201 protein-coding genes, 8 tRNA genes, 1 pseudogene, 1 riboswitch and 1 other annotated feature (1 of these 212 only partly in view) are annotated in these 224,486 nt (G+C 39.6%); of the genes and pseudogenes, 165 read left to right on the top strand and 45 right to left on the bottom strand.

Annotated elements, in window-relative coordinates:
* The 8 genes from IGJ24_RS13110 to IGJ24_RS13075 all read left to right on the top strand — a co-directional run.
* Nucleotides 1-35, top strand: a tRNA-Val gene (locus tag IGJ24_RS13110); it begins 38 nt to the left of the window's first position.
* 6 nt (nucleotides 36-41) lie between these two features.
* Nucleotides 42-114, top strand: a tRNA-Lys gene (locus tag IGJ24_RS13105).
* 16 nt (nucleotides 115-130) lie between these two features.
* Nucleotides 131-212: transfer RNA gene (locus IGJ24_RS13100), tRNA-Leu, on the top strand.
* A gap of 6 nt (nucleotides 213-218) precedes the next feature.
* Nucleotides 219-294 (top strand) — tRNA-Thr (locus IGJ24_RS13095).
* A gap of 4 nt (nucleotides 295-298) precedes the next feature.
* Nucleotides 299-370: transfer RNA gene (locus IGJ24_RS13090), tRNA-Gly, on the top strand.
* 15 nt (nucleotides 371-385) lie between these two features.
* Nucleotides 386-471 (top strand) — tRNA-Leu (locus tag IGJ24_RS13085).
* A 14-nt stretch (nucleotides 472-485) separates the two neighbouring features.
* Nucleotides 486-559: transfer RNA gene (locus IGJ24_RS13080), tRNA-Arg, on the top strand.
* Nucleotides 560-648: 89 nt separating this feature from the next.
* A tRNA-Pro gene (locus tag IGJ24_RS13075) sits at nucleotides 649-722 on the top strand.
* 40 nt (nucleotides 723-762) lie between these two features.
* Here IGJ24_RS13075 and IGJ24_RS13070 read toward each other — a convergent pair.
* A complete protein-coding gene (locus tag IGJ24_RS13070) occupies nucleotides 763-1,620 on the bottom strand; it encodes a MurR/RpiR family transcriptional regulator (protein ID WP_002354705.1) in 858 nt (285 codons plus the stop codon).
* 145 nt (nucleotides 1,621-1,765) lie between these two features.
* Between IGJ24_RS13070 and IGJ24_RS13065 the strand changes: the two genes are divergently transcribed.
* The 13 genes from IGJ24_RS13065 to gor all read left to right on the top strand — a co-directional run bounded on the left by IGJ24_RS13065 (nucleotide 1,766) and on the right by gor (nucleotide 18,565).
* Complete coding sequence (locus IGJ24_RS13065; RefSeq protein ID WP_353890762.1) at nucleotides 1,766-3,073, top strand: PTS sugar transporter subunit IIC; 1,308 nt, start codon at nucleotides 1,766-1,768, stop codon at nucleotides 3,071-3,073.
* Entirely contained in the window at nucleotides 3,051-4,271 is a 1,221-nt protein-coding gene (locus tag IGJ24_RS13060) for an aminotransferase class I/II-fold pyridoxal phosphate-dependent enzyme (RefSeq protein WP_192211676.1), read from the top strand. The genes IGJ24_RS13065 and IGJ24_RS13060 overlap by 23 nt, the downstream gene beginning before the upstream one ends.
* A 212-nt stretch (nucleotides 4,272-4,483) precedes the next feature.
* Entirely contained in the window at nucleotides 4,484-4,951 is a 468-nt protein-coding gene (locus tag IGJ24_RS13055) for a CtsR family transcriptional regulator (RefSeq protein ID WP_002354715.1), read from the top strand.
* Nucleotides 4,952-4,953: 2 nt separating this feature from the next.
* Nucleotides 4,954-7,449, top strand: coding sequence for an ATP-dependent Clp protease ATP-binding subunit (locus tag IGJ24_RS13050; RefSeq protein WP_002360915.1), 2,496 nt, complete (start codon nucleotides 4,954-4,956; stop codon nucleotides 7,447-7,449).
* Between the two features lie 133 nt (nucleotides 7,450-7,582).
* Nucleotides 7,583-8,617 carry an FUSC family protein gene (locus IGJ24_RS13045; RefSeq protein WP_002354721.1) on the top strand — a complete coding sequence of 345 codons (1,035 nt, stop codon included), beginning with the start codon at nucleotides 7,583-7,585 and terminating at the stop codon, nucleotides 8,615-8,617.
* Nucleotides 8,618-8,796: 179 nt separating this feature from the next.
* Entirely contained in the window at nucleotides 8,797-9,717 is a 921-nt protein-coding gene (locus IGJ24_RS13040; protein WP_002354722.1) for a peptidase U32 family protein, read from the top strand.
* Between the two features lie 27 nt (nucleotides 9,718-9,744).
* Complete coding sequence (locus IGJ24_RS13035; RefSeq protein WP_002368523.1) at nucleotides 9,745-10,992, top strand: peptidase U32 family protein; 1,248 nt, start codon at nucleotides 9,745-9,747, stop codon at nucleotides 10,990-10,992.
* A 23-nt stretch (nucleotides 10,993-11,015) separates the two neighbouring features.
* The gene (locus tag IGJ24_RS13030; RefSeq protein WP_002354724.1) at nucleotides 11,016-12,578 is read left to right on the top strand and encodes a PucR family transcriptional regulator; all 1,563 of its coding nucleotides are present in this window, start codon (nucleotides 11,016-11,018) and stop codon (nucleotides 12,576-12,578) included.
* Nucleotides 12,579-12,713: 135 nt separating this feature from the next.
* Nucleotides 12,714-13,988: a cytosine permease gene (locus IGJ24_RS13025; RefSeq protein ID WP_289865711.1), complete on the top strand. Its 1,275-nt coding sequence runs from the start codon at nucleotides 12,714-12,716 to the stop codon at nucleotides 13,986-13,988.
* 19 nt (nucleotides 13,989-14,007) lie between these two features.
* Nucleotides 14,008-15,102 (top strand): DUF917 domain-containing protein, encoded by a 1,095-nt coding sequence (locus tag IGJ24_RS13020; RefSeq protein WP_002354727.1) that lies wholly within the window; start codon nucleotides 14,008-14,010, stop codon nucleotides 15,100-15,102.
* Nucleotides 15,103-16,656, top strand: a complete 1,554-nt coding sequence (locus tag IGJ24_RS13015; RefSeq protein WP_002365445.1) for a hydantoinase/oxoprolinase N-terminal domain-containing protein — start codon at nucleotides 15,103-15,105, stop codon at nucleotides 16,654-16,656.
* A gap of 74 nt (nucleotides 16,657-16,730) precedes the next feature.
* Nucleotides 16,731-17,129 (top strand): hypothetical protein, encoded by a 399-nt coding sequence (locus IGJ24_RS13010; protein WP_002396039.1) that lies wholly within the window; start codon nucleotides 16,731-16,733, stop codon nucleotides 17,127-17,129.
* An 86-nt stretch (nucleotides 17,130-17,215) separates the two neighbouring features.
* Nucleotides 17,216-18,565 carry a glutathione-disulfide reductase gene (gene gor, locus IGJ24_RS13005; protein ID WP_002354732.1) on the top strand — a complete coding sequence of 450 codons (1,350 nt, stop codon included), beginning with the start codon at nucleotides 17,216-17,218 and terminating at the stop codon, nucleotides 18,563-18,565.
* Nucleotides 18,566-18,679: 114 nt separating this feature from the next.
* Here the strand turns inward: gor and IGJ24_RS13000 are convergent, their stop codons facing one another.
* Nucleotides 18,680-19,453 (bottom strand): helix-turn-helix domain-containing protein, encoded by a 774-nt coding sequence (locus IGJ24_RS13000; RefSeq protein ID WP_289865712.1) that lies wholly within the window; start codon nucleotides 19,451-19,453, stop codon nucleotides 18,680-18,682.
* Between the two features lie 177 nt (nucleotides 19,454-19,630).
* On the opposite strand from IGJ24_RS13000, the gene folB reads away from it, so the two are divergent.
* The 6 genes from folB (at nucleotide 19,631) to IGJ24_RS12970 (ending at nucleotide 24,924) form a co-directional block, all read left to right on the top strand.
* Nucleotides 19,631-19,993, top strand: coding sequence for a dihydroneopterin aldolase (folB, locus tag IGJ24_RS12995; RefSeq protein ID WP_002372599.1), 363 nt, complete (start codon nucleotides 19,631-19,633; stop codon nucleotides 19,991-19,993).
* Nucleotides 19,994-20,479, top strand: coding sequence for a 2-amino-4-hydroxy-6-hydroxymethyldihydropteridine diphosphokinase (gene folK, locus IGJ24_RS12990; RefSeq protein ID WP_002378871.1), 486 nt, complete (start codon nucleotides 19,994-19,996; stop codon nucleotides 20,477-20,479). It begins immediately after the preceding gene.
* A complete protein-coding gene (gene folE, locus IGJ24_RS12985) occupies nucleotides 20,473-21,042 on the top strand; it encodes a GTP cyclohydrolase I FolE (RefSeq protein ID WP_002383148.1) in 570 nt (189 codons plus the stop codon). The genes folK and folE overlap by 7 nt, the downstream gene beginning before the upstream one ends.
* A gap of 3 nt (nucleotides 21,043-21,045) precedes the next feature.
* Complete coding sequence (locus IGJ24_RS12980) at nucleotides 21,046-21,639, top strand: non-canonical purine NTP pyrophosphatase (RefSeq protein WP_002386218.1); 594 nt, start codon at nucleotides 21,046-21,048, stop codon at nucleotides 21,637-21,639.
* A complete protein-coding gene (gene folP, locus IGJ24_RS12975; RefSeq protein ID WP_002386219.1) occupies nucleotides 21,632-22,423 on the top strand; it encodes a dihydropteroate synthase in 792 nt (263 codons plus the stop codon). Before IGJ24_RS12980 ends, folP begins: the two co-directional genes overlap by 8 nt.
* 452 nt (nucleotides 22,424-22,875) lie before the next feature.
* Nucleotides 22,876-24,924: a hypothetical protein gene (locus tag IGJ24_RS12970; RefSeq protein WP_289865741.1), complete on the top strand. Its 2,049-nt coding sequence runs from the start codon at nucleotides 22,876-22,878 to the stop codon at nucleotides 24,922-24,924.
* 487 nt (nucleotides 24,925-25,411) lie between these two features.
* Here IGJ24_RS12970 and IGJ24_RS12965 read toward each other — a convergent pair whose 3' ends face one another.
* From IGJ24_RS12965 to IGJ24_RS12940, 6 genes are all read right to left on the bottom strand, one after another.
* Nucleotides 25,412-26,458: a serine hydrolase domain-containing protein gene (locus IGJ24_RS12965; RefSeq protein WP_109537561.1), complete on the bottom strand. Its 1,047-nt coding sequence runs from the start codon at nucleotides 26,456-26,458 to the stop codon at nucleotides 25,412-25,414.
* 369 nt (nucleotides 26,459-26,827) lie between these two features.
* A complete protein-coding gene (locus tag IGJ24_RS12960) occupies nucleotides 26,828-27,109 on the bottom strand; it encodes a GNAT family N-acetyltransferase (protein ID WP_240185331.1) in 282 nt (93 codons plus the stop codon).
* A 117-nt stretch (nucleotides 27,110-27,226) separates the two neighbouring features.
* The gene (locus tag IGJ24_RS12955; RefSeq protein WP_002368514.1) at nucleotides 27,227-28,213 is read right to left on the bottom strand and encodes a polyprenyl synthetase family protein; all 987 of its coding nucleotides are present in this window, start codon (nucleotides 28,211-28,213) and stop codon (nucleotides 27,227-27,229) included.
* Between the two features lie 37 nt (nucleotides 28,214-28,250).
* Nucleotides 28,251-28,808, bottom strand: coding sequence for a Gx transporter family protein (locus IGJ24_RS12950; protein ID WP_002354743.1), 558 nt, complete (start codon nucleotides 28,806-28,808; stop codon nucleotides 28,251-28,253).
* An 11-nt stretch (nucleotides 28,809-28,819) separates the two neighbouring features.
* Nucleotides 28,820-29,242, bottom strand: a complete 423-nt coding sequence (locus tag IGJ24_RS12945; RefSeq protein ID WP_002358956.1) for a NusG domain II-containing protein — start codon at nucleotides 29,240-29,242, stop codon at nucleotides 28,820-28,822.
* Nucleotides 29,243-29,459: 217 nt separating this feature from the next.
* Nucleotides 29,460-31,406, bottom strand: a complete 1,947-nt coding sequence (locus IGJ24_RS12940; protein WP_002354747.1) for an NAD(P)/FAD-dependent oxidoreductase — start codon at nucleotides 31,404-31,406, stop codon at nucleotides 29,460-29,462.
* Nucleotides 31,407-31,683: 277 nt separating this feature from the next.
* Between IGJ24_RS12940 and pplA the strand changes: the two genes are divergently transcribed.
* From pplA to IGJ24_RS12910, 6 genes are all read left to right on the top strand, one after another.
* Nucleotides 31,684-32,613 (top strand): extracellular electron transfer flavoprotein PplA, encoded by a 930-nt coding sequence (pplA, locus tag IGJ24_RS12935; protein ID WP_002368513.1) that lies wholly within the window; start codon nucleotides 31,684-31,686, stop codon nucleotides 32,611-32,613.
* A 255-nt stretch (nucleotides 32,614-32,868) separates the two neighbouring features.
* Entirely contained in the window at nucleotides 32,869-33,936 is a 1,068-nt protein-coding gene (locus tag IGJ24_RS12930) for an FAD:protein FMN transferase (protein WP_002354751.1), read from the top strand.
* A gap of 13 nt (nucleotides 33,937-33,949) precedes the next feature.
* A complete protein-coding gene (menA, locus tag IGJ24_RS12925) occupies nucleotides 33,950-34,897 on the top strand; it encodes a 1,4-dihydroxy-2-naphthoate polyprenyltransferase (protein ID WP_010821964.1) in 948 nt (315 codons plus the stop codon).
* Between the two features lie 387 nt (nucleotides 34,898-35,284).
* Nucleotides 35,285-35,647, top strand: coding sequence for an LPXTG cell wall anchor domain-containing protein (locus IGJ24_RS12920; protein ID WP_077932980.1), 363 nt, complete (start codon nucleotides 35,285-35,287; stop codon nucleotides 35,645-35,647).
* Nucleotides 35,634-40,448 (top strand): WxL domain-containing protein, encoded by a 4,815-nt coding sequence (locus IGJ24_RS12915; protein ID WP_370672295.1) that lies wholly within the window; start codon nucleotides 35,634-35,636, stop codon nucleotides 40,446-40,448. Before IGJ24_RS12920 ends, IGJ24_RS12915 begins: the two co-directional genes overlap by 14 nt.
* A gap of 211 nt (nucleotides 40,449-40,659) precedes the next feature.
* Nucleotides 40,660-43,719, top strand: coding sequence for a WxL domain-containing protein (locus IGJ24_RS12910; protein ID WP_162784119.1), 3,060 nt, complete (start codon nucleotides 40,660-40,662; stop codon nucleotides 43,717-43,719).
* Nucleotides 43,720-43,909: 190 nt separating this feature from the next.
* Here IGJ24_RS12910 and IGJ24_RS12905 read toward each other — a convergent pair whose 3' ends face one another.
* The 3 genes from IGJ24_RS12905 to IGJ24_RS12895 form a co-directional block, all read right to left on the bottom strand.
* Nucleotides 43,910-44,053, bottom strand: a complete 144-nt coding sequence (locus IGJ24_RS12905) for a putative holin-like toxin (RefSeq protein ID WP_002387585.1) — start codon at nucleotides 44,051-44,053, stop codon at nucleotides 43,910-43,912.
* Between the two features lie 230 nt (nucleotides 44,054-44,283).
* Nucleotides 44,284-44,427, bottom strand: a complete 144-nt coding sequence (gene pepG1 / locus IGJ24_RS12900; RefSeq protein WP_289865717.1) for a type I toxin-antitoxin system toxin PepG1 — start codon at nucleotides 44,425-44,427, stop codon at nucleotides 44,284-44,286.
* A 332-nt stretch (nucleotides 44,428-44,759) separates the two neighbouring features.
* The gene (locus IGJ24_RS12895) at nucleotides 44,760-46,376 is read right to left on the bottom strand and encodes a phosphatase PAP2/LCP family protein (protein ID WP_085444189.1); all 1,617 of its coding nucleotides are present in this window, start codon (nucleotides 46,374-46,376) and stop codon (nucleotides 44,760-44,762) included.
* Nucleotides 46,377-46,467: 91 nt separating this feature from the next.
* Nucleotides 46,468-46,634: riboswitch (M-box (ykoK) riboswitch) on the bottom strand.
* Between the two features lie 429 nt (nucleotides 46,635-47,063).
* On the opposite strand from IGJ24_RS12895, the gene IGJ24_RS12890 reads away from it, so the two are divergent.
* Nucleotides 47,064-47,702 (top strand): lytic polysaccharide monooxygenase, encoded by a 639-nt coding sequence (locus IGJ24_RS12890; RefSeq protein ID WP_002375448.1) that lies wholly within the window; start codon nucleotides 47,064-47,066, stop codon nucleotides 47,700-47,702.
* 263 nt (nucleotides 47,703-47,965) lie between these two features.
* Here IGJ24_RS12890 and IGJ24_RS12885 read toward each other — a convergent pair whose 3' ends face one another.
* A complete protein-coding gene (locus IGJ24_RS12885; RefSeq protein ID WP_289865718.1) occupies nucleotides 47,966-48,958 on the bottom strand; it encodes a biotin--[acetyl-CoA-carboxylase] ligase in 993 nt (330 codons plus the stop codon).
* 138 nt (nucleotides 48,959-49,096) lie between these two features.
* Between IGJ24_RS12885 and IGJ24_RS12880 the strand changes: the two genes are divergently transcribed.
* From IGJ24_RS12880 to rpoC, 5 genes are all read left to right on the top strand, one after another.
* Nucleotides 49,097-49,312, top strand: coding sequence for a zinc ribbon domain-containing protein (locus tag IGJ24_RS12880; RefSeq protein ID WP_002354768.1), 216 nt, complete (start codon nucleotides 49,097-49,099; stop codon nucleotides 49,310-49,312).
* Nucleotides 49,313-49,736: 424 nt separating this feature from the next.
* Nucleotides 49,737-49,967 (top strand): type II toxin-antitoxin system PemI/MazE family antitoxin, encoded by a 231-nt coding sequence (mazE, locus tag IGJ24_RS12875; protein WP_289865720.1) that lies wholly within the window; start codon nucleotides 49,737-49,739, stop codon nucleotides 49,965-49,967.
* A complete protein-coding gene (locus IGJ24_RS12870; RefSeq protein ID WP_002396016.1) occupies nucleotides 49,967-50,308 on the top strand; it encodes a type II toxin-antitoxin system PemK/MazF family toxin in 342 nt (113 codons plus the stop codon). Before mazE ends, IGJ24_RS12870 begins: the two co-directional genes overlap by 1 nt.
* 370 nt (nucleotides 50,309-50,678) lie before the next feature.
* Nucleotides 50,679-54,293 (top strand): DNA-directed RNA polymerase subunit beta, encoded by a 3,615-nt coding sequence (gene rpoB, locus IGJ24_RS12865; RefSeq protein WP_002389470.1) that lies wholly within the window; start codon nucleotides 50,679-50,681, stop codon nucleotides 54,291-54,293.
* A gap of 166 nt (nucleotides 54,294-54,459) precedes the next feature.
* A complete protein-coding gene (gene rpoC, locus IGJ24_RS12860) occupies nucleotides 54,460-58,113 on the top strand; it encodes a DNA-directed RNA polymerase subunit beta' (RefSeq protein WP_002354777.1) in 3,654 nt (1,217 codons plus the stop codon).
* Between the two features lie 48 nt (nucleotides 58,114-58,161).
* Here the strand turns inward: rpoC and IGJ24_RS12855 are convergent, their stop codons facing one another.
* Nucleotides 58,162-58,854 carry a prepilin peptidase gene (locus IGJ24_RS12855; protein WP_289865721.1) on the bottom strand — a complete coding sequence of 231 codons (693 nt, stop codon included), beginning with the start codon at nucleotides 58,852-58,854 and terminating at the stop codon, nucleotides 58,162-58,164.
* A 108-nt stretch (nucleotides 58,855-58,962) separates the two neighbouring features.
* On the opposite strand from IGJ24_RS12855, the gene IGJ24_RS12850 reads away from it, so the two are divergent.
* The 6 genes and pseudogenes from IGJ24_RS12850 to IGJ24_RS12825 all read left to right on the top strand — a co-directional run bounded on the left by IGJ24_RS12850 (nucleotide 58,963) and on the right by IGJ24_RS12825 (nucleotide 63,696).
* Entirely contained in the window at nucleotides 58,963-60,483 is a 1,521-nt protein-coding gene (locus IGJ24_RS12850) for a gluconokinase (RefSeq protein ID WP_289865723.1), read from the top strand.
* 83 nt (nucleotides 60,484-60,566) lie between these two features.
* Nucleotides 60,567-61,286: a DUF5105 domain-containing protein gene (locus IGJ24_RS12845; protein ID WP_010823306.1), complete on the top strand. Its 720-nt coding sequence runs from the start codon at nucleotides 60,567-60,569 to the stop codon at nucleotides 61,284-61,286.
* A 127-nt stretch (nucleotides 61,287-61,413) separates the two neighbouring features.
* Nucleotides 61,414-61,881, top strand: a complete 468-nt coding sequence (locus IGJ24_RS12840; RefSeq protein ID WP_002354782.1) for a Dps family protein — start codon at nucleotides 61,414-61,416, stop codon at nucleotides 61,879-61,881.
* 236 nt (nucleotides 61,882-62,117) lie between these two features.
* Complete coding sequence (rplM, locus tag IGJ24_RS12835; protein WP_048670019.1) at nucleotides 62,118-62,546, top strand: 50S ribosomal protein L13; 429 nt, start codon at nucleotides 62,118-62,120, stop codon at nucleotides 62,544-62,546.
* A 13-nt stretch (nucleotides 62,547-62,559) separates the two neighbouring features.
* On the top strand, nucleotides 62,560-62,952 hold the full coding sequence (gene rpsI, locus IGJ24_RS12830) for a 30S ribosomal protein S9 (protein WP_002354786.1): 393 nt from the start codon (nucleotides 62,560-62,562) through the stop codon (nucleotides 62,950-62,952).
* 178 nt (nucleotides 62,953-63,130) lie between these two features.
* Nucleotides 63,131-63,696 (top strand): annotated as a pseudogene (locus IGJ24_RS12825) (hypothetical protein).
* A gap of 75 nt (nucleotides 63,697-63,771) precedes the next feature.
* Here the strand turns inward: IGJ24_RS12825 and IGJ24_RS12820 are convergent.
* On the bottom strand, nucleotides 63,772-64,770 hold the full coding sequence (locus tag IGJ24_RS12820) for an AraC family transcriptional regulator (RefSeq protein ID WP_002396794.1): 999 nt from the start codon (nucleotides 64,768-64,770) through the stop codon (nucleotides 63,772-63,774).
* Nucleotides 64,771-64,900: 130 nt separating this feature from the next.
* Between IGJ24_RS12820 and IGJ24_RS12815 the strand changes: the two genes are divergently transcribed.
* Together IGJ24_RS12815 and IGJ24_RS12810 are read left to right on the top strand one after the other, a co-directional pair.
* Nucleotides 64,901-66,304: a PTS transporter subunit EIIC gene (locus IGJ24_RS12815; RefSeq protein WP_010823303.1), complete on the top strand. Its 1,404-nt coding sequence runs from the start codon at nucleotides 64,901-64,903 to the stop codon at nucleotides 66,302-66,304.
* 1 nt (nucleotide 66,305) lies between these two features.
* A complete protein-coding gene (locus tag IGJ24_RS12810) occupies nucleotides 66,306-67,772 on the top strand; it encodes a glycoside hydrolase family 1 protein (protein WP_438775414.1) in 1,467 nt (488 codons plus the stop codon).
* Between the two features lie 111 nt (nucleotides 67,773-67,883).
* On the opposite strand, the gene IGJ24_RS12805 is transcribed toward IGJ24_RS12810, so the two are convergent.
* The 5 genes from IGJ24_RS12805 to IGJ24_RS12785 all read right to left on the bottom strand — a co-directional run bounded on the left by IGJ24_RS12805 (nucleotide 67,884) and on the right by IGJ24_RS12785 (nucleotide 73,129).
* A complete protein-coding gene (locus IGJ24_RS12805) occupies nucleotides 67,884-70,403 on the bottom strand; it encodes a sigma 54-interacting transcriptional regulator (protein WP_289865726.1) in 2,520 nt (839 codons plus the stop codon).
* Between the two features lie 146 nt (nucleotides 70,404-70,549).
* Complete coding sequence (locus IGJ24_RS12800) at nucleotides 70,550-71,377, bottom strand: PTS system mannose/fructose/sorbose family transporter subunit IID (RefSeq protein WP_002354796.1); 828 nt, start codon at nucleotides 71,375-71,377, stop codon at nucleotides 70,550-70,552.
* A complete protein-coding gene (locus IGJ24_RS12795; RefSeq protein ID WP_002365419.1) occupies nucleotides 71,374-72,189 on the bottom strand; it encodes a PTS mannose/fructose/sorbose/N-acetylgalactosamine transporter subunit IIC in 816 nt (271 codons plus the stop codon). Before IGJ24_RS12795 ends, IGJ24_RS12800 begins: the two co-directional genes overlap by 4 nt.
* A 16-nt stretch (nucleotides 72,190-72,205) precedes the next feature.
* Nucleotides 72,206-72,697: a PTS system mannose/fructose/N-acetylgalactosamine-transporter subunit IIB gene (locus IGJ24_RS12790; protein ID WP_002354800.1), complete on the bottom strand. Its 492-nt coding sequence runs from the start codon at nucleotides 72,695-72,697 to the stop codon at nucleotides 72,206-72,208.
* Nucleotides 72,698-72,709: 12 nt separating this feature from the next.
* Nucleotides 72,710-73,129: a PTS sugar transporter subunit IIA gene (locus IGJ24_RS12785; RefSeq protein ID WP_002354802.1), complete on the bottom strand. Its 420-nt coding sequence runs from the start codon at nucleotides 73,127-73,129 to the stop codon at nucleotides 72,710-72,712.
* Between the two features lie 257 nt (nucleotides 73,130-73,386).
* Between IGJ24_RS12785 and IGJ24_RS12780 the strand changes: the two genes are divergently transcribed.
* The 3 genes from IGJ24_RS12780 to IGJ24_RS12770 all read left to right on the top strand — a co-directional run bounded on the left by IGJ24_RS12780 (nucleotide 73,387) and on the right by IGJ24_RS12770 (nucleotide 76,248).
* Complete coding sequence (locus tag IGJ24_RS12780; protein WP_002354809.1) at nucleotides 73,387-74,322, top strand: ABC transporter ATP-binding protein; 936 nt, start codon at nucleotides 73,387-73,389, stop codon at nucleotides 74,320-74,322.
* Nucleotides 74,315-75,085, top strand: a complete 771-nt coding sequence (locus IGJ24_RS12775; RefSeq protein WP_002354811.1) for an ABC transporter permease — start codon at nucleotides 74,315-74,317, stop codon at nucleotides 75,083-75,085. The genes IGJ24_RS12780 and IGJ24_RS12775 overlap by 8 nt, the downstream gene beginning before the upstream one ends.
* Nucleotides 75,086-75,273: 188 nt before the next feature.
* Nucleotides 75,274-76,248 carry a tRNA dihydrouridine synthase gene (locus tag IGJ24_RS12770; protein WP_010823301.1) on the top strand — a complete coding sequence of 325 codons (975 nt, stop codon included), beginning with the start codon at nucleotides 75,274-75,276 and terminating at the stop codon, nucleotides 76,246-76,248.
* A gap of 57 nt (nucleotides 76,249-76,305) precedes the next feature.
* Here IGJ24_RS12770 and IGJ24_RS12765 read toward each other — a convergent pair whose 3' ends face one another.
* The 5 genes from IGJ24_RS12765 to rpsN all read right to left on the bottom strand — a co-directional run bounded on the left by IGJ24_RS12765 (nucleotide 76,306) and on the right by rpsN (nucleotide 79,536).
* Nucleotides 76,306-77,841, bottom strand: coding sequence for a zinc ABC transporter substrate-binding protein AdcA (locus IGJ24_RS12765; protein ID WP_129194118.1), 1,536 nt, complete (start codon nucleotides 77,839-77,841; stop codon nucleotides 76,306-76,308).
* 20 nt (nucleotides 77,842-77,861) lie between these two features.
* Entirely contained in the window at nucleotides 77,862-77,984 is a 123-nt protein-coding gene (locus tag IGJ24_RS12760; RefSeq protein ID WP_002383181.1) for a putative metal homeostasis protein, read from the bottom strand.
* A gap of 33 nt (nucleotides 77,985-78,017) precedes the next feature.
* Nucleotides 78,018-78,992, bottom strand: a complete 975-nt coding sequence (locus IGJ24_RS12755) for a CobW family GTP-binding protein (protein WP_002392709.1) — start codon at nucleotides 78,990-78,992, stop codon at nucleotides 78,018-78,020.
* 15 nt (nucleotides 78,993-79,007) lie between these two features.
* Nucleotides 79,008-79,157, bottom strand: a complete 150-nt coding sequence (rpmG, locus tag IGJ24_RS12750) for a 50S ribosomal protein L33 (RefSeq protein ID WP_002354818.1) — start codon at nucleotides 79,155-79,157, stop codon at nucleotides 79,008-79,010.
* A 109-nt stretch (nucleotides 79,158-79,266) separates the two neighbouring features.
* The gene (rpsN, locus tag IGJ24_RS12745; RefSeq protein ID WP_002354822.1) at nucleotides 79,267-79,536 is read right to left on the bottom strand and encodes a 30S ribosomal protein S14; all 270 of its coding nucleotides are present in this window, start codon (nucleotides 79,534-79,536) and stop codon (nucleotides 79,267-79,269) included.
* Between the two features lie 199 nt (nucleotides 79,537-79,735).
* Here rpsN and IGJ24_RS12740 point away from each other — a divergent pair, with 199 nt between their 5' ends.
* From IGJ24_RS12740 to lrgB, 8 genes are all read left to right on the top strand, one after another.
* Nucleotides 79,736-80,134, top strand: coding sequence for an OsmC family protein (locus tag IGJ24_RS12740; RefSeq protein WP_010823297.1), 399 nt, complete (start codon nucleotides 79,736-79,738; stop codon nucleotides 80,132-80,134).
* Between the two features lie 361 nt (nucleotides 80,135-80,495).
* Entirely contained in the window at nucleotides 80,496-81,218 is a 723-nt protein-coding gene (locus IGJ24_RS12735; RefSeq protein ID WP_002354824.1) for a methionine ABC transporter ATP-binding protein, read from the top strand.
* Nucleotides 81,215-81,886: a methionine ABC transporter permease gene (locus tag IGJ24_RS12730; protein ID WP_002354825.1), complete on the top strand. Its 672-nt coding sequence runs from the start codon at nucleotides 81,215-81,217 to the stop codon at nucleotides 81,884-81,886. The genes IGJ24_RS12735 and IGJ24_RS12730 overlap by 4 nt, the downstream gene beginning before the upstream one ends.
* Before the next feature lie 12 nt (nucleotides 81,887-81,898).
* On the top strand, nucleotides 81,899-82,717 hold the full coding sequence (locus IGJ24_RS12725) for a MetQ/NlpA family ABC transporter substrate-binding protein (protein ID WP_002354826.1): 819 nt from the start codon (nucleotides 81,899-81,901) through the stop codon (nucleotides 82,715-82,717).
* 91 nt (nucleotides 82,718-82,808) lie between these two features.
* Nucleotides 82,809-84,578 (top strand): sensor histidine kinase, encoded by a 1,770-nt coding sequence (locus tag IGJ24_RS12720; RefSeq protein ID WP_002367484.1) that lies wholly within the window; start codon nucleotides 82,809-82,811, stop codon nucleotides 84,576-84,578.
* Nucleotides 84,559-85,287 carry a LytR/AlgR family response regulator transcription factor gene (locus IGJ24_RS12715; RefSeq protein ID WP_002354828.1) on the top strand — a complete coding sequence of 243 codons (729 nt, stop codon included), beginning with the start codon at nucleotides 84,559-84,561 and terminating at the stop codon, nucleotides 85,285-85,287. The genes IGJ24_RS12720 and IGJ24_RS12715 overlap by 20 nt, the downstream gene beginning before the upstream one ends.
* Before the next feature lie 151 nt (nucleotides 85,288-85,438).
* Nucleotides 85,439-85,858 carry an antiholin-like murein hydrolase modulator LrgA gene (lrgA, locus tag IGJ24_RS12710; protein ID WP_002354829.1) on the top strand — a complete coding sequence of 140 codons (420 nt, stop codon included), beginning with the start codon at nucleotides 85,439-85,441 and terminating at the stop codon, nucleotides 85,856-85,858.
* Nucleotides 85,855-86,538: an antiholin-like protein LrgB gene (gene lrgB, locus IGJ24_RS12705; RefSeq protein ID WP_002354830.1), complete on the top strand. Its 684-nt coding sequence runs from the start codon at nucleotides 85,855-85,857 to the stop codon at nucleotides 86,536-86,538. The genes lrgA and lrgB overlap by 4 nt, the downstream gene beginning before the upstream one ends.
* Nucleotides 86,539-86,751: 213 nt before the next feature.
* On the opposite strand, the gene IGJ24_RS12700 is transcribed toward lrgB, so the two are convergent.
* On the bottom strand, nucleotides 86,752-87,297 hold the full coding sequence (locus IGJ24_RS12700) for a cysteine hydrolase family protein (RefSeq protein WP_016630755.1): 546 nt from the start codon (nucleotides 87,295-87,297) through the stop codon (nucleotides 86,752-86,754).
* Between the two features lie 165 nt (nucleotides 87,298-87,462).
* On the opposite strand from IGJ24_RS12700, the gene IGJ24_RS12695 reads away from it, so the two are divergent.
* The 12 genes from IGJ24_RS12695 to IGJ24_RS12640 all read left to right on the top strand — a co-directional run bounded on the left by IGJ24_RS12695 (nucleotide 87,463) and on the right by IGJ24_RS12640 (nucleotide 102,367).
* On the top strand, nucleotides 87,463-88,476 hold the full coding sequence (locus IGJ24_RS12695) for an alpha/beta hydrolase (protein WP_010823295.1): 1,014 nt from the start codon (nucleotides 87,463-87,465) through the stop codon (nucleotides 88,474-88,476).
* A 366-nt stretch (nucleotides 88,477-88,842) separates the two neighbouring features.
* The gene (locus IGJ24_RS12690; RefSeq protein WP_010823294.1) at nucleotides 88,843-93,699 is read left to right on the top strand and encodes a hypothetical protein; all 4,857 of its coding nucleotides are present in this window, start codon (nucleotides 88,843-88,845) and stop codon (nucleotides 93,697-93,699) included.
* A 19-nt stretch (nucleotides 93,700-93,718) separates the two neighbouring features.
* Nucleotides 93,719-94,108, top strand: a complete 390-nt coding sequence (locus tag IGJ24_RS12685) for an LPXTG cell wall anchor domain-containing protein (RefSeq protein ID WP_002354835.1) — start codon at nucleotides 93,719-93,721, stop codon at nucleotides 94,106-94,108.
* Nucleotides 94,065-94,799, top strand: a complete 735-nt coding sequence (locus IGJ24_RS12680; RefSeq protein ID WP_002365407.1) for a WxL domain-containing protein — start codon at nucleotides 94,065-94,067, stop codon at nucleotides 94,797-94,799. Before IGJ24_RS12685 ends, IGJ24_RS12680 begins: the two co-directional genes overlap by 44 nt.
* A gap of 4 nt (nucleotides 94,800-94,803) precedes the next feature.
* Nucleotides 94,804-95,604, top strand: coding sequence for a WxL domain-containing protein (locus IGJ24_RS12675; protein WP_002385162.1), 801 nt, complete (start codon nucleotides 94,804-94,806; stop codon nucleotides 95,602-95,604).
* On the top strand, nucleotides 95,605-96,363 hold the full coding sequence (locus tag IGJ24_RS12670) for a WxL domain-containing protein (protein WP_002385163.1): 759 nt from the start codon (nucleotides 95,605-95,607) through the stop codon (nucleotides 96,361-96,363). It abuts the gene before it with no gap.
* Nucleotides 96,364-96,469: 106 nt separating this feature from the next.
* On the top strand, nucleotides 96,470-97,549 hold the full coding sequence (locus IGJ24_RS12665) for a DUF916 and DUF3324 domain-containing protein (protein WP_438775413.1): 1,080 nt from the start codon (nucleotides 96,470-96,472) through the stop codon (nucleotides 97,547-97,549).
* A gap of 104 nt (nucleotides 97,550-97,653) precedes the next feature.
* Nucleotides 97,654-98,139, top strand: coding sequence for a hypothetical protein (locus IGJ24_RS12660; RefSeq protein WP_002354843.1), 486 nt, complete (start codon nucleotides 97,654-97,656; stop codon nucleotides 98,137-98,139).
* Nucleotides 98,114-99,574, top strand: a complete 1,461-nt coding sequence (locus IGJ24_RS12655) for a helix-turn-helix domain-containing protein (protein ID WP_289865731.1) — start codon at nucleotides 98,114-98,116, stop codon at nucleotides 99,572-99,574. Before IGJ24_RS12660 ends, IGJ24_RS12655 begins: the two co-directional genes overlap by 26 nt.
* Nucleotides 99,575-99,694: 120 nt before the next feature.
* The gene (locus IGJ24_RS12650) at nucleotides 99,695-100,192 is read left to right on the top strand and encodes an RNA polymerase sigma factor (protein ID WP_002372752.1); all 498 of its coding nucleotides are present in this window, start codon (nucleotides 99,695-99,697) and stop codon (nucleotides 100,190-100,192) included.
* Between the two features lie 24 nt (nucleotides 100,193-100,216).
* Nucleotides 100,217-101,101, top strand: a complete 885-nt coding sequence (locus tag IGJ24_RS12645; protein WP_289865733.1) for an RsiV family protein — start codon at nucleotides 100,217-100,219, stop codon at nucleotides 101,099-101,101.
* 129 nt (nucleotides 101,102-101,230) lie between these two features.
* Nucleotides 101,231-102,367: an ArgE/DapE family deacylase gene (locus IGJ24_RS12640; RefSeq protein WP_289865734.1), complete on the top strand. Its 1,137-nt coding sequence runs from the start codon at nucleotides 101,231-101,233 to the stop codon at nucleotides 102,365-102,367.
* 52 nt (nucleotides 102,368-102,419) lie between these two features.
* On the opposite strand, the gene IGJ24_RS12635 is transcribed toward IGJ24_RS12640, so the two are convergent.
* Nucleotides 102,420-103,211 carry a hypothetical protein gene (locus IGJ24_RS12635; RefSeq protein ID WP_002354848.1) on the bottom strand — a complete coding sequence of 264 codons (792 nt, stop codon included), beginning with the start codon at nucleotides 103,209-103,211 and terminating at the stop codon, nucleotides 102,420-102,422.
* 163 nt (nucleotides 103,212-103,374) lie between these two features.
* On the opposite strand from IGJ24_RS12635, the gene IGJ24_RS12630 reads away from it, so the two are divergent.
* The 3 genes from IGJ24_RS12630 to IGJ24_RS12620 all read left to right on the top strand — a co-directional run bounded on the left by IGJ24_RS12630 (nucleotide 103,375) and on the right by IGJ24_RS12620 (nucleotide 104,960).
* The gene (locus IGJ24_RS12630) at nucleotides 103,375-103,758 is read left to right on the top strand and encodes a YccF domain-containing protein (protein WP_002358999.1); all 384 of its coding nucleotides are present in this window, start codon (nucleotides 103,375-103,377) and stop codon (nucleotides 103,756-103,758) included.
* A gap of 88 nt (nucleotides 103,759-103,846) precedes the next feature.
* On the top strand, nucleotides 103,847-104,272 hold the full coding sequence (locus IGJ24_RS12625) for an Rrf2 family transcriptional regulator (RefSeq protein ID WP_002383201.1): 426 nt from the start codon (nucleotides 103,847-103,849) through the stop codon (nucleotides 104,270-104,272).
* Nucleotides 104,273-104,330: 58 nt separating this feature from the next.
* On the top strand, nucleotides 104,331-104,960 hold the full coding sequence (locus tag IGJ24_RS12620; RefSeq protein WP_289865735.1) for an NAD(P)-dependent oxidoreductase: 630 nt from the start codon (nucleotides 104,331-104,333) through the stop codon (nucleotides 104,958-104,960).
* 75 nt (nucleotides 104,961-105,035) lie between these two features.
* Here the strand turns inward: IGJ24_RS12620 and IGJ24_RS12615 are convergent, their stop codons facing one another.
* Nucleotides 105,036-106,241, bottom strand: a complete 1,206-nt coding sequence (locus IGJ24_RS12615) for a sunset domain-containing protein (RefSeq protein ID WP_002367468.1) — start codon at nucleotides 106,239-106,241, stop codon at nucleotides 105,036-105,038.
* 191 nt (nucleotides 106,242-106,432) lie between these two features.
* Here IGJ24_RS12615 and IGJ24_RS12610 point away from each other — a divergent pair, with 191 nt between their 5' ends.
* The 10 genes from IGJ24_RS12610 (at nucleotide 106,433) to IGJ24_RS12565 (ending at nucleotide 119,243) form a co-directional block, all read left to right on the top strand.
* On the top strand, nucleotides 106,433-107,677 hold the full coding sequence (locus tag IGJ24_RS12610; protein ID WP_010710870.1) for a competence/damage-inducible protein A: 1,245 nt from the start codon (nucleotides 106,433-106,435) through the stop codon (nucleotides 107,675-107,677).
* Nucleotides 107,678-107,790: 113 nt separating this feature from the next.
* On the top strand, nucleotides 107,791-108,837 hold the full coding sequence (gene recA / locus IGJ24_RS12605; RefSeq protein ID WP_002354860.1) for a recombinase RecA: 1,047 nt from the start codon (nucleotides 107,791-107,793) through the stop codon (nucleotides 108,835-108,837).
* Between the two features lie 396 nt (nucleotides 108,838-109,233).
* Entirely contained in the window at nucleotides 109,234-110,790 is a 1,557-nt protein-coding gene (gene rny / locus IGJ24_RS12600) for a ribonuclease Y (protein ID WP_002354863.1), read from the top strand.
* A 159-nt stretch (nucleotides 110,791-110,949) separates the two neighbouring features.
* Nucleotides 110,950-111,747 (top strand): TIGR00282 family metallophosphoesterase, encoded by a 798-nt coding sequence (locus IGJ24_RS12595; RefSeq protein ID WP_002354864.1) that lies wholly within the window; start codon nucleotides 110,950-110,952, stop codon nucleotides 111,745-111,747.
* A gap of 73 nt (nucleotides 111,748-111,820) precedes the next feature.
* Nucleotides 111,821-112,207 carry a RicAFT regulatory complex protein RicA family protein gene (locus IGJ24_RS12590; protein ID WP_002359008.1) on the top strand — a complete coding sequence of 129 codons (387 nt, stop codon included), beginning with the start codon at nucleotides 111,821-111,823 and terminating at the stop codon, nucleotides 112,205-112,207.
* Nucleotides 112,208-114,784: a DNA mismatch repair protein MutS gene (gene mutS / locus IGJ24_RS12585; RefSeq protein ID WP_002354867.1), complete on the top strand. Its 2,577-nt coding sequence runs from the start codon at nucleotides 112,208-112,210 to the stop codon at nucleotides 114,782-114,784.
* A 31-nt stretch (nucleotides 114,785-114,815) separates the two neighbouring features.
* Complete coding sequence (gene mutL / locus IGJ24_RS12580; protein ID WP_289865736.1) at nucleotides 114,816-116,948, top strand: DNA mismatch repair endonuclease MutL; 2,133 nt, start codon at nucleotides 114,816-114,818, stop codon at nucleotides 116,946-116,948.
* Nucleotides 116,949-116,972: 24 nt separating this feature from the next.
* Nucleotides 116,973-117,527, top strand: coding sequence for a Maf family protein (locus tag IGJ24_RS12575; protein WP_002354869.1), 555 nt, complete (start codon nucleotides 116,973-116,975; stop codon nucleotides 117,525-117,527).
* A gap of 132 nt (nucleotides 117,528-117,659) precedes the next feature.
* A complete protein-coding gene (msrB, locus tag IGJ24_RS12570) occupies nucleotides 117,660-118,097 on the top strand; it encodes a peptide-methionine (R)-S-oxide reductase MsrB (protein WP_002354871.1) in 438 nt (145 codons plus the stop codon).
* A 174-nt stretch (nucleotides 118,098-118,271) separates the two neighbouring features.
* Complete coding sequence (locus IGJ24_RS12565) at nucleotides 118,272-119,243, top strand: ribose-phosphate diphosphokinase (RefSeq protein WP_002381060.1); 972 nt, start codon at nucleotides 118,272-118,274, stop codon at nucleotides 119,241-119,243.
* A 51-nt stretch (nucleotides 119,244-119,294) separates the two neighbouring features.
* Here the strand turns inward: IGJ24_RS12565 and IGJ24_RS12560 are convergent, their stop codons facing one another.
* From IGJ24_RS12560 to IGJ24_RS12550, 3 genes are all read right to left on the bottom strand, one after another.
* Nucleotides 119,295-119,828: a CPBP family intramembrane glutamic endopeptidase gene (locus IGJ24_RS12560; RefSeq protein WP_077932660.1), complete on the bottom strand. Its 534-nt coding sequence runs from the start codon at nucleotides 119,826-119,828 to the stop codon at nucleotides 119,295-119,297.
* Nucleotides 119,829-120,718: 890 nt separating this feature from the next.
* Nucleotides 120,719-121,369 carry a beta-phosphoglucomutase gene (gene pgmB, locus IGJ24_RS12555; protein WP_002395988.1) on the bottom strand — a complete coding sequence of 217 codons (651 nt, stop codon included), beginning with the start codon at nucleotides 121,367-121,369 and terminating at the stop codon, nucleotides 120,719-120,721.
* A 14-nt stretch (nucleotides 121,370-121,383) separates the two neighbouring features.
* Entirely contained in the window at nucleotides 121,384-124,128 is a 2,745-nt protein-coding gene (locus tag IGJ24_RS12550) for a glycoside hydrolase family 65 protein (protein ID WP_289865737.1), read from the bottom strand.
* A 261-nt stretch (nucleotides 124,129-124,389) separates the two neighbouring features.
* On the opposite strand from IGJ24_RS12550, the gene treR reads away from it, so the two are divergent.
* The 3 genes from treR to IGJ24_RS12535 all read left to right on the top strand — a co-directional run bounded on the left by treR (nucleotide 124,390) and on the right by IGJ24_RS12535 (nucleotide 127,005).
* Complete coding sequence (gene treR, locus IGJ24_RS12545) at nucleotides 124,390-125,103, top strand: trehalose operon repressor (protein ID WP_194178248.1); 714 nt, start codon at nucleotides 124,390-124,392, stop codon at nucleotides 125,101-125,103.
* A 398-nt stretch (nucleotides 125,104-125,501) separates the two neighbouring features.
* A complete protein-coding gene (locus tag IGJ24_RS12540; protein ID WP_409333584.1) occupies nucleotides 125,502-126,194 on the top strand; it encodes a WxL domain-containing protein in 693 nt (230 codons plus the stop codon).
* A 94-nt stretch (nucleotides 126,195-126,288) separates the two neighbouring features.
* Nucleotides 126,289-127,005 carry a WxL domain-containing protein gene (locus IGJ24_RS12535; RefSeq protein WP_194178247.1) on the top strand — a complete coding sequence of 239 codons (717 nt, stop codon included), beginning with the start codon at nucleotides 126,289-126,291 and terminating at the stop codon, nucleotides 127,003-127,005.
* Nucleotides 127,006-127,045: 40 nt separating this feature from the next.
* Here the strand turns inward: IGJ24_RS12535 and mscL are convergent, their stop codons facing one another.
* Nucleotides 127,046-127,495, bottom strand: a complete 450-nt coding sequence (gene mscL, locus IGJ24_RS12530) for a large conductance mechanosensitive channel protein MscL (protein WP_002354883.1) — start codon at nucleotides 127,493-127,495, stop codon at nucleotides 127,046-127,048.
* A 208-nt stretch (nucleotides 127,496-127,703) separates the two neighbouring features.
* On the opposite strand from mscL, the gene yfmF reads away from it, so the two are divergent.
* From yfmF to IGJ24_RS12505, 5 genes are all read left to right on the top strand, one after another.
* Entirely contained in the window at nucleotides 127,704-128,972 is a 1,269-nt protein-coding gene (gene yfmF, locus IGJ24_RS12525) for an EF-P 5-aminopentanol modification-associated protein YfmF (protein WP_002398177.1), read from the top strand.
* Complete coding sequence (yfmH, locus tag IGJ24_RS12520; protein ID WP_289865738.1) at nucleotides 128,965-130,269, top strand: EF-P 5-aminopentanol modification-associated protein YfmH; 1,305 nt, start codon at nucleotides 128,965-128,967, stop codon at nucleotides 130,267-130,269. Before yfmF ends, yfmH begins: the two co-directional genes overlap by 8 nt.
* Before the next feature lie 167 nt (nucleotides 130,270-130,436).
* Nucleotides 130,437-131,303: a RodZ domain-containing protein gene (locus IGJ24_RS12515; protein ID WP_002359020.1), complete on the top strand. Its 867-nt coding sequence runs from the start codon at nucleotides 130,437-130,439 to the stop codon at nucleotides 131,301-131,303.
* Nucleotides 131,304-131,427: 124 nt separating this feature from the next.
* On the top strand, nucleotides 131,428-132,006 hold the full coding sequence (gene pgsA, locus IGJ24_RS12510; protein WP_002365382.1) for a CDP-diacylglycerol--glycerol-3-phosphate 3-phosphatidyltransferase: 579 nt from the start codon (nucleotides 131,428-131,430) through the stop codon (nucleotides 132,004-132,006).
* Nucleotides 132,007-132,551: 545 nt separating this feature from the next.
* Entirely contained in the window at nucleotides 132,552-133,268 is a 717-nt protein-coding gene (locus tag IGJ24_RS12505; protein WP_002378980.1) for a PBECR4 domain-containing protein, read from the top strand.
* A 1,126-nt stretch (nucleotides 133,269-134,394) separates the two neighbouring features.
* On the opposite strand, the gene IGJ24_RS12500 is transcribed toward IGJ24_RS12505, so the two are convergent.
* Nucleotides 134,395-135,282: a MurR/RpiR family transcriptional regulator gene (locus tag IGJ24_RS12500; protein WP_002383224.1), complete on the bottom strand. Its 888-nt coding sequence runs from the start codon at nucleotides 135,280-135,282 to the stop codon at nucleotides 134,395-134,397.
* A gap of 374 nt (nucleotides 135,283-135,656) precedes the next feature.
* Between IGJ24_RS12500 and gnd the strand changes: the two genes are divergently transcribed.
* From gnd to IGJ24_RS12435, 13 genes are all read left to right on the top strand, one after another.
* On the top strand, nucleotides 135,657-136,592 hold the full coding sequence (gnd, locus tag IGJ24_RS12495) for a phosphogluconate dehydrogenase (NAD(+)-dependent, decarboxylating) (RefSeq protein ID WP_002368456.1): 936 nt from the start codon (nucleotides 135,657-135,659) through the stop codon (nucleotides 136,590-136,592).
* A gap of 12 nt (nucleotides 136,593-136,604) precedes the next feature.
* On the top strand, nucleotides 136,605-137,606 hold the full coding sequence (locus IGJ24_RS12490) for a D-isomer specific 2-hydroxyacid dehydrogenase family protein (RefSeq protein WP_289865739.1): 1,002 nt from the start codon (nucleotides 136,605-136,607) through the stop codon (nucleotides 137,604-137,606).
* Nucleotides 137,607-137,620: 14 nt separating this feature from the next.
* Nucleotides 137,621-138,727 carry an iron-containing alcohol dehydrogenase family protein gene (locus tag IGJ24_RS12485; protein WP_242384496.1) on the top strand — a complete coding sequence of 369 codons (1,107 nt, stop codon included), beginning with the start codon at nucleotides 137,621-137,623 and terminating at the stop codon, nucleotides 138,725-138,727.
* Nucleotides 138,728-138,739: 12 nt separating this feature from the next.
* The gene (locus IGJ24_RS12480; protein ID WP_002354902.1) at nucleotides 138,740-139,576 is read left to right on the top strand and encodes a PTS mannose/fructose/sorbose/N-acetylgalactosamine transporter subunit IIC; all 837 of its coding nucleotides are present in this window, start codon (nucleotides 138,740-138,742) and stop codon (nucleotides 139,574-139,576) included.
* Nucleotides 139,577-139,596: 20 nt separating this feature from the next.
* Nucleotides 139,597-140,469 (top strand): PTS system mannose/fructose/sorbose family transporter subunit IID, encoded by an 873-nt coding sequence (locus IGJ24_RS12475; protein WP_002354903.1) that lies wholly within the window; start codon nucleotides 139,597-139,599, stop codon nucleotides 140,467-140,469.
* Nucleotides 140,470-140,490: 21 nt separating this feature from the next.
* Nucleotides 140,491-140,997 (top strand): PTS system mannose/fructose/N-acetylgalactosamine-transporter subunit IIB, encoded by a 507-nt coding sequence (locus IGJ24_RS12470; RefSeq protein WP_002354904.1) that lies wholly within the window; start codon nucleotides 140,491-140,493, stop codon nucleotides 140,995-140,997.
* 77 nt (nucleotides 140,998-141,074) lie between these two features.
* Nucleotides 141,075-141,527, top strand: a complete 453-nt coding sequence (locus IGJ24_RS12465; protein WP_002398171.1) for a PTS sugar transporter subunit IIA — start codon at nucleotides 141,075-141,077, stop codon at nucleotides 141,525-141,527.
* A 23-nt stretch (nucleotides 141,528-141,550) separates the two neighbouring features.
* Nucleotides 141,551-142,624 (top strand): mannonate dehydratase, encoded by a 1,074-nt coding sequence (gene uxuA, locus IGJ24_RS12460; RefSeq protein ID WP_002388613.1) that lies wholly within the window; start codon nucleotides 141,551-141,553, stop codon nucleotides 142,622-142,624.
* Between the two features lie 4 nt (nucleotides 142,625-142,628).
* Entirely contained in the window at nucleotides 142,629-143,282 is a 654-nt protein-coding gene (locus IGJ24_RS12455; protein ID WP_033595369.1) for a bifunctional 4-hydroxy-2-oxoglutarate aldolase/2-dehydro-3-deoxy-phosphogluconate aldolase, read from the top strand.
* Nucleotides 143,283-143,596: 314 nt separating this feature from the next.
* Nucleotides 143,597-144,067 (top strand): ASCH domain-containing protein, encoded by a 471-nt coding sequence (locus tag IGJ24_RS12450; protein WP_002354908.1) that lies wholly within the window; start codon nucleotides 143,597-143,599, stop codon nucleotides 144,065-144,067.
* Between the two features lie 175 nt (nucleotides 144,068-144,242).
* A complete protein-coding gene (locus IGJ24_RS12445; RefSeq protein ID WP_002381076.1) occupies nucleotides 144,243-144,461 on the top strand; it encodes a YdbC family protein in 219 nt (72 codons plus the stop codon).
* A 16-nt stretch (nucleotides 144,462-144,477) separates the two neighbouring features.
* Nucleotides 144,478-145,362, top strand: a complete 885-nt coding sequence (locus tag IGJ24_RS12440; RefSeq protein ID WP_002365374.1) for a YicC/YloC family endoribonuclease — start codon at nucleotides 144,478-144,480, stop codon at nucleotides 145,360-145,362.
* A gap of 55 nt (nucleotides 145,363-145,417) precedes the next feature.
* Nucleotides 145,418-145,723, top strand: coding sequence for a hypothetical protein (locus IGJ24_RS12435; RefSeq protein WP_002383233.1), 306 nt, complete (start codon nucleotides 145,418-145,420; stop codon nucleotides 145,721-145,723).
* Between the two features lie 43 nt (nucleotides 145,724-145,766).
* Here the strand turns inward: IGJ24_RS12435 and IGJ24_RS12430 are convergent, their stop codons facing one another.
* On the bottom strand, nucleotides 145,767-147,248 hold the full coding sequence (locus IGJ24_RS12430; protein WP_002395972.1) for a DUF1958 domain-containing protein: 1,482 nt from the start codon (nucleotides 147,246-147,248) through the stop codon (nucleotides 145,767-145,769).
* A 222-nt stretch (nucleotides 147,249-147,470) separates the two neighbouring features.
* Here IGJ24_RS12430 and gmk point away from each other — a divergent pair, with 222 nt between their 5' ends.
* The 3 genes from gmk (at nucleotide 147,471) to IGJ24_RS12415 (ending at nucleotide 148,687) form a co-directional block, all read left to right on the top strand.
* The gene (gene gmk / locus IGJ24_RS12425) at nucleotides 147,471-148,085 is read left to right on the top strand and encodes a guanylate kinase (protein ID WP_289865740.1); all 615 of its coding nucleotides are present in this window, start codon (nucleotides 147,471-147,473) and stop codon (nucleotides 148,083-148,085) included.
* A 4-nt stretch (nucleotides 148,086-148,089) separates the two neighbouring features.
* Nucleotides 148,090-148,392, top strand: coding sequence for a DNA-directed RNA polymerase subunit omega (gene rpoZ / locus IGJ24_RS12420; protein ID WP_002354916.1), 303 nt, complete (start codon nucleotides 148,090-148,092; stop codon nucleotides 148,390-148,392).
* Between the two features lie 148 nt (nucleotides 148,393-148,540).
* Entirely contained in the window at nucleotides 148,541-148,687 is a 147-nt protein-coding gene (locus IGJ24_RS12415; protein ID WP_002383235.1) for a putative holin-like toxin, read from the top strand.
* 267 nt (nucleotides 148,688-148,954) lie between these two features.
* Here IGJ24_RS12415 and IGJ24_RS12410 read toward each other — a convergent pair.
* A protein-coding gene (locus IGJ24_RS12410) for an IS3 family transposase (RefSeq protein WP_104837045.1) occupies nucleotides 148,955-150,348 on the bottom strand; the annotation gives its coding sequence in 2 pieces (ribosomal slippage) (nucleotides 148,955-149,808 and nucleotides 149,808-150,348; 1,395 coding nt in all).
* A 192-nt stretch (nucleotides 150,349-150,540) separates the two neighbouring features.
* Here IGJ24_RS12410 and priA point away from each other — a divergent pair.
* From priA to IGJ24_RS12365, 9 genes are all read left to right on the top strand, one after another.
* Entirely contained in the window at nucleotides 150,541-152,973 is a 2,433-nt protein-coding gene (gene priA, locus IGJ24_RS12405; protein ID WP_438775410.1) for a primosomal protein N', read from the top strand.
* 26 nt (nucleotides 152,974-152,999) lie between these two features.
* A complete protein-coding gene (gene def, locus IGJ24_RS12400; RefSeq protein WP_002371656.1) occupies nucleotides 153,000-153,494 on the top strand; it encodes a peptide deformylase in 495 nt (164 codons plus the stop codon).
* Nucleotides 153,487-154,428, top strand: a complete 942-nt coding sequence (fmt, locus tag IGJ24_RS12395; protein WP_002365369.1) for a methionyl-tRNA formyltransferase — start codon at nucleotides 153,487-153,489, stop codon at nucleotides 154,426-154,428. Before def (IGJ24_RS12400) ends, fmt begins: the two co-directional genes overlap by 8 nt.
* A gap of 5 nt (nucleotides 154,429-154,433) precedes the next feature.
* Complete coding sequence (rsmB, locus tag IGJ24_RS12390; protein ID WP_016618593.1) at nucleotides 154,434-155,813, top strand: 16S rRNA (cytosine(967)-C(5))-methyltransferase RsmB; 1,380 nt, start codon at nucleotides 154,434-154,436, stop codon at nucleotides 155,811-155,813.
* A 1-nt stretch (nucleotide 155,814) separates the two neighbouring features.
* Nucleotides 155,815-156,564: a Stp1/IreP family PP2C-type Ser/Thr phosphatase gene (locus IGJ24_RS12385; protein ID WP_002354922.1), complete on the top strand. Its 750-nt coding sequence runs from the start codon at nucleotides 155,815-155,817 to the stop codon at nucleotides 156,562-156,564.
* On the top strand, nucleotides 156,561-158,717 hold the full coding sequence (gene ireK, locus IGJ24_RS12380) for a serine/threonine protein kinase IreK (protein ID WP_002380961.1): 2,157 nt from the start codon (nucleotides 156,561-156,563) through the stop codon (nucleotides 158,715-158,717). The genes IGJ24_RS12385 and ireK overlap by 4 nt, the downstream gene beginning before the upstream one ends.
* A gap of 248 nt (nucleotides 158,718-158,965) precedes the next feature.
* Nucleotides 158,966-159,859 (top strand): ribosome small subunit-dependent GTPase A, encoded by an 894-nt coding sequence (rsgA, locus tag IGJ24_RS12375; RefSeq protein ID WP_002359046.1) that lies wholly within the window; start codon nucleotides 158,966-158,968, stop codon nucleotides 159,857-159,859.
* 23 nt (nucleotides 159,860-159,882) lie between these two features.
* Nucleotides 159,883-160,536: a ribulose-phosphate 3-epimerase gene (gene rpe / locus IGJ24_RS12370; RefSeq protein ID WP_002354925.1), complete on the top strand. Its 654-nt coding sequence runs from the start codon at nucleotides 159,883-159,885 to the stop codon at nucleotides 160,534-160,536.
* The gene (locus tag IGJ24_RS12365; RefSeq protein ID WP_002415652.1) at nucleotides 160,533-161,177 is read left to right on the top strand and encodes a thiamine diphosphokinase; all 645 of its coding nucleotides are present in this window, start codon (nucleotides 160,533-160,535) and stop codon (nucleotides 161,175-161,177) included. The genes rpe and IGJ24_RS12365 overlap by 4 nt, the downstream gene beginning before the upstream one ends.
* A gap of 102 nt (nucleotides 161,178-161,279) precedes the next feature.
* Here IGJ24_RS12365 and rpmB read toward each other — a convergent pair whose 3' ends face one another.
* Complete coding sequence (rpmB, locus tag IGJ24_RS12360; protein WP_002354928.1) at nucleotides 161,280-161,468, bottom strand: 50S ribosomal protein L28; 189 nt, start codon at nucleotides 161,466-161,468, stop codon at nucleotides 161,280-161,282.
* A gap of 284 nt (nucleotides 161,469-161,752) precedes the next feature.
* On the opposite strand from rpmB, the gene IGJ24_RS12355 reads away from it, so the two are divergent.
* The 20 genes from IGJ24_RS12355 (at nucleotide 161,753) to IGJ24_RS12260 (ending at nucleotide 186,055) form a co-directional block, all read left to right on the top strand.
* Entirely contained in the window at nucleotides 161,753-162,643 is an 891-nt protein-coding gene (locus IGJ24_RS12355; RefSeq protein ID WP_002370094.1) for an ABC transporter ATP-binding protein, read from the top strand.
* On the top strand, nucleotides 162,636-163,877 hold the full coding sequence (locus IGJ24_RS12350) for an ABC transporter permease (RefSeq protein WP_289865705.1): 1,242 nt from the start codon (nucleotides 162,636-162,638) through the stop codon (nucleotides 163,875-163,877). Before IGJ24_RS12355 ends, IGJ24_RS12350 begins: the two co-directional genes overlap by 8 nt.
* A gap of 228 nt (nucleotides 163,878-164,105) precedes the next feature.
* Entirely contained in the window at nucleotides 164,106-165,434 is a 1,329-nt protein-coding gene (locus IGJ24_RS12345) for a sensor histidine kinase (protein ID WP_025186211.1), read from the top strand.
* A gap of 1 nt (nucleotide 165,435) precedes the next feature.
* Nucleotides 165,436-166,155, top strand: coding sequence for a LytR/AlgR family response regulator transcription factor (locus tag IGJ24_RS12340; protein WP_002413786.1), 720 nt, complete (start codon nucleotides 165,436-165,438; stop codon nucleotides 166,153-166,155).
* A 211-nt stretch (nucleotides 166,156-166,366) separates the two neighbouring features.
* On the top strand, nucleotides 166,367-166,729 hold the full coding sequence (locus IGJ24_RS12335) for an Asp23/Gls24 family envelope stress response protein (RefSeq protein ID WP_002354933.1): 363 nt from the start codon (nucleotides 166,367-166,369) through the stop codon (nucleotides 166,727-166,729).
* A gap of 82 nt (nucleotides 166,730-166,811) precedes the next feature.
* Complete coding sequence (locus IGJ24_RS12330) at nucleotides 166,812-168,488, top strand: DAK2 domain-containing protein (protein ID WP_002354936.1); 1,677 nt, start codon at nucleotides 166,812-166,814, stop codon at nucleotides 168,486-168,488.
* A 115-nt stretch (nucleotides 168,489-168,603) separates the two neighbouring features.
* Nucleotides 168,604-170,640: an ATP-dependent DNA helicase RecG gene (recG, locus tag IGJ24_RS12325; RefSeq protein ID WP_002372822.1), complete on the top strand. Its 2,037-nt coding sequence runs from the start codon at nucleotides 168,604-168,606 to the stop codon at nucleotides 170,638-170,640.
* Nucleotides 170,641-170,742: 102 nt separating this feature from the next.
* On the top strand, nucleotides 170,743-171,744 hold the full coding sequence (plsX, locus tag IGJ24_RS12320) for a phosphate acyltransferase PlsX (RefSeq protein WP_289865703.1): 1,002 nt from the start codon (nucleotides 170,743-170,745) through the stop codon (nucleotides 171,742-171,744).
* A 136-nt stretch (nucleotides 171,745-171,880) separates the two neighbouring features.
* Nucleotides 171,881-172,120 (top strand): acyl carrier protein, encoded by a 240-nt coding sequence (acpP, locus tag IGJ24_RS12315; RefSeq protein ID WP_002354939.1) that lies wholly within the window; start codon nucleotides 171,881-171,883, stop codon nucleotides 172,118-172,120.
* Nucleotides 172,121-172,383: 263 nt separating this feature from the next.
* On the top strand, nucleotides 172,384-173,424 hold the full coding sequence (opp2D, locus tag IGJ24_RS12310) for an oligopeptide ABC transporter ATP-binding protein Opp2D (RefSeq protein ID WP_002367425.1): 1,041 nt from the start codon (nucleotides 172,384-172,386) through the stop codon (nucleotides 173,422-173,424).
* The gene (opp2F, locus tag IGJ24_RS12305; RefSeq protein WP_438775409.1) at nucleotides 173,424-174,368 is read left to right on the top strand and encodes an oligopeptide ABC transporter ATP-binding protein Opp2F; all 945 of its coding nucleotides are present in this window, start codon (nucleotides 173,424-173,426) and stop codon (nucleotides 174,366-174,368) included. Before opp2D ends, opp2F begins: the two co-directional genes overlap by 1 nt.
* Nucleotides 174,368-175,330, top strand: coding sequence for an oligopeptide ABC transporter permease Opp2B (gene opp2B, locus IGJ24_RS12300; RefSeq protein WP_289865701.1), 963 nt, complete (start codon nucleotides 174,368-174,370; stop codon nucleotides 175,328-175,330). Before opp2F ends, opp2B begins: the two co-directional genes overlap by 1 nt.
* A gap of 27 nt (nucleotides 175,331-175,357) precedes the next feature.
* Nucleotides 175,358-176,281: an oligopeptide ABC transporter permease Opp2C gene (opp2C, locus tag IGJ24_RS12295; protein WP_289865699.1), complete on the top strand. Its 924-nt coding sequence runs from the start codon at nucleotides 175,358-175,360 to the stop codon at nucleotides 176,279-176,281.
* A 28-nt stretch (nucleotides 176,282-176,309) separates the two neighbouring features.
* The gene (opp2A, locus tag IGJ24_RS12290; protein WP_002365357.1) at nucleotides 176,310-178,088 is read left to right on the top strand and encodes an oligopeptide ABC transporter substrate-binding protein Opp2A; all 1,779 of its coding nucleotides are present in this window, start codon (nucleotides 176,310-176,312) and stop codon (nucleotides 178,086-178,088) included.
* Between the two features lie 329 nt (nucleotides 178,089-178,417).
* Nucleotides 178,418-179,110, top strand: coding sequence for a ribonuclease III (rnc, locus tag IGJ24_RS12285; RefSeq protein WP_002354946.1), 693 nt, complete (start codon nucleotides 178,418-178,420; stop codon nucleotides 179,108-179,110).
* Nucleotides 179,111-179,130: 20 nt separating this feature from the next.
* Nucleotides 179,131-182,709 carry a chromosome segregation protein SMC gene (smc, locus tag IGJ24_RS12280; protein ID WP_438775408.1) on the top strand — a complete coding sequence of 1,193 codons (3,579 nt, stop codon included), beginning with the start codon at nucleotides 179,131-179,133 and terminating at the stop codon, nucleotides 182,707-182,709.
* A gap of 24 nt (nucleotides 182,710-182,733) precedes the next feature.
* The gene (locus IGJ24_RS12275; protein ID WP_002359053.1) at nucleotides 182,734-183,561 is read left to right on the top strand and encodes a Cof-type HAD-IIB family hydrolase; all 828 of its coding nucleotides are present in this window, start codon (nucleotides 182,734-182,736) and stop codon (nucleotides 183,559-183,561) included.
* Between the two features lie 2 nt (nucleotides 183,562-183,563).
* Nucleotides 183,564-184,892: a signal recognition particle-docking protein FtsY gene (gene ftsY / locus IGJ24_RS12270; protein ID WP_289865696.1), complete on the top strand. Its 1,329-nt coding sequence runs from the start codon at nucleotides 183,564-183,566 to the stop codon at nucleotides 184,890-184,892.
* A gap of 159 nt (nucleotides 184,893-185,051) precedes the next feature.
* On the top strand, nucleotides 185,052-185,537 hold the full coding sequence (locus tag IGJ24_RS12265) for a cupin domain-containing protein (protein WP_033595386.1): 486 nt from the start codon (nucleotides 185,052-185,054) through the stop codon (nucleotides 185,535-185,537).
* Between the two features lie 119 nt (nucleotides 185,538-185,656).
* Entirely contained in the window at nucleotides 185,657-186,055 is a 399-nt protein-coding gene (locus tag IGJ24_RS12260; RefSeq protein ID WP_002354951.1) for a VOC family protein, read from the top strand.
* Between the two features lie 50 nt (nucleotides 186,056-186,105).
* On the opposite strand, the gene IGJ24_RS12255 is transcribed toward IGJ24_RS12260, so the two are convergent.
* Both IGJ24_RS12255 and IGJ24_RS12250 read right to left on the bottom strand, forming a co-directional pair.
* Entirely contained in the window at nucleotides 186,106-187,002 is an 897-nt protein-coding gene (locus IGJ24_RS12255; protein WP_289865695.1) for a YitT family protein, read from the bottom strand.
* A gap of 189 nt (nucleotides 187,003-187,191) precedes the next feature.
* Nucleotides 187,192-187,698, bottom strand: a complete 507-nt coding sequence (locus tag IGJ24_RS12250) for a cysteine hydrolase family protein (RefSeq protein ID WP_289865694.1) — start codon at nucleotides 187,696-187,698, stop codon at nucleotides 187,192-187,194.
* Between the two features lie 170 nt (nucleotides 187,699-187,868).
* On the opposite strand from IGJ24_RS12250, the gene gshAB reads away from it, so the two are divergent.
* Together gshAB and IGJ24_RS12240 are read left to right on the top strand one after the other, a co-directional pair.
* A complete protein-coding gene (gene gshAB / locus IGJ24_RS12245) occupies nucleotides 187,869-190,139 on the top strand; it encodes a bifunctional glutamate--cysteine ligase/glutathione synthetase (protein ID WP_438775407.1) in 2,271 nt (756 codons plus the stop codon).
* A gap of 189 nt (nucleotides 190,140-190,328) precedes the next feature.
* Entirely contained in the window at nucleotides 190,329-190,430 is a 102-nt protein-coding gene (locus tag IGJ24_RS12240) for a putative holin-like toxin (RefSeq protein ID WP_162780856.1), read from the top strand.
* 185 nt (nucleotides 190,431-190,615) lie between these two features.
* On the opposite strand, the gene IGJ24_RS12235 is transcribed toward IGJ24_RS12240, so the two are convergent.
* On the bottom strand, nucleotides 190,616-191,068 hold the full coding sequence (locus tag IGJ24_RS12235) for a YueI family protein (protein WP_002354958.1): 453 nt from the start codon (nucleotides 191,066-191,068) through the stop codon (nucleotides 190,616-190,618).
* Between the two features lie 184 nt (nucleotides 191,069-191,252).
* On the opposite strand from IGJ24_RS12235, the gene IGJ24_RS12230 reads away from it, so the two are divergent.
* From IGJ24_RS12230 to IGJ24_RS12180, 11 genes are all read left to right on the top strand, one after another.
* Nucleotides 191,253-192,200 (top strand): ABC transporter permease, encoded by a 948-nt coding sequence (locus tag IGJ24_RS12230; RefSeq protein WP_002354960.1) that lies wholly within the window; start codon nucleotides 191,253-191,255, stop codon nucleotides 192,198-192,200.
* On the top strand, nucleotides 192,197-193,162 hold the full coding sequence (locus tag IGJ24_RS12225; RefSeq protein WP_289865692.1) for an iron chelate uptake ABC transporter family permease subunit: 966 nt from the start codon (nucleotides 192,197-192,199) through the stop codon (nucleotides 193,160-193,162). Before IGJ24_RS12230 ends, IGJ24_RS12225 begins: the two co-directional genes overlap by 4 nt.
* On the top strand, nucleotides 193,159-193,914 hold the full coding sequence (locus IGJ24_RS12220) for an iron ABC transporter ATP-binding protein (RefSeq protein WP_002354962.1): 756 nt from the start codon (nucleotides 193,159-193,161) through the stop codon (nucleotides 193,912-193,914). Before IGJ24_RS12225 ends, IGJ24_RS12220 begins: the two co-directional genes overlap by 4 nt.
* A 38-nt stretch (nucleotides 193,915-193,952) precedes the next feature.
* A complete protein-coding gene (locus IGJ24_RS12215; RefSeq protein WP_289865691.1) occupies nucleotides 193,953-194,906 on the top strand; it encodes a siderophore ABC transporter substrate-binding protein in 954 nt (317 codons plus the stop codon).
* Between the two features lie 147 nt (nucleotides 194,907-195,053).
* Nucleotides 195,054-195,299, top strand: a binding site (T-box leader).
* A 49-nt stretch (nucleotides 195,300-195,348) separates the two neighbouring features.
* Nucleotides 195,349-196,992 carry a peptide ABC transporter substrate-binding protein gene (locus tag IGJ24_RS12210; RefSeq protein ID WP_104845853.1) on the top strand — a complete coding sequence of 548 codons (1,644 nt, stop codon included), beginning with the start codon at nucleotides 195,349-195,351 and terminating at the stop codon, nucleotides 196,990-196,992.
* Nucleotides 196,993-197,013: 21 nt separating this feature from the next.
* On the top strand, nucleotides 197,014-198,234 hold the full coding sequence (gene pepT, locus IGJ24_RS12205; protein WP_016616477.1) for a peptidase T: 1,221 nt from the start codon (nucleotides 197,014-197,016) through the stop codon (nucleotides 198,232-198,234).
* Between the two features lie 85 nt (nucleotides 198,235-198,319).
* Complete coding sequence (locus IGJ24_RS12200) at nucleotides 198,320-198,877, top strand: GNAT family N-acetyltransferase (protein WP_002398158.1); 558 nt, start codon at nucleotides 198,320-198,322, stop codon at nucleotides 198,875-198,877.
* A 34-nt stretch (nucleotides 198,878-198,911) separates the two neighbouring features.
* Nucleotides 198,912-199,523 (top strand): YktB family protein, encoded by a 612-nt coding sequence (locus IGJ24_RS12195; protein ID WP_025193335.1) that lies wholly within the window; start codon nucleotides 198,912-198,914, stop codon nucleotides 199,521-199,523.
* Between the two features lie 355 nt (nucleotides 199,524-199,878).
* Complete coding sequence (locus IGJ24_RS12190; RefSeq protein ID WP_173951039.1) at nucleotides 199,879-200,241, top strand: LPXTG cell wall anchor domain-containing protein; 363 nt, start codon at nucleotides 199,879-199,881, stop codon at nucleotides 200,239-200,241.
* Nucleotides 200,228-201,004 carry a hypothetical protein gene (locus tag IGJ24_RS12185; RefSeq protein WP_010823266.1) on the top strand — a complete coding sequence of 259 codons (777 nt, stop codon included), beginning with the start codon at nucleotides 200,228-200,230 and terminating at the stop codon, nucleotides 201,002-201,004. The genes IGJ24_RS12190 and IGJ24_RS12185 overlap by 14 nt, the downstream gene beginning before the upstream one ends.
* Nucleotides 201,001-205,296, top strand: coding sequence for a WxL domain-containing protein (locus IGJ24_RS12180; protein ID WP_289865690.1), 4,296 nt, complete (start codon nucleotides 201,001-201,003; stop codon nucleotides 205,294-205,296). The genes IGJ24_RS12185 and IGJ24_RS12180 overlap by 4 nt, the downstream gene beginning before the upstream one ends.
* A 68-nt stretch (nucleotides 205,297-205,364) precedes the next feature.
* Here the strand turns inward: IGJ24_RS12180 and lepB are convergent, their stop codons facing one another.
* The 3 genes from lepB to rpsD all read right to left on the bottom strand — a co-directional run bounded on the left by lepB (nucleotide 205,365) and on the right by rpsD (nucleotide 207,282).
* Nucleotides 205,365-205,901 carry a signal peptidase I gene (gene lepB, locus IGJ24_RS12175; RefSeq protein WP_010712890.1) on the bottom strand — a complete coding sequence of 179 codons (537 nt, stop codon included), beginning with the start codon at nucleotides 205,899-205,901 and terminating at the stop codon, nucleotides 205,365-205,367.
* Between the two features lie 61 nt (nucleotides 205,902-205,962).
* On the bottom strand, nucleotides 205,963-206,511 hold the full coding sequence (locus IGJ24_RS12170) for a biotin transporter BioY (RefSeq protein ID WP_002354975.1): 549 nt from the start codon (nucleotides 206,509-206,511) through the stop codon (nucleotides 205,963-205,965).
* 159 nt (nucleotides 206,512-206,670) lie between these two features.
* Nucleotides 206,671-207,282 carry a 30S ribosomal protein S4 gene (rpsD, locus tag IGJ24_RS12165; protein WP_002365342.1) on the bottom strand — a complete coding sequence of 204 codons (612 nt, stop codon included), beginning with the start codon at nucleotides 207,280-207,282 and terminating at the stop codon, nucleotides 206,671-206,673.
* A 323-nt stretch (nucleotides 207,283-207,605) separates the two neighbouring features.
* On the opposite strand from rpsD, the gene IGJ24_RS12160 reads away from it, so the two are divergent.
* The 3 genes from IGJ24_RS12160 to IGJ24_RS12150 all read left to right on the top strand — a co-directional run bounded on the left by IGJ24_RS12160 (nucleotide 207,606) and on the right by IGJ24_RS12150 (nucleotide 209,920).
* The gene (locus IGJ24_RS12160) at nucleotides 207,606-208,409 is read left to right on the top strand and encodes a formate/nitrite transporter family protein (protein ID WP_002365340.1); all 804 of its coding nucleotides are present in this window, start codon (nucleotides 207,606-207,608) and stop codon (nucleotides 208,407-208,409) included.
* A gap of 71 nt (nucleotides 208,410-208,480) precedes the next feature.
* Complete coding sequence (locus tag IGJ24_RS12155) at nucleotides 208,481-209,134, top strand: DNA alkylation repair protein (RefSeq protein WP_002394021.1); 654 nt, start codon at nucleotides 208,481-208,483, stop codon at nucleotides 209,132-209,134.
* A 9-nt stretch (nucleotides 209,135-209,143) separates the two neighbouring features.
* Nucleotides 209,144-209,920: an HAD family hydrolase gene (locus IGJ24_RS12150; protein ID WP_002361040.1), complete on the top strand. Its 777-nt coding sequence runs from the start codon at nucleotides 209,144-209,146 to the stop codon at nucleotides 209,918-209,920.
* Between the two features lie 47 nt (nucleotides 209,921-209,967).
* Here IGJ24_RS12150 and def (IGJ24_RS12145) read toward each other — a convergent pair whose 3' ends face one another.
* A complete protein-coding gene (def, locus tag IGJ24_RS12145) occupies nucleotides 209,968-210,531 on the bottom strand; it encodes a peptide deformylase (protein WP_002354981.1) in 564 nt (187 codons plus the stop codon).
* Nucleotides 210,532-210,810: 279 nt separating this feature from the next.
* Here def (IGJ24_RS12145) and rpsO point away from each other — a divergent pair, with 279 nt between their 5' ends.
* From rpsO to IGJ24_RS12105, 8 genes are all read left to right on the top strand, one after another.
* Nucleotides 210,811-211,080 (top strand): 30S ribosomal protein S15, encoded by a 270-nt coding sequence (gene rpsO / locus IGJ24_RS12140; protein ID WP_002354983.1) that lies wholly within the window; start codon nucleotides 210,811-210,813, stop codon nucleotides 211,078-211,080.
* Nucleotides 211,081-211,266: 186 nt separating this feature from the next.
* Complete coding sequence (gene pnp / locus IGJ24_RS12135) at nucleotides 211,267-213,381, top strand: polyribonucleotide nucleotidyltransferase (RefSeq protein ID WP_002367402.1); 2,115 nt, start codon at nucleotides 211,267-211,269, stop codon at nucleotides 213,379-213,381.
* 181 nt (nucleotides 213,382-213,562) lie between these two features.
* Entirely contained in the window at nucleotides 213,563-214,423 is an 861-nt protein-coding gene (gene mreC, locus IGJ24_RS12130; RefSeq protein ID WP_002383273.1) for a rod shape-determining protein MreC, read from the top strand.
* Complete coding sequence (mreD, locus tag IGJ24_RS12125) at nucleotides 214,420-214,929, top strand: rod shape-determining protein MreD (protein ID WP_002354987.1); 510 nt, start codon at nucleotides 214,420-214,422, stop codon at nucleotides 214,927-214,929. The genes mreC and mreD overlap by 4 nt, the downstream gene beginning before the upstream one ends.
* Nucleotides 214,930-215,260: 331 nt before the next feature.
* On the top strand, nucleotides 215,261-216,682 hold the full coding sequence (locus tag IGJ24_RS12120) for a CHAP domain-containing protein (RefSeq protein ID WP_025192717.1): 1,422 nt from the start codon (nucleotides 215,261-215,263) through the stop codon (nucleotides 216,680-216,682).
* A 177-nt stretch (nucleotides 216,683-216,859) separates the two neighbouring features.
* Nucleotides 216,860-217,429 (top strand): TetR/AcrR family transcriptional regulator, encoded by a 570-nt coding sequence (locus tag IGJ24_RS12115; RefSeq protein WP_002354991.1) that lies wholly within the window; start codon nucleotides 216,860-216,862, stop codon nucleotides 217,427-217,429.
* Nucleotides 217,430-217,469: 40 nt separating this feature from the next.
* Nucleotides 217,470-217,940: a low molecular weight protein-tyrosine-phosphatase gene (locus IGJ24_RS12110; RefSeq protein ID WP_289865688.1), complete on the top strand. Its 471-nt coding sequence runs from the start codon at nucleotides 217,470-217,472 to the stop codon at nucleotides 217,938-217,940.
* An 88-nt stretch (nucleotides 217,941-218,028) separates the two neighbouring features.
* On the top strand, nucleotides 218,029-218,259 hold the full coding sequence (locus tag IGJ24_RS12105; protein WP_002385239.1) for a hypothetical protein: 231 nt from the start codon (nucleotides 218,029-218,031) through the stop codon (nucleotides 218,257-218,259).
* Between the two features lie 47 nt (nucleotides 218,260-218,306).
* Here the strand turns inward: IGJ24_RS12105 and IGJ24_RS12100 are convergent, their stop codons facing one another.
* Nucleotides 218,307-219,041 carry a class A sortase gene (locus IGJ24_RS12100; protein WP_002354994.1) on the bottom strand — a complete coding sequence of 245 codons (735 nt, stop codon included), beginning with the start codon at nucleotides 219,039-219,041 and terminating at the stop codon, nucleotides 218,307-218,309.
* A gap of 233 nt (nucleotides 219,042-219,274) precedes the next feature.
* Here IGJ24_RS12100 and IGJ24_RS12095 point away from each other — a divergent pair, with 233 nt between their 5' ends.
* The 3 genes from IGJ24_RS12095 (at nucleotide 219,275) to thiT (ending at nucleotide 221,528) form a co-directional block, all read left to right on the top strand.
* Entirely contained in the window at nucleotides 219,275-220,060 is a 786-nt protein-coding gene (locus tag IGJ24_RS12095) for a hypothetical protein (RefSeq protein ID WP_002354996.1), read from the top strand.
* A gap of 76 nt (nucleotides 220,061-220,136) precedes the next feature.
* Nucleotides 220,137-220,790, top strand: a complete 654-nt coding sequence (locus IGJ24_RS12090; RefSeq protein WP_289865686.1) for a PepSY domain-containing protein — start codon at nucleotides 220,137-220,139, stop codon at nucleotides 220,788-220,790.
* A 162-nt stretch (nucleotides 220,791-220,952) separates the two neighbouring features.
* Nucleotides 220,953-221,528 carry an energy-coupled thiamine transporter ThiT gene (gene thiT / locus IGJ24_RS12085; RefSeq protein ID WP_002354998.1) on the top strand — a complete coding sequence of 192 codons (576 nt, stop codon included), beginning with the start codon at nucleotides 220,953-220,955 and terminating at the stop codon, nucleotides 221,526-221,528.
* 119 nt (nucleotides 221,529-221,647) lie between these two features.
* Here thiT and IGJ24_RS12080 read toward each other — a convergent pair whose 3' ends face one another.
* Nucleotides 221,648-222,010 carry a hypothetical protein gene (locus IGJ24_RS12080; RefSeq protein ID WP_002354999.1) on the bottom strand — a complete coding sequence of 121 codons (363 nt, stop codon included), beginning with the start codon at nucleotides 222,008-222,010 and terminating at the stop codon, nucleotides 221,648-221,650.
* Nucleotides 222,011-222,226: 216 nt separating this feature from the next.
* Between IGJ24_RS12080 and IGJ24_RS12075 the strand changes: the two genes are divergently transcribed.
* Both IGJ24_RS12075 and IGJ24_RS12070 read left to right on the top strand, forming a co-directional pair.
* Nucleotides 222,227-223,003, top strand: a complete 777-nt coding sequence (locus IGJ24_RS12075) for a peptidase C39 family protein (protein ID WP_002372856.1) — start codon at nucleotides 222,227-222,229, stop codon at nucleotides 223,001-223,003.
* Nucleotides 223,004-223,079: 76 nt separating this feature from the next.
* Nucleotides 223,080-223,631, top strand: a complete 552-nt coding sequence (locus tag IGJ24_RS12070; RefSeq protein WP_002378947.1) for a DNA-3-methyladenine glycosylase I — start codon at nucleotides 223,080-223,082, stop codon at nucleotides 223,629-223,631.
* 68 nt (nucleotides 223,632-223,699) lie between these two features.
* Here the strand turns inward: IGJ24_RS12070 and IGJ24_RS12065 are convergent, their stop codons facing one another.
* Entirely contained in the window at nucleotides 223,700-224,452 is a 753-nt protein-coding gene (locus IGJ24_RS12065) for a MurR/RpiR family transcriptional regulator (RefSeq protein WP_002365331.1), read from the bottom strand.
* Nucleotides 224,453-224,486: the final 34 nt, after the last annotated feature.

The raw sequence follows: 224,486 nt of genomic DNA, 5'->3' as shown, positions 1-224,486 counted from the left end.
GCAGGGGGTCAGCGGTTCGATCCCGTTAACCTCCATTTTTTGAGCCGTTAGCTCAGTTGGTAGAGCATCTGACTTTTAATCAGAGGGTCACAGGTTCGAGCCCTGTACGGCTCATATTCATATTTCATTTGCGGGTGTGGCGGAATTGGCAGACGCACTAGATTTAGGATCTAGCGCCGCAAGGCGTGGGGGTTCAAGTCCCTTCACCCGCATATTTAGCCGGCTTAGCTCAGTTGGTAGAGCATCTGATTTGTAATCAGAGGGTCGAGGGTTCAAGTCCTTTAGCCGGCACCATTTTGCGGAAATAGCTCAGTGGTAGAGCACCACCTTGCCAAGGTGGGGGTCGCGGGTTCGAACCCCGTTTTCCGCTTAGCCAATTCATTACGCCGGGGTGGCGGAACTGGCAGACGCACAGGACTTAAAATCCTGCGGTGAGTGATCACCGTACCGGTTCGATTCCGGTCCTCGGCATTGTTTTATATTTAGCACCCATAGCTCAACTGGATAGAGTGTTTGACTACGAATCAAAAGGTTAGGGGTTCGACTCCCTTTGGGTGCATAGTTGAGTGATTGACTAAGTTTTAAAAAGGTGCACGTGAGTTTCTTTTTAATTCGATAGTCTTTTTTTATTACTTTAACTTCATAGCCCGGGAAGTAGCTCAGCTTGGTAGAGCACTTGGTTTGGGACCAAGGGGTCGCAGGTTCGAATCCTGTCTTCCCGATTGTGAAAAACAGTACTGATGATCAGTACTGTTTTTTTGTTTAAAATTTAAGTATCGAAGTAGGTGTATTTTTTTGTGATGTGTAATTCTTATCGAAATTGCGACTAAAAATACAGGAATAAAGGACATTGAGAATATATTCGATGGCTAGTTGAGAGGAAAAAGTCGAGACTTTGAAATCTGCATGTTCAACGTTAGGAATGGGCAAAATCACTGTGGCGTATTTAGCTAATTGGCTGTTCAAGTCTGAAGTAATGGCAATAATCGGGGTGCCTCCTTCTGCAAAAATCCGTGCTTCATTTACGATTTCTGCAGTGTTACCACTGTAAGAGACGAGGATGGCTACATCATTTTTGGTGGCATTGATGGCTAAATAAAATTGTTCAGCTTGATAAGGGATTAAATGGATAAATAGCTGAATGCGTAATAACTTTGTTTGAAAATCCGTTAAGCGAATGTAGGAGTTACTGACACCCACTGCTAAAATATTTTCAGCGGTTAAAAGTAAATCAATGCTTTTATTTAACATGGCCTCGGTTAATAACTGTTGGGTGGATTGAACAGTTTCAGTCGTTAACTGCGCAATTTTCTTGGCAATTAGTAAATCAGAATCTTGCGCTAAAAAAGGCATATTCGCATCAACATTCCGGATTGCTTGGTAGTGAATTTCTAAGTCGCGGGACAAGCGGATTTTAAATTCTTTGAAACCGCTAGTTTCTGTTTTTTTACACAAACGAACAATCGTGGAGGTTGAAGAGTTGGTGGCTTCTGCTAGTTCATAAATCGACATATGCAGGACTCGTTCAGTATGAGATAAAATAAAATCAATAATTAGCCCTTCGTTATATGTATAGCGTTCTTTTTGTTCTAAACATTCGATTAGATTCAATGGGTTCACCTCTCTGTGGTACTTTGTTTCGCTTTCAGTATACCTTAAGCGTATGAATTATGAAACATAGTTACAGAATCAGTTAGTCGTATTTACATCAGAAAGCGGTTTCTTTATGATGAGGATATCACAAAGGATTAAGGAGAGAAGTGAAATGGATAAGTTAACAAACTGGGTGGAGCAAGCCGTAGTGCCTAAAGTTTCAAGGATTACAAGTTTACGTTATTTTCAAGCCTTAAGAAATGGTTTTTTTGCAATTATGCCGTTAACAATTATTGGATCGATTTTTATGTTGATTACAGATTTTCCAGTAGCAGGGTATGGCGATTTTATGGCTGGAATTTTCGGTGCAGATTGGGCGGATATGATTTCACCAGCTTATCGAGCGACTTTCAACATGATGGGAATTATTTTTGCCGGGACGATGTCCTATAAATTGGCGGAAAGTTACGAAATGGATCGTTTAACTTCATTAATTTTAGGCATTGTCGCTTACGTAGTCGTTTTACCGAAAACGGTGACCACTGAATCAGGCGAAGTTGTGACGAAAGTTTTATCGTTTGATTGGTTAGGAACGCAAGGGGTGATTACGGCCATTATTATGTCAATTCTTTCGGTTGAGTTGACTCGTTTCTGTATTAAGAAAAAATTAGTCATCAAAATGCCTGACAGCGTGCCTGCTATGGTGAGCCAAGCTTTTAGTGCATTGATTCCTGGGATTTTTGTGGTAGCGGTGGCTTTATTGATTAATGGGATTGGGCTTTCGTTTGCGGATTCCTTCCCGCAATTAATTTATGCGGTGATTCAAGCGCCACTGCAAGGTTTAATCGGAACCCCTTTTGCAATTATTATTGTGGCTGGCTTAAATGGACTGTTCTGGTGGTTTGGAATTCATCCAACTGTCATCAATTCCATGCTATATCCTATTTTATATGCGAATGCAGACAAAAACCAAAGCTTAGCGGAATTAGGACAATTAACTGCTCAAAGTGGCAACTTTGGCACGGTCCAAATGCTCGATCAATTTGCCACAATTGGAGGCGCTGGTTGCACGGTTGGCTTGGCTATTGCAATGGCCATCGTCGGACATTCATCTAGAATGAAAGCCATGTCGAAAATTTCGTTTGTTCCAGCATTTTTCAACATTAATGAACCCTTGATTTTTGGACTCCCAGTTATTTTTAACCCTTTATTATTGATTCCGATTGCGGTCGCGCCGATTGTATCGGTCTTGATTGCCTTTCTGTCAATGAAAATTGGGTTCATGCCAATGTTTACAAACATTCAAGCACCATGGGCTACGCCCTTTCTGTTTTCGGGCTTTTTAGTGGGAAAATGGCAAGGTGCAGTGACGCAAGTTTTAGCTGTTGCCGCTAGTGTTGTTATTTATTATCCATTTGTAAAAGCCTTAGATCGACAATATCAAAAAGAAGAAGCCCATGAAGTACCAGAAACATTGTAGAGAAAGAGGAGTGAAGGAAATGCATGTTGAGAATGATGAAAATATTTGCTGTGAAGTGGAAAAAGGAATGGAAAAAATGTATCATCCGATGGTGCCCGAGTTGGTTCAAACCTCTTCCTTTTATTTTCCAACTTACGAAGAATTTATGGCAGCGAGTATAGATGAAAAAAATAATTATGTTTACACACGTGGCACCAACCCCACAACAGAAATTTTAGAGAAAAAAATTGCTCGTTTGGAACGTGGAGAAAAATGTAAAGTTTTTGCCTCAGGAATGGGCGCTATTTCGGCAACGCTGTTTACGTTGCTCCAACAAGGTGATCATGTTTTAATGGTCAATACAATTTATGGAGAATCTGTTTCATTTGTGCAATATTTAGAGAAATTTGGCGTATCCTTGACCAAAGTAGACGTTGCAGAAACAGAAGAACTTTTTCAATTTGTTCAGGAAAACACCAAAGTCATTTACTTTGAAAGTCCGTCCTCACAAAAGTTTGAACTGCTAGATTTAGAAAAAATAACTGCGTTAGCACAAAAAATTGGCGCATACACTGTCATTGATAACACGTGGGCGTCACCGTTATTTCAGCATCCTTTATGCCATAATGTGGACCTGGTGATTCATTCTTGTTCCAAATATATTGGTGGTCATTCGGATATTGTAGCAGGGGCTGTCATTGGCAAAGCAGCGCTTGTAGATCAAATTTTTGAACATGGTCATCAAGCTTTAGGAGCAGTCAATAGTCCCTTCAATTCTTGGTTAGCGTTACGAGGTATTCGTACCATGCCCGTTCGGTTGGCGCATCAGTCTCAAGCCATCCAAACGGTGCTGTCGGTTTTGCAAAAGGATTCGCGAATCAGCCGCTTATATCATCCTTTTGTAGGGAATAAACAACAACAAGCGTTAGCAGAAAAATATTTAACAGGTTATGGCTCATTGTTTGCGATTGATTTAAAAGATACCGATTTTGAACGTTTGAAAACATTTGTGAATGCATTGACGCTGGTCACAATTGGGGTCAGTTGGGGTGGCTTTGAAAGTTTGGCCTTGCCTGTATTCAAAGGCAATAACTTGGCAGCTGTTCAGAAAAGAGGCTTGTCGCCAGCGCACATTCGCATGTACGTTGGTTTGGAAGAGCCAACATCTATTATCGAAGATATTCAACAAGCCTTGGATCAAGCCTATGGCGAAGAATAGTTTTTGTGAGACATTAAGGCGGAGCCATTGTCTGCCTGTGATTTAATAACATATTTTCATTTTTAGGAGGGGAACTTAAGTCAGTTTGACTGAGGTTGCTCCTCCTGTTTTGCATTTTTTTATTAAAGTCAAAGCGTTCCTCTTTATTTAATAGGCAAAGTTCGATATAATAATGGTCAATATTAGTCAAGAGAGAAGAAGGATGGAAGACTATGAGTAATCAAAATACGTCAGATTTAATCGAGGCTTATTTAAAAAAGATTTTAGAAGAAAGTAATAAAATTGAAATCCGTCGGGCGGAAATGGCTAATTTATTTAATTGCGTTCCTTCACAAATTAACTATGTAATTAATACACGTTTTACCATCCAACGAGGCTACGCAGTTGAAAGTAAACGTGGTGGAGGCGGCTATATTCGCATTGTCAAAGTACAAATTTCAGATAACGATCAATTACTAAAACAAATGGATCAATTGATTGGCGCAACCTTAACAGAAAAAGATGCGCTAACATTTATTCAAACATTGTATGAAGAAGAAGTGATTACGAAAAAGGAAGGCAATTTAATGCTAGCTGCTTTAAGTAAAAGCACATTAAATGGTCTGGGGAATCACGAAGATTTTCTAAGAGCTCAAATAATGCGTTCATTTTTAGAGCGCTTGAGCTATGAGGAGGAATAACTATGGATGAACTATTTACAGAAAGTGCGAAAGCCGTACTGGCGATTGCCCAAGAAGAAGCGAAGTATTTTCGTCACCAATCCGTCGGTTCTGAGCATTTATTATTAGCACTCGTTTTAGAACCAAATGGGATTGCCGGAAAAACATTACGACAATTGAATACTGACACAGAAGACATCCGTGAAGAAATTGAGCATTTAAGTGGCTATGGCACCATGCAAAGTCCAATGGGAAATAACAACTTATACTTACCTTATTCACCAAGAGCCAAACAAATCTTTGCCTATGCTGGAGATGAAGCGAAGCGCTTAGGGGCTCAAAAGATTGGTACCGAGCATTTATTATTAGGCTTGTTAAGAGACGAAGAAATTTTAGCGTCTAGAATTTTAGTGAATTTGGGATTAAGCTTATCCAAAATGCGTCAATTATTATTGAAAAAAATGGGCGTTTCCGAACCCAATGGCGCACAACGTCGTCGGAATGGTCAAAATAAAAATACGCCACAAGGGACGCCAACATTGGATTCTTTAGCAAGAGATTTAACCAAGTTAGCACGAGAACAAAGCTTGGATCCAGTAGTTGGTCGCGGTACCGAAGTCCGTCGTTTGATCCAAATTTTGAGTCGCCGTACCAAAAACAATCCTGTCTTAGTCGGTGAACCAGGTGTTGGGAAAACAGCGATAGCAGAAGGCTTAGCCCAGAAAATTGTCAACCGAGAAGTCCCTGAAGATATGCAAGGCAAACGTTTAATGATGCTAGACATGGGTGCCTTGGTTGCTGGAACCAAATATCGAGGTGAGTTCGAAGATCGCTTGAAAAAAGTTGTCGATGAAATCTATCAAGATGGACAAGTCATTTTATTTATCGACGAATTGCATACCTTGATCGGTGCTGGCGGTGCAGAAGGGGCGATTGATGCTTCAAATATTTTAAAACCTGCTTTAGCACGTGGTGAGTTGCAAACCATTGGTGCGACAACTCTGGATGAATACCAAAAATATATTGAAAAAGATGCCGCTTTGGAACGTCGTTTTGCCCGTATTCAAGTAGCAGAACCAACGCCAGAAGAAGCAGAAGAAATTCTAAAAGGCTTGCGTTCACGCTATGAAAAACATCATGGCGTAGAAATTACAGATGAAGCTCTACATGCAGCGGTTCAATTATCGATTCGCTATTTAAATGACCGCCAATTACCAGATAAAGCAATTGATTTAATGGACGAATCTGCAGCAAAAGTTCGTTTAGATAAGGCAGATCAACCTTCAGAAATTAATGAATTGCGTACCGAAATTTCTCAATTAATTACGGAAAAAGAAGAGGCCATTCAAAACCAATCATTTGAAAGTGCCGCTCGGATTCGTCAAAAAGAAAAACAAGTAATGGAAAAACTAGAAGAATTGATTGCAGTGAAAGAAAAAAGTCTGTCTGGTTACAGTACGCAAGTAACAGAAGAAGACGTGGCTGGAGTCGTTTCACAATGGACAGGCGTTCCTTTGCAGCAGCTAGAGAAGAAAGAAAGCGAACGATTGATGGAATTAGAAACCATTTTACATCAACGGGTCGTTGGCCAAAATGAAGCAGTTGAAGCTGTTTCACGCGCTATCCGTCGTGCGCGTAGTGGCTTGAAAGACCCAGCAAGACCGATTGGTTCCTTCATGTTCTTAGGACCAACAGGGGTTGGGAAAACAGAACTTGCCAAAGCCTTAGCCGAAGCGATGTTTGGCAGCGAAGAAGCGTTGATTCGCGTGGACATGTCTGAGTTTATGGAAAAATACAGCACTAGCCGTTTAATCGGTTCTCCTCCAGGTTATGTCGGCTACGAAGAAGGCGGCCAACTAACTGAAAAAATTCGTCAACGTCCTTATTCCGTTATTTTGCTAGATGAAGTAGAAAAAGCCCATCCAGATGTCTTTAATATTTTATTACAAGTCTTAGATGATGGCCATTTAACGGATGCCAAAGGACGAAAAGTCGATTTCCGTAACACGATTTTAATCATGACCTCCAACTTAGGAGCAACAGCGATTCGTGAAGAAAAACATGTCGGCTTCAATGTGAAAGACATTTCTAAAAATCATGAATTAATGCAAAAACGAATCATGGAAGAATTGAAAAAAGCCTTCCGTCCAGAATTCTTAAACCGAATTGATGAAACGGTTGTATTCCATTCCTTGAAACAAGAGGAAATTCATGAAATCGTAAAAATTATGAGTCAATCTGTCGTGAAACGGATGGCCGAACAAGAGGTTAAAGTGAAAATCACACCAGCTGCAATTGAAGTTATTGGTAAAGTCGGGTTTGATCCAGAATATGGCGCACGTCCAATTCGTCGGGCCTTGCAAAAAGAAGTGGAAGATCGTTTAAGTGAAGCCCTTCTTTCTGGTCAAATTCAGTTAGGGGATAAAGTAACTTTAGGCGCTAGCAAAGGCAAAATTACGTTAAATGTGCGGGCACCAAAAGCACCAAAAACAGAAGCGAAAGAATTACAAACTGTATAGATGAGATGCGAAGTCTGGTATAAAAACCATTTAGGGTTTTTATACCAGGCTTTTCTATTTTCCAGTGGCGATTTCTTTTTGAGAATTGCCAGATTGATTTTTCTGTGCTACGTTAATAAGGAGGGGTGATGGAATGGAACAATCTTTTTTTCGAGAATTACTACATTATCAGCGTCCAAAGGATAATCCTTTTCGACTAGTGTTTGCTGGCTTGGTTATGTTCAGCATTCTTTTTTTGGGCTATATCAATCATCAATTATTGATTTCAAGCTTTGGCTCGTTAGGTATTTTTACTTTTTTATATTATCAGCCGCTACCATTAAAACAGTTAATGACTCGTTTATCTGTGGTCGGTAGTTACCTTTTTTTAGGAAATTTGTTAGGCATGTTATCGACCCATATTGCATGGCTCATTCCCATTGTTGTTGCACTGGTCGGTTTTGGTGGCCGCTTTTTCTTTGAAGTCTACGATATTTCAAAACCAGGGGCCTTCTTTGGTGTGATGGTGACAGCGATGGGTGCCAGTACGAGCATTCCGTTAGCAAAAATTCCGTTCATGAGTGGCTGTATGTTATTAGGCATTGGCTTTTCCATTTTGTTTGCACTAGTGTTGCATTTTACAGAGAAGGAAATCAGTGCCCCGCTAGCTAAGCGATCATTACGGGAACGAATTTATCGGCATCCAGAAGCGCCATTAGATAGCATATATTATAGCTTTGTCTTATTTTTTGCTGTATATATCAGCGAAAGTTTACATTTACAGAATCCATATTGGCTAGTCGTTTCCTGTGCATCCATTTTACAAGGAGACAATTTACGTGCGATTAAGCAGCGAAATATTCAGCGAATTTTTGGCACAACGATTGGATTGGTTATTTCCGCTTTTCTGCTTAATTTAGCTTTGACAACTTTTGAATCGATTGTCGTGATTACAATCTTATTTGTGACCGTTGAGTATTTTATTCGTCGTAATTATGGATTGGCGCAATTTTTCACAACGCCTATGGCTCTGATGCTTTCATTGCTCGTTCGTCAGCAGTACGTGATAACGTTGATTCAATTCCGCTTTTTGGGGATTGTTTTAGGCAGCTTGTTAGGCTTAGCGGCAGCGTGGTTATTTACCGTTGTAGTAACGTTTTATGAACGAAAATATCACTTGAACGAGTGACTAAAGAATAGATGACCAGTAATTAAAAAAGAACATTTGGTAGGTAAGCGGATGGTGCTTCTCTACCAAAATTTTTTTCGGAAACATTGTGAAAAATGTACGTTTAATACAGATAGGCTCTTTTAAAGTTTGTGAACGTATGATACTATTAAACGGTCATAAAGAAGGAGGCTATATTTATGATTGAACTGATTGCAACTGCAGAATCTGTTGAGCAGGCTGTAGAATTACTCGCAACAGGTGTGGATACATTATATATTGGAGAAGAAACATTCGGGTTGCGTTTGCCCGTATCTTTTACACGAGATGAACAACGCGAGATTGTGAAACGTGCACATGAAATGGGCAAACAAGTGCTAGTTGCAGTAAATGGCATTATGCACCCTGAAAAAATGAAATTAGTCCCAGAGTATCTGACATTTTTAAAAGAAATCAACGTCGATAAAATTACTTTGGGTGATCCAGGTATTGTGTTTATTATGCAACGAGATGGATTAGAAATTCCTTACGTTTATGATGGCGAAACTTTGGTAACGAGCTCACGTCAAATCAATTTTTGGAGTAAACGAGGAGCCATCGGAGCTGTCCTAGCTCGGGAAGTACCTTTTGAAGAAATGGTCGCAATGGAAGAAAACTTAGCAGTTCCAGCTGAAATTCTTGTCTATGGGGCGACGTGTATTCATCAATCGAAACGCCCATTAATTCAAAATTACTACAATTACACAAAGAACGACAAAGGGGTTACAAAAGACGAAGGGCTGTTTATTTCTGAACCCAAAAAACCAGAAACCCACTATTCCATTTATGAAGATAGTCATGGTACGCATATTTTTGCCAATAACGATGTGAACTTGATGAATGAGTTAACAAACTTGTATGACCATCACTATCGTACATGGAAGCTCGATGGCCTTTACACGCCAGGTGAAAATTTTGTCGCGATTGCTCGCTTATTTGCTGAAGCGAAAGCAGCACTTGAAGCGGGAACTTGGTCAGAAGATCAAGCAGCTCATGCAACAGCTGAAATTGAAAAATTACATCCAACAGGTCGTGGCTTAGACAATGGTTTCTTTGATTTAAGTGCCGATGCAATAAAATAAATTGATTCATTTAAGGGGAAGAAGAACATGAAAGTAATGACAGAACGAACATTGAAGCGTCCCGAGGTGTTGGCTCCAGCCGGGACGCTAGAAAAACTAAAAGTCGCAATTCGTTACGGTGCCGATGCCGTTTATATCGGAGGGAATGCCTACGGTCTGCGTAGCCGCGCAGGAAATTTCACGCCAGAAGAAATGGCGGAAGGCGTAGCCTTTGCCCGCGAACATAATGCGAAAGTTTATGTCGCTGCCAATATGGTCACTCATGAAGGAAACCAGGAAGGGGCAGGAGCGTTTTTCAGAGAATTGCGAGACATCGGAATTTCAGCTGTGATTGTTTCCGATCCAGCTTTAATCGAAATTTGTGCGACAGAAGCACCAGGTTTACCCATCCATTTATCGACACAAGCTTCAGCAACCAACTATGAAACATTAGAATTTTGGAAAAATGAAGGCTTAGAACGTGTGGTATTAGCGCGCGAAGTTTCAATGGAGGAAGTTGCAGCGATTCGTGAAAATACGGACATTGAGATTGAAGCCTTTATTCATGGAGCAATGTGTATTTCATATTCAGGACGTTGTACTTTATCCAACCATATGTCGATGCGGGATGCCAATCGTGGCGGTTGCTCTCAATCTTGTCGTTGGAAATACGAGTTATTTGATATGCCTTTTGGGACAGAACGTCGGAGCAAAACCAGCGAAGGGGAAGTTGAAGAAGAGTTTTCAATGAGCGCCGTAGATATGTCTATGATTGAACATATTCCAGAATTAATTGAAAATGGTGTCGATAGTTTTAAAATTGAAGGCCGCATGAAATCCATTCACTATGTTTCGACAGTCGCTAATGTGTATAAAAAAGCCGTCGATTCTTACATGGAAGATCCTGAAAACTATGTCTGCCAACAAGAGTGGATTGATGAATTATGGAAAGTAGCACAACGTGAATTAGCAACTGGATTTTATTACAATACACCAAGTGAAAATGAACAATTATTCGGCGAACGTCGTAAAATTCCACAATATAAATTTGTTGGCGAAGTGATTGCGTACAACGAAAAGACGCAAGTCGCGACAATTCGTCAACGGAACCTTTTCAGTGTCGGCGATGAAATTGAATTTTATGGTCCCGGGTTTACCCATTTCCACCAAACCGTTAAAGAGATGTATAATGAAGACGGTGAAGCGATCGATCGGGCACCTAATCCCATGATGTTATTAACGATGGAAGTGACCCAACCTGTTGCAGTCGGCGATATGATTCGTAAGAAAAAATAAACCAGCCAAAAGGAGGAGTAAATATGAGTGTCCGCGTGAATGATTTATTAAAATTACCGTCTTTGCGAGAAGCAACGGTACTTTCTGGTAAAAACCAATTGGACACATCTGTTGCTTCTCTTTCTTTTTTAGAAGTCTCTGATATGTCTTTGTTTTCGGAAAAACTTCACAAAACAAATGAATACCATGCTGGCGAAATTTTGATTGGTTCATTTTGTGCCATTCGTCATGATGTGGTGAAGCAATGCGAAACGATTCGGCATCTCCATGAATTAGGCGAAGTAGGCCTAATCTTGTACTACGTTGGGATTATCGTACCGAAAGTTGCAGAGGAAGTGATTCAATTAGCGGATTCTTTAGGTTTCATTTTAATCCAAATGCCTAAAAATGATCCCACATTACGCTACAACGAAGTCATTTATGAAGTCATGAAATTGTTAGTCAATAAAAATAAAATGGCTTCTTTTGCAACGGACCTCTTGGAAAAAGTTTCCCTTTTGCCTGAACAAAACCGCAGTGTGGAAATGACCTTGAAAATCCTATCCGATTTTTTAAAAGTCAATATTGCGTTAACCACCTATACCAATGAAATCATCAGCACCATCAATTGGCCGCGAAGCACGAAATTACCCTTAACCAAGTTACTTTATCAATCACAAGAGAAAGTAGCGCTGGGAGAAACGACCTACTTCATTACCTCGCAAAAACTTCCTCAGAAAGATGGACAAACCTTGAAGCTTTACTTCATTCGAGAAGAAGAGCAGTTAACCTCTTTTGAGATGAATCAAGCGGTGGAAGTCGTTCAGATGGCTCTGAATTTATGGGGGAAAAACTATGACGAAGTCAGTGAGTATGCCTTAGTTCAAGCAATCATTAACGATGAAAGTGATAAGATGTACCAATTAGCCAAAAAATTAATGATTGATATTTCTTCTGTCGAAACGATGTGGCTTTTGCCTATTTGGCAACAAGGACAAGAAATCCACGCTATTCAGCAAGATTTGAAAGATTTCCTACGTTACTATTACCAAACAACGATTGTCCAGCAAACAGAAAATTACCTGATTGTTCTCTTAGGTAATTATTTACACAAACAGCCTGAAGCCACGATTAGTAAAGAATACTTGCAAGCCACAGACTATCAGGACTATTTAGGTGAAATCATCCTTTGTCCGAAAGTTCGTAACACGACTGAAGTGCGTGTCAGCTACCAAACCGCTAATCAAGTCGCGCCGTTTTTAAAGCGCGTCTATCCACAAAGAAAAGTGTTATCAATCGCGGAAATTCGTACAGTTCAACAAATGATGACGTGTCTCCAAGCAGGAGAAGAAGCAATCCAACAACGCTTAGCAGTTATCCAACCTCTCTTAAAAGAATCAGAGCAGTTAATGACATTAGGGACGTTTTTACTAGATGCAAGTAGTGATTTTAAAGAATGCGGCGAACGCCTATTTGTTCATAAAAATACGGTCAAATATCGTATCAGTAAAATTAATGAAGCGCTCGGCTATGATATGACTAACGCCGCCGAAGCCTATGAAGTCTATTTGGCGATGATCTTATATCGCTTGGTCACGAATGAATGAAAAAAGCAGACAATCGGCAGTAGCCGATTTGTCTGCTTTTTTATTTTAAGCCAAAACTTCCTCGATATTTTTTTTCAATTTGAAAAAGACCTATGACTGATTTTTCGTTATAATTGAAAAAATAATTAAGGAGGAATGAGAATGAAATTAAAAAACGAGCAACAACAATCGTGGCTTAGCTTAGCATTTGTTTGGGCGGGCGCAATGATTAGCGTGCCAGGATTAATTATTGGAGGAACGTTAGTTGCAGGCATGCCTTTATGGGAAGCTTTGTTAACAGGATTTATTGGTTACGGTATTATTGTTATTTTAATGATTTTACAAGGAATTCAAAGTTCCGACTTACAAGAACCTTCTGTCAAAGTCGCTTCTCAAGTGTTTGGCATTCAAGGTTCGCAAAAGATTATTTCCATTATTCTAGCGATTGCTTGCTTAGGTTGGTTTGGTTTGCAAGCCAATGTCAGCGGCGGCGCCTTCACGAACTTTTTAAAAATTTACGGCATTGATTTACCTGTGTCGCTTTCTTCCTTAATCTGGGGAATTATCATGCTTATTTCGGCTCTTTATGGCATAAAAATATTGAAAATTCTGAATTATTTTGCGGTTCCTGTGTTAGTTCTGGTTTGTCTTTATGGCTTGGTGGCTTCGTTAAGAAACAACGGTTGGGAAGCTGTTAGTCAATATACACCTCAAACAGCAGGAAGCTTTATGTCAGGTCTTTCAATGACTGTCGGTTCTTTTGCATTAGGCGCAGTAATTGCTGGAGATTACTCTCAATATGTTTCTTCTCGTAAAGATGTGGTTAAAGCGGCCACCTTAGGGATTTTACCGACAGGCTTGTTGATGATTGGCGTTGGTGCGGTCTTGACCATTGCTTCGAACACCGCAGATATCACGGAAGTTTTTATGAATCTCGGTTTTCCATTTTTAGGAATTATTGCGCTAATTTTAGCAACTTGGACCACGAATGCCGTGAATGCTTTTTCTGGCGGACTGGCCTTGATTAATGTCTTTGATATTCCAAAAGAAAAAGAAAAAGTCGCTGTCGGTGCGGCCGGCGCCATTGGAACCTTATTAGCAGTCGTGGGGATTTTAAATTACTTTACGCCGATTATGTCTGTCCTTTCTGCGATGGTTCCACCAGTGGCTGGTGTAATGATTGCTGCCTATTGGTTGATTAACAAAGGTGATCGAACCAAATGGCAGCCAACGCCTGGCGTGAATAAATTAGGTGTTTTTTCATGGCTAATTGGTGCTGCAGTGGGGGGCATTCCGGTGATTATGAGTTTCTTTCCCAATGCCCCTCAATTGCCTAACCAACCGCTAATTGGCATTGTTTTATCGTTTGTTATTTATTATTTCGGTGCAAAACGTCAACAGACGAACACCGAATCATTAGAAATGGAATGAAGAAGAGGAGTGTCGGAGAATGCGTTATTTAGATGCAGAAGCAATTGAGAATATAGCTACAGGAGCAGCTTTTTTAGGGACAGGAGGTGGCGGTGATCCCTACATTGGTAAAATGATGGCTTTGTCCGCCATCGAAGAAAACGGACCTGTCAAACTGGTTTCTCCAGAAGAAATTGCCGCGGAGGATTTTTTCCTACCCGCCGCAATGATGGGTGCCCCATCTGTCGCAATTGAAAAATTTCCCAAAGGCGACGAATTCGTCCGTGTCTTTGAGAAGTTAGGAAAATATTTAGACCAAGAAACGATTGCGGGAACCTTTCCAATGGAAGCTGGGGGCGTCAATTCAATGATTCCAATTGTTGTTGCAGCGAAGCTAGGCATTCCCTTGGTGGATTGTGATGGTATGGGGCGGGCCTTTCCAGAATTGCCTATGGTAACGTTCCATTTGAATGGGATGTCAGCGACCCCTATGGCAATTACCGATGAAAAAGGAAATATCGGCATTATGGAAACGATTGATAATACTTGGACAGAACGTCTTGCTCGTGTTCAAACGGTTGAAATGGGCGCTAGTGCTTTAGTGAGCATTTATCCCGCGACAGGCAAACAATTACAAGACTATGGTATTCATAACATCGTGACATTATCAGAAGAAATTGGCAAAGTGATTCGAGGTACCTATGCAGATGAACAAGAAAAACGCCAAGCATTAGTAGAAGTTACGGATGGCTTTGAATTGTTCCAAGGAAAAATTCTAGATGTAGAACGAGAAGTAAAAGGTGGCTTCAATTTGGGACGTGTCAAATTGAGTGGCTTAAACAGTGACGCTGGTTCAGAAGCAGTCGTCCATTTTCAAAATGAAAATTTAATTGCCGAGAAAGATGGTCAGGTGATTGCGATGACGCCTGATTTGATTTGTATGGTAGATTTAGAAACTTTAACGCCTGTGACAACAGAAAGCTTGAAATACGGCAAACGTGTCCAAGTAATGGGCTTGAAAGCGAATGCCGCTTGGCGAACGAAAAAAGGTATCGAAACAGTGGGTCCTCGGTATTTCGGCTACGAAATGGATTATCAACCACTAGAAAACTTAGTAGCGAAGGAGGACAAATAAATGTATAAAATTGGTATCGATGTCGGTGGCACAAATACAGATGCTGTTATTTTAGATCATCAATTAAACTTGATTCATTCAGTGAAAGTTCCAACAACCGATGATATTCAAACAGGGATTGCCGGTGCCTTAAATAAAGTCTTGGCAGAATCAGCAGTGGACCCAACCAAAGTCACACATGCAATGTTGGGCACGACCCAATGTACGAATGCCATTGTTGAGCGAAAAAAATTAGCAAAAGTTGGGGTCCTTCGTTTGGGCTATCCAGCAACCGCTTCGGTCTTGCCTTACACAGCTTGGCCCAAGGATTTAGTGGCTACTCTTTCAGAAACGTATGCTTTAGCACATGGCGGCTACGAATATGATGGACAACCATTGACTGCACTGGACGAAGAAGAATTACGTGGGATTTTGGCGTCTTGGCGAGGAGAAGTAGAGGCAATCGCAGTAATTGGCGTTTTTTCTTCTTTAAAAAATGACCAAGAATTGTTTGTTCAAGCGCTTGCGAAGGAAGTGTTAGGGGCAGATGTTCCTGTATCTTGCTCCTCAATGATTGGGTCTGTCGGTTTAATTGAACGGGAAAATGCGACAATTTTGAATGCTGCGTTGCACAAAGTAATTAAAGTGACCAGCGAAGGCTTTGAACAAGCCTTAGAACAAGAAAAAATTCATCACGCCCAAGTGTACTTATGTCAAAATGATGGTACGTTAATGTCGTTAACGTATGCCAAACAGTTTCCTATTTTAACCATTGCTTGTGGACCAACCAATAGTATTCGTGGCGCTTCTTACTTAGCTGGCTTGAAAGATGCGGTTGTTTTAGATGTTGGTGGCACAACGTCCGACATTGGCGTGTTAGTGGATGGCTTTCCAAGAGAATCTTCACTGGCCGTTGATGTTGGCGGGGTACGGACCAATTTTAGAATGCCAGATATCGTGTCAATTGGTGTCGGCGGCGGCAGTCTAGTGCGTGAACAACCAGATGGTTCTGTGACAGTTGGCCCCGATAGTGTCGGCTACCGTATTACACAAGAGGCCCTTGTTTTTGGCGGCACACAATTAACGACCACTGATATTGCGGTTCGCTTAGGCCATGCCCAAGTTGGTGATCCTAGTAAAGTGGCTCATTTAGACCAAGCGTTTGCGGAAAAAGTGTACCAAAAAATTGGCGAATTGGTCAGTGAAGCGATTGATCGCATGAAAACCAGTTCCGCAGACGTGACGGTCGTTTTAGTTGGTGGTGGGAGTATTATCATCCCCGAAGAATTGACAGGCGTTAAAGCGCTAATTCGCAACGAAAACGGGGCAGTGGCGAATGCCATCGGTGCCTCTATCGCTCAGATTAGCGGACAATACGAACAAATTTATGTCTATTCAAAAATCCAACGAGACGCGGCGTTGGCCGATGCCCAAGAAAAAGCCGTCCAACAAGCTGAACTTGCGGGTGCAGTCCCTGGCACAATCGAGTTAGTCGAGGTGGAAGAAACACCACTCGCCTATCATCCAGAAAATGCAACCCGCTTACGAGTAAAAGTGGTTGGGAACATGTATTAAAAGAAAGGAAATCCTCTGGCATATGAGGGTTTCCTTTTTGTGCTATAGTAAAAGAAAAAGAAGGAGGAATAACTATGGCTAAATTATTCGCCTACCAAATTGGTCAAAACCCTCGTATTCAAACGGACCTTTTGGTAGATCCTCAGCTGTTTGAAGATGAGCATGGCTGTGTGGGTGCAGTGGGCTTCGGGTTAGCAGATTGTGTTCAAACCGGAATGTTTACAGATATTGAAGTGATAAAACGGTATCTTCACGAAGCAACCTACGTTTTTATTAATGGTGACTTTGACCGACTAAGTTATTTAGAAATTGGGATTGCACTTTCCTTAGGAAAAACACTTTACGTCATTACAATGAACCCAAACGTAACGAAAGAAGATTTAGGAATTCCCTTCGACAATGCTACGATTGAATTCCTTTCCCCCAGTGCTTTTACGGAACGAATCCATGAAACAGAAGCAGCAGAAAACTAAACAAAAGTAAGTAATACGACTGTCTTTTTTTGCTATTTTTTGCGATAATAAGGGAGAAAGTTCAAATTGAAAGGGAGCCAGAATAAATGAAAACCTATGATTATATTGTTATTGGTGGCGGTAGTGGCGGGATTGCTTCTGCTAACCGCGCAGGAATGCACGGAGCCAACGTCCTTTTAATTGAGGGCAACGAAATTGGTGGGACCTGTGTCAACGTTGGTTGTGTGCCTAAAAAAGTCATGTGGCAAGCCAGCAGCATGATGGAAATGATGGAAAGAGACACAGCAGGCTACGGGTTTGATGTTGAAATCAAAAATTTTAGCTTTAAACAATTAGTTGAAAATCGTGAAAAATATATCGACTTCTTACATGGTGCGTATAATCGTGGTTTAGACAGTAACAACATTGAACGTATCCATGGTTACGCTACGTTTACTGGGGAGCAAACAATTGAAGTCAATGGGACAGAATATACGGCGCCGCACATTTTAATCGCGACAGGTGGTCGTCCGAAAAAACTAGGTATTCCAGGAGAAGAATATGCCTTAGATTCAAACGGCTTCTTTGCGTTAGAAGAAATGCCAAAACGTGTGGTCTTTGTGGGTGCAGGTTACATCGCAGCCGAATTAGCAGGAACCTTACATGGCTTAGGCGCAGAAACACATTGGGCCTTCCGTCATGAACGACCATTACGAAGCTTTGATGACATGCTTTCTGAAAAAGTCGTAGAACGCTATCAAGAAATGGGCATGCAAATTCATCCGAATGCAACACCAGCTAAAATTGAAAAAACGGCGCAGAATGAGTACGTTATTACATTTGAAAATGGTGAATCAATCACGACAGATGCCGTGATTTTCGGGACAGGCCGTCAGCCGAACACGGATCAATTAGGCTTAGAAAATACGAAAGTAGCTCTTGATGAAAAAGGCTACGTCAAAGTAGATAAATTCCAAAATACCACGCAAAATGGCATCTACGCAGTCGGCGATGTCATTGGGAAAATCGACTTAACGCCAGTCGCGATTGCCGCTGGTCGGCGCCTGTCTGAACGTTTATTTAACGGACAAACCGATTTATATTTGGATTATAACTTGGTACCAACGGTGGTCTTTACCCATCCACCAGTTGCGACAATTGGCTTGACGGAAAAAGCAGCGCTTGAAGAATATGGTGAAGACCAAGTGAAAATCTATCGCTCTAGCTTTACGCCAATGTATTTCGCTTTAGGAGAATACCGTCAAAAATGCGACATGAAATTAATCTGTGTCGGCAAAGAAGAAAAAATTGTCGGTTTGCATGGCATCGGCATCGGTGTTGACGAAATGCTACAAGGCTTTGCAGTCGCTATTAAAATGGGCGCGACCAAAGCAGATTTTGATAATACTGTTGCGATTCATCCAACAGGCTCAGAAGAATTTGTAACAATGCGATAAAAGGCGAATAAACCCCAAAAAAGAGCGTTGCTGATGCAACGCTCTTTTTTGAATACACGAGTTATTTCATTCAATTTATAACCAATTGGGTGCTGACAAACGTGATGAAATTAGCTATTTTCTATTATCAGTTGCAACATTTTTTTCATTAAAATGTTGATATAAGGAAGTATCAGAAACGAGTAATTCAATGATTTCAGATTTATCTATAATAGTAATTCTTTGTCGAGATAAAAACGCAATAAATTGTGGTAAAAATCTTTTGGCATAGATATCTAAATATAACTTTGTGGTTTGATTATTATAGGTGACTAGTAAGTAAAAATAGTCGGGACTACTATCAAAAGCGGACACTCTTATCTTTTTGGTATAAATGATTTCTATGGATTCAATTTCAGAATAAGGAATTTTTATTTGTGAAGAACTGTTTTTTATGCATTCAATGATTTTCAGAATCGGGTTTCTGGAGAATTGATGGACCATAATATCTTGTTGGTTAATTATCCAATAATCTGAAAAGATGATTGGAAAAACTAAAAGTAGACCGATAAATATGATTGCACTAAACAACCAAAAAGGTTGATAACCAAAACCAGTAAGTAGCAAAGAGAAACAAGTCCAAACAATACAAAATAAAATTCCTTTTTTTAGATTATAAATTTTTCCAACAACTTGGGGCTTTTTAAAATAAGGACTACCTTGGATTAGCTCATCAATAGAAACATTGTATAAATCAGAAAGCATCAGTAAATTATCAATTGAAGGGATGGATTGTCCATTTTCCCATTTGGAAACAGCTTGTGTAGTGACATGTAATTTTTGGGCAATTTGTTCTTGCGTATAGTGATTATTTATTCTCCGTGTTTTTAAAATAGTTTGGATTAACATTATTCGTTACCTCCTTGATTTTAGAGTAGTCTATTCCGCTATATGTTTCAATCAACTAGTGGTTGATAAGCAAATAATTGCTATTAAATAAACAATAACATCTTTTAACTACTGACTTTTCCAAGAAATATGCTATGATTAAAAAAATCAGCAAAACAGAGGGTAGGGAGTTAGAGGATGGATAAAATTAGAATTAACAACTTGAAATTTTTCACAAAAAATGGTGTTTTGGCAGAAGAAAAACGTCTAGGGCAGCAAGTAGAAATCGACCTTGAAATGCAGTTGTCGCTAGCCGAGGCAGGGCGAACAGATGATGTCACCCAAACTGTCAATTATGCCGAAGTGAATGAATTGATTGCCCAACGAGTAAACAATCACTCGTACGATTTAATCGAAGGTTTAGCGAGTGCTATTTTAGATGATATTTCCGCAGATTATCAAGAACAATTGGACAAAATTATCATTAAAATTAGAAAATATAGTGTGCCGATGCCCGGCCTTTTTGACAATATTGAAATTGAAATGGAGCGAGAAGTATAGATGATTGGCTATGTAGCATTAGGTAGTAACGTCGGCGATCCGTACGCAAATTTAGTGAAAGCCCGCAATTATTTAAACGAAGACCCGCAGATTCAGGTCGTGGCTTCTTCAAAACTTTATGAAACGGATCCTTACGGCTATACAGACCAAGATGATTTTTTGAACGCCGTATTGAAAATTGATACTAGCTATACCGCTGAAGAGTTATTGGCTGTTACCCAAGGGATTGAGCAAGCAATGAAACGTAAAAAATTAATTCACTGGGGTCCGCGGATTATTGATATTGATATTTTATTATTAGGGGAACAGTCAGTCGCGTTGCCCCACTTACAAGTTCCTCATCAAGAATTAACAAAACGGTCATTTGTTTTGATTCCCTTAAGTGATGTTTACGCAGAGGAACAACTATTGGGCGCGCCAATAGCTACGTGGATTCAGCGCAGTGGCAATCAAGAAGAAGTGCGAGTAAGCGAAAAGGAATGGTAGAGATGGAGCAGGAAAAACAAGCGCAAATTGAGCAGGCAGTTACCACGATCTTAGAAGCAGTGGGGGAAGATACTCAACGGGCAGGACTCATTGATACACCCAAACGCGTAGCTAAAATGTATGCAGAAGTTTTTAGTGGATTAACCGAACCTGAATTTGATGATTATAAATTATTTGATAGCTTAAATGAAGGCGAAATGGTTTTAGTAAAAGATATTGCCTTTTATTCAATGTGTGAACACCATTTATTGCCATTTTATGGAAAAGTACATGTCGCTTATCTGCCAGAAGGTGGCAAAGTATTGGGACTAAGCAAGTTACCAAGATTAGTAGAACATTGTGCCAAACGTCCCACAGTTCAAGAAGATTTAACAGTGACAATTGCCCGCAAACTCCAAGAAAATATTCCCGTCAAAGGCATTGCAGTAGCCATTGAAGCGGAACATATGTGTATGACGATGCGCGGCGTGAAAACACCACAAAGTAGCACCAAAACATTTCAATTTACCGGACTATTTAAAGAACAAGAGTGGAAAAATCAATTTTTAATGGAGATACGTTAGAAAATGGAAATCATTGTTGGCACGAATAACCAAGGTAAGTTAAAAGAAATGCAATCAGGACTTAAGGACCCCGCTATTCAACTTGTCTCTTATCGAAAGTATACAACCAGTCAAGAACAACCGGCAGAAACTGGCACTACGTATGCTGAAAATGCTTATCTAAAAGCTCGCTTTTTCCAACAATTAATTGGCCGCCCAGTGTTAGGTGATGATGGCGGCTTAACGTTAACTGCTTTTCCTGATTTATTAGGTATTCATACAAGCCGCTTTTTCCATTCAGCCAATCCGGAAGAACAGAACCGCGAACTGTTGCACTTATTTGAAGGGCAACAGTCGATTCGCGAGTTAACCTTATCAGCCACGTTGGTCTATGTACTCGATGACGACAAACTGTTGCAAACGGAAGCCACTTTGACTGGTGAATTAGTTGAACCGCGCGGTACAGGCGGTTATGGTTTTGATCCGATTATTTATTTACCAGACCGAGGCAAAACCTTAGCGGAGTTGTCCACGAGTGAACGAATGAAGATAAGTCCTAGAATGCGGGCTTTACGAAAGATGATTCAGCAGATAAAGGAGCAATGTGACAATGATTGATTTAAAAAAGAATTACCAAATTATGGGGATTGTCAACACGACCCCCGACTCTTTTTCTGATGGCGGTAGCTACACAACGGTCGACGTGGCCTATCAACATGCGCTTCATTTACTAGAAGCGGGGGCCGATATTTTAGACATTGGCGGCCAATCCACACGTCCTGGCTACGAAGAAGTTTCTCCACAAGTTGAGGCAGACCGAGTATTACCGTTAATAAAAAAAATACGTGAGACTTCTCTAGCGCCGATTTCTGTGGACACCTACTATCCCGAAGTAGCGGAAGCCGCGATCCAAGCTGGCGCCACAATGATTAATGACATCAAAGGATTAGACACTCCGGGGATGGCAGAAGTCCTCGCGCAATATCCTGAAATCCAAGTTGTGATTATGCATTCTAGAAAACGCCAATCTCTTTCTTTAAAAGAAGAGTTACACCAATTTTATACAGAAAAAATTGAACAATGCCAAAAATACGGCCTTTCCTTAGAAAAAATTTGTTTCGATCCAGGGATCGGCTTTCATAAAACTGTCGCAGAAAACCTTCAACTGTTAAAAGATCCTAACGCCTTTCGCTACCAAGATTATCCGTTACTATACGGCGTTTCTCGCAAACGAACCATTGGCGCTTTAACGAACGAACCAGAACCAGCCAACCGTGATTTTGGTTCAGCCGCTGCTTCCTTGTATGCAGCACAACAAGGCGTAGAAATTTTACGTGTTCATAATGTCCAAGGCTTAAAACAAACATTTGATGTCTGGCGAGCATTGTCGGAGAAGGAGTAAAGGTAGACCAATAGACTAAACAGACCGACCATCTTTTTTGATGGTCGGTCTGTTTAGTCTATTGCTAAAATCAGTAATAAAAAATAAACCTGTCATAACTTTTACCGAAGGTTGATTATAATTAAAGATGACGTCTTAAACGTTCGCAACCTAATAAACGGCAGAAACAGAACCAACGCCTTCGGAACTAATTGGTTCTGTCCTGACCTCTTCATGTTTATCGTGTTTATTATGCTAAGTTGAAACGGGAAAGTCGATTGTTAAATAAGCTTTCGTTTTTTAGGTATTTTTAAGAAATATTTTAGAGTAGATACAGCATAGAAATTCTATTACAATTGTCTTTGGATCTTCAAATAATATCAATTGTTATTTAATATTTATTTTATTTTTTACAAGTAAAAGTAAGGAGGTTGTAATCTCAATTGAAAAAACATAACTATTTATTGATTTTATTGTGGATAGTTGGAGGGATCTTTTTAGGAGTTGAAAAAGTAGAGGCTGCTCCTAGACCATTAACAGAACTGGGCTATTTCCATTGGGCAAATCAATCGATTACACCAGCGGCAAACACATTTATTATGCATTACGGTGAAAATACATCCGTTGAACCAATTGAAGGCGAAGTGTATTCAAACTACATGGCAGTTAGTCAAACGACAAATAAAAGTAAAGCATTAGTAAAAAATGTGGGGTTCTATGAAGGAAAAGCAGTTAATTTATTAGTTACATTACAACGGAATAAAAGTAATTTGGATGGAGGATCAATTAGTTTTACTGAAAGCTACTTTTTAGGAATTACGATTAAAGGCGAAATGCTGGTTACCTATGATTTTGTTGATAATTATGGTCAGCCCTTAACGATAAAAACAGCGTTTAATTACTATGGGTTAAATTCAAACAAATATGTTGGCTATAAAAACCCTGGAACGATAATTGATGCCTTATATGCGGAAAATCCTACACATATTCTTTACGATACGTGGGATGGCGGAGACGATGATTATTGGTTATATCTAAAAAACGTTACTGCAGGGGTACCTTGGCGGGACCCTCGCCAGCGTTTTGAAATGACGACCAAAAGTATTTCTACTGTTACGTTTGTAGTCCACAACAATGACACAACGCCGTCATCCATTGTTTACTTTACGGATTTTTTGGCAAAACCAGAATTTCCACCAGCCTACGCAATGGATACTTATTTTGAAAGTGCAGAGACGGCTGTTTGTTTAAATGTGCAACAGACCATTCCAAATATTGATCAGTGGACAAAACCTAGTCAAATGGTTGTAAACGTTAACCTGAACCAAGTAAATCAAACAAAGCAATATCAATTTGACAAAGTCTTAGTTACAGGCTTTAAAGGAGAAGATTTAACGGATTTATTTACTAGCCAAACAGATGGTGAAAATGTCCAAATTATGACAAAAAATCTGTCAGATAGTCGTCTCTACGATACCGTATTACAATATAAAGTTTACTTGAAATGGCAAGGGACTCAAAATCCAGTCGATACGGCGCTCATTTCAAATGGAAAATTAGACTTGCCGTTTAGTGCAAGAACTCTTTTAGATGGAGAAAATTTAGAGGAAACGACTGCTACATCCAGTGTGAATTATGTGGGGAAAGCAACGACTGTGTTTTTAAATGAACAAGATAATGCTATTCATGAACCAGTCACAAAAGAAGGGATTTTAACCACGCCTTTTGACTTGTCTAATCAGTATCCCAAAATAGCTGGCTATGAACCAATTAAGACCCAACAAGATCAAGGAATGTTTCTTCCAGAGGAGCAAACAATTATTCATCGTTATCGTGAAAAGAAGTTATTACAATTCAAATTGATGGATGAAGAAAATCCGCTATTGGTCTCACGTTTTACAAATCAGCGAGAAGTTACTTTTTCATTTTCCCATGATCCATCAACCAATATAACTCTAATAGCGAAGTGTGGCACGGAAGAAAAAGAATTAAAAAAATATGTAGATGCGCCAGAATCGGTTGTTGATAAAGTTACGTATACTTTTCCTGAACATTGGTTGAATCGAGAGGTTTTCTTTTATATAAAAGATGAGAACAATCAAGAGTCAGAAAAAGACAGTCGGACTCTTCAAAAAGAAGCTGGGCCCAAGCTCATTTTACCTGATACAATCAATTTTGGTGTGAATGAAATTCCCGCAACAGAGACAATGATTTCTTCTATTACAAATAAAGAAATCCGCATTGAAGATACAAGCAAACTTGATAAAAGTCGGTGGACAATTAAAGTAAAAGAAGAACAACCGTTAAAGAACGAAAGCGGTGAGTTACTCGACAAAAGAATAAGTTATGGTGAGAAGAATCAGCGTGTTCTAATTAATGCAGATAGCCAACCTATTTTGCAAGGAAGCGGCAACGCTACCGCTAATTTGACCAAACAACTTCAGTTGACGATTTTTCCTTCTGATCCAGTCGGAAGGTATAGTGGAGTATTGCGATGGTCTCTGGAAGATGCGCCAGAATAAAACCTTTGTTTAATAAGAAAAAAGTGTCCAAAGATCTATTAATAGATAATTGGACACTTTTTTCTAGATCTCTCTGGGGCTCCTACTTTTTTAAAGAGAGCGCCTTCTAACAAAGTGCAAATGTGTTATACTACACAAGTAGGAAGTTTATGACGGTGGCAATTTCTCAAAAAAGGGGGACTGCCAATGTTTTTGCTTGTTTGCTCTTTCCCTAGAAAGGAATAGCAGTGACTGTCTTTGAAGCATTGATGCTTGCGATCGCTTTCGCAACATTAATTGTTAAAATCAGTAATAAAAACGACAAAAAATAAACCCGTCATAACTTTTAGCGAAGATTGACGGGTTTATTAACCAATAAATTAAAGCTACCGTCTTAAACGGTCTACCCGAGAGCGTATGTCTAGTACGCTCTCTTCGTGTTTATTATACCAAGGTATCACCTAAAAAGCTAGCCGCTAAATCTTTCAATAGGGTTAGAGCTTTTTTATTAATTTTGAGAAAATGACCAATCTCGAATTAAATTACGCCAATTGGAACGTTCATCCATAGAATATTGATCTAATTCAGAAGTGGCTTCCCGATTATAAAGCATAACTTTTCCTAGACCTGCTTTTCGATGCAGAAAGATTTCGCAGTAAAAACCTAGATATTGACCGCCATGGTAAAACCAATCTCCTAACTTCATCCAACCACAATTATATTCTTTTAAATAGAGATTGAAAACTTGATCCCAACTTTCGGGCGACAAAATTTCGCCCTTGAGAACTGCTTGTAGCCATTTCGATAAGTCGTTAATAGTCGAGACCATACATCCATCTGCAGATAGTAATTGATAAGTATTTGGAAATTCATGTAGTTCATTATCAATGTTACGATAGCTCTTTGCTATGCTATTTTTTGTGGCAAATGAAGTTTTTACCATCGATAAAGGAGACAAGATTTTTTGTGTTACAAATTTCTCAAATGAGAGTCCAGATACTTTTTCAATAATCAAACCTAATAAATAATAATTAGTATTACTATAAGAAACTCGGGTTCCAACCTGAAAATCCATCGGTTTAGTAGCAATTATCGTTTTCAATTTATTGAAAGAAATTTGTTCTGCGGTAGCAAATTCAGCATAAAATTCCTGAAGTTTTTCGTTTAGCTCTGGTCTCTGTTCTTTAATTTTTTTTAAACTATTTAAGAATAGCTCCGTTGGATAATCAGGTAGACCACTACTCATTGTCAATAAATGTTTAACTGTGATTGTTTTTGGAATCAGCAAATCTGGGAAAAAGGCTACTACTGGCATTTCAAAGTTTAACTTACCTTGTTCATGAAGGATCATGCAGGCGGTGCCAGTGAATTGCTTTGTTACAGAGCCAATACAACTTTGAGTTGCTTCTGTGAATAACTGTTTTTCCTTAAATTTTGCAAACCCATAATTTTTCTTAGCTAAAATTTTATCAGCGGTAACAAGTGCATAACTACCATTGTAATCGGTCTGTTGATAGATAGTTTCTAATCTATGGATTATTTCTTGTAAATTCATTTTTTCTCTCTTTTCGCTATAGTCTCCAAGGTGGATATTACTTGTCTTGGGAAAAATGTTAAATTAAGCGAACATAGTTGGTACATCTTTACGCAAAAAATCACGTCCTTTCAATTATTAGTATACGCTTTCAATACATAAAAACGGCAAAAAGGATTTAGAAGAAACAAGCTTACATCAAATGTCCTCTATGAAGTGGTCAGGATAAGTATCCCAATATTTTTTATAGACACGGTCTGCGTGATTATCTAAATTTAACTGGTACATTCAGAAATGAGCACATTTTTGGGTTGCCATTGTTCTGTGTATTAGTAACAGTACGTCATACAGATTTGTTTCATCACATTTCCACTGCGATAATTTTCTACATCATGTGTGGCTGTAATATAGGGGATACTCTCTTTTTTTCAGTAATGAAACCAATGATTTACTGGCGTCTGTCACAATCCCTTTATACCAAAACTCCTTTCGAAGTGCATAGCCAAAGTCGTGACTATCGTTCATTTCCGCTTTTACGTAGCCAATTGGACAACTATTTTCTTTATCTTTAAGACAGATGGCAAGGTAATAGGGATGATGCTTGATTGTTTTTTCATAAAACGCCCATATTTCGCTGAGCGTGGTATGAGAATACCACTGGGGAAAAGTCATAGTAGCACCTCTTTCTACTAATGAATCAAGTATATTTTTAAATTCTATCATAAAATATATGTTTGATATCACCTAAAAAGCTAGCCGCTAAATCCTCAATAGGATCCAGCGGCTTTTTTAATTTTCTCTTGTCAAAATTGTTTGTGTAATTTCATACAATTGTTCTTTCGCTTGGGCCTTTGTTTCAGGAAGTTTGCTGATTTCTTTCAGCGCTTTTTCTGTGTAATGAGTGGCTAATTGTTGGGCCTTTTCTACGCCACCTAGTTCATGGACAAGACGATAAATTTCCTGTGTTTCTTCATTAGTCAAGGCTTCTTTTTTCATTAAAAGTGGCAATAAGACTTCACGATTGGCTTCAAGTGCATAAATCAAGGGCAAAGAATACACGCCTTGACGTACGTCTTCTAAGACGGGTTTGCCGATAGCATCGGCAGTTTGTGTATAGTCCAAAATATCATCAATAATTTGAAAAGCCAGTCCGATATTTTCGCCGATTTCACCACAACGTTTGGCAAAACGTTGGGAGGTGCCACTTTCATAGGCACCGACAAAACAACTTAGCGCAAACAGTTCCGCTGTTTTCCCAGAAATATTTTTTAAATATTGGTCAATCGTTACCTCGAAATTATAGCGATTGTCCATTTGACCAAGCTCACCAGTCAGGACTTTTTCCATACTGCGCGAATTTAATTGAATGCTTTTTAATGAAGAAGAATAATCAGATAAGAGCTTGAAACAGCAAACAAAAAGATAATCGCCTGTATACACGGCTGTGCTATTGCCAAAGCGCGAACGCAATGTTGGCAAGCCACGACGCGTATCGGCTTCGTCGACAATATCGTCGTGAACTAACGTGGCGGTATGCAGTAATTCAATGGAAGCCGCTAACGCTGTCGCCTTTTTAGGGTCCCGCTGTTCACCAAAATAAGAGAACAACAGTTGGTAGGCTGGACGTAGCAATTTGCCGCCAGAATGAATCATGTCATGGACAGCAGCTTGAATTTCTTGATTATCGATTTGAACCGCTTGTTCCATCAAGCGAAGAGTAGTTGTTAATTCTTTTGATAACGTAGGATAGGTATTCCACATAGGATGTATATTCATAAGATGACTCCTTTAATTGTGGCGGACAGGTTTTCAATTAGAAAAATTGACTCCACTTATGTTTCGTTGTTTGTTCATAATTCAGTTGGAATTTTCGTAACGTCTGGACATGTTGTAGTAAATAATTAGCGGCAATCCCAATGGCAATCCCCGAAAGTAACCCAAACAGAGATAAAAATGGCAAGTACAGCATCGGCGCCCACGAATGAGCAAAGAAAGAGGTCGTTAGCAACTGACCAACGTTGTGTAAGAAACCACCAACGGCACTAATCCCAATAATGCTGACCCGTTTTGGCCCCAGCTGCTTGACAAGCAACATGCCGAAATAACTTAATAAGGCACCACTGGCACTATAGAAAAAGGTCGAAAGTGTGCCGCCCAGTAATGTCGTTAAAATCAAACGTAAACAGACTAGGAAAAAACTATCACGCTTACGCATGGTGAAAATCGCAATAATGGTAATTAAATTTGCTAGACCGAGCTTTGCCCCAGGAGCAAATGCGAAAGGGTAAGGAATCATATTTTCGATTAAACCAATAATGACCCCTTGGGCAACGAGCATAGCAATATAAATATTCTTGTGTAATTTGCTCATAGTTGTCGTGCTTAATAAATTAAGCTACCGTCTTCACTCCCATCAGAAGCTTCCACGGTGATAAACAAATTGTGGGGTAGACAGGCAATCGGGGTTTCACCAGGTTTGGAAATCCAGCCTCGCCGAACATCCACTAAGTCAGCACAGTTGGCTTCCTTCACGCGGATACGATCACCATCTACTTCAATCAGGTTGTAATCACCGTCTTTTGCTTCGTATTTATATGTATAATGCGGGCCGTCCTTTTTTAAGTCAAAGACTTTGATTACTTTGTTGTCTACTTTCAAGACTGCTTGATACGTAGCCGCTTCTTGACCACGGTTTTGCATGGCAAAAACAACAAGGGGCAGAAAAGAACCAAGAACTAAAACAGCAATAATAATAACGTCCCATGTTTTCAAGCGACTTTTCTTAATGAATTCTTTGATCGTCATTTTCTTCTCTCTCCTTTGGTGTTTTTTTCTTGTCTATCATAACATAATGAACGGAAAAGAAGTATTCTTTTCCAGTTGAGCCACCATATTATATAAAAGAAAATATGTGGGACAAAAGTCATGCTTGACTGCTGTCCCACATACTAAATCCTATGATAGTCAGCTGGAGACATGTGTCTCAGCTTTTGCTCGTAGTTGTCAATCGATTATCGATTGCTTACTTACCGCCGTATCTAGCTTTCGGGGTACCATACCACGCTTTACCAAGTTTGCGTTGAATCCATGGAATTACCCAGCGGTCTAAACCGACAGCACGGCCTGAACCGTTCATCAAAGCAAAAGCGACAAAGATAAACCAGATATTTACCCAATAGAACATGCCAGATAAACAGAAGGCAATTGTTAAACCAATTGTAGCAGCACTTGATAACCAAGTGAATAAACCAGCAATCAATGCTAAAGCAATACATACTTCAACGATTGTCATGAATTTTTGCATGAACAAAGCAACTTCTTGGTTTGGCATCATAAATTTCATTACGCTTTCGAACCATTTAGGCATGTGATCAAACACTTGCATTGGTGTTTCGCCGTAAGCGTAGCTTAAACCAAAGTGCGCTGCTTGTGTTGCCGCATCGGCACCACCGCTTGCCGCCGCATCCGCCGCACCACTTGCAGCAGTTGTTGCTGTTTCAGTTGCTTGAGAAGCACCTGTTGTTACTTGTTCTTGTAACCAAGGGAATGGGAAAACGACTTTATCTGTGAACCAAGAACCATCACCAAACCAAGTGCTTGGTTTCAAGTAATCGCCGTTGCCGACAATTTTCTTCATTGATTCGACTAACCAAACCATACCATAGAAAACACGTAGCGGAACACTCCACAAGACATTGCCGTAACGAGACGTATGTCCGCGAGCAACAGAACGATCATCTTTAATATGGAAGATTTCGTGCATAATGTATTGGAACATGTAGTAACCAGAACGAATATCAAAGAAGTATTTCAAGTTAACGATATGTTTCATAATGATGGCTAAGAAACCACTCAAATGAATTTTATCGAATAAGTTGGCAACGCCCCATTTCGCGCCGATGGAAACCATGAATCCTTGGTAGTTTCCTTTAAAGGCGTGTTTTTCGCCACCTTTAATATCTGCAACGATGTTGGCAGCCGCAGTATGACCTGTTTGTTCAGCTGCTTGAACGATTTGAGGAGTTGGTGTATTTGGTGTTTCTTCGTAATAAACCAAGTCACCAATGATATAAATGTTTTTGTCTTCGTAACCTTTTGCTTGCATGTATTCATTCGCAACTAAACGACTACCACGTGCTGCTTCTAAACCAAAGTCAGCGGCATCAGAAGTTGCTTTCACACCAGCTGTCCAGATTAACGTATGCGTTGGTACTTCAGAACCATCTTTTAATTTAATGTGATCTGCTGCAACTTCAACGATTGGTGAGTTCAATAATAATTGAACATTTTTCTTTTCTAGATAACGTTCTGCTTTGGCAGCATCGTTACGAGATAACATGTTTAAGATGGTTGGCATTGCTTCAACAACCATTAATGTAATTTCGTCTGGATCAATTTTGGCATCTTTCGCTAAACGATCTTTCCAATCGATTAATTCGCCGACCATTTCGATCCCAGTAAAACCAGAACCGCAGACAACGAATGTTAACATTGCTTTGCGTACTTCAGCATCTGGTTCGATGGCTGCTTTAGCAACGGTTGCTTCAATGTGATGACGAATTTTCACTGCATCATCAAATGACCATAAGGTGAAACCATTTTCTTTCACGCCTGGTGTTCCAAAGTCGTTTGGTTCGCCACCCATACCCAGAATTAACTGGTCAAATGGATAAGAACCTGCTAAAGTTTTCACAACTTTGTTTTCTTTGTCGATCCCAGTAACAGTATCTGTTACCAATTTTACGTTTTTCTTGCGTGAGAACAAACGTTGTAAGTCGTATTGAATTGCTTCTGGTTCAACACGTCCGCCTGCTACTTCATGCAATTCGGTCATCATAGTGTGGTAAGAATGGCGATCAATCAATGTGATTGTTACGTCCGTATCTTTTTTAAATTTCTTTGCTAGAAATTTAGTAGCTGAAACGCCAGCATACCCAGCACCTACAACGACAATATTTTGCTTTGTCATTGACAATCCGCTCCTTAATATTGTAAGTAGTAAAATAGTGATAATGATTAATAAGTACACAATCGACTAACATTATATAAGTATTTCACGAATTTGTCTAATATAAATTTTAATTGTCAACAAATTTACTCCAACGATGAGTTTTTGATGAAAAAAAGACCGAAATGTAAATATTTTTAGGGGATGGTCTTGACAACGTTTTTAAAACCATTATAATGTGTAATGTATCACAAACTTTTGATGTTTGTGAAAATCATGAAAGAAAAGGTGACTATCAATGAAAGTGAATAAATTTGTTAAAGGTTTTGCGGCAATTGCATTATTTAGTTTAGTATTAGCAGGCTGTGGCGCAGACAAGAAAGACAACACAACGAACTCTTCTAGCGCAGCATCTTCAGAAACGAAAAAATCAACGGAATCATCAGCACCAGCGAAAAAAGTTGCCGGTGGCGATTTAAAAGATGGTACGTATAAATTAGAAGAAAAAAATGAAAAAAATGGTTACCGTGCAGTCTTTGAAATGACTGTAAAAGACGGCAAAATCACTGAATCTAAATATGACAACATCAATGCTGACGGCAAATCTAAAACAGAAGACACTAAGTATGAAGAAAGCATGAAAGCAAAATCTGGTGTTGGACCAAAAGAATACATCAAACAATTAAACGATTCTTTTGTTAAAGCACAAAGCGCAAGCGGTGTGGAAGTAGTAACTGGTGCGACTCATTCATCTGAATCATTCCAAAACTACGCTCAACAATTGATCCAAGCAGCACAAGCTGGTAACACAGACACAATCGAAATCGACAATGGGGCAACATTGAAAGATGGTACGTACTCATTGAAAGAAAAAAATGACTCAAACGGCTACCACACAACATTCTCAATGACTGTAAAAGATGGTAAAGTGACTGAATCTAACTACGATAACGTGAACGCTGACGGCAAATCTAAAAAAGATGACACTGAATACGAAAGCAAAATGAAAGACGTTGCTGGCGTTGGACCAAAAGAATATATCGAAACATTAAACAAAGAATTTGTTAAAGCAATGGGCGAAGAAGACGGCTCACCTGCAGGTGTTGAAGTGGTAACTGGTGCAACACACAGCACACATTCATTCATCAACTACGCACAACAATTAGTGAACGCTGCTGAAAAAGGCGACACAACTGAAATCGTTGTTGACAACATCGTAACAAAATAAGTAATAATAAATGAATCGTGAAGTAGTTCCTGAAACGCTTTTCAGCAATTACTTGACACCATTGAGGGGTTGGGAAAAAGTCGGTTGGCTGACTTTCCCGCCCCCTTTTTCTTCGCTAGTTCTGTCCATCATTTCACAAATTTTTTCACAGAAATTTGTGAATTTCCAAGAGAAAGACTTTTCATTTTTTCCAAAAAAGGCTACTATGCAAGAGAACTTATTTTTTAATTAAAGAAGGAAAGAAGAGGGAATCCTATGAAAAAGAAACTTCTGCTCATGGTGAGTGTTCTAGCAGTGCTATTTGTGGCAGCTGCTTGTTCCTCAAAACCAGAAGCGAAAATTAATACAGAACCATACTCTGACCGTCAAACAATGCTTGGTACCTACGTTCAAATTCGCATCTACGATGATGGCAAAGAAGACGTCTTACCGAAAGCCTTTGCCCGTGTCAAAGAACTAGGCGATAAAATCACAGTCAACCAACCAGGTTCAGAAATTGATGAAATCAACCAAGAAGCAGGCGTGAAACCGGTCAAAGTCTCAGATGACCTGTATCCTTTGTTGAAAAAAGCCTATGAATACAGCAAAGACTCCCGCGGCGGCTTCGACATGGCAATTGGCCCAATCACCTCTATGTGGCACATTGGCTTCGATGATGCCCGCAAACCAAGCCAAGCCGAAATTGATCAAGCCTTGAAACTCGTTGATTACACGAAAGTCAAATTCAACGACAAAGAGCAAACCGTTTACCTTGAAGAAAAAGGCATGCAATTGGATTTAGGCGCAATTGCCAAAGGCTTCATCACCGACGAAGTCGTGAAAGTCCTCAAAGACAACGGCGTCACCACCGCTATCGTCGATTTAGGCGGGAATGTTTACGTCTTAGGACACAGCCCACGTGGCAAAGACATGGATTGGACAGTCGGGATTCAAGATCCGAATAAAGCCCGCAACACAGTCTTAGGTCAAGTCAAAGAAAGCAACAAAACCTTAGTCACATCAGGAATTTATGAACGCTACTTAAAAGTCGATGGCAAAACGTACCACCATCTCTTCGATCGTGAAACTGGCTATCCGTTTGATAACGACATCGCAGGTGTCACCATTATCACCGACAAATCCATCGATGGTGATGGTCTCTCAACAGCCGTCTTCTCAATGGGCGTCAAAAAAGGACTAGAATATGTCGAAAGTCTGAAAGGAACCGATGCCATTTTCGTCACAAAAGACGACAAAGTCTACATCAGCAAAGATATCGAAGGCAACTTTGAAATCGGCAAAGACTCTGGCTATACGATGGGGAATCGGGCCGATTTGAAATAAGGAGCGACTAAAAATGTCTTTAAATGTGTTTTTAAAAGTAGTGGAAATTCAGACGAAGCTTGCCAGTCTCTTTCCCTTTATTATCGGGGTCTTGTTTTCAATGACCTATTTTGGGGAAGTTCAGTGGGGCAACACGCTGGTTTTCTTCATTGGTATGGTGGTCTTTGATATGGCCACCACCGCCATTAATAATTACATGGACTTCAAAAAAGCCAAATCGGACGTCTACAAGTATGAAGAAAACATTATCGGACAATCAGGCGTTTCACCACAACTGGTCCGCAACATGATTTTCGCCATGATTGCCTTCACTGCCGTTGTGGGTGCTTACTTAACGGTTCAAACAGGCTGGCTCTTCCTCGTATTAGGCGGGATTTGCTGCTTCATCGGTATTTTCTACACGTATGGACCGATTCCGTTATCCCGCATGCCCTTGGGAGAAATTTTCAGTGGCTTCACGATGGGCTTAGGCATCTTCGTCTTAACCGTTTACTTGAACGTCGTCACCAATCCGCCTTTTTACTTAACGGTCGATTTCGCTAGCGGCGCCTTTCGTTTAGACGGCAATCTCTGGGCGGTACTTGCGATTGTCGTGGCGTCCTTACCCTTGGTCTGTTCGATTGCTAACATCATGCTCGCCAACAATTTACGGGACTTAGACACGGATATTGAGAACCACCGTTATACATTAGTCTATTATATTGGGCGCCCAGCAGGGATTGTGCTGTTTCAAGTGTTAGCGCTAGCTGGTTATCTGGTGATTTTATTCGGCTTCATTAGTGGTATTTATCAATGGCCTGTGTTAATCACGTTTGCCACTTTGCCTGTCATTTGGAAAAATATTCAAACGTTTAAACAAGAATTGCCGCAGCCGAAAAGTTTCCGTCATTCCATTAAGAACTTAATGGTTTTCAATGGCACCTATGCCTTAGGGCTATTCATTAGCGCCTTACTTGGTTAGTCTTGCGGAAAAATAGCGGGCTGGGCGAAAAAAATACTGTTTTTTTTCAGAGGCCTGCGTCAAAACAATCAAACAAAGCTCAAAATGTTAGTATTCGTTGCTAACATTTTGAGCTTTTCTTGTTAAAAATAGCGGAATCTTAAAATTTTGTCAGGGGATTTTGGTAAAAATTTGCCGAAATCGCCCTTTTTTTGAGCCGATTATTAAATAACAGCTGTTGTAACCCTTGTCAGAATAGGAACCTTCAAAATTTTCGCATGGGGTGCGAAAAAATCGTCAATTTCTGCTGGGGGTTTCTTTGTTATTATAGAGGAGTAACAAAAGGTTGTTTTGTCTTTCTTGTGTAAAAGGGCAAGAAAGGCTAGCGAGTTAAAAGGAGGTTTTTCAATGAAAAAAAAGCGTTATTTAATGATTGTGTGTCTACTATCTTCTCCTAGTTTTTTTATAAATGTTGAAGCGTCTGATGGTGGTTCTAGTTCGGTGGGGATTGAATTTTACCAAAATCCGAGAACACCCGCTCCTAAAGATCCCCCACCGAAAACAGATGCGCCAGCTGCTGATCCCAAGGAACCAGCTGGTCCCCCGCAAGGAGGTCAACGAAGTGGTGGTTCGACACAGACCACCACAACTGGCTCGCAGCTCCCTCGTACAGGGAGCAAGAGTCAGGCAAATTTGAGCATTCTCGGCTTCGCCTTAATTGGCTTGGCGGGAATCGTACATAGAAAGAGGGGACGACATGAAGCGAAATAAATGGCAACGTATTGCAGCTATTGGCTTATGTAGTTCTTTGCTAGTGAATGCCTTTTCTGGCGTGACGGCAGTTGCGGAAACCGTGACGATTGAAAGTAGTCCGACCGCCGAAAGTAGTGCCAAGGAAGAAACACCAGCAAGTAGCGTGAAGGAAGAAACAACGAAAGCCAGTACGGAAAATAGTCAAGTAACGACTGACACGAGTCAGGAAGAAGCAACGAAAGAAGCGGAGAAACAAGCAGAAACAGAAGTAAAAGAAGAGCAGAAAGAAGAACCGCAAGCAGAAGTGGAACAAGCAGAAACACCAGCAACTAGTAGTGAAAATGACCTACAAAAGAGCATTTCACCACGTTGGGTGCCGAATAATCAAGTGATTTATCCGAGAATGACCTTTGCTTTTACGGATGAAACAGGGAAAGCCTTTACTGATGAAAACTTAATGTTGTCAGGAAGATATCTTAAGGTGTTCCGTAATGTTAATAATCAATGGGGCGGAAGCCCAGACCCTGTTAGTTATCCAATTACTTCTTCTAATGTAGGTGGTGGTCAATACCAAGTGGCGGTCAGCCAAGCAGTTCCTTTACCATATAATTTCTTTACAGATTTACCAACTGGTTATAACTTGAAGGGATATGCAATTGATTTGCTAAAAATTGATAATACGCTAAAATACGTTGACAGTATTAATACTTCAGGTACTTCAAATCAGTTATGGTTGACCAAATACAGTGCTCAACAGACACCTGAGACAGTACAGTTTGGTAACGATGGTTCGATTGGAATTGGGGCAAGAAGTTCTATATTTTCTAAAAGTAGTGCAAACATTTTTTTTCTGAGTTCAACACTTCATACGGATAATAGTGGTTTGGTGAATTTGTTGCAAGTAAGTAGTGGAGACACACCGAGTAGGCCAATACTATTTGGGTTTGACGGTACTACGATGTATCGCCAAACAGTGAATTACAAAGTCACACGTAAACAAGTCACCGAAAAGTTCGTAAATACTAGTGGCGTAGCTATTACACCGCCAACAGGGTTTACTCAAAATAAGAAAACACCAATGACCAGCAATGCTTTCACCTTCAAACAAGCAGGCACCTTACCAGACACCTATACAACAGGTGGTAAGACCTACAAGTTCAAAGGCTGGTACAAAGGCAAAACCAAACCAAGTACCTTGACCGCCACGAAAGCGCCAAGTTATGCGGTGACGTATGATGGGAATGATGACTTGAATGTGGTGTATGAGGAATTGATTCCACAAGATACGTGGGTTTATCCAGGTTTCTATGCAGAATTTGTCGATGAAAATGGTCAAGCATTCAATGAGCCATTAACATTTTCTGGTAACTATACTCAATTTTTAAGAAAAGCGGATAACACGATAAATCAAACGGGAACACGTACACCAATTGTTGGGACAAAAGATACTTCAAAAAACAACAAGTATAAAATAGGAACACAATCACGAGTCGCTATGCCTGCAAATTTTGATACACAAGTCAGTGATATTTATAATCTTCGTGGCTATACAATTGATGATATCACCATCACGAATACGTTGAATTATGTCGATAAGATTGAAGCAACAACTACAGAAATTCCTGTAGCAAGGTATCCTATTGGTTATGTGGGAGTCAATCCTGTTTTCAATAATGGGGACCCTACTTTTTTAAATGCCGTAGATAAAGGCTTTAAAAAAGGAACAGATAATAAATTTGCTATGAAAACAACCTTTGGTGCAGGTAGTTCCAATACAACCTATCCTCGATTATTAAGAGTGGCGGTCTCTGATAATCCTCCAGAAAAGCAAATGGTATTAATTGGCTTTGATGGGACTTCTACGTATAAACAAACAATGAACTACAAAGTCACACGGAAACAAGTCACCGAAAAGTTCGTAAATACTAGTGGCGTAGCCATTACACCACCAACAGGGTTTACTCAAAATAAGAAAACACCAATGACCAGCAATGCTTTCACCTTCAAACAAGCAGGCACCTTACCCGACACCTACACAACAGGCGGTAAGACCTACAAGTTCAAAGGCTGGTACAAAGGGAAAACCAAAACCGAGCCCTTGAAAACGACGAAAGCGCCAAGTTATGGGGTAACCTATGATGATAATGACGATTTGAATGTGGTGTATGAGGAAACAAAAGAAAAGACCACCACGATTCCAGCAGTTACGTATAAATTTGGTTTTGTCGATGAAAAAGGTGCTTTAGTCGCACCAACGAATTTTAACATGACAACTAATTTAACAACTGTCATGAATGGTACGCCGAAACAAGTCGGCACAGCTAGTGGTGTGAACAATGGTAACTTGAAACAGTTAACGATTCCGAGCCAACAACTAACGTATACACCAACGGTTAGTTCTGCTTATTCTGGTGGTACAAATTTCCGTGTAACTGTTCCTAAACGGTATAAGTTGCCAACAGTTAAGCCTGGGACATATTATACAGGCTCTAGTACCGCTTATCCAATTGCTACAACAAGAATGAGATACGTAGGTGGTGTCTTACCTGATGATCGTTTAGCAACAGATGGTAGTGAGTATACTTTAGCTACAACGACAACCGCTCATTCTTATCGACTACGACAACTCTTCTGGGAGACAGATACAACTAAAACCGTATTTGACTTAATTTTATCAACAGCAAATGCAGGAAATGCACCTGCTTACTACACTACAGACGACACCATGTATTATTTCTTAGAAAATCGCCGTGTCACCGAGAACTTCGTAGACACAAGCGGTGCTAAAATCACACCGCCAACAGGTTTCACCCAAGGCAAAAAAACGGCAATCACAAGCGATGCCTACACCTTCAAACAAGCAGGTACCTTACCAGACACCTATACAACAGGTGGTAAGACCTACAAGTTCAAAGGTTGGTACAAAGGCAAGTCCATACCCAACACATTGACAACTACCAAAGCGCCAAGTTATCAAGTGACCTACGATGATAATGATGACTTGAATGTGGTGTATGAGGAAGAAACAGTTACGACATTGTATCCATCAGTCGATATGAACTTTGTGAATGAAAAAGGCGGGGCTTTCACACCGGCGTTAACTTTTAGTGGTAAGTATTATGTACAAAGTACGAGTGACAATGTAATTAATAATTTATATGACGTGACCTCAAAAAATAATGGCAATGGGCAATATACGGTAAGTATCAATAATGGCAGTATTCCTTTGTCCCAAGAGTTGTTAAAAAAATACAATAATGGTCTGCCGATTAGCTCTACCAATAGATTACGATTCCATGTTGATAAATTGACAATCGACCAACAATTAAAATATATAGATGGTATTCAAATAGATACCGCTCAAAGTAGCCCGTTGAACTATTATGGTCATAAGTACACTAGCGGCAGTTCCACGATTTTTGATCCTAATGTCGCACCAACAGAGTATAATATGACTACAGAACAGATTAACTCGCTCAATTTTAGCTCAGACGGAACCTATTTTTATAATGCAAATAATCGATTTTTCAACATAAACTTAGGCTATAGTTCTTCAGGAAGTAGCTTACTTTTAATGATGGCACTGTTTAATGAAAGTCCTGCGAATCAAACGAAACTTGTCTACAAAGTCACACGGAAACAAGTTACCGAAAACTTTGTCGATGCCAACGGTGCCAAGATTACTGCACCAACAGGTTTCACCCAAGGCAACCAAGTACCAATGAACAGTAACACCTTCAAGTACACAGCCGCAAAAGCTTTACCAGCGACGTATACTGCAGGTGGCAAGACCTATACGTTCCAAGGGTGGTATAAAGGGAAAACCAAGCCAAGTACCTTGAACAAAACCACAACACCAACGTTTAATGCGACTTTTGATGGCAATGACGATATGACCGCCATGTATAAGGAAGAAATACCAACGGCTAGTGTCACATTAACTCGACCAAAAGAAGTGATCGATACGAATACCAATGTAATCTGGACAACAACGATCACGAATACCAGCAAAGCACCCTTACAGAATCTCACCTTGAAAAAAGGGCCCAATTGGTCAGCTGGTCTGACGATCCCGACCTTCATGGAAGTGACACCAGAAGGAGAAACGACAAAATCAATCCCAGTAAATAGTACACTTTGGACAAATGGGGTTTCTTTACCAAATGCCGTTCCTATCGGCAAAAAAGTTTCAATTGCTTTCACAACTCGCGCAACAGGGAAACCAAACACTGTTTTGAAAGCAGAAGTTGTAGTATTTGGTGGTATTAAAGATAGTGCAGTGGACAACTTCGTGAGAATACGTCCAAATGATCAAGAAGTAGTCACACCAACGACCGAAGGCTTCATCAGTGTACCAACCTTTGATTTCGGTCAAGTGGGCGTTGCAGGAAGTAAGCAACAACACAGCTTGAAAAAAGCTGCGGATTACTACGGTAACGGCACACGCAATCCGTATGTCCGAATTAAGAAAACTCAACCAAATTGGAGCTTAACAGCGCAACTGTCGCAACCAAAATCAGCGACAGACAGCTTGCCTACAGCGACCCGCTTATTATTAGGGGCGGCACCTGTCTCTAGCTTCACCAATTACAATCAACCAACCGAGTTGAAAAATGCGGTCGGTACTACGAGTGCCATTAGCTTAACAGCCAACAACACGGCGACGAGTATTATTGCCAACAAGCAATTCACAGGTAGTAATGTTTACCAGTTGGACTTCACCTTCAATAATGTCAAACTTGAAGTGCCAGCCAATCAAGGTGTTAAAGGGCAACAATACAAGGCCGCAGTTACATGGAACCTAGTTACAGGTCCTTAAAATAGTTAAGTTATCATGAGAAAAGCTCAAAATGTTAGTGGTTATCACTAACATTTTGAGCTTTTTGGTTTAAATATTAAGGAAAAAACAGTTGGAGTTCATCAAAAGAGCGTTTAAATCCTTGATTTTCGCTAAAATAACACTTGTTTTCAAAGGGAACAGAGGCGCTCAGCCTTGAAAGGATAGGAATCACTAAAAAACGGCACTCAATATGTCAAAATTTGAAATTTCAAGCGGTGTGTTCTTTGGTAAAATAAATAAAAAAATGCTAGTTATCAGTATCGATAATAACAGGATACTGATTAAGAAAGGACTTTATAGAGACTATAGATTGAATTTTTACATAGAAAGAAGGAGCAAGATGAAGCGAGTAAATTGGAAAAGATGGCTAGTTGTTGGGTTAAGTTGTTCTTTGTTCATGGATTCAGTGGTTGGTGTGACTGTGTTAGCGGAAACGATTACTGGGGAGACGGAGCAAGGAGTAGCAACATCTCAGTCTAGTGACGAAGCGAGCCAGACGACACAGCCAACCGAAGAGTCACAGGCAACGGTCGCTAGTGAAGCGAAAACAGAGCCGCCACAGGAAACGGCAAGAATTGCTTCTCGAGCGATTGGTTATTCTTCTGTGGAAGGGCGCGAGATTCCCTTTTTCTTTGTGGAGGAAGACGGGACGTTGTTTGATCCCGACCGAATTACGATGGCGGTCAATCTTTCTTCGTTTTCGTTTTATGAAGAGAAATTACAACGAACCCCCCTTGAGCCTACCACTGTGAATGGCGGAAAGTTACTGTCTATTCCAACGTCACCAGCTTTTAAATATGATACCAACAATCGGGATCCAAGTAATATTTATGGCGTTTCTGAAGTATCGTTTACTATTCCTAAGGAGTATCAGAGCCTGGACATTCGACCAAGTACGTTTTATACAGGAGACACTACGCAATATCCAGTGCCAACGGTTTTTGCGAACGTTGGGGGCAAAGTGACGAACTATGTGGGCGCCAATGCGGAGACGGAATTAGAGTTAACCAATGAAAAAATGCCCAATAAGCTGACGTTTGGTCCTAAAAAGACGTTTAAATATACGGTAGCTACGGCACCAGGAGGCGTTACGTATGCACTGACCTATTTTTATGGAGATGTCGGCGGTCCAACTAGTTCGCACCAAAGACGAGGAACATCGGGTCCTGTGTATTATTATTTAACAAAGCGGCGTGTCACGGAAAAATTTGAGAATCCCGCAGGCGGGGCGATTCCTGCGCCAGAAGGTTTTACGCAGGATAAGAAAACCATTGTGACGGGGGAGGATTTTACTTTTACCCAAGAAGGCACTTTGCCTGAACGTTACACAGGCAGTGATGGGAAGACGTATTTATTTAAAGGTTGGTACAAAGGGAATGCAAAACCTAGCACGTTGGAAACCACCAAAACGCCTAGTTATGCGGTGACCTATGATGACAATGACGATTTGCATGTGGTCTATGAAGAAGCAGTGATGAAAACCTATACGTTGCCAGCGAGAGAAGCTTTATTCGGCTATGTTGATGAGCAAGGAAACTTGATTAATCCCGCCAAGTTTAAGCTAAGTGCGACCATGGGTGAAAGTGACGGAGCCACAGGGGAAATGACGACTTTTCCCACAATTGATGGAATCGATATGCCAGCAAGTCAATTAAAGAAATTAGCCATCCCGCAAAAAGTCTACACACGCCCAGACGATGGGACAATCTTAACTTATGGCCCGCAAGAAGTGAGTGTTGAAATTCCTAAGTATTACCAGACGATTTCGATTAAACCAACTACTGCGTATACAGGGGATAAAACCAAGTATCCAGTACCAAATGAAGTGCGCCGTGGCATCGAAAACCCCGACAACATTGTTAGTAGTTTAGTGGGAACCACTGCGTATAACTTGACCAAAAAAAGTGCTACGCGCTATACTGCCCGCCGTTCTTACTGGACGTGGGACCCCACGAAGACACTTTACTCAATGAGTATCTATTCAGGAACTGCTGGGGGCAACTATAATTTATCGACCCCCGATGGCACCATTTATTATTACTTAGAAAATCGGCGGGTCACTGAACATTTTGTAGATGATGGTGGTGCAAAAATCACGCCACCAACTGGCTTTACACAAGGAAATCAGCTAGTGATGGACAGTGAAAACTATGTCTACACTGCCGCAAAAACTTTACCGAAAATCTACCAAGCTGGTGAAAAAACCTATATCTTCCAAGGGTGGTTTAAAGGCAAAAGCAAGCCAGCAACATTAAAGACGACAACGACCCCAAGTTTTACACCAACTTTTAATGATGAGGACGACATGACCGCTGTGTACCAAGAAGCGATTCCCACCGCGGAACTAACGTTAACAGGTGCCGTTGACATAATTGAAAATGGCGCCACAATGGACTACTGGGAAGCACTACTGAAGAACACAGGCGAAGCGCCGTTAACCACCATTAAAATCAAGCCAACGGCAACTTGGGCGGCTGGCATCGGCGCACCCAACACGATATTTGTACAAGGAACGGGTCAAAACACCAAAGCCTTTCCTGTCACCAAAGAACAATGGACGACCGGTGCAGGAGTGTCCATCACGTTGGATCAGCCTTTACCAGCTGGCGGTCAATTAAAAATGAACATATTAGGAGCCACCGTGACCGGTCAACCTGGTCAAGTTTTAACCGCTGATGTTGAGGTAACGGGCAACTTTGGCAGCTTAACCGCCAAAGATACGGTCCGTATTAAAGATTTAGATCAAGAAATTACGAGCCCTGACGGCGACGGCTTTATTAGTACCCCGACATTTGATTTTGGTAAACTAGCAATTTCAGGAAGTAAGCAACAATATGGTTTGAAGAAGGCCGCAGATTACTACGGCAATGGCACTCGCAACCCTTATTTACGCCTGAATACTAGCCAAGCCAATTGGAGTTTAACGGCCCAGCTGTCACAACCGAAATCAGCCACAGACAGCTTGCCAACAACGACCCGCTTGTTGCTAGGAACGGCCGCTGCTGCAAGCTTTACCGATTACAACCAACCAACAGAAACCAGGACACCACTTGGCAAGACCAGCACCGTGACTTTAACCGCCGACAATACCGCAACAGCGGTGGTCGCAAACCAACAGTTCACAGGCAGTGACGTTTACCAACTAGACTTCACGTTAGCTAACATCAAACTAGAAGTGCCAGCCAACCAAGGTATGGCTGGCCAACAATACCAAGCCGCCGTCACGTGGAATTTAGTGACTGGCCCCTAAAATAAAAATGCCCGAGCCTCTTATTTTTCTAAGGCTCGGGCATTTTTATTGATGGTCTTTTGATGGTCGTTGTGCTATAATAGCGTTGAAAAGAGAGATATGCTGTAACATACCTCTCTAGTGTAGAGCCGTTTAAGACGGTGACTTTTTGGATTATTTAAAAATAACCGTACTTGGTCAAAGTTGACGGTTATTTTTTCTTGTCTTCTTTAACAACCTTTAGGATTCCGAAGATTAAAGTCGCGATAAAAGAACCGAAACTAATCATCAGAGCTAAAGCTTCTGCGATAGACAAAAGGCCTCTCCTTTCATAGATTTTAGTACTTACATTCATAAGCACCACCACCTTTCAGATTGGATAGCCACCGCCATAACTTCTCTACACATAGATTATACCATGTAGAACTAAAAAATAATTAGTTTGTAATATGTTTTTTTAGGAAATTGTGCTATAATAGCAATGAAAAGAGAGATATGCTGTAACATACCTCTCTGATGTAGAGCCGTTTAAGACGGTGACCTTTTTAGTTACAAAAAATAACCGTACTCAGTCAAAGTTGACGGTTATTTTTTATTGTCATTTTTAAGCAATTTCACAATCAGTGCAATCAAAGCAATGGTAAACATACCAAAACCTAGGATCGTCTGAATTGTTTCATATGCTGACAAAAGGCCTCTCCTTTCATAGATTTTAGTACTTACATTCATAAGCACCACCACCGAAAGGGAAAGTCTCTGCTCCTATGCTTCTCACTTTGTTGCGATGCTCGTTGCAAAGCGCATGTTCCTGTGCGCTTGCCACCGCCATAACTTCTCTACACATAGATTATACCATGTAAAACAAAAAAATAATTAGTTCCCAATATATTTTTTCAGGTAATTGTGCTATAACGGTAATGAAAAGAGAGCTATGCGCTAACATACCTCTCTGATGTAGAGCCGTTACTAACGGTGACAAAAATTAATATTTTTGAAATGACCGTCTAACTAGGCAAAGTTAAGCAGCGCCCCTTTCATTAAGGGGCGCTGCTTTTTAGTCGTTATTGCGATTGTTCAGTGTCTTTCGTAGAGAGGTTCATTTGTTCTTTGATGGCATTTTCGACACGTTGGCGTTCACTCTCTTCAACAAGTTGATAAGAAATACCTTCAATCCCTGTCACGCCATCGCCAGTGTAATCGTAGCCTTTTAATTGATCGGTTTCAATCGTTTTTAGTGCGGGGGTGTATTTTTTTAGCATCGCCATCATTTGGTCAAAGGACAAGTCGGTTTCACCATGTTCGCCGATTACGTCCAGAATTTCTTGATATTTTAGCAAGCTGTTAAAAGAAAGTAGCTTGTTGGTTAATTCGATTAAAACTTCTCGTTGGCGGCGTTGACGACCATAGTCGCCTTCGGGGTCTTCGTAACGCATGCGCGCGTATTGTAAAGCTTCCCAGCCCCCTAAATGCTGTTTGCCTTTCGGATAATGAATCCCTTCAGCGTCAAAAGCAAAGGCATTGTCAACAGTGACGCCGCCCACCGCATCGCCAAGGTCCTTCATAGCATCCATATCAATTGAAAAGTAATGATTGATTGGGATGTGCAAGACATTTTCAACCGTTTTAATTTGCATATCGGCACCACCGAAAACGTGGGCCGCATTGATTTTATTGTATTCGCCATTGGTGCCAGCCATTTCCACATAGTAGTCGCGCGGGATGCTGGTGATGGTAGTTTTTTGTAATTGATTATTCACTGTAACCACCATTAAGGCGTTGGAGCGGTAATCGGTTTTGCGTTTTGAGTCATTCGCAATTCCCATAATTAAGAAACTAACCGGCTCCCCTTTGGCTAAATCGGGACTCTTCGTGGAAGATTTTCTTGGTTTATACATGGTGTTCGCCGTTTTTTGCAAATTGCGATACATGCTGACGCCGTAAGCCGAAACAGAAAGTGTGCCTAAAAATAAAAGGGTTAAACTGAAGACCACGAATAAACTTTTTCTTTTACGAGAATGGCGGTGCCGGCGTTGTGTCGGTACTTCTGCTTCCTCTGGTTCTGATGCCGGCAAATAACGTTGAACAATTTGAAATGAAAAGTTGATCCAGCTATAACTTAGGAGCATCCCAGCGATGACATCACTAGGATAATGAACGCGTAAGATTAAGCGACCTAACACAATCAAAACTAAATAAGTGAGTAAGAAAATTTTGATGCCTTTGGTTTTTTCGACATGAAGATAGGCCAAAATGATCAAAATCGTACAGACTAGCGCCATTGCTAATAATGAATGTCCGCTGGGAAAGCTAGCAGAGCTTCGATCAGCTAAAGCGCCTAGGTTTGGTCGAGCCCGACCCACCACATGTTTAAAAACGCTCCCTAAGAAGCCGACAGCTAATAGGTTACTGACAGCCCAAAAGGCTAGAATTTTTTCTTTTTTGCGTAAAAGGTAAACCATCAATAATAAGAAGAATAGCAGCATTGGTCCAATTGTGGCTGTTTTTGCTAACAGATTGACCGCTGTTAAAAGTGGGGCATTTAATTGCCATTTGATGTGATAGATAGCTTCGTCCATTTGTTGAAACCAATTTGGACTAGCCGCCACTAACAAAGTGAGGAAAGTAAAACCAAGCGTTGTTAGGGCATAAAGTGGAAATTTTTTATTCGATGTTTGCATGAGAATCCCTTTCTTTTTCCCTTGAAAGAGTAGACTAAGCCAGCATCGATCGTAAATAAGCGCTTGCGACTAAACAGGACACAGCAAGCCAATCGGTTCTCATCGTCTGAGCTTTAGCACTATCCAACGTAAAGATTTCTCTTAGCTATTTTTAGAAGAGCCTTAATTCGACCATTCCTGTTTTACACATTGGTGTCTTTCGACATTTCTGCGCAATAGCCTATGTTTGGATAGGAGCCTCACCTAACAAGGTTATTTTATCTAACGCTAGAAGTATAGAATTTATGCAGCGGTTCTCACAATGAAGTTTAAGAAAATTTATTGTTTTTTAAATAAATTTAAAGGTGTGGGGAAGTGAAGCAGTTAAAAAAAACAGTACTTGAGCATTCTAAAAAAAGAGTGGGCAAGGCTGTTCTCGGTTAATCGCTATAAATAGTAGGTGTTCAATAATGATAAATTAAAAAACAAACATTTTTTATAAGAGTGCTATAAGTTTTTCTCAGTAAAAAAGGCGGACAGTTGCTATTGAATTGCTAGTTCATTTAAAATAAATATGTCGACAATAATTGTGCACAAAGTTGATGGTCGCTATCGAAAAAGTAAAAATGATGTTGTGGAGATTTTACGTTTCAGTTGATTAAGATTACATGTTTTTTGAAGGGTTTTGCTTATAAGGGAGCGATATACATGAAAAAAATGATGTTATTCATAATTGCAGTAGGCGCAACGATGATCAGTGTTTTTGCTTTAGGAGATGCACAGCAGAGTTATGCACACGGCTATGTTGATAGCCCAGTCAGTCGAGTCAAAAATGCGGAAGCAAACGGATTTGGATGGGGGCCTGGTCAAGACAGCTCACAGCCAGAAATTATCACGACACCCCAAGGAATTGAAGCGCCAACTAAATTATTAGACACGGGTCAATTAAATGGAAGGTTGCCTTCAGCTGGATTAGCAAGCTATTCCAAACTAGATGAACAAACAGCCACTCGTTGGGTAAAAAGTAATATAACAACAGGAGAGAATAATTTTAAATGGGTGATGACGGCAAAACATAAGACCAATCGTTTTAGATACTATATGACGAAACCTGGATGGAATCCTAATGCACCATTAACGATGGACGAAATGGAACTGATTGGCATAGTAGGGCAACCAATCGGTCAAGATTTACCTCCTGGTCAAGGATTTATGGTCAATGATACAGAAACACACAGAATAAATATTCCCGCTGATAGGAAAGGATACCATGTTATTTATGCCGTTTGGGATATCAATGACACGATTAATTCATTTTATCAAGCGATAGATGTTAATGTTCAATAATCAGGTATCAAGATAATGCGGCTGAGACAAAAGTGTTTAGCGCCAAGAACCAAGTAGGTCCTGTTCATCATCAAATCACTACGTTCTTCGTGATTCTCAACATTTGGAAGGATTAAGATACGCCGAACACTTGTGTGAGAAAGTCAATTTTGGCTTATTTTCGAAGGGGCTGCTTTTGTTCAGCTGATTATTTTCAGAAGTAGAAAGTGGGACATCAGTCAAAACGACTGATGTCCCGCTTTCTTTTTTCTAAATTTCCCTACTTATCCTCGATGCCATTCACCAATCTGGTCCAAACTAATTTCCCCAGAAGACAACGTTTTGGCCGTGCCATCAGGCAACTGGACAATCAATTCTCCATTTCCATTAATGGTTGTCGCAACGCCGCGGAAGTCTTGCCCGTTTTGGGTAAAAGCGACGTCTTTGCCAATCACAAAGGAGCGTTGTCGGTATTCTTCTAAAAAGTCTTTCGTTGAACGTTCGTCTAAAATTTGATAAAAATGATTCCAAATGTTGGCGACTAATTCATTTCGCGTCGCTGTCGGTTCACCATCTGGGAAAAGAGAAGTCACTTTCTGCCGAATGTCCTCAGGAAATTCGGTTTCTGTAATTGAAAAATTAATCCCCATGCCGATGATGACATTGGAAATCTGCCCTGTTTCCACATTGCTCATGGCTTCCGACAAAATCCCGCAAACTTTTTTGCCATTTAAATAAAGATCATTGACCCATTTAATTTCTGTGTGAACGCCTGCCAGAGCATCCATTGCTCGAGCGACCGCTACGGCCATAATCACAGTATATTGGGCGATTTCTTCAAAATTTTGGTTCGGTTGAAGCACCATGCTCATGTAAATCCCTTTACCTGGCGTAGCGAAAAATGGTCGGCCGAACCTGCCCCGCGGCATTTCTTGCATGTCAGCAACAATCAAAGTATTGTCGGGCGTCTGGTCTAAAATCGCCCGCTTAGAATCGGTCATGGTAGATTCAGATGTTTCTAGGACGGTAATTGTTAAAGGCGGCGTTTGGGGCCATAATGCCAACTGAATGCCTTCTGCAGAAAGGACATCTGATTTTTCAAGGCGATACCCCTTATTTTGCACGCTAGTAATTTGATAGCCATCTTTTTTCAATTCATTAATCGCTTTCCAAATAGCTGTGCGAGATACGGACAGACGTTGTGCCATCTCTTCGCCCGAAAGGAATGCGGGCGTTTGTTTCATCAATAAAGTTAGGACTTGGCTTTTTGTCGACATATTTTTTCCTCCGATTCGTTATGCTTATTGTAGCGGAAAGGAAAAGGCTTGGTCAACTAGTGAAAAAATCCATCTTAGGATGGAGGAAAATGAAGCAGGCGTTTGCTATACTTATTTTATTGAGAAGGAGTGAGGGGAATGGAAAAGCAACAATATGTTTGTGAGAAATGTGGCAACATGCACTATGTGTCGGACCAATTTCAAGCAACAGGTGGGAACTTTGCGAAAATTTTTGATGTTCAAAATAAAAAATTTATTACAATTAGCTGTACCCAATGCGGCTACACCGAACTTTACCGCAGCCAAACAAGCGGCGGCATGAATGTCCTAGACTTTTTATTAGGTGGCGGTTAGTCAAAAACGAATGCATCTTTGCATTCGTTTTTTTGTGTGAAGAGGAAGATAGGGGAAAAGGAGGTCGGGCCAGAAGCGTTTAACTCCGAGAAATAAGAAGGGATTTCCGAAAATTGTTCTTTAATTTTTGGAGAATTTCGGCTTATTTCCGAAGGACCTTCAACTCTTAGAGCTTTAGCTCTTTTGAAGGCTGTACTGTGACGAGACGCATGTCGAGAAAACACCTTAGAAGTTGTTGAGATTGGAGCAACGCGTAGTGTTGCTTCTGTTCCCGCCGTTTATCAGTTTTTGAGCGTGGAGCAAAAATCCAAAGTGATTTTTGTCCCACACGCATTATATAGTAAACTCAGTCACATTAAGTGTGATTTAAAATTCTTTCCATCATTGCAAAGGCATAGTATAATGAAGCGAAGGGAGTGATTTCATGCTAACAACTAAATCAAGAAGACAAGGAAACTCGGTCGTTTTAACTTTACCCACTGATAATGGTAAAAAACCAAAAGTCGGCCAAGAATATATTGTGATGTATTCTGACGACGGTACAATTACATTAGTCCCTAAAATTCAGGATCCATTTAGTGAAGGTCCAGAAGGTGAGTATTATGAAAAAGATGAGTGGCATGATCTTGCACCTGAGGGGAGAGAACTTTTTTAATGAACGTTGAAAAGAAGTACATTCCCAAAAAAGGAGATATTGTATGGATTGATTTTGATCCTGCTGCAGGTAAAGAAATTCAGCAGAGACGCCTTGGTTTAGTCGTGTCAAGATATGAATTTAATCGGAAAACCATGTTTGCTGTGATTTGCCCGATTACTTCCACCATTAAAAATATTCCCACTCGATATACGTTGCCCGATGTCATAGAAACCCATGGACAAGTAGTGATCTCACAACTGAAATCTTTGGACTTCACTGAAAGAAAATTAAGTCAAATTGAGCATTTGCCATTAAAAGATATGGCGAAAATTGACCAAATAATTGAATATATTTTCTAGTTGTTGAAAAAATGCGTAATTATTTATTACGCATTTTTTCATTAAAACCCTTTACAAAAAAACTCCTTTTTATGAAAAAGAAAACCTTAAAGAAACCCTTGACTTTTCTGGACAAAGGTAGTAGAATCTATAGAGCAAAAACTATCTGAAAGTGACGAAGCAGGAGCGAAATATTGTCCGTTCCGGTTTTTTATAGGAAAACAAAAGTAGAAACGCCAGAAAATTTTTCGGAAGCATGTTCTATTTTTGGTTTTTTTTTGCTTAAAAACTGCAAAAAATGCTTTTTGTTACATATATTTAATATATGTAACGTAAATGTAATTTTTCGGATCGGTGTTTTGATAGACTTATAACTAGAGGGGTGAAGAGCTTGGCTGGACACGTAGTAAAATACGGAAAGCATCGCGAACGTAGAAGTTTCGCACGTATCAGTGAAGTATTGGAATTACCAAATTTAATTGAAATCCAAACAGACTCTTATCAATGGTTTTTAGATGAGGGACTTCGTGAAATGTTTGAAGACATTTTACCAATTGATGATTTCCAAGGAAACTTATCCTTAGAATTTGTTGACTATGAATTAAAAGAACCAAAGTACACAGTAGAAGAAGCCCGCGCACATGATGCCAACTATTCTGCGCCATTACATGTAACATTACGTTTAACTAACCGTGAAACAGGTGAAATTAAATCCCAAGAAGTCTTCTTCGGCGATTTCCCATTAATGACAGAAATGGGTACCTTCATCATCAACGGGGCAGAACGTGTTATCGTTTCCCAATTAGTTCGTTCTCCAGGTGTTTACTTCCATGGAAAAGTGGACAAAAACGGCAAAGAAGGCTTTGGCTCAACAGTCATTCCTAACCGTGGTGCATGGTTAGAAATGGAAACAGATGCGAAAGACATTTCTTATGTTCGGATTGACCGCACACGTAAAATTCCTTTAACTGTGTTAGTTCGTGCTTTAGGTTTCGGTTCAGATGATACCATCTTCGAAATTTTCGGCGACAGCGAAAGCTTACGCAACACAATTGAAAAAGATTTACACAAAAATGCAAGTGATTCTCGTACAGAAGAAGGCTTGAAAGACATTTATGAACGTCTTCGCCCAGGCGAACCAAAAACAGCAGATAGCTCACGTAGCTTGTTAACTGCACGTTTCTTTGATCCAAAACGTTATGATTTGGCAAACGTTGGTCGCTACAAAGTTAACAAAAAATTAGACTTAAAAACACGTCTATTAAACTTAACCTTAGCTGAAACGCTAGTTGATCCGGAAACTGGTGAAATCATTGTCGAAAAAGGCACGGTTTTAACACACCAAATCATGGAAACATTAGGCGAATACATTGACAACGGCTTAAACAGCGTAACTTACTATCCAAGTGAAGATGCGGTAGTAACTGAACCAATGACAATCCAAGTGATTCAAGTTCTTTCACCAAAAGATCCTGAACGTATCGTAAATGTGATTGGTAACGGCTATCCAGACGACAGCGTAAAAACAGTTCGTCCAGCAGATATCGTTGCTTCAATGAGCTACTTCTTCAACTTAATGGAAGATATCGGTAATGTCGATGACATCGACCACTTAGGTAATCGTCGTATCCGTTCAGTAGGCGAATTATTACAAAACCAATTCCGTATTGGTTTAGCCCGTATGGAACGTGTGGTTCGTGAAAGAATGTCTATTCAAGACACAGAAACATTGACACCACAACAATTAATTAACATCCGTCCAGTGGTAGCAAGTATCAAAGAATTCTTTGGTTCTTCACAGTTATCACAGTTCATGGACCAAACAAACCCATTAGGTGAGTTAACCCATAAACGTCGTCTATCAGCCTTAGGGCCTGGTGGTTTGACTCGTGACCGTGCCGGTTATGAAGTTCGTGACGTTCACTACTCTCACTATGGTCGTATGTGTCCAATTGAAACGCCTGAGGGACCAAATATCGGGTTGATCAATAGTTTATCTAGTTACGCAAAAGTGAATAAATTTGGTTTCATCGAAACGCCTTATCGCCGTGTTGATCGTGCGACAGGCCGTGTTACTGATCAAGTAGATTACTTAACAGCAGACATCGAAGACCATTATATCGTAGCGCAAGCGAACTCACTTTTAAATGAAGATGGCACATTTGCCAATGATGTTGTTATGGCGCGTCTACAAAGTGAAAACTTAGAAGTTGCCGTAGACAAAGTTGACTACATGGACGTTTCACCAAAACAAGTAGTCGCAGTCGCAACAGCATGTATTCCTTTCTTAGAAAACGATGACTCCAACCGTGCCTTGATGGGTGCCAACATGCAGCGTCAAGCGGTGCCGTTAATTCAACCACGCTCTCCGTGGGTAGGTACAGGGATGGAATATAAATCAGCCCATGACTCAGGTGCTGCTTTACTATGTAAACATGACGGTGTCGTAGAATTCGTCGATGCAAAAGAAATTCGCGTTCGTCGCGACAATGGCGCATTAGACAAATATATGGTTACAAAATTCCGTCGTTCTAACTCAGGAACAAGCTACAACCAACGCCCAATTGTTCACTTAGGTGAAAAAGTTGAAAAAGGCGATACTTTAGCGGATGGACCTTCTATGGAAGAAGGCGAAATGGCTTTAGGGCAAAACGTCTTAGTTGCCTTCATGACATGGGAAGGTTACAACTACGAGGATGCCATTATCATGAGCCGTCGTTTAGTTAAAGACGATGTCTACACTTCTGTGCATATTGAAGAATATGAATCAGAAGCACGTGATACAAAATTAGGACCTGAAGAAATTACCCGTGAAATTCCAAACGTTGGGGAAGACGCATTGAAAGACTTAGACGAAATGGGGATTATCCGCATTGGTGCTGAAGTTCAAGATGGCGACTTACTAGTTGGGAAAGTCACACCTAAAGGGGTTACAGAATTATCTGCAGAAGAACGTTTATTACACGCAATCTTCGGGGAGAAAGCCCGCGAAGTTCGTGATACGTCTCTCCGTGTACCTCACGGTGGCGGCGGTATCGTTCATGATGTGAAAATCTTTACTCGTGAAGCTGGCGATGAATTATCACCAGGTGTCAACATGTTAGTTCGTGTCTATATCGTTCAAAAACGTAAAATTCACGAAGGAGATAAAATGGCGGGACGTCACGGAAATAAAGGGGTTGTTTCCCGTATTATGCCGGAAGAAGATATGCCATTCTTACCTGACGGAACACCTGTTGATATCATGTTGAACCCATTAGGGGTACCTTCTCGTATGAATATCGGACAAGTACTTGAATTACACTTAGGTATGGCTGCTCGCCAATTAGGTATTCACGTCGCAACACCTGTTTTCGATGGGGCAACCGATGAAGACGTTTGGGAAACTGTTCGTGAAGCTGGTATGGCTAGCGATGCTAAAACAGTTCTTTACGATGGACGTACAGGTGAACCATTTGATAACCGTATTTCCGTTGGTGTCATGTATATGATTAAATTAGCCCACATGGTTGATGACAAATTGCATGCTCGTTCAATCGGACCTTACTCTCTTGTTACGCAACAACCGTTGGGTGGTAAAGCTCAATTCGGTGGACAACGTTTCGGGGAAATGGAAGTTTGGGCACTGGAAGCTTACGGTGCTGCTTACACATTACAAGAAATCTTAACTTACAAATCTGATGACGTTGTCGGACGTGTGAAAACATACGAAGCCATCGTTAAAGGTGAACCAATTCCAAAACCAGGTGTGCCTGAATCATTCCGAGTATTAGTGAAAGAATTACAATCACTTGGTTTAGACATGCGTGTCTTGGACATTGAGGAAGCTGAGATTGAGTTACGCGATATGGACGATGACGATGATGATTTAATCACCGTTGACGCACTAACCAAATTTGCGGAACAACAATCAGCGAAACAGCTGGAAAAAGAAGCAGAATCAGTCGTGAAAGAAGAAGCACAAGACGTTGTTCAAGAAATTGAAACAGCCGAAGACAGAGACTAATTTGTCGCTACCACTCTGATGAGTTGATTCAACTGCGACTTTGTTGCAACTGCGCAAGTCATTACTTGTTCCAAGTGTCGTCAGACCTTCTTTCAAGTGATGCTTGCCATTTGCTAACAAGTTGCTGACTCAGCTTCTCTAAATAAGGAAATGGAGGGAATTCCTTTTGATCGATGTAAATAAATTCGAAAGTATGCAAATAGGGCTTGCTTCACCAGAAAAGATCAGAAGTTGGTCTTATGGGGAAGTTAAAAAACCCGAAACAATTAACTACCGTACATTAAAACCCGAACGTGAAGGGTTATTCTGTGAACGCATTTTTGGTCCAACCAAAGACTGGGAATGTGCTTGTGGTAAATATAAACGTATCCGTTATAAAGGTATTGTCTGTGACCGTTGTGGCGTTGAAGTCACTCGTTCAAAAGTACGTCGTGAACGTATGGGACATATTGAATTAGCCGCACCAGTTTCACATATCTGGTACTTTAAAGGAATTCCATCTCGGATGGGTCTTGTTTTAGACATGAGCCCTCGTGCATTGGAAGAAGTCATTTATTTTGCTTCATACGTTGTCATCGAACCAGGTGACACAACATTAGAGAAAAAACAATTGTTAACGGAACGCGAATATCGTGAAAAACGTGAACAATATGGCCAAGCCTTCAAAGCTGCTATGGGTGCCGAAGCCGTGAAACAATTATTAGATAACGTCGATTTAGATGGCGAAGTTGCGCAATTAAAAGAAGAATTGAAAACAGCTTCTGGTCAAAAACGGACACGTGCCATCCGTCGTTTAGACATCTTAGAAGCCTTCCGTGCCTCTGGTAACCAACCAAGCTGGATGGTAATGGATGTTATCCCAGTTATTCCACCAGATTTACGTCCGATGGTTCAATTGGAAGGTGGTCGTTTTGCAACAAGTGACTTAAACGACTTATACCGCCGTGTTATCAACCGTAACAACCGTCTAAAACGTTTATTAGACTTAAATGCGCCAAGCATCATTGTTCAAAACGAAAAACGGATGTTACAAGAAGCGGTCGATGCTTTAATCGATAATGGTCGTCGTGGCCGTCCAGTTACTGGACCAGGTAACCGTCCATTGAAATCTCTTTCTCACATGTTGAAAGGGAAACAAGGTCGTTTCCGTCAAAACTTACTAGGTAAACGTGTTGACTATTCTGGTCGTTCCGTAATCGTCGTTGGTCCGTTCTTAAAAATGTACCAATGTGGTTTACCAAAAGAAATGGCGATTGAATTATTCAAACCATTTGTAATGCGTGAATTAGTACAACGTGAAATTGCGACAAACATTAAAAATGCGAAACGTAAAATCGAACGTGGCGAAGATGAAGTTTGGGATATTTTAGAAGAAGTTATCCAAGAACACCCAGTTTTACTTAACCGGGCACCTACGTTGCATAGATTAGGGATCCAAGCTTTCGAACCTGTTCTTGTTGAAGGTCGTGCGATTCGTCTTCACCCATTAGTGTGTGAAGCCTACAATGCCGATTTCGATGGAGACCAAATGGCGGTTCACGTGCCTCTAAATGAAGAAGCACAAGCAGAAGCTCGTATGTTAATGCTTGCTGCCCAAAATATCTTGAACCCGAAAGATGGTAAACCAGTTGTTACACCATCTCAAGATATGGTCTTAGGTAACTACTACCTAACAATGGAAGAAGAAGGCCGTGAAGGGGAAGGTATGATCTTCCGCGACATGAACGAAGCTGTTTTAGCATGGCAAAATGGCTACGTGCATTTACACTCACGGATTGGGGTTCAAACAACACTTTTAGGTGACAAACCATTTACTGATTGGCAAAAAGAACGAATCTTAATCACCACAGTTGGTAAGATCATCTTTAACGAAATCATGCCTGTTGAGTTCCCTTACTTGAACGAACCAACAGACTATAACTTAACTGTTCAAACACCAGATAAATACTTCGTAGAAGCTGGTACAGACATTCCTGCACACATTAAAGAGCAAGAATTAGTTTTACCATTCAAGAAGAAAAATCTTGGAAATATCATTGCTGAAGTCTTCAAGAGATTCCACATTACGGAAACCTCTAAAATGCTTGACCGCATGAAAGACTTAGGTTACAAACACTCAACTTATGCTGGGATGACAGTAGGGATTGCCGATATCATGGTTCTTCATGAAAAACAAGCAATCATTGATGCTGCCCACAAACAAGTTGAAACAATTACTAAACAATTCCGTCGTGGTTTAATTACTGATGACGAACGTTATGAACGTGTAATCGGCGTTTGGAACGGTGCCAAAGATGAAATCCAACAAAAACTGATCGAAAGTATGGAAGCTCGTAACCCAATCTTCATGATGTCTGACTCTGGAGCCCGTGGTAACATCTCCAACTTTACACAGTTAGCTGGTATGCGTGGTTTGATGGCCGCTCCGAATGGACGAATCATGGAATTACCAATCATCTCAAACTTCCGTGAAGGACTTTCTGTCTTAGAAATGTTTATCTCAACTCACGGGGCTCGTAAAGGGATGACCGATACGGCCTTGAAGACAGCCGATTCAGGTTACTTAACACGTCGTTTAGTTGACGTTGCCCAAGACGTAATCATTCGTGAAGACGACTGTGGCACTGACCGTGGTCTTGAAATCGAAGCAATTCGTGAAGGTAACGAAATTATCGAACCATTAGACGAACGTCTATTAGGTCGTTATACACGTAAATCAGTTGTTCATCCAGAAACTGGTGCAATCATCATTGGTGCGGATCAATTAATCACTGAAGATCTTGCCAGAGAAATCGTGGACGCTGGTATTGAAAAAGTAACCATCCGTTCTGTCTTTACATGTAACACAAAACATGGTGTATGTAAGCACTGTTACGGACGTAACCTTGCAACTGGTTCTGACGTTGAAGTCGGAGAAGCAGTTGGTACAATCGCCGCTCAATCAATCGGGGAACCTGGTACACAGTTAACCATGCGTACGTTCCATACCGGTGGGGTTGCCGGTGACGATATCACTCAAGGTTTACCTCGTATCCAAGAAATCTTTGAAGCACGTAATCCGAAAGGGCAAGCAGTGATTACAGAAGTAACCGGTGAAGTTATCGATATTTCTGAAGATCCTGCCACACGTCAAAAAGAAGTAACCATCAAAGGAAAAACAGATACACGTACCTATACTGTCCCTTACACTGCACGTATGAAAGTTGCTGAAGGCGACATCATCCACCGTGGTGCACCGTTGACAGAAGGTTCAATCGATCCAAAACAATTATTACAAGTTCGTGATGTTTTATCTGTTGAAAACTACCTATTACGTGAAGTACAACGTGTTTACCGTATGCAAGGGGTAGAAATCGGCGACAAACATATCGAAGTAATGGTTCGTCAAATGTTACGTAAAATCCGCGTAATGGATCCAGGTGACACTGAAATCCTTCCAGGAACATTAATGGACATCGCAGAATTTAAAGACCGTAACTACGACACATTAGTTGCTGGTGGCGTCCCTGCTACTAGTCGTCCAGTCTTACTTGGTATTACCAAAGCGTCATTGGAAACAAACAGCTTCTTATCTGCTGCATCCTTCCAAGAAACAACACGCGTGTTAACAGATGCTGCTATCCGTGGCAAAAAAGATCCATTACTTGGATTGAAAGAAAATGTTATCATTGGTAAAATCATCCCAGCTGGTACTGGTATGGCTCGTTACCGTAACATGGAACCAAAAGAAGTTGGCGTAGCTAGCGAAAACGTTTATAGTATTTCAGACATTGAAGCACAAATGGCTGCTGAAGATGCGATGAAAAACATCAATAAATAAACCCTAAAAAGCCGTAAGGAGCATGCTCCTTACGGCTTTTTTTATTTGCTATAGCCAACTGATTGTGAGTAAACCCAAACTTAAAAAGGGGACAAAGGGAAGTGTCTGTTCAACTGGATACCCCAAAAATTTACAGCTGTAGCCATAGATTAGGCCATAACTACTGGCAAAAAATAGTAGCATCAGCAACTGAGGTACCTGTAAAAAACAGCCCCACAAACCCAGTAACAAAAGATCCCCTCGCCCCATGGCTTCCGGAAAATAATGTAAGGCGGCTTGGAAAAAACAAAAACAAAAAAGACCAGTCAGTAAGTAAAACGAATGCTGACCCGCAATTTTCAGCAAGCAAAGCACAAAAAAACTAGGATAAAGAATCTTCGGTTCAACCACTAAATACCAGTAATCAATCAAGGATAATGTGAAAGCACTCGTCAGCCACCACCAGAGAATCAAAGCATCAATCGTCAGGCCAGCTGAAAAACAGCTTGCGGTTAAGCCGCCCATGATAAGTTCTGCTAAAAGATAACTCTTAGCTACTGGCTGTTGACACTTTCGACAACGAAAGCGCTGCAGCAAAATCGAAACAACTGGAATTAATTCATAGAATTGTAGAGGCTGGTGGCAACCTTGACAGTGGGAAGGGGGCCACCACAAAGAACGCCCTACTGGTAAGCGCTCCGCCACTAAGCATAAAAAAGAACCGAAACAGGCACCAATCAAAAAGAGACTCAAGAAAAACATAGGTTACCTCCTTAAAAATAAACTACGCTTTTTTTAAACTTTTTCGTTTGACTAGACAAATCTTTTTTTGTTAGGAATAATAAAAGAAACAAGAAATGAGGGAATCAAATGGAAAAATTAGCGATTGGTGTCGACGTTGGCACCACGCAAGCCAAAGCAGTGGCTTTTCAAGCAAATGGCACAGTCGTAGCTTCTAGCTATGTGCGTTATCCATTAATTCAAGAGACTGAAGGAATGGCGGAGCAAGACCCAGAAACGCTGTTCCAAGCTGTGGTGAACTGTATTCGAACCGTCACACAACAAGTGAAGAATCAACCAATTGGGCTCATTTCTTTTGCTTCAGCAATGCATGGATTAATTGCCATGGATGCGCAAGGACGCCCATTGACCCAAGTGATTACTTGGGCTGACACACGAGCATCTGATTATGCGGAAGCGTTAAAAGAAACGCCAGCGGCCCAATTGTTTTATCAATTGACAGGCATGCCAGTTCATCCAATGGCGCCTTTGTACAAGATTCGCTGGCTGCAGGAAAATCAGCCAGCCGTTGCGCAGAGCGCGGCCAAGTTTATTGGGATTAAGGACTACATTTTTTACCGTTTCTTTGGCGAATACTGGACAGATTATAGTAGTGCTTCGGGGATGGGTTTATTTAATATTCACACGCGGCAATGGGAATCGTCGATTTTAGCGTATTTATCTATTGAGGAGGAACAGTTGCCAAAAGTTGCCCCGTCAACGTTCATTTTTCCAGCGTTAGCGCCTTCTTGGCAAGAGATGCTTGGTGTTGAGGAGGAAACGGTTTTAGTTCTTGGTGGCGCGGATGGTCCATTGTCTAATTTAGGTTTGGGAGCGCTAGGAATGGGTGTAGCGACTTTGACCGTTGGTACGAGCGGCGCACTTCGGTATATTGTCGAAGAACCTTTTTTGCATCCGCAAGGTGAAACGTTTTGTTTTGCTCTAGATAAACAGCACTGGGTGATTGGTGGCGCAAGTAGTAATGGTGCAGTTGCGTTAGATTGGGCGAGCCAAACGATTTTTGCAGAAGAACGTCAGCAAGCTATCCAAAACGGGACCAATCTCTATGACCCAATTATGGCCAAAATTGCAACCGTGCCAGCTGGGGCAAATGGCTTACTGTTTCATCCTTATTTGCTAGGTGAACGAGCACCGCTGTGGAATGCAGAGGCGAGCGCAAGTTTTATTGGCTTGCGCAAAAATCACCATGCCGGACATTTAGCTCGAGCGGTGGTGGAAGGCATCTGTTTCAATTTAAAAACCATTTTAGAAGATTTGAAACAACTCGGTGGACCCGTTCAGGAGATTCGGGCGACAGGCGGCTTTGCTGATTCCCCTGTGTTCCGTCAAATCATGGCTGATGTGCTGGGAGAAACGTTATCGTTCACTGATAGCACCGAAGCTTCGGCATTAGGCGCTGTTTTGCTAGGCTGGCAAGGCTTAGGGCAGTTACCAAATTTACAAGCAGCGGCGCAACAGGTGCTGATTCATGAAACGGTCACGCCACGAGCGGATCAATTGCTAGTTTATCAAGAACTGTATCCTGTTTTTCAAGAAACCCAACAAGTTTTAGCACAAAGTTATCAAAAATTAGCAGAATTCCGCAAATAATTGATAGTAAATAGCTTTGACAAATGACTGAGAAGTTGCTTAACTAGAAGAGAGACAAAGACTTGAGGAAATGAGGATGAGAAATGAAGAAACAGCTACTACCACTATTTCTGTTATTCATTGGGGCGTTGGCAAGCTGCAGTACACCGTCTCGTTCCGGCGAAAAAGCAGCGCAACAGTTGGTAGATTACTTTATTTATCAAGAAAAGACAGCGACATTCTCTCAAACTTTTCGTGAACCGAAAGTCTTGGCGGAGCATTTGCAGACGAGCCGTCAACAGTTCCAGAAGCAATTTTTCAATAGCTTAAAAGAAATGAACGCTGAAGTCACCGAGACTGAAGCCCAGAAGCTTAGCACAGAATTACTGGCTCAAGTGAAGAAAAAAGCGTCATATCAACTAGTAGCCACGAAAGAATTGAATGGGCAAGCGACAATCACTTTTCAGATTAAGGGCTTAGATTTTGTGACGGCGATTGAAGATACAACCACTGCTCTTCTTCAGCAAACGCAACAGGCGACACAAGCGCTAGACATGCAGCACACGTTAGCCGTTTTAAAAAAAGAAATCCAACAAATCAATGTCAGCCATGAGCCAGTTAAACTGCCATTAACGGTTAAGCAAGTAGAAGGACAATGGTACTTGCCAGCAGCGGAGCAACTGAGACTGAATCAGTTTTTTTTAGCTTTCGTCACAGGAAAAGAAGATACTGACGAGTTGACAGAGGCACTCGACACGATCCTCACTCAAGCGGAACAAAAAGTCGTCACTGCGGATGAAAAAACAGCGATTTCAGGAAATTAATTAGATTCTTAATTGTAATTATTATAATTTGATAATAATTTTAAAAAAGAAAGGTTTTCAGTGTACTTTTTTCACAATTCATATTACACTAAGAGTGTAGAAAAAATATTTAGGAGGATGACAAAGAATGAAATTTGAAAAAACAAAAGAAATTTTGAACCAACTCGTTGCAGATTTAAGCCAATTTTCCGTGGTAATTCATCAAACACATTGGTATATGCGTGGACCTGAATTTTTAACACTTCACCCACAAATGGATGAATACATGGATCAAATCAATGAGCAATTAGATGTTGTTTCAGAACGTTTAATCACATTGGACGGCTCTCCATTCTCAACATTGCGTGAATTCGCAGAAAATACAAAAATTGAAGATGAAATTGGTAACTGGGACCGCACCATTCCAGAACGTATGGAAAAATTAGTAGCAGGCTACCGTTACTTAGCAGACCTTTACGCAAAAGGAATCGAAGTTTCTGGTGAAGAAGGCGACGACTGCACACAAGACATTTTCATCGCAAACAAAACAGACATCGAAAAAAATATTTGGATGTTACAAGCCAAACTTGGCAAAGCGCCTGGTATTGACGCATAATTTAAAACAACTCCCAAAGCCGCTGACGTTGACGTTGGCGGTTTTTTTCTGTTTAAAAGGCACAAAAAAATAAGTGAAAATCTATTTTCTGAAAGCGCAGAAAAACATTGACTTTATCAGTGATTGAAGGTAAAATATTAAATGGTATTGTTTGCCCCACAATGAGCCCCGGAAACTCAAGTGTATGTCAAACATCGAAAACAAAATTGGAGGAAAGAAACGTGCGTACAACATATATGGCCAAAGCTGGCGAAGTAGAACGTAAATGGTACGTAGTAGATGCAACAGATGTTCCTTTAGGACGTCTATCAGCAGTTGTTGCTTCTGTACTACGTGGTAAAAATAAACCAACATTCACACCACATGTGGATACTGGAGATTTCGTAATCGTAATTAACGCTGATAAAGTAAAATTAACAGGTAAAAAAGCTACAGACAAAATTTACTACCGTCACTCAATGTATCCTGGAGGATTAAAATCAGTGACTGCTGGTGAATTACGCGACAAAAACTCTCGCCGTCTTATCGAAACTTCTGTAAAAGGTATGCTACCTAAAAACACTTTAGGACGTAAACAATTTACTAAATTGAACGTATACGGTGGAGCTGAGCATCCACATGCTGCACAACAACCAGAAGTATTAGATATCACGAACTTAATTTAAGGAGGGAAATTCATTGGCACAAGTACAATATAGCGGCACAGGCCGTCGTAAAAATGCAGTTGCCCGCGTACGCTTAGTACCAGGTACTGGTAAAATTACTGTAAACAAAAAAGACGTAGAAGAATATATTCCACATGCTGACTTGCGTGAAGTTATCAACCAACCATTTGGCGTAACTGAAACAAAAGGCGCTTACGATGTAATCGTAAACGTAAACGGTGGTGGCTATGCTGGACAATCAGGAGCTATCCGTCACGGAATCGCTCGTGCATTGTTACAAGTAGATCCTGACTTCCGTTCTGCTTTAAAACGCGCTGGGTTACTTACTCGTGACGCACGTATGGTTGAACGTAAAAAACCAGGTCTTAAAAAAGCTCGTAAAGCTTCACAGTTCTCAAAACGTTAATTATTTGGAGTCGTTGCGAACGTGTTCGCTTACCAATCAATTACAATGTTTCAAGACACTTTCTCGCAATGAGAAAGTGTCTTTTTTATCAATCTCTCTAACCCAACCCTCTCCAAAAAATGGTATCATTAAGTAATGAAACATAACCATAAAAAATAACAAATATCGGAGGCAAAAAATGAGTAGTGTGGTTTGTCAAAGTTGTGGGGCGAATGCGTTTAGATGGTACGATACCGCTGATCAAGTGGTGGAATGTAAGTATTGTCATTCCAAGCAAGCTTTTATAAAAGAAAAGGTATGGGCGTCGAGTCAGCCATAAAAGTTGTTGGGGGAAAAGAAGAAGCGGAGACGGATTCTGAATACCAAGAACGGATTATTCATCAATTTGGTTTGAAAGATCAAGTGATTGAAGTGAAGAATTATTCATTAATCGATATTCCGTTAACATTTATTGTTTGGTTGTATTTGGATATTTTATTAGGAGCGTTGTTTATCTGTGGTGGTTTTCTATCTAAAAACTATCGAGCTTGGTACGCCAATTTACTTCGTTGGCACTTTTGTGGTTGGCGGTATACAAAGTCAGCGACTGAAAAAGAGAAGGCAAGTCAACGGATTAGAGGCAGTCTGTTGATTAAATGGCTACTTCAAGAGGACCCCGACAAAACGAAAAAATTAATAATGGTTGGCGTGTCCATTTTGTTCACTTTCTTGTTCGTTTACACTACAGGAAACAGCGCTGCCTAAACGAAATATTTATTGAAACACTTTCTGCTGATAGAAAGTGTTTTTTTTATACCATTAATGGAGTAAGTGAGTATTTCAGTGTTTCGTCAATGTTTTTCTATATTCATTAGGAGAGAGTGTATAGAGAGCTGAAAAATTTTTATAAAATTGGCTTACGTTTGAAATACCAACATTTTGAGAGATTTCAGCGATTGATAATTCTGAATAACGCAATAATTGTATCGCATTTTTCATCCTTTGTTCTGTTTGAATTTCTTTAAAGGTTTTATTGAAAGTCTGTTTGATTAACTGAGATAAATATTTTGGATGGTAATTAAATAATAATGCGGTTTCCTTTAATGTACAGGTGCGAGCATTTTTTTCTATATAATCGATAATTTCTAACATATGGCTGGTTTTATTGCTAATAGGGGCAACTTTCTTTGTGGAATTCTTCTGATAATCACGGATAAGCTGAATAAAAATTAATGAAAAGAGTGCTTCTATCGCATGTTTACTAAAAGTATCATTTTGGAAATATTCACAAATTAGTTGATTGAGAAAAGCAATTGTATTTTTATGGTTATTCTGAAAAATCATATAGCCGTCATGGTGGTTATTTTCAGTAATTGCTGAAAATAAAAAAGTACTTAAAATGCTTGTTTCACCTAAGCCCATAATAAATGCTCGTGAAAAAAAGTCATTGCTTAGACTAATATTAAAGACAATATCTTTTTCACTTAGTCTGCCTTTTGAGCGAAGAACATGCCGATCAACAATGCATAAATCTCCTTCTTTTAGTAATACTTCGGTTCCGTTTACTTGATAATGACAGCTTCCAGAATAGACATAATTAAGATTTAAATTAGTATGTACATGTAATGGTACATCTGTGAATCGCGAATCTCTTCTAATTTCAATAAGGTTTTGTTTTAAATTTGGTAATTGAAACTGATAGACTTCTTGATCATGTAACAGAATTTTGTCTAGTTGTTCATAAATAGGGCTATGATAATTGGGATCCTCTAAATAATGGTGTTCGCTGTGGGTTAACAGAAATAAGTCTGATGGGAGTTGATTTAACAATTTTATCACCTTACCTTTTGTTATCAATGTTCTGGAAAATGATTATTGAAAGCGTTTTTTATAATTGTATAATTCAAGTATAACTAGTGATTGATATTTGTACAAGTATTGAAATACAAGTTGAATAGGAGGGTTATTGATGGATGTTCAAAAATTATGTCAAAGCATTTTGTCAAACATAGGCGGAGCCAAAAATGTGAAAAGTGTTACTCATTGTGCAACTCGCTTGCGTTTAACGTTAAATGATGAAGAGAAAATACAGCAAGAGTCTATAAATGATTTAGACGGCGTAATGGGCAGTATTGTTACCGGAGGACAATATCAAATAATTATTGGTCAAAGTGTCGGAACTGTTTATGCACACTTTACTCAGTTGCTGTCAACTGAGTCTAAAAGTGATCTGAGTCATCAAGAAATGGCCGAGCCAAGTGAACCATCAAAAAAAGGGATTATTCCACAAGTATTAGATACAATTACAGGTATTTTTACACCGCTGTTACCTGCAATTACCGCTGCAGCAATGATAAAAACAGTACTAGTGCTTTTAGATTTGTTCCATTTAATTGATCCTACAGGTGGTACTTATCAAATTTTGACATTTGCTGGCGATACTGCTTTTTATTTTATGCCTGTTTTAGTTGCTTATTCTGCCTCAATAAAGTTTCGTTTGAATCCTTATTTAGGAACAATTATTGGCATGCTACTGCTACATCCGACCTTTGTTTCATTGGTAAGTGAAGGTAAACCATTAAAGATGTTTGGCTTTTTACCAATTACGTTAGCTAATTATAGTTCAACTGTGATTCCAATTATCTTAATTATATGGGTAGCTTCCTATGTGGATCGTTATGTCGAACGTTTTTGTCCTGAGTCAGTAAAGTTTTTCTTGCGGCCGTTAGTGACATTTTTTATTATGATTCCTTTAGCTTTGGGAATTATTGGTCCATTAGGAAGTTGGGTTGGACAAGGATTAGGAATTGTCTTAAATTTAGTTCAAAATTATGCTGTTTGGGTGCTACCATTTATTTTTGGTGCGTTATCGCCAGTCTTCATTATGACTGGGATGCATTATGCGGTAACAATTCCTCTCGTTTTACAATCTATCAGTTCCAATGGATTTGATATGTTAGGGATTGGGTTTTTAGTTTCTAATTTCGCTCAAGCAGGCGCAGCAATTGCTGTAGGTCGCTTTGCAAAGAGTCAGAAAGTACGAGGATTGGCTTTTTCTTCAGGATTTACTGCACTGTTAGGAATTACCGAACCAGCTTTGTATGGCGTGAATTTAAAATATAAAAAACCGTTTTTAGCAGTGATTATTGCTGGTGCAATGAGTGGTTTACTTGCGGGTTTCCTGAATGTTAAGCGAATGACTTTTGCGCCAACAGGAATTACGACATTGCCTATTTTTATTGATCCAACGAATCAATGGAATTTTATTTTTGCAATTGTCTGTGCAGTGGCTAGTTTTATTTTAGCTTTTATTATAACGAGCGGTCTGGTTTATAAGGACCAGTATTTACGTAATGAATTGGAGGAAAAGTAAAATGACTTACACATTTTCAAAGGATTTTTTATGGGGCGGGGCTATTTCGAGTGGTCAAGCAGATGGTGGTTATTTAGAAGATGGCAAAGGTGTGGATACACAATCGATGCGTTACTTTGCCCCTAACTGGAACCGTGAGGAACGGAATCGAAACAGAGATATTAATATGACCAGTGAGCGTTTCGAGCAAGCGCTAGTTGCAGAAGGCGATCGCAATTATCCCTTTAGAAGAGGGATTGATTTTTATCATAGATATAAAGAGGATTTAGCGTTGTTTGAAGAAATGGGGATGAATATTTTCCGAACATCCATTGATTGGTCGCGTATTTATCCAAATGGAGATGACGAGAGACCTAATGAAGCAGGAATACAATTTTATGTTGATCTATTTACTGAATGCCAAAAAAGAGGAATGAAAGTCTTTGCTACAATGCTTCACTATGGGATTCCAGTTAATTTAGTGACCAAATATGGTGGTTGGAAAAGTAGAAAGACTATTGATTTTTTTGAAGTCTATGCACGTACATTGTTTGAGCGTTTAGGTGATTTAGTGGACTATTGGCTACCTTTTAATGAAATTAACTGTAATAGATTTAATCCATACAATGGATGTGCCGTTATTGAAGATCAAGAAGAAAACTATAACCAAAGTATTTTTCAAGCAGGACATAATCAGTTCGTGGCAAATGCAAGAGCAATTAAAGCTGCAAAAGAAATACTAGGCGAACCAATGATTGGTGGAATGATTGCACGATTTACAACATATCCTGCGACCTGTAAGCCAGAAGATGTAATGCAAAGCATTTTGGATGAGAACTATAAGAATTATTTTTATACGGATGTTTTAGCAAGAGGAAAATATCCTAGCTATACAAAGCGAATGTTTGATGAGTTAGGAATTACGATAGAAGTCGCTCCTGGAGATTTAGAATTATTAGCAGAGAATAAAGTAAACTTCCTATCATTTTCGTACTATATGTCAATGATAACTAGTGTCAGTCCTGATTATGAAATTACCAGCGGAAACTTACTAAGCGGGATGAAAAATCCTTACTTAGAAACAAGTGACTGGGGATGGCAAATTGATCCAATTGGTTTGAGAATTTCTCTAAACGAGATGTATGATCGCTATCAATTACCGCTGTTTATTGCTGAAAATGGGTTAGGTGCTTATGATCAAGTAGAAGAGGATGGCGCAATTCATGACCCTTATCGGATTGACTATTTAGAAAAGCATTTACAACAAATGAGTGAAGCAATTGCTGATGGTGTAGAGCTTTTAGGCTATACTATGTGGGGAATCATCGATATCATTTCATGTGGAACCATTGAAATGTCTAAACGGTATGGTGTTATTTACGTGGATAGTGATGATGCAGGGAATGGAACGCTTGAAAGAAGTAAAAAAGATTCATTTCATTGGTATAAAGAGGTTATTTCTACAAATGGAGAAAGTTTGAATCGGTGATTTGCTGTTAGTGAAGAAAAATAAAAAGGACATCTATTGAGATCCTTTAGTAAAGAGAGCTTGGGCCATAAGTCGAAATAACTTACGGCCCAAGCTCTTTCCCATCCCCCCTCACCGAGAAGACAAAATTTCATAAATCACATAGAGTTCCCAGTTGGAAATTTCTATTCGATAAAACTGTTCTAGAGTATAGAAAATGTTTTTAGCATTTTGGAAAAATGGTTTTTGGTTAATGGTTAGTTCCTCTAGGTTAGCAGGGATTTCATAGTCTTCAACGCCGAGCATTGTCCGCTCTACCATGAGCGCGTTGTGCATCATTAAGTTAAATTTCATTTTGCCGCTGAGTGTGAGGTCGAAACGTTTTTCAATGTTTTTTGTAACATTTTCGACTTGTTTAATAATGACGTCAGGATTTAGAAATTCTAGTTTTTCTGACAAGCCTTCTTTCGAGAAGAAGTGAACAAATTCGTTAATCATGCTATCAATGTTATTGGGATGCATCAAGTTTTGGAAAGGTTCCATCAACTGGGTTCCTGCATCTTCGTCTAACATGTCTAAGAGATTCACGCTAGCAACATTCGTATGGTTGTCTAAGTAGGACGTCGTCAAAATGAGCGAGGTTTCTTTTAAATAATTTTCTTCGGCGTTGGCAATGTCTAACGTGTTTACCAAATCTTTGTATTTTAGGGTAATGACTTTAATATCAGTATACAGGTATTTTTGACAGATTTGTTTGATTTGCTTGGCAATATCCAGACCTGAAATACTAGAGACAATGATATTTTTTTCCACTGAAAAGCCTTCAAAGTACTGTACATCGGTTTTAAATTTTTTTTCAGCGGTTTTAGCAATACCATAGAAAAGTTGTTCGTTCATTAATTGATGACCAATTTCCAACGCATAGGCAGTGGTCAGGTTGTTGATCACCAAGAGTTCTCCAAGAATTTGCGGTTTCAAACTTTTATAAAGTTGTGTCAGAGAACCCATATCGACGAGCATAATGACGCCTTGTGATGTGTCCCGCTGAGAAAGCCAGTCTTTAACTTCGGCGACGATATCTCGTACGGAGGACGTTAAGGGCATGTTAATCGCATCGAAAATATAGGTACCACATAATTTGTTGGCAACGGCTTGAATACTTGTGGCAGTCGATTCACCATGCGCCACGAGGAGCGCTTGGTAAGGAATCGTTTCAGAAATTTCCCCACTGAGTAATACAGATAAGAGTACCTCTGTAAAAAAACGGTATTCTTCTGGCAGCGGACTGACTAAGTTTTTCACGAGGGAAACCGTTCGCGGATAGTGTTCTTTTAACTGTGCTTGGACTGGAAGGAGCACTGTTTCGTTAAATGTTGGCGGTAAAATTTTCAGCAATTTGGCAACATCTTTCATCGGTTTTTCAGTTTGCTCAGGTTGGTTAATAATTAGTTTGTTTTTGGTTTGGACTTCCGTGACTAGGTTTTGTAAAAAGTAATCATTTTCCAAGGTTATTTCATCGTCTAAACAATATTTAATGAATTGTGTCAGTTCAGTTTTTAAGTGGGTCAGTGTTTTTTCTTTTGTAAATAAGGTTTCAAATGTTGCGAAAATATCGGAAGAAAGTGTGTCTTCTTCTAACACTTCTTTGTCTAAAGGAATCGCAATCATTGGTTGAGTCGCATCGCCAATGACGACAGGTTGATTGGGCAAAGTTTTTCGTAATTGCGACGCGCAAAGGAGCTGCACTTTGTTGGATAAACTCCCTACGTTACCAGGTTCGTCATTTTCTAATAATGCCGTAAAGATTTCTTCGTCCACGTTGATGTCTTTGGTCATTCGTTTCGCTTCTCGGTGGAATAAGTTTTTCAAAATCGCAATCCGTTCTCGAATGGGGCGCTCTTTGAAGTTCGGAAGTGAGACGATTACGGAAATTCGGCGATAAAAGGTTGGTAATAAGACTTTTTTCGGGTTTTCGGTGGTCGCAAATAGTAGCCGGACCTTGGAATGCACCATTTTTCCTTCTTCACCAATAGGGCGGAAGCTCCCTGTATCCATAAACTGAAAGAGTTTTTCTTGGTTTTCGTTGGATAATCGATGTACTTCATCTAAAAAGAGTACGGAATTATTAGCTTGGGCCAAGAGTCCTTGTTTTTCTGATTCAGCCCCAGTGAATGCTCCTTTGGTATGGCCGAAGAGAATAGATGATAGCAATTCGGGATTATTGGCATAATCGGCACAGTTAAAGGTGTAGAATTTTTCCAGGCCAATGATTTGTTCGTTTTTCAGATACTCATAAATCAGCTTTGCCAAAAAGCTTTTGCCGACGCCACTGGCTCCATGGATTAATAAAGGCATACCCAATGGGGGATACAACATAGCGGCTTTGCATTGTTCAATGGCTTTTTTGGCGCTGCCTTGGCTACCGATGTATTGTCGAAACACATCGGTCGTGGGGGTTGTTGCACGGGTTAATTGCCAATAAACGGGTTTTTTTCCCGTTTGTTGGACTTCACCTTTTTCCAATAATTTATTTAAGTATAAGCTGGTTACCGAGCGGCTTAATTGAATTTTTGTGGCAATTTCTTGTGTGCTCATCGGGGTGTTGCTGGTTTCTAAAATATCAACTAAGTGTTGGTAGGTCTCCAAGCGCATGATTCATCGTCCTTCCAAAAGAGAGGTCGGGACAGGGTTGCTTCTGTTCCCGCCGTTTATCAGCTTTTAAGCCTGAGATAAAAATCACTTTGGATTTTTGTCTCAGGCTCTAAGTGTTTAATAATTAAATGTTTATTGTTTCAATTTTAACAGATGCCTAGTAATCCTAGCAAGATGCCTAAGAACATGATGCCAAACATCACTACGTTAACATTGACTTTTTTGCGTAATAGCCAGAAAGCAAGTAATGTCACGGCTAATGGTACGATACCGACGAATAGTTGATCCAAATAGTCTTGGATTTTAACTACGTCTTTGCTTCCTTTAACGGAAACTTCAAGAATCGTTTTGAATTTTACATTTGAAGCAGTCATACTGCCCATCATCATTAAGCCTAGCATACTTGATACTTTTGTGAGTATCTTCATTCCACCTGATTCGTACATTTTTTGGATAAAACTTTCACCGATTGAGTAGCCGCTATACAACGCATAATAGTGAATTAAGAACGCAGGGACGTTGTATAAAAGTAAGAAGACAATCGCCCCTAATGGCGAACCGGTGCTGGCTAATGAAATCCCAATCCCAGCAGCAATGACACGCAAGATGCCCCAGAAGAAGGAATCACCGATGCCTGAAAGTGGCCCCATTAGTGAGGCTTTAACTGCTGTAATAGAGCTAGCATCAAAATTTTCGTCTTCACTGTTTTGTTTTTCCATCGAAGCAACGAGCCCCATAATGAAGTTATTGATATGCATGGTTGCATTGAACCAAGTGGTGTGACGCACCAATGCCTCGGCCCGTTCTTCCTTGGTTTTATAAAAACGATTGATGACTGGGAGTAAAGTGTACATGACACCCACTGCGTGGTATTGTGTAGCTCCTGTCCGGCTAGCATTCATCGTCCAAGAACGCCAGAAAACAGAGCGCATCATTTTTTTCTCTTCTTTAGATAAATTCTCTTTTAACTTCATGCGAAAAAGTCCTCCTCTTCGATTTCTTTCGCGCTGCCTTCAACCGCAGAAGACGCCGCAGGTTTTCTTTTTAGAATGTCGCGGAATTCTACATCCCGTTGGGCACTCACGACACAAATTACTGTCCCGATGACCGCTACCGCAACGGCTGGTAATTGTAGGTACGCGGTTAAAACAAAGCCTAAAATGTAAAAGACGGCCAATTTATTATCCCATAATAGTTTCATTAACATAGCAAACCCAACGGCAGGTAAAAGTCCGCCAGCTGCGCTTAAGCCGTTCATCAAATTTTGTGGAATGCTTTCAACAAACAGATTTACTGGCCCGCTTCCTGCTAAAATTCCGATAAATGAAATCGAAGCGATGATTAAATAATAAATGATCCACGTTCCGTAATGCAGTGTCACAACCATTTTTTGGTTGCCTTCACGTGCTGCTTTGTCAAGAGAAGGAGCAAAGATATTCATAAAGACATTTTTTAAAAACATCACCACGAAAGCGGCTAACATCCCAATTGGTACGGCTAACGTCATGGCGGCTTTTTGTTCGACATTTGAAATAATTGCAAACGTTGTGGCTAAAGTAGTCGCAGTTACAGGTTCCGCTGCGATAACACCACCGATATTAACATTTCCTAAGAAAATTGCTTCTAAAGAGGCCCCCATTAAGACCCCTGTTTTCATGTCGCCCATTAAAATTCCTGTGACTAATCCAACGACTAAGGGACGTTCCATCATACTTTGACCAGTTAAATAATTCCCAGCAAAACAGATAAATACAGCTAAGGCTGCCATTGTTGCATGCATAAGCATTGTTCATTTCCTCCTTTTAATTGACGGCTTGTTTTAGACTTAATTTTGAGTTGGTTGGCAGTACTTGGTTATAGCTTTCCACGTGAGTCAAACTGGCTAATTCTTTGGCAGCTTCTAACTCTTCAGGGTTTAATTGGACACTCGGGAAAACCATTGTTTTGGTGGCTGGATCTGATTTATCAAAGCGGCCAGCGTTGGCAACATTCACACTTTCAATATCTGTCACGTTTTTCGCAATTTTAGTAGCATCCGCTACACTGTTCACAATTACAAAAATTCGTTTGTCTTTGCCACGAGGATCATTGAAGACATCAATCGCATCATCGACTGAGCGAATTAATAGTTTCATGCCATTAGGGACAGCCATTTTTAACGTCATTTGCATTACTTCGTTTTTGGCTGCTTCATCATTCGCTACAACTAATAAGGGGGCATTCAATTCTTTGGTCCAAACTACGGCTACTTGGCCGTGAATTAATCTGTCGTCTACTCGTACTTGTGTAATCATTTTAATTTCCTCCTAAAAAAAGTTTTCTTCTTCATTTGATGGGTTTAATTCAACGAATTGAATTTGTGCTTCAGCAATTGCTGCTTGAATATCTTCTTTGGTTAGCTTTTCGCCTTCTTTTAAGAAAATCAGAGATAAGGCAATGGCTAAGTTGGCATTGGAAATGATAAAAACATTGTCTGGTTTTGTCGTCATGACTTCTTGAACAATTTTTTGATTGACACTACCACCATATAAATCTGTTAAAATAATAGCTTGTTCTTCTGCGCCAAGGGACTGAAGAAACGTTTGAATAATTGGCGTGTAGTCCTCAGGAGTCACATAGGCATTGATGACCGCCAGCTCTTTTCCTTTGTCTGCGAGAATATCCAAGGAACTTTGGAAGCCTTTCGCTAAGTTTCCGTGACTAGCAATTAAAAATTTTCTTTTCATTCTTTTCACCTCACTTTTATATAAAGCAAGTTCTGTGCCAACAAAAGAGAACTCTAAATCCTTGATTTGAAAGGGTTTTAACGCTCTTGAAACTGTTTAAACAGTTTCAAGTCAAAATAAACACGTTATTCGTTGGCTAGTTTGTTGTTGAAAAATAGCTAAGCAAAACTGTGAAATTTAATCAAAATAACCCCCGTTTTTATCGAGAAGTGTTACAATAATACTCATGAATATTTATACATTAAGGAGAGTTACGAATGACTGATGCTCTTGTGATACAAGATTTACGCAAAGTGTACGCTTCAGGTGTTGAAGCGTTGCGAGGGATTGATTTAACAGTCGAAGAAGGCGATTTTTATGCTCTTTTGGGACCGAATGGCGCAGGAAAATCAACGACGATTGGGATTGTGACCTCGTTAGTTAATAAGACTTCGGGGAAAGTCAAAATTTTTGGGTATGATTTAGATACGGAAATGGTGCGGGCGAAGCAACAGATTGGGTTAGTGCCGCAGGAGTTTAACTTCAATCCGTTTGAAACGGTCCAGCAGATTGTGGTCAATCAAGCGGGCTATTATGGGGTGTCTCGTAAAGAAGCCATGAAACGGAGTGAAAAGTATTTAAAACAATCCAATTTATGGGAAAAACGGAACGAACGGGCGCGAATGCTTTCTGGCGGAATGAAACGTCGCTTGATGATTGCTCGCGCGCTGATGCATGAGCCGAAGTTATTGATTTTAGATGAACCAACTGCAGGTGTCGATATTGAATTGCGCCGTGAAATGTGGGCCTTTTTACAAGAGTTAAATGCGCAGGGAACCACGATTATTTTGACGACCCATTACTTAGAAGAAGCTGAGATGTTGTGTCGCAACATTGGGATTATTCAGTCTGGTGAATTGATTGAAAACACCAGCATGAAGCACTTGTTAGCAAAATTACAATTTGAAACGTTTATTTTTGATTTAGCACCTTATACGCAGGCGCCAGTTATTGAAGGCTATCAAAGTGTGTTTGAGGACGAGTTAACGTTAGCGGTGGAAGTGGAACGAAACCAAGGAGTCAATCACTTGTTTGAGCAGCTAAGTCAACAAGGAATCAAAGTATTGTCAATGCGGAATAAGTCCAACCGTTTGGAAGAGCTCTTCTTGAAGATTACCGAGGATACGTACCAAAGGGAGGATCAACATGTTTAGTCTGTATTTTACTGCTTTAAAAAGTTTAGCTGTGAAGGAAACCAACCGTTATTTACGGATTTGGGTCCAAACACTGGTACCGCCAGTGATTACGACGTCCTTATATTTTGTGATTTTTGGGAAAATGATTGGCGGGCGAATTGGCGACATGGGCGGTTTTTCTTATATGGAATTTATCGTGCCAGGTTTAATTATGATGTCAGCCATTACAAGCTCGTACGCCAATGTTTCATCTTCCTTTTTCTCACAAAAATTCCAGAAAAATATCGAAGAAATTCTCGTGGCGCCAGTTCCAACTCATGTGATTATTTGGGGATTTGTGATTGGTGGCGTTGGTCGTAGTATTTTGGTCGGTGCGTTAGTCACCATCATTTCTCTATTTTTTGTGCCATTGCACGTTGTTTCTTGGCTGATGGTCATCATGACTTTATTGATGACAGCGATTCTCTTTTCTTTAGCTGGTTTGTTAAATGGTATTTTTGCGCAATCCTATGATGATGTATCGATTGTGCCGACCTTTGTGTTACAGCCTTTAACCTATTTGGGTGGGGTTTTCTATGCCATTTCCATGTTGCCGCCATTTTGGCAAGCTGTCTCAAAAGTTAATCCGATTGTTTACATGATTTCTGGGTTCCGCTACGGTTTCCTAGGGGTTCAAGATGTGCCAATTGGTATTTCTATGACCATTTTAATCTTATTTATTGTCGTTTTATATGGCATTTGTTGGTACCTTGTAGAAACAGGGCGTGGCTTACGTAGTTAAGCCGTAAAAAGATTAAACTGTCTGAATCACTCATTCTAGCGAGCAGATTCAGACAGTTTTCTTGTTTCTAAGTATGCCTTTTTTGATTCTTCGTGCATTTCCCTGTATAATAGCAATGTTTCGCACCAGAATATGTCGACAAGTTGTCGTTGAAAATAAAGAAAAAATCAGAAACGGAGTATATGAAGATGAGCAAGAATTTTTGGGCAACATTGCCAAAGCCCTTTTTTGTTTTAGCACCGATGGAAGACGTCACTGATGTGGTCTTTCGTCATGTCGTGAAAGAAGCTGGGGCGCCAGATGTGTTTTTTACAGAGTTTACTAATTCAGATAGTTATTGTCATCCTGAAGGAAAAGACAGTGTGCGCGGGCGCCTCGTTTTTACAAAAGATGAACAGCCGATGGTGGCACATATTTGGGGGGATAAACCGGAATTTTTCCGTGAAATGAGTATCGGCGTAGCGGAGATGGGCTTTCAAGGATTAGATATAAATATGGGCTGTCCTGTACCCAACGTGGCTGAGCGCGGAAAAGGCAGCGGGTTAATTTTGCGCCCAGAAGTCGCGGCTGAATTGATTGACGCCGCCAAAGCAGGTGGCTTACCTGTTAGTGTCAAAACACGCATTGGGTTTACTGAAATGGCGGAAATGGATGCGTGGATTACGCATTTATTAGAGCAAGACATTGCGAATCTATCCATTCATTTGCGAACACGAAAAGAGATGAGCAAAGTGGATGCCCATTGGGAGGTCATTCCGCAAATTATGGCTATTCGGGACCGTGTCGCACCGCAAACGACAATTACGATTAATGGGGATATTCCCGATCGTCAAAAGGGCCTAGAATTAGCAGAACAATATGGTGTAGATGGCATCATGATTGGTCGGGGGATTTTTAAAAATCCTTATGCCTTTGAAAAAGAACCCAAAACACATACGCCACAAGAATTGCTGGGCTTGCTACGTTTACAATTGGATTTGCAAGACAAATATGCAGAATTGGTGCCTCGCTCCATCGTTGGGTTGCATCGCTTCTTTAAAATTTATGTCAAAGGCTTTCCAGGTGCCAGTGATTTAAGAGCACAATTAATGAATACAAAATCAACGGATGAAGTGCGCCAGTTGTTAGCGACGTTTGAAGCAGAACATGGTGTGCTTGACTAAATAAAAAAAGAGAGGAGACAGCATTTTAGCTAATGCTATCTCCTCTCTTTTGAATGCTTAATGCGCAATCATTTCTTGGGCAATTTCTTGTTTGCTTAAGTCGCTTGGATAATACGTTGGCCAGTTGTCCATTTCATTGAACAGACTTTCTTGGCTATCGCCGCCGAAGAAGATGTGGAAATGAGCGGCTTTCGTTGGTGCGATGTTGTGGTCGCTAAATTGGACGTATTTAAACCGCCCAGCATTGGCATCGTCTGTTTCAAAAAGGAAACGGACGCCACGGTTGCCTTTTGCATAGTTTAAAATTTTATAACCGGCTGCTTTATAGGTGAATTTTTGTGGTTTGCCATCGACCAGAAATTCAATGGTGGAATCAGTGATGTTGATGTGGTCGACATCGGTTTGATAGCCGGCATCATAGTAGGTTTTGTATTCGGCTGGTGTTTTATCTTTTTTCAGTTTCGCTTTGTAATCGAAGACTTGGTCTAATGTGCCATCTTTTAATAAAGGATAGACGGATTGCCAATTTCCAGCGTAATCTGACAGTGTTCTCTCAGCCACCTCACTGTCTTTGAAATAGCCGTTAGCCACGGTTTTTTCTGTTTTTTCAGAGGTTTCTGGCTGAACCTCTTTCCCAGCTGTATCTGTTGTTTTTTTCAAAGCAGTTAAGTTTTCTTTCATTACAGAAAGATAATCTTCGCCATTGTCCATTTGTTTTTGTGTCAAACTTTCTAGCGGGTTTAGGACTTCCAATTGAACATTCGCTTCGTCAGCTAACGTTTTAGCAATTTTATCGTTGGCATTTTTTTCAAAATAAATATAACGAATTTGGTTGTCTGTGACATATTTTTTCAACTCTGCCAAGCGCCCTGCAGTTGGCTCTTGTTCAGGTGTTAAACCAGCTATTGGCACTTGTTTTAAGCCGTAATCTAAGGCAAGATAACCAAATGCAGCATGTTGGGTAACAAAACTTTTTTGCTTAGCGTCTTTCAAAGCTGTTTGGAACTCTTTGTCTAAGGCCGTTAATTTTGTTAAGTATTTTTCTGCGTTTGTTTCAAATGTTTTGGCTTTTTTAGGGTAAAGTTTGACTAATTGTTCTTTGATGTTTGTAACTTCTTGGATGGCACGATGGGGTGAAACCCAAGTATGCGGATCTAATTCATGGTGGTGGCCTTCTTCGCCATGTTCGTGGTCATGGTCGTGTCCGTCTTCGTCACTGCCAGGAAGTAAGACCATGTTTTCGGTACCTTTAATGACGTTCGGGGCTCCATTTTTCCAGCCTTTAGCAGCTTTGGGTACCCAAGATTCCATATTTTCATTGTGGTAAACGAAAACATCCGCATCATGGATGGTAGCCATATCTTTGGCGGATGGTTCATAATCGTGTGGTTCAGAACCAGCAGGGATTAACAATTTGACGTCTCCTTCATCGCCTACAATATTTTTAGTGAAATCGTACATAGGATAAAAAGTCGTGACAATGGATAGTTTTTCTTTACCGTCAGCGGTTTTATCAGAGGTGTTTGTTTTGCCGCAAGCGCCGAAAAGGATTAGCGATAAGGCGGCTAACAGGGGAAGAGTAAATTTTTTCATAGGTGTGCTCCTTTAGTGAATTACGCAATTTTCTTTTGTTTATTGCGCTTATGTTCTTTAATGATTTTAAGTGCGCGTTTTCGTGTTTTGATGTTGGGACTTTTCAGTCGACGATAAGCGCTAGATAAGTCAGTTTTTTCCATTATATATAGGACCTCCATTTCGTAAAAAATAATTTACGGAGTAGCTATTTTGTTGAGGGTTTGAAAGGTTTCTTGAATTTTTTTTGTCTCTAATTCTTTGCCAATCAGAACAATTGTCGTTTCTTGAGGGGGTTGATTCGTCATTTGAAAGGCCACTTGCTGGTTGACGCCTTGCATGGCAATGGCCAAGTCATGCTCCTGTAAGGCGAGAATCCCTTTGAAACGGTATAACTTTTCCTGATGTGTATACATTAACCAATCAAGCCAACGAGTGAAAAGAGGTTCGTTGAGGGCTGAGGACGCCGTTAACGTAAGGGAGTGAAAGGTATGGTGATGATGCTCGTGGGCGTGCTCATGCGGGGAATGAGTCATTTCGTGTTCTGTAAGTGTTGCCGTAAACTTATTTAATTGAAAAAAGTCACTAGCCAAAAGAGGCTCGTTGGCTTGAAAGGATAAAATATCAGCAAAAGGATTAATGGTACGAAGGGTTTCTTGGAACGTTGGTAGCTGAGTGATGTCTGCTGGTTCCTTGACAGAAAAAAAGAGGCGATCTGCTAAGGCCAGTTGTTTGATGGCTTCGGCTTCTTGAAGCTGCTGTTGCCAATGATGCCCATCAACGACCGTTAAGAGACTGTCTATATAGAAATGATTTTTGATGTGCGGGGTCGTTAAAATTGTTTGAATGATTGGTTGCGGATCAGCAATGCCCGTTGTTTCTAAAATGACTTGGGCAATGGGTTGTTGTTCTTCTTGGTACACTTCTAAGATTGCTGATAAAGAGGCAAGAAGATCTCCTCGTAAGCTGCAACACATGCAACCGTTATTTAATTGAATAATTCGTTCCGTGGTTTGTAAAAGTAATGCGTGATCAACGCCTGTTTGACCAAATTCATTTTCAATAATAATAATTTCTTCTTTAGGAAACGGTGACTGCGCAAGCGCATGGTTAATTAAGGTTGTTTTTCCTGCGCCTAAAAAGCCAGAAACAATGGTGATTGGAATGCCCATCAAGTTTTCCTCCTGTTATTTGACTTCAGTGAAAAGTGCGCGGCGCCGTAGTTTTGGTGAATATTTTTTCAGCTGTAATTTTTCTGGTGTATTTCGTTTGTTTTTACTTGTTAAGTAAAGGCGCTCGCCAGTTTCAGCGCAAGCTAACGTAATGGTTTGGCGCATAGTGCCGTCCTCCAATTTGATTTTTTTAATTGCGTATAAAGATAAAGGGGGCTGCGAGGTCAGCCCAAATGCGACTGTCCTCGCTAGTTGTCTTTATCGAAATAATGAGTTACCAGCTTGCTTTTTTGACGCCAGGAATCAAGCCTTGGTGAGCCAATTCACGGAAACGAATCCGCGACATGCCAAATTTACGCATGTAGCCACGTGGGCGCCCATCTGTTTGATCGCGGAGTTTTAAGCGACTTGGATGAGCATCTTTTGGCAATTTGCTAAGACCTTCATAATCGCCAGCTTCTTTTAAGGCTTGGCGAATAGGCGCATATTTTGCAATCATTGCTTGTTGTTTTTTTGCTTTAGCAATTTTTGATTTTTTAGCCATAAGGCACTTCCTTTCTTTTTGGATTTATAAAATCTAAATCGTAACGGTTACGATTTGAACGGAAGTATATTATCAGGTGTTGCGTTGTTTGTCAAGTGAGAATTTCGTTTTTTTAAGACTTGCTAAGTTGAGAAGTTAGAAATGTTTGTTTTAGCGCTGTTTTGTAGTATCTTTTAAGAAAGAGTAAAAAGGAGTGAAGATGGCAATGGTAGAACGTTTGACGATTATTCGTGGTGTGGAAAAATTTGAATTACAAACGAAAACAGCGCGCTGGGTGTTAGCAAAAGAAGAGGGCTATTCGCCAGTTCAAATGCTCGTTTCGGCAATTGGCGCTTGTGGGGGGTACGTGTATCAATCCGTTTTGGAAAATTCGCACATTCCCTTTGAGTTTGAAAAAATAGAAGTCACGTATTCAAGAGAAGTAGAGAGACGCGCACAACCATTAAAACAGGTAACGATTCTCTTTTATGTGACTGTTCCAGAAGCCTTTCAAGCACGGGCGACAAGGTGTTTGAAGCTTGTCTCCCCAAACTGTCCAGTGATTCAATCATTGGCTGAAAGAATTACTGTCGAAGAAACAGTTGTATTTAAAAAGTAAACCATTAGAGACATTATCGTTACGAGCGCTTTTCCCTTTTTGGATGCCTCGTTTCTGAGAATGTCTTTTTTTAGAGGAGCGTGGGGAAATAGCTGTAGAAACAGGAAATTTTTAATTCATTTGTACAAAATAATACAGACAAAAAACAGATAGTGCTTTTTTCACAAATAAAAAGGTTGCTTTTTTTTCTGTTTTAGTAGATGATGTAAGTAGTTACATCTCTGATATAACGCTGTTTTTCGAAACGTGTGTTATTTTTTGATTCGTAATAGTTTTTTTAAATCGTTTCACAGAATTACTTTAATTGTTATACAGTTTTTTTAGTTGTTATAGTTTGTTTTTCGGCCTTTAGGAGGTAATCATGATTGAGTTAGTGAATGTGTCGAAAGTCTATCAAGAGACACACGCGTTAAAAAATATTCACTTTTCTGTCCAACCAGGAGAAATCGTTGGGATTGTTGGGAAAAGTGGCTCTGGCAAGTCCACGTTGTTACGTTTGTTGAATTTAATGGAACAACCGAGTGAAGGGGAGATTCGCATTGATGGCAGAAATGTTCAAACCTTCTCTAAAAAAGAAGTTCGCCAGCAGCAACAACAAATGGGGATGGTGTTTCAGCATTACAATTTGTTAGAAAATTTGAAAATTTATGATAATGTTGCGTTGCCTTTGAAACTTTTAAAAGAGAAACAGCCTGAAAAAATTGAGCGTTTATTAACGTTTGTTGATATGGCCCATAAGGCAGAAGCGTATCCTGCTCAGCTTTCTGGTGGGGAAAAACAGCGTGTCTCTATTGCTCGAGCGTTGAGCCGTAATCCAAAATGGTTATTATGTGACGAGGCAACGAGTTCATTAGATGAAGAAAATACAGAAAGTGTCGTTCGACTATTACATAAGACGCATCAGGAATTCCGACCGACTATTTTCTTTGTTAGTCACGAATTAGAAACCGTGAAGCGCTTATGTAATCGTATCTTAGTGATGGAAAAAGGTCAGCTAATTGGCGAATTTCTGAATAATCCTCAGCAATATGAGGAAGAACCGCTTTCCTATTTAGAAAAGGTGGAAAGGAGTTTGCGTCCATGACTTTTTCAGAAACCTTTGCCGAATATTGGCCATCTATGCTGATTGGTTTAAAAGAAACAGGGATTATGATGTCGATTTCGATGGCTATCTGTTTGCTTGTTGGCTTGCCTTTAGGCTTAGGACTATTTTTGGCTAATCCGAAAGTCAAAGGGCATCAACCTTGGCTGTACTGGGTTTTAAATTTCATTGTAACTGTTATTCGCTCGTTTCCTTATTTATTATTTGTGATTGCGTTGATTCCAGTCACTCGTTCTGTTTTAGGAAAGGCGTTTGGCCCAATTCCTTCATCTGTGCCATTGAGTATTGTTGCGATCGCGATTTTTGCTCGCTTGGTTGAACAAGTGCTGTTGGATGTTCCAGAAGAAATTTATTTTTTAGCTAATTCGTTAGGTACCTCGAAAGTCCAATACATTTGGCACTTTTTATTGGTGGAAGCACGTAGCGGATTGGTCCTTGCTTACACAACCACGACAGTGAGTATGGTTTCATATTCCACGGTGATGGGTGTTGTTGGTGGCGGCGGGATTGGCGATTTTGCAGTTCGTGTCGGGTATCAACGGTATGAATACGGTATTATGTATGTTGCCATTGTGATTATGATTGCACTGGTCTTCATTTTACAAATGCTTGGGAACTTCATTGCCCAAAAACTAGACAAAAGAAAGTAGGAGGACAAAAGAATGAAGAAGTTTTATTTAGCAACATTCGCTGTTATTGCAACAGTTATTTTAGCTGCCTGTGGGGGAAATAAACAAGCAGACCAGAAAGAAGACAAGGAGATTACCGTTGCCGTGCAATTGGAATCTTCAAAAGATATCTTGGAAATTGCCAAGAAAGAAGCTGAGAAAAAAGGGTACAAAATTAACATTATGGAAGTGAGCGACAATGTTGCCTACAACGATGCCGTGCAACATGACGAAGCGGATGCTAATTTTGCGCAACATCAACCCTTCATGGAAATGTTTAACAAAGAGAAAAAAGCTGATTTAGTGGCTGTGCAACCGATTTATTATTTTGCTGGTGGTTTCTATTCAAAAGAATACCAAGATGCGAAAGATTTACCTGAAAATGCCAAAGTGGGGATTCCTAGCGATCCAACCAATGAAGGTCGTGCTTTAGCAATTTTAAATGCAAACGGCGTGATTAAATTAAAAGAAGGTGTCGGCTTTAACGGCACGGTGGCAGATGTCGTGGAAAATCCTAAAAACATCACTTTTGAAAGCATTGATTTACTGAATTTAGCTAAAGCCTATGATGAAAAAGACATCGCTATGGTGTTCTGCTACCCAGCCTACTTAGAACCTGCTGGTTTAACAACGAAAGATGCGATTTTGTTAGAAGATGAAGAAGCAAGTAAACATTACGCATTGCAAGTTGTGACACGTAAAGGCGAAAAAGATAGCGAAAAGATCAAGGTTTTAAAAGAAGCGATGACAACAAAAGAAGTTGCTGAATACATCAAGAAAAATTCTAAAGGCGCTAATATTCCTGCGTTTTAATGAATAGAAAAAATGAAGCCTCTTTTTTGAGAAGCTTCATTTTTTTCTTTTCCTTGATTTATAGTATAGTTAATAGGAAGGAGGTACCGGTGTGGTCGAATTATTTATTTTAATGATGGAACGGGTGGGCTTAATTATTTTACTGGCCTTTCTTTTAGTGAATGTGCCTTATTTTAAGCGTGTTTTATTAAGTCGTGAAAAAATGTCTTCAAAAGTTCAGTTGATTTTGATTTTTGGTTTATTTGCTATTATTTCTAATTTTACAGGTATCGAAATCGCTAAGAATCAGATTGTCCCCAATAATTTACTAACCTATTTAAGCAGCAATGCTTCCATTGCGAATACGCGTACGTTAGTAATTGGCGTTTCTGGATTAGTGGGTGGTCCGATTGTCGGCAGTACGGTTGGTTTAATTGCTGGCTTTCATCGGGTTATTCAAGGCGGGGGGCATAGTTTCTTTTATGTGCCTGCTTCTTTAATTGTTGGCTTAATTGCCGGTTTTTTAGGGAGCCGCATGGCAAAGCAAACCGTTTTTCCGTCTGCCGGCTTTTCTGCCATTGTCGGAGCGTGCATGGAAATGATTCAGATGATTTTTATTTTCTTTTTCAGCGGTGATCTAGCGGATGGGGCCACGTTGGTTCGTTTTATTGCGCTGCCGATGATTTTGTTAAATAGCGTAGGAACGTTCATTTTTATGTCGATTCTAACGACGACATTGAAACAAGAAGAGCAGGCCAAAGCGGTTCAGACGCACGATGTTTTGGAATTAGCAGCGGAAACACTGCCATATTTTCGAGAAGGACTCAATAAAAATTCCAGCAAAAAAGTTGCGGAGATTATTAAGCATTATACAAAAGTCAGTGCGATTAGCATGACAAACAGTCATCAAATTTTAGCTCATGTTGGCGCAGGAAGCGACCATCATATTCCAGAGCTAGAAGTCATCACGGAGCTTTCTCGGGAAGTGTTACGGACGGGCCAAATGACCATCGCGCATGCCAAAGAAGAAGTTGGTTGTTCGGACCCTAATTGTCCGTTGCAAGCGGCGATTGTGATTCCATTATTTTCCCATCAGCAAATTGTTGGCACCTTAAAAATGTACTTTACGGATCCAGCGCAGTTAACGCATGTCGAGGAACAGTTAGCAGAAGGTCTTGGGACAATTTTTTCTTCACAAATTGAATTAGGGGAAGCGGAAGTACAATCAAAATTACTTAAAGAAGCTGAAATTAAATCCTTGCAAGCGCAAGTGAACCCGCATTTCTTCTTTAATGCCATCAATACTATTTCCGCATTAATGCGGAAAGACAGTGAAAAAGCGCGGAAACTATTGCTCCAATTAAGCAAATACTTTCGAGGCAACTTGCAGGGAGCCGTGCAAACTACGATCCCAGTTTCACAAGAACTAGAACAAGTAAAAGCCTATTTGTCATTAGAACAAGCACGGTTTCCGAATCGTTATCAAGTAACATTTGACGTAGAAGAAGCGGTTGCTTCAGAAAAAGTACCGCCGTATGCGATTCAGGTGTTAGTGGAAAATACCATCAAGCATGCATTTGGCAGCCGTAAAGAGAACAATCAAGTCCGGGTAGTGGTCAAAGCAAAACAACACAAATTACATGTGGATGTGTATGACAATGGGCAAGGGATTCCTGAAGAACGCCGCTTGCTATTAGGAAAGACAACAGTGACTTCGGAAAAAGGCACCGGCACGGCACTGGAAAACTTGTCCCGCAGAATGGCGAACCTTTATGGATCAGAAGGTTGTTTTTTAATTGAAAATTTAGAAACAGGCGGGAGCCATGTTCATTTAGAAATCCCGATGGAACAGGAGGAATTAGATGCACGTATTAATCGTTGATGATGAGCCCTTAGCACGAGAAGAATTGAGCTATCTTGTTTCCCAACATCCGCAAGTGACGAGCGTTGCAGAAGCGGATTCTGTGGCGGAGGCAATGGAAGAGATGATGGATCAAAAGCCAGATTTGTTATTTTTAGATATTCATTTGACCGATGAAAGCGGGTTTGATTTAGCGGAAAAATTAACCCATCTTAAAAAAGCGCCCTACTTGGTCTTTGCAACCGCCTATGATCAATATGCGTTAAAGGCCTTTCAAGTGAATGCAAAAGATTATATTTTGAAACCTTTTGAAGAAGAAAAAATAACACAAGTCATTGAAAAAGCATCGAAAGAAATGGCTCAAGCTGTCCCAGAAAACACTGCCGAAAAAGGACCGAAATCTGAAGCAATACCTATTCAAGGGGAAGACCGCATTTATCTTGTGGCGCCAGAAGATATTTACCTCGTTTCTGTCGAAGAACGGCAACTGAGCATTTTTGTGGATCAACAGGTCTACAAGATGACAGGGACCCTCAACAGTATCGAACAAAAATTACCTGCCACGCTCTTTATTAAAACGCATCGAAGTTTCATCTTGAATCGAACAAAAATTCAAGAAATTCAGCCGTGGTTTAATAACACGTTGCAAGTGATTTTAACCAACGGCTCAAAAGTACCTGTTAGCCGTTCATACGTCAAAGAATTTAAAGAAAAACTTGGCTTAAGTTAAAAAATCACCACTTGAAATGTCGAATGCATTTCAAGTGGTGATTTTTGCATTTGGTGAAGAAATTCTGGCATTTCATGAAAAAAAGCCCTTAAAAAAACGTTTTCTTTATATACTTAACCCATAGAAAACAGACAAAAGGGAGCGAAGAAGCATGGAAAAGAAAGTATATTCATTTTTACAACAAGCAGCAGTTTTTGCCATTATTATGTTAATCGCCAACGGCTTGGCGTTCATTTCCCCAATACCAATGCCTGCTTCAGTAATTGGCATGGTGTTATTGTTCATTGGTTTATGTACAAAAGTTGTTAAATTGGAGCAAGTGGAAGGGCTAGGTAATAGCTTATCAACGGTTATTACATTTTTATTTGTTCCTTCAGGGATTTCCTTAGTTAATTCTTTAGGGATTATGCAACAATTTGGCGTTCAAATTGTTTTTGTTATTTTAGTAGCAACATTAGCGTTACTAGCAACGACTGGTTGGACGGGCGCCTTTTTATTGCATATGAAAGATGCTCGAAAAGAAAAAGAACCCGCAGCAACGAAGAAAGCGAAAGGAGAGGTTCGCGCATGAATCCGTATGTTGGCATTATTATTTCATTAGCTGTATTTGGCATAGGTACTTGGTTGTTTAAAAAAAGTAAAGGTTTCTTCTTATTTACGCCATTATTCGTTGCGATGATTTTAGGCGTTGTCGTTTTAAAAGTAACAGGAATTAGTTACGAGCAATACAATGAAGGTGGCAAATATATCAGCTTCTTTCTAGAGCCTGCGACAGTAGCGTTTGCGATTCCTTTATATAAAAAGAGAGACGTGTTGAAAAAATATTGGTTAGAAATTTTAACGGCGTTAACAATTGGTTCTTTTGGTTCGCTAGTGGCTGTTTATTTTGCAGGAAAAGTGATTGGCATGGATAATCATTTAGTGGCCTCAATCTTACCACAAGCAGCTACAACAGCGATTGCCGTACCTATTTCTCAAACTGTTGGTGGCATTGCTTCCATTACGGCGTTTACTGTAATCTTCAATGGTGTACTAACCTATGCCTTGGGCCGAATTGCATTGAAATGGTTTAAAATTAACAATCCAATCGCCAAAGGTTTAGCTTTAGGTGCGGCCGGACATGCCCTAGGTGTGGCAGTTGGCATGGAAATGGGCGAAACAGAGGCTGCTATGGCTAGTATTTCTGTCGTAGTGGTTGGCGTAGTTACTGTTTTAGTAGTTCCTTTCTTTGCAACGGTCATTGGTCTATAAAAAAGTGGGATTCCTCACTCTTTTATGAGTAGCTAATTTTTATCAGCTAGCAGTCTCTGCTTATTCTGTGAATGCTAGTTATCACTAATCCGCAGGCTCGGAGTTAAAATGAGCATAAAAAAGCCAACCTTATCCATAGTAAGGTTGGCTTTTGTGTTGTTTACACGATTTTTTGAGTATAGATAGGGCGCGTGGAAGGATTGACCAGTCTTTTTATAGAATGGTTGCTCCTAAAGTTTGTTTAAAGTGGCGTAACGCCCATTCGTGTCCTTGTTCATCAAAACTAGCAACGGCATGCTCGGGAATCATTAATTGATAGCCTAAATTATAGGCATCAACAGCCGTATGCAACACGCAAATATCTGTACAAACACCAGTTAAACAAAGCTCTGTAATTCCTCGTTCTCGTAACCGAATGTCCAAATCCGTGCCACTAAAAGCAGAATAGTGCCGTTTGTCCAGCCAATAAACGGTTGCCTCATTTTTGTGAGCTTGATAAAAATCAGCTAGCGAGCCAAACAGATTACGCCCGTCAGTTCCTAAGACATTGTGGGGCGGGAAAAGTTTATTTTCAGGATGATAGTGATCTAGGGGATCATGCCCATCAATGGCAAAAACCACAAAATCGCCATTGTCAAAATAGTGCTTTGTTTGTTGAACAAGAGCCGTTTCAATGGCTTGTCCAGCGGCACCAGTGGTTAGTTTTCCGTCTGTGGCGACAAAATCATTCGTATAATCAATGGAAATCAGAGCTTTCATTTGGCAACCTCCTAAAGGTTAAAGTCATTTTGTTCATTTTACAGCTTTTAAGAGGGCATTTCAAATGATAAAAGTACATCAAATTCTAAAAAAGCTGTTTCAAAATAAACGCTTTGGCTAAAAAACATGCTATAATTTTGCTACAAATTAAAGCAGGTGAATAGAGTGAAAAGAAAAATCGTACGTTTTATCCTTTGGTTGTTAGGAATCATTGTGGTTATTTGCTTAGGCGTGTTTCTCGCCTTTCAATTATCTCCTAAGCCAGGCGCTTGGGTCATCAACCAGTTATTCGCAGGCGAAGTTGAAATAAAAGATTCAGCTTCCTATGATAAAGCATTGCCCAATGTTCAATTGCAAGAAAATCAAACATACCCTTCTTCAAGAAAAAAGAATACCTTTGATTTGTATTATCCCCAAACGTCAAAACAAGCGGTACCAGTCGTTTTATGGGTCCATGGTGGTGGCTATGTGGGAGGAGATAAGTCTGGGATGAAAGAGTTTGCGACACGTTTAGTGGCTGATTCCTCAGTTGCCTTTATTTCAATGAATTATGAATTAGCACCAGATGCACCTTATCCAAGCCAGCTCCAGCAGGTCAATGAACTTGTTCAATTTTTGTTAGAAAAGAAACAAGCGTATCCCATGTTAGATTTATCTAAGCTTTTTATTGGCGGGGACAGTGCGGGTGCACAGATTGCTCTACAATATGCAACAGTTCAAACCAATGCCAACTATGCCAAAGAACTAGGGATGACTGCAGCATTGCCGGCTAGCCATTTAAAAGGCACGCTCTCGTATTGTGGTCCGGTGGATTTGAAACAAATGGCCAACCAACAAAGTGATAATCGTTTTATGAAATTTTTCGTTAAAACAGTGGCTTGGTCCTTGCTCGGCACTAAAGACTGGCAGACGAGCGCGGAACTGCAAGAAGTGAGTTTAGTGGATAAAGTCACCAAAGAATTTCCCCCGACGTATCTAACAGATGGCAATAGTTTTTCATTCCAAGAGCAAGGACTAGCCTTGGTTCAGCGGTTAAAAACTTTAAATGTTCCAGTTTCAGCTCTCTTTTTCAAAGATAAGAAAGCAACGATCACCCATGAATATCAATTCGACTATCAAACAAAAGAAGCTAAACAATGTTACCAAGAAACAGTCCAGTTTGTGAATAAGTATAAATAAACAGAGGCCTTAGAAATATTTCTAAGGCCTCTGTTTATTTATTTTTGTCATTTTTTTAGCTGGGAAATATGTATAAATTAAACAAAAATGTTTATTTAATGATGTTTACATGAGAGAAAATCCGTGCTATACTACGAACTCGTTTGTTAATTTTAATGTTAAAAACAACGTTTTTGTTATTTTTGTGAACAAATTAACATTTTATCTTACAAAAAACAGCAAAAAATTCGTTTAGTTAACAAAAAGAAAATTAAAAAATAAATTTTTTTTTTGAAATTAAGAAAATATCTTTAAAAAAATCAGAAGAAAACTTCGTATACTTGAGCCATAGGTTGGTTGTGGAAAGTTTACTTCGAGGGAGGAGTGATGAAGTTAATGAAAAAGAAAATCGCTGTTTTATTGGCAACTTGTTTACTTGTACAACCATTTTTATCTGTTTCAGCGTGGGCGATTGAAGGGGAGCAACAAACAGAACGTACGCAGACACAGCCAAAAACAGCAGAAACCAGTACAAGTGAAGCAACAAAAGAAAGCAGCGCACATTCTATAGAACAGTCATCAATGACGGAATCTAGTGCTATCACAGAAAAAGTAACCACCTCTTCCACAGAAACAAAACCAAGCGAAGAGCAGAAGCAAATCACCTTGACCTTTGAAACAACGGATCAAGCTTTGTTTCTAAATGATGCAAAAAGTTATCAAGTGGTAAAAGAAAAAAATCAGCCACTTCGGACAGAAGAATTACCAAAATGGGCGAATAGTGAGGAAAATACGACTTTCGTTGGCTGGTCTTACCAAGGAAAAACATATACAAATGAAGAACTTCTTCAATTAGAGTTTTCAGAAGATACACAACTTACAGCTGTCTTTAAACAGAAACGGACACGCATGGCCAGAGCTGTTTCAGTTGATCAGTCCATTGCGGACACAATTGCTCCTGCGGATAAAACAAAAGTGATTGTTGTGCCAAGTCCAGCAGGAGATGGAGCAGCGTACAAAGAATATGCATCGACAGAGGCTGGTTTGAAAGAAGCCTTGTTTGATTTGTATCAACAGGGGAACAATGGCGATTTCACTCTTTATATAGGAACTAATATTACAACGGGTACGGCAACCACCGCTAAAGTGATTCCTGACACCGTTACGGCAAGTAATATGACCTTTTACGCCTTGCAAGGCAAGGTCAATCATTTAGTGATTACTGGAAACAGTGCGGATCCGATTAGTATGGATACAACTTTACCTACAGGTTCCAAAACATTGGCACTAGGAATTGTTCACTTCGGTACAGATATTACTTTAAGAAATATTTCTTATACAGGATCACAAATGTATTTAAACGGTCATAGTTTGTCATTGAATGGTGGTTCTATCGGGAATGGTTTCTCTGTGTTTGGCGGAACGGATTCAGGCGATGTTACAGGAAATCCTGTGATTACAGTAAATAGTACTGGTTCAGGTACGTGGTATTTTTATGGCGGAAATAATAATGGTGGAACTTTAAAAGGAAACCCAACGTTGCTCATTAATAACACGGTCTCCGGAATCAATACGCTATCAGGCGGTGCAAATCTAGGTACAGTCGATGGGAATGTAACCGTTTCTGTTAAACGAATCAATGGTGCTCTTTCTAATTATTATGGTGCAGGAATTGGTACAGCAGCAAACCCAATTTCTGTGACCGGGAGTGTTTCCAATGAGTTAGACATTGCAGTAGAAGCAAATAGTTCTTTTAGGATGTCCACTTACTATGGTGGCGCACTTTATGGAAACATTAATGGTACTATTAAAAATTCATTATCTGGATATGGCGGTTGGAGTTCAAGAGGGCCGTATGTTGGTGGTTCAGGTCGTGGGAATATTGGAACAAATCGTGGAACAAATGCAATTTCCACAACCCTCGATGCAAGTAATTATACAACCTATGGACCAAGTATTATTGGAGCCAATCGTTATAACGGCACAATAACAGGAAATATTGAAAATACGGTTATTGGTGGAACAACAGATGCTCAAGGCGGTATAGGTAATTTTGATGGTGGTAGTGGAACGGAAGCTGATCGATTATCAAAAGCAGCACTAGGAGCTTCCAATGAAGGCACCTATGATGCTTATACATCAGAGCAACGAGCAAAATTAGCTTTTGATAGTGCAACTTATAAAATTTTAGGAAATATTCACTCACATCTTGTTAAAGGTTCATTTGGTAATGCGGATCTGTGGCGAACAACCGCAGCTGGTGTAGGTGGTTACGTAGAAGGTAAGGCAACTATAGAAGTTGGAACACAAACAGGCGATGGCACAGCTGGCGGCGATGGCTTGGTTTATAAAGGAAGTCGTCCAACTGACACGAATTATTCTTCTAGTAGAAATAATTTAGCGAATGCGAAAGATTTTGATATTGCTGGCGGTGGTCTTGTCATTGGCCGAGATGCTTGGACTATCTACATTCGCGGTGAGTCAAATACAGTAATTAATAATGCTGTAGCTCGACGAACATACGGTGGTTTATTTTCTGGCGTTGTTGAAGGGAACACCTCTAATACATTGAATGGAGGTATTGTCGATACCTTAGAAGGAAGTGGTTATGAAGGCGGTCGAGTTTATGGAAATGCCCAAGCAACTGTGAGGAATGGTCAAGTTGACTGGTTCTTATCTGGTGGTGGCTGGAATGATAAAAAAATTGTCGGGAATGTTGGAGTAACCGTTTATGATGGTGTCATTAATGCCTCAATGGGAGCATCTTATGGTGCTTCAAGTGATCATACTGTTACTGGAAATTCTAATAACATTGTTTACGGTGGCGACTTTTCTGGTACTCCTCGTGAAGGAACGAATGGTTTTTCTGGCGGAATAACAAATGTTGGCTCTTTGTTAGGAAACGCAAATTTGACCATTGATTTAAGAAACTACAATCGCGAGTTTAAATTGCCTTCGGGAACGTTTATTTCAGGAGGTGTTCCTTATAACGGAACAACTAATTTAGGAACAGATGCTTCTAATACAATCACGCTAAATATCTATACAAAACCAGGTTCAGATGTTTTGAATGGTGCAGCGATATACGGAGATGGCGCGCGGACGTCCTCATATACAAAAAGTGGCAAAATTATTATGAATATTCAAGCAACAGGTTCAAGTATTGGTAACTTATATGCAACAAATTATGGTAATGCCCCTACGACAGGGCTGTTACGTGATGTCGAGATAAATTTACAAGGTGCCAAAACAATCAATGGATTATCTGGTGGAAATGCAACAGATAGTTTCACCAATACCATTGTTTCTAAAAATGCTCAGAAAGTTGTCATTAACATTGGCGAGAACGTTGACGGCACCAATAACTATCAAACAGAACCACTAAATGCGACAGGCTTAGGCGTTGTCAACTTTACGGAATTAAATGTCACCAATGGCATTAAATTAATGGCTAATGGTGGGAACATCAAAAATGGCGTTTCTGCTACTGCCGCGAATCATAGTACGACTTACAATGAATTCGGATCAATTCATCTATCTAAAAACGCTGGAATTGGGATTACCAACACGGCCAATTTAATTTCAGCTAGCAAACTAACGGTTCAGGATCATGCAACATTAGAAACAATTCCTGGTACAGGTAAGGTAAACATTGCGGATTTTGAAGCTGTCGATCCAACAAAAGATGAACTTTTATGGATTAAACCAACGACAGATACAACTGCTTTGGTGGATAGCACAGGGACTTGGTTTGGAAATGTCAAAGCCTATCAGGTCTTGACGATTAATCCAACGGTCAATAATGCTACAAAACTTACGCCAACAACGTTTCATGGGATTGAAAAAGCGACTGGAAAAACATTTATTGGCGATAACGATGTGACCAAGGGCGCCAATGGCTATGGGATAGCAATTCCTGGCTCCATCATCGATTACGAAGTGGAAACGCCTGGAATTGTGGCAGGTGCAGGTACTATTTCTCATGATGTAAAAGAGGTCAAAGCCGGCAATGCGCCGTTAACCTTACAAGCGTGGGGCACCGAAGTAGCTGGACAAAAAGTTCAAAAAGGACGTTTGATGATTCCGACCTCAAGTGCTTTAACACCAACCCTAAGCTTCCTTCCTGACGAAGTAACAGGTTCTTGGTTGCACCAAGGAACGGTTAAATCTAGTGAAGTTGGGAGCGCGATAGAGCAAATTCCAGAGCAAAAAGATACCATCCCGCTTTCATGGAAAGCGACGAATATGAACTACAGTTATCAGGTGAAAGTTCAATTTTCAAATAAAGTGGAACTTTCGGGGCAATCGGTGATTGTCACAGAAGATGAGGCAGCGCAACTAACGACTGTCGATAAAGTAATAGAAATGCTTGGCGCAAAAGGTCGGCCGTTTTTCAAGACCTCATTAAAAGAGACGGATTTACCACAAATTCAAGCGCCGTTAGCAGAAAAAACTGTATCGCGGACACATGATATTCAATTAGAAGCAGGGACGTCAGGAGATAATTTGCAAAACAAAACGGTTCATTTAGTTGTTGTGAAAAATGAAAGTGTCCTTGCCAAAGATCGTTCGTTTGCCTTGTATGCGACAAGTGCGCATTTGAAATTAAAAGAAGCAAATGGCTTAACGAATTCAGACGAGTTGGCACAATGGACACAAGCAACGGTGATTTTCGCAGATGGTCGGGCCAATCAAACACCAAGTCTTGATGCCGCAACCTTCCAAGCCATTCAGCAAGCGAAACCAGAAGAATTAGCCAAAACGGTGCCAGCCAATTATCAATTTACAGAAGCTGGTGAAACGTTAAATAAAAAAGTAAATGTGTCTATTTCAGGTGAATTAACGTTAGAAAAAGTACCTAAAACAATTGATTTTGGCAAACAAAAAATTTCTGCCAAGCCAGAAGTTTACTGGCCAACTCTTTCAGATGATTTAGTCGTTCAAGACACACGCGGGACAGAAAGTACGCCTTGGAAACTGAATGTTCAGGTAACGAATCCCTTAACGAACGGCACAGATCAATTGGAAGATTTGTCATTGGTTACAGACAAAGGAGAATTTTTACTCAATAAAGGAGATACGGTTGTTACAGAAAATGAAGGCTCCGGTTCAGGTAGTTATACAATTAACCAAGGTTGGGGTGCGGCAAACCAACGGGGACTTAAACTATCTGTGCCAGTCGAGAAACAAAAAGTTGGCGAATTCAAAGGGACATTGTCATGGTCATTAGTCATGGCACCATAACAAGGAGGAGAGAAGTGAGATGAAAAAATACCTTTTGCTTAGTTGTTTTTTAGGTCTTTTCAGCTTCTGTCATTCAGACACTGCGTTTGGGGAAGCAGCTTATGAAAATAGTGGTGTTGTCTCCTTTTATGGAACGTATGAATATCCCACAGAAGAGTCGACAACAGCGACTAGTAATTCTTCCACAACGACCGAACCCACCAAGCCAGCTGACGGAGGCGCTTCATCCGTCCTTTCTTCTGGCGTATATGGGTCGCGACAAGGAAGATTACCAGCGACAGGTACCACCAATCAAGCACCATTTATTTATTTGGGAATCAGCCTTATCACTATAGGCATATTATTTATTAAAAGGAGAAGAGAAGATGAAAAAAACAGTATTAGCAGTAGTAGGGATTGTAGGATTTAGCGGTGTCCTAGCGACACAACAAGCATTTGCGGAAGACATTAACGTGAACTATACAAGTAATGGCGCCATTACATTTGAACCAGATACAGATCCAACGAAGCCAGTTAACCCAACCAATCCAGATGAAAAAGTTGAACCAGAAGATCCAACTGACCCAACTGGACCAAAACCAGGGACTGCAGGCCCCTTATCAATTGACTATGCTTCAAGCTTTCAATTTGGCGCCCAAAAAATCACTTCCGATACGAAAGATTATTACGCACAAATTCAAACATTTAAAGATGGAACAACAGGTCCCAACTATGTTCAGGTAACGGATAAACGTGGGACACAAGAAGGCTGGACGTTAAGCGCTGTACAAAATGGGCAATTCAAAACAGCCCAAAATGAAGAATTAGTTGGGGCCGCTTTATCGATTGCCAATGCAGGTGTGACATCGATTGTTGATGCTGCATACGCGCCAACACCAACAGCAGCACATACCTTTGTTCCTGGAACAGAAGTAGAATTAGTCAAAGCAGAAGATGGCAAAGGAATGGGGACTTGGGTCTATCGTTTTGGGAAAGATGCGACAGAAGGTGCTACTGCCGTGAAATTAAATGTCCCAGGTAAAGCGATTAAATTAGCAAAAGAATATCGTACGACCTTAACATGGACATTGAAATCTGTACCAACGAATGTTGGAGGCTAAGTAAATGAAAAAAACAGTCGTCTACTCCTTGTTATTCGGAACAATGTTGCTTGGCGCCACTGTTCCTGCTGAAGCGGCGACGGTCGTTTTTGATAGCGAACAGTCGATTGTTTTTACCCCAAGCACAGATGGGACGGATCCAGTAAATCCAGAAAATCCCGATCCAGAAAAACCAGTTCGACCAGTCGATCCAACGAATCCTGATGGACCTAATCCAGGCACACCTGGGCCACTTTCCATCGATTATGCCTCAAGTTTGGATTTTGGGAGTAATGAGATATCGAATAAGGATCAAACGTATTTTGCCAGAGCGCAAACCTATAAAAACCCAGATGGTTCAGCAAGTGAATTGGCAACTGCTAATTATGTACAAGTAAGTGATTTACGGGGAACCAATGCTGGCTGGGTTTTAAAAGTGAAACAAAATGGTCAATTTCGTAATGCAGAAACATTACACAAAGAATTAACAGGCGCCACCGTTGCCTTTACTGAGCCCAGTGTTCGCTCAAATGCGACGGACGTATTGCCGCCAACTGCTACCGCAAACATTCAATTAGATGCTGCGGGCGCAGAAACTGTTGTCATGCAAGCCCCAGAAAAGACCGGCGCCGGAACGTGGATCACGCTGTGGGGGCAAGCAGAAAAAGTGACCGAAAAAAATCAACAAGGACAGCAAGTAAATGCCACAATCACACGGGCAATCTCACTAACTGTTCCTGGGAAAACCCCTAAGGATGCAGTACAATATAAAACAACATTGACTTGGCTACTTTCAGATGTACCAGTAAATAATGGAGGGAAATAAATGAAAAAGACAAAAGTAATGACATTGATGGCAACCACAACTTTAGGAGCACTGGCACTTGTACCAATGAGTGCATTAGCAGTCGACGGTGGTGAATACCAAACAAACGGAGCGATTCAATTTGCACCAAATACGAACCCAACGAATCCAGTTGATCCGACGAATCCAGACCCAGATAAACCAATTACGCCAGTTGATCCAACTGATCCGACAGGGCCTAAGCCAGGGACAGCAGGTCCGTTATCCATTGACTATGCATCTAGCTTATCTTTTGGGGAACAAACGATTACCTCAAAAAATATGACCTACTATGCAGAAACACAAAAATACAAAGATAACGCTGGTGCCGACCAAGAAGGCCCAAACTTTGTTCAAGTCTCAGATAATCGTGGGACTGAGACAGGTTGGACGCTAAAAGTAAAACAAAATGGTCAATTCAAAACTGAAGCCAACCAAGAACTAACAGCGGCCAAAGTAACTTTAAGCAACGGACGCGTGGTTTCAGCTTCACAATCTGCAAAACCAACGACAGCGCCAGCTACGATTGAATTAAACCCAACTGGGGCTGAATCAGTGGTCATGGCTGCTGGCGATAAAGAAGGTGCGGGTACGTACTTAATGAGCTGGGGCGATAGTGTAGATACCGCTAAAACAAGTATTTCATTAGAAGTACCTGGTTCAACCACAAAATATGCGAAAAAATACACGACAACTTTTACTTGGACTTTGACAGATACACCTGCTAACACAGGAAACTAAGAACGGCAGCATACACGCAAGATCGGGATATAAGTCAAAAATTTTTTGGCTTATCTTTCGGTCTTTTGGTGCTTATAATACAACAAAGAATGAAAGACATAGGAGAATGAATATGAACAGATGGAAAGTATATGCAACGGTAATCGCTTGTATGTTATTTGGCTGGATTGGCGTGGAGGCGCACGCTTCTGAATTTAATTTTGCGGTTACACCAACAATTCCCGAAAATCAAGTGGACAAATCAAAAACCTACTTTGACTTAAAAATGGCGCCTGGTCCCAAACAAACCGTAGAAATTCAGTTACGCAATGATACAGATGAAGACATTACCATTGAAAATACGGTGAACTCAGCGACAACAAATTTAAATGGCGTAGTAGAATATGGCCAAAACGGGATCAAACCTGACAAAACTTTACGCTTTAACTTAAAAGATTATGTGGAAACACCGAAAGAAATCATCTTGCCGAAGCATTCCCAAAAGACCTTACCTTTAACCATCACGATGCCTAAAGATTCTTTTGATGGCGTGATGGCTGGCGGTATAACACTCAAAGAGAAAAAGAAAGAAACCACGACTTCTGCGGACCAATCAAAAGGGTTAGCTATTAATAATGAATACTCCTATGTTGTGGCCATTATTCTTCAACAAAATGAGACAAAGGTTCAACCAGATTTAAAATTACTAGGGGTTAAACCAGGCCAAGTCAACGCGCGAAACGTCATCAATGTTTCTTTACAAAACCCACAAGCGGCCTACTTAAACCAATTACATTTAATCAACACTGTTTCAAAAGGAGGCGAAACGCTTTACCAATCCGATACTGAGGATATGCAAGTGGCGCCAAACTCTAACTTTAGTTACCCAATTTCTTTAAAAGGGGAACGATTAACGCCAGGGAAATATGTCTTGAAATCAACGGCCTATGGTGTAAAAGATGAAAAGGGCACCTATCAAGTCAAAGGCGCCAATGGTGAAGAACGGTACCTGTACAAATGGGAATTTACAAAAGAATTTACTATTTCTGGGGACGTCGCTAAAGAATTAAATGAAAAAGACGTAACCATTAAAGAAACCAATTGGTGGTTGTATCTACTGATTGCATTCATCATTCTAGCGCTGCTCTTATTGATTTTCTTCTTGTATCGTAAAAAGAAAAAAGAGGAAGAACAACAATCTGAGTAATAAAAAGGGCTATCTATTGACAAAAAGGGTTTTCCTTGTAAAAGTAAAGGTACTTTTACAAGGAATTGCTTCCCATAAAGTAGAGGTAGAGAGAGTGAGAAGCCATGAGAAAAAAGTATCTTTTTTTATTTAGTTCTTTGCTAATTTTTACGGCTGTCGAAATAGAACCAATTCAAACATTGGCGACACCTATTTATAATCCCTTAGAACCAACGGAAGAAATTCAACCAAAACCAGAATCAATCACCCCTCAGGAAAAGTCAGAACCGGAACAACCTGCGCCAACCCCTCCGGAAGATCAAAAAACTACGGTTCCTTCTGAAGAAAAAAAGCCTTCACCCAAGAAAAAAGACAAACCTGTGGAGAAACCGGCAATGTCAAAAGAAAAAAAGAAACAAACAAAAGAAACAACGGCTCATCCCTTACAAGTGAATAAAGATTTTGTCTTTCCTAACGGACTTGGTGCAGGCGGCGATGAAGAATCTGAAAGCTATTTAGCAGCGGTTGGGTACTTTCTTTCAGGAAATGGATTGTATGGGAAAAAAATGGATGTGAGAGAAGTCTATGATATTGATGATGTTTTTAAATAAAGTGGATAAAAGAAAAATCGCCTTATTTCAGTTACTGGAAAATGCACCGATGTTAACAGAGTCAAAAGAAACCGTAATGCAGGAGTTAGAATTATCTGAATTTATTGTGAACAAAACGGTCGCTGAATTAAATGCCGATTTTATTGAATTTGGTTTATCAGAGGATTTTCAAATTGTGAGCGATGGTATTTTCTTAACTCTTAATGAATCAGGAACGGAAACTTCCGCTACTTTGATTGATTGCTACATTAAAGAGTCGTTACGTTTTGCTATGTTTCAAGATTTCTTTTTTCAGCGTTTTGATTCTGTGAATGAGTTTGCTTTAGAACACTTTGTTAGTCACACATTGGCTTATAAGGAGTTCAAGGAATTAAAGAAAATGCTGGAAAATTATCAAATTACAATTAATAAAGAATTTCACTTGGTGGGAAATGAAACCAATTTACGCGAAGTAACAACACTGGTTTTTTTACAATTATACCAACGTGATTTTTCATTGTACGGTAAAAAAGTTTTAGAGCAGATTCGGAACTTTGAGCTATTTTTTTCTGAGAAGGTTCATCTTAATCAGCGTGCGGGCTATGCACAAGCTAAATGTTTTCATTTTTTGGCGGTTTCTTTAGTACGAACGCAGCAACAGTTTTATGTAGAGAAAAAAGTAGATTCGCAAGTGTTAAAACAATTAGCCGGTGACAATCAGCAGAATGTTTTCAATTGGTTAGAGAGTCTTCAAATCCCAGAACCACAACGAACAAACGAAGGCAATTATTTACTCTTATTTTTAATTGCTGAAGAGTGGCTTCAAGTAGCTTCAGCAGCACTTTGCCAAAGATTTGCAGAAATTCAACAATTGAATCGTGACTTGTTAAGCTATTTAAAAATACAATTTCAGCTTTCCGAGGAAGTCCTGCAAGGTTTTGAACAAAAAGTAACAATCGTTCATTTTAAATTGTTTCATTTTCCAATAGAAGCAAACTATAGTTATCGTAAAATGGATATAACCTACTTTGCAGAAACGTATACAGAGTATTTTTCTGCTAGTCGACAATTTATTCAAGAACAAAAAACGAATCCCACTGTTTGGGATGCCAGACGGTTTTTATTTTATCGGTATCTGTTGTTAATGGTGGATGCGTTACCATTGAAAAAAGTTTTGGCTCCGATTACATTGTGTGTCGACTTTTCCTTTGGTGAAGCCTATAATCGTATGATACAAAAAAATATTGAAAAAATTACGGAATGGAATATCATTTTCAAAGCACATGTAGATGAAAGTGTACAATTAATTTTATCGGATATTCATTTTGTCGATTGGCCTGAGATTACCCAAATTATTTGGCTAGCGCCACCACGTCCTGTTGATTGGTCGCATTTTATTAAAACGCTGAGTGCACTAAGACCGCACTCGGGAGAAGAGAAAAAGAAATCATCGTAGACTAGACGGTGATTTCTTTTTCTTTTAGAATATAAAAATTAAAAATAATAAAAAAGTTGAAACTTTTTATGCTTGTGATTCGTCTATATAAGTGTACAGGAAAGGAGGTTCCAGAAATCGATGGTTTTCGATGGTTGGAAAAGAAAAAAACAAATTCGCGCGTTAGAAACGCTTGTGGATACCAAATATGAAAAAATGTATCGCATTGCCTTTAACTATACACATTCGAAAGAAGATGCCTTGGATGTGATTCAAGAAAGCTTTGAAAAGGCACTGAAGGCCATCCAAAAAGGACCCGATATTAATGATTTTGACGCGTGGTTCTTTCGAATTCTGCTTTCTGTAGCGACAGATTATTGGCGTAAAAAGAAACGAGAAGCTGTTCATATTGAAAAAGATGAACATGTGTTAGCCCTTTTAAATAATCCCCAACGCAGTTTTTTAGAAATTGAAGAAATTATTAATCAATTAGATAGTCCCAATCGTGAAATTATTCTATTAAAATTTTTTGAAGGATTTACGCTAAAAGAAATCGCCTTGATCCTGGATATTAACGAAAATACGATTAAAACGAAGATGTACCGCAGTTTGAATGAACTCCGAAGTCTATTGAATTAGTAAAAGAAAGGAAGCGAAAAAATAATGGAAGATTTTGTAAAAAGTGTTGTTAAAAACTTTTCAAAAGAATACCGCCAACAACCGTTGCCAACGGATCTACAAGCGGAAGTCAAAGCGCGTTTTCATAAAGAGAAAAAGCGGTACACCTGGCTTCGTTTTAGAAACCGCTCACTGCAAAGTAGTGTAGTGGTAGCTTGTGGCTTTGTCTTATCAGTCAATTTGTTTCCAGGTTTTAGTGAAGCAGCCCGCAACATTCCTGTGTTAGATAAAATTGTTCAATTAGTCACCATCAAAACGTTGACAGCGAAAAAACAGGAAAGTGAAGTAAACATCGATGTCCCTAAAATCCAAACATCCCAAGAATCTTCAGTAGCCGACACGCTCAACAAAAAATACTTGAAAGAAGCCCAAACAGAATTTCAACAAGTCAAAGGGCAATTTTTTGATGGTTCTCGTGTTTCAGTCACTGGAGATTATGAAAAAGTCGTGGACGACCGTCGCTTCCTAGTGGTCAAACGAACCTTCACAGAAATTAAAGGCAGCTCTGCGACGACAACAAAATATGACACCATCGACAAACGAGCCAATGTTGTCGTTTCACTCCCCTTAATTTTTAAAAATGATTTTTACATTGATGTCATTAGTAGTGAAATTAAACAACAAATAGCAGACCAAATGAAGAACGATAGCAATAAAATATACTGGTCCGAAAAAGAGGATGCCCCCAGTGATGTTCAACCCTTCAAAAAAATTAAAAAGGACCAACCTTTCTATATCAATGAAAAACACCAATTAGTGATTGTGTTTCCCCAAGGAGAGATTGCGCCTTACTATATGGGCACTCCTGAATTTGTGATTACTGATCAAGTCATTGAGAATGAATTGGCAGCGCCTAATTATTTAAAATAAACTCAGTAAAAAACACGCGACATTTCTTAAAACTGTCGCGTGTTTTTTGCTGACCTAACCAAGTCAGTTGCGGTTTTACTGAGAGAAGCGTACACTAGAATTAAGCATAACAAGAAAGGGCGAATGGCAATGGAAAAATCAGAAAAAATTAGTATTTTACAAGATGTGGTTAAAATTAAATCTGTAAATGGAAACGAAGAAGAAGTGGCAATCTATTTACAAAATCTTTTGAAAAAATATGAGATCCCTTCTGAACTTGTTTCTTATGCACCAAATCGTAGTAGTTTGGTTGCTTATTTAGGTGAAAACCGAGAAAAAGTCTTAGGGTTTAGTGACCACATGGACGTGGTTTCTGAAGGGGACGAAAGTCAATGGACTTTCCCGCCATTTGCGGCCCATATTGAAGGAAATAAATTGTATGGCCGTGGCGCAACGGACATGAAAAGCGGCTTAGTCGCAATGGTTCTAGCAATGATTGAATTAAAAGAAAAGGAAGTTCCATTAAAGGGAGCGGTTAAATTTTTAGGTACAGTTGGTGAAGAAGTCGGTGAGCTAGGTGCTGGCCAATTAACTGAAAAAGGCTATGCGGATGATTTAAGTGCCTTAGTCATTGGAGAACCAACCAATTATAACTTGATGTATGCGCACATGGGTTCAATTAACTACTCCGTTGTGTCACACGGAAAAGAAGCCCACAGTTCGATGCCGGAAGAAGGCATTAATGCAATTAATAATTTGAACGAATTTATTACAGAAGCAAACCAACAAATGGCGGAAGTCACAGCAAACTATGAAAATCCTGAATTAGGCCGAACGATTCACAATGTAACCGTCATTAAAGGTGGCACACAAGTGAACAGTATTCCAGGTCAAGCAGCCTTGCAAGGGAATATCCGTTCAATTCCAGAATTCAGCAACGACCAAGTCATTGCATTATTACAAAAAATTGTCGATGAATTGAACAAAAAAGAAAAACATCAGTTAGAATTAACGATTGATTACAATAAAATTCCTGTAAAAGCTGAGAAAGATTCTGCGTTAATTCAAGCCATTCAAGCCCAATTTGATCAACCATTACCATTAGTGACAAGCGCTGGGACCACAGACTTAGCTGAATTTACTAAATCAGACAATACATTTGATTGCGTTGTCTTTGGACCAGGTGTGACCACTACTGCACACCAAGTCGACGAATATGTCGAAATTGATAATTACTTAGATATGATTGATAAGTATCAAGCGATAGCAAAAAGTTATTTAAATTAAAAAAATGTCGCGCCTGAATCATAAAAATCAGGTGCGACATTTTTTATAAGGTTTATTCCACCACAGTCCATTCATTTAAGGTTTTGCCGTTCTCATCAACTAGCTCTAACCAGCTGTTTGTTCCAGCAAAATAGAGAAACAAGCCGACTTCATTAACGCTTTTTAAGACGATATCTTCCGTTGTGACAAAGTCTTTAAATTGGCCCTTGCGTTCATCACGAAGTTTTTCACCAAATCTGGCGGAGAAACCGACAGACCCGTCTTTATTTAAAGGGGCTTCGGGCATCATTGTCGCGCCAGCTTTAATAAGCATTTCATTGCGCTTTTGCCAAAAAACTGTTGCTTTGCTTTGTCGAGTATCAATATAAAAAGGAATTTGGCTGACTTCTTTTGTCCATTTGTGGCGTGCTTTGGCTGGTCTGGCTTTCTTCGGCGCCGGTTTTTTAAACAGAGAGTAGCCAAAACGTTCCAAGATAAAGGTGACTGTTTCTTTATAGTTAGTCACTGTCGCTACCGCACTTTTCGGAATTTTGACTGTCGCTGGGGTTGCTTCCAATGTTAAACCACTTTCTTTCGCATCATCTAGGAAAGCTTGCGCTAAATAGGCAAGTTCTGTGTCCCAAGTCGGTTTCAACAAAATCGAGTGATCAAAAGAAACTTCTTTATATGTAGCTTTTTCTTCAGCAAGTCCTAAAGCAACTAGTTGGTTATCTCTTAGCAAGAAAAGAATCGCTGCTTCTTTTTTCGGTAATTTAGTTGTTTGTTCAATGATTAAGTGGGCCTGATCGGCTAAATCAATGAGTGTCTTTGTTTTTTTTAGATCAACGGTTAAATGTAAGTCCATGAAGTCTGCTCCTTTATCGTTAGTCTCTTCATTGTATCATGAAATAGCGTCTTCGTCTTTTAACGAGTCAGCGACCTTACAATATTGTTTGAAACAAAAAGAAGCTTTCGTGGTATACTTACTCACATACATAATTTTTAATGAGGAAAGTAGAGGAACAAGAATGAAAACACTTGGCAATATTTTATGGTTCATCTTTGGCGGCTTTTTTGGTGGCTTATCTTGGCTATTCGCAGGCGTGATTTGGTGTATTACAATTATCGGTATTCCGATTGGTTTACAATGTTTTAAATTAGCGGGGTTGAGTTTTTGGCCGTTTAAAAAGCGAGTCGTGTATAGTGATAGCGGCGTATCTTTAGTGGTAAACATTATTTGGCTGATTATCAGTGGACTACCATTAGCAATTGGACATTGTATTAGTGGCTTATTGCTTTGTCTGACAATCATCGGTATTCCGTTTGGGCAACAATCCTTTAAATTGGCGAAATTAGCGTTAATGCCGTTTGGGGCCCGTGTTGTTTCAACAAATGATTTTTATTTTGAATAGTCAGAGGTTTCTCATTGACAAATAAAACGAAACAGCGTATTCTGTAAATGTAACAAATAACGTTACATTTAGTTTGGAGTGATTAGACATGGCCATGTCAACGAAATTAAGTGTTGCGATTCATATTTTAAGTTTGATTGAAACAGGTCCTCAAGAACAAGTGACTTCTGAATACATTGCTTCGAGCGTGAATACGAATCCAGTCGTTGTTCGACGACTAATGAGTCAGTTAAAAAAAGCCGGCTTGATTCATTCCATGCGTGGAGCCAATAAAAATACCTTATTAAAGAAACCAGAAGAGATCTCACTGTATGAAATTTACACAGCGGTTGAATTGGAACGAGAGATTTTCAATATTCATCAAAATCCTAATCCAAACTGTTCCGTTGGGGCAAATATCCAATCGGTACTAGAAACTGAATTTACTAAAGTGCAACAAAAAATGGAAGAAGAATTGAAAAGCATCACCTTAGCAGATGTGATTCATGAAATAGAAGTTAAGAGAGATAAGTAATCTCTCTACTTTTAAAGTATTAAATGTAACTATTTTAGTTCTATTTAAAAATGAAAGGATGATTTACATGAAAGTAGCAGTATTAGGAGCAACAGGAAAAGAAGGACAATTACTTTTAGCAGAAGCTAACCGTCGCGGGATGGACGTGACAGCCATCGTTCGTAATGCTTCAAAAATAACAGATGGCACACCGACCATTGAAAAAGATGTTTATCAATTAACAACAGAAGATATCCAAGCGTTTGATGTATTAATTAGTGCCTTAGGATTCCCTGATGTGCAAGATTTCCCCAAATCTACCCAGCATTTGATTGAGATTTTAACCAATCAAAAAACGCGCTTGTTTGTCGTTGGGGGCGCTGGAACCTTGTATGTGGACCCAGAACACACAACTCAATTAAAAGATACACCATCATTCCCAGCAGAAATTCAGCCATTAGCTTCGGCGATGGGCGAAGCTTTAAACTTATTGAAAGAAGCTCAAAACATCCACTGGACCTATATTAGTCCTGCAGCCATGTTTGATGCTGAAGGTCCTGCGACAGGCCATTATGAAGTCGCTGGCGAAGAATTAACAACCAATAGTCAAGGTGACAGCTACATTAGTTACGCAGACTACGCCGTTGCCATGTTAGATGAAGTGGAAAGTAATGCACACCCAAATCAACGAATTAGTGTGTATCAATAAAAAACAAGAAAATGGGGCCTCCGTTAAAACAACGGAGGCCCCATTTTCTTGTTTGATTAATTATTGCTAATGTATTTACTGTTTGGGTGCTCGGTATCCTGCTGCTTCTGCTTCTTCAACAGTAGAGAACCAAGCTACTGGATTCGTAGTTCTATTATAATATCTACTTCCAGGTACATGATAAATTCCATTACGTGACCCTTTAATTAAGGCGTTACCGCTTGGTGCTTCCGCAGCAGCCGTCTCGACTTCCGCCGGCGCCTGTGCGGCTTGTTGCGCCTCTGCTTCAGCTTGCGCTTTTGCTGCCGCTTCGGCTTGTTCTTTTTGCGCTTTTTCAGCGGCTAGTTTTTGAGCTTCTGCTTCTTTTCGTTGTTTTTCTTTGTGGGCATCTAATTGAGTTTTAACAACGGCTACCCGTTTTGTTAAAGCTTGATTTGGGGAGTTTAAAGCGTCAATTTGTTTGACCGCTTCATTATAGTAAGCTTCATTGGTTGGTTCTTGTTCAGCTTTTTCAACAGCGGCAGTTGCACTGGCGACTAATTGTTCATTTTTTTCTTTTTCAGCGATAGCGGTTTGAACAGTCGTTAATCGTTGTTGAAATCCTTCTTTGCCAACTGGGGCAGCAGCTACTAATTTTTCAGCTGCTTGATAATCGCTTTTACTTTTAGATTTTTCAGCAGTTGTAACTGCTTCATCAACAGGTACTGCTTCTTTGATTTTTTCAAGGCGATCATTGTATTCCTCGTATTCTTGACTTAATGAAGATACTAAGGTTGCGGCTTCATCATAGTTTTTCTGAGAAGGTTGTTTTTCAGCGTAAGCTAAGGCTTTTTCTGTTTTGGCCAATTCTTGCTCAGAATCTGTGATGCTCGCAATAAATTCTTTTGATGGTGTGACTTCGACTGATTTTTCAACTTTGGTATCTTTCTTCTCAGCAACAAAAGTGATTTTTTGCGTTTTTTCATCGGACAGTTTTACTTTGTAAGCAAACGTTTTGTCTTTCGTTTTTACTTCCTTGCCATTGGCCGTTAGTTTGCTGTTGCCGTCGTATTCGCCTTTGATGGTGGCTGAGCCATTGGCATCGGTTTCAACACTCTCTGCATCAAGTGAAAGTGTCGGGGAAGAATCTGTCGTGGCAACCCCACCAATAAATAGAGCGGCACTTGCTAATGCGGCATAGCCATATTGTTTTTTCGGTTGTTTCTTAATTAATGCTTTGATAGTCAGTCCCCCGCTGACAAGTAACCCTAATAGACCCAAAAGTACTAATACTACACTCATTCATTTCTCTCCTTTCGATATAACGTTATTATACAATGTGTTGTGAGAAAATGAACATTTTTTTCGTAATAATTAATAAATTTCCTGATAAAAAAATTATTTCCTGGAGCTCAAATTCTTTTGTAAAAATTTTGTTGTGCTAAAATGGAAAGTGAGTTTAACTACGTATGTTATTAGAGAAGGGGAAATCAATGAAAGCAGAAATCATTGCAGTCGGAACAGAGTTATTACTGGGACAAGTAGTGAATACCAACGCAACCTTTTTATCAGAAGAGTTAGCTGCGCTAGGCATCGATGTTTACTATCAGACCGTTGTTGGCGATAACGGCGGACGCTTAGAAACGCTACTAACAGAAGCAGAACAAAGAAGTGATTTAATTGTCCTATGTGGAGGGCTAGGACCTACAGAAGACGATTTAACCAAGCAAGTTGTCGCACAACATCTCCATAAATCATTAGTAGAAGATCAAGAAGGATTGAACCGCTTGCACCAGTTTTTCCAACAGTCTAAGCGGCCAATGACGGAAAATAATCTACGACAAGTGTTAGCCATTGAAGGTGGACAAGTTCTTCAAAACCCGACAGGATTAGCGGTTGGTTCTTTCGTAACAGAAGGCACAACAAGCTATTTGCTCTTACCAGGGCCGCCCAATGAATTAATTCCGATGTTCCAACAAGCGGCACGACCTTTATTGATTGATGCGTTTCCACAAGAAGAACAATTGATTTCAAGAGTCTTGCGTTTTTATGGGATTGGTGAATCACAGCTGGTGACCGAGATTCAATCGTTGATTGCGCACCAAACGAATCCAACCATTGCGCCTTATGCTAAGCCTAATGAAGTGACACTTCGTTTAACAGTTAAAACAAAAGACTTAGTAGCTGGCGAAGAATTATTAACAGCGACGGAAGAAAAGGTTTTAGCTAAAGTGGGAGACTATTTTTATGGGTATGGGGATGACAATAGTTTAGCCAAGGTAACAGTGGATTTGTTATTACAAAACGGACAAACCGTCACGGCTGCTGAGAGCCTCACCGCTGGCCTATTCCAAAGTACACTGGGGGAAATTGCGGGTGCTTCGAAGATTTTTAAGGGAGGCTTCGTGACGTATTCGCAAGAAACAAAAGAGAACTTTTTAGGAATTTCTCATGAACTTTTAGAAGAGCATGGCACGGTAAGTGAAGCGTGTGCCAAAGAAATGGCAGAGAAAGCGCGTCAGTTAGCTAAATCTAACTATGGTTTATCATTTACTGGGGTCGCTGGTGACCCAATCGAAGGTCAACCGACAGGCACTGTTTGGATTGGGCTGGCGGAAGAAGGCCAACCAACCGTTGCAGAATGTTTCCATTTTAACCGTGACCGAAATTATATTAGACAGAGTGCGGTTATGCGAGGGTTAGATCTTTTGCGGCGCCGAATCATTAATAAAAAATAAATATGCGAATGTTTGTTCGGTTTTTTCTTGCTTTTTTGGTACAAAAGAGATATGATAGACCTATTAACAGGAAATGAAAAATAAGTTTATATAAATTAAAGGAGGATTATCCATTGGCAGATGATCGTAAAGTGGCTTTAGATGCCGCACTGAAAAAAATTGAAAAGAACTTTGGGAAAGGCTCTATTATGAAATTAGGCGAAAAAGCTGATCAAAAAATTTCAACTATCCCTAGTGGTTCTTTAGCGTTAGATGTTGCATTGGGCGTAGGCGGGTATCCACGTGGCCGAATTATTGAAGTATATGGTCCTGAGAGTTCAGGTAAAACAACTGTTTCTTTACACGCAATTGCAGAAGTGCAACGAAATGGTGGAACAGCCGCTTTTATCGATGCTGAGCATGCATTGGATCCTCAATATGCGGAGAAACTAGGCGTTAACATTGATGAATTACTTTTATCTCAACCAGATACTGGGGAGCAAGGCTTAGAGATTGCCGATGCCTTAGTTTCAAGTGGTGCGATTGACATCGTTGTCATCGACTCGGTTGCTGCGTTAGTTCCTCGTGCAGAGATTGATGGTGAGATGGGAGCGAGCCATGTCGGCTTACAAGCTCGACTAATGTCTCAAGCACTACGTAAATTATCAGGCTCAATTAATAAGACAAAAACAATTGCTATTTTCATTAACCAAATTCGTGAAAAAGTTGGCGTGATGTTCGGAAATCCTGAAACAACTCCTGGTGGACGTGCATTGAAATTCTACGCAACGGTTCGTCTAGAAGTCCGTCGTGCAGAACAGTTAAAACAAGGAACAGACATCGTCGGTAACCGCACAAAAATTAAAGTCGTTAAAAACAAAGTGGCGCCACCATTTAAAGTGGCAGAAGTTGATATCATGTATGGCCAAGGGATTTCCCAAGAAGGCGAATTACTAGATATGGCTGTGGAAAAAGACCTTATCAGCAAAAGTGGTGCTTGGTATGGCTACAAAGAAGAACGAATTGGCCAAGGCCGTGAAAATGCCAAACAATACATGGCGGATCATCCTGAAATGATGGCAGAAGTGTCTAAATTGGTCCGTGATGCATATGGCATCGGTGACGGTTCAACCATTACAGAAGAAGCAGAAGGTCAAGAAGAATTACCCTTAGATGAATAAATAACGAGTGAATACGACTCGTTAAGAAGAAGGACAACACTTACTGAACAGGACAGGTGTTGTCTTTTTTTGTTTAGAACTAAATTGTTAAAGAGACTGTTGTCCATGTCCGAACCCATCCACATCAAGCAGCTTAGTCAAACGGCAGACTATGCGGCGTTTGTTCTAAAATTTAAACAATTCGTGACGGCGGAAACCTAAAAATGTGACGTTGTCTAATATTTGCTGCCCTTTCCAAAAGAAAGGGCTTTTTTAAGTTGACACCTTTCGCGACAAACATTAGAATAAAATTGTGTGTATGCACAAATATGCAAGTAGGCATATTGATAATTGATTTTAGTTTATCAAAAAACTACAAGATATGAATTAACAAAAAGATAGTATGGAGGTGGAAATATGGTTTTAAATATTCTCCTCGCTATCGTCGGTTTGATTGTCGGTCTTGGTTTAGGATTTGTTATTGCAAAGTCACGTCATGATAAAGCAATAAATGGTGCAAAAATTTCAGCGTCGAGTATTCTCGAGAACGCTCGGAAAGAATCAGAAACACTGAAAAAAGAAGCATTGCTAGAAGCTAAGGAAGAGAACCAGAAGTATCGTTCAGAAATTGAAAGTGAGTTGAAAGAAAGCAGATTAGAACTTAAATCTCAAGAAAATCGTTTAATTCAACGGGAACAAACGTTGGATCGTAAAGATGACTCTCTTGAAAAACGTGAAGGCTCACTGGAAGAAAAAGAAGAGAAACTTGGTGCTAGACAGCAATTAATTGATGAGCGAGAAAAAGAAGTAGAAAACTTAATTAATCAGCAACATCAAGAATTAGAACGAATTGCTTCCCTTTCAAAAGAAGAAGCAAAATCGATTATTATGAAGTCAACAGAAGAAGAGTTGAATCATGAACTAACCTTGATGGTCAAGGAGTCAGAACAACGTGCCAAAGAAGAATCTGATCGCAAAGCGAAGAACTTGCTTTCCCTAGCAATTCAACGTTGCGCCGCCGATTCTGTTTCTGAAACAACTGTTTCCGTGGTCACTTTACCAAATGATGAGATGAAAGGTCGCATTATTGGTCGTGAAGGACGTAATATTCGTACATTGGAAACATTAACAGGGATTGACTTAATCATTGATGATACGCCAGAAGCGGTTGTGTTATCCGGATTTGATCCAATCAGACGAGAAATCGCTCGAATGACCTTGGAAAAATTAATCCAAGATGGTCGGATTCATCCCGCTCGTATCGAAGAAATGGTAGAAAAATCACGTAAAGAAATGGATGAACGGATTCGTGAATACGGAGAACAAGCAGCCTTTGAAGTAGGTGCTCATACGTTACATCCTGATTTAATTAAAATTTTAGGCCGTTTACGTTTCAGAACAAGTTATGGTCAAAATGTCTTGAACCATTCAATCGAAGTAGCAAAACTAGCTGGCGTTTTAGCCGCCGAATTAGGCGAGGATGTTCAATTAGCCAAACGTGCAGGGTTACTACACGATATTGGGAAAGCATTAGATCATGAAATTGAAGGTTCTCACGTTGAGATTGGCGCAGAATTAGCTGCGAAATATAAAGAAAATTCAGTAGTTATTAATGCCATTGCCTCGCATCATGGTGATGTGGAAGCAACCTCAGTTATTTCTGTTTTAGTGGCAGCCGCAGATGCGTTATCTGCAGCCCGTCCAGGTGCACGTAGTGAATCGTTAGAAAACTACATTCGCCGCTTAGAAAACTTAGAAAATATTTCTAATAGTTTTGAAGGCGTTGATTCAAGTTTTGCTGTTCAAGCAGGACGTGAAGTTCGTGTCATGGTGAAACCAGAAGAAATTTCTGATTTAGAATCTGTTCGTTTAGTTCGAGACATTCGGAAGAAAATTGAAGATGACTTGGATTATCCAGGACATATCAAAGTAACGGTTATCCGTGAAACACGTGCCGTTGACTATGCGAAATAAAATAAAAAGCGAATAAGTATCGCGTGTAGTGTCTCAACGAACAATTGCAAGGATTGTTCGTTGAGACACTTTTTTTAATCTTTTAAAACCAAAACTTTCTTTTCAAAGCGAAAACAACTATAATAAACAAGAGATGTTAAAAAGAGAAGAGGAACCTTTTTGCGTATATTATTTATAGGAGATGTTGTCGGTTCTTTAGGAAGAGAAGCCCTAGCAACGTATGTCCCTAAATTAAAGAAGAAATATCGTCCACAAGTGACCATTGCCAATGGTGAAAATGCGGCATCTGGTCGGGGAATTACTGGCAAGATTTATAAGAAATTTTTGCAAGATGGTGTCGATGTTGTTACGATGGGCAACCATACGTGGGACAACAAGGATATCTTTGAATTCATTGATGATGCGAAGAAAATGGTTCGTCCAGCGAACTTTCCAGAAGATGTGCCTGGTCAAGGAATGGTTTTTGTGAAAGTCAATCAATTGGAACTAGCGGTGATTAATTTACAGGCCCGCACATTTATGGTGCCATTGGAAGATCCTTTCAAGAAAGCCGCCGAGCTAGTGGCTATCGCTCGCAAACGGACACCGCTCATTTTTGTGGATTTTCATGGCGAAACGACGAGCGAAAAACAAGCCATGAGCTGGTTTTTAGATGGCCAAGTTTCAGCCGTTGTTGGAACACATACGCATGTTCAAACAAATGACGCTCGGATTTTACCGAAAGGGACAGCCTTCTTAAGTGATGTCGGTATGACCGGTCCTTATGATGGGATTTTAGGAATGAAGCGTGAACCGATTATTGAGAAGTTTATGACAGCATTGCCGAAGCGCTTTGAGGTAGTCGAAACAGGGCGGACAATTTTATCTGCCTGTATTTTAGAGATTGATGACCAAACGGGCCAAGCGAAGATGATTGAGCCGATTCAGATTAGCGAAGATCGCCCGTTTCAAGAATAATAGAAGAAAAGTTAATCTCGGATAATTAAGAGGTTAACTTTTTCTGCTCTTATAGAAAAAGTGCCGGTGAAAGATGAAGGTGAAAAAAATGGAGCCGTTGAATTTAGATGCACAAAGTAATAAAGAATTAGAAAAATTGTTACATTTAATTGGACAAGATGAAGTCATTCAGCGCTACCAAGCGATTGAAGAAAAGGTAAAGAAAAACAAAAAGCTGACAGAATTAGTGGAAGAAATTAAAGCTGCGCAAAAAGATGCGGTTCAATTTGCTCACTATGGCAAACCAACTGCTGAAAAAGAAGCCATTCAACGAGCTGATGCGAAAACAAAAGAATTTGATGAGCACCCACTCGTTGTAGCCTACCGCGAACAACTGATCGAAGCCAATGACTTAGTCCAACATGTCACGGCGCTCATTCAATACCGCGTGAACGAAGAGCTAGAGAAGGAAGGGAATTAAATGCCACAAAAGACAAAAAATACACCCATGATGGAACAATATTTGTCCATTAAGGCCCAATACAAGGATGCGTTTTTATTTTATCGCTTAGGTGATTTTTATGAATTATTTTATGAAGATGCTATCAATGCAGCGCAAATCTTAGAATTGACGTTAACCAGTCGTAACCGCAATGCGGATGATCCGATTCCTATGTGTGGCGTTCCTTATCATGCCGCGCAAGGCTATATTGATACGTTGATTGAGCAAGGCTATAAAGTAGCGATTTGTGAGCAAGTGGAAGATCCAAAGACTACCAAGGGCATGGTCAAACGAGAAGTGGTCCAGTTGGTAACACCAGGAACGGTGATGAATAGTAAAGGCTTGGAAGCCAAAGACAATAATTACTTAACCGCTGTGCTAACAGATGGTAATCAGTTTGGTTTTGCCTATGTAGATTTGAGTACAGGCGAATTAAAAACAGCAGTCTTGGCTGATGAAGAGGGCGTTTTAAACGAAGCTTCTGCGTTGCAAACAAAAGAAATGGTCCTAGGTTCAGGGATTCCTGAATCGTTAAAAGAGAACTTAAGTTTACGTTTAAATATTATCTTTTCGACACAAGAAACGGTGGAAGAAAATGCCGAGTTTAGTTTTTTAACCAATGAACTGATTAATCCATTAGAAATTGAAATTACAGGTAAATTATTATCTTATTTATCCGTTACCCAAAAGCGGAGCTTGTCCCATATTCAGAAAGCTGTGGAATATCAGCCAGATCATTTCTTGAAAATGGATCATTATTCTAAATTCAATTTAGAATTGAGTCAGTCGATTCGAACAGGACAGAAAAAAGGGACTCTATTGTGGCTATTAGATGAAACGAAAACAGCTATGGGCGGCCGTTTGTTGAAACAATGGTTGGATCGTCCGCTAATTCAGGAACGTCAAATTAAGGCGCGTCAAGAAATGGTGCAATCCTTATTAAATGCCTATTTTGAACGCTTGGATTTGCAAGCAGCATTGACGAACGTTTATGATTTAGAGCGGTTAGCAGGACGCGTGGCATTCGGCAGTGTGAATGGGCGTGATTTAATTCAATTACGGACCTCTTTAGAACAAGTACCAACGATTCGACAGTTAATTGTCGGGATCAATCAAGGGGAATGGGATGATTTGTTAGTCGACTTAAACCCTGTTGAAGATTTAGTGGCATTGATTGCGACGGCGATTAATGAAGAAGCCCCTTTACAAATTACTGAAGGAAATGTTATTAAAGACGGCTATAACGACCAATTAGATGAATACCGTGATGCCATGCGTAATGGTAAGCAATGGTTAGCGGAGTTAGAAGCGAAAGAACGCCAAGAAACAGGCATTAAAAACTTGAAGATTGGCTACAATCGTGTCTTTGGTTATTTCATTGAAATCACTAAGTCAAATTTAGCGAATTTAGAAGAAGGAAAATACGAGCGGAAGCAAACATTAGCTAATGCGGAGCGCTTTATTACGCCCGAACTAAAAGAATTAGAACGTTTAATCTTAGAAGCCGAAGAAAAATCAGTTGAACTAGAATATCAATTGTTCTTGGCTGTGAGAGAACAAGTGAAAACGAACATTGATCGGTTGCAAACACTGGCTAAAACCATTAGTGCGGTTGATGTTTTACAATCTTTTGCAACAATTAGTGAACGGTATCAATACGTTCGACCAACGTTAAGAAGTAACACGAAAAATTTGGCGATTGTCGAAGGACGACACCCAGTCGTGGAAAAAGTTTTAGGGCACCAAGAATACATTCCAAACAGTATCCGCATGAACCCAGAAACAGATATTCTCTTGATTACTGGACCAAACATGTCAGGGAAAAGTACCTACATGCGTCAATTGGCTTTGACGGTGGTCATGGCGCAAATTGGCTGTTTTGTACCAGCGGAAAGTGCTGAAATGCCGATTTTCGATCAAATTTTTACACGGATTGGGGCCTCTGATGATCTAATTGCAGGGCAAAGTACCTTTATGGTAGAAATGATGGAAGCCAACCAAGCACTGCGGCACGCCACGCCTAACAGCCTAATTTTATTTGATGAATTAGGACGCGGCACGGCAACCTATGATGGAATGGCGCTAGCGCAAGCCATCATTGAATATATCCATCGTGAAGTACAAGCCAAAACGCTATTCTCTACACATTATCATGAACTAACTGTTCTAGATGAAACCTTAAAAGGCTTGAAGAATATTCACGTGGGCGCTGTCGAAAAAGATGGCGAAGTGGTCTTTCTTCATAAAATGATGGAAGGACCTGCTGATAAGAGCTATGGGATACACGTTGCTAAAATCGCTGGTTTACCAAGCCCGCTTTTAGAACGAGCAGCCACCATTTTATCTGCTTTAGAAGCGGAAGAAACAACGATTCCAAGTTCAGTTCATCATGAAGAAGTTTCAGAAGTCCATGAAGAAACCGAGCAACTTTCATTATTTAAAGAAGTTTCAACAGAAGAATTAAGTGTCATTGACACATTGAAGAAAATGAATCTATTAGAAATGACACCACTAGATGCGTTAAACATGCTTCATCAATTGCAAAAACGTATCTAATTAGGAACCGAACCGGTTAGGAGGTCGTGAAATGGGGAAAATTCAAGAACTATCCGAACAACTAGCCAACCAGATTGCTGCTGGTGAAGTTGTTGAACGTCCCGCTTCTGTCGTCAAAGAATTGGTGGAAAATGCACTGGATGCAGGAAGCACTCAAATTGATATTTTTATTGAAGAAGCTGGCTTGAAAACCATTCAAATTATTGATAATGGTGAAGGAATTGCCAAAGAAGATGTACTGAATGCCTTCAAACGCCATGCCACAAGCAAAATTCATACAAGAGATGATTTGTTTCGAATTCGCAGCTTGGGGTTCCGAGGCGAAGCCTTACCAAGTATTGCCTCAGTTTCTGAAATGATTGTCGAAACTGCCACAGCTGAGGAAGAAGAAGGCAGCTATGTGATTCTAAAAGGGGGCAAGGTCGAAGAAAACCGACCAGCAGCCCTCCGTAAAGGCACAAAAATGACCGTTTCTAATTTATTTTATAATACGCCCGCTCGTTTGAAATACGTCAAAACGATCCAAACGGAATTGGCCAATATTGGTGACATTGTCAATCGTCTGGCGTTAAGCCACCCTAAAGTCGCTTTTCGCTTAGTTCATGACGGCCACAAAATGATGAGTACAACAGGCAATGGTGATTTAAAACAAACGATTGCCGGGATTTATGGCATTAGTACCGCAAAGAAAATGTTGAAAATTGAAGAAAAAGACCTTGATTTTACTTTGACAGGGTATGTTTCATTGCCAGAAGTCACACGGGCCAGCCGCAACTATTTATCAACGATTATCAATGGTCGTTATATTAAAAATTTCGCGTTAAATAAAGCAATTGTAGCCGGCTATGGTTCGAAACTAATGGTGGGGCGTTTTCCAATTGCTGTGTTAGAAATTGAAATGGATCCGCTGTTAGTCGATGTCAATGTCCATCCTACTAAGCAAGAAGTTCGTTTAAGTAAAGAAAAAGATTTAATGGCATTAATTGAACAGGCGATTCAAGAAGTGTTGAGCCAAGAACAGTTGATTCCCAATGCGGCAGACAATTTGCGTTTTAAAAAGAAACTACCGCCAGAACCTAAAGCCGAACAAATGGAAATTCCTTTATCGACTGAACAACCTGCGGTAAAACAACGACCGGGCAGCTTAAGCTATAATCCCGCAACAGGCCGCTTCTATGCGGAACATGCGACAGACGAAACACCAGCCTCAAGCGCCCCTGAAGCTGTCAACCAGACAGAAAGAGCAGTGGACTCAATGGACGATCCATTTGCGCCGCCAGTGCCAGAATCAACGAGTGTAGCAGAAGAAACGTCAGCTTACGAAACCTCTTCGGCAGCTGTTGATTCCGCAAATCATTGGGAAACAGCTAGTAATGAGCAACAGATAATAGACGAAGAAACGAAAATAACTGAAGTATCTGATTCAGAACCTTCTCTGCGTTCATCAGAGGCTGCTGACGAGGTTTTCCAAGAAGAAATGAAACTTCACCCAGAATTCGATGCCAATAGCGCTGCGAGTCAAAGAGAACTGAAACAAGCCCTGAACAAGTTGGAAGAAGAACGACCAACAGAACGTTTTCCTGAGCTAGAGTACTTCGGTCAAATGCACGGAACTTATTTATTCGCACAAAGCAAAGATGGCCTGTTTATTATCGACCAACACGCTGCCCAAGAACGAATTAAATACGAGTACTTCCGTGAAAAAATTGGCGAAGTCAGTGATGATTTACAAGAACTATTGGTACCAATCGTTATTGATTATCCAAATAGCGATGCCTTGAAAATTAAAGAGCAGAAAGAAACCCTTGCGGAAGTCGGCATCCATTTGGAAGACTTTGGACAAAATAGTTTCATTGTGCGGGCGCACCCAACTTGGTATCCTGCAGGCGAAGAGGAAAGCATTGTTCGCGAGATGATTGACATGTTGCTAACAACTGGCTCGGTCAGCGTGAAAAAATTTCGTGAAGCAACCGCCATTATGATGAGCTGTAAGCGATCCATCAAAGCCAATCATTACCTCAATGAGCAACAAGCACGCGTGCTATTAAAAGATTTAGCTTTGTGCGAAAATCCGTTTAATTGTCCGCATGGACGTCCGGTGCTGATTCATTTTACGAATTCAGATATGGAACGAATGTTTAAACGCATTCAAGACCCCCATTAAAAAGAAACGAGGCGTCATCATTTTATGCAAATTATTTTAGCATCCCAATCTCCTCGCCGTCAGGAGTTATTAAAGCGTGTGGTCCCAACTTTTACGATTGCACCAGCCGATATCGATGAAACTGTTGGTAAAGACGGCTTACCAGCAGAATATGTGGCGCAAATGGCTGCCCAAAAAGCAGCGGCTATAGCAGAGCAATCCCCCGAAGCACTAGTCATTGGCTGCGATACAATTGTGGCATTGGCGGGAGAAATCCTCGGCAAACCCACTTCTCGGGAAGACGGTTATCGCATGTTGCGCCTCCTAAGTGGCAAAACACATGACGTGTATACAAGTGTGACGTTGAAACAAGGGGAAAAAGAGCGCTCCGCGACAGTTCATTCAACCGTTACGTTTTATCCACTGACAGACACGGAAATCCATGCTTACTTAGATACCGCAGAATATGCCGACAAAGCAGGCGCTTATGGTATCCAAGGACAAGGAGCATTACTAATTGAAGCAATCGCTGGCGATTATTACGCCATTATGGGCTTACCAATTGCCAAAGTAGCCCGACTACTAAAAGAATTCAACTAATAAAAGACAGTCCTTTTCATTCGTCAAAAAGAGAAAGGACTGTCTTTTACTATGCAAACTATTAGGTGCCTGTTTGGCAAACGTGGTATCATTGAACCCAATAAATTGAACAGAAGAAAAGGAGTGGACAGAATGACAAAACCAACAGAAGAAGAATTAAAACAAACCTTGACGGATCTTCAATATGCCGTCACACAAGAAAACGCAACAGAACGCCCTTTTTCAGGAGAATATGATGACTTTTACCAAGACGGAATCTATGTAGACATTGTTAGTGGCGAACCGTTGTTTAGCTCCCTAGACAAATACGATGCTGGTTGCGGCTGGCCATCCTTTACGAAACCAATTGAAAAACGTGGCGTCAAAGAAAAAGCTGATTTTAGTCACGGCATGCACCGAGTAGAAGTTCGCAGTCAAGAAGCGGATTCACATTTAGGGCATGTTTTCACTGATGGCCCACTCCAAGAAGGCGGCTTACGTTATTGCATTAATGCGGCAGCTTTGAGATTCGTGCCAGTGGCAGATTTAGAAAAAGAAGGCTATGGCGAGTACCTTTCTTTATTCAAATAATCCTCATTTTTTAGACAAATACGATAAAATAGTTAGAAGAAAGCGACTTTTGATGAATATCTTGTATGAAATACAGAAAATCTCTTGATTTATTTGGCTAGGACTACTATTATTTTAGAAGGAAAGTATTGTTCAGTTTTAACGAATTGGCTGAAATAGAAAGTGGAGGTTCTAATGTCGAAACATTATTTTGATCCAAGATTGAAAATCTTTTCTTTGAACTCTAATCGTCCCTTAGCAGAAAAAATTGCGGATGCTGTGGGTGTGGAGCTAGGAAAGTGCTCTGTAACACAATTTAGTGATGGCGAAATTCAAGTGAATATTGAAGAAAGTATTCGTGGTGCACATGTTTACGTCATTCAATCAACAAGTAGCCCTGTTAACGATAACTTAATGGAACTATTAATCATGATTGATGCGTTAAAACGTGCGAGTGCTAAAACAATTAACGTGGTTATGCCTTATTATGGGTATGCACGTCAAGACCGTAAAGCACGTGCCCGGGAACCAATCACTGCTAAACTTGTTGCAAACATGATTGAAAAAGCTGGTGCAACAAGAATGTTGACATTGGACTTACATGCGGTCCAAATTCAAGGATTCTTTGATATTCCAGTGGATCATTTGATGGGTGCACCATTAATTGCCGATTACTTCATCGAACACGGCATTCAAGGCGATGACGTCGTTGTTGTTTCCCCTGACCATGGTGGTGTAACGCGTGCGCGTAAATTGGCAGAATTCTTAAAAGCACCAATTGCGATCATTGACAAACGTCGTCCAAAAGCGAACGTAGCAGAAGTAATGAATATCATTGGTCATGTGGAAGGCAAAACATGTGTCTTAATTGATGACATGATTGACACAGCGGGGACAATTTCTCTTGCTGCAAACGCATTGAAAGAAGCCGGAGCAAAAGACGTTTACGCTTCTTGTACACATCCCGTTTTATCAGGACCAGCCTTACAACGTATTGAAGATTCAGCAATTGAACGCTTAGTTGTAACAGACTCTATTTACCTATCTGATGATCGTAAAATTGCAAAAATTGACGAAGTCAGCGTTGGTGAATTAATCGGAGATGCGATTAAACGTATCCACGAAAACAAACCAGTTAGTCCGTTATTTGAAACAAAAAATAAATAATTATAAAAACCGCCCACATCATTTTTCTGATGTGGGCGGTTTTTTTGTGTATTATAAATTATTTAATAGCAAATGAATCGCAAGAGGATACGTGAGATTGTTATTACAGAAATAATAGGTAGAGGCTAAAACCCAGCCCATTCCACAATAAAAAAGCATGGAAATTGATGGTAATAGTCCATGGCTAAGACCAAAAAAAAGACCAGAAAAAAATATTTTACATAAGACACTTCGAGAGGTGTTTTTTATAAAAAATAAGTTCATAAAAATGCCACGAGTCAAGAGTTCTTCTATTATAGGTGAAAAGAGTCTAGTATGAAGGGCCATTAAAACAGGTGCTACATTTCGGACTTCATTAATATAATGTTGATTTTCTGGAGTAGGAATGCGTGAGAAAAGTAAATTTAGAATAATAGAAAATAAGAACATGCCAATAGCTAGTAATAGACTTTTAAAGATAGCTTGCATTTTTTTCTTTACTATTTTTTTATAGAAAACTGACAGCACGATAATAATAATTAAAGATAGTACACTATCAAAGATAATCAAGGCTTTTTCGTTATTTTTTATAGCTATTAAGCTCATTCCAGTTAATGCTTCTATGCTGGGTAGGGCTGTCAAAAAAGTGAACAGGAGATAAAGAAGTGTTTTTTTCTTTGTAGATAATTTTGTTTCGATACTATAACAACCTCCTTTTCTATTTTGTCAGAATGATATGTTTACAAATTGAACTACTAATCAAGGAATAAAAAGGAAATGAAAAAATGATGCTTCCTCTATTGTGACTTTTATTATAATTAGATAAAATATAGATGTCAAAAAGATTAAAAAGGTTGGAGCTTTAAAAATATTGGAAAGGAGTATACAAATGAAAAAGATAACTGAACGACCAAACATCAAAATCTTAATTAAGATTTTGATGTTTGCCCTATGTTTTTATGCGGGGATAAAATTCGTTGATTTCATTTTTCCGTTAGTAGGATTTAAACAATAAGCAAAAGAAATGAACGTGGAGACAAGCACAAAGGACCGTGAACTTCGTTGCTAATAGTAAAGTATTGGTCCTTGGAAACTAAAAAGCTGTTAAAAATGACAATAAAAAATAACCGTCAACTTTGACCAAGCACGGTTATTTTTAAATAATTAACATGGTTACCGTCTTAAACGGCTCTACATCAGAGAGGTATGTTGACGCATATCTCTCTTTTCGTTTTTATTATAGCATATTTTCCCGAAAAGTACGAATAAATTTAGCGTTAATCCGTGAAATTATAAAAGCTGTTAAAAATGACAATAAAAAATAACCGTCTACTTTGACCAGTACGGTTATTTTTAAATAATACAATCGGTCACCGTCTCAAACGGCTCTACACTAGAGAGGTATGTTGACGCATCTCTCTCTTTTCATCTACATTCTAGCATAGATACAATGTAGATGAAAAGAAGTGCCTGCTGCTAAAGGTTCTTGTCCTTCTTTAGCGATTGAGCAGTGCATCAACGCTTAGTTCAGTCATTTCAGAGACTTGCATGTCGGCTCCGATTAAGGGTTGGTTGGCCGACAAGCCGACGGCATAGACGCCCGCGGCTTTCAAGCCGTCAATGCCTGATTGTGCATCTTCAAAGCCAATGGCGTTTTGCGGTAGCACGCCAATACTGTCAGCGGCGGCTAAAAAGATTTCAGGATCAGGTTTGCCTTTGCTTAACGATTCGGGATCGACAATTGTGGCGAAGTACGCGCGCACGCCTAATTTTTCCAAAATCAGGGGCGCGTTTTTTGAAGCCGAAGCCACGGCACAGGGAATGTGACGTGCTTGGGCTTGCTGTAGCAATGGCACGACACCAGGTAAAACATCTTCTGTCGTTAAATGTTCTAATAATTGAACGTAGTGATCATTTTTTTGCTGAGCTAAGGCTTCTTTTTCTGCTGGAGTAAACGCATTTTCACGGTGGCCATGGGCTAAAATGCGGTCCAAGGAATCCATCCGACTAATGCCTTTTAATGTTTCGTTGAAGGTTTCGTCAATGGGAATGCCTAGCGAATCGGCCAACGCTTTCCAAGCTTGATAATGAAATTTGGCGGTATCAGTAATGACACCATCCAAATCAAAAATAAATCCAATCGTCATTGTGGTTCGCTCCTTTATTGATAATGTACTTCTTTTGGTCGTTCGGCGGTTAACGGAATCAACGCGCCCTGAACCAATAATTGTGTGTCTCTATCTGCTGTAATCGTGACACTGGTTTGTGTTAATGAAAATTGATACGTCACGCCTTGATGAATAAACTGGAACGTCAGCGCTTGCCAATGTTCAGGTAAGTTTGGACAAATTGATAACTCGTTCTGGCGCGTGTCAACGCCTGCATACGTCGCTAAAGTAACGTGGATCGTCGCAGCCATGACCCCTGTATGAATCCCTTCAGCGGTCGTGCCACCTTGAATGTCACGATAATCGGAATACAACGCTTCTTGATAAAGTTGCCAAGATAGCTCATGGAATTGCGCCATTTCTGCCAATTGGGCATGAACAATTCGTGACAAAGTCGAACCATGAGACGTCCGTTTTAGATAATACAAAAGATTTTTTTCCAAATAATCCGCAGGCAATTGATACCCTAAATCTTCTAAAATTTGATCCACCCGAGTTTTGTCTAAGTTGTAGAACAACATTAACGTGTCGGCTTGTTTCGCCACTTTGTAATCATCGGGAGATTCTCCTTCGGCTTTTAAAATTCGATCCATGCGGTAAATATTGCCGTATTTCTCTTTCATCGCCGCCCAGTCAATCTCTTTTAAGCCGAAATACCCTTCATATTGCGCAATAATGCCGTCAGAATTAACTTCAATTTCCAGTGAATTTTGAATTTGCTGCATGCGGGCTAAATCATCCGAAGTGGTCTGCGTTTTGGCAAAAAGTTGTGCCTGTTCTTCCTCAGAGAAAAGTGCCAAAATGTTGGTTAATTCTTCGAATAGCCAAACCACCATCAAATTCGTATAGGCGTTGTTTTTCAAGCCGCTTTCCGCTTGGTCTGGATAGCCCTCGTGAAACTCATCAGGTCCCATCACTTTATCAATAAAAAACCGTCCTGTTGCGTCATCTAACGTCGCAGCGCTGTTCCAAAATTGAGCGATTTCTAACAACATTTCGCCGCCATATTGTTTCATAAATTCATGATCCTGTGTACTATGCCAATACAACCAAGCATTGTAAGCAATCGCCAAGGACACATGTCGTTGCAAAATACTATGATCCTCGCCCCAATGTCCATTCAACGGATTTAAGTGAAGTTTTTGCGTGGTTTCACGCCCATCACGCCCTGATTGCCACGGATACATTGCGCCACGATACTGGCTGGCCGCCGCATTTTCCTTCGCTTTCTCTAATCGGTGGTAACGATACAGCAACAATTGTTTCGCTGTGTCAGGATAATGTTGAATATAAAAAGGTAAAATAAAAATTTCATCCCAGAAAATATGTCCACGATACGCTTCACCATGCAAGCCTCGGGCGGTAATCGAGACGTCCAATGCTTGGGCTTGGTTGCTAAAAGGCGAAGCCGAAGCCAGCAAGTGATAACTGTGAATCCGCAAAAGTTTTTGAGACATCAAATCACCTGTCACGGTAATGTTGGCTTGTTGCCAAAGGGTTTGCCAAGCGCGGGCGCTTTCCTGAGCGGCGGCCGCAAAAGAGTCCTTCGGCGTAAACGGTACCTGCCAACTTTGTTCGGCGTGGCTGGCTTGCACAAAGACTTGTTTTTCTAGCGTATAGCACGTTCCTTGGTGCGCCATCACGGTCACCACTTGGGCGATTTTTTCCGCTTCTTCTTGAATCATAATGGCTTCTTTTTCAAAAAAATCACCGGTTATCAAGGCCGTTTCTCGGACACTCAAGTTGGATTGATTGGTACAAACCTCAATCACGGTTTTGTTTTCCTGCGCGCTTAATGCTGTCACCTGAAAATGTTTCGCTGTTAAGTTGCGATACCGCGCCACGTTATAGTTGTAGACACTGCCATCCGTGACGGTTTTCAAAGTAATCGGGGCTGAAAAGTTTAACGGCTCAAACGTATATTGCAGATGATAGTCATTCGGCTGTGCCATATTGGCGATTTTTTTCGTGGTTAATTTAATTTGCTGATTGTCCGCATCTTTCAAAATCATTTCTGCGACAAACAATCCCGTTTTCAAGTTCAATTGACGGTGTAATTGTTGTAGCGTGTCTGGAGAAATCGTTAACCAGTCAGTGGCATCGCCAATTTTTAAAGCGATGTGTTGGTTGTCAGGAGCATTGACGAAATCTTCATTTTCCACTACTTGACCCGCAACTTCCGAAGCCGCTGTATTATAAAGCCCCGCAATGTAGGTCGCTGGATAATGATCATCAGAAATCGTCATCTCAGGTGTTGTGCCGCGCAAGCCTAAAAAGCCATTGCCGACAGTTAACAGGGACTCCACCGCATATTCATTTTTCCCAGGCACGTAGCCATAATAGTCCAAATGCCAAGCCAGATACTGCCGTTTTTCTTCAAATGCTGCCAGCAGATTCGGTGCCGCCGCTTGTTCGGCTGCCGTTAAAAGTGGCGTGTTCAACTGTTCCGCGAATGCTTGAATCACCGCTTGCGGAACCAGCGCCAACGTTTCCTCTGGCGAAAAGAAATCCGCTGGGAAATCAGCCACAATCCCCCCTAGAATCGGCGCAGCCTCTGCCACAATCAATTGGCACAGTTCAGGAACCGTTTCTTCGATAGTCAAGGCTTCAAAAGGGAACGTTTTTTGGTGAAGCGGTTCCAATTTATGGTTAAAAAAAGTCGTCGTGAGTTGGTTCGTTGCGAATGTTAATTCTAAAATGGTCATGTTTGGCGCCTCCTTGTAAACTTGTATAGACATGTTGTATTTGACTACAGTATAGTATGAACGAATCAGAATTACAAGGATTTTCCCTAGATTCTTGGGAAAACTTTTCCAGAAGGGGGCAGCAACAGACTACGCTGGGTCCGGAAAAAAGGCGGTCAAGCAGTGGTTTGGCTGGGGTAGTCAGTGGCGTAAGCAGGGCAGAAAGTGTGGGGGATTTTTCTGACCAGCTCTAGGTTTTTCGGAGGGAATATGCTATGCTTTTAGAAAAGAAATTGTTGGTAGAGGAGGATCGGCATGAACAAGTTTCATGACATATTTTTAGAATTAGAACAACAAATTGTCCAAGGCGACTATCAGCCAGGCGATTTATTACCTAGTGAAAATCAATTAGTGGAAACTTACAATGTTTCCCGTGAAACAATTCGGAAAGCCTTGAATTTACTAATTAACGCTGGCTACATTCAGAAAAAACAAGGCAAAGGCTCGATTGTGCTCAACTTTAAAAAGTTTAATTTTCCTATTTCAGGGGTGACCAGTTACAAGGAGTTGCAACAAACGCAGCATATTGAAAGTCATACCCATGTGGTTTCCTTAGAAGAAATTCCTGTGGCGCACAACTTGGCTCAGTTGACTGGCTGGAGGGAAGGGGCCCCTGTGTGGCGCTTAGTTCGGCAACGGGAGATTGAAGGGGAAGTCGATATTTTAGATATTGATTACTTGATTAAAGAGATTGTCCCAAAATTGCCGAAGCACCGTGCCGAAGATTCGATTTTCGATTATCTGGAAAACGACCTTGGCTTGGCGATTAGTTACGCCCAGAAAGAGATTACCGTGGAACCGCTCACAGAGATGGACAAGCAGCTGATTGGTGAAGTGGAAGGCAATCATGTCGTCGTGGTCCGCAGTATTATGAACTTGGAAGATACCCGCTGTTTTGGCTATACGGAATCCCGTCACCGCTTAAACAAATTTAAGTTTGTGGAATTCGCCCGTCGCCGTAAATTGTAAGTCTTAGTGACGAACAAATATAAAAACGGCTGTCATTAAATGAAAATTGACGGTTTTTTCGCAAGAACCGCCGGTAAATGTATAAGATTTTAGGAGAAAACGTCAAGAAGTAGAGGTCTAACTCTTACTTTTTGACGTTTTCTTCTTGTTTTTTAAACAAATTTGACGAAAAAATCATTAAATAACATTTATAAATATCAAAAAGTGCTGAAATTAAAGCTTGAAATCAAGAGAAACGCTTGGTTTTAAAGGAATCATCAATTTTCATGAATGGCTGTTAAATATTTAAAATTACGAAGAGAACAGATTCTTGTATAATAAGGCTATAGCTTCGGAAGCGTAGAAAAAAGGAACCGAGCGCTCTGGAAATTCATACAGTAAAAGGAGACGTACATATTATGATGAAAAAGAAAATGATGGCAAGTTTATTAGTTGGTAGCGCAATCGTTGGCGCAAGTTTAGCACCCCTTTCGGCACAAGCGGTGACCACTGGGAATACACCAGTGCAGGTAGAGTTTGGTGGAGGGGTGTTGCCAGATGGGGATGGTTTTGATAATAACACAAAGGATCCAGATCCTAATACATCAAACGGGAACTTTGATTTGCTTTTTATCCCTGAAGCAATTTCGTTTGATAAAACTTCTGTATCAGGTGATTTATCATCTATCAAGTCTAAGTCGTATGTCAATTATGCAGTTGGTGACATTCGAGGGACGAAAGAAGGATGGCATGTAACAGCGACACTTCCTGAAATGAAAAATGGTGAGGATAAGTTATTTGGTGTATATTCTTTTAAACAGACAGGATATATGCTAACTTATGATGAAACTACAAACAAGTTTATTACTACTACAGGTGGTATAAATGATTTTACTAATAGTCCTGTTGCACCTGTACTTTCAGCTACAAGTATTACCATTGGAGAAGATGCTTCATTAATGGCTAACGCTTCTAGTGGAAAAGGACAAGGAATGTGGGATTCCTATATGACTGAGCATACATTAAACATCACAACCCCTTACCAACAAATCAAAGCAGGCGCCTACACAGGCAACATCACATGGAACCTTGTCGCAGGTCCATCAATCTAAGCACAAGCAACAAAAGAATAGAGGACGGACCATCAGTTGGTAACTGCTGGTCTGCCCTCTAATAATCATTCAATCGTAAAGGAGAAGAACACAAATGAAAAAGAAAATGATGACAAGTTTATTAGTTGGTAGCGCAGTTGTTGGCGCAAGTTTAGCACCTCTTTCAGCACAGGCGACTACGACAGGGAATACGCCAGTCACAGCAACATTTGAAGGCGGCACGTTGCCAGACGGCAACGGCGATGCCAATACCGTTGATCCAGACCCGAATGGTTCAAACAGTAACTTTGATTTACTGTTTATTCCTCGCGAATTTAATTTTGGGAAATTATCAATTTCTGATGATTTAACGAAACCAATTCTTAACCAAAGAGACCCAGAAGCCATCAACGGCCATACAGAAATGATTGGTGTCGGTGACGTACGCGGCGGCAAAGAAGGCTGGCATTTAACGGCCCAATCTAATGGCCTAAAATTAGGCACTGAAAGCTTACAAGGCAACATTAAAGTGGCGCTGATTACTCAACTTGATTTGGAATACGAGGCAACAAGCAATAGCTATGTAGCTCTGACGACAGCAGTCTCTGCGCCAGAAGTCAGACCACAACTGGCTGCTCCGCAAAATTGGACCCTTGATTTAGGCGGGGAAGCCCAATTAATGGCTAACGCAGCAGCTGGTCAAGGCCAAGGATTATGGCAATTTTCACTGTTTAATACAGCTTTAAACATCACAACACCAGCCAACAATATTAAAGCAGGGGCCTACACAGGCAGTATCACGTGGAATCTCGTCGCAGGACCATCTGTGTAAGTCCAAACAAAAAAGTCATCCCCTCAGGATGACTTTTTGCTTATTTCTCTGTGAAGGTGCTGTCTGTTTTGACAGTTTCAGCAGGCGGTGTTTGCGCCGCTAATAAGTCGCGAATTTCTTTTAAGTAATCTTCGCTCGTTGGTACCACTTCTTCTTCTGCCGCTTCTTCTTTTTTGCCACGGTTTTTCATTTTGTTGGCCGCTTTGACAATCAAGAAGAGGACGAAGGCCGTAATTAAAAATGTAATAAGTGCACTAATCACGCTACCAATATTGAATTCAACGCCTTCGACTTTATAAACAAGGGCACCCAATGCATCGTCGGCACTCTTTTTCCCAGTCGTCAAGACAAAAATCAGACTAATTAACGGGGTAATCAAGCCTTCCACCACTTGTGTCACAATCGCTGTAAACGCACTACCAATGACAACACCAACGGCTAGGTCTAAGACACTCCCGCGCATGATAAACTCTTTAAATTCTTTAATCATTCTTTTTTCCCTCCTCACTTTAAAAACAGTATACCGAATCTTCTTGAAAATTTGAACTGAAAAACTCTTATCATTCAGAAAGCACCTGAAGCTGTGTTATAATGGAGCTATTGGAAAAAACATTAAAAAATGCTTTAGAATTTACGCGATACATATATTTCACAGCATTCTTTAGGTAAGATGAAGCAAATGAAGGAGCGATGCGGCAATGTCTGTTCAATTAGTTAAAGGCGTGAATTTACACGTCATTCCTACAGAAAAATATAAAACGGTGCGTCTTTTAGTCCGCTTTAATACACGATTAAATCATGAAACCATTACAAAAAGAACGCTGTTGTCCAGTTTGATGGAAACCAACAGCTTGAATTACCCGAATCAAGTCAAGTTAAGTGAGCGTTTGGCGGAGCTTTACGGCGCCAGCTTTGGGATTGGCGTTTCCAAAAAAGGCAATCAACATTGGTTTAATATTTCTATGAACATTGTCAATGATCATTATTTACAGGATAGTCAGGTTCTCGCCGAAGCGGTGGACTTTTTGAAGGAAATTATTTTTGCCCCCAATATTCAAGCGGGCCAATTTGAGGCGGAAACCTTCCAACGGGAGAAAGAGAACTTGAAAGCGTACTTGGAAAGTATTGTGGAGGACAAGCAAACCTATGCTTCTTTGGCGCTTCAAAGTGTCTATTTTAATCAATCGGAGGATCAAAAAATCCCTAGTTTCGGGACCGTTGCGGCGTTAGCTGAGGAAACAGCGGCGTCATTAGCAGCATATTATCAAAAAATGCTGGCGGAAGATCAAGTGGATATTTTTGTTTTAGGCGATGTCAATGAGGCGGAGTTAGTGCCATTATTCAAGCAATTACCGTTTACACCTCGTGAAGAAGGCAAAGCCGCGATTTTCTACAATCAACCGATTCGCAACGTGATTGAAGAGCGGACCGAGCGTGAGGTGCTAGCCCAATCGAAATTAAACTTGGCTTACAACACGGATATTTATTATGGCGATAGCTATTATTTTGCGTTGCAAGTGTTTAATGGAATTTTTGGCGGTTTCCCGCATTCTAAATTATTTATGAATGTCCGTGAGAAAGAGCATTTAGCGTATTATGCTTCTAGTAGTATCGACACTTTCCGTGGCTTCATGACGGTTCAAACAGGGATCGATGGCAAAAATCGGAATCAGGTCTTGCGTTTGATTTCGACAGAATTGGAAAATATTCGCTTAGGTAAGATTAGCGAATTAGAAATTGAACAAACGAAAGCAATGTTAAAAAATCAGTATATCTTAGCGTTAGATAATGCAGGCGCGTGGCTGGAAAAAGAATACTTGAACGAATTAATGCCGCAGACGATGCTGACGGCGGAGGAATGGATTGCACGGATTAATGCCGTGACTATTCCAGAAATCCAAGAAGTAGCCAAACGCTTGGAACTTCAAGCGATCTTCTTTTTGGAAGGAGAAACGGAAAATGATTAAAAAAGACTATGCACAAATTAAAGAAACATTGTATACAGAAACACTGGCGAATGGTTTAAAAGTTTACCTATTACCGAAAAATGATTTCCAAAAAACGTATGGCTTGTTTACGACCGATTATGGTTCCATTGACAACACGTTCGTGCCAATTGGTCAAGAGGAAATGATTGAAGTACCTGACGGAATCGCCCACTTTTTAGAACATAAAATGTTTGAAAAAGAAGATGGCGATGTCTTCCAAAAATTTGGACAACAAGGAGCTTCAGCGAATGCCTTTACCAGTTTTACGAAAACGAGTTATTTGTTTTCAACGACGGATCAAGTGACACAAAATCTAGAAACGTTGCTTGATTTTGTGCAATCGCCGTATTTCACGAAGGAAACGGTCGAAAAAGAAAAAGGCATCATTGGACAAGAAATTCAAATGTATTTAGATGATCCTAACTGGCGCTTGTTCTTTGGGGTTTTAGGCAACCTTTATCCGAAGCATCCATTGCATATTGATATTGCCGGCACAGTGGCAAGTATTGCGGAAATTACCGCAGAAGATTTGTATACATGCTACAATACGTTTTATCATCCAAGTAATATGACCTTATTCGTGGTAGGGAAAATGGACCCTGAAGCGTTAATGGCGTTCATTCGTGAAAACCAAGCGGCGAAAGAGTTTCCTGCCGCCCAACCTATTCGTCGGCATTTTCCTGAAGAAACAGCTGCTGACATTGTCAAAGAGAGCGCCATTGAAATGGCAGTCACACGGGCAAAAGTGCTTGTTGGCTTGAAAGGCTTAGATGAAGTGCCAACAACGGGTCGTGACTTAATGAAATATCAAGTCACCGTGAATTTGTTGTTACAATTATTGTTTGGTAATACCTCTCAAAACTATTTGGCTCTTTATGATGAAGGCTTGTTAGATGATAGTTTTAGTTATGACTTTAATTTAGATCGCAGTTTCCATTTTGCGGATATTGGCGGCGATAGTGAGCAACCAGAAGTCTTAGCAGAACGAATTGAAGCTATTTTATTATCTGCCACAACAAGTCCAGAATTAACGGAAGAAAATTTGTCCTTATTGAAGAAAAAAATGATTGGTAAATATTTCCAATCCTTAAACTCTTTAGAGTATATCGCCAACCAATTTTCACAATCATTGTTTGGGGAAACCACGCTGTTTGATAAGATTGAAGTCATTGAAAGCATTCAATTAGCCGACGTCCGCCAAGTAGCAAAGACCTTTATTCGTGAAGAAGGATTGAGCCGTTTCTACATGTATCCTAAAGGAGAAACCGAGCAATAAACCAACTGTTTAAGAAAAAGAAAAATCTTTGAAATCTTTCAATTTTGTTATCCTCAGTTGGCTTCTTTTGTGGTATTCTTAAAGGACGGGAATGTTTTCCTTGGCAATTGAAAAAGACTGATGAGACAATCGATAAATTAACAAAATAGACTGGAGAAGATGGACGAGTGGCCAGCGTAAATATTGGAGAAACACTAAAAGAAGCAAGATTGCAGAAGAACATCTCAATTGATGAACTGCAACAAATGACAAAAATTCAAAAAAGATATTTAGAAATTATTGAACAAAACGATTTTGAGTCCTTACCAGGCACCTTTTATGTGCGGGCGTTTATCCGCCAATATGCAAGTGCGGTCGGCTTAGATGGCAATCAATTGGTAGATATCTATGATGGCAAAGAACCAGCAATTGTCGAAGAACCCAAGCCAGTGTATGAAGAGCTTGAAGGGTCACGTAAGCAATTGCATGACGAAGAAAAGCAATCCAGTTGGTTACTGCGGAACTTACCAGCCATTGCCTTTTCGTTAATTGGTTTAGCCATTGCGGTCGTGGTGCTGTATATTATGTGGCAAGATCAAAAAGCCGAACCGATTATTCAAACACCGGCAACTAGTGCCAGTGTGGAAAAACCCAAAGAATCAAGTCAAGCCCCAGAAAGTAGCACACAAAGTAGTACACCGCCGTCTTCTTCAAGCGAACCAGAGAAGAAAACAGCTGTGGCTGTGGTGAGTGATGCCAACAATCAAGTGACTGCAACGGTTAAAGATGCGAATAGTCCAATCAACATTACCTTTAAAGGGACTGAAGGCTCTTGCTGGATTGGCGTGATGGTCGATGGCAACTATACGTACCAACACACCCTGCAAGCAGGAGAGACCCAAACAACAGCTTTACCTGCGAATGCCGCCAATGCAACACTGATTCTAGGCGCCTCAAATAACGTCGCCATTCAAGTCGATGGCGCCGATTTAACACTGGAAAAAACGCCAGTTTTAATTCGTAAGGATGTTACATTAGGGATTACGTATCGTTAGAAATGGTGTAAGAAGAATCTGGATAAACTGTCAAACGGCAATTATTCCAGATTCTTTTCTTTTTTTCGTGACACTGCCAGCAAGATAACGTAAAATAGAACAGGAGAAGGAAGGGGCAATTGAAGTGAATTTACCAAATAAATTAACAGTTTTAAGAATATTTATGATTCCGATTTTTATTATTATTGTGTCGGTGCCGATGGACTGGGGAACGATTAGTTTTGGCGACACAACGTTAGCCGTTACCCAATTAGTGGGCGCGATTATTTTTGCAGTTGCTAGTTTTACAGACTGGTTGGATGGCAAAATTGCCCGTGCACAAGGCTTGGTGACGAACTTCGGAAAATTTGCGGACCCATTAGCGGACAAAATGCTAGTGATGACCGCTTTTATCGTCTTAGTTGGTCAAGGCAAAGTACCTGCTTGGATTGTAGCAATTATTGTTTGTCGTGAATTGGCAGTAACTGGTTTACGGTTGTTATTAGTCGAACATGGCGAAGTAATGGCAGCAGCTTGGCCAGGAAAAGTAAAAACAGCTACCCAAATGGTTGCAATTATTTTACTATTCATTAACAACATTCCATTTTCAGCACTTCATCTACCACTAGATCAAATCATGCTATATGCCTGCTTGATTTTCACCATTTACTCTGGTGTTGATTATTTTGCTAAGAATAAAGATGTTTTTAAAGGTTCGATGTAACCATATAAAAAAATTGCTTGATAAAAGCATAAATGAAAAAAGGTTCAAAGGTAAAATTGGTGAATCTTTTTTCTGTTCAGTGGGAATAGATATCTTGTTTGAATTTAGAGAACAATTGTTTGCTTTTATTTGACAAGAGGCTATGATTTAGCTATAATGTGGATGAAAGAAGTCAGAAATTCTTATGGCTCATATAGAATTTCTGGAGGTAAAACTCACCTGAAAGGGTACCAGATTATCTGGAGTGATGATAGAGCCAATCATCGAAAACTTACTTTCAGTGTCACGGTGCATGACACTCCAATGATACTTCTCAATTCATAGCTGACTGTTTCAAGTCGTTATGAACAAAGGATCTAGAGGCTGATACATTTAGTAGTCATAGGGTTGATAAACTATCAGCATATTTATTTAAAGTACGAAGGCTTAGAAGGAGCCTAGGCGAAAGCTGAAAATAATGCACCCTCTTATGAGATATTTCAACAAACGTGCTTTTTGCACGTTTGTTTTTTTTTATCAAAATGAAAACGTAGAGGAGGGATGGAATGGGTGAAGCTAAAGTAACTAAAACTTTCCGATTAACAGAATTAGTGGCAAGTGATTTAAGTTGTAAAGATTTATTTGATGAACTTATTGCCGTTTTAGAAATTTTAGATGTAGAAGTTGTTAATAAAAAAATAGTTTATTTCTATAAAAGAAACGTGAAAAGTAAACAAGAAAAACTAGAAGTTTGTTTTACTAGAGAGAGTATTCTGCACTTAATTGGGATAAGTTATTATGATATTAATGAAAGAGAAACCTCTAAGTCAAGAATGAAAAGTAAGTATGCTATTGAATTTTATAGAGACTTTAAAAGAAATAAATTGAACTTTTCAAAATGTTGGGTAGAAAGTACAAGAAAAGTAAAAGATAAGCTTCAGGTATTGAAATACATTAAAAGCATAAAGACAGATGTGGTCAGAATAGGCGCTGACGGACAATTAAGAACAATTCCTATGACGAACACAATCAGTACGCCTAAGATTGGTTTAGGGATTGGCTTATATCATGATCATCCAGAATTCTCAATTCCTCGTTCTTGTTTAAATCTTGCTCAGGATAAAGAAGCGAAACAACATACCTCGTTTCGTAACGCCTGTCGGTGTACAAAAATTTGGATATATGAAAGAACAGAACAGGGTACTTGGAAATTAGAAGATAGGCAAGAATTTTTTAAAAAAATACAGGCAGAAAAAAGTAAGAAAAAAAGAAGAAAAAAGTAGGACTACGTCATTAACTTAGTTTGTAATTTGCTATATATCGTCAGCTAATGATGTCGTAGAATGAAAAAAGGGGTTCTCTTATACTAATTTTTGTAAAGAATTAAATTTATTTTCTATTACAAGTCCAGTATAGAACTTATTACTTACATAACAGTACTTTTAGAAAAAACCAGAAACAAAATTAAAGAGAGTAGCCCCTTTGAATTTAAAATTTAATAACTATACGTTAAGAAGTACTATCACTTTTTAATTGGACGAACATCACAATCTGAAATGATAAGAGTTGCGAAATTTGGGGGATTTCGTTTTAATGATTTGCATAAGAAGCATTAAAACATAAGCTTGGTTTCATTTCTAAAAAGCATACAAAAATTTGGAAAGTAACAATTTTTCTATAAATAAACTGCCAAGTAAATGTTTAGACAGGATATGTTGCTCAACTTTTACGTTTTAAAACACCAAACAACGTTCTGTTTCTTTGAACGATCATGTGAGAAAATGGGAAACGTGATTTACCTAAACCTTGAATAGTTAAGCAAGTTGAGTGGAGATGAAACGAAAAAAATTATGAATTATGAACATTTTTTTACTTATAAAGATATCATTATTAGTTTACTAATTTTCTTTGGATTGTTGTATGTAATAAGGCTGGAAAGCGTGACTAAATATTTTTCGTTAGTAATAGTCGCCATTGTTTGGTTTAATCCAAGACTAGTTCAGCTATTTGACAAGCACACGATTACTGTATCGATAGTTGTTACTCAAATGGTTATGCACTTCCTCTTTATTCCTTTATTTTTATTAACGCTATTAATTATTTCAATAACGGAAAAAGAAGATAGGTTATTTTGCCTACCCATTATATTTTCAGTCTTTCTTGTCTGTTCGCAAGCAACTTGGCTGTATGAGTATAATCTACTTTTTAGAGTAGTCGATATCTGGATGATTCTAATGATACTGTTCGTAAGGATAAAAAATATAAATCCTGAGTAGTTGCACTGAGAAAGCCAAGGATTAAAACTTCAAAGGAAAAGCCTGGGACATCAATCATTTTGGATTTTTGTTCCAGGCTTAAAAATGATAAAGGGTGGGAGCAGAAGCAACTACTAACAAATAAGACTTTTCTTTACGACAAGTAATGCGGATCTGTCTTAGTCGTGCTAATGTTGTCGCGGATTTTTTTCAAGGAATCGGCATTTTGATCAAAATTGTGATACATCGTATTTGTGTATAAAATATCCATTACCGTTAAGTAACTAATCCGTGAAGCCAAGGATTCCGCACGAAACAAGCCTTCTTCGGTGACGACAATAATTGCTTCGTCGGACAAGCCTGCCAACTCTGAACCGCTGTTACCAGTTAACGTAATCATTTTTGCGTTGGTTTTTTTAACTTGTCGTGCTAGGTTAATTGATTCCTTGGTTTTGCCTGAATGGGAAAAAATAAACACGCAATCTTCACTGGTTAATTTTGTGACAAAACTTAACTGCATGTGGTAATCAAAAATGTAGTTGCACCGATAGTTGGTCCGAATGAATTTATGGAAACTATCAAAAGCCACAATCGAGGAGCCGCCTTGCCCAAAAAAGTGAAGCGTTTTGGCAGAGTACATCAAAGCCAACACGTTATCTAACAGCTCTTTTGTTAAGAACTGTGTGGCGTTACTGAGGGAATAAATATTGGCTTGTAAGACTTTTTTAGCAATCGTAATACTATCATCATCTGGTGAAATATCATCGGCGCCATTCACGCTATTGACGTTTTGAAAAGTCGGCTGATAATTAGAATTCCTGGCGATATCAATTTTAAATTCTTGGAACCCAGAATAGCCAATCTTTTTTACAAATTGATACACGGAAGATTGGGAGACGCCAATTTCGTTGGCAAGACTTTCTAACGTCATTTGTGTCAATAATGATTCAGAATGAACAAAGTAATCGGAAATTTTCTTTTCTGTGAGGCTCAAATTCGGTTTTTTGATCCGAATCCGTTGATCCAAATAGTGGTTTTTCATTAACACATTCCTCCAATCTTATTTTTTTTAAAATAAAATGAATGCCTTTTCATTGTTGGTATAGACTGATTATAGTGGAAAAAGAGGACAAATACAATTTCTCTTTTTCTCCACAAAAAAGAAATTCTTTAAAAAAGCCAAAAAAAATAAATAATCTTTTTTCTGAAAAATGAAGGGGTCTTGAAAAGACTTCTCTCAACTAAAGAAAGTAGCCAGTAAAAAGAACGTGATACCAAGAGATTTACTTGTGTTTTTTGTATGAAAGCTCCTTAAAAATAAAAACGTTTTACCTTTTGAGTAGGCAAGATTTTTGCTAAAAAATAAAAAATATTTTTTAATTAGTGTAATCGTTTACATTATTTTTTTTATCCTTTATGATTGAAGTATCAAAAGAGGCAGGTGAAAGAAAAATGGATATTGGCTTTATTGGACTTGGGAAAATGGGTTTGAACATGGCGTTAAATGTTCACGAACAAGGCTGGCCCATTATTGGCTTTGATGTAACAAAGGGAGCAAGAGCGACTGCTAGAGAGCAGGGGCTTTCCGTTGTAGATTCGTTGCCGGAATTATTGAAAGCGCTTAATAAAAGGAAGGTGATTTTTTTAAGTACCCCCGCTGGTCAGATTACCAATCAATTAGTGGCAGAATTGGTAGAGCAATTAGCACCAGAGGATATCATTGTGGATAGTGGCAATTCAAATTTTCATGATAGTGTTGCGAATGCTCAGCTTGCTAAGGAAAAAGGAATTTATTTTATTGATTGTGGTACTTCTGGTGGCATCAAAGGAGCGCGGGAAGGAGCGTGTTTAATGGTTGGCGGTGCGCCTGAAGCTGTCAAGGTGTTAACCCCATTTTTTGAAGATTTAGCTTGTGAACAAGGGTATCTTTATGCTGGGAAATCAGGAGCTGGTCACTATTTGAAAATGGTGCATAACGGGATTGAGTACGTCATGATGCAAGCCATGGGCGAAGGATTCAATTTATTAGAAGCTGCCGAATATGATTTTGCGTTGGAGAAAGTAGCCGATGTGTGGAATCACGGCTCGATTATTGAAGCTCGCTTGATGGGCTTAGCGAAAGAGGTTTTTGCGGAAAATCCTACGTTAGCCAATTTAGAAGGGAAAGTTGCAGCAAATGGCGAAGCCAAATGGATGATTGAAGAAGCATTGCGTTTGGAGATGCCCGTCCCAACTACGGCGTTGTCCTTATTTACTCGAAATGAAAGTATGCTAGCAAATCATTTTTCAAACAAAGTGGTCGCTTCTTTGCGACAAGGATTTGGCGGGCATGAAGTCGTAAAAAGTCAGTAAAGGAGTTTAGTCATGTTAAAAAAACAAAAAATTGCCATAGTGAATTCCAGTAGTTTTGGTCAAATTTTTCCTGAACACTTGACGCGCTTAGAAAAAATAGGCACCGTAAAGCATTTTACAGTCGACAGTGAAATTGGTGGGAAAGAGTTAGCGGAACGTTTACAAGGATATACGATTATTATTGCTAGCGTGACGCCATTTTTCACGAAAGAATTTTTTGAACATAAAGATGAATTATTGCTGATTTCTCGCCATGGTATTGGGTATAACAACATCGATTTAGACGCTGCAAAACAGCACGACACAATTGTTTCCATCATCCCAGCTTTAGTAGAACGAGATGCCGTGGCGGAAAACAATGTCACAAATTTACTAGCTGTTTTACGGCAAACCGTGGCTGCAGATGCCAGCGTTAAAGCAGATCAATGGGAAAAACGAGCGAATTTTGTCGGTCGGACGTTATTTAACAAAACTGTGGGTGTCATTGGTGTTGGGAACACAGGAAGTTGTGTCGTGGAGACGTTACGAAACGGATTTCGCTGTGACGTGTTAGCGTATGATCCCTATAAATCCGCCACTTATCTGCAAAGTTATGGAGCCAAAAAAGTAGACTTAGATACGTTGCTAGCTTCAGCAGACATCATTTGTTTATGTGCCAATTTAACTGAAGAAAGTTATCACATGATTGGCTCGGCGGAAATTGCCAAGATGAAAGACGGCGTCTATCTTTCCAATAGCGCACGAGGCGCCTTGATTGATGAAGAAGCCATGATTGCCGGTTTGCAATCGGGCAAAATTGCTGGGCTTGGGACAGATGTTTTAGAAGAGGAACCAGGTCGGAAAAATCATCCTTATCTTGCGTTTGAAAATGTAGTAATGACGCCGCACACTTCCGCTTATACCAGGGAATGCCTGCATGCGATGGGAGAAAAATGCGTGCAAGATGTGGAAGACGTGGTGCAAGGTATTTTACCTCAACGGGCAGTGCAAGAAGTCAGTCGTTACGTTAGTTAAGAAGGAGGAGGAGCATGTTAACTGATTTAAAAGTGAAAGTTGGACCGCAATTTTATCGTTACCACGAAGGCGCCTTAGCTTCGGTGCCGTCACTTTTCAAGGAATATCACGCCCAACGAATTTTGGTGGTGCATGGCACCGTATCCTTTGAAAAAGCTCAGCCATTTTTGTCCTTCTTGGCAGATTCAGAGTATCAATTCTTCTATCACACTTACACAGGAGAATGTAGTTATTTTGGCGCCGAACAAATTTCACAGCAAATAAAGGAACACCAGATTGACTTTCTTCTGGGAGTCGGCGGCGGTAAGTTAGCCGATTTAGTGGGCTACAGCGCCCATTTAAACAATCTGAATTTTGGCTTGGTCCCCACTTTGGCTAGTAACTGTGCGCCGTGGACACCGTTAGCTGTGATGTATCAAGAAAATGGCGCGGCCGAAGGCAAAACGGAACATTTCTTTCGCCAAGCTGCGTTTTTAATCACTGATCCTAAGTTGCTTCTTGATGCGCCCCGTGATTATTTTGTCGCTGGTTTAGCTGATACGTTAGCGAAATGGTATGAATCAGAGACCATTTTACGCCAAGCCCATTTGCAAGGGGAACCCTTTTTACAATTAGCGGGAGCGACCGCCAAGCTTTCGCAAGAAGCGATTATGCGGGACTCAAAATCAGCCTTAGCAGCGATGGACGAGGGCAAACTCACGCCTGAATTTGTCCATCTTTCAGAAATTGTTTTCGCCGTTTCCGGATTAGTCGGCGGTTTCGGTGACAAATACGCCCGCAATGCAGCAGCACACGCCATGCATGATGCTATGAGTAAATTTTTACCAAAAAGTCATGACTATTTACATGGCGAAAAAGTAGCTTACGGCATCTTCTATCAATTAGCATTGGAAAAAAGGTGGGCCATCATAGACGCATTAATCCCCTTTTATCAAGAGCTAAACTTGCCCATGTCGTTACGACAAATGGGCCTTTACCCAGAAGAAGAAGCAGTACTCGATGCAATGGTTCAATTTATTGATTCAAAAGAAAAGGTTCATTTAATTCCTATTGAGATTTCGGAAGAACGTTTACGTCAAGGGATTGAAGAACTAGAAAAGTATATCCAAAACCAAGGATAAGAAGGAGGAACTATGGAAACGTTAAGTGTTTTACAAAGTTTGATAATGGCGCTTTGGGTGGCAGCAATTATGTCCAGATGGCTTGGAGGAGGAGCAACGTTAACGTTGCGTTTCTCGCCCTTAATGACAGGGTTAGTAGCAGGTTTAGTGATGGGCGATGTCCCGAAAGCGATGATTGTCACCGCAGCATTACAAATGATTTACATGGGTGTTTTTTCACCAGGTGGCTCTATGCCAGCAGAACCATCAATTGCGGCAGCGATTGCTGTGCCAGTTGCGTTGCTAGGGAATTTGAAGCCGGAAGCGGCTATCGCCGTAGCGGTTCCTGTCGGTCTTTTAGGAAGTTATTTATATCAATTCCGTTTCTTTATTAACACGTTTTTAGGGAAGTATACCGATCGTGCGGTGGCTGAACTAAATTCTAAAAAAATTGCCCGCTCAATTATCTGGTATCCAACGATTGCCTCATTTATTTTATTCGTTCCATTAGTCTTTTTTGCTCTTTATCTAGGGGCACCAGTCATTGCCGATATTATTAAAGCATTAGAAGGAACCGTTGTGATTCACGTGTTAGAAGTAGTCGGTGGTGGTTTAGCCGCAATTGGGATTGCGACAACGGTCTATGTCATTGGTCGAAAAGATTTCTTGGTTTTCTTTTTCCTTGCATACTTCATGAGTATCGTCTTTAAGTCATTGGAAATTACCATGGTAACGTATGCCATCTTTGGCGTAATTATTGCGTTAATTTTTGTGCAAGTCCAAAAAGGCAAACCTGTAGCAGAAAGTGCTGGTTCCGCCAGTGCCACCACTGATTTTGATGATGATGACGATTACGATGACGGGTTTTAAAAGAAAAAGGAGGAACTGAAATGACGGAAACAACAGAAAAAGTCGTGCCGAAAACAACGAATTTAGCACCAGAAGAAATTACCAATAAAGATGTTACAAAAGCCTATCTCCGTTGGCATTTTGCCAATGAAATTCCCCATTCCTTTGAACGTTACTTGGCGCCTTCGTTATTGTACGCAATGATGCCACTTTTAAAGAAATTATATAAAGACGATGAACAATTAAAAGCCGCTTATATGCGTCAACTGCTGTTTTTCAATACGCAATTAAGCTGGGGCGGCGGGGTCATTACTGGGTTGATGGCTTCCATGGAACAAGAGCGGGCCAAAGAAGAACATGAAGGCCGCGAAATCATGATGCAAGATGATTTAATGTATAACACCAAAGCTGGCTTGATGGGCGCGTTAGCGGGGATTGGTGATGCGATTGACTCAGGTACGGTTCAATATATTTTTATTGCGATTGCGGTGCCGTGGGCGCAACAAGGTAGCGCATTAGGTGCGATTTTCCCCTTTGTCGCGTTTGCCCTTTATCAAGTACTGTTAGGTGTGTTCTTTGCGAGACAATCCTTCAAAATGGGGCGGAATGCCACAGGCTTAATGCAAAGTGCTGGGATTCAAAAAGCCATTGAAATGTTATCTGTTTTAGGGTTGTTCATGATGGGAATTTTAGCTGGTAATTATGTCAAAGTTTCTTCAACCCTTCAATTTAAACTTTCTGGCCGTGAGTTTGTGGTCCAAGATATTCTTGATCAGATTGTCCCAGGACTCTTACCGCTAGCTGTCGTAATGGGCGTGTATTGGTTCTATACGAAAAAAGGTTTGAAAGTTACGCAAGCATTATTGTGGTTAACAGGTATTTTAATTGTCTTAGCAACAGTCGGTATTTTATAAAAAGAAAAGGACGTGAATCAGATGGGCGTAGTAAATTTAGCAAGAGTAGATGAACGATTAATTCATGGACAAGTGATGGTGACCTTGTCCCAAAAAAGTGGCGTTAATTCCATTTTCGTTGTCGATGAAGTGGTGGCAAAGGATAAATTTATGCGTGATTTATACAAAAGTGCAGGCAGTCGGACAGGACAAAAAACCATTGTCATTACGCCGGAAAAAGCCAAATTTTATTGGGATGAATACCAATTCAAAGAGTACAACTGTATTTTAATCGCTAAAACCGTCTCTGTAATTTATGACTTAGTAAAACACGGAGTCCCTATGAAGGAGTTAAACATCGGCGGTATTGCACAGAAAAATCCAGAAAAAGATTTATTAGTAACCAAATCTGTTTATTTAAACAAAGAAGATGCCGAAAAATTAAAAGAGCTACATGAGGTGTATGGCGTAGAAGATATTTATTTCCAAGCAACGCCTTCTGCACCAAAAACTAGTTTAAAAGAGGTTTTAGGCAAATTTAATTTATAAAAAAGGCCAGTCGCTTGAGTCATTGCATGACTGTTTGAAGTAATGACTCAAGCCACTGAACTGAAGGAGGAACTTTTATGTTAGGGATTGTGATTGCTACACATGGTGCACTAAGTGACGGTGCGAAAGACGCAGCTACCGTGATTATGGGCGCAACCGAAAATATCGAAACCGTTAATCTAAATAGTGGAGACGATGTCCAAGCACTAGGCGGGCAAATTAAAACAGCGATTGAGAACGTCCAACAAGGGGATGGCGTGGTGGTCATGGTTGACTTATTAAGTGCGAGTCCTTACAATCAGGCAGTTTTGGTGATTAACGAACTAGAACCAGCACTACAAAAGAAAATCTTTGTGGTGAGTGGTACCAACCTACCAATGGTCTTAGAAGCGATAAACCATCAATTATTGGGCACACCGATTGCTGAAGCGGCGCAAGCGATTGTTGCGCAAGGCAAAGAAAGTGTGCAAGCATGGGATATTTCTATGACTTCCTTTGAGGATGAAGAGGATGAGGACGATGATTTTTAAGAATGTAGTAAAGGGTGAAAGCAATGAAATGGGGATTTAGATGGTACGGAGCGGCAGGCGATGCCATTCCGTTAAAACATATTCGACAGATTCCAGGAATTACTGGTGTTGTCGGTACCTTGTTAAATAAACTACCAGGTGATGTTTGGACAGTAGCCGAAATTCAGGCACTTAAACAATCGGTGGAACAAGAAGGATTAGCACTTTTAGGAATTGAAAGTGTTGCTATTCATGATGCCATTAAAGCGGGGACGGATCAACGAGACCACTATATTGATAATTATCGCCAGACGTTGCGTAACTTGGGGAAATGCGGAATTTCCTTAGTGTGCTACAGTTTCAAGCCTATTTTTGGTTGGGCTAAAACGGACTTGGCGTATGAGAATGAAGATGGCAGCTTATCGTTGTTATTTGATCAAGCTGTGGTAGAGAACATGCAGCCAGAAGACATGTATCAATTGATTCACAGTCAGTCAAAAGGATTCCGGTTACCAGGTTGGGAAGAGGAGCGTTTGCAACAATTTCAAGAATTGAAAGCCATGTATGCCGGCGTAACGGAAGAAGATTTGGTCGAAAATTTGCGCTACTTTTTAGAACGTGTGATTCCTGTCTGCGAAGAAGAAAATATCAAAATGGGGATTCACCCCGATGATCCACCTTGGGAAATTTTTGGTTTGCCAAGAATCACTAAAAATTTAGCGGATTTAAAACGGATCCTTTCCTTGGTGGACTCACCAGCAAATGGGATTACATTTTGTACAGGTTCCCTCGGTGCGGACCCGACGAATGATTTACCTACTATGATTCGTGAAATAGGTCACAGAATTAATTTTGTTCATTTCCGCAATGTGAAGTATTTAGGCGAGCATCGTTTTGAAGAAACGGCGCATCCGAGTGTCGCTGGTTCGTTAGATATGGCGGAATTAATGCAAGCACTGGTAGATGTAGGGTATGAAGGCGTTATTCGCCCTGACCATGGGCGGGCAATTTGGGATGAAAAAGCGATGCCTGGTTATGGTTTATACGATCGAGCAATGGGGTTGACCTATATTCAAGGACTGTACGAAGCAACCAAAGCCAAACAAAATAGGAAGTGACAGAATGGAAACAAAAGTTGAAAAAAATCAACTGTATCAACAATTAGCGACATGTAAACTTTTACCACTATACACTGCAACAGATTTACGCTATTTGCCACAAGTAGAATCAGTCTTAGTAGAAAACGAATTACCGTTTATTGAAGTCACTTTTCGGAGTCAGCTGGCCTTGCCTGCCATCAAACAACTTGCTGCTTCAGGAAATTTAATAGTAGGCGCAGGAACTGTTCGAACCTTGAAAGAAGCCCAAGAGGCATTAGCGAGCGGTGCACAGTTCATTGTTTCCCCAGCGATTGTTCCAGAAGTCATTGATTTTTGTCTGGCAAATGAGGTGCCTATTTTTCCAGGAACAGCTACGCCTGGGGAGATTCAGCGAGCGCTGGCGTATGGCTTACGAGTGGTTAAATTTTTCCCAGCCGATATTTACGGCGGGTTAAAAGCCATTAAAAGTTTAAGCGGTCCGTTTTATGATGTTCAATTTTTACCAACTGGTGGGATTGATGAAACAAACTTTATAGAGTATGTGGAAGCAGAAGAAGTATTAGCAGTGGGCGGATCCTTTATTTTATCGGAAAAGATGCTTCAAGAAGATGAAGCTTCGGCACGCCAGCATGTTCAATCTTTACTCACGAAAATCAAAGAACGACAAGCAAAATAAAAAGATGAGGTCGGGACAGAAGCGTTTAACTCCGAGAAATAAGAAGGAATTTCCGAAAATTGTTCTGTAATTTTTGGAGAATTTCGGCTTATTTCCGAAGGAGTTGCTTCTGTTCCCGCCGTTTATAAGTTTTTGAGCGTGGAGCAAAAATCCAAAGTGATTTTTGTCCCACGCTCTCTTTTTTTTTCTGTCCAAATGTTACTGACATTATTTTAGTTTTCATTTTGTAAAAATAGTATAGGAGAAAAGCAATCAGTTATGTATAATTAGTGAAAGAAGGTTGCGTGAAGTAAAAATAAAAAGGAGAGCAAAGGATGTTAAAAAATGTAGAAGTGTTCTGGCAAAACTTTTTAGATAAACATGAATTAGATATGTTGATGCCCGATGTGTGGATGTTTGGTGATGGCTCTTCTGAGATGGGTAATCGTTTGGGTCAATTGGTTGTTTCTGGTCGTAAGACAGCGACATGTTCTTCTTTAGATATTTATAAGATGGAAGAAGAACAACTCCCTAAAGCTGGTCAATACGACATAATTTTAGATGGTCAGTCTCAACCGCTGGCTATTATTCGAACAACCAAAGTTGAAATTATGCCCATGAATAAGGTCTCAGAATCTTTTGCACAAGCGGAAGGTGAAGGAGATTTGACGCTGGATTATTGGTATGAAGAGCATGCGCGGTTCTTTAAAGAAGAACTGGCCCCCTATCAGCTACAATTTTATCCCGACATGCTGTTAGTTTGCCAAAGTTTTGAAGTGGTGGATCTTTATACAGAAAAAGAATAGACAGAGAAGCGGTGACTGACACGATTGAAACGAGCAGTTGCCGCTTTTTTTACTGATTTTTTGAAAAAGTTGCGTATGTTTATATAGACAGGGTGATAGAAAAGAGATGTGTATTTTAAGTGTCGAGGAAAAGATGGTACAATAACCTAAGGAATACTAACAAGGAGTGAATGTTATGAAAGAAGAATTTTCATATGAAATTTTAGAAGAAGTCGCTGTGTTATCTGAGAATGCTCGTGGCTGGCGTAAAGAATTGAATTTAATTAGTTGGAATGGTCGTCCACCAAAATTTGATTTGCGTGAGTGGGCCCCTGATCACGAAAAAATGGGTAAAGGCATCACCTTAACTAACGAAGAATTTGCTGAATTAAGCAAAACAATTAAATCCATGTAAAAGGAGCACCCTGTCAATGAAAAGTATGACTGGATTTGGAAAAAAGACTATTCAAAATGAAAATTATCAATTGGATATCGAAGTCAAAAGTGTCAACCAGCGGTTTTTAGATATTCAATTGCGTATGCCCAAGGAACTGAATGCCTATGAACTGGTGATTCGGCAAGTAATCAAACGCACGTTAAAACGTGGACGTGTGGAAGTCTATGTAAATCTCCAAAAAATCGGCAACAATCAAAAAGAAGTGCGCGTGCAGTGGGACTTAATTGATCAATTATTAACTTCGGTAGATCAACATTTAAAGGAAAACTATCCGGAAGCAACGTTTGATGCAGGGGACACGGTCAACCATTTATTAAAGCAAAATGATTTTGTCGAAATAGTGGAAGCAGAAATCGTTGATCAGACATTTGAACCATTTCTTGTTCAAGCATTTGAAGCAGCCATCGCTAGTCTTGACCAAAGCCGTGTGCAAGAAGGAACGCAAATTAAACAAGTCCTGCTTGACTACGTAGCAGTGTTGACCCAATCAATTCAAGAGCTGCAAGCGTTTGTGGGTGTTTTTGAACAAGAATACCGTCAACGTTTTGAAGCGAAATTAAACGAATGGTTAGGTAGCCAAGTGGATGAAACACGCTTATTAACAGAAATGGCCATTTTATTGGAAAAAGGCGATATTCATGAAGAATTGGATCGTTTGGATATCCATATTGATAAGTTGCATCAGTTGCTTGACGAAACAGAACCAGTGGGCCGAGAACTAGATTTCTTAATTCAAGAAATGAACCGTGAAGTCAATACGATTGGTTCGAAATCAAGTCCAATTGAAATAAAAAATAGTGTCGTTCAAATGAAAACAACCTTAGAAAAGATTCGTGAACAAATTCAAAATGTCGAATAGAGAAAATGGTTTCGTGTTTTTCCAGAAAACGCTATAATATAGAAGTAACGAATAAATGACAGAGGTGAAAGCAATGACTAAATTTTATGATGTAACCTTTCAAGAATTAAGTGGTCGTTCTGTGGTAAAAACAGAAGTCGCTTCAGACAGAGAACCATTTGACGTCTGGCAAGATGCTTGTGCAAGCTATTCTGAAACAGAATTAAATATCCAAATTAACGAAGACACGTTTGTTACTTTGAATCGTCACTTTGTTGTTCGCATTGACGTGAAAGAAGTTGACGGCCCTGTCGACAAACAAGTTCGTCGTCGCGATGAATTGATGAACGTGGTCAATACGCTTTCTAATATGGGCTTATAAAAAATACCACCAAGCATTTCACGCTTGGTGGTATTTTTTTTAATTAGAATAAAAGAAACAAGCCAACGGCGCATAGGAAAGAAAGAACTGCGGCACTTAAAAAGATTGTCCGCATGGATGCAGTTTTACTGCTTTCTTTGCCGTGTTTTTTCTGACGTTCTAAACGTTTTTGAAGCTGACGGGTAATTACTGAGAAAATCAGCCCGAAAAGGACTAAAACACTTGTGGCAATCGATTTGGGAATAAAATGATTCGGTTCTGCAACGGTGGTATCCCCAGAATGTTCGTTTGATTCTTCCGCAGCTTCCGCTGTTGTTTGTTTTGGCTTAACTTCTTGGTAAGCCACTTTCGGCGGTTGAACAGTACTATTTAACAATGTCAAAGGCGTGTCGACTTGCACCTGCCCTGCTACTAATTTAAAAGTAGGCTGACTGCCTTTGGGAACGACACCGTATAAATCGTTAGCCAAAGTGACTTTTTTGTGATCAATGGTTTGTGGTCCTTTGTCTAAAAGTTTTTTGCGTTCGTATGTCGTATAGGCATAGTCCAGCAAAGCATTCCCAGCCACATGCCGTTCGTATTCACCATCTTGGTTTTGCCAATTACCAACGCCTAAAATGACTTCAATTAAACGGAAATCTCCTTGTTTGACAGTCGCAATATAGTTAAAGCCGCCTGTTGGACTAGAGCCTGTTTTTAAACCATCCACGCCTTGGTAGCCATACTTAGCGCCTGGCAAAGAATAATTGTACGCTTCAAACGTTTCCTCGTAAGGCGTGCCGACCATTGTTTTCACCACTGGTTTATTGGTGATTTCTAAAATTTCTGGATAATTTTTCAGAAAATGATAGGTTAGTGAAGCTAAATCTCTAGCTGTAGAGACGTTATCGCCATTTGGGTCAATTCCTTGCATTTGATACAGGCCGTTAAAGGCACTTGCTTGCGCTCCACTGCAGTTGTAATAGGTAGTATTTGTCATCCCTAGTTCAGCCGCTTTTTGATTCATTAAATGAACAAAGTCAGTAGGCTGGTTCCCTGAAATTAAGTTTGCCAACATGAGAGTCGCCACATTAGAAGAGGGGACAGCAATCATTTTTAACAGTTCACGGACTGGATAAGCAACACCTAACGTAATTTTGTTATTACTAATGGCATATATTTTAGAAATATCGACATCTTTTTGCGTAGCAGTCACAGTCGTATCCATTGTAAATTTTCCTTGCTCCATTGCTTCAAAGGCCAAGTACATGGTCATCACTTTGGCAATACTGGCAGGATTCCACGCTAAATCTGGTTGCTGCGACCAGAGAATTTCTCCAGAATCAGCATCAACAACGATGGCTGCTTTGGGAATGCCATCCGCTTTCAGGGTCGTCCCCATTTTTTTAGCAATTGCGGTAATATCTTCTTCTGCGTGAGTCACAGTAGGTTGGGCAAAAAAGGCCCCACAACTGACAACTAAGCCTAGCAGAAACAATGTAAATGGTTTAATTCGTGCGATGTTTCTCAGTCCTTTCTTATTCACGTTTTTTCATCCTAAAGGAGTCATCACTTCATTTTACTTAAAAAATGGCTGCCTGTATAGGAATTCTAGGTAATTTGTTTAAAAAAAGAACAAGTTATGAAAGCCAAATTAAAGAAGAAATGTTATTTTTTCAGTGAATCTCCAAGAAAGTCTTGAAAATTGCAGAAAAAAAGTGCAAAATAGAACTAATACTGTGAAATTATGTTTTGAAAGGAAGTCGTTATGTCAGAGCGCGGGTTATTAATCGTATTGTCAGGTCCTTCAGGAGTGGGGAAAGGGACTGTAAGAAAGGCTATTTTCGACAGTGAAGAAAATGATTTTCAATATTCAATCTCAATGACCACTCGGAAACAGCGAGAAGGCGAAGTGAATGGAGTAGATTACTATTTCCGTTCAAGAGAAGAATTTGAAGCGATGATTGAAGCTGGAGAAATGTTGGAATATGCGGAATATGTTGGTAACTATTATGGGACACCATTAACGTATGTTAACCAGACGCTAAATGAAGGCAAAGACGTCTTTTTAGAAATCGAAGTCCAAGGGGCTAAACAAGTCAAAGACAAAGTGCCTGATGGCGTATTTATCTTTTTGACACCCCCCGATTTAGCGGAATTAAAATCAAGAATTATTGGCCGCGGAACAGACGAAATGTCTGTGATTGAAGAACGAATGGCTGTGGCCAGAGAAGAAATCGAAATGATGGCGCTGTATGATTATGCGGTAGTGAATGATGAAGTTCCTTTAGCCGTGCAACGAATTAAAGACATTATCGCGAGTGAGCACTTCCGTGTTGACCGTGTAATTGGAAAATATATTAAAATGTTAGAGGAGATGTAGCCTTATGATGTTAAAACCGTCAATTGACTCATTGTTAAAAGAAGTCCCTTCAAAATATTCTTTGGTTATTTTAGCAAGCAAACGTGCGCATGAATTAGATGAAGGCGTTCAACCAACCGTTGAATCCTTTGATTCTGTAAAAAGTGTGGGTCGTGCGTTAGAAGAAATCGAAGCAGGAACAGTGATCAGTGATCCAAATCCTGAAGAAAAACGCGAACGTCTACGCATTGAACGTGAAGAACGCAAACGCCAACGTGAACAAGAACAAAAAGAATTAGAAAACCGTTTACGTGACGAAAAAAATTAATTGAATGAAAAACAAGTCTATGATTGAAGCTTTCTTCAAGTAAAGGCTTGTTTTTTTGTGATTGCAAATGTTGTGGGATGACTTTTGTGGTATACTGTTTTTGTAGATAAGTTATGACGGTGGCTACTTCTGGAAGGTGGTGGTGCTTATGAGCATAAGTACTGAAATCTATGAAAGGGGAAAGCCGTATTTGTCCGCATTAGATGTAATCGGACTAATTTTCGACTTTGGTTTATATACCATTGCGTTGATTAGTTTGGTTGTCACTTTGCTAAAAAAAGACAAAAAGAAATAACCAGTCATAAACTTTGAACGGTTAACTGGTTATTTCTTTTTAATTAAGTAAAAACTAAGTTACTGTCATGATTCTACAGTTAGAGAGATGGACCAACATCTCTCTTTCAAAATGATTATACCATAAAAAAATGTAGAGTGCTAACACTAGTTAGCAGTGTAAGTTTTAAAGTATTTTAAGAGGATTACTAAAAGCTACTTTCTTAGATCATGTAGTGAGACCCGAAAGTTAGACCGAATACCGACTGGAGAAATCTGGTCGGTATTTTTATGCGACGAACCGTTTACGGAATTGAACGGGACTGCACCCTAGTTTTGTCTTTATTCGTTGATGATTATAATAATCAATCCATTCCTCAATTGCTTGTTCTAGTTCTTCGAAACTAGAATAAATAATGCCATGGTAGGTTTCTTGTTTTAGTAAACCAAAGAAATTCTCCATAGGAGAATTATCAAAACAATTGCCTTTTCGAGACATACTTTGAAAGATCTGGTGACTGGTTAATTGCTTTTTGTACTGCTTCATTTGGTACCCCCAACCTTGGTCAGAATGAAAAGTGCGCCGATATGGACAATCTTGCGTTTTATCAATGGCTTCTTTTTGTGCCTCAAGAATTGCTTTGGCATTCGGCTGTTTAGAAATACGGTAAGACAAGATTTCACCATTAAATAAATCAAGAAAAGGATCCAAATAGAGTTTTTTTATTTGAATCTTTCCACTTTGATCACGTTCATAATACTTAAATTCAGAGGTATCTGTTGTTAGCTTTTGATGGGGTACTGAAGTGTAGAAACGACGATGTAGACGGTTTTTTTCGCCATAGCCAACGGTTCCTTTGTAGGAATTATATTTTCTTGATTTACGAATAAATTTTGTCCCTTTTAGGCCAAGTTTACGCATAAGACGACGAATTTTTTTCTGGTTTACGTTCAATCCTTGTTCTTTTAAAGCTAATTGAATACGGCGATAGCCATAGTTTCCTTTGTTTTCGTCAAAAATTTTCTTAATCAGGGCTTCTAATTTTTGATTGGGATTTTTTCGCTCAAATCGCTTTTGCCAATACATATACGTCGCTTTAGGAAATTTGGTTGCTTCCAGTAAGATTGTTAATCGGAATTTTTTTCGGAGTTCGTGGATGATTCGGGCATCTCGTTCTTGAGTCGTTCCGGGATATTCATTCCTAAAGCGCGGAGCTTTTTTATGAAGGCTAGTTCCGCTCGCAATAGTTCATTTTCATGTTCTAATTCTTGTTCACGTGTTCGTGTTTTTTTCACCTGAACGGGTTTCTTTTTCTTTGACATAGAAGGTCTTCCTTTCTGTTTTGGTGAAAGCCCTTCTATGCCTGTTTCTAGAAATTTCTGGTGCCAAGCCAGGACTAAGGTATCGTTTGGCAGACCATATTTCAATGCGACAGTCAGATAAGAGTCACCACTCGTTAAATAATAGTGTATGACATCCCGCTTGAATTTGGAAGAGTAATGTTGGTAATTTACTCTTCGATGAAGTGCGTTAAATCCAAATTTTTCGACTGTTTTAACCCATTTACGAACAGTCGAAAGTGAAGCAATATCAAATTGATTCGCAAGTGTTCGATAACCTCCTGCGCCATTTTGATAAGCTTCTACTACTTTTTTCTTGAATGCATAATCGTATTTTGCCAATTTAAATACGCCTCCAAAGTTAGATTTTTTGGTCTAACTTTGGGGGCGCACTACATCATTTGTTTAGGAAAGCTAGCTTTTTATATTTTAAGGGGAAATTAACTAAGCTTAACAACAACGAGACACACAAGACAAATCAGTCAATCTTTAGTACAATAGGCAAAGAGAATTTACATAAAAGGAGGACGCACCATGCAAAAAGTAGCCAAAGTTATTGTGGATGTACCAACGATGCAAACCGATCAACCATTCACTTATTTAGTTCCTGAAAATTTAAATGAGCAATTGGCTGTCGGCATGCGTGTAGAAGTGCCTTTTGGTAACGGTAATCGGCATGTTCAAGGGTTTGTTTTAGCCATTGAACCAATGGCTGCAATGGTTCTTGACGAAGCCAACGTTCAGTTGAAAGAACTAGTGGCGGTGTTGGATTTAAAACCTGTCTTAAATACAGAAATGTTGGCTTTAGCTGATTATATGAAGGAAAAAACGTTTGCCTTTAAAATCACTTGTTTGCAAACCATGTTGCCTAGCGTAATGCGTGCCGATTACCAAAAATATATTTATTTAACGGATGAGCTTTCTGAAGAATTACAAGATCAGTTATTTTATGGTTTAGAGGAAATTTCGTGGGACCAAGCGCAAGAACGTGGGCTTTTGCCTCAACTAATGGCGTTACGCAAACAGCAAAAAGTCGATATTCGCTACGAAGTTACGACGAGAAATAAAGTCAAAATGGTCCGCTTCATTCAAGCCGCTAAGGAATTTGAACAATTAGAGGAAATTCGTTTGGGTTTACGCAAGGGAGCTAAGAAGAAGGAGCAACTTCTTTACTATTTACAACGCTTGGGCACTGAAAAAATCACCGCTGTGAAGGAAATGAAAGAATTAGGTTTCAGTACCGCGCTTTTAAATGAAGCGGCCAAAAACGGCTGGTTAACGTTCATTGAAAAAGAAGCGTATCGTGATCCGTTTGCTAATCAGACGTTTGAAAAAACGACTGCGTTATCTTTGAATGCAGAACAACAGGTGGCTGTGGAAACAATCTTACAATCGGTCCAAGAACAGCAAAGCCAAACCTACTTATTGGAAGGTATTACAGGAAGCGGGAAAACAGAAGTTTATCTACAGGTCATTGCAGAAGTTCTTAACCAAGGCAAAACAGCCATTATGCTTGTCCCTGAAATTTCTTTAACTCCGCAAATGGTGCAACGCTTTAAAAGTCGCTTTGGCGAACATGTTGCTGTAATGCACAGTGGCTTATCGCAAGGTGAAAAATACGATGAGTGGCGGAAGATTGAACGAGGAGAAGCGGAAGTGGTGGTTGGCGCGCGTTCTGCCATTTTTGCGCCAATCGAAAACATCGGTGTGATCATTATTGATGAAGAACACGAGGCAAGTTATAAACAAGAAGAAACCCCCCGCTACCACGCGAGAGATTTAGCGATTTGGCGTTCGGAGTACCATTATTGCCCTGTTGTTTTAGGTAGTGCCACGCCGTCCTTGGAATCACGCGCTCGCGCACAAAAAAATGTTTATCAGCGGTTACGATTAACACAGCGTGCCAATCAAGCGGCAACCTTGCCTACGATTGATGTAGTGGATATGCGGCAAGAAGTAGAAAATGGCAATGTCTCTTCTTTTTCCATGTCGTTGCAAGAAAAACTCCAAGAACGCTTAGAGAAAAACGAACAAAGTGTTCTCCTACTTAATCGCCGTGGCTATTCGTCATTTGTGATGTGTCGCGATTGTGGCTATGTGTTGCCGTGTCCGAATTGTGATATTTCCTTAACTTTGCATATGGATAGCAAAACAATGAAATGTCATTATTGTGGACATGAAGAACGGATTCCTTATCGCTGTCCTAACTGTGGCCAAGATAAAATTCGCTACTACGGAACAGGCACACAAAAAGTAGAAGAAGAATTACAAACGTTGTTACCAGACAGTCGTATTCTCCGAATGGATGTTGATACGACCCGTCGCAAAGGTGCGCATGAAAAGATTTTGCGAACATTTGGTGAAGGACAAGCGGATATCTTATTAGGCACACAAATGATTGCCAAAGGACTGGACTTTCCAAATGTGACGTTAGTCGGTGTCTTAAATGCTGATACCGCCTTGAATTTACCCGATTTTCGTTCCAGTGAACGGACCTTCCAATTATTGACACAGGTCAGCGGTCGCGCTGGTCGCGCTGAAAAACCGGGGGAAGTCATCATTCAATCTTTTAACCCCGAGCATTATGCGATACAATTGGCAAAAGCCCAAGATTATGAAGATTTTTATACAAAAGAAATGTATATTCGTCATCGTGGTGATTATCCACCGTACTATTTTACGGTCCAAATTACGGCCAGTCATCCTGAAGAGAATGAAGCAGCGAAACAAATGTTTCAAATTGCGACGAAATTAAAACAAGGCTTATCGCCGCAAGCTATTTTGTTGGGACCAACGCCCAACGCAATTATGCGTGTCAATAACCGTTACTTTTATCAAGTGATTATCAAGTATAAACAAGAACCAATGCTTCAACCATTATTGAAAGAAATTTTAACTGATACACAACGAGCAACGGCTCGTGGCTTAAAGCTTTCCATTGATGCAGAACCCATGAATTTTATTTAAAAAATACAGCTTTGAAAGGAGCACTTATGCGCTATCCAGTTGTGATTCACCCGAACGAACACTTAAAAATGAAGGCTCAACCTGTGACGATTATTACCGATGAAATTGTGCAGTTACTAGAGGATATGTATGAAACAATGCTGGCCCATGATGGGATTGGCTTAGCGGCCCCGCAAATTGGGAAAAATTTGCAAATGGCAGTGATTGAAATCGATGAAGAATCTGGTCGTTTTGAACTAATTAATCCTGTGATTATTGAAAAAAAAGGAACCAGTATTGATGTGGAAGGCTGTTTAAGTATTCCAGAAACATATGGAACCGTTGAACGAGCAGATGAAGTGACTGTCCGTTATTTTGACCGTGAAGGTGAAGAAATGGAAGTTACGGCTTACGGCTATTTAGCTCGAGCTTTTCAACACGAAATTGATCATTTGAATGGCGAGTTATTTATCGACAAAATGATTGAGAAAATTGCACCAGAAGATTTAGAAGCGTATATGGAGGAACATTTTGATGACTAAAATTGTATTTATGGGCACACCAGCCTTTTCTGTTCCGATTTTAGAAAGTTTAATCGAGGCAGGCTATGACGTTCAAGCGGTTGTCACGCAACCAGATCGACCAGTTGGCCGAAAAAAAGTGATTACCCCAACGCCTGTCAAAGAAGCAGCTTTAAAACATAACTTATTAGTCTTACAACCAGAGAAAATTTCAGGTTCTCCTGAAATGGAAAAAGTGATTGACTTAGCACCAGATTTAATTGTGACAGCAGCCTTTGGTCAATTTTTACCAGAGAAAATTTTAAAAGCGCCCAAACTAGGTGCGATTAATGTCCATGCCTCACTTTTACCAAAATATCGTGGCGGCGCACCTGTACATTACTCGATTATTGAAGGAGAAAAAGAAACAGGCGTCACGATTATGGAAATGGTGAAAAAAATGGATGCTGGCGCGATTTTATCGCAACGTGCAATTCCGATTACGAAACAAGACGATGTAGGCACCATGTTTGAAAAATTAAGCATTCTAGGAAAAGAACTTTTATTAGAAACGTTACCCAAGCTAATTGCTGGCGAAATCACGCCTATTCCACAAGTGGAAGAAGAGGCTACTTTTTCACCCAATATTACCCGGGAACAAGAACGAATTGACTGGCAAAAAACTGCTGAGGCAATTGATAACCAAGTGCGTGGTATGCGTCCTTGGCCAACAGCGTTCACAACCTATCAAGGGACCAACTGGAAAATTTGGGCAGTGACACCACTGACTGAAACAACAACCAGCGCCCCAGGAACGATTATCCAACGTAGTAAAAAAGCGCTATGGATTGCTTGTGGCGAAGGGACAGTTCTTCAAATTGATCGCCTGCAACCAGCAGGTAAAGGTCAATTAACGATTCAAGAATTTTTAAATGGCGTCGGTCAAAATGTCGCAGAAAAAGATAAGGTGGACTAACAAAAATGGCTGAAAAAATCCCCAAGAAATTAAAACGTTCTGTTCGATACGTTGCTTTAGAAACCATCGAACGTGTGGATAAAGGTGGGGCGTACTCCAATCTTTTACTTAATGAAATGATGACAAAATCAGAACTAAGCGAGAAAGATGGCCGCTTGTTTACAGAACTTGTCTACGGCACAATTAGTCGCAAATTATTGTTGGAATACTACTTAACACCATTTGTTAAGAAACCGCAAAAAGTCGATAATTGGGTGAAAAATTTATTGATTTTATCGTTATATCAATTACTTTATTTAGATAAAGTGCCTGATCATGCAGTCATTAATGAAGCGGTTGAAATTGGCAAACGTCGTGGCAATCCTGGGATTGGTAAATTCGTGAATGGCGTGCTGCGGGCGTTCCAACGAAATGGAGCACCTAGTTTGGCCGCAATTAGCGATCCAGTTGATCGTTTAGCAACGGAAATTAGCATGCCACGTTGGTTAACAGAAAAATTACTTGCCCAATTAGGCGAAGAAGAAACACGGCAGTTAGGTTTGTCATTATTTGAAAAAAGTCATGCGAGTGGCCGAGTAAACACACGGTTTATTTCACGAGAAGAAGCGCTGGAAGAATTACAAGAAACAGGGATTGCCGCGAAGGAAAGTCAACTTTCCCCTTATGGTGTTGTCGCTGAAAAAGGCTACTTAGCTGGCAGTGAACTGTTTATTAACGGTTGTTTAACTATTCAAGATGAAAGCTCTATGCTCGTGGCTCCAGCGATGCAAATTGAACCGCATCATCGTGTCTTGGATGCCTGCGCGGCTCCTGGTGGTAAAACGACTCATATCGCAACTTTTTTAGAGGCTGAAGCAGGTGGTCGTGTGACCTCTTTAGATATTCATGCGCACAAAATTAAGCTAATTAATGAAAATGCGCAACGCCTCCATGTGGCGGATGTCGTCCAAGCAGAAAAGCTTGATGCGCGACAAGTGGCAGAAGAATTTCCCGCAGCAACCTTTGATCGGATTTTAGTTGATGCGCCATGTTCAGGCTTAGGGCTAATGCGCCGTAAACCAGACATTAAATACCATAAAACGGCCAATGATTTTCAAAATTTACCTAAAATTCAGTTAGAAATCTTAGAAAGTGTTGCCCCAACACTAAAACAATGGGGTATAATGGTCTATAGCACTTGTACTATTACGCCAGAAGAAAATCAGGAAGTGGTGGCAGCCTTTTTAGCCAAACACCCTGAATTTGAAAAAATTGAAATTGTTGCAAATGAAAATGTCCAAGCAGTAGTAAAAGAGCAAGAACTGGTTCTGTATCCCCATCAATACATGACAGATGGCTTCTTTATTTGCTGTATGCGGAAAGTTAGTTCAAATGAGGTGAAATAATTTGGAAATCAACGTTCAATCAGATGTCGGTCGCAAAAGAAATACGAACCAAGATTATGCCAACGTTTTTGAGAACCAACAACACATAACCTTTGCTGTTTTAGCAGATGGCATGGGTGGTCACCAAGCAGGTGATGTCGCTAGCCAAATGGCAGTCAATAATTTAGGTGAGAGTTGGTCCAATGCGTCTGTCGACTCAGCTGAAAAATCTGCACAGTGGTTAATTCAAGCAATTCAAAAGGAAAATGAAAAAATTTATGAACGCGGACAATCGAAACCAGAGTATTTAGGAATGGGGACAACCGTGGTTGGTGCCATCCTTTTACCGGATTCATTTGTCTTAGCAAATGTGGGGGACAGTCGTGCTTATTTAGTTCGTGACCAACACATGTTACAATTAACAGAAGATCATTCTTTAGTGAATGAACTAGTAAAATCAGGGGAGATTACTCGTGAGATGGCTGCAAATCATCCACGAAAAAATGTCCTAACACGTTCTTTGGGAATGCCTGGCACTGTCGAAGTCGATGTAACCAATCATGAATGGCTGCCTAATGACTATTTACTGTTATGTTCGGACGGTTTAACCAATATGGTTCCTGAGACAAAAATTTTAGAAATTTTAGAGACGTCAGATCCCTTAGAATCCAAATTAAGCCAACTCGTTGCCCAAGCAAATGAAGCGGGTGGTTTAGATAACATTACCGTGTTAGTGATACACTTTGACGAACAGAAGGAGGAAAACCAATGATAGAAATCGGCAAGAAGCTGAATGGTCGATATCACATTATTGGCAGCATCGGAAGCGGCGGCATGGCCAACGTCTATTTAGCACACGATTTAATTTTAGACCGAGACGTTGCAGTAAAAGTCTTGCGCTTTGACTTCCAAAACGATCAAGCCGCCATCCGACGTTTTCAGCGTGAAGCACTAGCCGCAACTGAGCTGGTTCACCCGAATATCGTCAGTGTGTACGATGTAGGCGAAGAAGATGGACTACAATATTTAGTCATGGAATATGTGAAAGGAATGGACTTAAAACGTTACATCCAAACGCATTTCCCAATTCCTTATTCCACAGTTGTGGACATTACGCAACAAATTTTATCTGCTGTCGCAATGGCACATGAACATAGAATTATTCACCGGGATTTAAAACCGCAAAACATTCTGATTGACGAACACGGCACAGTCAAAATTACTGACTTTGGGATTGCGATTGCTTTGTCAGAAACGTCAATTACGCAAACGAACACAATGTTAGGTTCGGTGCATTACTTATCGCCAGAACAAGCGCGCGGAAGCATGGCGACTAACCAATCAGATATTTACGCTGTGGGAATTATTCTCTATGAAATGTTAACGGGGAATGTACCGTTTGATGGTGAATCAGCCGTAACGATTGCCTTAAAACATTTTCAAGAAGAAATTCCCTCTGTCAAAATGTTTGATCCAGGGATTCCTCAATCATTGGAAAATGTGGTTCGTCATGCAACCGCAAAAGACCCAAGCGATCGCTACAAAACAGCGAATGAGATGGCAGAAGACTTATACACGTCCTTGTCAGCCAGTCGTTTAAATGAACCTGCGTGGGAACCAACGGCTTTATTAGGAGAAACGAAAGTATTAACTCCGATTCCCGAAGACATCGCTGAACCGGAAGAGACAACGCCTGTCGAAGTCCCAGAAGATATCGCAGATGACATTTTAGCTGAACAACCACCGAAGAAAAACCGTAAAAAATTGTGGATTGGCTTAGCAATTGCGGCATTAATTGCTTTAGCAATAGGTGGCTTAGCCTTTGCAATGTCGGGTGGTAAAGACGTTGAAGTTCCTGATGTTACAAATGAAACGAAAGCGGCCGCTTCACAAGCGCTACAAAGTGCCGGGCTGAAAGTCGATAGTGAAACCAAAAAAATTCCCGACGATAAGATTGAAGAAGGCAAGGTGGTCAAAACAGACCCCGAAGCAAAATCATCTGTGAAAAAAGGCCGATCTGTTACTTTGTACATCAGCTCTGGAACAGAAAAAATTGAGATGGCCGATTATACAAACGAATCGTATGAATCTGCTGTCGAAGCCTTGAAAAAACTAGGGTTTTCAGAAGACCAAATTACAACGAAAAAAGAATACAGTGATTCTGTGTCTACGGATAACATTATTAAACAAAAACCAGCTGCAGGTAAAAAAGTTGATCCGAAAAAAGACAACGTCACTTTAACGGTCAGTGAAGGACCAGAAGCGGTTACTTTGCCTAGTTACGCCGGTTATTCTTACACAAATGCAGTAAATGCACTGGCACAGTTAGGCATTTCTGAATCTCAAATTACGCGTGTCGACCAAGCAAGCGATACGGTAGAACCAGGTTTAGTCATTACGCAAGACCCCGCACCAGGTGGCACCGTGACACCTAAAAATGGCCAAGTGACGTTATATGTAAGTAAAGGTAGCGACAAAGTGACACTTTCTGATTATAGCGGAATTTCTTACGATAATGCGGTAAGTCGCTTAATTGCTTTAGGTATCCCAGAATCTCAAATTAAACGAGTGGACGAAGAAAGCGACAAAGTTGAAAAAGATACCGTGATTAGTCAAGAACCAGCTTCTGGTACCGCTGTTGATCCGAAAAATGACACGATTACTTTACATGTCAGCAAAGGCAGTGACTCAGTAACTGTTCCTGATATTTCAGGTTATTCGCCAAAAGCTGCAGAAGACAGCATCAATAACGCTGGCCTTAAAATCAATGAACAAGGATTATCTGGCTCTGGCGATGGCCAAGTCGTTGAACGAACTAGCCCATCCGCTGGCAGCAAAGTCAAAAAAGGCGACTCTGTTACAGTTTATTATTCAAAAGCAAATGATTCAAAAAGCACCACTAGTGAAAGTAGTACGAGTAATTAAGACAAGAGGTTGGGACAGGAGTGTTTAGCTTCAAGAACCAAGTAGGTACTGTTTAACATCTATTTGCTTTTCAAATAGTGTTTCTCAGCAATAAGAAGAAGCTGCTCCTGTCTCGCCATTTATCTTAAGATTTAGGTCTAGGAAGGTAAGTCATTTCGACTTATGTCCTAGGCTCTTTTTAATTAATAGAATCGAGAGGCTCCCTTGATTTCTCTGCCACTATCCTGTATATTCGAAAGTAGTTAGGAGTGGTTTATCTGAAAGGTCAAATCAGAAAAGCGTTAAGCGGTTTTTATTATGTATACGCAGATGGAGAAACATATCAAACAAGAGCGCGAGGGAATTTTCGTAATCGAAAAATTACGCCACTCGTGGGAGATGAAGTGCTTTTTGAAAGCGATAATTTAACAGATGGTTATGTGTTGGAAATTTTACCAAGACGAAATGAATTAGTGCGCCCGCCTGTTGCAAATGTGGATCTAGGTGTGGTTGTCATGAGTATGGTTTCGCCAAATTTTTCGTTTAATTTGTTGGATCGTTTCTTAGTCAGCTTAGAGTATAAGGATATAGAACCAGTTATTTATTTAACGAAAGTTGATCTATTAGATGAGCCGCAACGTCAAGAAGTCACTGAAATTAAACAGATTTATGAAGCGTTAGGTTATGCGGTAATCGCTTCGGAAGACGTAGAAGCCACCAAAGAATTAGAACGCTTTTTCCCAGAACGGTTGACTGTTTTTATGGGACAATCAGGCGCTGGAAAATCAACATTGTTGAATCAAATTTCACCAGAATTACAACTAGCAACTGCGGAAATTTCCCAATCTTTAGGACGGGGCAAACATACGACCCGTCACGTGGAATTGATTCCGTTATACGACGGTTTGGTTGCTGATACACCAGGATTTAGTGCCATCGATTTCTTGGAGATGGAAGCAGTGGAATTACCAAAGCAATTTCCTGAATTTGTTGCCGCGGCCTCTCACTGTAAGTTTCGTGAATGTATGCACCACAAAGAACCTGGTTGTGAAGTGAAACGTCAAGTGGAAGCGGGAACCATTGCGACGAGTCGTTACGAAAATTATTTACAGTTTTTAATGGAAATCGAGAATCGACGACCTGTTTATAAGAAAAAATCATAGCAAATATAAAGGGAGCGAGCCAAATGAAACTAGCACCATCCATTTTAAGTGCCGATTTTGCCAATTTAGAAAGAGATATCCGTTTAGTAGAAGAATTAGGAGCAGATTATATTCATGTTGATGTCATGGACGGTCAATTTGTACCCAACATTACCTTAGGACCGAATATCGTTTCAGCGATTCGTCCAGTGACAAAACTACCATTGGATGTTCATTTGATGATTGTACAACCTGAAAACTATATCAATGCCTTTGCGGAAGCCGGTGCGGATATTATTACCGTCCATCAAGAAGCAACACCCCATATTCATCGTGCCTTACAAATGATTAAAAATGCGGGTGTGAAAGCTGGCGTAACCATCAATCCTGGGACACCACTTTCGATGATCGAAAATGTATTAGATTTGGCAGATCAAGTCTTGGTAATGACTGTCAATCCAGGCTTTGGCGGACAATCATTTATTGAAAACTCACTAGAAAAAATTGCTCAATTAAAAGAATGGAAAGAAACAAAAGGATACACCTATGAAATTGAAGTCGATGGCGGGATTGTTCCTGAAACTGCCGCACGTTGCAAAGAAGCTGGTGCGGAAGTGTTCGTTGCAGGCTCATACATTTATAATGCTGAAAATCCTCAAGAACGAATCGATGCACTGAGAGCAGTGCTAGACAAATGAGTCGTGTCTTACTGGTAGCTGGCGGCGAGCCAAGTGATTGGCCAACCATTGAACCAGCTACGTATGATTATTTCGTAGGTATTGATCGCGGCTGTCTCCATTTATTAGAGGCCGATTTACCGTTACAATTAGCGGTGGGCGATTTTGATTCATTATCACGAGAAGAATACCATTTTGTCCAAGAAACTGCCGAAACACTCATTCAAGCACCTGCTGAAAAAGATGATACAGATACACAATTAGCGCTTCAAGAAGCTTTACAACGATTTCCACAAGCAGAGATGACGATTATCGGTGCGACAGGGGGCAGAATTGACCACCTGTTAGCCAATCTTTGGTTACCCTTTGAACCACGATTTCAAGGCGTACTTCGTCAAATCCGTCTATGCGATCGTCAAAATAGCATCCAGTATTACGCCCCTGGTTCGTATATCGTACCAAAAGAGCCAGATAAAGAATATCTGGCCTACTGCTGTTTGACGCCTGTAGAAAACTTGACGCTACGACGCAGTAAATATTTATTAACCAATCAAGATGTTCCTTACCCAACATCGTATGCAAGTAATGAATTTATCGAAGAAGCCGCTGCTTTTTCCTTCGATGCAGGGATGATTGCGGTTATTCAAAGTAAAGACAAGTAAAAAGAGGTTGGACCTTCATCAATGCGATGAAGGTCCAACCTCTTTTTTTATGCAATAAAAAAAGCCGAACAACGAACGTCCAGCTTTGCTTATTTAAGTTTATTAAACACGTTCGATTTTACCAGATTTCAAAGCACGAGTTGACACCCAAACTTTTTTAGGTTTACCATCGATTAATACGCGAACTTTTTGTAAGTTAGGTTTCACAGTGCGTTTTGTTGAGTTCATCGCATGTGAACGGTTATTACCACTTGAAGTCTTACGACCAGTGAAGTAACATACTTTTGCCATTTTAAGTTTCCTCCTTTGCCTTGATCTTGGAGCGATAATATTCAGCTCATACTAACTTAATTTATCATATTAGGCACTGATTTGCAAGAAGATTTTTAGTGACTAACAACAAAAGTAGCTTGTCAGGTGATAGTTTTTCATTGTCTGATTTTAAATACTTAAGAAATCCATGCACAAACGTAAGACGATAAAGATGAAAATTTAAGAGTTCAAGAAAAAAATGTAGTGTTCCGTGTTTGATTAATATAATTAAAGTACTTAGATAAATGAAAAAGGAGGAAAATATGAGCTTAGAAATTAAAAAGTTGAAAAAGAAAATGAATGAGCAGGAAATTATTAAAGGAATCAATTTGACTATTCCAGAAGGCGAAATTTACGGCTTCTTAGGCGCAAACGGTGCAGGTAAAACTACTATTTTCCGCCATATTTTAGGCATCTACTCTCCTGATGAAGGGGAAATAACATGGCAGGGACGTAAAGTTGATCGCTTTGATGCTAAAGAGGTCGGTTATCTTCCAGAAGAGCGTGGCCTATATCCGAAAAGAACGGTGAGACAACAATTAACTTTCTTTGGGAAGCTCCGTAAAATGAAAAAGAAAGAAATTGAAAAAAGTATCCTCTTTTGGCTGGATTTTTTTAAGATACAAAAGAACGTAGATCGAAAAATTAGTGAATTGTCAAAAGGGAATCAACAAAAGATTCAATTTATTGCGTCGATCATTCATGGACCCAAGCTTGTCATTTTGGATGAACCATTCTCTGGGCTAGACCCGATTAATGCGAATCAACTAAAAGAAGCAATTCTTTTTTTGAAGGAAAATAGTGCTACGATAATTTTCAGCTCTCATCAAATGGCAAACGTAGAAGAAATCTGTGAAAACATTTGTATGATGAAAAAGGGTGAGGTTCTTTTAGAAGGAAATTTAAAAGAAATCAAAGATGAAACGGATAAAAGAAAAGTGATTGTTCAGGCTGATTTTGACAGAGAAATATTAAAACAAGATTTTGAAATAGAATCGTATAAAGAAGAAAATGATGTTATTTCTTTTTATGTAAAAGATGAATGTACTGCGAAGAAAATTCAAAAATTTATTTTTCAATCAGAAAATATTCAGCAATTCAGAATTGAGCCAATTTCGTTAAATGATATTTTTCTAGAAAGAGTGGGTGAGTAAAGTGAAAAATATAGTGACGATTGCTTTAGAAACATACAAACAAAAAGTCGTGTCAAAAGTGTTTGTTATTATACTGTTGGTTTTGATGGTAGGGACATTTTTGGGAATGAATTATGAAGGGATTCTAAAAAAAGAGGAACCAAGTAAAGAAACCATCCTTGTTGTTTCAAATAATCAAGAGACTGTTACTATGCTGAAAGAAGTTGGTAAAGGTACCAATCTGAACTTTGTTGACGGCGGTCAAAAGTTATCAGATGCTGAGAAAGAGCTGAAAGATAGAGCGAGTAAAACCATTTTGAAAATTGAAAAGAGTAGCGCTGATCTATACGAAGGAAAAATTTATTACGAAGGAGCTCTCCAATATAATGTGTCTGAACAATTACAAAGTCTTGTAACCACTGTAAATCAATCGATTAAATTAAATCAATTAAATATTGATGCGACGCAACAACAGTTTTTGAATGAAAGCACACGTTTATCCTTAGAATCTTTAGCTGGAAATCAAGATAATTCGGTTCAAACATTAATACTAGTTTATATTGTTGGTTTTATTCTCTACATTGCAGTTATGCTCTTTTCTACAATGGTTGCCCAAGACATTTCGGTGGAAAAGAGTTCAAGAGTTATGGAAATTTTACTCACAACAATTACACCAGTTCAGCATTTAATTGGTAAAATTGTTGGCATTGGGCTAGTTGGGGTAACGCAAGCAGCAGCAATTTTTGGGGCTGCGTATGCATCTTATGGAATTTTTGGAGATAGTACAGGAGTATTTGACTTTTTGAGTGAAGGCAAAAATAGTCAAGCAATCATCTTAGCTATCATATGTTTCGTTTTAGGTTATTTGCTATATTCTGTTACGGCTGCTATTTTAGGTTCTGTTGTTTCCTCTGTTCAGGAAGTTCAACAGTTGATGTATATTTTGATTATTCCTTTATTTATTGCGATGTTTATGGTAATGATTCTTGCAGCTGGATTAGGAAGTAACCAAGCGACTATCATTTCATCTTATATACCGTATCTATCACCGATAGTCATGTACGCACGTTATATGCTGGGGGATGCATCGTTAAATGCTTTTGCTGTAGCGATGGGAATTAATCTGGTCTTTACTATGATTTTAGCGTTTCTAGGCAAAAGTGTTTATCAAGGGGGCGTATTTATTTATAGTGGAGATAAACTTATAAATGTTTTCAAAAAAGCGTTTAAATCTGGGAAATATTATGTTAGATGAGTATAAAAAGTCTTGTCGCAACTCTCATGTATAAAACATTTATTTTGATAAATAAAAAAGTAATTGAAATTGTACACTCAGTATAGCGAGTGTACAATTTTTGTTTATAGCGTAATAGTCGGGCACCGAAATCTACTTTTTCTCAGTTTCACTTGTAAAGAAAGCTTGAATTGTCTTTTATTAGAGTATATACTTTTTTTATTAACTGAAATATAAGGAGGTTTTAATTTGGCGAGGTTTGTTTTTATTCTAAGTAATATCACGGCAGTGGTTCAAGTGTTCTTTAATTATCTAAAGTCAAAAGTAGTAAGGCTTAATAAAAAAATTACTTTACATAGTATTTTCGGATTGATGGTTATCGCAATTTTGAATGGCAAAATAATTTCTGCTATAGGAATGTATGGATTTGCTTGGATTTATTTGAGTATAATAATTTTAGGTTATTTTTTTATCTCTAAAAGCCTTATTAAAGTTTTAGGTATAAATTCTTATATCGTCATTATTTCAGCTATAAGTGGTCAGTTTGTATCCTTTATAAAGGAAAAAATATTTGGCACAGAATTAATTTTTTCAAGTAATTTAACCATGTTTTTACATAGTACATTTCGGCTAGCACTATCAGTAATTCTGACGATATTAATGATAAAGGGGATAAAAAAACTAGAAAAAAAGTTTTCTATTATCAATGAGTGTCTTCTGCTTTTTAATTTGATAGGAATCGGCACAATGATTATCTACTATACCAGCCTGATTTTAGGAAAATATTTGGGGAATAACAAGGAAATAATTGTAGTAAATTCAATCTTTCTCACGCTCTATTTAGTTGTTTCATTAATTTCTTTTATTGTGTATCTTAGTTCGCTCAAAAATAAATATGATATTCAACAGAAGGAAACAGAATATTTAGAAAATCAGAGATATATGGAGGCAATGGAGAAACAATTCAAGGAGATTCGGAAGTTTCGGCATGATTATAAAAATATCCTAAATTCATTAGAAGATTTTATTGTAAGTGGAGATTACGAGAGTCTTAATGACTATTATTTCAGTAAAATAAAGAAAGCATCAAAATGCATTGACCAAAATGGGTTCAAGTTAGAAGCGATTGGAAACATTCGAGTAAGAGAAGTTAAAAGTCTCCTTGTGTCTAAGTTGATTTCAACGCAAGAAAAAGGAATGGATGTACAGTTAGAAGTGACTGAACCAATTGAAGAATTAGCCATTGATTCAATTTCTTTGGTTAGAATACTAGGTATTTTTTTAGATAACTCTATAGAAGAAATCGAATTTTTAGGTGAGGGTAAGCTTGTAATCGCTGTATATAAAGATGCCTCTGCTGTACATATTATTATCCAAAATTCATGTAGGAAAAATTTACCAAAATTCCATCTACTTAAGCAACGCGGTTTTTCATTAAAGGGCACTGATAGAGGAATGGGATTGAGTAATGTTCAAGAATTGCTTCAATCCCTAAATAATGTTCAACTAGCTACCTCCATCAGTGATGGATGGTTTACTCAAAAATTGACGATTGAAAACAATAGGAGGTGCGAATAAGGTGATTTCTATTATTATTTGCGAAGATGATTGGCGACAACGACAAATGTTGGAAACCTATGTTAAAAATTACATAATGATGGAAAGTCTTGATATGGAACTGGTTTTTTCAACAGGAAATCCGTTAGAAGTACTTGAATTTGTCAAAAGTCAGTCTAGAATAATTGGGTTATATTTTCTAGATGTTGATTTACAACATGAAATGTCAGGATTAACCTTAGCAGCTAAAATCAGAGACTACGATAATTTAGGTAAAATCGTTTTTGTCACAACACATGGGGAACTGTCCTATCTGACGTTTACGTATAAAGTGGAAGCGCTGGATTATATCATTAAAGACAACAAAGAACATCTACAGCAGAAAATTTGTGAAAATATTCAATTGGCTCATGAACGTATAACTAGTGAACGTGGAGATACAAAAAAATTATTTAAATTTAAGGACGGCGATACCATTCGGTCTGTAGATATGGCAACAATCATTTTTTTTGAATCTTCTTCCGTATCGCATAAAATCGTTTTACATCTTGAAAACGGAGAAATTGAATTTTATGGTTCCTTAAAGGAGATTGAAGAACAGTCTAATGACTTTTATCGTTGTCACAAATCATATTTAATCAACCGCAAGCATATAAGTAAAGTTATAAAAAGCGAACGGATTGTCGAAATGAGTAATGGAGAAAGATGTTTAGTCTCAGTGAGAGCCATGAAAAACCTCTAAAATCAGCAGACAAGATTCAATGAACCAAGTCGAATCTTGTCTTTTTCTGCATTGACAATGCACGACAAACGTTGTAAATTGTACAAATGTTGGTAATTATGAGGAAGGGTCTATAATATCTGACGAACTTCCTTTTAATTAAAGGCTGGATATGATAAAATGTTATGGAAGAAAATAGGGCGAATGTGCTCTTATAAGGAGGCTTTCATCAATGGCTGTAAAAATTCAAACACCCGCAGGTACCATTGAGATTACCAATGATGTGATCGCTACAGTAGTTGGCGGAGCTGCGACAGATATTTACGGAATTGTCGGAATGGCAAGCAAAAATCAAATTAAAGATAACTTAAACGATATTTTACGTCGTGAGAATTACTCACGTGGTGTCGTTGTTCGTCAAGAAGACAACGGAATCGCAGTGGATGTCTACACGATTGTTAGTTATGGTACAAAAATTTCTGAAGTTTCTCGTAACGTCCAAGAAAAAGTAAAATATAATCTTGAAACATTATTAGGTGTCACTGCGAATTCAGTTAACGTTTTTGTTCAAGGAGTTCGTGTATTACCGGATTAGAGGTAGTGTACTGTCAACGATGCAATTGCACAAGGAAGTCGTGTGTTGCCGTTAGCGGTAAATCTGAAGGAGGATTTTTTAGGTGAATGTAACAGAAATCAGCGCAGGTCAGTTCCAGGAAATGGTCCAGGCAGGTGCGACTCGTCTGCACACAAATGCAGAATATGTCAACTCATTAAACGTTTTCCCTGTACCCGATGGTGATACAGGAACAAATATGAACTTATCAATGACCAGTGGTGCAAAGGCTGTGGCCGATTCTCGCTCTGAAAAAGTAGGAGAATTAGCAGGTGCGTTATCCAAAGGGTTATTAATGGGTGCTCGTGGAAACTCTGGGGTTATTTTATCTCAATTATTCCGTGGCTTCTCAAAACAAATTCCTGAGGTTACAACATTAAACGCCAAAGACTTGGCCGCTGCATTTACACATGGTGTAGAAACAGCGTATAAAGCAGTGATGAAACCCGTTGAAGGAACAATCTTAACTGTTTCTCGTGAAGCGGCGCGTTCTGGTGAACGTAAAGCGAAAGAAACAGATGACTGTATCGAAGTTATGACAGCTGTTGTAGCAGGCGCTAAACGTGCCTTAGCGAAAACACCTGATTTATTACCTGTCCTAAAAGAAGTCGGCGTTGTAGATAGTGGGGGTCAAGGACTACTATTTATCTATGAAGGATTTTTAGAAGCGCTTAGTGGTGAATTTTTACCAACTGAAACGTATGAACCAAGTCCTGCCGAAATGGACGAAATGGTTAATGCTGAACATCATCGTGGTGTTAGTGGTCACGTTGCGACAGAAGACATTAAATTTGGCTATTGTACAGAAATTATGGTTCGTATCGGCGAAGGCCCAACCGTGGACAGCGCTTTTGATTATGAAACATTCAGAAACTACTTAAATGAACTAGGCGATTCTCTATTAGTCGTTAACGATGACGAAATTATCAAAGTTCACGTGCACACTGAGCATCCAGGTGAAGTGATGAACTACGGCCAAAAATTTGGTTCGTTAGTAAAAATAAAAGTAGACAATATGCGTTTACAACATGAAACGTTAGTTGAACGCGATGCTCAGCAAGAAGCGTTGACTGAAAAAGTTCGCGTACCGTTTGCTGTGATTGCTATTGCAGCCGGTGAAGGCGTTCAAGAATTATTCCGAAGTTTAGGTGCAAGCTACATTATTAGTGGTGGCCAAACAATGAACCCAAGTACGGAAGATATTTTAAAAGCAGTCAAAGAAGTGAATGCAGAGCAAGTCATTATTTTACCAAACAACAAAAACATCTTTATGGCAGCTGATCAAGCAGCAGAAGTTGCCGATGTACCAGTAGCGGTTGTTCCATCTAAAACCATTTCTCAAGGAATGACAGCAATGTTAGCTTTCAATGATCAACAATCATTAGAAGAAAACAAAGCAAGTATGACGGAAATGTTAGACAGCGTTGTGAGTGGTCAAGTAACCACAGCTGTTCGTGACACAACCATTGATGACGTTGAAATTAAAAAAGATGACTTCTTAGGAATGATTGATGGCAAAATCGTCGTTTCTGAAGCAGATCGTTTTAATGCATCATTAGACACGTTGAACCGCATGATTGATGAAGACACTGAAATCGTGACAATTATTGTCGGCGAAGATGGTTCGGTTGAAGAAGCTGAAAAGCTAATCGCTATTTTAGTTTCTGAAAACGATGAACTAGAAACAGAACTTCATGAAGGTGGACAACCTGTGTATCCATACTTATTCTCAGCAGAATAGGTTTTCGTGATGAAAAAATAAAAACGAATAGGCTGGTTCATTAGTTAGGGCTAATGAACCAGCCTATTTAATGAATGATCCATTTTTTTGCGTATATTAATGAGGAGGGGATTTTATGGACATCACAGATTTAGTCAGCGTATTGCCCGGTGTTGGCCCAAAACGTGCTGAAAATTTACAAGAACTGGGGATTGCTACAATTGAAGACTTATTGACGTATTATCCCTTCCGCTACGATGATATCCAAGAAAAGGATTTAAGCGAGATTCAGGATCAGGAAAAAGTTACGCTAAAAGGGCTAGTGGTTTCGGAAGCAGTCGTTAGTCGATACGGTTATAAGAAGAGCCGGTTAACGTTTCGAATGATGCAAGAACATGCGGTCATTAATGTTTCCTTCTTCAATCAACCTTTTTTAAAAGACAAAGTAGTTCTTTCCGAAGAAATTGCTGTTTATGGCAAATGGGATGCCAAGAGAAAATCATTAAATGGCATGAAAATCTTAGCTTCTAAAGGAGACAATGAAGATTTCGCCCCCATTTATCATGTGAATAAAAAAGTCCGCCAAAGCACGTTGGTTCAGTTAATCCGCACTGCTTTTGAAGAGTATGGTTCACTGATTGAAGAGATTTTACCAAATGATTTATTAGAAAAGTACCGCTTGATGCCTAGAAAAGAAGCAATGTGGGCGATGCATTTTCCCAGTAATCCAGAAGAAAGCCATCAAGCTAAACGACGAGTAGTCTTTGAAGAGTTTTTCCTTTTCCAACTTAAAATGCAAGGATTGAAGAAACAAGAAAAAGCGGAAAAAAATGGTTTAGCTATTCAATATGACGTGGATCGCTTAAAAACGTTCACCCAAGGACTGCCTTTTGAATTGACAGGCGCCCAAAAAAAAGTGACCAATGAAATTTGTCGAGACTTGCGAAGTCCAAAGCATATGCAACGATTGCTTCAAGGTGACGTGGGGAGTGGGAAAACGGTAGTGGCTGCGATTGCGCTATACGCCACCATGACCGCTGGCTTTCAAGGAGCGTTGATGGTTCCGACTGAAATTTTAGCGCAGCAACACATGGAAAGCTTACAGCAGTTGTTTGATCCATTAGAAGTGCGAACGGCCTTATTAACAGGTTCCACCAAAACGAAAGAACGTCGTCTAATCCTCGAAGAACTGGCCAATGGCGAGATTGACATTGTGGTAGGGACCCATGCTTTGATACAACAAGATGTCAGTTTCCATCAATTAGGTTTGGTAATCACCGATGAGCAACATCGTTTTGGTGTGAATCAGAGAAAAATATTAAGAGAAAAAGGCTTAAAACCAGATGTTTTATTCATGACGGCCACTCCGATTCCTCGAACGCTGGCCATTACAGCCTATGGCGAAATGGATGTATCAATCATTGATGAAATGCCAGCTGGACGGATTCCAATCGAAACACGTTGGATTCGGCCGCCGCAGTTAGATACTGTTTTAGAATGGATGGAAAAAGAGCTAGCTCGAGGACATCAGGCCTATATTATTTGTCCCTTGATTGAAGAATCAGAAGCCTTAGATGTGAAAAACGCAACAGAAATTTTTGAACATATGCAAAGCTTTTATTCCCCAAGATATCAAGTGGGATTACTACATGGTAAAATGAAAAACCAAGAAAAAGATGACATTATGCAGGAGTTCAAAGACAATCAGCTGCAATTATTGGTTTCTACCACCGTTATTGAAGTTGGCGTGAATGTACCAAATGCCACGGTGATGTTAATTATGGATGCGGACCGGTTTGGGTTAGCACAGTTACATCAGTTACGGGGCCGTGTGGGGCGTGGCTCCAGTGCATCTTATTGTATTTTAGTGGCCAATCCGAAAAATGAAATGGGCGTTGAGCGTATGAAAATCATGACAGAAACCACCAATGGTTTTGTCTTGAGTGAGCGTGATTTGGAACTTCGCGGACCTGGGGAAGTGTTCGGTGCACGGCAATCAGGGGTGCCTCAATTTGCGGTAGGAGATATCGTGACGGACTTTAACATTTTAGAAGTTGCGCGCCAAGAAGCAAGTGCCCTATGGCAAGTGAAAGAGTGGTGGCAATATCCTGCTTATCAAGGCTTAGCCAATCGAGTGAAACCCCAAGATGAGGCAGCCCAATTTTTCGATTAGAAGAGGTAATTTTTGAAGCCAGAAAGTAAAAGCCAATGCGTATTTCTTTGAAAAAAATATGTTATACTTGTTAGGAAACAAAAAAGTAGGAGGGAATCACTCATGAAAATTGCTGTAGATGCAATGGGTGGAGATAACGCCCCACAAGCAATTGTTGAAGGGGTTATGCTAGCCAAACAAGACTTCCCAGACATTGAATTTCAATTATATGGAAAAGAAGCCGAAATAAAAAAATACATCACCGATGAAAAAAACATTACGATTATTCATACCGATGAAAAAATTGCTAGTGACGATGAGCCAGTTAAAGCAATCCGTCGTAAGAAAACTGCTTCCATGGTTTTAGCAGCGCAAGCAGTTAAAAATGGGGAAGCCGATGCGATTTTTTCTGCAGGCAACACCGGAGCGCTATTAGCAGCGGGTCTGTTCATTGTCGGCCGCATCAAAAATGTGGAACGTCCCGGTTTGATGTCAACTTTACCTGTCATGGGAGAACCAGACAAAGGCTTTGACATGTTAGATTTAGGAGCCAATGCAGACAATAAACCAGAACATTTGGTTCAGTATGCCGTTTTAGGTTCATTCTATGCTGAAAAAGTTCGGAACGTTCAGAATCCTCGTGTCGGTCTATTAAATAACGGAACTGAGGAAACAAAGGGCAGTGAATTAACGAAAAAAGCCTTCGAATTGTTAGCAGCAGATGAAACGATTAATTTTGTCGGAAACGTTGAAGCACGAGAATTATTAAATGGCGTAGCTGACGTGGTGGTGACAGATGGCTTCACAGGAAACGCCGTTTTAAAATCCATCGAAGGCACAGCTATGAACATGATGAACTTGCTGAAAACAGCGATTCTTTCTGAAGGTGTCAAAGGAAAAATGGGCGCCTTATTATTAAAGAATGCGTTGCGTGGCATGAAAGACGAAATGGACTACTCAAAACATGGGGGAGCGGTTTTATTTGGCTTAAAAGCGCCAGTCATTAAAACGCATGGGGCCACGGGTCCTGATGCTGTCCGCTACACCATTCGTCAAATTCATACAATGTTAGAAACCCAAGTTGTCCCACAATTAGTGGAATATTATGAAGGCAAAGCAGAGTAATTTGCAATTGTCTTGACATCAGTTTGTTACTCAAATGAAAAAAAGATGGACAAATACCCAAATTGTGAGTACAATGTATCTTAGCGTTTTAGTAAAAGAAAGAACCTTTTTTCAAAAGCAGTGGAGGTGAATACAGTTGACTCGTGAAGAAGTACTTCAAAAAGTAGCGAAGATTATCTCAAACCACTTTGATATTGAAGCGGATCAAGTAACAGATCAATTAAACATTAAAGATGATTTGAACGCTGACTCAATTAGCGTAATGGAGTTTGTTTTAGAACTTGAAGATGAATTTGGAACAGAGATTTCAGATGAAGATGCAGAAAAAATTGAAACAGTTGGTGCCGCTGTAGATTATATTGTGAGTAATTCATAAAAAATAATAAGACAAAGTCGATTAACATTCCTGTTAATCGACTTTTTTTGCGTACATAATGGTTATTTTATTAAGCAATAAGGCTATTTTTACACATATTTTTGTAAAAAAAATCATACATGTAAAAAAATAACTGCGAAAAAAGTTATTTTATCTTGCTTTTTATGGAATAATTCTATAAAATTATGAAAAAACAATGAGCTGTAAATTAACATTGATAAAAATTAGAAAGTGCTATCATTAAATATTAGTTAATTTATATAATGTTTTTGAAAGGACGTAAGGGGTGCGTATGGATGCAAGGAAATGAACAATTACTAGAGGTTTCAGGATTAGAAACAGCATTTAGAATCAAAGATGATTATTATAATGCCGTCGATGATGTTTCATTTGAATTGAAGAAAAATGAGATTCTGGCAATCGTCGGAGAATCTGGTTGTGGAAAAAGTACCTTAGCAACAACGATTATGGGCTTACATGATCCCAATCATACCAAAATTACTGGGGAAATTTTATACAACAATTTAAACTTAACTACGTTTAATGAAACACTGTACAACAAAGTCAGAGGAAACGATATTGGGATGATTTTCCAAGATCCGTTGTCTGCACTGAATCCGCTCATGCGAATTGAAGACCAAATTAAAGAAAGTCTCACGTATCATACCAAAATGACCGCACAACAAAAACAAGCACGGGCCATTGAACTGTTAGATCAAGTGGGGATTCCCAACCCAGAGCGTGTCGGGAAACAGTATCCTCATGAATTGTCTGGCGGCATGCGTCAACGGGTAATTATCGCCATTGCAATCGCGTGTAAACCACCGATTTTAATTGCAGATGAACCAACAACGGCCTTAGACGTTACCATTCAGGCACAAATTCTCGATTTGTTAAAAGATTTACAAGAAGAAACAGGGAGCGGCATTATTTTAATTACCCATGACTTAGGTGTAGTTGCGGAAATGGCTGATCGTGTAGCGGTTATGTATGCGGGTCAGTTTGTAGAAGTAGCCACTGCTGAAGAATTGTTTAGTCATCCGAAACATCCATATACACGTTCCTTACTTCAGTCCATTCCCCAAGAGAATTCAGATGAAGAAGAACTTCATGTGATTGAAGGGATTGTTCCTTCGTTAACCAAATTACCTAGAAAAGGTTGTCGGTTTGCCCCACGAATTCCTTGGATTGATGCATCGGAACATGAAGAAAATCCAACATTACATGAAGTTGCACCGAATCATTATGTTCGTTGTACATGTTATAAACATTTTCATTTTAGAGACGGGGAAGGGGAAGCGTAATGACAGAAATTATTCAAATTAAAGATTTAAAAGTTCATTATCCAATTCGCAGCGGCTTCTTCAATCGAATCACTGATCATGTTTTGGCGGTTGATGGTGTGGATTTCATGATTGAACAAGGTAAAACGTATGGGTTAGTTGGTGAATCGGGTTCTGGAAAATCAACGACAGGAAAAGCAATTATTGGTTTAGAAAAAATTACAAATGGTGAAATTATTTATCAAGGACAAGATGTAACCAAGCCGCGAAGTCGAAAAGCGATTGGATACAACAAAGATGTCCAAATGATTTTCCAAGATTCGATGTCAAGTTTAAACCCTAAAAAACGAGTACTAGATATTATCGCTGAACCAATTCGAAATTTTGAACGGTTAAGTGACCAAGAAGAAAAGAAAAAAGTCAAAAGTTTGTTGGATATTGTGGGGATGCCAGAAGATGCGTTGTACAAATATCCTCATGAATTTTCTGGTGGACAACGCCAACGTTTAGGCGTCGCCCGAGCAGTGGCTACCAGCCCCAAATTAATTATTGCAGATGAACCTGTTTCAGCACTGGACTTATCTGTGCAAGCACAGGTATTGAATTTTATGAAAAACATTCAACAGGAATATGGGTTAAGTTACTTATTTATTTCCCATGATTTGGGCGTAGTTAAACATATGTGTGACAACATTGCCATTATGTACAAAGGCCGTTTTGTAGAAATCGGTACATGCCAAGATATTTACACTAATCCACAACACATTTATACCAAACGCTTACTTTCAGCAATTCCTAAAATTGACGTAGCGAACCGAGAAGCTCACAAAGAAGAACGAAGAAGAGTTGAGCAAGAGTATCGGGAAAATCATAAAGACTATTATGATGAAAATGGGCGGGTTTATAACTTACATGCGATTAGTCCAACCCACCAAGTAGCGTTAAAAAATGGAGGTGCTGAATAATGTGGAAAACAATTTTACGCCGTTTGTTATTGATGATTCCGCAAGTGATTATTTTAAGTGTCTTGATTTTCCTGTTGGCTAAAATGATGCCAGGTGATCCGTTTACAGGATTGATTAATCCGAACCAAGACCCGAAAGTGATTGAAGCCATGCGCGAAGCTGCCGGGTTAAATGATCCTTGGTACGAACAATATTTCCGTTGGATTGGCAATGCCTTACATGGAGATTTTGGGCATAGTTTTATCTTTAAGTTACCTGTGGCCACGCTCATTGCTGGTCGGGTGGGGAATACGATTGCATTGGCCGCTGTGTCAGTTATAATCACGTATTTAATCGCCATTCCTTTCGGTTTAATTGCTGGCCGTTACCAAAATTCATGGTTTGACAAAATGGTGGTTATCTACAACTTCTTCAGTTTTGCTGTGCCATTATTCATCTTTGCCTTGATTATGCTCTTTATTTTTGGGTATCGCTTAGACTGGTTCCCAACGAGTGGAACCGTGACTGTTGGTTTGGCTGAGGGAACGTGGCCGTATTATTTAGATAAACTGAAGCATTTAATTTTACCAGGGGTCACTCAAGCGTTGCTAGGGACAGCGGTCACTATTCAATATTTGCGCAGTGAAGTGATTGATGTTAAAAACATGGACTTTGTTCGTACTGCTCGTTCAAAAGGAGTGCCAACGAATAAAATTTTTAATCGACACATTTTTAGAAATGCAGCATTACCAATTGCCTCTCAATTAGGTTATGAAATTACTGCTTTGATTGCCGGATCAGTCGTTATTGAAAAGATTTTTGCTTTCCCAGGAATTGGAAAATTATTTATTGATAGTATCATTCAACGTGACTATTCCGTTATTACCGCTCTCGTGTTGATTTTGGGATTGGCAACCCTTATCGGAACCTTAATTTCTGATATTGTAATGAGTATTGTTGATCCAAGAATTCGAATTCAGTAGAAAAAACACGAAGAAAGGGTGATAAAAATGGAATTGACAGAAGAAAAAAGAGAAGAAGTCTTACAAGAAAGTATTCCACCAATGGGCTTTCGGATGATTGCGCGAGAATTCGTCAAAGAAAAAATGGCGATGTTTTCTTTAATCCTTTTGGTCATTATCTTATTAGCCGTTTTTATCGGTTCGTTAGTGTTAGACCAAAGTGCCGTTATGCATGTAAGTATTTTAGATAAATATGTGGAACCAGGTACCGTTACAATGAATGGCACCAAGTTCATTTTAGGTGCCGATGAAGGGGGTCGTGATGTTTTAGGACAATTGATTATCGGGGCTAGGAACTCGATTTTAATCGGTTTTGCCATTACGATTATTACGTCTATTATCGGGGTCGGTTTAGGGATTATTTCCGGTTATTATGGAGGCATGATTGATAATATTTTGATGCGTATCGTGGATTTTATTATGATTTTGCCAATTATGTTAATTATTATTGTGTTCGTTTCCGTGATTCCTAAATATAGTATCTGGTCCTTTATTTGGATTATGTGTGCGTTTTATTGGGTGGGAAAAGCGCGGTTGTTCCGCAGTAAAACGTTATCTGAAGGGCGCCGAGATTACGTTAGTGCCTCTAAGACAATGGGAACAAGCGATTTTAAAATTATGTTTCGAGAAATTATGCCGAATTTAAGTTCATTAATTATTACGAACTTAACGATTAATTTCGCGGCCAATATCGGGATCGAAACAACGTTAACTTTCTTAGGCTTCGGGTTACCACAAAGTGTCCCAAGTTTAGGAACCTTAATTGGCTACGCCAGCAGTGGGGATGTATTAGTCAATAAACAATGGGTTTGGTTACCTGCATCAATTCTAATTTTAGTCTTGATGTTAAGTATAAACTATGTTGGACAAGCATTTAAGCGCTCAGCAGATGCACGACAACGATTAGGCTAATTAGCCAAAAAATGAGGGAGGAAAAGAGATGAACAAGAAACGGATTTTAGGTGCAATCACGTTAGCTTCTGTGTTAGTATTCGGGTTAGCTGCATGTGGTGGCGGCAATAAAGGCGGGGGCAATAAAGCAACGGAAACAGAAGACATTTCAAAAATGCCAATCGCTGTTAAAAATGATAAAAAAGCAATTGATGGCGGGACATTAGATGTCGCTGTAGTTATGGATACACAATTCCAAGGACTTTTCCAGCAAGAATTTTATCAAGACAACTATGATGCACAATACATGCTTCCAACGGTACAACCATTATTTAACAATGATGCAGACTTTAAGATTGTCGATGGGGGTCCTGCGGATCTGAAATTAGATGAAGATGCCAATACAGCAACCATTAAATTACGTGACAATTTGAAATGGTCTGACGGTAAAGATGTAACGGCAGATGACGTGATTTTCTCTTATGAAGTCATTGGTCATAAAGACTATACAGGGATTCGTTATGATGATAACTTTACGAATATTGTTGGCATGGAAGACTACCATGCTGGTAAATCGCCAACCATTTCTGGCATAGAAAAAGTCAATGATAAAGAAGTTAAAATCACTTATAAAGAAGTTCACCCAGGAATGCAACAATTAGGTGGCGGTGTTTGGGGTTCAGTTTTACCAAAACATGCCTTTGAAGGAATTGCTGTTAAAGACATGGAATCAAGCGATGCAGTTCGTAAAAACCCTGTGACTATTGGACCATACTACATGAGTAATATTGTGACAGGTGAATCTGTTGAATACCTACCAAATGAGCATTACTACGGTGGTAAACCTAAATTAGATAAATTAGTGTTCAAATCTGTTCCTTCTGCGAGCATTGTAGAAGCGATGAAAGCGAAACAATACGATATTGCATTATCAATGCCAACAGATACGTATCCAACATACAAAGATACTGAAGGGTATCAAATCTTAGGACGTCCCGAACAAGCCTACACGTATATTGGCTTTAAAATGGGCACGTTTGACAAAGAAACCAATACAGTGAAATACAATCCAAAAGCTAAAATGGCAGATAAAAGCTTACGTCAAGCCATGGGCTATGCAATTGACAATGATGCAGTCGGCCAAAAATTCTACAACGGCTTACGAACAGGGGCAACAACGTTAATTCCACCAGTCTTCAAGAGCTTGCATGATAGCGAAGCGAAAGGCTATACGCTTGATTTAGACAAAGCGAAAAAATTATTAGACGATGCTGGTTATAAAGACGTAGACGGCGATGGCATTCGCGAAGACAAAGAAGGCAAACCACTAGAAATCAAGTTTGCTTCAATGTCAGGCGGCGAAACTGCACAACCACTTGCTGATTACTATGTCCAACAATGGAAAGAAATTGGCTTAAACGTAACGTATACAACAGGACGCTTAATTGATTTCCAAGCATTCTATGATAAATTGAAAAATGATGACCCAGAAGTAGATATCTATCAAGGCGCGTGGGGCACAGGTTCAGATCCTTCACCAACCGGCTTATATGGTCCAAACTCAGCCTTTAACTATACACGTTTTGAGTCAGAAGAAAATACTAAATTACTTGATGCGATTGATTCAAAAGCATCATTTGATGAAGAAAAACGTAAAAAAGCCTTCTACGATTGGCAAGAGTATGCCATTGATGAAGCGTTTGTAATCCCAACGCTTTACAGAAATGAAGTCTTGCCTGTCAACGACCGTGTAGTTGACTTTACTTGGGCAGTTGATACGAAAGATAATCCATGGGCAACGGTGGGTGTCACTGCGGAAAAACGTTAAACAACGTTCCGCTGATTTAATAGAGATAGAACGAGGTCGGGACAGAAGTGTTTAACTCCGAGAAATAAGGAGGAGTTGCTTCTGTTCCCGACGTTTATCAGTTTTTGAGCGTGGCGCAAAAATCCAAAGTGATTTTTGTCCCACGCTCTTTCTATCTCTTACGTAAACAAACGCTTTTGTCTCAGTCGTAGCTCTATTTATTTATTTTTTTCTAAAAAATAATGAGAACACAGTGAATAACAGGCTTTTTCTGAATAGAACCATTTAAAAAAAGTGAAAAAAAAAGTATAATGAAACAAGGTGTAAATAAATGTAAAGGAATGTGGAGAATGGACAATCAGTTAACAACAGAGTTAAAAGAACGTTACGGCATTGTTTTCCATGATGTCAATCTATTAGAGCAAGCTTTTACTCATTCATCCTATGTGAATGAGCATCGCTATTTAAAATTATCCGATAATGAACGTCTTGAATTTTTAGGAGATGCAGTTTTAGAATTAATTGTTTCACAATATTTGTATTTAAAATTCCCAGAACTTCCAGAAGGAAAATTAACGAAGATGCGCGCAGCCATCGTTCGGGAAGATAGTTTAGCCAAATTTGCGAAAGAATGTCACTTCGACAACTACATTTTATTAGGTAAAGGAGAAGAAGCATCGGGCGGACGAACACGTGCATCATTATTATGTGACTTATTTGAAGCCTTTTTAGGTGCCCTCTACTTAGACCAAAAAGTTGGCGCAGCCAAGAAATTTATTGAAGACGTTATTTTTCCGAAAATTGATGCCGGTGCTTTTTCACATGAGATGGATCACAAAACACAATTACAAGAAGTTTTACAACGCAAAGGCGATGTTTCAATTGAATATCGCTTAATTAAAGAAGAAGGCCCTGCTCATGACCGCACCTTTTTCACTGAAGTTTACATGAATGGTGAACTCATTGGGTTAGGCCAAGGAAAATCGAAGAAGTTAGCTGAACAGGATGCCGCTGAGCGGGCACTGAAAAGTATTCCTCAGTAAGGCTGGAAGGAGCAATATTCGTGTATTTAAAACGAATTGAAATTACAGGATTTAAATCATTTGCAGATAAAACCATTATTGAATTTGAAGATGATGTGACAGCAGTGGTTGGTCCGAATGGAAGTGGGAAAAGTAATATCACGGAAGCCGTTCGCTGGGTATTAGGTGAACAATCTGCGAAAAACCTTCGCGGTGGCAAAATGAACGACATTATCTTTGCCGGTTCGGAAGGTCGTAAGCCGCTAAATATTGCGGAAGTTACCGTGACGTTAGACAACAGCGACCATTATTTAGCATTGGATTATAGTGAGATTAGTGTCACCCGTCGTTTAAAACGAACGGGCGAAAGTGACTTTTTTATTAATAAACAAGCGTGCCGTTTAAAAGATATTCAAGATTTATTTATGGATTCAGGGTTAGGCAAAGAATCTTTTTCAATTATTTCGCAAGGGAAAGTTGAAGCGATTTTTAATAGTAAACCTGAAGACCGTCGTGGGATCTTTGAAGAAGCAGCGGGCGTTTTAAAATACAAACAACGGAAGAAAAAGGCTGAACAAAAGCTTTTCGAAACCGAGGACAACTTAAGCCGTGTCCAAGATATCATTTACGAGTTGGAAGACCAATTAGTTCCTCTAGCCGCCCAAGCAGATGCGGCTAAAAAGTATTTAGCTTTGAAAGAAGAACTTACCGAAATTGATGTCAATTTAACTGTGACCGAAATTCAAGAAGCAAAAGTTATTTGGGAAACGAAAACGCAAGAATTAACAGCCATTGAAGAAAAGTTAGCTGGCGCAAGTAAGCAAGTCCATGACCTAGAAGGCAAATTGGTACGTTTACGCAGCAAGCGCAATCGTTTAGATGAACAAATTGAAACGGAACAACAACAATTATTACAAGTGACAGAAGCGTTGAAACAAGCAGAAGGACAAAAAAATGTTTTAATTGAACGTTCCAAACACACCTCCCAAACGGCAAGCGAATACGAAGAGACATTGGCAGAAACGGCCGAAAAAATTGTTCGTTATCGAGAAGAATTGCAGACGCTGGAAACAGCAATCGCAGAAAAAACGGCACAACGTCAGACGTTAAAAGAAGCATTGGTTTTGGCAACGAAAGATGTTGAAAAATATAGTAAGTCTTCTAAAGAATTAATGGAAGAATTGCGCAGTCAGTATGTGGAAGTCATGCAAGAACAAGCCAATACAGCCAATGACTTAAAATATTTAGAACGACAATATCAACAAGAAACAGCTAAAAATCAACAATCGCTAGCAAAACACGAAGCGCTAGAAGAACAGATGGTTGAAGCTCTCGCAATGAAAGAGACGCTAGAAAAAGAGCAAAAAGTTGCAAAACAAGGCTTACAAGAACAGTTGGAAGAATACACTGCGTTGAAAGCAACGCTTGAAGCTAAGCGTGAACGATTAGCACAGCGTCAAAACGATATGTACCAAGCGATGAATCAAGTGCAACAAGCGAAGGCACGCCAAAAAAGTTTGCAAGAAATTCAAGAAAATTACGCTGGCTTCTATCAAGGCGTGAAAGCTGTATTGCGTCACAAAAACCAATTAACTGGGATTGTTGGCGCAGTGGCTGAGTTAATTGAAGTGCCTAAAGAATATACGTTGGCGATTGAAACGGCCCTAGGTGGTGCGGCGCAACATATTGTTGTGGAAAATGAGAAAGATGGTCGAGCAGGCATTACCTTCTTAAAACAACAACACAGTGGCCGGGCAACCTTTTTACCATTGACTACCATTAAGCCGCGCTCTGTATCGGCGATGGTTCAGAATCGTTTGGCTGGTGCACCGGGCTTCGTGGGGATTGCCAGTGAATTAGTTCGTTATCCAGAACAAGTACAAACCGTTATTCAAAATCTCTTAGGCGTCACGATTTTAGCGGCAGATTTAACGAGTGCCAACCAGTTAGCAAAATTAGTCAATTACCAATATCGTGTTGTCTCATTGGAAGGCGATGTGATGAATCCTGGCGGTTCGATGACTGGGGGAGCCAATAAACGTGGCAACCAAGGAAGCCTATTTTCACAAGCGCAAGAACTTCAAACAATTACTGAACAAATGACTCAATTAGAAACACAACTAAGAAGTGTAGAACAAGAAGTCCAAGCGCTCTCGCAAGAAGTGAAAACAGCCACGGAACGTGCAGAAATGTTGCGCTCTGCTGGTGAACAAAATCGTTTAAAACAACAAGAAATTGACAATAAATTAGCCAATCAAACAGAAACGATTACTCGTTTAACAAAAGAAAAACGTCTGTTTGAATATGAATCACGGGAATTGCATCAATTCTTAACCGAATATCAAACGAAAAAAGCCACATTGACAGAGCAACAAGCAAACTTAACGGCAACGAAAGAACGTTTAGATGCTGAAATGAAACAAGTGGAACAAGAAGCTAGCCAAATGGAAACCTTTAAAGCCCAAGCGCAAGAACGCTTGACGACAGTTCAAGCAGAACAAGCAGTAGCGGCGGAACAATGTGCCCATTTTGCTCGTCAAAAGCAAGACAAACAAGAACAATTGGACGAATTGTTGATTCGAGAAACGGCCATCCGTCAACAGCTACAACAATTAAGTAGCCATTCTAGCGATCACCAGTTAACCGAAGAAGGCTTAGCGGCACAAGTCGCGCAATTAGCGGAGAAACAAACAGCGTTGCAAACGTCTTTACAAACGGCACGTAGTCAACGACAAGCGTTGCAAGAAGAAGTAGACGAGTTAGATACAAAATTAGCGGAAGAAAACAAACGCCAACAACAGTATTTAGCAGATAAAACACAAATTGAAGTCCTAAAAAATCGTGCAGAAATGCAATTAGATAGCTCATTAAGTTACTTACAGGAAGAATACAGCTTAACCTTTGAAGCTGCCTATGAAGCGTATTTCCCAATCGATGATTTAGCGCAAGCACAGCAAACAGTGAAACGCCTAAAACAAGAAATTGAGCGGTTAGGACCTGTTAACTTAAGTGCCATCGAGCAATTTGAACAAGTCGATGAACGCCATCAATTTTTAGTCAGTCAACGAGATGATTTATTAAATGCGAAAGAACAATTATTTGAAACCATGGATGAAATGGACCAAGAAGTGAAAGAACGGTTTAAAGAAGTCTTTGAAGCAATTCGTGGCCAGTTCAAAGTGGTATTTCCTAATATGTTTGGAGGCGGACGGGCAGAACTGGTGCTAACCAATCCAGAGGATCTCTTGAATACAGGGATTGAGATTGAGGCGCAACCACCAGGGAAAAAATTACAACATTTAAGCTTGTTGTCTGGAGGCGAACGGGCATTAACGGCGATTGCGTTACTCTTTTCAATTATTCGTGTTCGACCAGTTCCGTTCTGTATTTTAGATGAAGTAGAAGCAGCTTTAGATGAAGCCAACGTTGCTCGTTTTGGCCATTATTTAAGCGAATTTGAAGATGGCACACAGTTTATTGTGGTGACACATCGTAAAGGGACAATGGAAGCCGCAGATGTTTTATATGGCGTGACTATGCAAGAATCTGGGGTTTCAAAAATCGTTTCAGTTCGCTTGGAAGAGGTCAAAGAAGGTGGCGCAATTGAAAAAAGCAATTAGCCAGAAGCAAGGAGGAGCGAACGTTTGATAAAATTAGTTGCTATTGATTTAGATGGAACATTATTAAATAGCCAAAAAGAGATTTCTTTACGGAATAAACAAGCACTGATGGCTGCGAAACAAGCAGGCGTGAAAGTTGTTATCTGCACAGGTCGACCTTTGGCAGCTATTGGTCCTTACTTAGAAGAATTAGGTTTACAAGATGAAGGCGATTATAGCATTACTTTTAACGGCGGGTTGGTTCAAAAAAATGATACAGGGGCCATTATTGAGAAAACATTGATGCCCTTGGAAGCGATTCATGAGCTGTACCAATTAGCAACCACACTCAACATGCCGTTTGATGTCTTATCCGATGAGGTCGTGATGCAATTGCCTTCTGCACCTAATTATCCTTCAATTTATAGTTCTCTAAACAAATTATTAACCTTTGAGTCCTACAAATTAGAAGAGTTAACCCCGAATCGAATTTATAATAAAGTTGTTGTTGCGATTGATGAAGCGTATTTAAATGAACGCATCAAGGAAATTCCGGCCTCTTTTTATGAGCGCTTTGAAATTATTAAAACGCGAAATAACTTATTAGAATTTATGCCAAAAGGGATTACGAAAGCATATGGTATTTCCTTGTTAGCCAAAGATTTAGGAATCCGTGCAGAAGAAATCATGACCCTAGGGGACGAAGAAAATGATTTACCGATGATCGAATACGCTGGCTTAGGTGTCGCCATGGCAAATGCGATTCCATTAGTTAAAGAAGCCGCAGATGTCGTCACAGACACGAATGACCAAGATGGCGTTGCCAAAGCGGTCGAAAAATATATTTTAACGCCGTTGGAAGGAGGCCAATAAGAATGGGATTTTTTGATAAAATTAAAAAAGCTTTTTCCGCTGAGAAAAAGGAAGAAGAAAAACAAGAGATAATTGAAGAAACAGTAGACGAAACACCTAGTGATGAATCAGCGCCTGCTGAATCAAAAGAAACCGCAACAGAAGAGGCGCAAATAACGCCAGAAACGACAGCAGAAGAAGTTGCAGAAACAGCCGATTTAACAGATAACGCTGAAATGGAAAAATTAGCTGATGTAGAAGAAGCGTTAGATGAAGAGCCAGAAGAAATCCTGACAGAGGAAACACAAGAAGTTGTTATGGAAGCGCCTGAGGAAGAAAATAGCGTCGTGACTCCGTTGGCAGAACCAACAGACACGCAGGTTTCAGAAGAAATTGAAGAGTCAAAAGAAGAGCAGGTCCAAGAAAAATATGAAAAAGGCTTGGAAAAAACGCGTAAAACATTTGGTCAACGGTTGAACGAATTGTTTGCTAATTTCCGAAGCGTTGATGAAGATTTCTTTGAAGAATTAGAAGAAACGTTAATTGGTGCAGACGTAGGCTTTGATACATCCTTAAAAATTACAGAAGCCTTGCGGCAAGAAGTGAAACTGCGAAACGTGAAAAAACCAGCTCAAGTTCAAAATACCATCATTGAAAAAATGGTTGATTTGTATGAAGAAGCAGGAATTAATGAAAATAATGCGATTAACTTACAGCCAAATGGCTTAACCGTGATTTTATTTGTTGGTGTTAATGGAGTTGGTAAAACAACCAGCATTGGTAAATTAGCCCATCAATACAAGTTGGAAGGAAAGAAAGTTTTAATGGCCGCTGCCGATACGTTCCGAGCGGGCGCCATTGATCAATTAGTTGTTTGGGGTGAACGGGCTGGCGTTGAAGTTGTGCGTGGGAATGCTGGCGGCGACCCAGCAGCGGTCGTTTTCGATGCAGTGGAACGTGCCAAAGCAGAACAGGCCGATGTTTTGCTAGTGGATACAGCAGGTCGTTTACAAAATAAAGTCAACTTAATGAAGGAATTAGAAAAAATCAAACGAGTCATCCAACGAGAAATTCCAGATGCGCCTCACGAAGTACTCTTAGTCGTGGACGCAACTACTGGCCAAAACGCGATGACGCAAGCCAAACAGTTCAAAGAAACAACCGATGTCACTGGCTTAGTTTTAACCAAACTAGACGGAACAGCCAAAGGTGGTATTGTCATTGCTATTCGGAATGAATTACACTTGCCAGTGAAATTAGTTGGTCTAGGTGAAGGCATTAACGATTTAGAACCATTCAATGCCAACGATTTCGCAATGGGCTTATTTAAAGGCTTATTAAAAGATGTTTAGTTGTAGAAAATAAACAGGTTTGGGAAGAACGTGGGACAGGAGTATTTAGCTTCAAGAATGAAGAAGCTACTCCTGTCCCGCCGTTTATTTTAGGATTAGGACGGATGTTCTAAGTTCTTCCTAAATCGTTTCTGAAAAAATGAAGGAGTGAGGGAGAAGATGACAGAACAAATGTGGATTGAGAAGTTAGGATTAGAAGCGCATCCTGAGGGCGGTTATTTTAAACAAACCAATAAAAGTGAACAATTGATTCCGACCAAACGAGGCGAACGGGCATTGCATACAGCGATTTTGTTTCTATTAAACACAGAAAGTCCGTCACATTTTCATCGTTTAAAAGCGGATGAATTATGGTTTTTTCACGATGGTCAGCCATTAACCGTTCACTGTATTTTTCCTGATGGAACGTATCAAGCTGTTCAGTTAGGGAAAGACTTAGTTCAAGGACAACAGCTTTCGTTCTCAGTTCCTGCCGGCACAATCTTTGGCTCTACAGTAGCGACAGGATTTGCGTTAGTCAGTTGTGTAGTTACACCAGGCTTTGAGTTTGAAGACTTCGAGTTATTTACTCAAGCGGAATTGTTAAACGATTATCCACAACATAGTGAAATCATTCAGCGCTTGGCTTATCGAGAATTACCTTAAGAAAACGTTTTAGTAACATTTCTTTTATGAATATGCTAGTATAAATCAAACAAGCTTGTTGATTTTGTCGCAACGCACACTTAGCTGTCGTAGATGATTAAAAGAAAGGGATGAATCACATGGGCACAATGGTTTTTGTTAATTTCCCAGTAGCGGATGTCCAACGTTCTACAGCATTTTATGAAAAACTTGGATTCAAAAAGAACGAGGAATTTTCAACAGAGGAAGCTAGTTCAATGATGTGGGATGATCAATTTTGGATTATGTTGTTGAACCATGACTTTTATGGAAAATTTATCCAAGAAAAGCAAATTATTGATGCGCAAACAACCAGTGGAGCATTAATTTCCTTTAGTTTAGAGAGTGCCGAAGCCGTAAAACAGTTTGGCGAAACCGCCAAAGCTAACGGAGGCAACTGCTACCGAGTTGATATGGGAATACCAGAAGAGCAAATGTATGGCTTAGAAGTGCAAGATTTGGATGGCAATAGCTTAGAACCTGTCTGGATGAAGATGTAAAAAGATCCGCAAAATCTCTACAGATTTTGCGGATCTTTTCCTACAAAAAACTATTGTAAATTATTGGCATTAGTTGCTTCAACACCATAAGAATCAGCTACTTTTTTCAAGCTAAATCCTTTTCCGTAGACTTCACTCGCACTCATTGAAATCAAAAAGGCTTCTTCATCAATCTCAAGAATGGCTTCTTTTAAGCGGGGAAAATCTTTTTCACGAATGACAGTCATTAAGAGCATGCCTTTCGCGCTTCGATAACCGCCTTCGATTGGCACCAAGGTCACACCTTTATCTAGTTCACGTAATAAGCGTTCTTGAATAGCGACATATTTTGGTGAAATAATCATCACATTCTTCGAGCGAACCAGGCCAACTTGAATCATGTCAACGACACGACCAATTGTAAATAAACAAATTAAAGAGAATAACACAATATCTGCATTAAAAGCATACATTGCTGATAAAATGACTAAACCATCGACGAATAAAATAGCAATACCTAAGGAAACTTTGAAGTATTTATTGACAATTTGTGAAATGATTGCTGTCCCACCAGTTGAAGCATTGCCACGGAAAACTAAGCCTAGGCCAGCACCTGTAATAATACCGCCAAATAATGCTGCTAGAAAAATATTATGTGTTAAAACAGGCATCCCCGAAGTAATTCCTACAAAAAATGGATAAATAAGACTGCCATAAATGGTTTTGACACCGACCTCTTTCCCAAGAAGTAAGAAACAAAGCATTAAAAGAGGAATATTGATGGCGTAAAGAACAATGGCGGGACTAATCCCGAAAACATAATTAATAACAATACTAATGCCATTGGCTCCGCCTGCGACAAGTTTATTTGGCAATAAGACCGCATTGATTGAAATGGCCAAAATGAATGCACCGACTGTTACATAGGCGGTGTCTTTTAAACGTTGGGCTGTAAAAAATTTGTTCATAAAATACCTCCAATTATTTATTAGTTTAGTGAATGATGACATAAAAAAAGACAGAACATGAGAGACAAGCCTAATCGACTTATGTCCCACACTCTAAATCTTTAACTAATCAACTGAACACTTTTTCCTTATACTAACATGAAATACGACAAGAAAACATAGTGAACAAACAATTTTTTGGAAAAGCCCTCAATTTATTGAAGGCAAAAAAGTCAAAAAGCGGCCAGCCCAAATAGCTTCATGATGTTGGATAATTTGTGCCGCGGTTAAATGTCCATTATCCAAGGTGGAAGTGGTTTTCGGTGTCATCAAACACGTATAGCCTAAACCATGAGCCATCCGAATTGTAGTGTCCACACAAAACTCGGTTTGCACGCCAGCAATTTCTAACGTTTGAATGGCTTGTTCCGTCAATAAATCATTTAAATTTGTTTGGTAAAAGGCATTCGCATGTGTTTTGCGGATGAAAAAATCTGTGGGCTGTGCATCCAGCTTTTCAAAAAGTTGCCAAGAGTCTGAGTCAAAAGGTAATTCGGTTTCTTCATGTTGAACAAAAATAATGGGCGCATGGTGTTGGCGGTAGACAGCAATACGCTGATTGACTTTATCCAACACTGCTGGTAGACGGTACAATTGCTGCGTCGGACTTTCGATGCCTTTTTGAAAGTCAATTAAAAGTAATGCACGATTTTTCATGAGTAATCACCACTTTCTATAAACTAGTTGTGTTCAGTATAACGGAAAAAGGCGCTCTCTAAAAGTGTCTCGAAAATTCCCAAGCGAACGTTCAAAAAAACAGCATATTTACTCGTTTTCCTATATAATAGTAAGAGAAACAGATAGTTTGTAGAAAGAAAGGCGACAAGATGAATTATAGAGAATTAATGCAAAAGAAAAATGTTCGTCCTTACGTATTGATGGCTCGTTTTGGTTTAGAAAAAGAAAACCAACGTAGTACACGAGAAGGGCTTTTAGCGACAACTGATCATCCCACGGTTTTTGGTAACCGTTCTTATCATCCATATATTCAAACAGATTTTAGCGAAACACAATTAGAACTAATCACGCCTGTAGCAAATAGCGGCACAGAAATGCTTCGTTTTTTAGATGCCATTCACGATGTAGCTCGTCGTTCGATTCCAGAAGATGAAATGCTGTGGCCATTAAGTATGCCGCCACAATTACCAACAAAAGATGAAGAGATTAAAATTGCTAAATTAGATCAATATGATGCAGTGTTATATCGTCGTTATTTGGCAAAAGAGTATGGCAAACGAAAACAAATGGTCAGCGGAATTCATTTTAATTTTGAATATGACCAAGCCCTGATTCAGCAATTATATGATGAACAATCCGAAGTGACAGATTGCAAACAATTTAAAACGAAAATGTACATGAAAGTTGCCCGTAACTTTTTACGTTATCGTTGGCTAATTACGTATCTTTTTGGGGCTTCACCAGTTAGTGAAGATGGCTACTTTAGGGTCTACGACGACCAACCGCAAGAACCCATTCGCAGTATTCGGAATAGTACGTATGGCTACAGAAATCATGACAATGTGAAAGTATCGTATGCCTCATTGGAACGCTATTTAGAAGATATTCATCGCATGGTGGAAAATGGTTTACTTTCTGAAGAAAAAGAATTTTATGCGCCTGTGCGCTTACGTGGCGGGAAACAAATGTCTGATCTGCCTAAAACAGGTATTCGCTATATCGAGTTGCGTAATTTAGACTTAAATCCTTTTTCACGTTTAGGCATTGTGGAAGATACCGTGGATTTCTTACATTATTTCATGTTGTATTTATTGTGGACAGATGAAAAAGAAGAAGCGGATGAATGGGTAAAAACTGGCGATATTTTTAATGAACAAGTGGCTCTTGGTCATCCTCATGAAACGATTAAGTTAATTGCAGAAGGCGATCGGATTTTTTCAGAAATGATTGATATGTTAGATGCTCTAGGCATTCGCAAAGGCAAAGAAGTTGTCGGTAAGTATTATCAACAACTGCGGAATCCACAAGACACCGTTTCTGGCAAAATGTGGACGATTATTCAAGAAAATTCCAACAGTGAACTGGGAAATATTTTTGGAAACCAATATCAAAGTATGGCCTTTGAACGCCCTTATCAATTAGCTGGTTTCCGTGAGATGGAATTATCCACACAAATTTTCTTGTTTGATGCGATTCAAAAAGGTTTGGAAATCGAAATTTTAGATGAACAAGAGCAATTTTTGAAACTGCAACATGGCGAGCACATTGAATACGTCAAAAATGCCAACATGACTAGCAAAGATAACTACGTGGTACCATTGATTATGGAAAACAAAACCGTGACAAAGAAAATTTTGTCTGCAGCAGGGTTCCATGTGCCTGGCGGTGAAGAATTTTCATCTTTTATTGAGGCACAAGAAGCACATTTACGCTACGCCAATAAAGCGTTTGTCGTGAAACCAAAATCAACGAATTACGGTTTAGGAATTACCATTTTTAAAGAAGGCGCTTCGTTGGAAGACTTTACGGAAGCGTTACGGATTGCTTTTAAAGAGGACACAGCGGTTTTAATTGAAGAATTTTTACCTGGAACAGAATATCGGTTCTTTGTGTTAGATAATGATGTAAAAGCCATCATGTTGCGCGTGCCAGCCAATGTTACGGGAGATGGCAAACACACTGTAGAAGAATTGGTGGCCGCTAAAAATAGTGATCCATTGCGGGGGACCAATCACCGTGCACCACTAGAGTTAATCCAGTTAAATGATTTAGAAAAACTAATGTTGAAAGAACAAGGTTTAACTATCTATTCTGTGCCAGAAAAAGAGCAAATCGTGTACTTGCGAGAAAATTCTAATGTTAGCACGGGCGGGGATTCGATTGATATGACCGATGTCATTGATGATAGTTATAAACAAATCGCCATTGAGGCCGTAGCTGCTTTAGGAGCCAAAATTTGTGGCATTGATTTAATCATTCCTGACAAAGACGTAAAAGGCACGCGTGATAGCTTAACGTACGGGATTATCGAAGCGAACTTTAATCCAGCCATGCACATGCATGTGTATCCTTACGCTGGACAGGGTAGACGCTTGACAATGGACGTTTTAAAACTTTTATACCCAGAAGTGGTTCAATAAAAAAAGAATACCGCCAAAAAATTCATAATAGATTTTTTGGCGGTATTCTTTATAAAAACGTTTTCTTGGTGAACCCAATAGGTTATACTAAAACTATTACCAATGAAAGTTGTATGACGGTGGCTCTGAGTTAGAGAGGCAGGTGATGCCTATGTGTATCCGATGCACTTTAACGAAAGGAGCATTTTTTTGTCAATCGAAGCGACATTGGAATTGATGATTAGTTTTGCAACCCTTGTTGCGTTACTGATTTTCGGTATCCTTGAAGCAACGAAAAACAATAAAAAATAACCGTTCATAAGCTTGACAGGCCGAACGGTTAAACAGTAATAAAAACTTAACTCAGTAAGCCACCAGTTCTTATAACTGGCGTTGGTATAAAGGAGAGGTATGTTACCCGCATACCTCTCTTTTTCATCTTTATAATAGCATAATTCTATTATAAATGGAAGCGCTCATAACTTTCCTTGAGATTTTTATGAGTGAAATAGTTTTTGCCAAAAGCCTTTTTTAGCTGTTGGCTCTTCTTTTGGCGTTTCTGTTGCTTGAGGATATTTTTCTGTAACGTCAATCACAGGTTCATCGACTGCATGTTTTTCAGCTAACAGTAAGCCGAGAGAGTCAGGGTTGTTCTCCACAAAATTGTTAACAATCTTAAAGTTTGCGCCATGCTGATTTAATAATTTAATATAGGTACTTTGCAGGTCAGAAGAGATTTCGCCATTTAAAAGTACTGTAACTTCAGGATGCTTCGCTAATTCTTCTAATAAATGTTTTTGGTTCTGTGCATCTTTCATTTCAGCGACGGTCATGGAGAGACGGCAGCGTTCACGAAATGTGCCCATGTATTTGTGTTGTTCTTCAGGATTAACGAGGGGCGTACCGTACATTCCTTTATCCAGACGTTGTTGTAAGTCATCATTCGCCATTCAGTAACACTCCTTTCCTAACGTTTCCCTCCATTATAGCATATCTTAGATAAGTCGTTGGTCAGTCGGCTTGAGAAGAAGTTTTTAATAAAGGAAAAAAAGTGGTTGCATTTGTGATGGTTTTCTCATACACTGTAACTAAGAATGAGAATCATTCTCAATTAAATAAAAATGGAGTTTTCTCATGAAAAAGATTGGTTTGTTTGTTCTACTATTACTTTTCAGCTTATTGTCATTAGTGATAGGGGTGAAGGACATTGCACTTTCTCAGTTGTTTCAATTAGATGCACAGCAACAATTTGTTTTATTTACCACCCGTGTTCCCCGCACGTTGAGTTTAATCATTGCTGGTAGTACGATGAGTATTTCTGGCTTGATTATGCAGCAACTCACACAAAATAAATTTGTCGCTCCTAGTGTCGCTGGAACAACCGATAGTGCAAGGTTGGGTATTTTAGTCGCAATGTTATTTTTCCCAACAGCTCCGTTTCTCTATCGAACGGCAATTGCTTTTATTTTTGCGCTAAGCGGGACCTTATTATTCTTAGCGCTCATTCGATTATTACCAAGTAAGAATCAAGTGATGGTCCCTTTGGTGGGCGTGATGTTTGGTAACATTCTAGGTTCAATTGCCACATTTTTTGCCTATCAATATCAATTGGTTCAAAATATGTCTGCTTGGTTACAAGGAAATTTTTCCACAGTTATGAAAGGGAATTATGAATGGTTATTCTTAATGATTCCTTTGTGGTTTGTTATTTATTTATTTGCTTATCATTTCACTGTCGTTGGTATGGGTGAAGCATTTGCAAATAGTCTTGGCGTCCATTACCAGCGAATTCAGTTTTTAGGTTTGACGCTGGTTGCTTTAGCAAGTGCCATCGTTTTATTGATGGTGGGGAATATTCCGTTTTTAGGGGTTGTGATTCCCAATCTCGTGTCTTTACGTTATGGCGATCATATGAAAAATACCTTGTGGTTAACTGGGATTTGCGGGAGTTTGTTCTTGTTAATCTGTGATATTTTAGCACGAGTATTGATTGCCCCCTATGAAATTCCTGTCAGCGTGGTTGTCGGAACATTAGGGAGCATTTTGTTCATTTTATTATTACTAAGGGGGCGCAAACAATGAAACGGCCTTTAAAAAAATGGCTTTCATTACTTTTGCTTTTAGCTGCCGTAGTAATTGTGAGCCTTTGTTATTTAACTTATAACACGTATGGCAATTGGTCCTTTGCTTTGGCGTTACGAGGCAAAAAGTTATTGGCTTTTATTTTTGTCGGAATCGTTGCGGCTTTTTCAACTATTAGTTTTCAAACAGTCACGCAAAATCATTTCCTAACGCCAAACATTTTAGGGATGGATTCCTTGTATGTCTTTGTGCAGACGGTGTTATTTTTTCTTTTAGGAGGCGCACAAGCGTTAGGTCAAGTAAGTCTTGGCTCGTTTTTGATGAACGTCTTTTTAATGGTGTTTTTAAGTACTAGTTTATCGTATTTTCTATTACGCAAAAATCAATCCGATTTATTTTTATTATTGATGATTGGCATGATCTTAGGTACTTTTTTCAGTAGTATTAGTACGTTTTTACAAGTGATTATGGATCCTAACGAATACGACTTACTCCAAGGAAAGTTGTTTGCCAGTTTTGGTAACGTCAATAGTCAGTATCTCGTTTTCGTTGGTGTGGCGGTACTCATGATTTGTGGGATACTTTGGCGGGAAAGTTACCGTTTAGACGTTTTACATTTAGGGAACCATCAAGCCCAGAATTTGGGGATTGCTGTGAATCAGTTTCAATTAGTGTTGTTGTGTTTGATCAGTAGTCTGGTCGGCTTATCAACAGCATTAGTGGGACCGATTACATTTTTAGGTTTTATCGTGGCCAATATGAGTTATCAATTCATGAAAACCTATCGCCACCGAGAACTGTTTGTGGCAGGGAGTTTAATAGCAGTCTTTTTACTGGTGTTTGGTCAATTGATGGTTGAACAGGTCTTCCATTTGAATACCCCGCTAAGTGTGGTGATTCAATTTGTTGGGGGCGTTTATTTTATATGGAAAATTATTGCAGAAAGGAAGCAACGCACATGATCCAGATGAGTGATGTATCAAAAAAATATGGAGATAAATTTGTCGTTTCAGATATTGATTTACCTATTTCTGAAGGCAAATTAACGGCCTTTATTGGACCAAATGGCGCTGGGAAAAGCACGCTGCTAGCCATGATGAGTCGCTTAATTCCCAAAGATACCGGGGAAATTTATCTGGACAAGCAAGAAGTAAAAACCTGGAAGCAATCAGCTTTTTCACAAAAAATTGCCCTTTTAAAACAAGCCAACGGTGTACAACTTAAATTAACTGTGCGAGAACTGGTCAATTTTGGTCGTTTTCCTTATTCCAAAGGTCGCTTAAAAAGCGCTGACCATGAAAAAGTAACAGAAGCACTGGAACAATTGGGCTTAACTGAAATGGCGGAAGAATACATTGATACCCTTTCTGGAGGGCAATTACAACGGGCGTATATTGCCATGATTTTAGCCCAAGATACCGATTATATTTTATTGGATGAGCCCTTAAATAACCTCGACATGAATTATGCGGTTCAAATGATGCAGATTCTTAAACGCTTAGTGGATGAACTAGGAAAAACAATTCTGATTGTTCTACATGATATTAATTTTGCCGCAAGCTATGCAGATGAAATTGTCGCCATGAAAGGCGGAAAGCTCTATGCGCATGGCGCAACAGAAGAAGTTATTCAAACAAGTATTTTAAATGATCTTTATGAAATGAATATCCGGATTTGTGAAATTGAAGGAAAACGCTTTTGTCTTTATCACTAAATCGGGCAATTTAAAAATAACGTTTTTGGAGGAAAAGAATGAAAAAGAAATTTTTAGCAATGATGGCAGTTTCAATGATGGGACTGTTGATGTTAAGTGCTTGTCAAACAAATAAAAAAACAGCAGATTCTGCAACAACAGAAACAACAGCTAAAACGGAAGTCACAGTCAAAGACACCAATGGTCAATTAACCGTTCCCAAAAATCCTCAGAAAGTCGTTGTTTTTGATAATGGTTCCTTGGATACAATGGACGCACTAGGTGTCGGTGACCGCGTGGTAGGTGCGCCAACCAAAAATATCCCTGCGTATTTGAAAAAATACCAAAAAGTTGAATCAGCAGGCGGCATTAAAGAACCAGATTTAGAAAAAATCAATCAACTAAAACCAGACTTAATTATTATTTCTGGTCGGCAACAAGATTATCAAGAACAATTAAAAGCCATTGCGCCAACCATTTACTTAGCTGTAGATGCCAAAAATCCTTGGGAATCAACGAAACAAAATATCGAAACGTTAGGCACTATTTTTGATAAAGAAGAGGTAGCCAAAGAAAAAATAACTGGCTTAGAAAAAGAAATTACTGACGTAAAAAAACAAGCAGAAGCTAGCGCGAATAATGCGCTTGTTGTGTTAGTTAACGAAGGACAACTTTCCGCTTACGGAAAAGGCTCTCGTTTCGGTTTAATTCATGATACATTTGGCTTCAAAGCAGCAGACGATAAGATTGAAGCTTCCACTCATGGGCAAAGTGTTTCTTACGAATATGTTTTAGAAAAAAATCCTGGGATTCTCTTTGTGGTAGATCGCACCAAAGCAATTGGTGGCGACGATTCAAAAGATAACGTCGCTGCAAACGAATTGATTCAAAAAACCGATGCTGGTAAAAATGATAAAGTCATTATGCTTCAACCAGATGTTTGGTATCTAAGCGGTGGTGGATTAGAATCAATGCATTTGATGATAGAAGACGTTAAAAAAGGATTAGAGTAAAATTGTTTTAGAAAAGAGGAATTGAAACCTCTTTTCTTTTTTTAATGAAAAACAAAAAAGTTTTAAATTAAAAATGTGGTTGACGCCCTCGAAAATGTTTGCTAAACTATCCGTAAATCAGTATGATTGATGAAACAAATAAAAGAACAAAATGTGATGAGAAGGAAAGTACTTTTTAAAATAGCTTGCAGAGAGCCTCGTTTGGTGAGAAGAGGTAGTGACGTTAAAGGGGAAAATGGCCTTTGAACAGGTTGGTTGAAGCCGTTCGCTTAAACCAATTCAGGTGCGCCTGTTATAGCGCTACAGTATGATTGTACTGGAAACGAGCGGATCTTTTTTAGCGAAGAGATCAACAAAGGTGGTACCGCGATTGCATAAGCATTCGTCCTTTTTAGGACGAATGCTTTTTTTATTTGTTTAAAAAATATGAGGGGGCAACAACATGAAATTGGGGAAAAAAGTAGTAGGTTTGATTGCAACAGGGTTTCTTTTAGCCGCATGTGGCGGAACCAAAGAAGCGGCAGAGAAAGTAGATTCGGGAAATTTAGCAGCTGAACAAAAAATCAGTATTAGTTCACCTGCACCAATCTCAACATTGGATACAACACAAACAACAGATAAAAATACCTTTACAATGGCACAACATTTATTTGAAGGCCTTTATCGGTTTGATGATGATAGTGCCACGGTGCCAGCTCTAGCTAAAGATGTCAAGATTAGTGACGATGGGCGCAAGTACCACTTTACCTTGCGGGAGGGGATTAAGTGGAGCAACGGCGAGCCAATCACGGCCCAAGATTTTGTTTATTCTTGGAAAAAACTGGTGACACCAGCGACGATTGGACCGAATGCCTATTTACTAGACAGTGTTAAAAATAGTTTTGAAATACGCAACGGTGAAAAGTCAGTCGATGAATTAGGGATTTCAGCCCCTAATGACAAAGAATTCATTGTTGAATTAAAACAGGCCCAACCTTCCTTCTTAGCAGTCGTTTCGATTGCTTGGTTAGCGCCACAAAATCAAAAATTTGTCGAAGCGCAAGGCAAAGATTACGCCTTGGATAGTGAACATTTACTTTATAGCGGGCCATTTACGCTAGCCAATTGGGATGCGACTTCAGATACTTGGACATTGAAAAAAAATCCAGAATACTATGATGCGGATCAAGTGAAACTGGAAGAAGTTGCGGTTAGTACAATCAAAGAAGATAATACTGGGATTAACTTATATCAAGCGAATGAACTAGACTTAGTTCGCATTAACGGACAATATGTTCAACAATATCAAGAGGATCCAGGCTATGTCAGTCATCCAGATGTGGCCAACTACTTCTTAGATTTCAACAAAAAAGAAGGAACGCCATTAGCGAATGTTCATTTACGAAAAGCGATTGGCCAAGCAATTGATAAAGAAGCCTTAACACAAAGTGTCTTAAACGATGGGTCAAAACCCCTCAACGGATTGATTCCAAGTAAACTTTATGCGAATCCAGAAACAGATGAAGATTTCCGAGCATACAGTGGCGAATATTTGAAAAATGACGTCAAAAAAGCCCAAGCTGAATGGACGAAAGCCCAAGCGGATGTCGGTAAAAAAGTGAAACTTTCATTGCTGGCGGCAGATACAGATCAAGGAAAACGAATTGCTGAATATGTTCAAAGTCAGTTGCAAGAAAATCTGCCAGGTTTAGAAATTACCATTTCATCGCAACCAAGTAATAATGTGAACCAATCGCGACGTGAAAAAAATTACGAGCTGTCTCTTTCGGGATGGATTGCCGGCAGTAGTGAATTAGACTCTTACTTTAACTTATACGCAGGAGAATCAAGTTACAATTATGGCAATTATCATAATGCCAAATACGACCAACTGGTAGAAGAGGCACGAACGATTAATGCCAATAATCCAGAGAAACAGTTTGCAGAATACAAAGAAGCGGAAGACATCTTGTTGAACCAAGATGCTGCCCAAGTACCGCTGTATCAAAGTGCCTCAAATTATCTAATCAATCCTAAATTGAAAGGCATTAGTTATCACTTGTATGGGGATTATTTCCACTTGCGCAATGCTTATTTAACAGAATGATTCAGGAAGAAGGAGTAAGAAATGGAAAAATTAGTCGAACGATTTTTAACTTACGTGAAAGTTAACACCCGTTCAGATGCCAACAGTCAAACCACACCGACGACGGTCGGTCAAGTGGTTTTAGCCAAAATGATTGAAACAGAACTTCATGAATTAGGCTTGGCCGATGTGCATTATAACGAACAAAACGGATTTTTAACGGCACGGTTGCCTGGTAACCAACCTGCAGCGAAGAGTATTGGGTTGATTGCACATCTGGATACGGCGGATTTTTCAGCAGAAAATATTCGTCCCCAAGTCATCACTAATTATGATGGCCAAGATGTCCTCTTGAATCAAGAACAAGGCATCGTTTTATCGGTTGCTGAATTTCCAAATTTAAAAGAGTATCAAGGGGAAACGTTGATTACTACAGACGGAACCACACTTTTAGGAGCAGATGACAAAGCGGGAATTGTCGAGATATTAGCTGCTGTTGAGTATTTTTTGACACATCCAGAAGTAGCGCGGGGGGATGTTTGGCTCGCCTTCGGTCCAGATGAAGAAATTGGACGCGGGGCCGATCAATTTGATGCACCGAACTTCCCAGTCGCTTTTGCGTATACGATCGACAGTGGCCGTGTGGGGCATTTCGAGTATGAAACGTTTAACGCTGCTCAAGCTGTGATAACAATTGAGGGAACCAGTGTCCATCCGGGAACGGCCTATGGTTCGTTAGTAAATGCCATTAAATTAGGCGAACAACTTGATCAATCACTACCGCAAAAGGAAGTACCAGAACAAACACGTGGAAATGAAGGATTTTATTTACTCAATAAATTTACAGGAAGTATTGAAAAAGCAGAACTTGTCTATATCATTCGGGATCATGATCAAGAAAACTTTCAAGCGAGAAAGCAATTTTTGGAAAAACAAGTCCAACGTTTAAATGCGCTGGCGGATAAACCCAGACTAACAATTACTTTCCAAGACCAATACTATAATATGAAGGAAATCATCGAAAAAGATTGGACTCCTGTAGAATTGGCCGTCCAAGCAATGGAAAGTTGTGACATTGAACCAATCATCACACCATTTCGTGGCGGGACAGATGGTTCTAAGATTTCTTTCATGGGCATTCCCACGCCTAATCTATTTACAGGTGGCGAGAATTTTCATGGGCAATATGAATTCATTACCGTTGAATCAATGGCCAAAGCTGTTCAGACGATCATTGCCATCATTCGCTTAAACGCTAATTAAAGAAACACGCAAGGGAAATGCCGATTTTCCTTGCGTGTTTCGCTGTTTTTCGGTAAAGTATGTAGAAAAGTAGGGAGTTTTGCTCATGAATTATCCATTGATTTTTGCAGAAAACCAACGAATTGAAACCGAACGCTTGATTTTAAGACCTGTCACATTAGCCGATGCAGAAGATATGTACGAATATGCTTCAGATGAGGAAACGGTCCGCTATGTGTTTTTGAAAAACCAAACAATCGCTGAAACACGACAAAACATTGCTAAATATTTTATGGGAGAACCTTTAGGAAAATATGGGATTGAAGTGAAAGAAACGGGCAAAATGATTGGCACGATTGATTTGCGGGTCAATGAAACCAATAATATTGGAGAATTAGGCTATGTCTTGAACCGTGCCTTTTGGGGCAAAGGCTACATGCCTGAAGCCGCGACGGCGTTAGTTGAACTGGGTTTTGCAAAAATGAAACTCATGAGAATCTTTGCTTTACATGATCAAGACAATCCAGCTTCTGGTCGTGTCATGGAGAAAATTGGTTTTACCTACGAAGGAACACTGCCCAATGCTCGAATTAGTAAAGGGAAAATTGTCACAGATGTTTATCGTGGGATGACACTGGAAACATGGCAAAATCGACAAAAATAGAAGCGGAAGACAAGTTAAGAGAGGAATTAGAGAAATGTTGATGTTTACAGAAAAAGAATTCGCAGCCTTTGAAGTTGCTGGATTAGATGAACGAATGGCGGTTATCCGTGCGCAAATTCAACCGATTTTTCAAGAATTAGACACATATTTTGCCGAACAACTAGCGCCTGAACTAGGAACGGAGTTGTTTGTCCATATTGCGCAACATCGCCGTCGCACCGTGTATCCACCAGAAAATACTTGGTCAGCACTTAGTCCGAATAAGCGCGGGTATAAAATGCAGCCGCATTTTCAATTAGGCATTTGGGGCGACTATGTGTTTATGTGGTTGTCATTCATTGATAATCCTAAAAATGAAAAGCAGATTGCGCAAGCCTTTTTAGAGAATCAGCAATTATTCCAAGCATTACCAGAAGATACGTATGTTTCCTTGGATCATACGGTTCCTCAAATTACTCCGCTGCCAGAAATGGATTTAGAAAAAGCCTTAACTCGTTTTAGAGATGTAAAAAAAGGTGAGTTTGAAATTGGGCGCATCATTCCCAAAGATAGTGACTTGTGGCAAAACCCTGAAAAAGCACGCGCTTATATGTTGGCAACCTATCAACAACTCCTGCCATTGTATCAATTAGCTGTTGCCCAATAAGAGAAACAGACAGTTGTTTTGTGTTTTAGTGTTATTTTATCGAATTATCCAATCGTCAAAAATGAGAAAAGCTCACAATGTTAGTTTTAAACACTAACATTGTGAGCTTTTATGGGGTTTGGCTAGTAAAAATTTAAGAAATTAAAGATGCTTTTTTTAAAAAAGGGGATAGTTTTTACTGTTTTCCCTTATTTCCTTTAAATAACGTAGCTTAAAAGACACGATATATAAGGAACTTGTTGAAATAAGGGGTATCAACTGGAAAAAACTGTTGTTTTGAAGAGCCTTTTCTTTGCTATCATAGTGGTATATAAAAGGTTGTGAGAGATATTTAAATGCAAAAGGAGGTTTTTAAATGAAAAAAAAGCGTTATTTAATGATTGCGTGTCTACTATTTTCCCCTAGTTTATTTATAAATGTTGAAGCGTCTGATGGTGGTTCTAGTTCGGTGGGGATTGAATTTTACCAAAATCCGACAACACCCGCTCCTAAAGATCCCCCACCGAAAACAGATGCGCCAGCTGCTGATCCCAAGGAACCAGCTGGTCCTCCGCAAGGAGATCAACGAAGTGGTGGTTCGACACAGACCACCACAACTGGCTCAACGCTCCCTCGTACAGGGAGCAAGAGTCAGGCAAATTTGAGCATTCTCGGCTTCGCCTTAATTGGCTTGGCGGGAATCGTACATAGAAAGAGGGGACGACATGAAGCGAAATAAATGGCAACGTCTTGCAGCTATTGGCTTATGTAGTTCTTTGCTAGTGAACGCCTTTTCTGGTATGACGGCAGTTGCGGAAACCGTGACGATTGAAAGTAGTCCGACCGCCGAAAGCAGTGCCAAGGCAGAAACACCAGCAAGTAGCGTGAAGGAAGAAACAACGAAAGCCAGTACGGAAAATAGTCAAGAGACGACTGATACGAGTCAGGAAGAAGAAACGAAAGAAGCGGAACAAAAAGAAAAAACGGAAATCGTTCAAGAAGAAAATATACTTGAACCATCCAGTGTTCAAGCGAAAATTATGCCTAGGGCATTTGTCTGGGCAGCTACAGGGGCAACGAATAAAACTACGGTTCGTCTCAATGATGTAGTTGATTATCGGTTGAAATTTGAAAATATTACAACAGATGACACAAATTCAGATATTGTTGGTCCGATTCGAATTGAATCAAAATTGGCAGCAGGAATGACTAGACCCACTTCAGTTATTATTAAAGTTGGCCCCGAGGAACAAAATGTAGTTCTAGGGGAAGGCTCTCATAATGCCAATAGTGGTGGCGAATATTTTGTTTGGACAGAGTCCACTAGGACGGTCACTGCATTTATTAATCGTCTACACGGGAGAACTTCTGGAAATACTGGGTATATCAAAACGTTGTATTTTCAGACAAGAATTACTTCTGGTATACACAATGAAAAAAATATATCGATTCCACGATTCGATTTAATGGTTTTGGTGCAGTCAATAGACGAAATGAAATGACATATGTGGATAAATTTGCTGGTAATTTAGGTTTAAAAGGGAGTTTAAAATTTTACGATGAGGATGGACAGTCTAGTAAGGAACAAATGAGCCTTTCCATGAATCCAGTACTATTTAAATCAACCAACTCTAAAGTTGAAGGAACACTGTTAAGATATCCTTTAACTATGACAAACGCTGGCAATGGACTTTATAGTTTTAATACAGGACTAAAAACTGTAGGCACTAGTAATGGGGGTTCGTGGCTTTTCTTTAGTAACGACATTGCGATTAATTTTGCTACAGCTACCACCAATAGAATTGATAAAATTGTGTTAACGCCGCCTAAAACAACATTTCCAGATAGCCGAACAGGTGTGATGACTTCCAGAGCATATACATCAACAACTTATACGAGAAGCAACTATGATATTTCAGCATATAACTTTACTAAAGCGACTGGTAAGACGTGGCGCATAACTAATCTTAATCCTCATAGCGGAGTAAGTACTAATATTATGTTTAGTGACAATCTTGTGGGAACAACAGGACAATTTAATGCAGGAAATAATAGTGCAACGATTACCTACTATATTTATTACAAAAAACTTTATGAGAATTTTGTTAATAGTAGTGGACAAAAAATCGCACCACCCCCGGGATTCACTCAGGGTAAGAAAACAGTTATAAATAGTGAAGCGTACACTTTCAAACAAGCAGGCACCTTACCAGACACCTACACAACAGGTGGTAAAACCTACAAGTTCAAAGGTTGGTACAAAGGTAAAACAAAGCCAAGTACCTTGACAACTACCAAAGCACCAAGCTATGCGGTGACGTATGATGGGAATGATGACTTGAATGTGGTGTATGAGGAAGTAGTCACCAAAACCTATACATTACCTAGCAAAGAAATTACTTTTGGCTATGTAGACGAAAAAGGTAATTTAATCACTCCTGCTAATTTCACATTGAAAGCAACGATGTCTGAAACAACGAAAAGTGGTACAACAACACCTTTTTCAACGATTACAGGAACCAATGTAACGACAACGAATCTTAAAAAATTAACGATTCCACAAAAAGTCTATACCTTACCAGAGTCTGTGGAAGGTACCACATATGGTACACGAAGTGTTACACATGAAATTCCGAAATACTATCGCACCATTTCAATCTCACCAACGGCAACTTATACAGGGGATAAAACGAAATATCCACTTGCGAATGAGGTCAGAAAAGATATTGTAAATCCAAGTACGGTTGTTAGTTCAAGTCCTGGTACAAATGCATATGAATTAGGTAAAACCAGTAATACATCATATAACACCAAACAATATTATTGGAACTGGGATACGACTGAGACACTTTATGCAATGGGTGTTTACTCTGGTAACGTAGGAGCGACTTACAATTTAGCTACCCCAGATAAAACTGTTTATTATTATTTAGAAAACCGCCGTGTTACCGAAAACTTCGTAGCCACAAGCGGTGCCAAAATCACACCGCCCACAGGTTTCACCCAAGGAAAACAAACGGTGATCACAAGTGATGATTATACGTTCAAACAAGCTGGCACCTTACCAGATACCTACAAAGTCGGCACAAAAACCTACAAGTTCAAAGGCTGGTACAAAGGTAAAACCAAAACCGAGCCCTTGAAAACGACGAAAGCACCAAGTTATGGGGTAACCTATGATGATAATGATGATTTGAATGTGGTGTATGAGGAAACAAAAGAAAAGACCACGACGATTCCAGCCGTTACGTATAAATTTGGTTTTGTCGATGAAAAAGGTGCTTTAGTCGCACCAACGAATTTTAACATGACGACCAGTTTAACAACTATCATGAATGGTGCGCCGAAACAAGTCGGCACAGCTGGTGGCGTGAATAATGGTAATTTGAAACAGTTAACGATTCCGAGCCAACAACTAACATATACACCAACGGTTAATCCTGCTTTTTCTGGTAGTACAAATTTTCGCGTAACTGTTCCTAAACAGTATAAGTTGCCGACAGTAAAACCAGGCACGTACTATACAGGCTCTAGCACCACTTATCCAATTGCTACGACAAAATTTAGATACGTAGGTGGCGCATTACCTGATAGTCGTTTAGAAACAGATGGTAAAGAGTATGGTTTATTTGCAACAACCACGGCTCACTCTTATCAAATGTATCGAGATTATTGGATACCAGATACAACTAAAACCTATTTTAGTGGAGCTTTATCACGTGTAACTGCAGATGGGAATACACCTGCTTATTACACCACAGATGAGACCATGTATTATTTCTTAGAAAACCGCCGTGTCACCGAAAACTTTGTAGACACAAGCGGTGCCAAGATTACCGCACCAACAGGCTTTACCCAAGGTAAAAAAACGGTGATTAGCAGTGATACGTATCATTTTAAATTGGCGAAAGAGTTGCCTTATAGTTACTACACAGATGGCAAAGCTTACCAATTCAAAGGTTGGTACAAAGGCAAAACCAAACCAGCAAAATTAGAAACAACACGCACGCCTGAATACGATGTATCCTATAATGACGACGATGATGTCACCACTATTTATGAGGAAATTAAATATGGCGGTAACACCGTACAATTTGGCTTCGTGGGTGAAGATGGTCAATTAATTAATCCGACTGGTTTTAAAGTAACAACAGATGTTGTTCAGACGATTGATGGTGTAAGTACTACTTTAAACACCTTGACAGCTGGTAATGCAACAGGAAATCTTAAAACAATGACGATTCCGCAAAAAACATATCCGTTAGGCACAACAGCGAATTATTTTGGTACGAAAAATTCTTTGATTGAAATTCCGAGACAGTACCTCAATATTACCTTTAAAAAGCCAACAGATTACCAAGGAAAAGAATATCCAGTGGCTGAACGAGTCGAGCATATGTTTACGGGCGCCCCATATAACAACCCTGCAGAACCGCTATACTACACGGTAACAAAAGTCAAGAATCAACAGTATAAATTGCGAGAAATAACTTGGGAAGAGACAAACCAAGCCTTCTCCAGTCTCTATAAAACGACGTTGATTCGATCAAGCACTACGCCAAATGGAGTGGAAATGTATCCGACAGGTACCATATATTATTATCTGAAAAACCGCCGTGTCACCGAAAACTTCGTAGACACAAGCGGAGCCAAAATCACAGCACCAACAGGTTTCACCCAAGGTAAAAAAACGGTAATCACAAGTGATGCCTATACGTTCAAACAAGCAGGCACCTTACCCGACACCTACACAACAGGTGGTAAGACCTACAAGTTTAAAGGCTGGTACAAAGGTAAAACCAAAACCGAGCCCTTGAAAACGACGAAAGCGCCAAGCTATGGGGTAACCTATGATGACAATGACGATTTGAATGTGGTGTATGAAGAAGAAATACCAACGGCTAGTGTCACATTAACTCGACCAAAAGAAGTGATCGATACGAATACCAATGTAATCTGGACAACAACGATCACGAATACCAGCAAAGCACCCTTACAGAATCTTACCTTGAAAAAAGGGCCCAATTGGTCAGCTGGTCTGACGATCCCGACCTTCATGGAAGTGACACCAGAAGGAGAAACGACAAAATCAATCCCAGTAAATAGTACACTTTGGACAAATGGGGTTTCTTTACCAAATGCCGTTCCTATCGGCAAAAAAGTTTCAATTGCTTTCACAACTCGCGCAACAGGGAAACCAAACACTGTTTTGAAAGCAGAAGTTGTAGTATTTGGTGGTATTAAAGATAGTACAGTGGATAACTTCGTGAGAATTCGTCCAAATGATCAAGAAGTAGTCACGCCAACGACCGAAGGCTTCATCAGTGTGCCAACCTTCGACTTCGGCCAAGTGGGCGTTGCAGGAAGTAAGCAACAACACAACTTGAAAAAAGCCGCGGATTACTACGGTAACGGTACACGGAATCCGTATGTCCGAATCAAGAAAACGCAACCGAATTGGAGCCTAACGGCGCAACTGTCGCAACCGAAATCAGCGACAGACAGCTTGCCTACAGCGACCCGCTTATTATTAGGGGCGGCACCTGTCTCTAGCTTCACCAATTACAATCAACCAACCGAGTTGAAAAATGCGGTCGGTACCACGAGTGCCATTAGCTTAACAGCCAACAACACGGCGACAAGTATTATTGCCAACAAGCAATTCACAGGTAGTAATGTTTATCAGTTGGACTTCACCTTCAATAATGTCAAACTTGAAGTGCCAGCCAATCAAGGTGTTAAAGGGCAACAATACAAGGCCGCGGTTACGTGGAATCTTGTGACTGGACCTTAACAAGAATACGTGAATAAAAGCTAAACCGCCCTCAAAAAGTCTAACTTTTTGAGGGCGGTTTATTATTTTTATGGAAAGCCAATTTTATCTAACGGATAATAACGAAAAGTCAAAACACCTTCCACACTCTCTTGTTTAACAAAGCCAAAGTAACGACTGTCATCTGAGCGCGGGCGATTATCCCCCAAGACAAAATACATGCCTTCTGGAACGGTCAGGGATTGGGTGGCTTCTAAGGTCTCTAGCGTAAAATCTTGGGTATAATTTTCATTTTTAGAGACATTTCGTTTAGCACTTGCTAAGTAATCTTCACTGAGTGATACACCATTAATATAAAGGGTATCATCGCGATACTCGACTGTTTCGCCAGGTAAACCAATTAAACGTTTGGCTACTCGTTGGCCGTTGCGAGGACTAGGGAAAGCGATAATATCAAAGCGCTGTGGCTTTTTAATCGAGGTCACCCATAAACGGTCGTTGTTATGAAGTGTTGGTTCCATTGAAGAGCCGTTCACCGCAGCAGGGGAGAAAACATAGTGTCGAATCAGCAAGACAGCGACGACTAACAAAACCAACTGAACCAATCGTTTTAATAATGAGGACATGGACTTCACTCCTTTGTCCTTTTAGTGTACTACAGACAAGGAAAAGAAAAAAGTTTTCCCCTTAAGAAAGGTGTGCTAAAAAACGTTTCATAAAGCGTTGGCGAATTAAAATACCAACATAAGCAGCTGCGACAGCCTTGATGATACCAGGAATAATAAACGGAGCAAACCCGCCTGCGAAAGCATTTGGCCACGGCAGATTTGCGGAATATTTCAACCAAATCATGCCAAAAACCAAGGTAACTAAGGCGCCGGCAATATTTGCGATAATGGCCCAAGTATAGTTAAAGGTTGTTTTTTCTAAAATATAACCAGTTAATAAGCCGTTGAAGATAAAGCCGATTAAATAGCCGCCAGTTGGTCCAAAGAGTACACCGAACCCGCTAGACATCCCAGCGTAAACGGGTAAACCAATTAATCCTAATAAGAAGTAAATTAAAATAGCGTAGGTCCCTGTTCGTTTGCCCAAAACGGTAGCGGTTAAGCCGATGGCAAATGTTTGTCCAGTTAAGGGGACAATCCCCAATGGAATTGTAAATTGTGAAAGTACAGCAATAATCACAGCGAACTCTGCTGCTAAAATTAAAGAGCGTAACGATGCTTTATTCATAAGAAGCCTCACTTTCTATTGTTAACCAATTATTTTTATTTGGTTAACAATAGTTTAGCGGAAGTAAACAATTTTGTAAAGAGGGCAAAGAAAAAAACCTTGCCAAGAAAGGCAAGGTTTTGAAAGAAGGTAAGAACCGTAGTTCGACCTTTTGAAATCTTAAAGTTTTTGGTTGTAGTATTCAACGACAAGTGCTTCGTCGATTTCTGGGTAAAGTTCATCACGTTCTGGTAAACGAGTGAAGCTACCTTCTAATTTTTCAGTGTCAAAGCTTACGAATGCTGGACGTCCAACAGTTGCTTCAACTGCTTCTTTAATTGTTGAGATGTTTTGAGATTTTTCACGAACACCGATCACTTGACCAACTTCAACGTGGTATGATGGAATATCAACACGTTTGCCGTCTACAGTGATGTGGCCATGGTTAACTAATTGACGTGCTTGACGACGAGTAGTTGCAAGACCTAAACGGTAAACAACGTTATCTAAGCGTTGTTCTAGTAAAACCATGAAGTTAACACCGTGTTTACCTTCTTTGATTTTGCTTGCTTTAATGAACAACGTACGGAATTGACGTTCGTTCATGCCATACATATGACGTAATTTTTGTTTTTCAGTTAATTGCATTCCGTATTCAGAAACTTTACCACGGCTGTTAGGTCCGTGTTGTCCTGGTTTGTAAGGGCGACGAGCTAGTTCTTTACCAGTACCTGATAAAGAGATACCTAGACGACGAGATACTTTCCATGATGGTCCAGTATAACGAGACATTAAAAATTCCTCCAATAAATAAATGTTTTTTTGGAGTAAAATAATTAGATGAAAAATTCATATTCGTTCAGTTCATTCTTCAACCTTCGCCTTTGCAGCCGCGGTTACGCAGTTGAACCAAGTTTGGCAATGAACTGTTGACGAGTTATTATTCTTCTGCTGCAATTATTTTACACAAAATCTAGTATACTTAATAGGATAGGAAACGTCAAGGTTTTAAAGTGAAATGTGAAAAAAAGGTAGACAAAAACACTTTTCCTCATTAGAATAAGGAGAGATGTTTTGAAAATATAAGTTGAAAACGGAATGAAAGGGAGTTTACAATGAAGTCTGGTTCACCATTGTTTGAACAAATTGATAAATCCATCGACAAGAAAGTGAATTTATTCTCAAACAGCTTTTCCCGCTACGCTGTTCGTGCAATGCTTGCTTGTCTATTTTTAACGTTGGGAACAGCCGTTGCTTTTGCAATCGCAATTAAAGGAGAAGGAATTTCTCATGGTTTAGGGAAAATGCTTTATGCCTTCATGTTCAGTTGGTCACTTGTGATGATTTTATATATGAATGCCGAACTTGGTACCTCGAATATGTTGTACATGACTGTTGGCGTCTATCGTAAAAAAGTCAACTTTTCCTTAGCTGCAAAAATTTTATTTACCTGTATCTTATTCAATTTAATTGGTGGCGTCTTGTTTGGCTTCTTGGTATCACTTACAGTACCGTTCCAAGATTTGCCAAAAGATAGTTTCTTTTTTACATCGATTGCTGGAAAATTAGAAAAAACCACCCTACAGATTTTAGTTGAAGCTATGTTCGCCAATATTGTAGTTAATACAGCCGTATTAGTGAGTATGCGAATGAAAGATGATGCCGGCAAAGTCGCGGCCATTATTTTCATTATCTTTATCTTTGCGTTCCTTGGTTTTGAACACGTGATTGCCAACTTCCCAGCCTTCAGTTTAGCTTACTTTGCTTCGAACGGCGCAATTGAAGCTTTCACAGCTGGTAATGTTGTTCATAATCTGTTCTGGGCCTTTATCGGTAACTTTATCGGTGGTGGCTTAATTATGGGTCTCGGCTATGCCTGGTTAGATAAAGACAACAAAAACTTAACGTATTTTGATTAATTGACCAACCAACTATACTAAAACATGGTACACTGTTTTAGTATAGTTTTTTTATTATAAGGAGCGAAGGAATGGACACACTTCAATTTCAGAAGAACCCAGAAACAGCAGTAAAAATGTCTGCTTATATGAAACACCAATTTGTTTTTGCAGGCATCCCCGCCCCAGAACGTCAAGCGTTAAGTAAACAACTTTTAAAAGAAAGTCATACGTGGCCAAAGGAAAAATTATGCCAAGAGATTGAGGCTTATTATCAAAAAACAGAACGAGAATATCAGTATGTCGCTATTGATTTAGCCCTTCAAAATGTTCGGAGATTTTCATTAGAAGAGGTGGTAGCGTTTAAAGCCTATGTTCCACAAAAAGCGTGGTGGGATAGTGTGGATGCTTGGCGAAAATTTTTTGGGTCGTGGGTGGCGTTGCATCTGACTGAATTGCCAACGATTTTTGCCCTTTTTTATGGCGCTGAAAATTTCTGGAATCGGCGTGTTGCGCTGAATTTACAGTTGATGTTGAAAGAAAAGACCAATCAGGACCTGTTGAAAAAGGCGATTATTTATGATAGAACTACAGAGGAGTTCTTCATTCAAAAAGCGATTGGCTGGTCATTACGCCAATATAGTAAAACGAATCCGCAATGGGTCGAGGAATTGATGAAAGAATTAGTGTTGAGTCCTTTAGCACAACGAGAAGGCAGTAAATATTTAGCGAAAGCGAGCGAATAAGGAGAAATGATGGAAAGAAAACTTTTTGCATTTGATATTGATGGGACGTTGTTAAATTCGGAGAAGAAAGCATTGGATAGCACGAGAGAAGCGCTAGCAAAATTGCGGGAGCAAGGACACTTAGTTACGCTGGCAACTGGCAGAAGTCGTTATATGGCGCAAGAGGTGATTTGGGATTTAGATTTTACCAATTACGTATTATGTAATGGCGCCGCGGCTTTTGTGGATCATGAGCAATATTATCAAAATTTATTGCACGCTGAAGCGTTGGAACGTTTGGCACAAGACAGTGATCAACGCGGCTTAGGATTTGCTTGTGTGGGCTTAGATGATATTAAGAAGAGCAACCAGCACCGTGCTGAAAAAATGGAAATTGCGATGAACTCTTTTCATTTTCATTCACCTGCTTATGATGAACACTTTTATCGTCAAAATGATATTTACCAAGCGCTGGCTTTTTATGACGCAGAAGATCAGTGTACGTTTGAAGAAGAATACCCAGAATTTCGCTTTATTCGCTGGCATCAACATAGCGTAGATGTTGTGCCTAAAGATGGCTCAAAATCAGCTACGTTAACGTATTTAGCCAAACGTGTGGGCATTGATGCAAAAAATATCATTGCCTTTGGGGATGGCGAAAATGACCGAGAAATGTTAAGTCATGCAGGAATTGGCGTTGCAATGGGCAATGCGAGTCCTTCCATTCAAAAAGTGGCTACGATGGTCACAGATACAAATGATAATGATGGGATTTGGAAAGCCTTAAAAGAAATGAAGGCCATTTAAAAAAAACTGCGCCGTTTGTCTGAAAACAAACGGCGCAGTTTTTTTCTTTATTCGATGACTAAAACGCCCTCTTTTAAAGCAAATGGATTTTCTTTGTTAATATGATCGTAGAACATGATGCCATTAATATGATCAATTTCATGTTGAACCACAATCGCTTCGTAGTTTTTTAAACGAACTTTGTGTTTTTCGCCAGCCATGTCAAAATAACTGACGGTAATTTTGTTATGGCGAACGACATACCCAGGTACATCCCGATCGACAGATAAACAGCCTTCCCCTTCACCTAAACAGACATCTTGCACAGAATGGCTCAAAATTTTAGGGTTGTACATCACCGTACTTAATGAAGGCGTTTCGTTTTCTGGGTCGTTACTAGGAACATGGACAGCAATAATTCGTTTAGAAATATCTAATTGTGGTGCAGCTAAACCAACGCCACCACGTAATTGTAATTCTTCGGCTTTGACTGGATCTTGACTATTTTTTAAGAAAGTCAACATGTCCTCACCTAATTGTCGGTCTTCCTCAGTGATAGGGACAGGCACTTCTTCTGCCACAGCACGAAGTGTGGGATTCCCTTCACGAATAATATCTTTCATTGTAATCATTCAATGGTTCCTCCTTTGAAACATAAAAAAATTCTTCTTTTATTTATTCATGCGCTGAAATAATCAGTTATTTACCACCATTTAGTGTATCACAAAATCACCAAAAAAGGGGCTAGATTGTTTAAAAAAACTATCGAATAATAGAGATTAAGCTTGCATTTTAGCGGTGTTTCCTGTAAAGTAAGCTTGTGTGGAAACACACCATCTATCACTTGGTTTAGCGAGTCACCAACGCTTCACTCAGTGACCAGACGAATAATAGAGAAAGAGGTGGAACAAATGGCAATTTCACAAGAAAGAAAAAACGAAATCATTAAAGAATACGCACGTCATGAAGGAGATACTGGTTCTCCAGAAGTACAAATTGCTGTCTTAACTGAAGACATTAACCAATTGAACGAACATGCGCGTACACACAAAAAAGATCACCATTCTTACCGTGGTTTAATGAAAAAAATCGGTCACCGTCGTAACTTGTTAGCTTACTTACGTAAAACTGACATCCAACGTTACCGCGAATTGATCCAACGTTTAGGATTACGTCGTTAATCATTACGTATAAAGCGAGGTTCAATCAGAATCTCGCTTTTTATCTTATTGTCACTATTGAAGGTCCTCTTTGGAAAGTTTTTAGGAACTACTAACCAAATGAAAGAGCAGCAACGACTTGTTACTTTTTCATTTGTTTAGTAGCCGTCTGACTTTTCCAAAGAGCAAGAGTAAAGGAGAAGAATTATGACAGAAAAACAAGTCTTTAAAACAACTTGGGGCGGCCGCCCACTAGAAGTAGAAATCGGCCAATTAGCCAAACAAGCCAATGGAGCTGTCTTAGTACGTTACGGCGATACGGTCGTTTTAAGTGCTGCTGTTGCCTCTAAAGAAGCAAAAGATGTAGACTTTTTCCCATTAACTGTAAACTATGAAGAAAAAATGTATGCGGTAGGAAAAATTCCTGGCGGCTTCATTAAACGTGAAGGTCGTCCAAGTGAACGTGCGACATTAACCGCTCGTTTAATCGACCGTCCTATTCGTCCAATGTTCTCAGAAGGCTTCCGTAACGAAGTTCAAATCACGAATATCGTTATGAGTGTGGATCAAGATTGTACACCAGAAATGGCTGCAATGTTTGGGTCTTCCTTAGCGTTAGCAATTTCAGATATTCCGTTTGATGGACCAATTGCTGGTGTTGACGTTGGTCGTATTAATGGCGAATATGTCTTAAACCCAACGGTAGAACAAGCAGAACAAACAGATATTGAATTAACTGTTGCTGGAACAAAAGAAGCCATCAATATGGTTGAAAGTGGTGCCAAAGAAGTATCAGAAGAAGATATGTTAGGTGCCTTACTTTTCGGTTTTGATGCCATCAAAGAACTAGTGGCGTTCCAAGAAGAAATCGTTGCCGCTGTAGGTAAACCAAAAATGGACGTGGACTTATTACAAGTGGACGCTGATCTTAAAAAAGAAATTTTTGATGCGTACTACAATACAATGAAAACAGCCGTAATGACGGAAGAAAAATTAGCACGTGAAGTTGAAATTGACAAAGTAAAAGATACAGTCAAAGAAGTTTACGCTGAAAAATTTGCGGAACATGAAGAAGAAGCGCAATTACTAAAAGAAGTGAAACAAATTGCGGAAGATCTTGAAAAAGATGTCGTACGTGAGTTAATCACGATCGATAAGATTCGCCCGGATGGCCGTAAATTAGACGAAATTCGTCATTTATCATCAGAAGTAAGTATTTTACCACGTGTGCATGGTTCTGGCTTATTTACTCGGGGTCAAACACAAGCTTTATCCGTTTGTACATTAGCGCCTTTAGGGGAACATCAAATTATCGATGGGTTGGGTGTCCAAGATAGCAAACGTTTCATCCATCATTATAACTTCCCACAATTCTCTGTTGGTTCAACAGGACGCGCGGGCTCACCAGGTCGTCGTGAAATCGGTCACGGTGCGTTAGGTGAACGTGCCTTAGCACAAATTATTCCATCAGAAGAAGACTTCCCTTACACAATCCGCTTAGTAGCGGAAGTGTTAGAATCAAATGGTTCTTCTTCACAAGCAAGTATTTGCGCGGGAACATTAGCATTAATGGATGCGGGTGTGCCAATTAAAGCGCCAGTTGCAGGTATTGCAATGGGTCTTGTTAGTGATGGCGAAAACTACACAATCTTAACAGATATTCAAGGTTTAGAAGACCACCTTGGCGATATGGACTTTAAAGTAGCGGGAACGAAAGACGGAATCACTGCTTTACAAATGGACATCAAAATCCAAGGAATTACAGAACAAATTTTAACGGAAGCATTAGACCAAGCGAAGAAAGCACGGATGGAAATTCTAGAAGAATTAACAACAACGATTGCTGCCCCTCGTGAAGAATTAAGTCAATATGCACCGAAAATTGAAATGATTCAAATTAAACCAGCGAAAATTAAAGATGTCATTGGTAAAGGTGGCGAAACAATCAACAGCATCATTGATGAAACTGGTGTTAAGATTGATATCGATCAAGACGGTAACGTAAGTATTGCTTCATCAGATGCTGAAATGATTAAAAAAGCCATCAAGATTATTGAAGAATTAACCAAAGAAGTCGAAGTCGGTCAAGTTTACTTAGCAAAAGTTGTCCGCATTGAAAAATTTGGTGCATTTGTTAACCTAATTAAAGGCAAAGATGGCTTGATCCATATTTCTCAATTAGCAAACGAACGTGTGAACAACGTTGAAGATGTCGTGAAATTAGGCGACGAAGTCCTTGTCAAAGTAACTGAAATTGACAAACAAGGCCGTGTCAACGTGTCAAGAAAAGCATTATTAAACGAAGAAAACAAAGAAAAATAATTTCTTTTTAAACCAACGAAAACCAAGGAAGCTTCCTTTCTTTTCGTTGGTTTTTTCGTTGAAAACAAGCCCTAAAAAAGAAATGATAAAAAAAGCTAAAGACGATCGCCAACTCTTTTGTTTATAGTCAATTAGTGGTAAAATTAATACTATCAGTCTGAAGAATATCTGGGGTGTCTTTGTGAAAAAATTTAATCCAAATAAAAATATAATCATTACCTTAATTTTAGTCATTATTTTAGTAACCATTATTAGTTTAACTGCTGCGCAACGTTCTGAAAAAGGCAAAACCAATGTCGTTCAAGGTGGCGTCAATAATAGCGTTAGTATGGTGGATCGTGTGATTTCTTTTCCAGCTCGTGTGGTGGAAAACGGCTTGTCTTCAATGGGCAATTTAATTAACACGTTTAAAGAAAACGAACGTCTAAAAGAAAAAATTGATAGCTATAATGAATTAGCTGTCCAAAACAATAACTATAAACGCGAAATTGATAGTTTAAAACAAGAATTGAATCTGAACGAAACGTTGGCCAACTATGAAAAAGTAACTGCGAATGTCATTACGCGTTCGCCTGATACTTGGCAAGACTTATTAATTATCGATAAAGGAACCAATGACGGCATTGAAGCGGGCATGGCGGTCATGGCGCAAAAAGGGTTAGTGGGGCGTGTCATTGAAGTCAATGCAACGACTGCAAAAGTGGAACTACTAACGTCTAAAAATGTTAACTCGAACCATTTCCCTGTGCGAGTAACTTCCGCAAATGGCGAATCGTTTGGTTTACTTAAAAATTACGACAATAAGACGAATGCATTAATTGTGTCACAATTAACTGGCGATGCCACTCTAAAAGAAGGCGATGTCGTTCAGACTTCTGGCTTAGGTGGTAATTCCCCAGCCGATTTAGCGGTAGGGACAGTTATTAAAGTGAAACCAGATAGTTTTGGTTTAGATCGTGAAGTGTATGTGAAACCTTATGCGGATGTCTATGGTATCTCCGTTGTGACGGTCGTGAAAAGATCGGCAGGGGAAAGCGAATGATTCGGAAAGAGTATTTAAAATACGTCACACCTATTCTCTTGTTTTTCTTAATGTTAATTGATGCTCATTTAACAAAGTCTTTTGAAACGTGGACAAGTAATGTTTACTTCGCCAGTTCACATCTGTTATTACTTGCGTTTATGTTTGCCGTTCCTAATTTTTCTAAACGTTATTTATTAATTACTTCGTTAATTTTAGGCTTTATTTGCGATAGCTACTACATTGGCATTATCGGGATTTATACAGTCGCACTGACGCTTTCGGTTATGTTGATGTATACATTTAAAGAAGTAATTCAAACAAATTTACTAACTGGTTTTTTTGGGATCGTTATTTTTACCACGTTGTATGAACTGATTGCGGTACTGATTCAAGTGGCCTTTCATTTAGCGGATGTCAGCCCGATTTTATTTATTACGCGTGTGTTGGGCCCTACATTGCTATTGAACATGGTGTGGTATGTTATTTTATCTTATCCGCTGAAAAAACTGTTTTCCGTAAAATAAAAATTGAAAATTTTGTTCGTTTGCGAAAAATGCTCATTTGTTAGCGTTTTTCGCTTTTTTTATTTTCTTTAAATAACAAAACGATGAGAAGCTTACCCTGGAGCCTTGAAGAAAGTTGTGAAAAAAGTGAAGCTTTTTTTTGTCATTTACAAGAAGAAAATTGAAATATTACTGTAACATCCATATTATCTCAGTGACATACAGCTATGCTACAATTGCTCTATCGTTGAAAAAGAGAAATTTATTCAAATTTTAATAAATAATAAAAAAGCTTAACAAAAAAGGATTTTCGGAGGACAACAGATTGAAGAAAAGTGTATTATCGGCTCTAATGGTATGTTCCATTACCTTAACAAGCGTAGCGTTGCCATCCGCAGCATTTGCAGATGAATACGATACAAAGATTCAACAACAAGATCAAAAAATTAATGCGTTAACTAGCCAAATGTCAGATGCAGAAGCAAAAGTTGCCGCGATTGAAAATGATATGGTTGAAACGGCCAAACAAATCGATACATTAACAGCTAAAAAGAACAAGCTATCATCAGAAGTATCTAAATTATATAGTGAAATTTCTGATTTGAATGTCCGTATTCAAAAACGTGAAGTACAAATGACAAAACAAGCACGCGATGTCCAAGTGAATGGTCAAAGTGATTCAATTATTGATGCTGTCTTAGATGCAGATTCAGTAGCAGATGCAATTGGTCGCGTTCAAGCGGTCTCAACAATGATGAGCGCCAACAATGAATTACTAGAACAACAAAAAGAAGACAAAGCGACTGTTGAAAAGAAAACAAAGAATGTTGAAAAACAAATTGCTGAATTAGAAGCAGCAACAAAAGAACTAAATGACAAAACAGAATCATTAAAAACATTGAAGATTCAACAAGAAGTGGCTAAAAATGATTTAGAAGCACAACGTTCTGAAGAACAAGGGAAAAAAGACGGCTTCATTAAACAGAAAAAAGAAGCGGAAAAACGTTTAGCAGAAGAACAAGCACGCCAACGTGCAGCTGCTAAAAAAGCAGAAGAACAAGCGGCAGCGCAAGCACAAGCCGCAGCACAAAAAGCGGCAGCAGAGCAAGCGAAAGCAACAAAAGCAGCCAATGAGGCAGCAGCATCTGCTGCTGAAGAAAAAGCCGCAACACCAGCAGTAGAATCATCAACAACTACTGAAAGTACCACAACGCAAGAAACAACAACTTCAAGTACTGAAACAGAAAGTGTTGTAACAACACCTGTGGCAGCAGCACCTGAAAAAGAAAAAGAAGTTCCTGTAACTAACCCAACGACTCCTGAAAAAGGTAATGAAGCAAAACCAGGGAATGGTGGCGTGACTTCAGGAAAACAAGCCGCAATTAATGCAGCTTTAGCAGATGTTGGTAATTCTTATGCAACAGGTTGGAATCAGCCAGGCGAATGTTTAGTTTCCGTTCGTCGCTGGTTAGCGGCAGGCGGTATTAACTTCGGTTATGGTGGTCCAAACAGTGGCTATGTTGCTTCTGGTGCAACACAAGTTAGCTGGAGTAACGTGCAACCAGGCGATGTTGTTCAATATGAAAGTGCCTATAGTCCAGATAGCTGGATTGGTGGCGTGCATACTGTCTTAGTTACAGGTGTAAGTGGTGGAAGTGTCCAAATCGTTGAAGCGAACAACCCAGGAGGTTCTGGTTATGTTTCTTCTAACTCTAACTGGTCACCAGCACCACCAGCAGGATTCCGCGCTGTTGTATGGCGTTTTCCAGGCTAAATAGTCATCTATTAATAATTGATAACAAGGAGTGGTAACTAACAAAAATCGTTAGTTGCCGCTTTTTTTATTCATTTAATTTTAAATATATGCATAAAATGTATCTGAAAATATTGTAATCTGGCCATTTTTTTGCAATTATAGAGGTATATACATATTAGGAGCGGAGGAATCAGCATGAGCGGAACGCACGATACAAAACAAGCAATCGCTTCAGCTTTAATAGAATTATGTGAACAAAAGGATTTTCGTAAAATAAGTGTTCAAGATATTACCAAAAAAGTGGGCTTGAATCGCCAAACATTTTATTATCACTTTACAGATAAATATGATTTATTACGTTGGATTTATCGTCACGATGCATTGATTTACTTAGAAACAGATATTTGTTTGGAAAACTGGGAGGAACAAGCCCTGAAGTTATTAAAAGCGATTAAAGAGAAGAGTCATTTTTACTATACAACGGTGACCTCAGATTCAGAAGTTCTTCTTAATGTTTTTTCCGCTTCGACCAATCGCTTATTTATTTCATTATTTGAACAAGTCGATGTTGAGAACCATTTAACAGATAAAGACAAACAATTTTATGCGAATTTCTTTTCCTATGGATGTAGCGGCGTCTTAACGAAATGGATTCTTGAGGAATATCCTCAGACTCCTTTGGAAATGGCGACGCAATTATTCCGTTTAGCGAAAGATACAGAATTTATGGCTTATCATTTGTATGAACAAGAAGCCAATGAGTAATGTGTGAAGGATAAAAAGTTTTATGAAGGAGTGAAACGTTGTGGTAACTGTGTTATTTGTTTGTTTAGGCAATATTTGTCGCTCGCCAATGGCAGAAGCGATTTTTCGTCAGAAAGTCCAACAAGCCGGTTTAGAATCGACTATTCAAGTGTTTTCAGCAGCTACTAGCCACTGGGAAGTTGGCAGTCAGCCACATAAGGGAACCAGAAAAATTTTGGAGCAACAAGGAATTTCCTATCAAGGAATGCGGGCGACACAAATCCAGCCAAGTGATTTTAAAAAATATGATTATATCATTGGGATGGATGCGAATAATGTGGCCGATTTAAAAGCATTAGCTCCTCAAGAAGAGCAACGGCGGATTCATTTATTTATGGAAGTTGTGGCTGGTAAAGAAACCATGGACGTACCTGATCCTTATTATACTGGTGATTTTGAGGAAACTTACCGCTTAGTGGAAGCAGGTACCTCAAAATGGTTGAAAAAAATAAAAGCACAGCTGAAAGATTAGGACTATAGTCCGATAGTACTTTCTGTTTCCCCTTGGTACAATAGTGTTAACAAATTGTTCAGGGAAAAAGAGACGGGAGGGAAGTAAGATGAACAGTAGTTATTTATCCTATGTTTTTGAATTGAGTTTGTATTATTTATTGTTGATAATGAGTCTGCCGCTAGTGTATGCTGTCACGTATCATTTATCTTTTAGTAGTATGTATACAAGTGAATGGTTAATGATCTCTGTTTTCTTATCTCCGTTAGTTTTATTATTTGCAGGTATTCGTTATGGTTTTGCTCGTTTGAAACAGCAAGAACGCCAAGTGATGAAATAAAGCAAAAAATCCTTGAAAAGTGTCAAAACTTTTCAAGGATTTTTTTATTAAGCCACCCAATCGGCTAAGGTTTTTTGCTCCAATTGGAAAGCCTTTAACATATCGTCGTTGGCGTCTTTAATAGGCGTCGTTGCTGCTAATGTTCCTTGAACAGCAATTCGCGTCGTTGCTTGTAAATCGCCACAGGTAATTAAGGTAATCATATTTTGACCAGGAACGTCATCAATTAACTCAACACGGGTTGGTTCGATTTTTTCTACAGAAGTTATTTTGTATGTATAAACAGTAGATAAATCAGTGATATAAATGAGTTCGTCTTTTTTGGTTCTTTCTAAAGGTGAAAATAAGGAAACGCCATCTTCCGTTCGATGACTAGCCAAGGCATAATTGTTTTTCCCCATGACTTGATCTTCTTTCATGGTCCCCGCACCAGTTAATAAAGCGACATTTGACAATCCTTTAAAAATGGGCAAATTAATTTCGACACTTGGTATCGCAATGGCACCAATCACAGGTAAGTTTTTGTTTTCAAATTGGGCTTTCATCACCGCTTCTGTGCTCAAGGACTCAACTGAATCAAAGTCAAACGTTGTTTCACGAGCCATATTTTTCTTCACATCAGCTGGTTTCAACTTGCTAACGGCGTACGAGCGGCTATTTTGTTGAACCACCCAACTGCGTATCTGATTGTTAAAAATTAAGGCCAAGCCAATGATAAATAGTAAAACTAATAAGCTGTTGATTAACCAATTTTTTCCTCTTTTTTTCTCTTTTGGGCGCATATTCTCCCTCCTTTTAATGTATCAAGTTTACCACAATTTATTTGAAAAACCTATTTATTTTCTTTGGGGAATAGGTAAGCTTGCCGGACCTTGATTTAATAAAAAACAACTGAGCCGATTGATTTTTCAAAAAAAACCTCATTTTGTAATGGAATTTTAAAGTAAAAGAAACAAGCTTTTCTTTTGAAAATATTGTAAAATGGTAAGGAGGCTAGTAGAGGGGAGATGGGAATTTGCTTGATTTAATTTATGTACATATAGATGTAACCAGCAACGCGGTTTTATCTAAAGGAATTACCCATTCCGATTTTGTTCGTTCAATTGTGCATCATCCACAGAACTTACTATTATTAGATCCTTCTGCCGAAGCTGGCGAATACGATATGCATTCAGGCTTGAAAATTATTCGCGGAGAAGAAAGCGTCAATCGCTATTTTCAATCGCTACAACGTCGTTGGATGACTGAAGAAATTAAATGGATTGACTTTTCCGATGTGACGATGCTAAAAGAGCTAACGCCATTAGAAATTTCGGAACTTCTTTATTTTGGACACATGAAGAATAGTTTGCATTCGCCTTTCTTTTATAAGCTACAAAATGATTTTGTCTTTTTTGAATTTGCAGATCAGATGACGCGTGTCTATTATCGTTATATTGATGAATTTTATCGAATCTTTGCTGATAAAATTACACGTGTTGTTTTAGAGAAAGTGAACCAGAAAAAGGCCTTCTTTAAACGAAATACGCCTGTCGAAAAATTAAGTCCTGAATTACTTAAAAATATGAAAGGTATCTTGCAAGAAGGTGTTATTTTTTGCTTCCAACAAACGGAAGTGGATAAAGAAGAATATCGGATTCCTATTTACTTGGTGGAAGATTCACTTAGCAAGATGAAAAATACCTCTTACCAAAAAGAAGAAATTTTGGCAACGCTTGTCTATAATAGTGAAAAACGCATTTGGCACATTGAACAAGAGAATGATTTCGGTGAAATTTTTATGTTGGCCCATGAAGGCTGAGAGAGCTCTAACTTTATCAACTAAAGTAGGGCTCTTTTTGTAGCTATGATTTGGATGAGAAATCAAGTATAATAAAATGATAAAAAGGAAAGAAGGTTGTTTAATGAAAAAAATACTCTATGGCGCTCTGACTGGTTTTGCCCTCTTTTTGGTAGCTGGCTGTACATCCAAAACACCTAAAGCTGTTTCATCAACAAATGAACAAAAAGAAACAGTAATATCAACTAGCGAAACAAGTACATCTGTACAACAAGAAGCAACGACGACATCAGAGAAGACAACTGCGGTAGCTGTCTCTTTAGAAAAAGTAACGACAGCATTTGAGAAAAAATATCCAGAAGCTAAAATAACAAGTCTGCAGTTAGATACAGATTTTGGACGTTATTTTTATGAAATAGAAGGCGTGGATCAGCAAAAAGAATATCAAGTTGAAGTGAACGCAGAGACAGGCGAATTCACAAAAGAAAAAGTCGAAACCTTGGATGCTGATGAACAAAATGGCGTTAAAATGCAAGAAGAGGCACTTGATTTAACAAATATCATTTCCAGAGAACAAGCCACAACCTTGGCTGAAAAAGAAGCGAAAGTCGGCCAGGCAACAGATTGGAAGTTAGAGAAAGAATTAGGAATCACCTATTGGGAAGTGAAAGTGAAAGAGGGCCAACAAAAAATAGAGGTAAAAATCGATGCTCATTCTGGTAAAATTTTGACAACTGAGCGGGACGATTAATGGATAAAAAGTAGCTGGCATGCGTTTGAGTAGGAGTTGATTCCCTTAAATGCTGATCAGCTATTTTTTTGCTTGTTCGACAAACGTGTTTTTCTAAAGTCCCTATGGTAAAATAACGATGTATTAGTGGTTGAGAGCGTCAGAACATAGGAGGAAATTTGTTTGGCTAGAAAAATGGATTTACGTATTTGGGTAGAAGGAACAGTCGTCGCAGCAATGGCAATGGCCCTCTCTTTTTTACCGATTGAATTTGCCAATAGTGGCTTGGACCTATCGTTGGGAATGGTCCCATTAGTTCTTTATTCGTTTCGTCGTGGGTTGCTTCCTGGAGTTGCAGCAGGCTTTGTTTGGGGCATGTTAAATATTATTCTCGGTACAGCCATGAAAAATTTCTTGTCCGTTCCACAGATTATTTTTGAATATCCCTTTGCTTTTGCGTTTGGAGGAATGGGTGGCGTATTCGCTAGAAAAATTCAACTGTATTTTCAAGCGAATCGTTTAAAATCAGCCATTCGTACGATTATTTTAGGAAGTGTTGTCGCAGTCTTCGCCCGCTGGTTTTGGCATTTTTGGGCGGGTGTATTGGTTTGGGGCATGTATGCACCAGAAGGAATGAGCCCATATCTCTATTCCTTTGTTCTAAACGGTACAAGTACCGTCGTCAATTGTTTGTATGTAAGTCTAGTTCTAGGCTTATTGGCAAAAGTAGCACCGCAATTATTTGTTCCTAAGAAATAAGTTGAGTCCTAAGTCAGAAGTTTCATGGGATTTTGACTAAAGTCATAAATAAAAGAAACCACCAACCTGCAATCGCTAGGGTTGGTGGTTTCCATTTATTTTATAAAGACTTCAATATTCTAGTGAATTTGACGTTGGTGACGATTGGCTAACGTGCTGACTTTCATGACGGAAGCAACAGGAATCATGCGCAACTGTTGTTCATCCGTTTGTAAACGAACAACGATATTGTCCGAAATATTTTTTGAGACAATCCAGCCGATCACCGTTTCGAATTTATGCGCTGTAGGGACTTCTTTCAATTGTAAGACCACTAAGGATTTTTGGGCGGCAGCGACTTGGAGCTCTTGTAAAAGCGCACTGCGTTCCTTTTCTTTATTCTTTTGATCTTGAGAATCTTCTAAAAATGCCGAAAAGAAATGTTGGGAAGAGAGCGTAATCAGTTTAGAAATGCTCTTGATGGTAGCTTTATGTTGATCCATTCTTCTGCCTCCTTTACGAATAAAATAGAATAAAACTCAAATGACTAATTACCTGTATTTTACCTAATTTTGTGATAAAATTCAAGAAAATATGTTCGCCTTCAATAATTATGAGAATTTACCAACGTTTCTGTTTTTCGAAAAAGAAAGTAGTATAATGTGTGAGCATATAAGAAATACATAAGATTATCGGATGTAGTCAATAGATAGAAAAGGATGAATAGTATGTCAAAAAAACCATCAGGTTACCAAAAAAAAGTTCTCACGGTGTTGTTGGTATCGTTTGGCTTTGGCGGGTTGTTAGCGCAGTTTTCGCCGATGAAATCGGGTGGGTTTTCAAGTTGGTTTGATGATTCATATGTCAAAGCTAGTGCTGAATCAAGTAAAACAAAAGAACCAGCACCAGTTAAAATTGAGAAAAAAGTCAAACCTTTAAGCTATGGACAACAGGTCAATCAAGAAATTGAAAAGAAGCAATATGATGGACATCTGGATTTGCCGTTAGAATTGCAGACAGATGCTAAATGGAAAGACACCGCGTACGGATTTGGCAATGTAGATAAGCCGAATACAATCGAAATTAATGGCTGTGCGATTGTGTCGCTTGCAATGGTTGGTTCATACATGGATCACCAAGAAGTTACCCCTCTGGATGTGTTAGCTTGGGCAAAAAATGACTTCTTTATGGAAGGACAAGGGACGGCGTGGTCTATTTTTAGTGCATATGCTGAAATGAAAGGCTATAACTGTCAAGAAATTGGGGATATTGAAACAGTGGCAGCTTTCTTGAAGGAAGGTCATCCAGTCATTATTTCTGTCAAACCGGGCTATTTCACTACAACTGGTCACATTATGGTGATGAGTGGTGTGGATGAAAAAGGCGATTTCTGGATTAATGATCCAAACGATTCAGAAGAAAAGGGCCATTCAAAACGGACATTTACAGCCGAAGAAGTGATGAATGAAGCGTTAAACTTCTGGGCATTTTATTAGGAATAAGAAAAGGTGTGGAACAACAGGCAGTACCCTTTGTTCGCATCTTTTTTAGCAAATAAAAGGAGGCAGGGCAATGGAGCGATGTACTTGGGCAACGAATACAACTGAAGAGATGCAAGCCTATCATGATGATGAATGGGGACGTCCAGTTCATGAAGAGCAACAGTTATTTGAGTTATTGACCTTGGAAAGTATGCAAGCAGGCTTAAGCTGGGCGATTATTTTGAATAAACGAGAAACGCTTAGAGCAGCTTATGATGCATTTGATTATCGGAAAATTGCGCGATATGATGAGGAAAAAATTTTAGCTTTACTAGCAAATCCTGGTGTGATTCGTCATCGTTTAAAAATTCAAGCGACCATCACGAATGCGCAAGTTTTTCAAGAAGTTCAGGCAGAATTTGGCTCCTTTGATCGCTACCTCTGGAACTTTGTCGATCAGCAACCAATCGTTAATCACTGGCAGCACCCAGAAGAGGTTCCAGCCTCCACGGAATTATCGCAACAGATTAGTCGAGCGTTAAAAAAACGAGGATTTAAATTTTTAGGTGCCACGACAGTCTATTCCTTTTTACAGGCGGCGGGTTTGGTGAATGATCATTTAGAAACGTGTCAGTATAAATAAGTATAGAAGAATTAAAAAGGAAGGAACTAGCAAAATGAATTGCTAGTTCCTTCCTTTTTTTGCAGTGATTATGGACACTCATTTAACATCGTTGAAACAGTTTTCGCCAACTTTTCTATTAAGAATAGTGCAGGTAGTTGGGACGTTACGTCTGCAATGGAACTTTTCTCGGTTGTTATATAGTAGGGGATCGTGACTGTTGAAAGTTGAGCAATCGTGCTTTTTTCGCTATTTGTAATAGCAATTACATCAATCCCCATTTCGATAAAATAATCAATATTTTGCCGAACTTTTTGTGTTTCACCCGAAACTGATAAGGCGATAACACCCACTTTTTTAGCCGTTTCTTCGGATAATTTGCTAACGGGATGGGAAAAAAGGTGGGATACAGAAGCAGATAAATTGTAGATACTGGAAAAATAAATTTCACCAAATTCAGCTAGGACTTTGGACGTTCCTTCGCCAATAAAAAGAACAAATTCTTTTTTTGCCAGTAATTCCGCAGCTTGAACAATCCGTCCTTCTAATAATTCTTCTGATGAGCGTTGCAAAAAATGAATCAGCATTGTTTCATCTAAAGATTTTGGTTGGGCTGTTTTTTTTCGTTCGCTTAGATAATTCTTCAATTTAAATTTAAAATCTGTATAGCCTTCACACTCGAATTTTTGACAAAAACGCCAGATTGCCGTTTTACTGAAATGAATTTCATCTGCTAATTCTCGAATTGTCATATAAGGAACTTTTTCAATATTGTGGCTAATATACTTGTAAATCTCTAATTCTGTTGGATTTAATTGTGGATCGTAGGTTAAAAACAGCATGCTGATCCCTCCTGTCGTTTGTGAACGTAATGTC

The sequence above is a fragment of the Enterococcus sp. DIV0546 genome (genome assembly GCF_051712785.1).
Taxonomy (GTDB): domain Bacteria; phylum Bacillota; class Bacilli; order Lactobacillales; family Enterococcaceae; genus Enterococcus; species Enterococcus faecalis.
Note: the sequence above shows the minus strand (reverse complement) of the source record. Positions and strands in the feature narration are given on the sequence as shown.

Excerpts from the sequence above, each read along its gene's own strand:
- IGJ24_RS13065 (WP_353890762.1), top strand. The coding sequence starts at position 1,766 with ATGGATAAGTTAACAAACTGGGTGGAGCAAGCCGTAGTGCCTAAAGTT.
- IGJ24_RS13060 (WP_192211676.1), top strand. The coding sequence starts at position 3,051 with ATGAAGTACCAGAAACATTGTAGAGAAAGAGGAGTGAAGGAAATGCAT.
- IGJ24_RS13055 (WP_002354715.1), top strand. The coding sequence starts at position 4,484 with ATGAGTAATCAAAATACGTCAGATTTAATCGAGGCTTATTTAAAAAAG.
- IGJ24_RS13050 (WP_002360915.1), top strand. The coding sequence starts at position 4,954 with ATGGATGAACTATTTACAGAAAGTGCGAAAGCCGTACTGGCGATTGCC.
- IGJ24_RS13045 (WP_002354721.1), top strand. The coding sequence starts at position 7,583 with ATGGAACAATCTTTTTTTCGAGAATTACTACATTATCAGCGTCCAAAG.
- IGJ24_RS13040 (WP_002354722.1), top strand. The coding sequence starts at position 8,797 with ATGATTGAACTGATTGCAACTGCAGAATCTGTTGAGCAGGCTGTAGAA.
- IGJ24_RS13035 (WP_002368523.1), top strand. The coding sequence starts at position 9,745 with ATGAAAGTAATGACAGAACGAACATTGAAGCGTCCCGAGGTGTTGGCT.
- IGJ24_RS13030 (WP_002354724.1), top strand. The coding sequence starts at position 11,016 with ATGAGTGTCCGCGTGAATGATTTATTAAAATTACCGTCTTTGCGAGAA.
- IGJ24_RS13025 (WP_289865711.1), top strand. The coding sequence starts at position 12,714 with ATGAGAATGAAATTAAAAAACGAGCAACAACAATCGTGGCTTAGCTTA.
- IGJ24_RS13020 (WP_002354727.1), top strand. The coding sequence starts at position 14,008 with ATGCGTTATTTAGATGCAGAAGCAATTGAGAATATAGCTACAGGAGCA.
- IGJ24_RS13015 (WP_002365445.1), top strand. The coding sequence starts at position 15,103 with ATGTATAAAATTGGTATCGATGTCGGTGGCACAAATACAGATGCTGTT.
- IGJ24_RS13010 (WP_002396039.1), top strand. The coding sequence starts at position 16,731 with ATGGCTAAATTATTCGCCTACCAAATTGGTCAAAACCCTCGTATTCAA.
- gor (WP_002354732.1), top strand. The coding sequence starts at position 17,216 with ATGAAAACCTATGATTATATTGTTATTGGTGGCGGTAGTGGCGGGATT.
- IGJ24_RS13000 (WP_289865712.1), bottom strand. The coding sequence starts at position 19,453 with ATGTTAATCCAAACTATTTTAAAAACACGGAGAATAAATAATCACTAT.
- folB (WP_002372599.1), top strand. The coding sequence starts at position 19,631 with ATGGATAAAATTAGAATTAACAACTTGAAATTTTTCACAAAAAATGGT.
- folK (WP_002378871.1), top strand. The coding sequence starts at position 19,994 with ATGATTGGCTATGTAGCATTAGGTAGTAACGTCGGCGATCCGTACGCA.
- folE (WP_002383148.1), top strand. The coding sequence starts at position 20,473 with ATGGTAGAGATGGAGCAGGAAAAACAAGCGCAAATTGAGCAGGCAGTT.
- IGJ24_RS12980 (WP_002386218.1), top strand. The coding sequence starts at position 21,046 with ATGGAAATCATTGTTGGCACGAATAACCAAGGTAAGTTAAAAGAAATG.
- folP (WP_002386219.1), top strand. The coding sequence starts at position 21,632 with ATGATTGATTTAAAAAAGAATTACCAAATTATGGGGATTGTCAACACG.
- IGJ24_RS12965 (WP_109537561.1), bottom strand. The coding sequence starts at position 26,458 with ATGAATTTACAAGAAATAATCCATAGATTAGAAACTATCTATCAACAG.
- IGJ24_RS12960 (WP_240185331.1), bottom strand. The coding sequence starts at position 27,109 with ATGACTTTTCCCCAGTGGTATTCTCATACCACGCTCAGCGAAATATGG.
- IGJ24_RS12955 (WP_002368514.1), bottom strand. The coding sequence starts at position 28,213 with ATGAATATACATCCTATGTGGAATACCTATCCTACGTTATCAAAAGAA.
- IGJ24_RS12950 (WP_002354743.1), bottom strand. The coding sequence starts at position 28,808 with ATGAGCAAATTACACAAGAATATTTATATTGCTATGCTCGTTGCCCAA.
- IGJ24_RS12945 (WP_002358956.1), bottom strand. The coding sequence starts at position 29,242 with ATGACGATCAAAGAATTCATTAAGAAAAGTCGCTTGAAAACATGGGAC.
- IGJ24_RS12940 (WP_002354747.1), bottom strand. The coding sequence starts at position 31,406 with ATGACAAAGCAAAATATTGTCGTTGTAGGTGCTGGGTATGCTGGCGTT.
- pplA (WP_002368513.1), top strand. The coding sequence starts at position 31,684 with ATGAAAGTGAATAAATTTGTTAAAGGTTTTGCGGCAATTGCATTATTT.
- IGJ24_RS12930 (WP_002354751.1), top strand. The coding sequence starts at position 32,869 with ATGAAAAAGAAACTTCTGCTCATGGTGAGTGTTCTAGCAGTGCTATTT.
- menA (WP_010821964.1), top strand. The coding sequence starts at position 33,950 with ATGTCTTTAAATGTGTTTTTAAAAGTAGTGGAAATTCAGACGAAGCTT.
- IGJ24_RS12920 (WP_077932980.1), top strand. The coding sequence starts at position 35,285 with ATGAAAAAAAAGCGTTATTTAATGATTGTGTGTCTACTATCTTCTCCT.
- IGJ24_RS12915 (WP_370672295.1), top strand. The coding sequence starts at position 35,634 with ATGAAGCGAAATAAATGGCAACGTATTGCAGCTATTGGCTTATGTAGT.
- IGJ24_RS12910 (WP_162784119.1), top strand. The coding sequence starts at position 40,660 with ATGTCAAAATTTGAAATTTCAAGCGGTGTGTTCTTTGGTAAAATAAAT.
- IGJ24_RS12905 (WP_002387585.1), bottom strand. The coding sequence starts at position 44,053 with ATGAATGTAAGTACTAAAATCTATGAAAGGAGAGGCCTTTTGTCTATC.
- pepG1 (WP_289865717.1), bottom strand. The coding sequence starts at position 44,427 with ATGAATGTAAGTACTAAAATCTATGAAAGGAGAGGCCTTTTGTCAGCA.
- IGJ24_RS12895 (WP_085444189.1), bottom strand. The coding sequence starts at position 46,376 with ATGCAAACATCGAATAAAAAATTTCCACTTTATGCCCTAACAACGCTT.
- IGJ24_RS12890 (WP_002375448.1), top strand. The coding sequence starts at position 47,064 with ATGAAAAAAATGATGTTATTCATAATTGCAGTAGGCGCAACGATGATC.
- IGJ24_RS12885 (WP_289865718.1), bottom strand. The coding sequence starts at position 48,958 with ATGTCGACAAAAAGCCAAGTCCTAACTTTATTGATGAAACAAACGCCC.
- IGJ24_RS12880 (WP_002354768.1), top strand. The coding sequence starts at position 49,097 with ATGGAAAAGCAACAATATGTTTGTGAGAAATGTGGCAACATGCACTAT.
- mazE (WP_289865720.1), top strand. The coding sequence starts at position 49,737 with ATGCTAACAACTAAATCAAGAAGACAAGGAAACTCGGTCGTTTTAACT.
- IGJ24_RS12870 (WP_002396016.1), top strand. The coding sequence starts at position 49,967 with ATGAACGTTGAAAAGAAGTACATTCCCAAAAAAGGAGATATTGTATGG.
- IGJ24_RS12855 (WP_289865721.1), bottom strand. The coding sequence starts at position 58,854 with ATGTTTTTCTTGAGTCTCTTTTTGATTGGTGCCTGTTTCGGTTCTTTT.
- IGJ24_RS12850 (WP_289865723.1), top strand. The coding sequence starts at position 58,963 with ATGGAAAAATTAGCGATTGGTGTCGACGTTGGCACCACGCAAGCCAAA.
- IGJ24_RS12845 (WP_010823306.1), top strand. The coding sequence starts at position 60,567 with ATGAAGAAACAGCTACTACCACTATTTCTGTTATTCATTGGGGCGTTG.
- IGJ24_RS12840 (WP_002354782.1), top strand. The coding sequence starts at position 61,414 with ATGAAATTTGAAAAAACAAAAGAAATTTTGAACCAACTCGTTGCAGAT.
- rplM (WP_048670019.1), top strand. The coding sequence starts at position 62,118 with ATGGCCAAAGCTGGCGAAGTAGAACGTAAATGGTACGTAGTAGATGCA.
- IGJ24_RS12815 (WP_010823303.1), top strand. The coding sequence starts at position 64,901 with ATGGATGTTCAAAAATTATGTCAAAGCATTTTGTCAAACATAGGCGGA.
- IGJ24_RS12810 (WP_438775414.1), top strand. The coding sequence starts at position 66,306 with ATGACTTACACATTTTCAAAGGATTTTTTATGGGGCGGGGCTATTTCG.
- IGJ24_RS12805 (WP_289865726.1), bottom strand. The coding sequence starts at position 70,403 with ATGCGCTTGGAGACCTACCAACACTTAGTTGATATTTTAGAAACCAGC.
- IGJ24_RS12800 (WP_002354796.1), bottom strand. The coding sequence starts at position 71,377 with ATGAAGTTAAAAGAGAATTTATCTAAAGAAGAGAAAAAAATGATGCGC.
- IGJ24_RS12795 (WP_002365419.1), bottom strand. The coding sequence starts at position 72,189 with ATGCTTATGCATGCAACAATGGCAGCCTTAGCTGTATTTATCTGTTTT.
- IGJ24_RS12790 (WP_002354800.1), bottom strand. The coding sequence starts at position 72,697 with ATGATTACACAAGTACGAGTAGACGACAGATTAATTCACGGCCAAGTA.
- IGJ24_RS12785 (WP_002354802.1), bottom strand. The coding sequence starts at position 73,129 with ATGAAAAGAAAATTTTTAATTGCTAGTCACGGAAACTTAGCGAAAGGC.
- IGJ24_RS12780 (WP_002354809.1), top strand. The coding sequence starts at position 73,387 with ATGACTGATGCTCTTGTGATACAAGATTTACGCAAAGTGTACGCTTCA.
- IGJ24_RS12775 (WP_002354811.1), top strand. The coding sequence starts at position 74,315 with ATGTTTAGTCTGTATTTTACTGCTTTAAAAAGTTTAGCTGTGAAGGAA.
- IGJ24_RS12770 (WP_010823301.1), top strand. The coding sequence starts at position 75,274 with ATGAGCAAGAATTTTTGGGCAACATTGCCAAAGCCCTTTTTTGTTTTA.
- IGJ24_RS12765 (WP_129194118.1), bottom strand. The coding sequence starts at position 77,841 with ATGAAAAAATTTACTCTTCCCCTGTTAGCCGCCTTATCGCTAATCCTT.
- IGJ24_RS12760 (WP_002383181.1), bottom strand. The coding sequence starts at position 77,984 with ATGGAAAAAACTGACTTATCTAGCGCTTATCGTCGACTGAAAAGTCCC.
- IGJ24_RS12755 (WP_002392709.1), bottom strand. The coding sequence starts at position 78,992 with ATGGGCATTCCAATCACCATTGTTTCTGGCTTTTTAGGCGCAGGAAAA.
- rpmG (WP_002354818.1), bottom strand. The coding sequence starts at position 79,157 with ATGCGCCAAACCATTACGTTAGCTTGCGCTGAAACTGGCGAGCGCCTT.
- rpsN (WP_002354822.1), bottom strand. The coding sequence starts at position 79,536 with ATGGCTAAAAAATCAAAAATTGCTAAAGCAAAAAAACAACAAGCAATG.
- IGJ24_RS12740 (WP_010823297.1), top strand. The coding sequence starts at position 79,736 with ATGGCAATGGTAGAACGTTTGACGATTATTCGTGGTGTGGAAAAATTT.
- IGJ24_RS12735 (WP_002354824.1), top strand. The coding sequence starts at position 80,496 with ATGATTGAGTTAGTGAATGTGTCGAAAGTCTATCAAGAGACACACGCG.
- IGJ24_RS12730 (WP_002354825.1), top strand. The coding sequence starts at position 81,215 with ATGACTTTTTCAGAAACCTTTGCCGAATATTGGCCATCTATGCTGATT.
- IGJ24_RS12725 (WP_002354826.1), top strand. The coding sequence starts at position 81,899 with ATGAAGAAGTTTTATTTAGCAACATTCGCTGTTATTGCAACAGTTATT.
- IGJ24_RS12715 (WP_002354828.1), top strand. The coding sequence starts at position 84,559 with ATGCACGTATTAATCGTTGATGATGAGCCCTTAGCACGAGAAGAATTG.
- lrgA (WP_002354829.1), top strand. The coding sequence starts at position 85,439 with ATGGAAAAGAAAGTATATTCATTTTTACAACAAGCAGCAGTTTTTGCC.
- lrgB (WP_002354830.1), top strand. The coding sequence starts at position 85,855 with ATGAATCCGTATGTTGGCATTATTATTTCATTAGCTGTATTTGGCATA.
- IGJ24_RS12700 (WP_016630755.1), bottom strand. The coding sequence starts at position 87,297 with ATGAAAGCTCTGATTTCCATTGATTATACGAATGATTTTGTCGCCACA.
- IGJ24_RS12690 (WP_010823294.1), top strand. The coding sequence starts at position 88,843 with ATGAAGTTAATGAAAAAGAAAATCGCTGTTTTATTGGCAACTTGTTTA.
- IGJ24_RS12685 (WP_002354835.1), top strand. The coding sequence starts at position 93,719 with ATGAAAAAATACCTTTTGCTTAGTTGTTTTTTAGGTCTTTTCAGCTTC.
- IGJ24_RS12680 (WP_002365407.1), top strand. The coding sequence starts at position 94,065 with ATGAAAAAAACAGTATTAGCAGTAGTAGGGATTGTAGGATTTAGCGGT.
- IGJ24_RS12675 (WP_002385162.1), top strand. The coding sequence starts at position 94,804 with ATGAAAAAAACAGTCGTCTACTCCTTGTTATTCGGAACAATGTTGCTT.
- IGJ24_RS12670 (WP_002385163.1), top strand. The coding sequence starts at position 95,605 with ATGAAAAAGACAAAAGTAATGACATTGATGGCAACCACAACTTTAGGA.
- IGJ24_RS12665 (WP_438775413.1), top strand. The coding sequence starts at position 96,470 with ATGAATATGAACAGATGGAAAGTATATGCAACGGTAATCGCTTGTATG.
- IGJ24_RS12660 (WP_002354843.1), top strand. The coding sequence starts at position 97,654 with ATGAGAAAAAAGTATCTTTTTTTATTTAGTTCTTTGCTAATTTTTACG.
- IGJ24_RS12655 (WP_289865731.1), top strand. The coding sequence starts at position 98,114 with ATGATATTGATGATGTTTTTAAATAAAGTGGATAAAAGAAAAATCGCC.
- IGJ24_RS12650 (WP_002372752.1), top strand. The coding sequence starts at position 99,695 with ATGGTTTTCGATGGTTGGAAAAGAAAAAAACAAATTCGCGCGTTAGAA.
- IGJ24_RS12645 (WP_289865733.1), top strand. The coding sequence starts at position 100,217 with ATGGAAGATTTTGTAAAAAGTGTTGTTAAAAACTTTTCAAAAGAATAC.
- IGJ24_RS12640 (WP_289865734.1), top strand. The coding sequence starts at position 101,231 with ATGGAAAAATCAGAAAAAATTAGTATTTTACAAGATGTGGTTAAAATT.
- IGJ24_RS12635 (WP_002354848.1), bottom strand. The coding sequence starts at position 103,211 with ATGGACTTACATTTAACCGTTGATCTAAAAAAAACAAAGACACTCATT.
- IGJ24_RS12630 (WP_002358999.1), top strand. The coding sequence starts at position 103,375 with ATGAAAACACTTGGCAATATTTTATGGTTCATCTTTGGCGGCTTTTTT.
- IGJ24_RS12625 (WP_002383201.1), top strand. The coding sequence starts at position 103,847 with ATGGCCATGTCAACGAAATTAAGTGTTGCGATTCATATTTTAAGTTTG.
- IGJ24_RS12620 (WP_289865735.1), top strand. The coding sequence starts at position 104,331 with ATGATTTACATGAAAGTAGCAGTATTAGGAGCAACAGGAAAAGAAGGA.
- IGJ24_RS12615 (WP_002367468.1), bottom strand. The coding sequence starts at position 106,241 with ATGAGTGTAGTATTAGTACTTTTGGGTCTATTAGGGTTACTTGTCAGC.
- IGJ24_RS12610 (WP_010710870.1), top strand. The coding sequence starts at position 106,433 with ATGAAAGCAGAAATCATTGCAGTCGGAACAGAGTTATTACTGGGACAA.
- rny (WP_002354863.1), top strand. The coding sequence starts at position 109,234 with ATGGTTTTAAATATTCTCCTCGCTATCGTCGGTTTGATTGTCGGTCTT.
- IGJ24_RS12590 (WP_002359008.1), top strand. The coding sequence starts at position 111,821 with ATGAAGGTGAAAAAAATGGAGCCGTTGAATTTAGATGCACAAAGTAAT.
- mutS (WP_002354867.1), top strand. The coding sequence starts at position 112,208 with ATGCCACAAAAGACAAAAAATACACCCATGATGGAACAATATTTGTCC.
- mutL (WP_289865736.1), top strand. The coding sequence starts at position 114,816 with ATGGGGAAAATTCAAGAACTATCCGAACAACTAGCCAACCAGATTGCT.
- IGJ24_RS12575 (WP_002354869.1), top strand. The coding sequence starts at position 116,973 with ATGCAAATTATTTTAGCATCCCAATCTCCTCGCCGTCAGGAGTTATTA.
- msrB (WP_002354871.1), top strand. The coding sequence starts at position 117,660 with ATGACAAAACCAACAGAAGAAGAATTAAAACAAACCTTGACGGATCTT.
- IGJ24_RS12565 (WP_002381060.1), top strand. The coding sequence starts at position 118,272 with ATGTCGAAACATTATTTTGATCCAAGATTGAAAATCTTTTCTTTGAAC.
- IGJ24_RS12560 (WP_077932660.1), bottom strand. The coding sequence starts at position 119,828 with ATGAGCTTAATAGCTATAAAAAATAACGAAAAAGCCTTGATTATCTTT.
- pgmB (WP_002395988.1), bottom strand. The coding sequence starts at position 121,369 with ATGACGATTGGATTTATTTTTGATTTGGATGGTGTCATTACTGATACC.
- IGJ24_RS12550 (WP_289865737.1), bottom strand. The coding sequence starts at position 124,128 with ATGTCTATACAAGTTTACAAGGAGGCGCCAAACATGACCATTTTAGAA.
- treR (WP_194178248.1), top strand. The coding sequence starts at position 124,390 with ATGAACAAGTTTCATGACATATTTTTAGAATTAGAACAACAAATTGTC.
- IGJ24_RS12540 (WP_409333584.1), top strand. The coding sequence starts at position 125,502 with ATGATGAAAAAGAAAATGATGGCAAGTTTATTAGTTGGTAGCGCAATC.
- IGJ24_RS12535 (WP_194178247.1), top strand. The coding sequence starts at position 126,289 with ATGAAAAAGAAAATGATGACAAGTTTATTAGTTGGTAGCGCAGTTGTT.
- mscL (WP_002354883.1), bottom strand. The coding sequence starts at position 127,495 with ATGATTAAAGAATTTAAAGAGTTTATCATGCGCGGGAGTGTCTTAGAC.
- yfmF (WP_002398177.1), top strand. The coding sequence starts at position 127,704 with ATGTCTGTTCAATTAGTTAAAGGCGTGAATTTACACGTCATTCCTACA.
- yfmH (WP_289865738.1), top strand. The coding sequence starts at position 128,965 with ATGATTAAAAAAGACTATGCACAAATTAAAGAAACATTGTATACAGAA.
- IGJ24_RS12505 (WP_002378980.1), top strand. The coding sequence starts at position 132,552 with ATGGGTGAAGCTAAAGTAACTAAAACTTTCCGATTAACAGAATTAGTG.
- IGJ24_RS12500 (WP_002383224.1), bottom strand. The coding sequence starts at position 135,282 with ATGAAAAACCACTATTTGGATCAACGGATTCGGATCAAAAAACCGAAT.
- gnd (WP_002368456.1), top strand. The coding sequence starts at position 135,657 with ATGATTGAAGTATCAAAAGAGGCAGGTGAAAGAAAAATGGATATTGGC.
- IGJ24_RS12490 (WP_289865739.1), top strand. The coding sequence starts at position 136,605 with ATGTTAAAAAAACAAAAAATTGCCATAGTGAATTCCAGTAGTTTTGGT.
- IGJ24_RS12485 (WP_242384496.1), top strand. The coding sequence starts at position 137,621 with ATGTTAACTGATTTAAAAGTGAAAGTTGGACCGCAATTTTATCGTTAC.
- IGJ24_RS12480 (WP_002354902.1), top strand. The coding sequence starts at position 138,740 with ATGGAAACGTTAAGTGTTTTACAAAGTTTGATAATGGCGCTTTGGGTG.
- IGJ24_RS12475 (WP_002354903.1), top strand. The coding sequence starts at position 139,597 with ATGACGGAAACAACAGAAAAAGTCGTGCCGAAAACAACGAATTTAGCA.
- IGJ24_RS12470 (WP_002354904.1), top strand. The coding sequence starts at position 140,491 with ATGGGCGTAGTAAATTTAGCAAGAGTAGATGAACGATTAATTCATGGA.
- IGJ24_RS12465 (WP_002398171.1), top strand. The coding sequence starts at position 141,075 with ATGTTAGGGATTGTGATTGCTACACATGGTGCACTAAGTGACGGTGCG.
- uxuA (WP_002388613.1), top strand. The coding sequence starts at position 141,551 with ATGAAATGGGGATTTAGATGGTACGGAGCGGCAGGCGATGCCATTCCG.
- IGJ24_RS12455 (WP_033595369.1), top strand. The coding sequence starts at position 142,629 with ATGGAAACAAAAGTTGAAAAAAATCAACTGTATCAACAATTAGCGACA.
- IGJ24_RS12450 (WP_002354908.1), top strand. The coding sequence starts at position 143,597 with ATGTTAAAAAATGTAGAAGTGTTCTGGCAAAACTTTTTAGATAAACAT.
- IGJ24_RS12445 (WP_002381076.1), top strand. The coding sequence starts at position 144,243 with ATGAAAGAAGAATTTTCATATGAAATTTTAGAAGAAGTCGCTGTGTTA.
- IGJ24_RS12440 (WP_002365374.1), top strand. The coding sequence starts at position 144,478 with ATGAAAAGTATGACTGGATTTGGAAAAAAGACTATTCAAAATGAAAAT.
- IGJ24_RS12435 (WP_002383233.1), top strand. The coding sequence starts at position 145,418 with ATGACAGAGGTGAAAGCAATGACTAAATTTTATGATGTAACCTTTCAA.
- gmk (WP_289865740.1), top strand. The coding sequence starts at position 147,471 with ATGTCAGAGCGCGGGTTATTAATCGTATTGTCAGGTCCTTCAGGAGTG.
- rpoZ (WP_002354916.1), top strand. The coding sequence starts at position 148,090 with ATGATGTTAAAACCGTCAATTGACTCATTGTTAAAAGAAGTCCCTTCA.
- IGJ24_RS12415 (WP_002383235.1), top strand. The coding sequence starts at position 148,541 with ATGAGCATAAGTACTGAAATCTATGAAAGGGGAAAGCCGTATTTGTCC.
- priA (WP_438775410.1), top strand. The coding sequence starts at position 150,541 with ATGCAAAAAGTAGCCAAAGTTATTGTGGATGTACCAACGATGCAAACC.
- def (WP_002371656.1), top strand. The coding sequence starts at position 153,000 with ATGCGCTATCCAGTTGTGATTCACCCGAACGAACACTTAAAAATGAAG.
- fmt (WP_002365369.1), top strand. The coding sequence starts at position 153,487 with ATGACTAAAATTGTATTTATGGGCACACCAGCCTTTTCTGTTCCGATT.
- rsmB (WP_016618593.1), top strand. The coding sequence starts at position 154,434 with ATGGCTGAAAAAATCCCCAAGAAATTAAAACGTTCTGTTCGATACGTT.
- ireK (WP_002380961.1), top strand. The coding sequence starts at position 156,561 with ATGATAGAAATCGGCAAGAAGCTGAATGGTCGATATCACATTATTGGC.
- rpe (WP_002354925.1), top strand. The coding sequence starts at position 159,883 with ATGAAACTAGCACCATCCATTTTAAGTGCCGATTTTGCCAATTTAGAA.
- IGJ24_RS12365 (WP_002415652.1), top strand. The coding sequence starts at position 160,533 with ATGAGTCGTGTCTTACTGGTAGCTGGCGGCGAGCCAAGTGATTGGCCA.
- rpmB (WP_002354928.1), bottom strand. The coding sequence starts at position 161,468 with ATGGCAAAAGTATGTTACTTCACTGGTCGTAAGACTTCAAGTGGTAAT.
- IGJ24_RS12355 (WP_002370094.1), top strand. The coding sequence starts at position 161,753 with ATGAGCTTAGAAATTAAAAAGTTGAAAAAGAAAATGAATGAGCAGGAA.
- IGJ24_RS12335 (WP_002354933.1), top strand. The coding sequence starts at position 166,367 with ATGGCTGTAAAAATTCAAACACCCGCAGGTACCATTGAGATTACCAAT.
- recG (WP_002372822.1), top strand. The coding sequence starts at position 168,604 with ATGGACATCACAGATTTAGTCAGCGTATTGCCCGGTGTTGGCCCAAAA.
- plsX (WP_289865703.1), top strand. The coding sequence starts at position 170,743 with ATGAAAATTGCTGTAGATGCAATGGGTGGAGATAACGCCCCACAAGCA.
- opp2D (WP_002367425.1), top strand. The coding sequence starts at position 172,384 with ATGTTTTTGAAAGGACGTAAGGGGTGCGTATGGATGCAAGGAAATGAA.
- opp2F (WP_438775409.1), top strand. The coding sequence starts at position 173,424 with ATGACAGAAATTATTCAAATTAAAGATTTAAAAGTTCATTATCCAATT.
- opp2B (WP_289865701.1), top strand. The coding sequence starts at position 174,368 with ATGTGGAAAACAATTTTACGCCGTTTGTTATTGATGATTCCGCAAGTG.
- opp2C (WP_289865699.1), top strand. The coding sequence starts at position 175,358 with ATGGAATTGACAGAAGAAAAAAGAGAAGAAGTCTTACAAGAAAGTATT.
- opp2A (WP_002365357.1), top strand. The coding sequence starts at position 176,310 with ATGAACAAGAAACGGATTTTAGGTGCAATCACGTTAGCTTCTGTGTTA.
- rnc (WP_002354946.1), top strand. The coding sequence starts at position 178,418 with ATGGACAATCAGTTAACAACAGAGTTAAAAGAACGTTACGGCATTGTT.
- ftsY (WP_289865696.1), top strand. The coding sequence starts at position 183,564 with ATGGGATTTTTTGATAAAATTAAAAAAGCTTTTTCCGCTGAGAAAAAG.
- IGJ24_RS12265 (WP_033595386.1), top strand. The coding sequence starts at position 185,052 with ATGACAGAACAAATGTGGATTGAGAAGTTAGGATTAGAAGCGCATCCT.
- IGJ24_RS12260 (WP_002354951.1), top strand. The coding sequence starts at position 185,657 with ATGGGCACAATGGTTTTTGTTAATTTCCCAGTAGCGGATGTCCAACGT.
- IGJ24_RS12255 (WP_289865695.1), bottom strand. The coding sequence starts at position 187,002 with ATGAACAAATTTTTTACAGCCCAACGTTTAAAAGACACCGCCTATGTA.
- IGJ24_RS12250 (WP_289865694.1), bottom strand. The coding sequence starts at position 187,698 with ATGAAAAATCGTGCATTACTTTTAATTGACTTTCAAAAAGGCATCGAA.
- gshAB (WP_438775407.1), top strand. The coding sequence starts at position 187,869 with ATGAATTATAGAGAATTAATGCAAAAGAAAAATGTTCGTCCTTACGTA.
- IGJ24_RS12235 (WP_002354958.1), bottom strand. The coding sequence starts at position 191,068 with ATGGCGAATGATGACTTACAACAACGTCTGGATAAAGGAATGTACGGT.
- IGJ24_RS12230 (WP_002354960.1), top strand. The coding sequence starts at position 191,253 with ATGAAAAAGATTGGTTTGTTTGTTCTACTATTACTTTTCAGCTTATTG.
- IGJ24_RS12225 (WP_289865692.1), top strand. The coding sequence starts at position 192,197 with ATGAAACGGCCTTTAAAAAAATGGCTTTCATTACTTTTGCTTTTAGCT.
- IGJ24_RS12220 (WP_002354962.1), top strand. The coding sequence starts at position 193,159 with ATGATCCAGATGAGTGATGTATCAAAAAAATATGGAGATAAATTTGTC.
- IGJ24_RS12215 (WP_289865691.1), top strand. The coding sequence starts at position 193,953 with ATGAAAAAGAAATTTTTAGCAATGATGGCAGTTTCAATGATGGGACTG.
- IGJ24_RS12210 (WP_104845853.1), top strand. The coding sequence starts at position 195,349 with ATGAAATTGGGGAAAAAAGTAGTAGGTTTGATTGCAACAGGGTTTCTT.
- pepT (WP_016616477.1), top strand. The coding sequence starts at position 197,014 with ATGGAAAAATTAGTCGAACGATTTTTAACTTACGTGAAAGTTAACACC.
- IGJ24_RS12200 (WP_002398158.1), top strand. The coding sequence starts at position 198,320 with ATGAATTATCCATTGATTTTTGCAGAAAACCAACGAATTGAAACCGAA.
- IGJ24_RS12195 (WP_025193335.1), top strand. The coding sequence starts at position 198,912 with ATGTTGATGTTTACAGAAAAAGAATTCGCAGCCTTTGAAGTTGCTGGA.
- IGJ24_RS12190 (WP_173951039.1), top strand. The coding sequence starts at position 199,879 with ATGAAAAAAAAGCGTTATTTAATGATTGCGTGTCTACTATTTTCCCCT.
- IGJ24_RS12185 (WP_010823266.1), top strand. The coding sequence starts at position 200,228 with ATGAAGCGAAATAAATGGCAACGTCTTGCAGCTATTGGCTTATGTAGT.
- IGJ24_RS12180 (WP_289865690.1), top strand. The coding sequence starts at position 201,001 with ATGACATATGTGGATAAATTTGCTGGTAATTTAGGTTTAAAAGGGAGT.
- lepB (WP_010712890.1), bottom strand. The coding sequence starts at position 205,901 with ATGTCCTCATTATTAAAACGATTGGTTCAGTTGGTTTTGTTAGTCGTC.
- IGJ24_RS12170 (WP_002354975.1), bottom strand. The coding sequence starts at position 206,511 with ATGAATAAAGCATCGTTACGCTCTTTAATTTTAGCAGCAGAGTTCGCT.
- rpsD (WP_002365342.1), bottom strand. The coding sequence starts at position 207,282 with ATGTCTCGTTATACTGGACCATCATGGAAAGTATCTCGTCGTCTAGGT.
- IGJ24_RS12160 (WP_002365340.1), top strand. The coding sequence starts at position 207,606 with ATGAAGTCTGGTTCACCATTGTTTGAACAAATTGATAAATCCATCGAC.
- IGJ24_RS12155 (WP_002394021.1), top strand. The coding sequence starts at position 208,481 with ATGGACACACTTCAATTTCAGAAGAACCCAGAAACAGCAGTAAAAATG.
- IGJ24_RS12150 (WP_002361040.1), top strand. The coding sequence starts at position 209,144 with ATGGAAAGAAAACTTTTTGCATTTGATATTGATGGGACGTTGTTAAAT.
- def (WP_002354981.1), bottom strand. The coding sequence starts at position 210,531 with ATGATTACAATGAAAGATATTATTCGTGAAGGGAATCCCACACTTCGT.
- rpsO (WP_002354983.1), top strand. The coding sequence starts at position 210,811 with ATGGCAATTTCACAAGAAAGAAAAAACGAAATCATTAAAGAATACGCA.
- pnp (WP_002367402.1), top strand. The coding sequence starts at position 211,267 with ATGACAGAAAAACAAGTCTTTAAAACAACTTGGGGCGGCCGCCCACTA.
- mreD (WP_002354987.1), top strand. The coding sequence starts at position 214,420 with ATGATTCGGAAAGAGTATTTAAAATACGTCACACCTATTCTCTTGTTT.
- IGJ24_RS12120 (WP_025192717.1), top strand. The coding sequence starts at position 215,261 with ATGGTATGTTCCATTACCTTAACAAGCGTAGCGTTGCCATCCGCAGCA.
- IGJ24_RS12115 (WP_002354991.1), top strand. The coding sequence starts at position 216,860 with ATGAGCGGAACGCACGATACAAAACAAGCAATCGCTTCAGCTTTAATA.
- IGJ24_RS12105 (WP_002385239.1), top strand. The coding sequence starts at position 218,029 with ATGAACAGTAGTTATTTATCCTATGTTTTTGAATTGAGTTTGTATTAT.
- IGJ24_RS12100 (WP_002354994.1), bottom strand. The coding sequence starts at position 219,041 with ATGCGCCCAAAAGAGAAAAAAAGAGGAAAAAATTGGTTAATCAACAGC.
- IGJ24_RS12090 (WP_289865686.1), top strand. The coding sequence starts at position 220,137 with ATGATAAAAAGGAAAGAAGGTTGTTTAATGAAAAAAATACTCTATGGC.
- IGJ24_RS12080 (WP_002354999.1), bottom strand. The coding sequence starts at position 222,010 with ATGGATCAACATAAAGCTACCATCAAGAGCATTTCTAAACTGATTACG.
- IGJ24_RS12075 (WP_002372856.1), top strand. The coding sequence starts at position 222,227 with ATGAATAGTATGTCAAAAAAACCATCAGGTTACCAAAAAAAAGTTCTC.
- IGJ24_RS12070 (WP_002378947.1), top strand. The coding sequence starts at position 223,080 with ATGGAGCGATGTACTTGGGCAACGAATACAACTGAAGAGATGCAAGCC.
- IGJ24_RS12065 (WP_002365331.1), bottom strand. The coding sequence starts at position 224,452 with ATGCTGTTTTTAACCTACGATCCACAATTAAATCCAACAGAATTAGAG.